Source organism: Streptomyces sp. NPDC046122, from assembly GCF_056429965.1.
The window spans coordinates 1-225,529 of sequence record NZ_JBWKLQ010000006.1; the positions used below are offsets into that span (position 1 = coordinate 1).

At 72.7% G+C, this 225,529-nt stretch carries 194 protein-coding genes, 2 tRNA genes, 5 pseudogenes and 1 riboswitch (1 of these 202 cut by a window edge); of the genes and pseudogenes, 77 read left to right on the plus strand and 124 right to left on the minus strand.

What is annotated here, in order from left to right; genetic code table 11:
- Positions 1–368 precede the first annotated feature (368 nt).
- A complete protein-coding gene (locus tag AC07FK_RS18070; protein ID WP_479105884.1) occupies positions 369–806 on the plus strand; it encodes a SpoIIE family protein phosphatase in 438 nt (145 codons plus the stop codon).
- Positions 807–859: 53 nt separating this feature from the next.
- Here AC07FK_RS18070 and AC07FK_RS18075 read toward each other — a convergent pair whose 3' ends face one another.
- Positions 860–1,399: a GNAT family N-acetyltransferase gene (locus tag AC07FK_RS18075; protein ID WP_479106182.1), complete on the minus strand. Its 540-nt coding sequence runs from the start codon at positions 1,397–1,399 to the stop codon at positions 860–862.
- A gap of 23 nt (positions 1,400–1,422) precedes the next feature.
- Positions 1,423–2,832, minus strand: a complete 1,410-nt coding sequence (locus AC07FK_RS18080) for an NADP-dependent succinic semialdehyde dehydrogenase (protein WP_479105885.1) — start codon at positions 2,830–2,832, stop codon at positions 1,423–1,425.
- Positions 2,833–3,168: 336 nt separating this feature from the next.
- Between AC07FK_RS18080 and AC07FK_RS18085 the strand changes: the two genes are divergently transcribed.
- Entirely contained in the window at positions 3,169–3,666 is a 498-nt protein-coding gene (locus AC07FK_RS18085; RefSeq protein ID WP_479105886.1) for a DUF6766 family protein, read from the plus strand.
- Between the two features lie 77 nt (positions 3,667–3,743).
- Positions 3,744–5,282: an FAD-dependent oxidoreductase gene (locus AC07FK_RS18090; protein WP_479105887.1), complete on the plus strand. Its 1,539-nt coding sequence runs from the start codon at positions 3,744–3,746 to the stop codon at positions 5,280–5,282.
- 79 nt (positions 5,283–5,361) lie between these two features.
- On the opposite strand, the gene AC07FK_RS18095 is transcribed toward AC07FK_RS18090, so the two are convergent.
- A complete protein-coding gene (locus AC07FK_RS18095; RefSeq protein ID WP_479105888.1) occupies positions 5,362–5,703 on the minus strand; it encodes a plasmid stabilization protein in 342 nt (113 codons plus the stop codon).
- A 283-nt stretch (positions 5,704–5,986) separates the two neighbouring features.
- Between AC07FK_RS18095 and AC07FK_RS18100 the strand changes: the two genes are divergently transcribed.
- From AC07FK_RS18100 to AC07FK_RS18120, 5 genes are all read left to right on the plus strand, one after another.
- Positions 5,987–6,790 carry a VOC family protein gene (locus AC07FK_RS18100; protein WP_479105889.1) on the plus strand — a complete coding sequence of 268 codons (804 nt, stop codon included), beginning with the start codon at positions 5,987–5,989 and terminating at the stop codon, positions 6,788–6,790.
- Positions 6,791–6,907: 117 nt separating this feature from the next.
- Positions 6,908–7,519, plus strand: a complete 612-nt coding sequence (locus tag AC07FK_RS18105) for a nucleotidyltransferase family protein (protein WP_479105890.1) — start codon at positions 6,908–6,910, stop codon at positions 7,517–7,519.
- Entirely contained in the window at positions 7,516–7,770 is a 255-nt protein-coding gene (locus tag AC07FK_RS18110) for a hypothetical protein (protein ID WP_479105891.1), read from the plus strand. Before AC07FK_RS18105 ends, AC07FK_RS18110 begins: the two co-directional genes overlap by 4 nt.
- The gene (locus tag AC07FK_RS18115) at positions 7,767–8,534 is read left to right on the plus strand and encodes a metallophosphoesterase family protein (protein WP_479105892.1); all 768 of its coding nucleotides are present in this window, start codon (positions 7,767–7,769) and stop codon (positions 8,532–8,534) included. Before AC07FK_RS18110 ends, AC07FK_RS18115 begins: the two co-directional genes overlap by 4 nt.
- A 424-nt stretch (positions 8,535–8,958) precedes the next feature.
- Positions 8,959–9,177: a DUF6158 family protein gene (locus AC07FK_RS18120; RefSeq protein ID WP_479106183.1), complete on the plus strand. Its 219-nt coding sequence runs from the start codon at positions 8,959–8,961 to the stop codon at positions 9,175–9,177.
- An 87-nt stretch (positions 9,178–9,264) separates the two neighbouring features.
- Here AC07FK_RS18120 and AC07FK_RS18125 read toward each other — a convergent pair whose 3' ends face one another.
- Positions 9,265–11,556, minus strand: coding sequence for a S9 family peptidase (locus AC07FK_RS18125; RefSeq protein WP_479105893.1), 2,292 nt, complete (start codon positions 11,554–11,556; stop codon positions 9,265–9,267).
- On the minus strand, positions 11,529–13,313 hold the full coding sequence (locus tag AC07FK_RS18130) for an N-acetylglutaminylglutamine amidotransferase (RefSeq protein ID WP_479105894.1): 1,785 nt from the start codon (positions 13,311–13,313) through the stop codon (positions 11,529–11,531). The genes AC07FK_RS18125 and AC07FK_RS18130 overlap by 28 nt, the downstream gene beginning before the upstream one ends.
- Before the next feature lie 396 nt (positions 13,314–13,709).
- Between AC07FK_RS18130 and AC07FK_RS18135 the strand changes: the two genes are divergently transcribed.
- Entirely contained in the window at positions 13,710–14,441 is a 732-nt protein-coding gene (locus tag AC07FK_RS18135) for a GAF and ANTAR domain-containing protein (protein WP_479105895.1), read from the plus strand.
- A 73-nt stretch (positions 14,442–14,514) separates the two neighbouring features.
- Here AC07FK_RS18135 and AC07FK_RS18140 read toward each other — a convergent pair.
- The 8 genes from AC07FK_RS18140 to AC07FK_RS18175 form a co-directional block, all read right to left on the minus strand.
- Positions 14,515–14,588 (minus strand) — tRNA-Pro (locus AC07FK_RS18140).
- A gap of 82 nt (positions 14,589–14,670) precedes the next feature.
- The gene (locus AC07FK_RS18145; protein WP_479105896.1) at positions 14,671–15,597 is read right to left on the minus strand and encodes an alpha/beta fold hydrolase; all 927 of its coding nucleotides are present in this window, start codon (positions 15,595–15,597) and stop codon (positions 14,671–14,673) included.
- 109 nt (positions 15,598–15,706) lie between these two features.
- Positions 15,707–16,279, minus strand: a complete 573-nt coding sequence (locus tag AC07FK_RS18150) for a GAF domain-containing protein (protein ID WP_479105897.1) — start codon at positions 16,277–16,279, stop codon at positions 15,707–15,709.
- Entirely contained in the window at positions 16,276–16,881 is a 606-nt protein-coding gene (locus AC07FK_RS18155) for a GTP-binding protein (RefSeq protein ID WP_479105898.1), read from the minus strand. Before AC07FK_RS18155 ends, AC07FK_RS18150 begins: the two co-directional genes overlap by 4 nt.
- Positions 16,859–17,233 carry a DUF742 domain-containing protein gene (locus AC07FK_RS18160; RefSeq protein ID WP_479105899.1) on the minus strand — a complete coding sequence of 125 codons (375 nt, stop codon included), beginning with the start codon at positions 17,231–17,233 and terminating at the stop codon, positions 16,859–16,861. The genes AC07FK_RS18155 and AC07FK_RS18160 overlap by 23 nt, the downstream gene beginning before the upstream one ends.
- Positions 17,233–17,667: a roadblock/LC7 domain-containing protein gene (locus AC07FK_RS18165; RefSeq protein ID WP_479105900.1), complete on the minus strand. Its 435-nt coding sequence runs from the start codon at positions 17,665–17,667 to the stop codon at positions 17,233–17,235. The genes AC07FK_RS18160 and AC07FK_RS18165 overlap by 1 nt, the downstream gene beginning before the upstream one ends.
- A gap of 65 nt (positions 17,668–17,732) precedes the next feature.
- Positions 17,733–19,667 carry a sensor histidine kinase gene (locus AC07FK_RS18170; protein ID WP_479105901.1) on the minus strand — a complete coding sequence of 645 codons (1,935 nt, stop codon included), beginning with the start codon at positions 19,665–19,667 and terminating at the stop codon, positions 17,733–17,735.
- A gap of 247 nt (positions 19,668–19,914) precedes the next feature.
- Positions 19,915–21,150, minus strand: a complete 1,236-nt coding sequence (locus AC07FK_RS18175) for an MBL fold metallo-hydrolase (RefSeq protein ID WP_479105902.1) — start codon at positions 21,148–21,150, stop codon at positions 19,915–19,917.
- A gap of 213 nt (positions 21,151–21,363) precedes the next feature.
- Between AC07FK_RS18175 and AC07FK_RS18180 the strand changes: the two genes are divergently transcribed.
- Positions 21,364–22,545: a Glu/Leu/Phe/Val dehydrogenase dimerization domain-containing protein gene (locus AC07FK_RS18180; RefSeq protein ID WP_479105903.1), complete on the plus strand. Its 1,182-nt coding sequence runs from the start codon at positions 21,364–21,366 to the stop codon at positions 22,543–22,545.
- Between the two features lie 505 nt (positions 22,546–23,050).
- Here the strand turns inward: AC07FK_RS18180 and AC07FK_RS18185 are convergent.
- Entirely contained in the window at positions 23,051–23,629 is a 579-nt protein-coding gene (locus AC07FK_RS18185) for a hypothetical protein (RefSeq protein WP_479105904.1), read from the minus strand.
- Positions 23,630–23,982: 353 nt separating this feature from the next.
- Here AC07FK_RS18185 and AC07FK_RS18190 point away from each other — a divergent pair.
- Positions 23,983–24,174: pseudogene (locus AC07FK_RS18190) on the plus strand (TetR family transcriptional regulator C-terminal domain-containing protein); the annotation flags it as partial.
- 49 nt (positions 24,175–24,223) lie between these two features.
- Here AC07FK_RS18190 and AC07FK_RS18195 read toward each other — a convergent pair.
- Positions 24,224–24,991: an SIMPL domain-containing protein gene (locus AC07FK_RS18195; RefSeq protein ID WP_479105905.1), complete on the minus strand. Its 768-nt coding sequence runs from the start codon at positions 24,989–24,991 to the stop codon at positions 24,224–24,226.
- A gap of 180 nt (positions 24,992–25,171) precedes the next feature.
- Here AC07FK_RS18195 and AC07FK_RS18200 point away from each other — a divergent pair, with 180 nt between their 5' ends.
- On the plus strand, positions 25,172–26,059 hold the full coding sequence (locus AC07FK_RS18200; protein ID WP_479105906.1) for a carbohydrate kinase family protein: 888 nt from the start codon (positions 25,172–25,174) through the stop codon (positions 26,057–26,059).
- Between the two features lie 15 nt (positions 26,060–26,074).
- Here the strand turns inward: AC07FK_RS18200 and AC07FK_RS18205 are convergent, their stop codons facing one another.
- Together AC07FK_RS18205 and AC07FK_RS18210 are read right to left on the minus strand one after the other, a co-directional pair.
- The gene (locus tag AC07FK_RS18205) at positions 26,075–27,076 is read right to left on the minus strand and encodes a DUF6745 domain-containing protein (protein ID WP_479105907.1); all 1,002 of its coding nucleotides are present in this window, start codon (positions 27,074–27,076) and stop codon (positions 26,075–26,077) included.
- Positions 27,077–27,191: 115 nt separating this feature from the next.
- On the minus strand, positions 27,192–27,518 hold the full coding sequence (locus AC07FK_RS18210; RefSeq protein ID WP_479105908.1) for a hypothetical protein: 327 nt from the start codon (positions 27,516–27,518) through the stop codon (positions 27,192–27,194).
- Between the two features lie 173 nt (positions 27,519–27,691).
- On the opposite strand from AC07FK_RS18210, the gene AC07FK_RS18215 reads away from it, so the two are divergent.
- Genes AC07FK_RS18215 through AC07FK_RS18240 form a run of 6 tightly spaced genes read left to right on the plus strand, consistent with a single transcriptional unit; the run spans position 27,692 to position 33,854 of the window.
- Positions 27,692–28,645, plus strand: a complete 954-nt coding sequence (locus AC07FK_RS18215) for an STM4015 family protein (RefSeq protein ID WP_479105909.1) — start codon at positions 27,692–27,694, stop codon at positions 28,643–28,645.
- 7 nt (positions 28,646–28,652) lie between these two features.
- Positions 28,653–29,621: an STM4015 family protein gene (locus AC07FK_RS18220; RefSeq protein WP_479105910.1), complete on the plus strand. Its 969-nt coding sequence runs from the start codon at positions 28,653–28,655 to the stop codon at positions 29,619–29,621.
- Positions 29,622–29,646: 25 nt separating this feature from the next.
- The gene (locus AC07FK_RS18225; protein WP_479105911.1) at positions 29,647–30,792 is read left to right on the plus strand and encodes an STM4014 family protein; all 1,146 of its coding nucleotides are present in this window, start codon (positions 29,647–29,649) and stop codon (positions 30,790–30,792) included.
- Between the two features lies 1 nt (position 30,793).
- Positions 30,794–31,606 carry an STM4013/SEN3800 family hydrolase gene (locus AC07FK_RS18230; protein WP_479106184.1) on the plus strand — a complete coding sequence of 271 codons (813 nt, stop codon included), beginning with the start codon at positions 30,794–30,796 and terminating at the stop codon, positions 31,604–31,606.
- Complete coding sequence (locus tag AC07FK_RS18235; protein WP_479105912.1) at positions 31,603–32,949, plus strand: STM4012 family radical SAM protein; 1,347 nt, start codon at positions 31,603–31,605, stop codon at positions 32,947–32,949. Before AC07FK_RS18230 ends, AC07FK_RS18235 begins: the two co-directional genes overlap by 4 nt.
- 8 nt (positions 32,950–32,957) lie before the next feature.
- Positions 32,958–33,854, plus strand: a complete 897-nt coding sequence (locus AC07FK_RS18240) for an STM4011 family radical SAM protein (protein ID WP_479105913.1) — start codon at positions 32,958–32,960, stop codon at positions 33,852–33,854.
- On the opposite strand, the gene AC07FK_RS18245 is transcribed toward AC07FK_RS18240, so the two are convergent.
- A complete protein-coding gene (locus tag AC07FK_RS18245) occupies positions 33,807–34,598 on the minus strand; it encodes an SGNH/GDSL hydrolase family protein (RefSeq protein ID WP_479105914.1) in 792 nt (263 codons plus the stop codon). The two genes, AC07FK_RS18240 and AC07FK_RS18245, sit on opposite strands and share 48 nt — an antisense overlap.
- A 185-nt stretch (positions 34,599–34,783) precedes the next feature.
- Positions 34,784–35,719: a M23 family metallopeptidase gene (locus AC07FK_RS18250; protein WP_479105915.1), complete on the minus strand. Its 936-nt coding sequence runs from the start codon at positions 35,717–35,719 to the stop codon at positions 34,784–34,786.
- A gap of 2 nt (positions 35,720–35,721) precedes the next feature.
- Positions 35,722–35,891, minus strand: a riboswitch (cyclic di-AMP (ydaO/yuaA leader).
- A gap of 460 nt (positions 35,892–36,351) precedes the next feature.
- Here AC07FK_RS18250 and AC07FK_RS18255 point away from each other — a divergent pair.
- On the plus strand, positions 36,352–37,176 hold the full coding sequence (locus AC07FK_RS18255; RefSeq protein WP_479105916.1) for a tyrosine-protein phosphatase: 825 nt from the start codon (positions 36,352–36,354) through the stop codon (positions 37,174–37,176).
- Here the strand turns inward: AC07FK_RS18255 and AC07FK_RS18260 are convergent, their stop codons facing one another.
- From AC07FK_RS18260 to AC07FK_RS18345, 18 genes are all read right to left on the minus strand, one after another.
- Complete coding sequence (locus AC07FK_RS18260) at positions 37,177–37,329, minus strand: DUF6126 family protein (protein WP_453402666.1); 153 nt, start codon at positions 37,327–37,329, stop codon at positions 37,177–37,179. It lies immediately after the preceding gene.
- Position 37,330: 1 nt separating this feature from the next.
- A complete protein-coding gene (locus tag AC07FK_RS18265) occupies positions 37,331–37,933 on the minus strand; it encodes a helix-turn-helix domain-containing protein (protein WP_479105917.1) in 603 nt (200 codons plus the stop codon).
- A gap of 59 nt (positions 37,934–37,992) precedes the next feature.
- The gene (locus tag AC07FK_RS18270) at positions 37,993–39,390 is read right to left on the minus strand and encodes an aspartate aminotransferase family protein (RefSeq protein ID WP_479105918.1); all 1,398 of its coding nucleotides are present in this window, start codon (positions 39,388–39,390) and stop codon (positions 37,993–37,995) included.
- Complete coding sequence (gene dxs / locus AC07FK_RS18275) at positions 39,387–41,300, minus strand: 1-deoxy-D-xylulose-5-phosphate synthase (protein ID WP_479105919.1); 1,914 nt, start codon at positions 41,298–41,300, stop codon at positions 39,387–39,389. Before dxs ends, AC07FK_RS18270 begins: the two co-directional genes overlap by 4 nt.
- A 252-nt stretch (positions 41,301–41,552) precedes the next feature.
- Entirely contained in the window at positions 41,553–42,575 is a 1,023-nt protein-coding gene (gene hpnH / locus AC07FK_RS18280) for an adenosyl-hopene transferase HpnH (RefSeq protein WP_479105920.1), read from the minus strand.
- 5 nt (positions 42,576–42,580) lie between these two features.
- A complete protein-coding gene (locus tag AC07FK_RS18285) occupies positions 42,581–43,273 on the minus strand; it encodes a phosphorylase family protein (protein ID WP_479105921.1) in 693 nt (230 codons plus the stop codon).
- Positions 43,273–45,396 carry a squalene--hopene cyclase gene (gene shc, locus AC07FK_RS18290; protein ID WP_479105922.1) on the minus strand — a complete coding sequence of 708 codons (2,124 nt, stop codon included), beginning with the start codon at positions 45,394–45,396 and terminating at the stop codon, positions 43,273–43,275. Before shc ends, AC07FK_RS18285 begins: the two co-directional genes overlap by 1 nt.
- Positions 45,397–45,517: 121 nt before the next feature.
- Positions 45,518–46,612, minus strand: a complete 1,095-nt coding sequence (locus tag AC07FK_RS18295; RefSeq protein WP_479105923.1) for a polyprenyl synthetase family protein — start codon at positions 46,610–46,612, stop codon at positions 45,518–45,520.
- Positions 46,609–48,012, minus strand: a complete 1,404-nt coding sequence (gene hpnE, locus AC07FK_RS18300; RefSeq protein ID WP_479105924.1) for a hydroxysqualene dehydroxylase HpnE — start codon at positions 48,010–48,012, stop codon at positions 46,609–46,611. The genes AC07FK_RS18295 and hpnE overlap by 4 nt, the downstream gene beginning before the upstream one ends.
- A gap of 121 nt (positions 48,013–48,133) precedes the next feature.
- A complete protein-coding gene (hpnD, locus tag AC07FK_RS18305) occupies positions 48,134–49,054 on the minus strand; it encodes a presqualene diphosphate synthase HpnD (protein ID WP_479105925.1) in 921 nt (306 codons plus the stop codon).
- A 44-nt stretch (positions 49,055–49,098) separates the two neighbouring features.
- Positions 49,099–50,001, minus strand: a complete 903-nt coding sequence (gene hpnC / locus AC07FK_RS18310; protein ID WP_479105926.1) for a squalene synthase HpnC — start codon at positions 49,999–50,001, stop codon at positions 49,099–49,101.
- A gap of 326 nt (positions 50,002–50,327) precedes the next feature.
- Positions 50,328–51,110 carry an ABC transporter ATP-binding protein gene (locus tag AC07FK_RS18315; protein WP_479105927.1) on the minus strand — a complete coding sequence of 261 codons (783 nt, stop codon included), beginning with the start codon at positions 51,108–51,110 and terminating at the stop codon, positions 50,328–50,330.
- Entirely contained in the window at positions 51,103–52,038 is a 936-nt protein-coding gene (locus tag AC07FK_RS18320) for an ABC transporter permease (protein WP_479105928.1), read from the minus strand. Before AC07FK_RS18320 ends, AC07FK_RS18315 begins: the two co-directional genes overlap by 8 nt.
- A gap of 95 nt (positions 52,039–52,133) precedes the next feature.
- Positions 52,134–52,979 (minus strand): glycosyltransferase family 2 protein, encoded by an 846-nt coding sequence (locus AC07FK_RS18325; RefSeq protein WP_479106185.1) that lies wholly within the window; start codon positions 52,977–52,979, stop codon positions 52,134–52,136.
- A 50-nt stretch (positions 52,980–53,029) separates the two neighbouring features.
- Positions 53,030–53,809: a CDP-alcohol phosphatidyltransferase family protein gene (locus AC07FK_RS18330; RefSeq protein WP_479105929.1), complete on the minus strand. Its 780-nt coding sequence runs from the start codon at positions 53,807–53,809 to the stop codon at positions 53,030–53,032.
- Positions 53,787–54,848, minus strand: coding sequence for an iron-containing alcohol dehydrogenase family protein (locus AC07FK_RS18335; protein ID WP_452809763.1), 1,062 nt, complete (start codon positions 54,846–54,848; stop codon positions 53,787–53,789). The genes AC07FK_RS18330 and AC07FK_RS18335 overlap by 23 nt, the downstream gene beginning before the upstream one ends.
- Positions 54,836–55,573 (minus strand): phosphocholine cytidylyltransferase family protein, encoded by a 738-nt coding sequence (locus AC07FK_RS18340; protein WP_479105930.1) that lies wholly within the window; start codon positions 55,571–55,573, stop codon positions 54,836–54,838. Before AC07FK_RS18340 ends, AC07FK_RS18335 begins: the two co-directional genes overlap by 13 nt.
- Positions 55,570–57,342 carry a DUF5941 domain-containing protein gene (locus tag AC07FK_RS18345; RefSeq protein WP_479106186.1) on the minus strand — a complete coding sequence of 591 codons (1,773 nt, stop codon included), beginning with the start codon at positions 57,340–57,342 and terminating at the stop codon, positions 55,570–55,572. Before AC07FK_RS18345 ends, AC07FK_RS18340 begins: the two co-directional genes overlap by 4 nt.
- A gap of 250 nt (positions 57,343–57,592) precedes the next feature.
- Here AC07FK_RS18345 and galE point away from each other — a divergent pair, with 250 nt between their 5' ends.
- The 4 genes and pseudogenes from galE to idi all read left to right on the plus strand — a co-directional run bounded on the left by galE (position 57,593) and on the right by idi (position 61,363).
- Positions 57,593–58,576 (plus strand): UDP-glucose 4-epimerase GalE, encoded by a 984-nt coding sequence (gene galE / locus AC07FK_RS18350; protein WP_479105931.1) that lies wholly within the window; start codon positions 57,593–57,595, stop codon positions 58,574–58,576.
- Positions 58,577–58,716: 140 nt separating this feature from the next.
- A complete protein-coding gene (locus AC07FK_RS18355; protein ID WP_479105932.1) occupies positions 58,717–59,658 on the plus strand; it encodes a cation diffusion facilitator family transporter in 942 nt (313 codons plus the stop codon).
- A 266-nt stretch (positions 59,659–59,924) separates the two neighbouring features.
- Positions 59,925–60,632: pseudogene (locus AC07FK_RS18360) on the plus strand (class I SAM-dependent methyltransferase); the annotation flags it as partial.
- Between the two features lie 137 nt (positions 60,633–60,769).
- A complete protein-coding gene (gene idi / locus AC07FK_RS18365; protein WP_479105933.1) occupies positions 60,770–61,363 on the plus strand; it encodes an isopentenyl-diphosphate Delta-isomerase in 594 nt (197 codons plus the stop codon).
- On the opposite strand, the gene AC07FK_RS18370 is transcribed toward idi, so the two are convergent.
- The gene (locus tag AC07FK_RS18370) at positions 61,329–61,808 is read right to left on the minus strand and encodes an ATP-binding protein (protein WP_479105934.1); all 480 of its coding nucleotides are present in this window, start codon (positions 61,806–61,808) and stop codon (positions 61,329–61,331) included. The two genes, idi and AC07FK_RS18370, sit on opposite strands and share 35 nt — an antisense overlap.
- A gap of 94 nt (positions 61,809–61,902) precedes the next feature.
- Positions 61,903–62,502, minus strand: coding sequence for an HdeD family acid-resistance protein (locus AC07FK_RS18375; protein ID WP_479105935.1), 600 nt, complete (start codon positions 62,500–62,502; stop codon positions 61,903–61,905).
- A gap of 82 nt (positions 62,503–62,584) precedes the next feature.
- On the opposite strand from AC07FK_RS18375, the gene AC07FK_RS18380 reads away from it, so the two are divergent.
- The gene (locus AC07FK_RS18380) at positions 62,585–63,373 is read left to right on the plus strand and encodes an enoyl-CoA hydratase/isomerase family protein (RefSeq protein ID WP_479105936.1); all 789 of its coding nucleotides are present in this window, start codon (positions 62,585–62,587) and stop codon (positions 63,371–63,373) included.
- On the opposite strand, the gene AC07FK_RS18385 is transcribed toward AC07FK_RS18380, so the two are convergent.
- Together AC07FK_RS18385 and AC07FK_RS18390 are read right to left on the minus strand one after the other, a co-directional pair.
- The gene (locus AC07FK_RS18385) at positions 63,360–63,998 is read right to left on the minus strand and encodes a DJ-1/PfpI family protein (RefSeq protein ID WP_479105937.1); all 639 of its coding nucleotides are present in this window, start codon (positions 63,996–63,998) and stop codon (positions 63,360–63,362) included. The genes AC07FK_RS18380 and AC07FK_RS18385 overlap by 14 nt on opposite strands.
- A gap of 183 nt (positions 63,999–64,181) precedes the next feature.
- Entirely contained in the window at positions 64,182–65,195 is a 1,014-nt protein-coding gene (locus AC07FK_RS18390; protein ID WP_479105938.1) for a GlxA family transcriptional regulator, read from the minus strand.
- A gap of 110 nt (positions 65,196–65,305) precedes the next feature.
- Between AC07FK_RS18390 and AC07FK_RS18395 the strand changes: the two genes are divergently transcribed.
- The 3 genes from AC07FK_RS18395 to AC07FK_RS18405 all read left to right on the plus strand — a co-directional run bounded on the left by AC07FK_RS18395 (position 65,306) and on the right by AC07FK_RS18405 (position 68,928).
- Complete coding sequence (locus AC07FK_RS18395) at positions 65,306–66,166, plus strand: SCO6745 family protein (protein ID WP_479105939.1); 861 nt, start codon at positions 65,306–65,308, stop codon at positions 66,164–66,166.
- Between the two features lie 103 nt (positions 66,167–66,269).
- Entirely contained in the window at positions 66,270–66,416 is a 147-nt protein-coding gene (locus AC07FK_RS18400; protein ID WP_167367988.1) for an LPFR motif small protein, read from the plus strand.
- A 94-nt stretch (positions 66,417–66,510) separates the two neighbouring features.
- The gene (locus AC07FK_RS18405; RefSeq protein WP_479105940.1) at positions 66,511–68,928 is read left to right on the plus strand and encodes a Tex family protein; all 2,418 of its coding nucleotides are present in this window, start codon (positions 66,511–66,513) and stop codon (positions 68,926–68,928) included.
- Positions 68,929–69,112: 184 nt separating this feature from the next.
- On the opposite strand, the gene AC07FK_RS18410 is transcribed toward AC07FK_RS18405, so the two are convergent.
- Positions 69,113–70,750, minus strand: coding sequence for an ABC-F family ATP-binding cassette domain-containing protein (locus tag AC07FK_RS18410; protein WP_479105941.1), 1,638 nt, complete (start codon positions 70,748–70,750; stop codon positions 69,113–69,115).
- A gap of 212 nt (positions 70,751–70,962) precedes the next feature.
- Positions 70,963–71,991 (minus strand): oxidoreductase, encoded by a 1,029-nt coding sequence (locus AC07FK_RS18415; protein WP_479105942.1) that lies wholly within the window; start codon positions 71,989–71,991, stop codon positions 70,963–70,965.
- A gap of 66 nt (positions 71,992–72,057) precedes the next feature.
- Between AC07FK_RS18415 and AC07FK_RS18420 the strand changes: the two genes are divergently transcribed.
- The gene (locus tag AC07FK_RS18420) at positions 72,058–72,990 is read left to right on the plus strand and encodes an FAD-dependent oxidoreductase (RefSeq protein ID WP_479105943.1); all 933 of its coding nucleotides are present in this window, start codon (positions 72,058–72,060) and stop codon (positions 72,988–72,990) included.
- 356 nt (positions 72,991–73,346) lie between these two features.
- Here AC07FK_RS18420 and AC07FK_RS18425 read toward each other — a convergent pair whose 3' ends face one another.
- The 3 genes from AC07FK_RS18425 to AC07FK_RS18435 form a co-directional block, all read right to left on the minus strand.
- Positions 73,347–75,080: a BCCT family transporter gene (locus AC07FK_RS18425; protein ID WP_479105944.1), complete on the minus strand. Its 1,734-nt coding sequence runs from the start codon at positions 75,078–75,080 to the stop codon at positions 73,347–73,349.
- Positions 75,081–75,157: 77 nt separating this feature from the next.
- The gene (locus AC07FK_RS18430) at positions 75,158–76,441 is read right to left on the minus strand and encodes a M14 family metallopeptidase (RefSeq protein ID WP_479105945.1); all 1,284 of its coding nucleotides are present in this window, start codon (positions 76,439–76,441) and stop codon (positions 75,158–75,160) included.
- Positions 76,441–78,411 carry a Xaa-Pro dipeptidyl-peptidase gene (locus AC07FK_RS18435; RefSeq protein ID WP_479105946.1) on the minus strand — a complete coding sequence of 657 codons (1,971 nt, stop codon included), beginning with the start codon at positions 78,409–78,411 and terminating at the stop codon, positions 76,441–76,443. Before AC07FK_RS18435 ends, AC07FK_RS18430 begins: the two co-directional genes overlap by 1 nt.
- Before the next feature lie 166 nt (positions 78,412–78,577).
- Here AC07FK_RS18435 and AC07FK_RS18440 point away from each other — a divergent pair, with 166 nt between their 5' ends.
- Positions 78,578–80,089 (plus strand): M1 family metallopeptidase, encoded by a 1,512-nt coding sequence (locus tag AC07FK_RS18440; protein ID WP_479105947.1) that lies wholly within the window; start codon positions 78,578–78,580, stop codon positions 80,087–80,089.
- Between the two features lie 165 nt (positions 80,090–80,254).
- Positions 80,255–81,286: a LacI family DNA-binding transcriptional regulator gene (locus tag AC07FK_RS18445; RefSeq protein ID WP_479105948.1), complete on the plus strand. Its 1,032-nt coding sequence runs from the start codon at positions 80,255–80,257 to the stop codon at positions 81,284–81,286.
- A gap of 48 nt (positions 81,287–81,334) precedes the next feature.
- Here the strand turns inward: AC07FK_RS18445 and AC07FK_RS18450 are convergent, their stop codons facing one another.
- Both AC07FK_RS18450 and AC07FK_RS18455 read right to left on the minus strand, forming a co-directional pair.
- On the minus strand, positions 81,335–84,112 hold the full coding sequence (locus tag AC07FK_RS18450; protein ID WP_479105949.1) for a glycosyl hydrolase: 2,778 nt from the start codon (positions 84,110–84,112) through the stop codon (positions 81,335–81,337).
- Positions 84,113–84,294: 182 nt separating this feature from the next.
- Positions 84,295–85,179 (minus strand): oxygenase MpaB family protein, encoded by an 885-nt coding sequence (locus tag AC07FK_RS18455; RefSeq protein ID WP_479105950.1) that lies wholly within the window; start codon positions 85,177–85,179, stop codon positions 84,295–84,297.
- A gap of 180 nt (positions 85,180–85,359) precedes the next feature.
- On the opposite strand from AC07FK_RS18455, the gene sph reads away from it, so the two are divergent.
- The 3 genes from sph (at position 85,360) to AC07FK_RS18470 (ending at position 89,241) form a co-directional block, all read left to right on the plus strand.
- A complete protein-coding gene (gene sph, locus AC07FK_RS18460; protein WP_479105951.1) occupies positions 85,360–86,358 on the plus strand; it encodes a sphingomyelin phosphodiesterase in 999 nt (332 codons plus the stop codon).
- Positions 86,359–86,444: 86 nt separating this feature from the next.
- Positions 86,445–87,485 carry a cation diffusion facilitator family transporter gene (locus AC07FK_RS18465; protein WP_479105952.1) on the plus strand — a complete coding sequence of 347 codons (1,041 nt, stop codon included), beginning with the start codon at positions 86,445–86,447 and terminating at the stop codon, positions 87,483–87,485.
- Between the two features lie 106 nt (positions 87,486–87,591).
- Complete coding sequence (locus AC07FK_RS18470; protein ID WP_479105953.1) at positions 87,592–89,241, plus strand: FAD-binding oxidoreductase; 1,650 nt, start codon at positions 87,592–87,594, stop codon at positions 89,239–89,241.
- A 124-nt stretch (positions 89,242–89,365) separates the two neighbouring features.
- Here the strand turns inward: AC07FK_RS18470 and AC07FK_RS18475 are convergent, their stop codons facing one another.
- Positions 89,366–89,842, minus strand: a complete 477-nt coding sequence (locus AC07FK_RS18475) for a macro domain-containing protein (protein WP_479105954.1) — start codon at positions 89,840–89,842, stop codon at positions 89,366–89,368.
- A 133-nt stretch (positions 89,843–89,975) separates the two neighbouring features.
- Between AC07FK_RS18475 and AC07FK_RS18480 the strand changes: the two genes are divergently transcribed.
- Positions 89,976–90,710, plus strand: coding sequence for a MerR family transcriptional regulator (locus AC07FK_RS18480; protein ID WP_479105955.1), 735 nt, complete (start codon positions 89,976–89,978; stop codon positions 90,708–90,710).
- Positions 90,711–90,814: 104 nt separating this feature from the next.
- On the opposite strand, the gene AC07FK_RS18485 is transcribed toward AC07FK_RS18480, so the two are convergent.
- From AC07FK_RS18485 to AC07FK_RS18500, 4 genes are all read right to left on the minus strand, one after another.
- Positions 90,815–92,989 carry a 3-hydroxyacyl-CoA dehydrogenase NAD-binding domain-containing protein gene (locus AC07FK_RS18485; protein ID WP_479105956.1) on the minus strand — a complete coding sequence of 725 codons (2,175 nt, stop codon included), beginning with the start codon at positions 92,987–92,989 and terminating at the stop codon, positions 90,815–90,817.
- Positions 92,990–93,023: 34 nt separating this feature from the next.
- Positions 93,024–94,238: an acetyl-CoA C-acetyltransferase gene (locus AC07FK_RS18490; protein ID WP_479105957.1), complete on the minus strand. Its 1,215-nt coding sequence runs from the start codon at positions 94,236–94,238 to the stop codon at positions 93,024–93,026.
- Positions 94,239–94,313: 75 nt separating this feature from the next.
- Positions 94,314–95,456 (minus strand): acyl-CoA dehydrogenase family protein, encoded by a 1,143-nt coding sequence (locus tag AC07FK_RS18495; RefSeq protein ID WP_479105958.1) that lies wholly within the window; start codon positions 95,454–95,456, stop codon positions 94,314–94,316.
- Positions 95,453–96,598: a CaiB/BaiF CoA transferase family protein gene (locus tag AC07FK_RS18500; RefSeq protein WP_479105959.1), complete on the minus strand. Its 1,146-nt coding sequence runs from the start codon at positions 96,596–96,598 to the stop codon at positions 95,453–95,455. Before AC07FK_RS18500 ends, AC07FK_RS18495 begins: the two co-directional genes overlap by 4 nt.
- 132 nt (positions 96,599–96,730) lie before the next feature.
- On the opposite strand from AC07FK_RS18500, the gene AC07FK_RS18505 reads away from it, so the two are divergent.
- Positions 96,731–97,936, plus strand: coding sequence for a saccharopine dehydrogenase family protein (locus tag AC07FK_RS18505; protein ID WP_479105960.1), 1,206 nt, complete (start codon positions 96,731–96,733; stop codon positions 97,934–97,936).
- 52 nt (positions 97,937–97,988) lie between these two features.
- Here AC07FK_RS18505 and mmpA read toward each other — a convergent pair whose 3' ends face one another.
- Both mmpA and AC07FK_RS18515 read right to left on the minus strand, forming a co-directional pair.
- Positions 97,989–98,171: a morphogenic membrane protein MmpA gene (gene mmpA / locus AC07FK_RS18510; protein ID WP_479105961.1), complete on the minus strand. Its 183-nt coding sequence runs from the start codon at positions 98,169–98,171 to the stop codon at positions 97,989–97,991.
- 51 nt (positions 98,172–98,222) lie between these two features.
- Complete coding sequence (locus AC07FK_RS18515; RefSeq protein WP_479105962.1) at positions 98,223–98,924, minus strand: endonuclease V; 702 nt, start codon at positions 98,922–98,924, stop codon at positions 98,223–98,225.
- A 33-nt stretch (positions 98,925–98,957) separates the two neighbouring features.
- Between AC07FK_RS18515 and AC07FK_RS18520 the strand changes: the two genes are divergently transcribed.
- On the plus strand, positions 98,958–99,260 hold the full coding sequence (locus AC07FK_RS18520) for a YciI family protein (protein ID WP_479105963.1): 303 nt from the start codon (positions 98,958–98,960) through the stop codon (positions 99,258–99,260).
- A 110-nt stretch (positions 99,261–99,370) separates the two neighbouring features.
- Here the strand turns inward: AC07FK_RS18520 and AC07FK_RS18525 are convergent, their stop codons facing one another.
- Positions 99,371–100,453 (minus strand): WD40/YVTN/BNR-like repeat-containing protein, encoded by a 1,083-nt coding sequence (locus AC07FK_RS18525; RefSeq protein WP_479105964.1) that lies wholly within the window; start codon positions 100,451–100,453, stop codon positions 99,371–99,373.
- A 161-nt stretch (positions 100,454–100,614) separates the two neighbouring features.
- Between AC07FK_RS18525 and ssgD the strand changes: the two genes are divergently transcribed.
- The 4 genes from ssgD to AC07FK_RS18545 all read left to right on the plus strand — a co-directional run bounded on the left by ssgD (position 100,615) and on the right by AC07FK_RS18545 (position 105,206).
- On the plus strand, positions 100,615–101,031 hold the full coding sequence (gene ssgD, locus AC07FK_RS18530) for a spore wall synthesis regulator SsgD (protein WP_479105965.1): 417 nt from the start codon (positions 100,615–100,617) through the stop codon (positions 101,029–101,031).
- A 289-nt stretch (positions 101,032–101,320) separates the two neighbouring features.
- Positions 101,321–102,943, plus strand: a complete 1,623-nt coding sequence (locus AC07FK_RS18535) for an ABC-F family ATP-binding cassette domain-containing protein (protein ID WP_479105966.1) — start codon at positions 101,321–101,323, stop codon at positions 102,941–102,943.
- A gap of 198 nt (positions 102,944–103,141) precedes the next feature.
- Complete coding sequence (locus AC07FK_RS18540) at positions 103,142–104,116, plus strand: acyl-ACP desaturase (protein WP_479105967.1); 975 nt, start codon at positions 103,142–103,144, stop codon at positions 104,114–104,116.
- A 181-nt stretch (positions 104,117–104,297) separates the two neighbouring features.
- Positions 104,298–105,206, plus strand: a complete 909-nt coding sequence (locus tag AC07FK_RS18545; protein WP_479106187.1) for a chitosanase — start codon at positions 104,298–104,300, stop codon at positions 105,204–105,206.
- Between the two features lies 1 nt (position 105,207).
- On the opposite strand, the gene AC07FK_RS18550 is transcribed toward AC07FK_RS18545, so the two are convergent.
- The 3 genes from AC07FK_RS18550 to AC07FK_RS18560 all read right to left on the minus strand — a co-directional run bounded on the left by AC07FK_RS18550 (position 105,208) and on the right by AC07FK_RS18560 (position 108,193).
- Positions 105,208–106,785 carry a GMC family oxidoreductase gene (locus AC07FK_RS18550; RefSeq protein ID WP_479105968.1) on the minus strand — a complete coding sequence of 526 codons (1,578 nt, stop codon included), beginning with the start codon at positions 106,783–106,785 and terminating at the stop codon, positions 105,208–105,210.
- An 81-nt stretch (positions 106,786–106,866) separates the two neighbouring features.
- Positions 106,867–107,100, minus strand: a complete 234-nt coding sequence (locus tag AC07FK_RS18555; protein WP_479105969.1) for a WhiB family transcriptional regulator — start codon at positions 107,098–107,100, stop codon at positions 106,867–106,869.
- A 115-nt stretch (positions 107,101–107,215) separates the two neighbouring features.
- Entirely contained in the window at positions 107,216–108,193 is a 978-nt protein-coding gene (locus AC07FK_RS18560) for a multicopper oxidase domain-containing protein (protein WP_479105970.1), read from the minus strand.
- Positions 108,194–108,369: 176 nt separating this feature from the next.
- Here AC07FK_RS18560 and AC07FK_RS18565 point away from each other — a divergent pair, with 176 nt between their 5' ends.
- Together AC07FK_RS18565 and AC07FK_RS18570 are read left to right on the plus strand one after the other, a co-directional pair.
- A complete protein-coding gene (locus tag AC07FK_RS18565; RefSeq protein ID WP_479105971.1) occupies positions 108,370–110,874 on the plus strand; it encodes a ThuA domain-containing protein in 2,505 nt (834 codons plus the stop codon).
- A gap of 60 nt (positions 110,875–110,934) precedes the next feature.
- Positions 110,935–113,097, plus strand: coding sequence for an OmpL47-type beta-barrel domain-containing protein (locus AC07FK_RS18570; protein WP_479106188.1), 2,163 nt, complete (start codon positions 110,935–110,937; stop codon positions 113,095–113,097).
- 12 nt (positions 113,098–113,109) lie between these two features.
- On the opposite strand, the gene AC07FK_RS18575 is transcribed toward AC07FK_RS18570, so the two are convergent.
- The gene (locus AC07FK_RS18575; RefSeq protein ID WP_479105972.1) at positions 113,110–114,198 is read right to left on the minus strand and encodes an ABC-2 transporter permease; all 1,089 of its coding nucleotides are present in this window, start codon (positions 114,196–114,198) and stop codon (positions 113,110–113,112) included.
- Between the two features lie 7 nt (positions 114,199–114,205).
- Positions 114,206–115,219, minus strand: a complete 1,014-nt coding sequence (ligD, locus tag AC07FK_RS18580; RefSeq protein ID WP_479105973.1) for a non-homologous end-joining DNA ligase — start codon at positions 115,217–115,219, stop codon at positions 114,206–114,208.
- Between the two features lie 106 nt (positions 115,220–115,325).
- Between ligD and AC07FK_RS18585 the strand changes: the two genes are divergently transcribed.
- The gene (locus AC07FK_RS18585) at positions 115,326–116,396 is read left to right on the plus strand and encodes an ATP-dependent DNA ligase (protein WP_479105974.1); all 1,071 of its coding nucleotides are present in this window, start codon (positions 115,326–115,328) and stop codon (positions 116,394–116,396) included.
- Between the two features lie 13 nt (positions 116,397–116,409).
- On the opposite strand, the gene AC07FK_RS18590 is transcribed toward AC07FK_RS18585, so the two are convergent.
- A complete protein-coding gene (locus tag AC07FK_RS18590; RefSeq protein WP_479105975.1) occupies positions 116,410–117,834 on the minus strand; it encodes an NAD(P)/FAD-dependent oxidoreductase in 1,425 nt (474 codons plus the stop codon).
- 169 nt (positions 117,835–118,003) lie between these two features.
- Between AC07FK_RS18590 and AC07FK_RS18595 the strand changes: the two genes are divergently transcribed.
- Positions 118,004–120,085, plus strand: a complete 2,082-nt coding sequence (locus tag AC07FK_RS18595) for an MDR family MFS transporter (protein ID WP_479105976.1) — start codon at positions 118,004–118,006, stop codon at positions 120,083–120,085.
- Between the two features lie 57 nt (positions 120,086–120,142).
- Here the strand turns inward: AC07FK_RS18595 and AC07FK_RS18600 are convergent, their stop codons facing one another.
- From AC07FK_RS18600 to AC07FK_RS18615, 4 genes are all read right to left on the minus strand, one after another.
- Positions 120,143–121,270: an HTTM domain-containing protein gene (locus tag AC07FK_RS18600; protein WP_479105977.1), complete on the minus strand. Its 1,128-nt coding sequence runs from the start codon at positions 121,268–121,270 to the stop codon at positions 120,143–120,145.
- Entirely contained in the window at positions 121,267–121,893 is a 627-nt protein-coding gene (locus AC07FK_RS18605) for a DUF5819 family protein (protein WP_479105978.1), read from the minus strand. The genes AC07FK_RS18600 and AC07FK_RS18605 overlap by 4 nt, the downstream gene beginning before the upstream one ends.
- 250 nt (positions 121,894–122,143) lie before the next feature.
- On the minus strand, positions 122,144–122,794 hold the full coding sequence (locus AC07FK_RS18610) for an endonuclease (protein WP_479105979.1): 651 nt from the start codon (positions 122,792–122,794) through the stop codon (positions 122,144–122,146).
- 171 nt (positions 122,795–122,965) lie between these two features.
- The gene (locus AC07FK_RS18615) at positions 122,966–123,421 is read right to left on the minus strand and encodes a YchJ family protein (protein WP_479105980.1); all 456 of its coding nucleotides are present in this window, start codon (positions 123,419–123,421) and stop codon (positions 122,966–122,968) included.
- A gap of 146 nt (positions 123,422–123,567) precedes the next feature.
- On the opposite strand from AC07FK_RS18615, the gene AC07FK_RS18620 reads away from it, so the two are divergent.
- Positions 123,568–125,352, plus strand: coding sequence for a hydroxysqualene dehydroxylase (locus AC07FK_RS18620; RefSeq protein WP_479105981.1), 1,785 nt, complete (start codon positions 123,568–123,570; stop codon positions 125,350–125,352).
- Here the strand turns inward: AC07FK_RS18620 and AC07FK_RS18625 are convergent.
- From AC07FK_RS18625 to AC07FK_RS18640, 4 genes are all read right to left on the minus strand, one after another.
- Entirely contained in the window at positions 125,313–128,651 is a 3,339-nt protein-coding gene (locus AC07FK_RS18625; protein ID WP_479105982.1) for an NACHT domain-containing protein, read from the minus strand. The genes AC07FK_RS18620 and AC07FK_RS18625 overlap by 40 nt on opposite strands.
- 61 nt (positions 128,652–128,712) lie before the next feature.
- Positions 128,713–129,474, minus strand: coding sequence for an amino acid ABC transporter ATP-binding protein (locus tag AC07FK_RS18630; protein WP_479105983.1), 762 nt, complete (start codon positions 129,472–129,474; stop codon positions 128,713–128,715).
- Positions 129,471–130,364: an amino acid ABC transporter permease gene (locus AC07FK_RS18635; protein ID WP_479105984.1), complete on the minus strand. Its 894-nt coding sequence runs from the start codon at positions 130,362–130,364 to the stop codon at positions 129,471–129,473. The genes AC07FK_RS18630 and AC07FK_RS18635 overlap by 4 nt, the downstream gene beginning before the upstream one ends.
- Positions 130,361–131,260 carry an ABC transporter substrate-binding protein gene (locus tag AC07FK_RS18640; RefSeq protein ID WP_479106189.1) on the minus strand — a complete coding sequence of 300 codons (900 nt, stop codon included), beginning with the start codon at positions 131,258–131,260 and terminating at the stop codon, positions 130,361–130,363. Before AC07FK_RS18640 ends, AC07FK_RS18635 begins: the two co-directional genes overlap by 4 nt.
- A 614-nt stretch (positions 131,261–131,874) precedes the next feature.
- Here AC07FK_RS18640 and AC07FK_RS18645 point away from each other — a divergent pair.
- From AC07FK_RS18645 to AC07FK_RS18665, 5 genes are all read left to right on the plus strand, one after another.
- The gene (locus tag AC07FK_RS18645; protein WP_479105985.1) at positions 131,875–133,161 is read left to right on the plus strand and encodes a VWA domain-containing protein; all 1,287 of its coding nucleotides are present in this window, start codon (positions 131,875–131,877) and stop codon (positions 133,159–133,161) included.
- Positions 133,161–133,955 (plus strand): hypothetical protein, encoded by a 795-nt coding sequence (locus AC07FK_RS18650; protein WP_479105986.1) that lies wholly within the window; start codon positions 133,161–133,163, stop codon positions 133,953–133,955. Before AC07FK_RS18645 ends, AC07FK_RS18650 begins: the two co-directional genes overlap by 1 nt.
- 201 nt (positions 133,956–134,156) lie before the next feature.
- Positions 134,157–135,476: an MFS transporter gene (locus AC07FK_RS18655; protein ID WP_479105987.1), complete on the plus strand. Its 1,320-nt coding sequence runs from the start codon at positions 134,157–134,159 to the stop codon at positions 135,474–135,476.
- A gap of 5 nt (positions 135,477–135,481) precedes the next feature.
- The gene (locus AC07FK_RS18660; protein ID WP_479106190.1) at positions 135,482–136,807 is read left to right on the plus strand and encodes an anhydro-N-acetylmuramic acid kinase; all 1,326 of its coding nucleotides are present in this window, start codon (positions 135,482–135,484) and stop codon (positions 136,805–136,807) included.
- A gap of 66 nt (positions 136,808–136,873) precedes the next feature.
- A complete protein-coding gene (locus AC07FK_RS18665; protein ID WP_479105988.1) occupies positions 136,874–138,799 on the plus strand; it encodes a M64 family metallopeptidase in 1,926 nt (641 codons plus the stop codon).
- A 101-nt stretch (positions 138,800–138,900) separates the two neighbouring features.
- On the opposite strand, the gene ligA is transcribed toward AC07FK_RS18665, so the two are convergent.
- Complete coding sequence (gene ligA, locus AC07FK_RS18670) at positions 138,901–141,000, minus strand: NAD-dependent DNA ligase LigA (RefSeq protein ID WP_479105989.1); 2,100 nt, start codon at positions 140,998–141,000, stop codon at positions 138,901–138,903.
- A gap of 203 nt (positions 141,001–141,203) precedes the next feature.
- Between ligA and AC07FK_RS18675 the strand changes: the two genes are divergently transcribed.
- Complete coding sequence (locus AC07FK_RS18675) at positions 141,204–141,926, plus strand: transcriptional regulator (RefSeq protein ID WP_479105990.1); 723 nt, start codon at positions 141,204–141,206, stop codon at positions 141,924–141,926.
- A 201-nt stretch (positions 141,927–142,127) separates the two neighbouring features.
- Here AC07FK_RS18675 and AC07FK_RS18680 read toward each other — a convergent pair whose 3' ends face one another.
- Positions 142,128–143,603, minus strand: a complete 1,476-nt coding sequence (locus AC07FK_RS18680) for a nucleobase:cation symporter-2 family protein (protein WP_479105991.1) — start codon at positions 143,601–143,603, stop codon at positions 142,128–142,130.
- A 322-nt stretch (positions 143,604–143,925) separates the two neighbouring features.
- Between AC07FK_RS18680 and AC07FK_RS18685 the strand changes: the two genes are divergently transcribed.
- Positions 143,926–145,149 carry an ROK family transcriptional regulator gene (locus AC07FK_RS18685; RefSeq protein WP_479105992.1) on the plus strand — a complete coding sequence of 408 codons (1,224 nt, stop codon included), beginning with the start codon at positions 143,926–143,928 and terminating at the stop codon, positions 145,147–145,149.
- On the opposite strand, the pseudogene AC07FK_RS18690 reads toward AC07FK_RS18685, so the two are convergent.
- Positions 145,146–145,376 (minus strand): annotated as a pseudogene (locus AC07FK_RS18690) (hypothetical protein); the annotation flags it as partial. The gene AC07FK_RS18685 and the pseudogene AC07FK_RS18690 overlap by 4 nt on opposite strands.
- A 75-nt stretch (positions 145,377–145,451) precedes the next feature.
- A complete protein-coding gene (gene xylA / locus AC07FK_RS18695) occupies positions 145,452–146,624 on the minus strand; it encodes a xylose isomerase (RefSeq protein WP_479105993.1) in 1,173 nt (390 codons plus the stop codon).
- An 88-nt stretch (positions 146,625–146,712) separates the two neighbouring features.
- Here xylA and xylB point away from each other — a divergent pair, with 88 nt between their 5' ends.
- A complete protein-coding gene (gene xylB / locus AC07FK_RS18700) occupies positions 146,713–148,191 on the plus strand; it encodes a xylulokinase (RefSeq protein ID WP_479105994.1) in 1,479 nt (492 codons plus the stop codon).
- Positions 148,192–148,401: 210 nt separating this feature from the next.
- Here the strand turns inward: xylB and AC07FK_RS18705 are convergent, their stop codons facing one another.
- From AC07FK_RS18705 to AC07FK_RS18715, 3 genes are read right to left on the minus strand one after another with little or no spacing between them, the layout of a single operon-like run.
- Positions 148,402–149,211, minus strand: coding sequence for an SAM-dependent methyltransferase (locus tag AC07FK_RS18705; RefSeq protein WP_479105995.1), 810 nt, complete (start codon positions 149,209–149,211; stop codon positions 148,402–148,404).
- Between the two features lie 42 nt (positions 149,212–149,253).
- Complete coding sequence (locus AC07FK_RS18710; RefSeq protein WP_138903165.1) at positions 149,254–149,490, minus strand: DUF397 domain-containing protein; 237 nt, start codon at positions 149,488–149,490, stop codon at positions 149,254–149,256.
- Position 149,491: 1 nt separating this feature from the next.
- Positions 149,492–150,352 carry a helix-turn-helix domain-containing protein gene (locus AC07FK_RS18715; protein WP_479105996.1) on the minus strand — a complete coding sequence of 287 codons (861 nt, stop codon included), beginning with the start codon at positions 150,350–150,352 and terminating at the stop codon, positions 149,492–149,494.
- 206 nt (positions 150,353–150,558) lie between these two features.
- Between AC07FK_RS18715 and AC07FK_RS18720 the strand changes: the two genes are divergently transcribed.
- From AC07FK_RS18720 to AC07FK_RS18730, 3 genes are all read left to right on the plus strand, one after another.
- Positions 150,559–150,999 (plus strand): ATP-binding protein, encoded by a 441-nt coding sequence (locus AC07FK_RS18720; RefSeq protein ID WP_479105997.1) that lies wholly within the window; start codon positions 150,559–150,561, stop codon positions 150,997–150,999.
- Positions 150,993–151,481 (plus strand): hypothetical protein, encoded by a 489-nt coding sequence (locus AC07FK_RS18725; protein WP_479105998.1) that lies wholly within the window; start codon positions 150,993–150,995, stop codon positions 151,479–151,481. The genes AC07FK_RS18720 and AC07FK_RS18725 overlap by 7 nt, the downstream gene beginning before the upstream one ends.
- A 120-nt stretch (positions 151,482–151,601) precedes the next feature.
- Positions 151,602–152,855, plus strand: coding sequence for an SGNH/GDSL hydrolase family protein (locus AC07FK_RS18730; protein ID WP_479105999.1), 1,254 nt, complete (start codon positions 151,602–151,604; stop codon positions 152,853–152,855).
- 56 nt (positions 152,856–152,911) lie between these two features.
- Here AC07FK_RS18730 and AC07FK_RS18735 read toward each other — a convergent pair whose 3' ends face one another.
- The 5 genes from AC07FK_RS18735 to AC07FK_RS18755 form a co-directional block, all read right to left on the minus strand.
- Positions 152,912–155,539 carry an ATP-binding protein gene (locus AC07FK_RS18735; RefSeq protein WP_479106000.1) on the minus strand — a complete coding sequence of 876 codons (2,628 nt, stop codon included), beginning with the start codon at positions 155,537–155,539 and terminating at the stop codon, positions 152,912–152,914.
- A 243-nt stretch (positions 155,540–155,782) separates the two neighbouring features.
- Positions 155,783–156,520, minus strand: coding sequence for a 4'-phosphopantetheinyl transferase family protein (locus AC07FK_RS18740; protein ID WP_479106001.1), 738 nt, complete (start codon positions 156,518–156,520; stop codon positions 155,783–155,785).
- A gap of 105 nt (positions 156,521–156,625) precedes the next feature.
- Entirely contained in the window at positions 156,626–157,192 is a 567-nt protein-coding gene (locus tag AC07FK_RS18745; protein ID WP_479106002.1) for a cysteine dioxygenase family protein, read from the minus strand.
- A 92-nt stretch (positions 157,193–157,284) separates the two neighbouring features.
- Positions 157,285–158,190 carry a LysR family transcriptional regulator gene (locus AC07FK_RS18750; RefSeq protein WP_479106003.1) on the minus strand — a complete coding sequence of 302 codons (906 nt, stop codon included), beginning with the start codon at positions 158,188–158,190 and terminating at the stop codon, positions 157,285–157,287.
- A 118-nt stretch (positions 158,191–158,308) separates the two neighbouring features.
- Entirely contained in the window at positions 158,309–159,082 is a 774-nt protein-coding gene (locus AC07FK_RS18755; RefSeq protein ID WP_479106004.1) for a peptidoglycan recognition protein family protein, read from the minus strand.
- Positions 159,083–159,301: 219 nt separating this feature from the next.
- Between AC07FK_RS18755 and AC07FK_RS18760 the strand changes: the two genes are divergently transcribed.
- Entirely contained in the window at positions 159,302–159,811 is a 510-nt protein-coding gene (locus AC07FK_RS18760; RefSeq protein ID WP_479106005.1) for a CHRD domain-containing protein, read from the plus strand.
- A gap of 118 nt (positions 159,812–159,929) precedes the next feature.
- Here AC07FK_RS18760 and rbsK read toward each other — a convergent pair whose 3' ends face one another.
- The 7 genes from rbsK to AC07FK_RS18795 all read right to left on the minus strand — a co-directional run bounded on the left by rbsK (position 159,930) and on the right by AC07FK_RS18795 (position 166,943).
- Positions 159,930–160,841, minus strand: a complete 912-nt coding sequence (gene rbsK, locus AC07FK_RS18765) for a ribokinase (RefSeq protein ID WP_479106191.1) — start codon at positions 160,839–160,841, stop codon at positions 159,930–159,932.
- 156 nt (positions 160,842–160,997) lie between these two features.
- Complete coding sequence (locus tag AC07FK_RS18770; RefSeq protein ID WP_453402579.1) at positions 160,998–161,672, minus strand: GntR family transcriptional regulator; 675 nt, start codon at positions 161,670–161,672, stop codon at positions 160,998–161,000.
- A gap of 66 nt (positions 161,673–161,738) precedes the next feature.
- On the minus strand, positions 161,739–162,737 hold the full coding sequence (locus AC07FK_RS18775) for a proline racemase family protein (RefSeq protein ID WP_479106006.1): 999 nt from the start codon (positions 162,735–162,737) through the stop codon (positions 161,739–161,741).
- Position 162,738: 1 nt separating this feature from the next.
- A complete protein-coding gene (locus AC07FK_RS18780) occupies positions 162,739–163,626 on the minus strand; it encodes a dihydrodipicolinate synthase family protein (protein WP_479106007.1) in 888 nt (295 codons plus the stop codon).
- Positions 163,627–163,937: 311 nt separating this feature from the next.
- Entirely contained in the window at positions 163,938–165,395 is a 1,458-nt protein-coding gene (locus AC07FK_RS18785; protein WP_479106192.1) for an FAD-dependent oxidoreductase, read from the minus strand.
- The gene (locus tag AC07FK_RS18790; RefSeq protein WP_479106008.1) at positions 165,364–165,750 is read right to left on the minus strand and encodes a (2Fe-2S)-binding protein; all 387 of its coding nucleotides are present in this window, start codon (positions 165,748–165,750) and stop codon (positions 165,364–165,366) included. Before AC07FK_RS18790 ends, AC07FK_RS18785 begins: the two co-directional genes overlap by 32 nt.
- A complete protein-coding gene (locus AC07FK_RS18795) occupies positions 165,747–166,943 on the minus strand; it encodes an NAD(P)/FAD-dependent oxidoreductase (RefSeq protein ID WP_479106009.1) in 1,197 nt (398 codons plus the stop codon). Before AC07FK_RS18795 ends, AC07FK_RS18790 begins: the two co-directional genes overlap by 4 nt.
- A gap of 90 nt (positions 166,944–167,033) precedes the next feature.
- Here AC07FK_RS18795 and AC07FK_RS18800 point away from each other — a divergent pair, with 90 nt between their 5' ends.
- On the plus strand, positions 167,034–168,467 hold the full coding sequence (locus AC07FK_RS18800) for an aminopeptidase P family protein (RefSeq protein ID WP_479106010.1): 1,434 nt from the start codon (positions 167,034–167,036) through the stop codon (positions 168,465–168,467).
- An 18-nt stretch (positions 168,468–168,485) separates the two neighbouring features.
- On the opposite strand, the gene AC07FK_RS18805 is transcribed toward AC07FK_RS18800, so the two are convergent.
- The 19 genes from AC07FK_RS18805 to AC07FK_RS18895 form a co-directional block, all read right to left on the minus strand.
- The gene (locus tag AC07FK_RS18805; RefSeq protein ID WP_479106011.1) at positions 168,486–168,965 is read right to left on the minus strand and encodes a VOC family protein; all 480 of its coding nucleotides are present in this window, start codon (positions 168,963–168,965) and stop codon (positions 168,486–168,488) included.
- A gap of 138 nt (positions 168,966–169,103) precedes the next feature.
- Positions 169,104–169,188, minus strand: a tRNA-Leu gene (locus AC07FK_RS18810).
- Between the two features lie 428 nt (positions 169,189–169,616).
- The gene (locus AC07FK_RS18815) at positions 169,617–170,645 is read right to left on the minus strand and encodes a sugar phosphate isomerase/epimerase family protein (RefSeq protein WP_479106193.1); all 1,029 of its coding nucleotides are present in this window, start codon (positions 170,643–170,645) and stop codon (positions 169,617–169,619) included.
- 39 nt (positions 170,646–170,684) lie between these two features.
- Positions 170,685–172,085: an alkaline phosphatase family protein gene (locus tag AC07FK_RS18820; protein WP_479106012.1), complete on the minus strand. Its 1,401-nt coding sequence runs from the start codon at positions 172,083–172,085 to the stop codon at positions 170,685–170,687.
- Positions 172,082–173,251: a metabolite traffic protein EboE gene (gene eboE / locus AC07FK_RS18825; RefSeq protein WP_479106013.1), complete on the minus strand. Its 1,170-nt coding sequence runs from the start codon at positions 173,249–173,251 to the stop codon at positions 172,082–172,084. Before eboE ends, AC07FK_RS18820 begins: the two co-directional genes overlap by 4 nt.
- A gap of 18 nt (positions 173,252–173,269) precedes the next feature.
- On the minus strand, positions 173,270–174,121 hold the full coding sequence (locus tag AC07FK_RS18830; RefSeq protein ID WP_479106015.1) for a TatD family hydrolase: 852 nt from the start codon (positions 174,119–174,121) through the stop codon (positions 173,270–173,272).
- Entirely contained in the window at positions 174,121–174,960 is an 840-nt protein-coding gene (locus tag AC07FK_RS18835) for an EboA domain-containing protein (RefSeq protein ID WP_479106016.1), read from the minus strand. Before AC07FK_RS18835 ends, AC07FK_RS18830 begins: the two co-directional genes overlap by 1 nt.
- Entirely contained in the window at positions 174,954–175,868 is a 915-nt protein-coding gene (locus AC07FK_RS18840; RefSeq protein WP_479106017.1) for a sugar phosphate isomerase/epimerase family protein, read from the minus strand. The genes AC07FK_RS18835 and AC07FK_RS18840 overlap by 7 nt, the downstream gene beginning before the upstream one ends.
- The gene (locus AC07FK_RS18845; protein ID WP_479106018.1) at positions 175,865–176,854 is read right to left on the minus strand and encodes an SCO3242 family prenyltransferase; all 990 of its coding nucleotides are present in this window, start codon (positions 176,852–176,854) and stop codon (positions 175,865–175,867) included. The genes AC07FK_RS18840 and AC07FK_RS18845 overlap by 4 nt, the downstream gene beginning before the upstream one ends.
- The gene (locus AC07FK_RS18850; RefSeq protein WP_479106019.1) at positions 176,851–177,996 is read right to left on the minus strand and encodes an inositol-3-phosphate synthase; all 1,146 of its coding nucleotides are present in this window, start codon (positions 177,994–177,996) and stop codon (positions 176,851–176,853) included. Before AC07FK_RS18850 ends, AC07FK_RS18845 begins: the two co-directional genes overlap by 4 nt.
- Before the next feature lie 160 nt (positions 177,997–178,156).
- Positions 178,157–181,891, minus strand: coding sequence for a ThuA domain-containing protein (locus tag AC07FK_RS18855; RefSeq protein WP_479106020.1), 3,735 nt, complete (start codon positions 181,889–181,891; stop codon positions 178,157–178,159).
- Between the two features lie 319 nt (positions 181,892–182,210).
- Positions 182,211–183,215, minus strand: coding sequence for a sugar phosphate isomerase/epimerase family protein (locus AC07FK_RS18860; RefSeq protein ID WP_479106021.1), 1,005 nt, complete (start codon positions 183,213–183,215; stop codon positions 182,211–182,213).
- Between the two features lie 14 nt (positions 183,216–183,229).
- On the minus strand, positions 183,230–184,480 hold the full coding sequence (locus AC07FK_RS18865) for a Gfo/Idh/MocA family protein (protein WP_479106022.1): 1,251 nt from the start codon (positions 184,478–184,480) through the stop codon (positions 183,230–183,232).
- A 63-nt stretch (positions 184,481–184,543) separates the two neighbouring features.
- Entirely contained in the window at positions 184,544–185,581 is a 1,038-nt protein-coding gene (locus tag AC07FK_RS18870; protein WP_479106023.1) for a substrate-binding domain-containing protein, read from the minus strand.
- Between the two features lie 61 nt (positions 185,582–185,642).
- Entirely contained in the window at positions 185,643–186,680 is a 1,038-nt protein-coding gene (locus AC07FK_RS18875) for an ABC transporter permease (RefSeq protein ID WP_479106025.1), read from the minus strand.
- Entirely contained in the window at positions 186,677–188,176 is a 1,500-nt protein-coding gene (locus AC07FK_RS18880) for a sugar ABC transporter ATP-binding protein (RefSeq protein WP_479106026.1), read from the minus strand. The genes AC07FK_RS18875 and AC07FK_RS18880 overlap by 4 nt, the downstream gene beginning before the upstream one ends.
- Before the next feature lie 400 nt (positions 188,177–188,576).
- Positions 188,577–189,758, minus strand: coding sequence for an ROK family transcriptional regulator (locus AC07FK_RS18885; protein ID WP_479106027.1), 1,182 nt, complete (start codon positions 189,756–189,758; stop codon positions 188,577–188,579).
- Positions 189,759–190,000: 242 nt separating this feature from the next.
- Positions 190,001–190,675, minus strand: coding sequence for a GntR family transcriptional regulator (locus AC07FK_RS18890; protein WP_479106028.1), 675 nt, complete (start codon positions 190,673–190,675; stop codon positions 190,001–190,003).
- Between the two features lie 119 nt (positions 190,676–190,794).
- Positions 190,795–191,742: a beta-ketoacyl-ACP synthase III gene (locus tag AC07FK_RS18895; RefSeq protein ID WP_479106029.1), complete on the minus strand. Its 948-nt coding sequence runs from the start codon at positions 191,740–191,742 to the stop codon at positions 190,795–190,797.
- Between the two features lie 317 nt (positions 191,743–192,059).
- Here AC07FK_RS18895 and AC07FK_RS18900 point away from each other — a divergent pair.
- Positions 192,060–192,480 (plus strand): annotated as a pseudogene (locus AC07FK_RS18900) (4Fe-4S binding protein); the annotation flags it as partial.
- Between the two features lie 42 nt (positions 192,481–192,522).
- Positions 192,523–193,362 (plus strand): formate dehydrogenase accessory sulfurtransferase FdhD, encoded by an 840-nt coding sequence (fdhD, locus tag AC07FK_RS18905; protein WP_479106030.1) that lies wholly within the window; start codon positions 192,523–192,525, stop codon positions 193,360–193,362.
- A gap of 86 nt (positions 193,363–193,448) precedes the next feature.
- On the opposite strand, the gene AC07FK_RS18910 is transcribed toward fdhD, so the two are convergent.
- Together AC07FK_RS18910 and AC07FK_RS18915 are read right to left on the minus strand one after the other, a co-directional pair.
- On the minus strand, positions 193,449–193,862 hold the full coding sequence (locus AC07FK_RS18910; protein WP_479106031.1) for a (2Fe-2S) ferredoxin domain-containing protein: 414 nt from the start codon (positions 193,860–193,862) through the stop codon (positions 193,449–193,451).
- 100 nt (positions 193,863–193,962) lie between these two features.
- Positions 193,963–195,006 carry a bile acid:sodium symporter family protein gene (locus AC07FK_RS18915; protein WP_479106032.1) on the minus strand — a complete coding sequence of 348 codons (1,044 nt, stop codon included), beginning with the start codon at positions 195,004–195,006 and terminating at the stop codon, positions 193,963–193,965.
- A 440-nt stretch (positions 195,007–195,446) separates the two neighbouring features.
- On the opposite strand from AC07FK_RS18915, the gene AC07FK_RS18920 reads away from it, so the two are divergent.
- From AC07FK_RS18920 to AC07FK_RS18930, 3 genes are all read left to right on the plus strand, one after another.
- Entirely contained in the window at positions 195,447–197,246 is a 1,800-nt protein-coding gene (locus AC07FK_RS18920; protein WP_479106033.1) for an AMP-dependent synthetase/ligase, read from the plus strand.
- A gap of 219 nt (positions 197,247–197,465) precedes the next feature.
- Positions 197,466–198,302, plus strand: coding sequence for an aldo/keto reductase (locus tag AC07FK_RS18925; RefSeq protein WP_479106035.1), 837 nt, complete (start codon positions 197,466–197,468; stop codon positions 198,300–198,302).
- Positions 198,303–198,417: 115 nt separating this feature from the next.
- Positions 198,418–198,909 carry an RICIN domain-containing protein gene (locus tag AC07FK_RS18930; protein ID WP_479106036.1) on the plus strand — a complete coding sequence of 164 codons (492 nt, stop codon included), beginning with the start codon at positions 198,418–198,420 and terminating at the stop codon, positions 198,907–198,909.
- Positions 198,910–198,928: 19 nt separating this feature from the next.
- Here AC07FK_RS18930 and AC07FK_RS18935 read toward each other — a convergent pair whose 3' ends face one another.
- Both AC07FK_RS18935 and AC07FK_RS18940 read right to left on the minus strand, forming a co-directional pair.
- Positions 198,929–199,843 carry a class I SAM-dependent methyltransferase gene (locus AC07FK_RS18935; protein WP_479106037.1) on the minus strand — a complete coding sequence of 305 codons (915 nt, stop codon included), beginning with the start codon at positions 199,841–199,843 and terminating at the stop codon, positions 198,929–198,931.
- A complete protein-coding gene (locus tag AC07FK_RS18940) occupies positions 199,840–200,835 on the minus strand; it encodes an AraC family transcriptional regulator (RefSeq protein WP_479106038.1) in 996 nt (331 codons plus the stop codon). Before AC07FK_RS18940 ends, AC07FK_RS18935 begins: the two co-directional genes overlap by 4 nt.
- 101 nt (positions 200,836–200,936) lie before the next feature.
- Here AC07FK_RS18940 and AC07FK_RS18945 point away from each other — a divergent pair, with 101 nt between their 5' ends.
- Positions 200,937–201,800 carry an NmrA family NAD(P)-binding protein gene (locus tag AC07FK_RS18945; RefSeq protein WP_479106039.1) on the plus strand — a complete coding sequence of 288 codons (864 nt, stop codon included), beginning with the start codon at positions 200,937–200,939 and terminating at the stop codon, positions 201,798–201,800.
- Between the two features lie 47 nt (positions 201,801–201,847).
- Here the strand turns inward: AC07FK_RS18945 and AC07FK_RS18950 are convergent, their stop codons facing one another.
- Both AC07FK_RS18950 and AC07FK_RS18955 read right to left on the minus strand, forming a co-directional pair.
- Positions 201,848–202,576: a class I SAM-dependent methyltransferase gene (locus AC07FK_RS18950; protein ID WP_479106040.1), complete on the minus strand. Its 729-nt coding sequence runs from the start codon at positions 202,574–202,576 to the stop codon at positions 201,848–201,850.
- 6 nt (positions 202,577–202,582) lie between these two features.
- Positions 202,583–202,888: a 4a-hydroxytetrahydrobiopterin dehydratase gene (locus tag AC07FK_RS18955; RefSeq protein WP_479106041.1), complete on the minus strand. Its 306-nt coding sequence runs from the start codon at positions 202,886–202,888 to the stop codon at positions 202,583–202,585.
- 201 nt (positions 202,889–203,089) lie between these two features.
- Here AC07FK_RS18955 and AC07FK_RS18960 point away from each other — a divergent pair, with 201 nt between their 5' ends.
- Complete coding sequence (locus tag AC07FK_RS18960) at positions 203,090–203,899, plus strand: helix-turn-helix domain-containing protein (protein WP_479106042.1); 810 nt, start codon at positions 203,090–203,092, stop codon at positions 203,897–203,899.
- A 9-nt stretch (positions 203,900–203,908) separates the two neighbouring features.
- Here AC07FK_RS18960 and AC07FK_RS18965 read toward each other — a convergent pair whose 3' ends face one another.
- Positions 203,909–204,322 (minus strand): hypothetical protein, encoded by a 414-nt coding sequence (locus AC07FK_RS18965; RefSeq protein WP_479106043.1) that lies wholly within the window; start codon positions 204,320–204,322, stop codon positions 203,909–203,911.
- Positions 204,323–204,589: 267 nt separating this feature from the next.
- Between AC07FK_RS18965 and AC07FK_RS18970 the strand changes: the two genes are divergently transcribed.
- The 7 genes and pseudogenes from AC07FK_RS18970 (at position 204,590) to AC07FK_RS19000 (ending at position 209,837) form a co-directional block, all read left to right on the plus strand.
- Complete coding sequence (locus tag AC07FK_RS18970; RefSeq protein ID WP_479106044.1) at positions 204,590–205,603, plus strand: hypothetical protein; 1,014 nt, start codon at positions 204,590–204,592, stop codon at positions 205,601–205,603.
- Positions 205,604–205,779: 176 nt separating this feature from the next.
- Positions 205,780–206,064 (plus strand): hypothetical protein, encoded by a 285-nt coding sequence (locus tag AC07FK_RS18975; RefSeq protein WP_479106045.1) that lies wholly within the window; start codon positions 205,780–205,782, stop codon positions 206,062–206,064.
- A 137-nt stretch (positions 206,065–206,201) separates the two neighbouring features.
- Positions 206,202–206,516 carry a YciI family protein gene (locus AC07FK_RS18980; RefSeq protein ID WP_479106046.1) on the plus strand — a complete coding sequence of 105 codons (315 nt, stop codon included), beginning with the start codon at positions 206,202–206,204 and terminating at the stop codon, positions 206,514–206,516.
- Positions 206,517–207,255: pseudogene (locus AC07FK_RS18985) on the plus strand (RNA polymerase sigma factor); the annotation flags it as partial.
- Between the two features lie 137 nt (positions 207,256–207,392).
- Positions 207,393–208,235 (plus strand): ABC transporter substrate-binding protein, encoded by an 843-nt coding sequence (locus AC07FK_RS18990; protein WP_479106047.1) that lies wholly within the window; start codon positions 207,393–207,395, stop codon positions 208,233–208,235.
- Complete coding sequence (locus AC07FK_RS18995; RefSeq protein WP_479106048.1) at positions 208,202–209,032, plus strand: amino acid ABC transporter permease; 831 nt, start codon at positions 208,202–208,204, stop codon at positions 209,030–209,032. Before AC07FK_RS18990 ends, AC07FK_RS18995 begins: the two co-directional genes overlap by 34 nt.
- A 10-nt stretch (positions 209,033–209,042) precedes the next feature.
- Positions 209,043–209,837 carry an amino acid ABC transporter ATP-binding protein gene (locus AC07FK_RS19000; RefSeq protein WP_479106049.1) on the plus strand — a complete coding sequence of 265 codons (795 nt, stop codon included), beginning with the start codon at positions 209,043–209,045 and terminating at the stop codon, positions 209,835–209,837.
- Between the two features lie 52 nt (positions 209,838–209,889).
- On the opposite strand, the gene AC07FK_RS19005 is transcribed toward AC07FK_RS19000, so the two are convergent.
- The 4 genes from AC07FK_RS19005 to AC07FK_RS19020 all read right to left on the minus strand — a co-directional run bounded on the left by AC07FK_RS19005 (position 209,890) and on the right by AC07FK_RS19020 (position 214,622).
- Positions 209,890–210,363, minus strand: a complete 474-nt coding sequence (locus AC07FK_RS19005; RefSeq protein ID WP_479106050.1) for a nucleotide triphosphate diphosphatase NUDT15 — start codon at positions 210,361–210,363, stop codon at positions 209,890–209,892.
- Between the two features lie 101 nt (positions 210,364–210,464).
- Entirely contained in the window at positions 210,465–211,868 is a 1,404-nt protein-coding gene (locus AC07FK_RS19010; RefSeq protein WP_479106051.1) for an amino acid permease, read from the minus strand.
- 75 nt (positions 211,869–211,943) lie between these two features.
- Positions 211,944–214,076 carry a phage holin family protein gene (locus AC07FK_RS19015; RefSeq protein WP_479106052.1) on the minus strand — a complete coding sequence of 711 codons (2,133 nt, stop codon included), beginning with the start codon at positions 214,074–214,076 and terminating at the stop codon, positions 211,944–211,946.
- Between the two features lie 141 nt (positions 214,077–214,217).
- Positions 214,218–214,622: a hypothetical protein gene (locus tag AC07FK_RS19020; protein WP_479106194.1), complete on the minus strand. Its 405-nt coding sequence runs from the start codon at positions 214,620–214,622 to the stop codon at positions 214,218–214,220.
- Positions 214,623–214,777: 155 nt separating this feature from the next.
- Between AC07FK_RS19020 and AC07FK_RS19025 the strand changes: the two genes are divergently transcribed.
- The gene (locus tag AC07FK_RS19025) at positions 214,778–215,557 is read left to right on the plus strand and encodes an MBL fold metallo-hydrolase (protein ID WP_479106053.1); all 780 of its coding nucleotides are present in this window, start codon (positions 214,778–214,780) and stop codon (positions 215,555–215,557) included.
- A gap of 11 nt (positions 215,558–215,568) precedes the next feature.
- Positions 215,569–216,204, plus strand: a complete 636-nt coding sequence (locus AC07FK_RS19030) for a DedA family protein (RefSeq protein WP_479106054.1) — start codon at positions 215,569–215,571, stop codon at positions 216,202–216,204.
- A gap of 7 nt (positions 216,205–216,211) precedes the next feature.
- Here AC07FK_RS19030 and AC07FK_RS19035 read toward each other — a convergent pair whose 3' ends face one another.
- The 4 genes from AC07FK_RS19035 to AC07FK_RS19050 all read right to left on the minus strand — a co-directional run bounded on the left by AC07FK_RS19035 (position 216,212) and on the right by AC07FK_RS19050 (position 220,788).
- Positions 216,212–217,258, minus strand: coding sequence for an MBL fold metallo-hydrolase (locus AC07FK_RS19035; protein ID WP_479106055.1), 1,047 nt, complete (start codon positions 217,256–217,258; stop codon positions 216,212–216,214).
- Between the two features lie 38 nt (positions 217,259–217,296).
- On the minus strand, positions 217,297–218,514 hold the full coding sequence (locus AC07FK_RS19040) for an aminotransferase class I/II-fold pyridoxal phosphate-dependent enzyme (RefSeq protein ID WP_479106056.1): 1,218 nt from the start codon (positions 218,512–218,514) through the stop codon (positions 217,297–217,299).
- 294 nt (positions 218,515–218,808) lie between these two features.
- The gene (locus tag AC07FK_RS19045; RefSeq protein WP_479106057.1) at positions 218,809–220,038 is read right to left on the minus strand and encodes a sulfite oxidase; all 1,230 of its coding nucleotides are present in this window, start codon (positions 220,036–220,038) and stop codon (positions 218,809–218,811) included.
- Between the two features lie 42 nt (positions 220,039–220,080).
- Complete coding sequence (locus AC07FK_RS19050; RefSeq protein ID WP_479106059.1) at positions 220,081–220,788, minus strand: ANTAR domain-containing response regulator; 708 nt, start codon at positions 220,786–220,788, stop codon at positions 220,081–220,083.
- A gap of 75 nt (positions 220,789–220,863) precedes the next feature.
- On the opposite strand from AC07FK_RS19050, the gene AC07FK_RS19055 reads away from it, so the two are divergent.
- Positions 220,864–222,081, plus strand: coding sequence for a PAS domain-containing protein (locus tag AC07FK_RS19055; protein ID WP_479106060.1), 1,218 nt, complete (start codon positions 220,864–220,866; stop codon positions 222,079–222,081).
- On the opposite strand, the gene AC07FK_RS19060 is transcribed toward AC07FK_RS19055, so the two are convergent.
- On the minus strand, positions 222,029–222,823 hold the full coding sequence (locus AC07FK_RS19060; RefSeq protein WP_479106061.1) for an RNA polymerase sigma factor SigF: 795 nt from the start codon (positions 222,821–222,823) through the stop codon (positions 222,029–222,031). The two genes, AC07FK_RS19055 and AC07FK_RS19060, sit on opposite strands and share 53 nt — an antisense overlap.
- 268 nt (positions 222,824–223,091) lie before the next feature.
- On the opposite strand from AC07FK_RS19060, the gene AC07FK_RS19065 reads away from it, so the two are divergent.
- Together AC07FK_RS19065 and AC07FK_RS19070 are read left to right on the plus strand one after the other, a co-directional pair.
- Complete coding sequence (locus AC07FK_RS19065; RefSeq protein WP_479106062.1) at positions 223,092–224,897, plus strand: thiamine pyrophosphate-requiring protein; 1,806 nt, start codon at positions 223,092–223,094, stop codon at positions 224,895–224,897.
- A 264-nt stretch (positions 224,898–225,161) separates the two neighbouring features.
- On the plus strand, positions 225,162–225,529 hold the 5' portion of the coding sequence (locus AC07FK_RS19070; RefSeq protein WP_479106063.1) for a CBS domain-containing protein. 70 nt of this gene lie beyond the right edge of the window; 368 of the gene's 438 nt are visible here — the first part of the coding sequence; its start codon is at positions 225,162–225,164; its stop codon lies off the right edge, out of view.

The following is a 225,529-nucleotide window of genomic DNA, read 5'->3' on the forward strand; positions in this document are numbered from 1 at the left end:
CGGACGCTTCCTTTGTACTCACCCTCTCGGGCTTTCCTCCGGGCTTTCGTTCGGTATTTCGTGTTTCCGACTCTATCAGACGCTTTCGTGTCCGATTCCCCGTCGGCGGGGTGTGTCTTTGTCTTTCCGGCTGTTCGGCCGTTCCGACGCCCCGAACTGTAGCGGATATCCCGGGCGGCTCATAATCGAGCCTGTCCATTGAATTCCGGCATGCCGAAATTCTCCCGGACCGGGAAATCGTGCTGAGGTTTGGGGTGTCGCTCTCGCGACGGGTGACGTCGCAGAACCGTTCCGGCTCCGCGACAGCCCGGAGAACATTACGCACGCCGGAGGATCGAGTCAAACCGGGGTCGGGCCTGGGGTTCGGGGTGCTGGCCGCCGCGGCCCGGCGGATGGACCGGTCACTGCGCCGCCGTCAGGACGCCAGCGGCGACGACCGGTACGCGACAGCCCTGCTGCTCCAAACACGCCCCGGGGGCGCCCTGGAACTCGTCAGCTGCGGGCACGCTCCGCCGATCGCCGTGTCTGCTGACCGTTCCCGGGAACCGAGCCTGTGGCCGGGGTGCCCGCTGGGTTACTTCGAGTTCGCCGGGGACGAGCCGCTGCGGATCAACACGCGCACCCTCGCCTTCGGCACTTCGCTGCTGATGGTGACCGACGGCATCACGGAAGCACGCAACGGCGACCGTGACTTCTTCGACCTGGGGACCGTGACGGGTCAGGACTTCGACCCCTGCCCCGCCGCCCTGACCAGGGCGCTGCCGGCCGAAGTGTCCCCGGCACGCCGCCGGTGGCCGGCTCCGTGACGACGTCGCCGTTCTGGCGCTCGTACGGCACCTCCCCGAGGCGCCCGGCGCCGTCACGCCGCCGGCGGCGGAGGCAGTAGGTCCGGGGCCAGCAGGTCCATGAGCAGGCCGTCGTGCCAGGTGCCGTCGGCGCCGCGCTCGTAGGCACGCATGATGCCGACGGGCCGGAAGCCCACCTTGGTATAGCAGCGGATGGCGGCGGCGTTGTCCGCCGCCGGGTCGATCACGATCCGGTGGTGGCCGAGGTCGGTGATCAGGTGGCGGGCGAGCGTGCGTACGGCGTCCGCGCCGAGGCCCCCGCCGTGCACGGCGGGGTCGAGGTAGATGTCGATGTTGGCGTGGCGGTAGTCGGGGTCCCGCTCCTCGCCCCACTGCACGGCGCCGGCCGTCCGGCCGGCGTACTCGACGACCAGGGTGGTGACGTCGGGGTCGGCGAGGCCCTCCGTGACCGTCCGCACGAGGTCGTCGCCGCCGCGCCATGTCGCGCGCACTTCCGGGGTGGCCCGGATGCCGGCCAGCACCGGAACGTCCTCGGGTGTCGCCGGGCGCAGCACGACCTGGGCGCCGTAGAGGGTCCTCGGTGTGTCCGGCAGGTCGGCGGGCGGGTTCGGAGCCGTCAGGGCTTCTCCTCGGGATCGGCGGCGTGCCAGACGGTGGTGACGTTGCAGAACTCGCGGATGCCGTGGCCGGACAGCTCCCTGCCGTATCCGGAGCGCTTGACGCCGCCGAAGGGCAGGGCGGGATGGGAGGCGGTCATCCCGTTGACGAAGACGCCGCCCGCTTCCACGTCGCGTACGAAGCGCTCGACTTCCCCGTCGTCGCGGGTCCACACGTTGGAGCTCAGACCGAAGGGCGAGTCGTTGGCGAGGGTGACCGCCTCGTCGAGGTCGGACACGCGGTAGACCGTGGCGACGGGGCCGAACGCCTCTTCCCGGTGGATGCGCATGTCCTCGGTGACGTCGGTGAGGACGGTGGGCTCGTAGAACCAGCCCTTGTCGTGCTGCTCGGGGCGGCGTGCTCCGCATCGCGCGGTGGCGCCCAGGCGCAGGGCGTCGTCGACGAGCTCTTCGAGGTCGGTGCGTCCCTGTTCGCTCGCCAGCGGTCCTACGTCGGTGTGCTCCTGCGACGGGTCGCCGACCGCCAGCTCGCGCATCCCGTCGGTGAACCGCGCGCAGAAGTCGTCGTAGACGTCGGTGTGGACGATGAAGCGCTTGGCGGCGATGCAGGACTGGCCGTTGTTCTGGACGCGGGCCGTCACGGCCGTACGGGCGGCCCGTTCGATGTCGGCGGACGGCATCACCACGAACGGGTCGCTGCCGCCGAGCTCCAGCACGGTCCGCTTCACCTCGTCGCCCGCGACCGATGCGACGGAACGCCCGGCCGGCTCGCTTCCCGTCAGGGTCGCGGCGGCCACCCGGGGGTCGCGCAGGATGTCCTCGACCGCGCCGGAGCCGATCAGCAGCGTCTGGAAGCACCCTTCGGGGAAGCCCGCGCGGCGGAAGAGGTCCTCGAGGTAGAGGGCGGTCTGCGGCACGTTGGACGCGTGCTTGAGCAGACCCACGTTGCCGGCCATGAGCGCGGGGGCGGCGAAGCGCACGACCTGCCACAGCGGGAAGTTCCACGGCATCACGGCGAGGACCACGCCGAGCGGCCGGTAGCGGACGATCGCCCGGGAGGCTCCGGAGTCGCTCACGTCGGCGGCGGAGGGGTGTTCGTCGGCCAGCAGCTCCGGGGCCTTCGCGGCGTACCAGCGCATCGCTTTCGCGCATTTGGCCGCCTCCGCGCGGGCGGCCGTGATCGGCTTGCCCATTTCGGTGGTCATGGTGCGGGCGATGTCCTGCTGGTCCTCGTCGAGCAGGTCGGCGGCGCGGTTCAGCAGCTCCGCCCGCCGGTCGAAGCCGGTGGTGCGGTACTCGGCGAAGGCGGTGGCGGCGCGTGCCAGGCGGCGCTCGATCTCTTCCGCTCCGAGCGCGTCGAAGGTCTTGAGCGTCTCTCCGGTGGCCGGGTTCACCGTGGCGATGGGCATGCTGGCGTCCTCCTCGGACTCGGTCGACTCGACACTTGCGCGGTACGGGCGCTCCCGCAACGCGGCAGGCACCCCTTCTGCTTCGCCTGTCAGGTGGAAGTCGGGGCGAAGGGAGCGCGTCTTCGGGCGTTCCCGGGAACGTTCACCGGACTCCCTCGGACCGTTCCCCGGAGCCGAGGGACGGGAGGCGGTGGCTGTGCTGCGTGCGGGCGTGTGCGCGGGTCTGGCATGGCTGGCTCTCTCGGGCTGTTCCTCCCTCGGCGCGGGGGAGGACGCCGCGGCGTCGGCTGCGTGGCGTTTCGCGGAGAACCTGCGAGGCGGGCGGGTCCTGCCGGGATGCGCGGGACTGGCTCCCGGTACCCGTCAGGAGCTGGAGGAAACAGCGAAGTCGCGTTGTCCACCGGCCCTGGAGGAGCTCGGCCTGCCGGCGGCCGGCGCGGTACGCCGCGTGGACGTGTACGGCCGGCAGGCCCGGGTCGCGACACCCTCTTCCTGTCGTCCTTCCCGGACAGCTGGAAGGTCGTGGCCGCGGGCTGCGAGTCCCGGCCAGAGCCGGAGGTTCCCTATCAGAAACAGCCTGACCCTCGCCTTCGGCACCGGCTTTCTGCTCAGCCTCACCGGGCAGGCGATCGCGGGGCACGCCATCTGCACCCCGTCACCTTCTGGAACTACCTGCTGACGTCCGACTTCGCGGTCGACGTGACCGAGAACCGGCAGTCGGAGTTCCTGCAGTTCTTCCTGTACGTCTTCGGCACCGTGTGGCTGCTCCAGCGCGGTTCGCCGGAGTCCAAGCCCGTCGGCGCGCCCCACACCTCCACGGGAGTCGAGGGCTGACCGCGCCGGACGCCGTTGCGCTCCCCTTGGCCGGACCGCGCCCGTTAGCCCGGCCGCGGAGGGGGAAGCCGTAGCCCATGGACGGGAAGCGTCCGATCATCGACGAGTCGTACTGGATGGCCACCGCCCCGGGCACCCGGTACCCGCCCCCGGACACGGACCTGACGGCGGACGTCGCCGTGGTCGGCGGCGGCATCGCCGGCCTGTGCACGGCCTGGGAGCTGGTCCGGGCGGGCCTGGACGTGGTGCTTCTGGAGGCGGACAGGATCGCCGCCGGGGTGACCGGGTACACCACGGCCAAGCTGACGGCGCTGCACGGGCTCGCGTACGCCCGCCTGGAGGCGCGGCACGGCCCCGACGGCGCCGCTCTGTACGCGCTCTCCCAGCAGGACGCGGTCGACCGTACGGTGGCGCTCTGCGAGGAGCTGGGCATCGACTGCGACCTGGAGCGCGCCGCGGCCTTCACGTACCTGGAGGATCCGGGGCGTGCGGACGAGCTGCGGGACGAGGCCGGGGCCGCACGGCGGGCGGGCCTGGACGCCTCGTTCGTGACCCGTACGGAGCTGTCGTTCCCGGTGGCCGGGGCGGTGCGGGTGGAGCGGCAGGCACAGTTCCACCCGCGCAGGTTCCTGCTCGCCCTGGCCGAGCGGTTCACCGCCGCCGGCGGACGTGTGCACGAGCGGACGCGGGTGACGGGGCTGCACGACGGCGTGCGCTGCCGGCTGTCCACGGAGAGCGGGGTCACGGTCACGGCCCGCGATGCCGTGATCGCGACGCACTATCCCGTCTTCGACCACACGCTGCTGTTCACCCGGCTGAAGCCGAGGCGGGAGCTGGTGGTCGCGGCCCCGGTCCAGTCCGGTGACGCGCCGGAAGGCATGTACATGAGCCCGGCCGACCGGGTCCGTTCCGTGCGGACCGCGCCGTACGACGACGGACGGCGGCTGCTCGTCGTCACGGGGGAGAATTTCGAGCCGGGAGCCGGCGGCGTGAGGGAACGCTTCGAGCGCCTGGACACCTGGGCGCGGGACCGGATGCCCGGTTTCGCGGCGGCGGACCGCGTGTACCGGTGGGCGGCGCAGGACAACGATTCAAGCGACCGGCTGCCGTACGTCGGTCACGCACACCCGGGCACGCAGCACGTTTTCGTGGCGACGGGGTTCGGCGGGTGGGGCATGAGCAACGGCGTGATGGCCGGCCGTCTGATCACCGCCCATGTGGTGGGCGGCCCCCGGCCCGGGTGGACGGATCTGTACGACCCGCGCCGCCTGCCCCGGGTGCGGGAGACGGCGGAGCTGGCGAGGTACCAGGGCGCCGTCAACCGGCACTTCGTGGGCGACCGTCTGCTCACCGGTCACGTCGACTCGGCCGACGAGATCCCGCCGGGCGGCGGCGCGGTCGTCCGCCTGGAGGGGCGGCGCTGCGCGGTGTACCGCGACGAGTCCGGCGCGGCGCACGTCGTGTCCGCCCGCTGTACGCACCTGGGCTGCCTGGTGCGGTTCAACGACGCCGAGAAGGTCTGGGAATGCCCCTGCCACGGCTCGCGCTTCGGGACGGACGGTGCGGTCCTGCACGGCCCGGCCACCCGGCCGCTGGAGCCTCGCGACCGTGACTGAGGGCCGCGCCGGCCCGGGCGGTGCGCGCGCCGCGCCAGGCCACGGGCTGCCGGGACGCTGCGCGTCAGGACTCCTCGCGTCAGGACTTTGCGAGCGAGCGCTGGAGCTCCGACTTGTTCATCGAGGAGCGTCCCTGGATGTTGCGGCGCCGGGCCTCCGCGTACAGCTGGTCGTACGTCTGCCCCTCCGAGCCACCGCCGGAACGTCCGCCGCCGGAGCGCTGCCCACCACGCTGCGAGGCCGACTTGCCCTGTGTCGAGCTCTTGCTCGCCGTCTTCGACTCGCCGGCGCGCGCCCGTTCCTTGTTGACGGTCCGCGCGGCCATCTCCTTGGCCCGTTTGGTGCCCGCGCCGCGCTCCTCGGCGCTCTCCTTGATGTGCTCGTACTGGCGTTCCCGCTTGGAACTCGACCCCTTGGGCATGGTTACTCCTTCGTACGTGTATCAGTGGTCCGCTGCGTGCGACGGGCAGCCTTCGCCCACCCTGCGTCCGGTGCGATCTCTCCGCAAACGCAGCACCGCGCCGCTCCTGTCGCCCGCTTTCAGCGGTGGTCGGCGAGTACCCTCCAAGCACGGGAACAGACACACCAGTCCATGATCGACGGCCTGCTCCAGGCGTTCACGCGGTTCGCCAGTACGCACCCACGGGGGCAGGATGGATTACGGAACCGGCCTCACACGCCCCCATGCGACCAGGACACGTGCGATGGAAATGGAAACGACGGCCACCGGCAGGACATCGAGCCACGAGATCTTCGGTGCTCCCTGCTGGATCACCCTGATGGCACGCGACCTGGAGCCCGCCCAGGCGTTCTACGGCGCGGTGCTGGGCTGGGAGTTCCGGCGCGCCGGGCTCGGCCGGGGATTCAGCATCGCCCTGCTCGACGGTGATCCCGTCGCCGGCATCGGCTCGCTGGACACCGCGCTGCGGGCGCCCGTCACCTGGACGCCGTACTTCGCGGTCGCCAGTGTGGACGAGACCGCGAGCCGCATCCGGGAGCGCAGCGCCACCGTCGCCGTGGGCCCGCTGCGCTTCGCCACCGGTCGCGGCGCGATCGCGGCGGACCGCGACGGGGCCGTGTTCGGCATCTGGGAGGGGCAGCTCTTCTCCGACTGGCACGTGTGGCGCAAGAACGCACCCGTATGGCTGCGGCTGCGGACCCGGGACGCGTTCGACGCGGCGATCTTCTACGGGCAGGTCCTCGAATGGGCCTCCGGCCGGCCCGGCTGCTGCGAGGTCGAGTATCAGGAGGACGAGGTCGTACTGCTCCAGGACGGGCAGATCCTGGCGAGGCTGAGTTCCGGCGCCGTCGACACCGCCCCCGATCCCCTGATCCAGCCCCGGTGGCACGCCCACTTCCCCGTCGCGGACGTCGAGGCCACGGTCCGGGCAGCGCTCCGCCACGGCGGCACCGCCCTCGGGCACGGTCCCACCGCCTACGGCATGGAGACGACGCTGCGCGACCCGGACGGCGCGATCTTCACCGTCACCAGCGCAGGGCCCGGATAGGGCGACGAGGAAGGTGCACCCGTGCGCGGTTACTCACCAGACGCCTCCCCGTCCGGCGACCGGCCCGATGCGGCCGGTCCACGGCTGACGGCGGCGCGGGCTGTGGACGGGGGACCCGTGGAGCCGTTCGCCGGAGCGTCGCGGGGCGCCCGACCGCTGCCGCCGGACCGCACCCAGGCCATCCTGGAGGCCACGAAGCACGTGGCGTCCCGGCTCAAGAGCTCAGGCCACCCCTTCGCGCTGGTCGGGAGTGTCGCGGCGTACGCCCACGGCGTGCCGGCGAGCTTCCAGCACGACGCCGACTTCTGCATCTTGCGCGAGGACGCGGAGGCCGTGACCGCCGATCTGGAGGCCGCCGGGATCCAGGTGCGCGTACCGCCGGAGGACTGGCTGATCAAGGCGCGCAGCCACGGCGAGGAGATCGACCTGATCTTCGAGCTGGCGCGGCAGCCCGTAACCAGGGAGCTGCTGAGCCGGGCGCAGACGCTGCCGGTGGACTCGGTGCACATGCCCGTGCTGTCGCCCACCGATCTCATGGGCAGTCAGCTCCACGCCTTCTCGGAGCACCACTGCGACTTCGGGGCCGTCCTGCCCATCGCGCGGACCCTGCGGGAGAAGATCGACTGGGACCGGCTGCGCCGCGAGCACCAGGACTCGCCCATGCCGGACGCGTTTCTCTACCTTCTGGAACGTCTGCACGTCATCGAGGAGCGGGAGGCAGGGCCGTGAACGACACATCCGCCGCCGAGTACCGCATCGCCCACCTGCGAGAGCATCTGGCGAGCGGTGACTACGCCGAGATGGGCGTACGCATAGAGCTGCGCGGAGGCAGCGTCCTGATCGCCGGCACGGTCTCCAGTGCCGCCTGCCGGGACGAGATCCTGCGCATGGCGGAGGACGAACTGGCCGGGCTCCCGCTGCGCGAGGACCTGGTCGTGGTCTCGGCCACCGCGCCCGACCACCCCGAGGAGCTCGCGTGATCCGCATCGCGGCCGTCGGGGACATCCATCTGGGAAACGACAGCGCGGGCGTGCTGCGGCCCGCGTTCGAGACCGTACGGGACGTGGCGGACGTGCTGCTGCTCGCGGGCGACCTGACGCGGCATGGCACCGCCGAGGAGGCACGGGTGGTCGCCCGGGAGGTCGCGGGGCTCGGCGTGCCCGTGGTGGCCGTCCTGGGCAACCACGACTACCACAGCGACCAGGAGGCCGAGGTGACGTCGGTGCTCGAGGAGGCCGCCGTGACCGTGCTGGAGGGCGGGGGCACCGTCCTGGACATCGGCGGCGTGCGGGTGGGCGTCGCCGGGACCAAGGGGTTCGGCGGCGGGTTCGCCGGGCGCAGCGGCGGCGAGTTCGGAGAGCCGCAGATGAAGGAGTTCATCCGGTACACCCGCCGGTGCGCGGAGAGCCTGCGGCGTTCCCTGGACGAGCTGAAGGGCAGCGGATGCGCCGTACGGATCGCCCTGACGCACTTCGCGCCCGTGCCGGACACCCTGGCGGGCGAGCCTCCGGAGATCTTCCCCTTCCTGGGGAGCTACCTGCTGGCGGAGGCGATGGACGAGTCGGGCGCCGACCTCGCGGTGCACGGCCACGCGCACCTGGGAACGGAACACGGGATGACCAGCGGCGGTGTACGGGTGCGCAACGTCGCCCAGCCGGTGATCGGCCGCGCCTTCGCCGTCTACCACCTCGCGGTGCGCGCCGCGGCCGGCACCGCCGCGGGTGTGCCCGTAGCGGCCGAATGAGCCGCTGGAACGCGGGCACACCGGCGTGAGCGGCCGACCGGCTTCCTCCGGCCGACGGGATCCGGCTTCTCCGGCCGACGGGATGAGGAAGAGCGGTGACGGACCGGGACCCGGGTGCTCGGCGGATGCTCGCCGGGACGGCGCCTGGCCGGCGTATCCCTGCCGAAGGGGCCCTGAAGGGCCGTCCGGCCGCGGCCCGGTCGCCGGGGGCGGGGAACGGTGCGAGGTTCGGTACGGGGCGATGCGCGCCCATGGCGGAGGGACGCGTGCCCGGGCGGCGGGGCGAGGTGAGTGGCCCCCGGGTGCCGGGGAACCCGTCGTCCGAGGCGCGCCTCGGACGCTTCCCCACGGGCACGTCCTCGGGCGCGTCCGAAGACCCGTAAAGGAGACGACTGTGCCGGAGAACGATGACAAGAACGCGGCGATGGGCAAGGATCCGGCGGAGCTGGACGACCAGCAGTTGCTGCGCGAGCTGGAGAGCGTGCACCGCACCCGCCACGACACGTTGCTGCACGGCTCGCGGGACGCCCTGGACGCCCACAGCCGGCGGACCGCCGAGCTGGAGACGGAGTACGTACGCCGCAACCCGGACCGTTCCGTGACGTCGGGCCGGACGAGGGAGGGGGCGCGGGCGCGGGAGTGACGGCGGGCTCGCGACGGCGGGCAGGGCCTCCGTGACACCGGGGCCGGCCCACCCCTGGCCGGTACCCGGGAGGTCAGTGCGCCGCCGTCACCCGATCAGGTGGCGTTCCATCCAGTTCGCGGCGGCGCGGCGGAAGAGCCGGCGGTTGTCGGCGCGCAGGAACTCGTGGCCCTCGTTGCGCAGGGTCAGCAGTTCGGCCGCGTGCCCGCGTGCCCGCGCCGCCCGCACCATCTGCTGCGACTCCCCCGGCGGCACATTCGTGTCGTGCTCCCCGTGCACGGCGAGCAGTGGCGCGCGCAGTTCGTCGATGCGGCTCATCGGCGACAGGGCGTGCAGCAGCTCGCGGTCGTGTTCCGGGTGGCCGTACTTGTGCGCCGCCGACTCGGCGATCCAGGGCTCCGTGCCGGCGAAGAACGTCGCGAAGTCCGACATGCCGCAGACCGCGACACCCGTACGGAAGACCTCCGGGTGCCACACCAAGGACGCCATCGTCAGGTATCCGCCGTACGAGCGTCCCATCACGGCCAGCCGGCCCGGGTCGGCGCGTCCCGTCATGACGGCGTGCGCGGCGCAGTCGGCGACATCGTTGATCGCGTCGAACCGGCCCTTCCCGAGGTCGGCGTCGACGAAGGACCGGCCGGAACCCGACGAGCCGCGTACGTCCGGCGCGAAGACGTCCAGCCCCCGGCCGAGCAGCTCGTGGTACAGCGGGTTGAACACCGGGCGCTCCTGCTCCTCCGGGCCGCCGTGGAGGTGGATGACGCACGGAGCGGGGTCGCTCGCGTCGCGGCCGGGCGCCCGGTAGTACCAACCGCCGAGCGGCATCCCGTCGCGGGCCTCGAGCCGCAGCGGCGCGGGACGGACGGGCGGGCGGCCGGGCGGCACCGCGTCCTCGTCGCGCGACGACCACGGGGTGCGGGCCGGGGACGCGGCGCCGGTGGACCACCACACCCCCGGGCGGCGCTGGGATCCGGAGACGGCGAGCACCAGACCGTCCGGTCCCGCCCGGGCGATACGCGTGACGACCTCGTGCGGCAGCGGCACCGCACGCGGCCCCGGCGCGTCGGCGGCGTGTTCGGGGACCGCCGGAGCGGCCGGCCGCTGCGGCTGCCCGTTCCCCGCGGCCCGCCGCTGTGCCTCCCCGTCCGCCGACCGCTCCCCGCCGGGCAGCCGCAGCGTCTCGAGTTCGCTCGCGCCCTGTACGTTCCAGGCCAGCGCGGCCGTGCGGCCGTCGTCGGTGAAGGTGAGGAGTTCGAGGTCGCTGCCGTCCCGCTCGGCCGCGACCGACAGGTCGCGCACGTGCCCGTCCGCGCCCAGTCCGGCGCCGAGCAGCGCCGCGAACTCACGCCGGTGGTCGCTGCGCAGCCACAGCGTGCGCCCGTCGGGGGCGAACCGGCCGATCCACGGATCACCGTCCGCCACGCGCAGGACACCCGTCGTCCGCAGATCCGCGGTGCGCAGTACGACCGCCTCGCGGCGTCCTCGCGGGCCGCGGCGCAGCAGGGCGAGGCGGCCGTCGTGGCTGATGTCGCAGACGCGCAGCGTCGCGGCTCCGGTCTCGGTGGCCAGCAGGACCGGCGAACCGACGCCGTCCGGGTCGATCAGATAGGCGGCCAGCGCGCCGCTGGCGGCCGGGGCGTCCCCGTCCTCGGACGGGGCGCGCGCGGCGGGCGCGACGTCGCCGTGGTGCGCCCCGCCGAGCAGCGTGGCGTGTCCGTCGCGCTCCGCCCAGCCGGGGGGCAGTTCGGGGGCGTACGTGCCCGGCTGGGCCAGGCCGGGCTCCCTGGCCGCGCCGCCGACGGGCACGGCGACGTCCCCGTTCTGCGCCGAGGGATCCCGCAGCCGCCCGGCGGCGTCCGCGAGCCCTGCGGTGAGGTCCGCGGTGTGCGCGCCGGTGGCCCGGCCCGCGACCGTCACCGCCAGGCTGGACCCGTCGCGTGCCCAGCACCCCAGGTGCGCGGAGCTGCCGGGGTCGGCGCCCGCCAGCACCCGGCGGCCGGTGCCGTCGGGACGTACGCACAGCACCCTGGTGTGCTCGCCGCCGCCGGGAGCGACCGTGTAGGCGATCCAGCGGCCGTCCGGCGACCAGGCCACTTCGGTGACCGGGTCCGGGTCGGCGTCGAGCAGATGGACCGCGCCGCCGTCCACCGGACCGGTCCACAGCTGCGGGACGCCGGTCCGGTCGCAGATGAACGCGACGTGGTCGCCGGTGGGGTCCGCCACCGGATACCAGCAGCCGTGGGAGATCAGCGGCTGGGGCATGTCGGGGGAGCCCTGAGCGTCGGCGAGCGCGACGGGGGCCGGGGCCGCGAACGCGGCGCCCGCGCCGTCGGGCTCGTCGTGGTGGCGGATCAGCCGATGCCGTGGGTCTGCAGCCATAGCTCCAGCAACGCTACTTGCCACAGGGCGTTCGCCCCGCGCTTCGTACGGTGGTCGTCGGGCGCGGCGAGGAGTTCGGCGACATACGCCTCCTCGTACAGCCCGCGCCCCTTGGCCTCGGGGGCGGACAGTGCCTCGCCGACCCGTTCGAGCACCGGCCCGGCCATGTGGCGGATGGCGGGCACCGGGAAGTATCCCTTGGGCCGGTCGACGATCTCGCGCGGCAGGACCTTGCGTCCGGCGTCCTTCAGTACGCCCTTGCCGCCCTGCGCCAGCTTCAGCTCGGGCGGACAGGCCGCCGCGAGCTCGACGAGTTCGTGGTCCAGGAACGGCACGCGGGCCTCCAGGCCCCAGTCCATGGTCATGTTGTCGACCCGCTTGACCGGGTCGTCGACGAGCATCACGTGGGTGTCGAGCCGCAGCGCCGCGTCCAGCGCCGTCTCGGCGCCGGGCACCGCCATGTGCTCCCGTACGAAGCGCCCGGAAACGTCGTGGGCGGGCAGCATGTGCGGCTGGAGCACGCGGGCGAGGTCGGCGTGCGACCGGTCGAAGTACACGTCGGCGTACGTCTGGGGCTCGCGTTCGCGCTCGACCGCCGCCATGGCCGGGTACCAGTGGTAGCCGGCGAACACCTCGTCGGCGCCCTGACCGCTCTGGACGACGCTGACCTCCTTCGAGACCAGTTCCGAGAGCAGGTGGAACGCCACGACGTCATGGCTGATCATGGGCTCGCTCATCGCGCCGATCGCCGCGTCCAGCGCGGTCGACACCCGGTCGGAGGGGACCATCAGCCGGTGGTGGTCGGTCTCGAAGCGGCGCGCGATCAGGTCCGAGTAGGCGAACTCGTCCCCTTCCTCGCCGCCCTCCGCCTCGAAGCCGACACTGAACGTCGCCAGGTCCCGCTGGCCCTCCTCGGCGAGCAGCGCCACGATCAGGCTGGAGTCGAGACCGCCGGAGAGCAGCACGCCGACGGGCACGTCGGCGACCATCCGGCGCCGGACGGCGGTGCGCAGCGCGTCCAGCACGGCGTCCCGCCAGTCCGCGGCGCTGAGGCCGGCGTACTCGGGCCGGCGCGTGTACGACGGCTGCCAGTAGCAGTGGTCGCGGTACGAGCCGTCGGGCTCGATCACCCGCACCGTGGCCGGCGGAAGCTTGCGCACCCCCGCGAGCACCGTGTGCGGCGCCGCGACCGTCGCGTGCCAGCTGAAGTACTGGTGCAGGGCGACCGGGTCCAGCGACGTGTCGACGCCGCCGCCCGCGAGCAGCGCGGGCAAGGAGGAGGCGAAGCGGAGCCGGTCGGCGGTACGGGCGACGTACAGCGGCTTGATGCCCAGCCGGTCCCGGCCGAGCACGAGGCGCCCGGTGTCGGTCTCGACGATGGCGAAGGCGAACATGCCGACGAAGTGGTCGACGCAGTGGGTGCCCCACTGGCGGTACGCCTTGAGGACCACCTCGGTGTCGGAGGTGGAGAAGAAGCGGTGTCCGAGGCCGAGCAGTTCGTCGCGGAGCTCCTGGTAGTTGTACACGCACCCGTTGAACACGCCGGTGAGCCGCGCTTCGGAGTCGGTCATCGGCTGGGCGCCGTGCTCCGACAGGTCAATGATCTTGAGTCTTCTGTGGCCGAGGGCCACAGCGCCCTGCGACCAGAGCCCCCGGCCGTCAGGACCTCGCGCCGCCATGCGGTCGGTCATGCGCTGGACGGCTGCCAGGTCGGGGCGGCCGCCGTGGAAACAGATCTCGCCACTCAGCCCGCACATGCCGCACCCCCGGACTTCGCGGCGTCCGCCCGGGGGGAACACGGGAGGCCGGGCTCCTCCTCGATCTTCTCTTTACCAAGCACGACTACTCCTCGAAGACGGGTAACACGGCTTCGGCCGGCCTTGTCGTACGCGGGCCGACGCCGGTCGCACTTTTCGGGTTCCCTGTTGACCGAGGGGTAAGCGGGGCCATTGGGGTCCTGGGGCGGTGCGGGCATTGCGCACGGGCGCTTCGGGAGCGGGCATGGCGCATAGTGGAGGGAGTGGTGGCCGCGTTGCTTCCCCACTCTGGGAGAGGGCGGCCGGTTCCGCTGGAGGTGTCCCTTCGGACTGGACTCCGTGCCCCCGGCGGCGCACTCGCTGCCGACCGACGGGCCCTGCCCGGAACGGAACATCATGTCTGATCAGCCTTCCGCCCCGCCGGATGTGGTGTCGCTGCTGCTGGACACCGACTCCCTCGACGCCTTCCTCCAGTCCCTGACCGACAGCGCCCTCGCCATGAGCCCGGCCGCAGACGGCTGCGGAATCACCCTCCAGCGCGAGAGCCGGCCGCTGACCGTGGTCAGTGCCGGCGTCAGCGCACTCGATCTCGACGAGGCACAGTACGGGCAGGACGACGGACCCTGCCTGCAGGCCCTGCGCCAGGGCGGCGAAGTGGAGGTGACGGACATGCTCGGGGAGACCCGCTGGGGCCCCTACCCGGCGTACGCCGCCGCCTGTGGCACGCGCTCCTCGATGTCCCTGCCGATCGCGCCGCACACGCACACCGCCGGGGCCCTCAACCTCTACTCCCCCAAGCCCGCGGCCTTCAGCGACACCGATCTGACCGACCTGCGGACCATCGCCGCCCAGGGCACCGGCGCCATCGCACTCGCCCAGCGCATCTCCGACGCCCAGGAGTTCGCCGCCGACCTGCGGACCGCCATGGAGTCCCGCAGCGTCATCGACCAGGCGCTCGGCGTCATCATCAGCCAGCAGCGCTGCACGGCGCGGGAGGCGTTCGACATCCTGCGCACGGCGTCCCAGCACCGCAACATGAAACTGCGCGACCTGTGCGCGGACCTGATGACCGGCATCACCGGCAGCCCGCCGGCCGCCGACGGGACAGGCCCCCGCCCCCGCCCCTGAGCCTGCCCGGAAATGATCGAAGGGCCGTGTCAGATTGCTCTGACACGGCCCTTCGACCTGCGACTCTTTCGAGTCGGGACGACAGGATTTGAACCTGCGACCCCTTGACCCCCAGTCAAGTGCGCTACCAAGCTGCGCCACGTCCCGGTGCCCGTCTGGCCTGGGGAATCCCCTGGCTGAACGCGCTTGAGAACAATACCGCACTCGGGCCGGTGGTCACGAACCCGATTCAGACGTGCCGGGCGAGCCAGGCGGTCAGGTCGTCGTGGACCTCGTCGCGGTTCGTCTCGTTGAGGATCTCGTGGCGCGCGCCCTCGTAGCCCTTCCAGGTCAGGTCCTCGGTGCCGTGGTAGCGGAAGTCCTCGAGAAGTTCGTAGACGAGGGTCATGCCCTGGTTGCAGGGGTCCTCGGTGCCGACGGCGATGTGGACCGGCAGGTCGGCGGGGACGCGGGCCAGGTTGCGCGGGTCGTTGATCTTGCGGATCGCGTGCACCCAGTCCAGCGCGAGGCCGGCGCTGAAGGCGAAGCCGCAGCGCTCGTCGGCGGCGTACGCGTCGACCTCGGCCTCGTCGCGCGAGAGCCACTCGAAGCCGGTGCGGTGCGGGTACGCGTCGTTGAACGAGGAGAAGAGGGTGGGGAGGTACCTGGAACGTGCCGTGCGGCCGCCCTCCGCGATCTCCGCCTCCAGGCCGTCGATCGACTCCTGCAACTCGGCTCCCGGCAGGGTGCGGAAGGTGCCGGAGAGGATGAGTCCGGCCAGGTCGTCGGGGTACTCCTGCGCGTAGTCGCGGGCCAGCATCGAGCCGAGGCTGTGGCCGAGCAGGACGACGGGCACGCCCGGGTGCAGGGCCCTGGCCTGGTCGCCGACGGCCCTCAGGTCGTCGACGACGGCGCGCCAGCTGTTCTCGCCCACCACGCCGTAACCCCCGGTGGCGGCGGCGGTCGCGCCATGGCCGCGGTGGTCGGAAGCAATCACTCCGTAGCCGTGGGAGACCAGGTGCCTGGCGAAGCGGTCGTACCGCAGGGCGTGTTCGGCGGCGCCGTGGGCGATCTGGACGAGGGCGTGGGGCCGGCCGCTCTCCGGCAGCCAGGTGTACGCGGCGATCTGCGCCCCGTCGCCTGCGGTCGCCGTTCCCGTGCGGTGTGCGGTGGTCATCGGGCACGCCTCCTGAGTGTCTGCTGGTGCCCGCGCTCGGGCACTGGGGCTGACTCTCCCCAGGCGGGCGCGGCTCACACCAGCCTCTCCGGATGCCGGAGCCCCGGTCTCAGATGCCGCCGTCCTCGCGGCGCCGGATCAGCTCGGCCAGTTCCGCCGCGCTCGCCTTGATCGTGTCCAGCCCCGCCCGGCCCCAGCGGCGCGGCTCGGTGTCGACGACGCAGACGGTGCCGAGGAGCAGATCCGTACGCCGGTCGATGACGGGCGCCCCCATGTAGGACCGGATGCCGATCTCGTCGACCACCGGATTGCCGGCGAAGCGGGGATAGTCGCAGACGTCCTCCAGGACGAGCGCCTTGCGCCGCGCCACGACGTGCGGGCAGTACCCGTGGTCGCGGGCGAGGAACCTGCCGATGCGGCCCGTCGCGGCGGCCGAGCCCAGGTCCGTGCCGCCGTGCGCGCCGGTCGGGGTGTGCAGCCCGGCGAAGAACTGCCGGTTCTCGTCGATGAAGTTGACCATGGAGTACGGCGCTCCGGTCACCTCCGCGAGCCGGTCGGCGAAGGTGTCGAACGCCGGTACGGGCCGTTCTCCGAGCCCGAGCTGCGCGAGCCGCCGCACCCGCGCCGGCGCCTCCGGGTCGACGGGGGTGAGCAGCACGTGGCCGATCCGGTGGTATGTCATGCGGGTGCTCCGTGGCTTCCGTAGCCCGTCGAGGCCGGGGTGATGGTGAGCAGGCGCCGGACGAGGGTGACCAGCGTCTTGATGCCGGAGCTGGCGATGCGGGCGTCGCACAGCACGACCGGGACCTCCGGCGGGAGGTCGAGGGCGGCCCGTACCTCCTCCGGCTCGTAGCGGTGCGCGCCGTCGAACTCGTTGACGGCGACGACGAATTCGATGCCGCGCCGCTCGAAGAAGTCGAGCGCCGCGAAACTCTCCTGGAGGCGGCGGGTGTCGGCGAGCACGACGGCGCCCAGGGCGCCCTTGGAGAGCTCGTCCCACATGAACCAGAAGCGTTCCTGGCCGGGCGTGCCGAAGAGGTACAGCACGTGGTGTTCGTCGAGGGTCAGCCGGCCGAAGTCCATCGCCACGGTCGTCGTGGCCTTGTCCTCGATGCCCTCCAGGTCGTCCGTTCCGACGCTCACCTGGGTGAGCAGTTCCTCCGTACTCAGTGGAGCGATGTCGCTCACCGCTCCCACGAAGGTCGTCTTTCCGACGCCGAACCCGCCCGCGACCAGGATCTTGAGCGCGGTGGGAAACAGATCAGAGCCGTCGTCGTAGGCCATCGAGCACTGCCTCCAGCAGGGTGAGGTCGGTGGGCTGGTCGTCGAAGCGCGGCGTGTGTGTGGTGAGCGCGCCGCAGTCGACGAGGTCGGAAAGCAGCACCTTGGTGACGACCGCGGGAAGCCGCAGATACGCCGCGATCTCCGCGACCGAGGTGGGGTTGGCGCACAGCCCGAGCGCCTGCGTGTGCTCGGGACCCAGGTGCATCGAGGGCTCCGCCCCGGTGGCCCGGACCATGGACAGCAGGTCGAGGTCGGCTGTGGGACGGGTGCGGCCGTCGCTCACCGTGTACGGGCGGACCAGCCTGCCCGCCGCGTCGTCGAGCCACGGCCCGTCCTGCGGGAGCGGCCCCATCAGCGTCCCGTGGCGCTCGGTACGCCCGCCCGCTGCCTGGCCGGGGTGACGAGGTACGGGCGAACGCTCTTGACCAGCATCGCCATCTCGTAGCCGAGCACCGCCGCGTCCGCCTCGCGGCCGGCGAGGACGGCGAGACAGGTGCCGGAGCCGGCGGTGGAGACGAAGAGCAGGGTGGAGTCGAGCTCGACGACGACCTGGCGGACCTCGCCGCCTTCGCCGAAGCGGGCGCCGGCGCTGCGGCCGAGCGAGTAGAGGCCGGAGGCGAGGGCGGCCATGTGGTCGGCGCTGTCGGTATCGAGGCCGTGGACCGATTTGACCAGACCGTCGGAGGAGAGCAGAACCGCGTTGCGTGTGAAGGGGACACGCTGGACCAGGCCGCTCAACAGCCAGTCGAGATCGGACGCTTGGCCGGTTGGCGCATCACTCACCATGGTGCATCTACTCCTTGGGGTACTGCCTGCGGTGGAGGGAGGGGAGGCGGGGGCGGGGGCCGTGGTCAGCCCGCGTCGCCCTCGCGCGGGTGGTACAGCTCCGGATACCGCTCCGGCGCGGGGGTGAGCGTCGGGCCGGACGCCGGTGGGGCGACGGGGTACGGCGCCGGGTCGGGGTGCGGTACGGGGTACGGGTACGGCGCCTGGTCCGGGTGCGGTACGAGGTGCGGGTGCGGGGGCTGCAGCTGGTCCGGCGGGAGCACGGAGTGCGGGTCGGGCTGCGCCTCCGCCAGGCCGATGCCCCGCTGGAAGGCGGCCATCAGCCCCGGGTCGTGCAGGGCGGGGTACTCGTCGTCCCGGCGCGGGGCGGGGGCGTCCCTGAGCTGCGGGACGAGGTTCTCCTGGCTGCGGCGCACGGGCAGGCTGGGCCGGCTCGTGGTGCCGCGCACGTATCCCTCGGCACGCGGCTGGGCCAGCGTGTGCACCGGCTCGGCGGACCGGTCGGGCCGGGCGGAACGGTCGCCGCCGGGGCGGGCGGCGGCCGGAGTGGGCCGGTCCTGCCGCGCTCCGCGCACAGGGAGCGGCGCGGGGCCTTCGGCGTTGACTGCCGGGGCGGGGGAAGGGGCCGGCGCGGCTGCCGGGGCGGGGGAAGGGGCCGGCGCGGCTGCCGGGGCGGGCGGCGCGGGAGCGGGCGGTGTCGGGGCGGACATGTGGGGAGACGGCGGGGCGGCGGGCGCCGGAACGGACTGCTGGGTTCCGGCGGTCGCGGCCGGGGCGTTCCGGTCGTCTTCGCCCAGCAGCGCCTGCGGCAGGACGAGTACGGCCTGGACGCCGCCGTAGATGTTGGGCTGGAGCCGGACGGTGATGCCGTGTCTGCGGGCCAGTGCCGACACCACGAAGAGACCGATGCGCCCGTCCTGGAGGAGCCGGCCGACGTTGACGTTGTCCGGGTTGTGGAGCAGGGCGTTCATCTTGTTCTGCTCGGCGAGGGGCATGCCCAGGCCGCGGTCCTCGACCTCGATGGCGAGTCCGGCGGTGACGTGCTGGGCGCGGAGCAGGACGGTGGTGTGCGGGGCGGAGAACACCGTGGCGTTCTCGACGAGTTCGGCGAGCAGGTGGATCACGTCGGCGACTGCGTGGCCGCGCAGGGTGCCGTCGATGGGCGGCACCAGCTTGACCCTCGAGTACTGCTCGACCTCGGCGATCGAGGAGCGCAGCACCTCGGTCATGGTCACCGGGTTGCTCCACTGGCGGCGGGAGACCGCGCCGCCGAGGACGGCGAGGTTCTCGGCGTGCCGGCGGATGCGGGTGGCGAGGTGGTCGACGTGGAAGAGGCCCTTGAGCAGCTCGGGGTCCTCGACGTCGTTCTCCAGCTCGTCGAGCAGCTGGATCTCCCGGTGCACGAGGGACTGGAGCCGGCGGGCCAGGTTGACGAAGACCTCGACCATCTGGTCCGCGCCCGCGCTGTCGTTGAGCTGCGCGGCCTGCACGAGGGCGGTGACGGCGGCGTCGTGCGCCCGTCCCATTTCTTGTTCCAGCCGGTCGAACTCGTCGCCGCCCGGCGTGGCCGGCGGCGGCGGACGCCGGGCGGGCGGTCCTTCGCCGCGCCGCAGCTGCTCCAGCACCGCGCGCAGGTCGGCCTGCCCCCGCGCGCCGGCCCTGCGCAGCGCGGTGCAGCGGTCGAGCACGGTCTTGGCGGCGCGGTCGGCGGCCACGACCGCCGCCGCGAGCGAGACGACGACGAGCGCTCCGGCCCCGGCGAGCGCGACCCATAAGCTGCGGTCGGGCCGGGCGGCGGCGGTCGCGTGGAGGGTGCACAGTACGGCCGCGACGCCGCTGAGGGCGACGACGACGGCCGGCAGGACGGCGGCACGCAACAGCTGAGGCCGTATGTGCACGTCGGGCATCGGCTGGGGTGGCTGGGGCCGGGCGCCCGGCCGTCCGTGCCGGCCGCCCTCGCGGCGCTCGGCGCGCGCGGCGGGTGCGCGAAGTTGAGACATCAGAGTCCTCGGTACGTGGGGCCCCAGGGATCGGCGTACTGCGTCTGCTCGACCACGGTCGGTCCGGGCTCAACGTGGGTGATGTGGCCCCGTGTTGATCACCGGGCACTCACAGTAGTCGGCAACCTTCCATGATCGACGCCCTGTTGCCAAACTTGCCCGCACAGCGTCCCGCTCTGGTATGACGCCTCGTACTACAGACCGAAAAACCTATGGCTCCCGCAGCTCCGAACACCCCTTCGGCCCGCTACACCGCGGGCGCGGTCTCCGGCTCCCCCGTGTCGGCCGCACGGCCCGGGCCCACCGGCCGCCCGGACGGGGCGGGCCGCCCGCCGCCGGGGCCGCCCGCCACGGGGCCGGCGGCGACCGCGCGCCACCACGGCGCGACGGGAAGGGCCTCGGCCCCGGGCTCGAAGGGCTCGCCGGGCCGCGGCAGCACGATGCGGGCGCCCGCCTCCTCGGCGGCCGCGACGCTGCCCTCGGCCGGGGCGGACCAGGAGTGCGGGGCGAGGTTGAACGTGCCCCAGTGGATCGGCAGCATCGGGCCGCCCGTGGGGCCGTGCGCCGCGACGCCCTGGAGGTCCAGGTGGGCGCGCATGCCCTCGGCCGGGGTCATGTGGATGTCGGGCCAGTATTCACTGTACGCGCCGATTTGGATCATGGTCGCGTCGAACGGGCCGTGCTCGGCGCCGATCTCCTTGAAGCCGTCGAAGTACCCGGTGTCGCCGCTGTGGTAAACCCGGTGCTCCGGTCCCGCGACGGCCCACGAGGCCCAGAGGGTGTGCTGCCGGTTGCGCAGGCCCCGGCCGCAGAAGTGGCGGGCCGGGGTCGCGGTCAGGCTCAGTCCGGCGATCTTCACCGTCTCGTTCCAGTCCAGCTCGTGCACGCGGTCGGCCGGTACGCCCCAGCGCTCCAGGTGGGCTCCGACGCCGAGCGGCACGGCGAAGACCGTGCGAGTGCCGGCGAGGGCGCGGATCGTGGGCATGTCGAGATGGTCGTAGTGGTCGTGCGACACGACGACGACGTCGAGCGCGCCCAGCGACGCCAGAGGCACGGGGACAGGGTGCAGCCGCTTGGGGCCGACGAAGGAGAAGGGGGAGCAGCGCTCGCCCCACACCGGGTCGAAGAGCACGCGCCGCCCGTCGATCTCGGCGAGCACGCTCGAATGACCCATCCAGGTGAGGCGCAGCCCCGTGGCGGGCGGCGCGGCCAGGTCGCCGAGGGTCGTGGTGTGCAGGGGAACGGCGCCGAGGGGCGTTCTGCGGCGGCGCTCCTCCTTGCGGAAGTACACCTTCATCAGCTCGAGCGTCGACCCGGAAGGACGCGTCCGGGCGCCCGACGGGTTCTGGAAGACCCCGTCGACGAAGCGCGGCGAGCGGCGGATGCGCTCCATCCGCTCCCCCGCCGGGTCCGCGCCGAAGGGGGCGGTCCGCAGCGAGCGCAGCCGGGAGCGCAGCGGGGGCAGGGGGTCGGCGCCGGTCACAGGACCTCCAGGGGCTCAGGTCCTCCCATTATGAGCGCCGGGTACGACAGCGCGGGAAAGGAGCCGTTACGGGTCCGGGTACGGCGGGGGTGCGGAGCGTCGTACCGTGGCCGCTACCCCGACCCGGCCGGGTGCGGCACGCTCGGGTACGCACTGCCCGCGCCGCCACCCGAGCGAAGGCGGCGCGCCCGCCGTCCCCGAGGAGAGCACCGCATGCACGCCGCCCCCCTGATCTCGCAGACCTGGACCGATCACGTCACCGGGCGCCGGGGTTTCCTGGTGGTCGACCGGCTCGTACGAGGCGTCTCCAGCGGCGGTCTGCGCATGCGCGCGGGCTGCACGCTCGACGAGGTCACGGGCCTGGCGCGCGGCATGACGATGAAGGAGGCCCTCCACTACAACCCCGAGGGCCGCTACGTCCCGCTGGGCGGTGCCAAGGGCGGCATCGACTGCGACCCGCGCGACCCCGAGGCGTACGGCGTCCTGGTGCGCTACCTGCGTGCCATGCGCCCGTACATCGAGAACGTCTGGACGACCGGCGAAGACCTCGGTCTGACCCAGGACATCGTCGACGAGGCGGCCGCCGAAGCAGGTCTCGTCTCCACCGTCCAGGCCGTGTATCCGCTGCTCGACGACGAGGTGGCGGCGCGCCGGCGGCTCGCCGACGCGTTCGCCGTCGAGGTCGACGGCATCGGGCTCGATGAGCTGGTCGGTGGCTGCGGGGTCGCCGAATCGGTGCTCGCGGCGCTCGACCGCGCCGGGGTCGCCCACGCGGGGACGCGTGTGTCCGTGCAGGGCCTGGGCACGATGGGCGGCGCGACCGCCCGCTTCCTTTCGCGCGCGGGGCTGCGGGTCGTCGCCGTGGCCGATGTGAAGGGAACCATCGCGAACCCGGACGGCCTGGACGTCGAGGCGCTGCTCGCCGCCCGTGACGCGTACGGGGCCGTGGACCGGGCGGCGCTGCGCCCCTCGGACGTCGAGCTGCCGGGTGACGCGTGGTTGTCGGCAGAGGCGGAGGTGCTGGTTCCGGCGGCTGTCTCGTACGCCGTCGACGCCGCTGACCAGGGGCGGATCACCGCCCGGTGGATCGTCGAGGCGGCGAACATGCCGGTGCTGCCGGAGGCCGAGGAGCTGCTGGCGGAGCGCGGGGTGAGCGTGCTGCCGGACGTGGTGGTCAACTCCGGCACGAACGCGTGGTGGTGGTGGACCCTCTTCGGCGACATAGGCGCCGACGCGGACGAGGCGTTCGCGTACACGCGGCGTTCGATGCGCGCGCTGGTCGACCAGATGCTGGCGCGGGCCGAGACGAACGGCACGACGCCGCGAGCGGCGGCCCACGCGATCGTCGCCGAGCGCCTGCCGGTGATCGCGGAGCGGTTCGGGTGGTACAGGTGACGCGCCCAGGGCCGTCCACCGGACCGGCCTCCGTCTTCAACCCGCCTCCGTCGCGGTCATGGGGTGCTGGCCGGCTTCGGGGCCCTGGAGGGACGGACCGCCGTACGGCCCATCCCTGGCCAACCCCTGTGGCGGCGCACTGGCGGCGTGTGATTCCTGCCCGGCGTGGACGCGCTGCCGCAACCGCCGGGCCGGTCAGCCGCGTGACCTTCCGCGCCGGAAGGGAGGGCCCCACCGTCGCCCCGTCGCGCTTCCGCTGCCGGCGGGGGGGCCGCAGGCCGCGGCCGCCCGTCGAATCCTCGGTCTTGAGGCGGGCGGCTGCCGTGCTGGAGCCCCGCGTACGGCGGTTGTGGACGTGCCCCGCCGCGACGAGCGGGACCGTGCCGTCCGTCTCGCGTGGCGCGACCGAGTTGCGCGTAACGCGATGTCGACCGGCGTACCGGCGGCGGCGCTGGTCGCACAGGGCCGAGGCGAGGCGTGCCGGGACGGTCGCCGCCGTGTGGTGTCAGACCGTGGTCGTCGCGGTCACCAGGCGATGGCCGCCCAGCACAGCGGAGAGTTCCGCGAGGAACCGCCCCGCCGGCGGCGGCCAGTTCCACATGACCAGGCCCAGGTGGGCCACGGCGACCGGCGGATCCATCGTCCACGCGAGGAACGGGGACCGCTCACCGCAGCGCACGCAGGCCCCGCTGCCCGGACCCGTACCGCCGAACCAGGCGTACAGGTCGTCGGCCAGCGGGGCCCACGTCCGGGTCCACAGGTCGGGGCCGCTGTCGGCCAGCTCGGTCGTCGCGCCGCAGGCCGGGCAGGTGGCCGTCCAGAGCTCCGCGCCCACGTACACGCGCCGCTCGATCTCCATGCCGACGCCGCACGCTCCGGCGCGCGCCGCCACCTCGTCCTCGGTGACGGCGCGCGCCGCGTGCGGTCCGGGCGCCCTGCCGAGCTCGTCGCCGAGCAGGCAGTTCGTGAGCTCGCCCTCGACGATGCCCCGGTGCTCCAGCCAGTCCATGACCCGGCCGGCGAGCCCGGCGGCTTCCTCCGGCCGGGCGTCGACATCGGCCACCCATACGTACGCATCGCCCATGCGCCGCACGTTATCCCGTACGCCACATCCCTTCGCGCGCCGTGTCTTCGCCGCCTGTGCGCGGGCGACGAAACCCGACCCACCAGGAACAGCGGCAGCGGTACGACCTGGCTGAGCGTGTACGCGAGCCGTTCCCCCCGCGAAGGACTCGGGCGCGCGTCAGCCCCCGCAGTACCGAGCCTCCGACGCCGAAGCGAACCGGATCCGTACGACGACGGTGCGCGGCACTTCGCACCCTGGGCACTCGCAGTCAGCAGAGGGGCTGTGCCGTCGCGCGTCTCACCGGGCTGTCACAGAGTCGGGCCGTCCGCATCGCCGGGCCGGCCGGATGTCCGTGTGCAGACACCTCACGTTTGGGCGAGTTCCGGTGCGAGGACCCCGCGTCCGCGGCCTGGCGGCTGACCGCCCTGCTGGACGGTCTCGCCGTCCAGATGACCTCGTACACGGGGGCCTTGTCCCGTGCCACTCTGCTGGAATGGACCGATGACGCGCTCGCCCGCGAACTGGGCCTGGACCGCGCGGCGCCGGCGGCCGGGGGACGCTGACGTCCTGGTCCCGGCCGGCTCTTCAGGAAGCCGCGCGGGTGCGGTGAGCTCAGTACAGCTCGTACACCGCGGTGACGGCGACCTCCTCGCGGATCTCGCCGGGCGCGACCGGCACCTTCCCGGCCTCGAACGCGGCGCCGGGCACCTCCACGGGGCGGTGCGTCCCGCTGCCCGTCTCGGTGACCGACACGAGCCGGCCCAGGCCCCGGCCGCTGAGCCGCGCGTACTGCTCGGCCTTCGACCGCGCGTCGGCGTGCGCGGCCTCGCGCGCCCTGGCGCGCAGCGCGGACGGGTCGGCCACGTCGAAGGTGACTCCGTGGATCCGGGCCGCGTCGCCCGCCGCCGCCGTCACGGCTTCGACAACCGTGCCCGTCCTGTCGAGGTCACGGATCCTGACGGAGAAGGACTGCCCCGCCTGGTAACCGGTCAGCTTGGAGGCGGCGCGGTCGGTGTGCTGGTAGACGGCGTTCAGCGACAGGCTCTCGGTCTGTACGTCCCGGTCGGCGATGCCCAGGTTCCGCAGGGCGGCCAGCACGGCCTTGGCCGCCGCGGACTGCGCGGCCAGGGCCCGCTTCGCGGTCGGTTCGGTGGCCTCGACGGCGACGGCGAGGATCGCCATGTCGGGGGCGGCAGACGCTCTGCCCTCGCCGCCGACCGAGACGGTGGTGGCCTCGCGGTCGCCGCCGGGGACGGTGGCCGCCGCCGGGCCGGAGAGGAACGCCGCTGCCGCGGGGGCCGCGCCGAAGGCCGGTGCGACGCCGCCGAGGAGGAGGCCGCCGGCGAGCGCGGCGGCGGTGAGGGCCGTGCGTACGTACATGAGGAGAGGTCCTTCCCAGGGGGTGTGCCCCCATCCCAGCACCCGCGGGCCCCTGGACCGGTCACGCCACTCCAGCCCTGTCACCTCTCCGTACCAGACATACTGCTCCCAGGGGATCCGGAAGGGGTTGCGGTGTCTGAACAGCGGTCTGAACTACCGTCTGAAGTACGGTCGGATGACGTGGTGTACGACGTCCTGGTCGTCGGCGGCAGCGGGGTGGACACCGTCGTCCGCGTGGACTCGCTGCCCGTACCGCCCGCCGACTCGTTCGGCGTTCCGCCCATCCGCGAGTGGCCGGGGCACACGGGCGGGAACGTCGCACTGGGCTGCCGTGCCCTCGGACTCGACGTGAAGTTCCTGGACTTCATCGGTGACGACTGGATCGGCGGCCAGGTGAGGGAACGGCTCGCCAAGGGCGGTGTCGACTTCGAGCCGCTCATCTCGCCGGCGGGTACGCGCCGCGCGGTGAACCTCGTCGACGCCACGGGGCGCCGGACGTCCTTCTACGACGCCCGCGATCCCGGCGGTCTGCGGATGCCACGCGACTTCTACCTGCCCCATCTGCGGCGGGCCGGGCACGTCCACCTGTCCGTCATGGACTTCGCCCGGCACCTGTTCGACGACATCGAGGAACTGGGCCTGCCGGTCTCCACCGATCTGCACGACTGGGACGGACTGGCCGACCACCACCGGGAGTTCGCCCTCCGCGCCGGCCTGGTGTTCCTCAGCGCGGCGGGCGCCGGTGAGCGGATCGCCGACGTGATGCGGGACATCCTGCGCGAGGGCCGCGCCGAGGCCGTCGTGGCCACGGCGGGTGCGGGCGGCTCGTACCTGCTGACGCGGGACGGCAGCCGCACTCCGCGCCACTTCCCGGCGACCGTGCCGCCCGGCCCGGTGGTGGACTCCAACGGGGCCGGGGACGCGTACGTCAGCGGGTTCCTGTACGGACGCCTCTCCGGCCGGGGGCTGGAGGAGTGCGCCCGCCTCGGCTCCCTCGCGGGAGCCCACGCGTGCACCGCGGAGGGCAACACGGACCTGATCGGCCCCGGCGACCTCCTCTCCTCCTAGCGCGGAGGGCGTCCGTCAGGTCTGCCGCACGGGTTCGTACGCCTCCTGGCCGAGCCCGAACGTCCAGGCCACTCCCTCCTTCGCGGTCCGCGTCGCCGGCGGCACGCGCAGCCAGTACGTCCGGTACGTGCCGTCCGGCTCGGGGGTGGAGTTGACCACCTCGACCATCACCACGTCCTCGTCGCCCTGCAGGGATATGCGCCACAGGACACCGGTCTCGTCGCGGTGCACCGGCTGCGCGCCGGACTCGTCGAGGTAGCGGTCGTAGCCGTAGTGCTCCAGCATCACGCGGCGCAGTTCGGCGTTCTCCTCGGCGCGGATGCGCTCGGGCGTCAGGGACGAGAGTTCGTCGAGGAAGGCGGCGGGCACGGGCATGCCGCGCCAGGCGTACAGGGCGAACCCGTCGGGGAAGGCCAGCGCGGGGCCGTCGCCCCGGTCGAGCCGACCGGCCTCGTCGCGGTGAAGCTCCACGGGCCGTTCGCAGATCACCGCGGCGTTCTCGTACGGCCACCACCAGCCGGCGTGCCTGGCGACCTGCGCCAGCCCCGCGAGCCGCTCTCCCCGGCCGTCGAACGCGGCGAGCCAGGCCGCGTCGTGCTGGCCGAGCACCGCGTCCAGCAGGACCAGCCGGACATCGGACTCGTCCTGCGGTTGCTCCATCAGTTCGGCGACGATCCCCACCCGTATCCGCTCGGCCAGTTCCCTCGTCGTGTCCCACAACTGGGCTCCGGTGGCCGACCACAGCTGCGCCCACCCCGCCGGGCCCAGTTCGTCGTGCAGCCGCCGCCGCTCCTCGGCCCACGGTCCGGTGCGCACCTCGTCGCGCACCGACCGGCCGGCGCCCGACAACCGCTCCACGGTTTCGACCGCCGCCTTGGGCGAGTCGGCCCAGACGATCCGCTCCGGCTCCGCGAGACCCGCCGTGCGGTAGGCGAGCCGCACTCCCTCCTCCGCGGCCGTGCGGTCCGCCGCACCGGTCGCCGCCGCGACAGCCCGCCACGTGTTCACCTGCTGCATCGCATTCCCTGCCCTCTGATCCCGTTCCTGATCCTGATGTCGGTCGCGCGCCTGCGAACCCCCGGTCCCCCACCCTTTGTCGGCGCGCCTCCCCCGCGTCCACCGCGCCGGCGGGTCAGTCGGCGACGATGCGGACCGCCCCCGGTACGTACTCGCGCTGGCGCACCACCCGGTACCAGCCCTTGGGCAGCGGTATCACCGCGTGCTCCTCGTGCACCACCCGTCCGCCCTCGGGCAGATGCAGCAGCATCGGATCGAACGGACCGGCTTCCCGCAGCAGTCGCCCCGGCCCCTGCACCGCGTGCGCATGCCCCGTGACCTCGCCCAGCGCCAGCACCAGCCGCCCCCGCGCGTCGCGTCGTTCCCCCGGGGCGTCGATCAGGTGCGGCGGCACCGCCGACTCGTCCAACGGCACGACGAGCACGTCCCCTTGCCGGTACATGGCTGCCTCCCCTCCCGGGCCGCACACCCTGTGCCGACCCACCGAAAACGCTACGGCCAGGGTCTGACAATCGCTGCTGGCCTGCGAAAAGGAACCCACTCGCAGCATTGTCAGTGCCGCTTGATAAACCTTTCGCACGTCAGTCGCACGCACCACGTCAGGAGACCAGGGCCATGTCCGGTGTGGACCATCTGCAGGAACTGCTCGGCCTCCCGGCCGTCGACTTCCGTCCCGGCGAACCCGCCTCGGCGCTGCCGGCCGCGGACGCCGCGGCGTGGCGCATCGCCGTGGACCCGTTCGAGGACGAGGACGGGCCGTGGGACGAGAGGTTCGAGGCCTTCCTGAAGGCCGTCGATCCCACGCGGGTCCGTGCGCTGATCATCGGCCAGTGGGGCGAGTCGTACGACGCGGACTCCTCCTACCCCATCGGTCTGGTTCTCGCGGCGGCCGACCGGCTGACCTCCCTGGAGGCCCTCTTCGTCGGTGACCTCACCCAGGAGCAGGCCGAGATCTCCTGGATCGAGCAGTCCGACGTCACGGGCCTGCTCGACGCCTTCCCCCGGCTGCTGGAGTTCGGCGTACGCGGCGGTCAGGGTCTCCTCTTCCCCCCGGTGCGGCACGAGCGGCTGCGTTCCCTCGTCTTCGAGTCCGGCGGTCTGCCGGCGCAGGTGGTGCGCGGCGTCACGGGGAGCGAACTGCCGTCCCTGGACCACCTGGAGCTGTGGCTGGGCGTCTCCGAGTACGGCGGCGACACCGAGATCGCCGATCTCGCGCCGCTGCTCTCCGGCACCCGCTTTCCCGAGCTGCGCCATCTCGGGCTGCGCAACAGCGAGATCCAGAACGAGATCGCCGCGGCGGTGGCGTCGGCTCCCGTCGTCGCCCGGCTCGACACGCTCGACCTGTCGAACGGCACGCTCGGCGACGAGGGTGCGGCAGCGCTCCTCGAAGGGCAGCCGCTCACCCACCTGGAACTGCTCGACCTGCACCACCACTTCCTCTCCGGGGAGATGGAGCGGCGGGTGGCCGATGCCCTGGAGCCGCACGGCGTGTGCGTCGACCTGTCGGACCGGCTGGAGCCGTGGGACAACCGCGGCGCCGAGGGCCGCTACACCGCTGTGGCGGAGTGACCCGGCCATGACCGACATCGAGCACCCCGCGACGTTCCACGGCCTGCCCGTCTTCACCCTGCCGGAACCCGGCGACCAGCACGCCGCCCCTCTCCCGGCCGCGGACTCCGTGGCCTGGCGCCTCGACTGTCTCTGGAACGAGGACAGTCCGTTCTCCGAGCTGTGGCCCCGCTTCCTCGAATCCGTCGACTCCACGCGGGTGCGGGCCCTGCTGATCGGACCCTGGTGGCACGACGAGTACGAGCCCCTGGGGCCCGCCCTGGACCGCGTCCTCGCGGACGCGGACCGCTTCCCCGCTCTGCGCGGACTGTTCCTCGCCGACGTCGTCAGCGAGGAGTGCGAGCTGTCGTGGCTGGAGTTGACCGACGTCACCCCGTGCGTGGAAGCCTTCCCGCGGCTCGAGGAGCTGACCGTGCGCGGCTGCGGTGAATCGCTCAGCGACACGGACCGGCTGGACCTGCGACCGCTGCGCCACGAGGCGCTGAAGGTACTGCGCTTCGAATCCGGCGGTCTGCCGGGCTCCGTGGTCCGTGCCGTCGGGGCCTCCCGTCTGCCCGCCCTGGAGCACCTGGAGCTGTGGCTGGGCGTCTCGCACTACGGGGGCGACGCCACGGTGGCGGACCTCGCGCCCGTGCTGTCCGGCGGCGCCCTGCCGCGCCTGCGCCACCTGGGCGTGCAGAACAGCGAGATCCAGGACGAGATCGCCGCGGCCGTCGCGTCGGCTCCCGTCGTCGCCGCTCTGGACACACTGTCCCTTTCCATGGGCACGCTCAGCGACAGCGGCGCGCACGCCCTGCTCGGCGGTCAGCCGCTCACCCACCTGAGCGCACTGGACCTGCACCACCACTACATCACCGAGCCCGTGCAGCAGCGCCTGCGCGAGACGCTGGAACCGCACGGCGTGCGGATCGACCTCGAAGGGCCCGACCACTGGGACCCGGACGACGAAATCCGCTATGTCGCCGTCGACGAATAGAGCGGGCGCAGCGGGCGGTGCGGAAATGGGCGGAACGGGCGGCGAAGGCGACGTGGCCCCGCGCTTCGCGGTCGTCGGCAACCCGGACAACCGCCGCGTCGCCCTCTTCCAGGAGGCCGTGTCCGCGGCCGGGCTCCCCGCCGCGCGGCTCGTGCCCTGGCGCGACGTACTCGCGGGCCGGGCCGCCCATGCGTTCCGTCCGGGAGAGACCGTACGGATCGACTCACCCGGCGAGGACCCCGAGGTCGACCGGCTCCTGCGGGGTGTCGCCGACGCCACGCGCGTGGAGGGCTCCGCCCTCTGGTACGAGCGGTTCACGGCGGCCGTACGGGAAGTGGGACGGGCTGCCGCGGGCTGCGTCCTGCTCGACGACCCGGACGAGCTGGCGGTGCTGTTCGACAAGCGGCTGTGCCACGCCGTGCTGCACGACGCGGGCGTCCCCGTGCCGCCCTCACCGACCTCCGGCGCCGCGTCGCCGCCCGTGCGCGGCTGGGAGGACGTACGGGAGCTGCTGCGTACGCACCGCATCCCGCGCGCCTTCGTGAAGCTCGCGCACGGATCATCGGCCTCCGGGGTGCTGGCCGTGGAGACGGCGGGCCCCGGACGGGTGCGGGCCACCACCTCGGTCGAGCGCGACGCGCGCGGCCGGCTCTTCAACTCCCTGCGGGTGCGCCGCTGTACGACCGAGTCCGAGGTGGCGGCCGTCGTGGACGCGCTCGCGCCGGACGGACTGCACGTCGAGCGGTGGCTGCCGAAGGCCGCGCAGCGGGGCCGGGCCGCCGACCTGCGGGTGGTCGTGGTCGGCGGACGGGCGACGCACGCCGTCGTACGGACGAGCCGCTCCCCCATGACCAACCTCCACCTCGGCGGCGCGCGCGGAGACCTCGACGAAGCCAGGGCCGCCATGGAGGCGGCGGGCGGCGGCTGGGACGAGGCCGTGGCGGTGTGCGAGCGGGCGGCCGCCTGCTTCCCGCGCACCCTCTGCGTGGGCGTCGACCTGCTGCCCGCCGTCGGCTGGCGGCGCTTCGCCGTCTGCGAGGTCAACGCCTTCGGCGACCTGCTGCCCCGCCTCACCGGCCTGCCCGGCAGCGGCGCCGAGGGCCTCGACACCTACGCGGCGCAGGTCGCCGCCGTACTGCGCACGACAAGGAACCACCATGCGATCCCCTGACATGAACGAGATCGTCGGCAGCCACGATCTGCTGCTCGTCACCCTCGACACCCTGCGGTACGACGTCGCCGCCGAACTCGCCGCCGCGGGCCGCCTGCCGAACCTGGCCCGGCACCTGCCCGGCGGCGTATGGGAGAAGCGCCACGCGCCCGGCAGCTTCACCTACGCCTCGCACCAGGCGATCTTCGCGGGATTCCTGCCCACGCCCGCCGCCCCCGGCCCGCACCCCCGGCTGTTCGCCGCGCGGTTCGCCGGCAGCGAGACGACCGCCGAACGCACCTTCGTCTTCGACGCGCCCGACCTCGTCTCGGGCCTCGCGGACGCCGGCTACCGCACGGTCTGCGTGGGCGGCGTCGGGTTCTTCAACCGGCAGGGCCCGCTCGGATCGGTACTGCCGGGGATGTTCCAGGAGAGCCACTGGGAGCCTGAGTTCGGCGTGGCGTCGCCCACGTCCTTCGAGGAGCAGGTGGCCCGCGCCGAGCGGGTCGTCGCCGGGCTCCCGGCGGACCGGCGGCTGTTCCTGTTCGTCAACGTCTCCGCCCTGCACCAGCCCAACTGGTTCCACCTGCCGGGCGCCACCCGCGAGGCCGGCGACTCGCGCGCCACCCACGCGGCCGCCCTGGAGTACGTCGACCGGCACATCGGCCGCCTGTTCGCCGCCGCGAGCAGCCGCCGCCCCTGCTTCGCGATCGTCTGCTCCGACCACGGAACGGCGTACGGCGACGACGGCTACACCGGCCACCGCCTCGGCCACGAGGCCGTCTGGACCGTCCCTTACGCCCACTTCACCCTCGACCAAGGGGCCACCCGATGAGCACCGCACCGCCCCGCCCCTATCAGAGCTACGTCTACGCCTACCCGCACAAGACGGCGTACCGCGAGCTGACCGACCGCCCCGCCCTGCGCGCACTGTGGGCGGACGAACCCAAGAGCGCCCTCTCCCTCTACCTCCACATACCGTTCTGCGAGGTCCGCTGCGGCTTCTGCAATCTCTTCACCCGTATCGGCGCACCCGACGAACTGACCGGCCGGTACCTCGACGCGCTCGACCGCCAGGCCACCGCCGTCCGCGACGCCCTCGACGACAGCGAGGGCGGCGACGGCAGCGGCGTGCGCTTCGCCGCCGCGGCCTTCGGCGGCGGCACCCCCACGTTCCTCGACCCCGGCGAGCTGGAGCGGCTCTGCGACATCGCGGAGAAGCGCATGGGCGCGGACCTCCGCGCCGTACCGCTGTCCGTCGAGGCGTCCCCGGCCACCGCGACCTCCGACCGCCTCGCCGTCCTCGCCGCCCGCGGCACGACCCGCCTCAGCCTCGGCGTGCAGAGCTTCGTCGACTCCGAGGCCCGCGCGGCCGTGCGCCCCCAGCGCCGCGCCGACGTCGAGACGGCCCTCGCCGCCGTCCGCGACGCCTGCATCCCCGTCCTCAACATCGACCTCATCTACGGCATCGAGGGCCAGAGCGCCGCCACCTGGCGCACCTCGCTCGACGCGGCGCTCGCCTGGCGGCCGGAGGAGCTCTACCTCTATCCGCTGTACGTACGCCCCCTCACCGCCCTCGGCCGGATCGGCGCCGAGGCCGACGCCGCCTGGGACACCGAGCGCCTGCGGCTCTACCGCCAGGGCAGGGACCACCTGCTCGCCCACGGCTACGAGCAGGTCTCCATGCGGATGTTCCGCCGCGCCGACGCGCCCCGGCAGGCGGCCGACGACTACGCCTGCCAGACGGACGGCATGATCGGCCTGGGCTGCGGAGCCCGTTCGTACACCTCGGCGCTGCACTACTCCTTCGACTACGCCGTCGACATGCGCGAGATCCGGAAGATCATCGACGACTACACCCGCGCCGAGGACTTCACGCGGGCCGTGACGGGCCGGTACGTCGACGCCGGCGAGGCCCGCCGCCGCCATCTGCTCCAGTCGCTCCTCCAGGCCGAGGGCATGCCCCTGGCCGGGTACGCCGACCGGTTCGGCACATCGCCCGCCGAGGACTTCCCCGCCGAACTCGAACGGTTCGCCGCCCTCGGCTGGCTCGACGAGAGCGCGCCGAAGGGCCTGCTGCGGCTGTCCCCGGAAGGTCTCGCGCACTCGGACGCGCTGGGCCCCGAGCTGTTCTCCCCCGCCGTACGGGCCGCCATGGCCGCGTACGAACCGAAGTGAGCCCTGCCGTGGACCTGACGATCCTGTACCGCGGCCCGCTCGCCTCCTGCGACTACGACTGCCCGTACTGCCCCTTCGCCAAGCGGCGCGACAGCGCCGAGCAGCTGCGCGCCGACCGCGCCGCGCTGGAGCGCTTCACCGCGTGGGCCGCGGCGCGGACCGACGACCGGCTCTCGGTGCTGTTCACGCCGTGGGGCGAGGGCCTGGTCCGCTCCTGGTACCGCCGCGCCCTCACCGAGCTGTCCCGGCTGCCGCACATCCGGCGCGTGGCCATCCAGACGAACCTCAGCTGCCGCACCGACTGGCTCACCGGCGGCGACGCCGACCCGGACACGCTGGCGCTGTGGTGCACGTACCACCCGGGTCAGACGCCGTACGACCGCTTCCTCGCCAAGTGCCGCGAACTGACGGCCGGCGGCGTGCGTTTCAGCGTCGGCGTGGTCGGTCTGCCCGAGCACCTGGCGGAGGCGCGCCGACTGCGCGCCGAGCTCCCCTCCGAGGTCTACCTGTGGGTCAACGCGGCGGAGGGCCGCACGTACACGGACGCCGAGGCCGACCGGTGGACGGCGCTGGACCCCCTCTTCCCGTACAGCCGCCACCCGCACCGCTCGGCCGGTCTCCCCTGCCGGACCGGCGAGTCGGTGATCTCGGTGGACGGCGACGGCACGGTACGCCGCTGCCACTTCGTCCGCGCGGAGCTCGGCAACCTCTACGACGGCTCGTACCGCCGGGCCCTGCGCCCCCGCGCCTGCCCGCTCGCCGTCTGCGACTGCCACATCGGCTACGTCCACCTGGAGACGCTGCCGCTGTACGACGTGTTCGCGGGCGGCGTCCTGGAGCGCGTGCCCCCGGACCTCTCACAGGGGCAGCAGGTCGGGCCTCTTCGCCTCGACGTGATCACCTGAGGACTCCCCGCGCAGCCGCCGCCCGATCCACGGCACCAGGTGCTCCCGCGCCCACTGGACGTTGTCCCGGCGCGCCTCCAGCGAGTTGCGCGGGGCCATCGGCGGCCACGCCTGGTCCGGGTCGGCCGGCACGTCGAGCCCGAGCACCTGTGCGGCGCGCAGCGCGACGCGGGTGTGCCCCTCGGGCGAGAGGTGGAGCCGGTCGCCGTCCCAGGCACGCCGGTCCTGGACGGACTTGAGCGACCACAGGTCGAGCACCGGGCAGTCGTACCGGTCGGCGACCGCCCGCACGTGCGCCGTGTACGTCGCGATCTTGCCGCGCAAGTGGCGCAGGACGGGGACACCGCGGGTGTCGAAGCCGGTGGTCACCAGCACGGTGCCCACGGCGTCGGTGAGCTCCGCGACGGCCCGCTCGAAGCGCTCGGCGACGTCGTCGGGGTCGCTGCCCGGCCGGAGGATGTCGTTGCCGCCGGCGCAGAAGCTCACCAGGTCGGGAGCCAGTGCCTTCGCGCGCGGGACCTGCTCGGCCACGATCTGGTCGAGGAGCCGGCCGCGTACGGCGAGGTTGGCATAGCGGAACGTGTTCTCGGGGACGCGGTCGTCGAGGAGTACGGCGAGCCGGTCGGCCCAGCCGATGAACGCACCGCCGGGACCCGGATCTCCGACCCCTTCGGTGAAGCTGTCGCCGATCGCCGCGTACGACCCGATGGTGCCTGCACTGAATGATCTCGAATCGTCTGCCACGTCGGTACATCCTTCACTGGAGCGAGTGACCTACGCCACCGTAGGGAGGGGTTGACGGGGGGTGATATAAGACACCGGTCAAGATTCACCCAACTCGGAATAGACCCGCAATGCGCGTACGCCCCCTTTGCCGTCGCGTGTGACGGCAAAGGGGGCGTACGGAAGTGCCCTGACGGAGTGAAGCGTCAGATGGTGACGCCGTGGCCGCGGAGGTAGGCCAGCGGGTCGACGTCCGAGCCGTAGCTCGGGCCGGTCCGGATCTCGAAGTGCAGGTGCGGGCCGGTGGAGTTGCCCGTGCTGCCGGAGAGGCCGATCTGCGTGCCGCCGCCGACGCTCTGACCGGCGGAGACGGACAGCGAGGAGAGGTGGGCGTACTGCGAGTACCGGCCGTCCTCGTGCTTGATGACGACCTCGTTGCCGTACGCGCCGCTCCAGCCCGCGGAGACGACGGTGCCGGCGCCGACCGCCTTGACCGGGGTACCGCTGGACGCGGCGAAGTCGACACCCGTGTGGTAGCCGCTGGACCAGCTGCCGCCGGCCATGCGGTACGGGGTGGTGACACCCGCGGCGACCGGGGAGGTGAACCCGGAGCCGGTGTTCCGCGTGGTCGAGGCGGGCTTCTGGGTCTCGGTCTGCGCCTCGGCCTTGGGGGCGGCCTTCGGGGCGGCGGGCGCGGGCTTGGCCGCCGGGCGCTCGGCCTTCGCGGGGGCGGGCTTCGCGGGGGCCGCCTTCGCCGGGGCGTCCGCCTTCGCGCCGATGGTGAGCTTCATGCCCGGCAGGATCAGCGAGGGATTGCCGCCGACGACCTCGCGGTTGTCCTCGTACAGCTTCTGCCAGCCGCCCCGCACGTCCTGCTCGTCGGCGATCTTCGACAGGTAGTCGCCGGAGACCACGGAGTACGTCCGGGTGGACGCCTTCTTCTTCGGCGTCGCCTTCTCGGCGGCGGCCGGGGCGGCGGCCTTGCCCGCGGCCGTGGTGGCCGGGGCAGCCTTCTCGGCGGCGTTGGCGCCGGTGGCGGCGATGAGGGGCAGGGCGAGTACGGCTCCGCCCGTACCGGCGGCGACGAAACCGCGGGTGAGCGGGTTGGACCTCGGGCGGCGGTGCTTACCCTTTGCGGGCATGGAACATTCCTCTCCGGCGCCTACGAGGTGAGCTGTCGGGTTCGGACTGGAGATGTCCGGCCGCTGGCGCGACTTCACCCCAAAGCCGGTTTCCGGAAGTGGTAGTTCCGGTTGCCGGCGTACTTACCTGGTTCCCCCGCTCCTGCCACGCGTGAGTGAGTGTGAGTGCGGATTCCGGGAGGTGGCAGGATTCGGCGGTCCACCCGGATTGACGGTGACCGTAAGCCGACGCGGCTCCCCCGTACAAGCCGGTCCATTCACCGCGCGATTGCAGTAGGGGAATGCACGACCCAATTCCCGTCACCCTGCGTGGATTACGGATCTTTGCGCCCCGCCTGTGAACTGGCATGCGCCCACGGCGCTTCGCCACGCACCGTCACGAATATGATCCTGCTCACCAGAGGTGTCACCATTCCCCCTGGCCACAGGGTGAGTTGACCCGTAATAGTCCGTTTCACCCCAAGAGTGAGTTACGGGTGGTCTTAGGTGCGTAAGACCGTCATGCGGCCGCGCCGCCCCTGCCCGCCCCGAGGCATTTGTCCGCGGAGATGATTGCCCCGGGAACCCGTGTCGTATCGTCGAAACGCGCCGAAGTCGGCGAGCAGCGCCGACGGCAGACTTCAGGAGCCCACGTGACACAGCAGCTGCCGCAAGTCCCCCCGGTCCAGGCCGCGTCGGAGCCGGAGCTCGCCTCGGTGCGCAACTTCCGCGACGTGGGCGGACTGCCGACGGTGGACGGGCGGCGGGTCCGGCACGGCGTGCTGTTCCGCAGCGGTCATCTGGCGCACGCCACCGCGGCGGACGCGGCGTTCCTCGGCTCGCTGGGCCTCCACACGGTCTTCGACTTCCGCAACGAGGCCGACCAGAAGCTGGAGGGCCCGGACGTCGAGCTGCCCGGCGTGCGCAACGTGAACCTGCCGCTGACCGACCCGGCCGACGGCGCCGTGTTCTGGAAGATGGTCCGCGACGGGAACCTCGACGAGCTGCGCGAGATCCTCGCGGACGGCAAGGCCGCGGACCGGATGTCGGCGACGTACCGGGTGATCATCAAGGAGCGTACGGCCGAGCACAGCCAGGTGCTGCACGCCCTCGCCGAGGACAGCGTGCCCGCGCTGATGCACTGTGCGGCGGGCAAGGACCGCGCGGGCCTGTCGATAGCCGTGACCCTGCTGGCGATCGGCGTCGAGCGCGAGGCGATCGAGGCGGACTACCTGAAGTCGAACGACCCGCGCCGCCGCTACAAGGTCCGCCGCAGCGACGACTCGCCGGCCGCGATGTCCCCCGAGGTCATGGAGCTGCTCAGTCCGCTCTTCGAGGCCCGCGCGGAGTACCTGGCCGCCGCCTTCGAGACGATCGAGGAGATCTGGGGCAGCACCGACCGCTACCTGGCGGAGGGGCTGAACGTCACCCCGGAGATCCGTGAGCGGCTGCGTGCGCGGCTGCTCGACGCGAGCTGATCAGCGCGAGCCGCCGAGCGTGAAGAGCAGGTAGACGAAGGCCGCGAACAGGTGGCCCGCGACGACGTACACGAAGACGCGGATCGCCAGGCCCCTGGGGATCCTGTCCTCCACGAAGCGGCGTGCGGCGGTCTTCTCTTCCGGCAGCGGCATGTCAGGTCTCCTGAGGAAGGCACAGCCCGGCGGTGGCGCTCTGCAACAGCGTGTGGACGAACAGCAGGTCGGCCCCCTCGGGGCCGGCCGCGGCGATGCGGTGCGGGGTCAGCGAGTCGTAATGGGCGCTGTCCCCGGCGTCGAGCCGGTGCACGCTCTCGCCGAGCACCAGCCGCAGCCGCCCCGACAGGACGTACAGCCACTCCTCGCCGGGGTGGACGCGCACCAGGTCGCCCTGAGCGCCGTACGGCACGTGCACCCGCAGCGCCTGCATGGCGCGCCCCGAACCGCCGGCCCGGTGGTACGTCCAGCCGTCGGCCTCCCGCGCCTCGGCGTCGCCGGCGCGCAGTACGGCGTCCCGGTCGCCCGGGGTCTCGCCCAGGAGCGCGGAGACCGTCGTACCGTAGACACGGGCCACCGCGAGCAGCATCGGTAGCGAGGGCTGGCGCTGTCCCGTCTCCAGACGGGACAGGTGCGCGGGTGAGAGCCCGGCGCGGCGGGCGGCCGCCTCCAGCGTGAGACCGCTGTGCCTGCGCAGGTCGCGCAGGCGCGGGGCGACGGAGGGCAGCGCCTCTTCGGGCGGCTCTTCGAGGCGGGGTGTCATGCGTCCATTGGGCCAGAGTTCTTACCTCACGGGCAAACTCTTTGCCTCACAGGCAAAAACTAGCGGTTGGCGACCGCCTGCTTCACCAGGGTCCTGCCGAAGTCCCACATCAGCCCCCCGCCGCTGTGCGCGTCGTCCATCACCTCGGTGAACGCGCCGACGAACCGCTCCACCTCCGCCTCACCGATGATCAACGGCGGAATCAGCTTGATCACCTCCAGGTGGTCGCCGGAGACCTGGGTCAGGATCCGGTGCCTCTGGAGCAGCGGTACCACGACCATCTGCGCGAAGAGTCCCTTGCGCGCGGCCTGGAGCACGGCCCAGCGGCTCCGCAGCTTCAACGAGCGGGGACGGCCGAACTCGATGCCGATCATGAGTCCGCGCCCGCGGACGTCGTGCAGCAGCTCGTACCGGTCGACGAGGGCGGTCAGCCGCTCGCGGAGCAGGTCGCCGGAGCGCCGGGCGTTCGCGACGATCTCCTGGTCCTCCATGACGGTCAGAACGGCAAGGCCCGCCGCCATGGCCTGCGCGTTCGAGCCGAAGCTCGCCGAGTGCACCAGCACGCGGTCCATCGACGAGTAGACCCGCTTGAAGATCCAGTCCTTGCCGAGGGTCGCGCCGACCGGCACGTACCCGCCGGAGAGGGCCTTGGCGACGCACAGCAGATCGGGCTCGACGCCCTCCTCGTGCTGGTACGCGTAGAAGTCACCGGTCCGGCCCAGGCCCGTCTGCACCTCGTCCGCGATCAGCAGCGCCTTGTGGCGGCGCAGCAGCTCCTGGGCGGCGCGCAGGAATCCGGGCGGGCACTCGTGCACCCCCTTGCCCTGGATCGGCTCGACGACGAAGCCGGCCACGTCGCCGCGCTTCAGCTCACGCTCCAGCGCGTCCAGGTCGCCGAGCTCGATCGCGGTGTCGGGCAGCAGCGGCGCGAAGCCGTCGCGGAAGCCCGCCTCGCCGTTCACCGACAGCGAGCCCGTCGTCAGACCGTGGAAGGCGTGGGAGCAGTACAGGATCCTGGGTCTGCCCGTCGCGTACCGGGCGAACTTCAGCGCGGTCTCGACGGCCTCCGTGCCGCTGTTGCCGAAGAACACCCGGTCCAGGTGGGGGCTGTGCGTGAGCAGCTTCTCGGCGAGGAGTCCGGGCAGCGGCTGGCAGTCGAAGCGCGTCAGGTCGGCCAGCGAGGCGTCGAGGACGTCGTGCAGCGCCTCGCGTACGACCGGGTGGTGCCGGCCGAGGCCCATGACGCCGAACCCGGCCAGCATGTCGAGGTAGTCGTTGCCCTCCGCGTCCCAGAAGTAGGCGCCCTCGGCCCGCTCGTAGACCTTGTCGAAGCCGATGGTGCGGAGCATGCGGGGCAGCTGGTGGTTCAGGTGTCTGGTGTGCAGTGCGTAGCGCTCGGCCCCCCGGTCCGCGAGGAGCCGGGCCAGGTCGAACCTCTTGGGGGCGACGTCCGTCATCGCGCTGCCTCCTCGGTGCTGCCCGCCGCGGCGGCCCGGCTCTCACCGGCCGCCAGAGCGAGGCTGATGCGCCCGGCCATCGACGCGGGTGTGAGCCCGATGTCGGCCAGCACCTCGCCGCGCCGGGCGTGCGCGAGGAACTGCTCGGGGATGCCGTACGTCCGCAGCGGTACGTCGACTTCGGCGTCCCGCAGCGCCTGCCCGACGGCCGAGCCGACGCCGCCGCTGCGGCTGTTGTCCTCGACGACCGCGACGAGGCGGTACCGCTCCGCGAGCGGCGCGAGCTGCTCGTCGACGGGCTTGACCCAGCGCGGGTCGACGACCGTGCACCCGATGCCGCGTTCCGCCAGCAGCCCGGCGGTCTCCAGGCACACGTGGGCGAGCGCGCCGACGGAGACCAGCAGGACGTCGGGCGCACCCTCCTCACTCAGCACGTCCGTCCCGCCCACCCGGCCGACGGCCGGGATCGCCGGCCCCACGGCCTCCTTGGGGAACCGCAGGACGGTCGGCGCGTCGTCGACGTCCACGGCTTCGCGGAGCTGGGCGCGCAGCTGGGCGGCGTCGCGCGGCGCGGCGATCCGCAGGCCGGGTACGACCTGCAGCAGCGACATGTCCCACATGCCGTTGTGCGAGGGCCCGTCGGTCCCCGTGACGCCCGCCCGGTCGAGGACGAAGGTCACCCCGCACCTGTGCAGCGCCACATCCATGAGCAGCTGGTCGAAGGCGCGGTTGAGGAAGGTGGCGTAGACGGCCACGACGGGGTGCAGACCGCCGGTGGCGAGCCCGGCGGCGGAGACCGCCGCGTGCTGTTCCGCGATGCCCACGTCCCAGACCCGGTCGGGGAAGGCTTCGGCGAACTTCGTCAGCCCCACGGGGTGCAGCATGGCCGCCGTGATCGCGACGACGTCGGGGCGCTCCGCGCCGATCTTCGCGATCTCGTCCCCGAAGACGGAGGTCCAGGAGGGCCCGCCTGCCGGGGAGAGGGGCTCGCAGGTGAGCGGGTCCATCGCGCCGACCGCGTGGAACCGGTCGGCCTCGTCCTGCTCGGCGGCGGCGTATCCGCGCCCCTTCTGGGTCAGGCAGTGCACCAGCACGGGTCCGTGGAAGCGCTTCGCGCGGTGCAGCGCCGACTCGACGGCCGCGATGTCGTGGCCGTCGATCGGCCCGACGTACTTGAGGCCCAGGTCCTCGAACATGCCCTGCGGGGCGAAGGCGTCCTTGAAGCCCTTCTTCGCCCCGTGCAGCGACCCGTAGAGCGGCTGCCCGATGACGGGGGTGTGCTGGAGCACGTCCTTGCCCCAGGCGAGGAAGCGCTCGTACCCGTCCGTCGTGCGCAGGGTGGCGAGGTGGTCGGCGAGTCCGCCGATGGTGGGGGCGTACGACCGCTCGTTGTCGTTGACGACGATGATCAGCGGCCGGTCGCGGGCGGCGGCGATGTTGTTGATCGCCTCCCAGGCCATGCCGCCGGTGAGCGCGCCGTCCCCGATCACCGCGACGACGTGGTCGCTCCTGCCGAGCACCTCGTTGGCCTTGGCGAGGCCGTCGGCCCAGCCGAGGACCGTGGAGGCGTGCGAGTTCTCGATGACGTCGTGCTCGGACTCCGCACGCGACGGATAGCCGGAGAGGCCGCCCTTGCCGCGCAGTTTGGAGAAGTCCTGCCGCCCGGTCAGCAGCTTGTGCACATAGCTCTGGTGGCCGGTGTCCCACAGGACGCGGTCGACGGGTGAGTCGAACACCCGGTGCAGGGCGATGGTCAGTTCCACCACCCCCAGGTTCGGCCCGAGGTGGCCGCCCGTCCGGGCCACCGCCCGGACCAGGAACTCCCGGATCTCGGACGCCAGCCGGCAGGCTTCGGCCTCTGTCAGACCCTTCAGGTCGCGCGGCCCCCGGATGTTCTCCAAGATCGTCACGCTCGGGCCCCCTCTCTGAATCCTTCAGCTCACGCTGACGGCGGGTGCTCCCAAGAAGCCGCCCGCCTCCTCCTCCATGACCTCGGGCACCGGGCCGACGACTTCGCTCGTCGACCGCGACACCGAGTCGGGGCGCGTCCCCGCGACGGCCGCCGGCCCGGCCGGGACACGCCGCGGAACGCGGCGCACCCCGGCGGCCGGACCGACGGCCCGGTGAGCCCCGGTGCGCCGGGCCCACCCACGGTCAGAACGTCATCCGTGGTTGCCCGAGACCGTCTCGCGGACCGCGCGCAGGGACTCCTTGAGCGAGCCCATGGTGGCGAGGACGGCCGTCGGCTCGTATCCGCAGTGCGCCATGCAGTTGGCGCACCGCGGGTCCTTGCCGCGGCCGTACTTCTCCCAGTCGGTCTCCTCGATGAGTTCCCGGTACGTCGGGACGTACCCGTCGCTCATCAGGTAGCAGGGCCGCTGCCATCCGAAGAGCGAGTAGTTCGGGATCGCCCACGCCGTGCACGGGAAGTCGGCCTTGCCCTCCAGGAAGTCCAGGAAGAGCGGCGAGTGGTTCAGCCGCCAGCGTCGCCGGTTGCCGCCCGAGAACGCCTTCTTGAACAGCTCGCGGGTCTGCTCCACGCCGAGGAAGTGCTCCTGGTCGGGAGCCTTCTCGTACGCGTAGGCGGGCGAGATCATCATCTCGTCCACCTCCAGGTCGTCATTGAGGTAGTTGAGCACCTCGATGATCGTCTGCGGGGTGTCGGTGTTGAAGAAGGTGGAGTTGGTGGTGACGCGGAAGCCCCGCTTCTTGGCCTCCTTGATCGCCTCCACCGCCTCGTCGAAGACGCCTTCCTTCGCCACCGACTCGTCGTGCCGCTCCCGCAGCCCGTCGATGTGAACGGCGAAGGCGAAGTACGGCGACGGCGTGAACTTGTCCATCTTCTTGCGCAACAGCACCGCGTTGGTGCAGAGGAACACGTACTTCCTCTTCGCCACCAACTGCCGGACGATCTCGTCGATCTGCGGGTGCATCAGCGGCTCGCCGCCCGCGATGGAGACCATCGGGGCGCCGGACTCCAGGACCGCGCCGACGGCCTGCGCGACGGGCATGCGCTGCTTCAGGACCCCCGCGGGATGCTGGATCTTGCCGCAGCCCTCGCACGCGAGGTTGCAGGCGTAGAGCGGCTCCAACTCGACGATGAGCGGGAACTTCTCCCGCTTGCGGACCTTCTGCTGGAAAAGATAAGACCCGACCCTGATGGTCTGGCGGAGCGGCATGGCCATCTGGCTCACCTCCTGGGGAGCGGCAAAGAACTGTGCCATTCGTAAAAAGCAGGTAGGACGGCACGGAGAACGCGAAAGGCCGATATTCCCCCGCGAAGCGTCCCAATACGCACCAGTTCGTGCCCCGGGGCGTCGACTACCACCCGTACGGCCGCAAGGGGACGCGGCCCCGCCCGCAGCGCGCTGCCCAGCGTCGCAGCGGACTCCATGTCCACGGCGATGGCCCCGGTGGCCCGCAGTTCGGCCCGCTCGGGGCCCCGTACGACATGGTCGGAGCCCAGCAGCGGGCCGGTGTGCACGGTACGGCCGGGAGCCGCCCTGCCCACCGCCTTCGCCAGCGGTTCCACGTCCGTGCACAGCGAGCTGCCGTGCGGCCCGCGCGTCTCGAGGGCCACGATCAGGTCCCCGGGGTGCATCCCGGGGACCAGCCCCGCGCAGAAGCCGGACGCTACGACGGCCGCGTCCGCGAGCGGTCCGCCCCCGCCGAGTACCCGTCCGACGGCCGCGGCCGCCGCCCTGGGCCCCATGCCCGTACGCAGCACGGTCACCGACTCCGGCGCCCGGCCCCGGTTCCCGCTGCGCAGCGCGAACTGCTCGATGCCGAGCGCGCAGGCGATCAGCAGCGGTGCGGGCAGGTCGGGCCCCGGCGGGCCGCTCCTGGGATCCGGCGGGTCGGCCGGGTCCGCCGTCCGCCGCATCAGGTCCCTTCCCGCATACCGAGACCGGGGTAGACGGGCTCGCCGTGGACGTACCGTCCGAGAGCGGTGAGTGGGAAGACCTGCCGGTAGAGGTGGTAGTTGATGGAGAAGTCCCACGGGAACCCCGTGCCGGTGAACTGCGGCTCGTCCCAGGAGCCGTCCTCCCGCTGGGTCCGGGCCAGCCAGGCGACTCCCCGCTCCACGGACGTGGCGTCCTGTTCACCGGCGGCCAGCAGGGCCATCAGCGCCCAGGCGGTCTGCGAGGCGGTCGAGACGCCTCGTCCGGCCCAGCCGGCCTCCCGGTACGACCGCAGGTCCTCGCCCCAGCCCCCGTCGTCGTTCTGCACGGTCTCCAGCCAGGTGACGGCACGGCGGATCGCGGGGTGGGACGTGGGCAGGCCCGCCGCCGTGAGCGCGGGGACGACCGACCCGGTCCCGTAGACGTAGTTGACGCCCCAGCGTCCGAACCAGGCCCCGTTGGGCTCCTGCTCGGCCAGCAGCCACTCGATGCCGCGCCGGGCCCGCGGATGGTGCGCCATGCCCTCGACGGCCATCATCTCCACCACATGGGCGGTGACGTCGGCGGACGGCGGGTCGATGACCTCACCGAAGTCGCAGAAGGGCAGGCGGTTGGGGAAGGCGCTGGTGTTGTCGGCGTCGAAGGCCGCCCAGGCTCCGTTCTTCGACTGCATGCCGAGGTTCCAGCGCACGGCCCGGTCGACGGTCGCGTTCATCCGGGCAGGGTCCGGGTGCGCGACGCGCCGCAGGGCGAGCACCACCTCGGCGGTGTCGTCGATGTCCGGGTAGTTGTCATTGTGGAACTCGAACGCCCAGCCACCGGGCTCCAGCCCGGGACGGCGTACGGCCCAGTCCCCGGGCCGCAGGATCTGCTCGCTGATCATCCAGTCGGCGGCCTTGACCAGCGCCGGGTCGTCGGGCCGTACGCCCGCGTCGGCGAGTGCGATGGTGGCCAGGCAGGTGTCCCAGACCGGCGACTGACACGCCTCGACCATGCGGGCGCCGTCTTCCCTCCACACCGCGAAGCGGTCGAGCGACTCCAGGCCGGCGCGCATCACCGGGTGGTCCAGGTCGTAGCCGAGCAGGTGCAGTGCGATCAGGGAGTACACGGCGGGCGGCTGGATGCCGCCCCAGCAGCCGTCGTTCTCCTGCCGCTCCACGATCCAGCGGGCCGCGCTCTTCATCGCGGCGCCCCGCAGCCTGGCCGGCGCGACCTTGCGGTAGACGTGCAGGACCTTGTCGAGCCGCTGGAACGCGCCCTCCCAGCTGACGGGCGCCGCAAGGCGTCTGCGCGGGTTCGGCACACGCGGATCGGCGTGCAGCTCGTCGAGCGCGAACGGCGCGGGACGCACGGGCCGCTTGGCCGAGACGACGGTCAGCGGCACGATCGTCTGCCGGGCCCAGCAGCCGAACGCGTAGATGTTCAGCGGGAACCACGACGGCAGGAAGATCAACTCGGGCGGCAGCTCCGGCAGGTCGTCCCACTTCCACCAGCCGAACAGCGCCAGCCAGATCCGGGTGAAGACCCGGCTCGCCGCGATGCCGCCGCGCGCCCTGATCCAGCCCGCGGCGCGCTCCATGTGCGGATCGTCCGGCCGGTCGCCGGCGAGCCGCAGGGCGACGTACGCCTCGATGGTGGTGGAGAGGTCGCCGGGTCCGCCGTGGAACGTGGCCCAGGTCCCGTCGCCCCGCTGCTCGCCGCGGATGTGCAGTGCGGCGGCCCCGAAGGTCTTCTCGTCCTGCAGGCCGAGGAACTGACGGAGCAGCAGGTCCTCGGCGTCCATGGTCACATTGGTCTCGAGGTCGCCCTTCCACCAGCCCTGGTCGTCCTGCTGGGAGAGCAGGTACGCGACCCCGCGGTCCGTGGCCCGCCGCGCCGCTTCCAGGACGTCGGCGGTGACCGGACTGCCACCGGCACTCCCGGTCCGGCCACCGGCGTGCTCGTCAGCGCGGGGGTGGACGTCGGTACGGGTGTGGACGTCGGTACGGGTGTGGACGTCGGTACGGGTGTGGGTGTCGGTACAGGTGTTGCTGTCGGCAAATTCGCTGGCCGCGGCTGCGCGGGGCTTCATGGCCCCGGTGCTTCCGTCGGTCGTCGCTGTCATGGTTTCCCCTTCGTGGCAGTTGGTCATCTGCTGTGCTGGGGTCCGACGTCGTCCGGTGCGGGGTTTACGGCGGGCCCCGGCACCGGACGGCGACATGCGAGTTATATGAGGCGGATGCTGATCATCTCTTTCGTACGACGACGAAGTCCGCGAGCGCGGTGAACTGCGCACGGACCTGCGGGGGCATGTCGACGCCGTCCAGCGCCTCGATGGCGACGGCATGCTGCCTGCGGGCTTCCTGCGCCGTCCAGTCACGGCCGCCCGCCTCCTCGATGAGAGCCGCCCTGGTGGCGAACTCCTTCTCGGAGAAGCTGTCGAAGTCGTTGCTCTTGGCGTCGGCGGCGAGCAGCTCGCCGAGCCGCGCCGACGCTGGACCGCCGGCCGCCAGCGCCGCCACGACGGGCAGCGACTTCTTGCGCTGGCGCAGGTCGCTCCAGGTCTGCTTGCCGGTGGCGTCCGGGTCGCCCCAGATGCCGAGCAGGTCGTCGACGGCCTGGAAGGCGAGACCGAGGTGGTAGCCGTACGCCTCCAGCCGGTCGGCCGTGCGGTCGTCCGCCCCGCCGAGCACCGCGCCGATGGACGCGGCGCAGGCCAGCAGCGCGCCCGTCTTGTTGCCCTCCATCTCCAGGCACTCCTCGACGGTGACCCGCTCGCGGTGCTCGAAGGAGATGTCCTGGGCCTGTCCGTCGATGAGCTTGCGCGTCGCGGTGGTCAGCCGGCGCGTGGCGCGCCCCGCCTCCACGGTGCCGATCTCCAGCAGCAGCTCGTTGGCGAGGGCGAAGAGCGCGTCGCCGACGAGGATCGCCTGCGCGGGCCCGTGCACCTTCCACACGGTGTCGCGGTGCCTGCGCTGCTCGTCGCCGTCCATCAGGTCGTCGTGGAGCAGGGAGAAGTTGTGCACGAGTTCCACCGCGACGGCGCCGGGTACGCCGACCTCGGCCGGCGCGCCCGCGGCCTCGGCCGACAGCAGCGCGAGCGCCGGCCGCACGGCCTTGCCGCCGTCGCCGTCGGCGGGCCGCCCCTGGGCGTCGATCCACCCGAAGTGGTACGCCGCGACGGTGTCCATGGGCGGCGCGAGCCGTTCCACGGCGGACTTCAGCACCGGAGTGGACAGCGTGCGGCCGCGCTCCAGAAGCGCGGCGATGTCCACCGTGGTGGTGTCGACCGGATTCGCCGGGGTCACAGACTCTCCTCTTGTTTCCATGCCAGTGCTCATACCGCCTCCTGCAACGGATGTTCGTGGGCGCGGCCGAGTTCGGCGAGTGCCGCGCCGGCGGCGGTGATGCCGCTGCGCACGGCGCCCTCCATGGTCGCGGGCCATCCGGTGGCGGTCCACGCGCCGGCCAGGTAGAGACCGGGCGCGTGCGTACGGGCGCCGGGGCGCAGCCGTCCGACGCCGGGGGTGGGGGCGAACGTCGCTGTCCGCTCCCGGGTGACGAAGAAGTCGCGTACGCCCGCGCCGCGCGCGGCGGGGAGCAGGCGCTCCAGTTCGGGCAGGTAGCGGGCGCGCAGCTCGGCCACGGGGGTGTCGATCTCGTCCTGGGCCGCCGACTGCGACAGGGCGAGGTACTGGCCGCCGCCGGTGAGGCCGGAGGACTCCGTACGGTCGAAGACCCACTGGACGGGGCTGCCGAGCGCGGCGAAGAAGGGCCGGCGCAGCACCTGGCGGTCGTACACCACATGGACGTTGAGGATCGGCGCGGTGCCGATGTCCAGGAACCGGTCGGGGTCTTCGACGACGCCCCCGGGCAGCAGCGCGTGCGTCTCGTTCTGCGGTACGGCGAGCACGACGGCGTCGGCCTCGATCCGCTCCCCCGCCGCCTCGACCTCCCAACCGCCGTTCGCCGCGCGGGAGACGGAGGCGACCCGGGCGCGCAGTTCGGTGCGCACGCCCGCCGCGTCCAGCGCCTTGCGCGCGAGTGTGTCGTGCAGGTCGCCGAGCGGTACGTGGGCCCAGCCGATGTCGGCCGCGCCGGGCTCGGAGAGCAGCCCCGTTTTGAAGACCATCGCGGCGAGGCCGAGGGAGGCGTGGGGGGCGGTCGCGTTGAGAGTCGCGACGCCGACGAGGTCCCACAGGGCCTCGACGGTGCGCGGCGACTGCCCGTGGCGGCCCAGCCAGGTCGCGAAGTCCACGCCGTCCAGGGCGGGATCGGCCGGGTCGAGCTTCTTGAGGGCGAGGGCGGCCCGTCCCACGCTCGCGCGTTCGGCGACGGACAGGTGCGGATACGTCGCCAGGCTCGCGGCCAGGTGCAGCGGCACGGGCAGCGCCGTGCGGCGCAGCCGTCCGAGCCGGGGCCCCGCGGCCCGGCCCACGTCGAGCACCGGTACGTCGAGCCGGTCCTGCAGCGGCGCGAGGCCCGCCCCCTTCACCCGGGCGAGGAACCACCGGTAGGCGGTGCAGCAGCGGAGGTAGACGTGCTGGCCGTTGTCGACCGTGAGGTCCCCGCGGCGGAACGAGAAGGCGAGGCCGCCCAGGCGCGGGCGCCCTTCCAGAAGCGTCACCCGCATTCCCGCGTCGGCCAGTTGGAGGGCGGCTGTGACGCCGGCCAGTCCGCCTCCGACGACGACCGCGTGACCTGCCGCGCCCGGCCGTCCGGGTGTGGCGCCGCGCGTCATACGGCCTCCCCAAGCGCCTCGGTGTGCGGACGACGGTCCGCCGGAGTGGGTGACGCGCCCGCCCGCCGATGGGGTGCGCCGCCCGGGCGCGGGTGCGTCCTGCCGGCCGTGACGGGCCCCATCAGACCCGCCTCCTGAGCTGCGTGCGGGAGATGTTCCGGGCGTCGAGGCCCGAGAGGCCGCGCACGGCGACGTACGCCTTCTCGTGGCCCGGCAGCGAGACCCGGCCGCGCAGCACGGCCAGGGGGTCGCGCTCGATGCGGTCGAGGAGCCGCCGGTAGATGCCGGCCATGGCAGCCACGCACGCGCCGGAGCGCCGGTCGAGCAGCGGCAGCAGCCGGTAGCCCTCGGCGAACAGGGCGCGGGCGCGGCGTACTTCGAAGTGGACGAGGCCCGTGAAGTCGGACCCTGCGGGCGGGGTGGCGTTCTGGAAACCCGCCGAGCAGCCGAACTTCGCGAGGTCGTCGGCGGGCAGGTAGGTACGGCCGTTCCCCGCGTCCTCGCGCACGTCGCGCAGGATGTTGGTCAGCTGGAGGGCGAGGCCGAGCGTGTCGGCGTACTCCGAGGCTCGTTCGGTGGGGCGCGGACCCGCCTGGGTGCCGAAGACGCCCAGCGAGAGCCGTCCGATGGCCCCTGCGACGCACCGGCAGTAGACCTTCAGGTCGTCCCAGGTCTCGTAGGTCTCGCCGCGCACGTCCATGAGCACGCCGTCGATGAGCTCGTCGAGCCCTTCCAGCGGGAGCGGGAAGCGGCGCGCGGTGTCCGTCAGCGCCACGGCGACCGGATCGGTGTCGTCGTCGTCGACGGTGCCCGCGCGGACGCGGTCGAGCAGCGAGCGGGTCTCTTCGAGCCGCGCCTGCTTCACGACGGGGTCCAGCACGCCGTCGCCGATGTCGTCCACGCGCCGCGAGAACGCGTAGAGGGCGGACATGGCGTTGCGCTTGTCCGTCGGCAGCAGTCTGATGCCGTACGCGAAGTTGCGCGCCTGCTGTCCGGTCACGGTCTCGCAGTAGCTGTACGCGGCGAGTACCGGTGCGGACATCTGTACGAGTCCTTCCACGGGCCGGCTCACCCCTCTCTTGGGTCTCATCGCAAGACAGCTCCCGCTGCGCGCAGCAGGCTGAGCTTGGTGGGCTTGGGCGGTCCGGGGAGCACGTCGTGGCCGGCGGCGGCGATCGCCGCGAGGGCGGCGCGCCCGCCGCCGACGAAACCGGCGAGCAGCAGTTTGAGCCTGCCGTCGACACTCGCCACCAGCGCGTCGCCTTCGTCCAGGAGCCGCCGGGCGCGCTGGACTTCGTACGCGATCAGGGAGCGCACCGAGGCGTTCGCGGTCGGCGCGGCCAGGTCGGCCTCGTCGACGTGGAAGCGCGCCATGGAGTCGGCGGGCAGGTAGATCCGGTCGCGGCCGAGGTCCTCGGCCACGTCCTGAAGGTGTTCGACGATCTGCAGGGCGGTGCAGACCGCGTCGGAGCGGCGGATCCGCTCGGGGCTCGACGTGCCGGTGATCGACAGGACCAGGCGGCCGACGGGGTTCGCCGAGAGCTCGCAGTACGCGAGGAGTTCGTCGTACGTCTTGTAGCGGCGTACGAGCTGGTCCTGGCGGTTGGCCTCGATGAGTCCGTGGAACGGCTCCGGGGTGAGCGAGCGGCGCCGCACGGTCGGCACGAGGGCGCGCAGGAGCGGGTGCCGGGGGCCTTCGCCCGAGGTGGCGAAGACGCGGCCCAGGTCGGCCTCGAAGGCGTCGAGCATGGCCAGGCGGTCGTCGGCCGGCGCGGGACCGAGGCCGAGCAGGCGGGCGTCGGCGCCCCCGGGGGCGAGGTCGCCGTCACCGATGTCGTCGACGAGGCGGGCGTACCCGTAGACGGCCATCAGGTCGTCCCGCCAGGCGCGCGGCAGGAAGAAGGGAGCCACCGGGAAGTTCTCGTCGGCGGCCTTGGCCAGGGTCGAGCGCGCGGGTGCGTCGGTGCGCACGGGCCGGGTTCCGGTCATCGCGGGCTGCCCGGTGCGGGGACGGCGGAAGCGTCTTCGAGCCGGAGAGGTTCCATAGCCATTGCCGTCACATCTCCCGTTCTACACTGTCGACCTAATACATCCCATTTCGGACACGCCGCCCACCGGTACAGCTTACGTTGTACAACAACCAACAACGTCCCGGGGTGTTGGACACATCGCAACAAGGCGGATAGACGCCTCAACCTTCCCGAAGGTTACGGGAGTTGACGATTCCGGCATCGTACGGCGCGCCGGGCCGCTCGCGCCGCGCGGACACGCGGAACCCCCGCCGGTTTCGACCGGCGGGGGCACCGAACCCGGACCTAGCGGCCGGTCTCCTTCTCGTAGGCCTTGAGGACCTCGTCCGTCGGGCCGTCCATCAGCAGCTCGCCCTTCTCCAGCCACAGGACGCGGTCGCAGGTGTCCCTGATCGACTTGTTGCTGTGGCTGACCAGGAAGACCGTGCCGGCCTCCTTGCGCAGCTCGCGGATGCGCTGCTCGGAGCGGATCTGGAACTTCCGGTCGCCCGTCGCCAGCGCCTCGTCGATCATCAGCACGTCGTGGTCCTTGGCGGCGGCGATGGAGAAGCGCAGGCGCGCCGCCATGCCGGAGGAGTACGTCCGCATCGGCAGCGTGATGAAGTCGCCCTTCTCGTTGATGCCGGAGAAGTCGACGATCGACTGGTAGCGCTCGCGGATCTGCTCGCGCGTCATGCCCATGGCGAGACCGCCGAGGATGACGTTGCGCTCGCCGGTCAGGTCGTTCATCAGCGCCGCGTTCACGCCGAGGAGCGAGGGCTGGCCGTCGGTGTAGACCTTGCCCTGCTCGGTCGGCAGCAGGCCGGCGATGGCACGCAGCAGGGTCGACTTGCCCGACCCGTTCGTGCCGATCAGGCCGATCGCCTCGCCCCGGTACGACGTGAAGGAGACACCGCGCACGGCGTGCACCTTGCGTACGCCCGGCGCGTCGCCCTTGCCGCGCTTGACGATGCGGCTCAGGGCGGCGGTGGCGCTGCCTCGCCCGCCCGCGCCGCGGTTGACGCGGTAGACGATGTGCACGTCGTCGGCGATGACGGTGGGGATGCGTTCCTGATTCGTCTCAGCCACGGCCGTACCGCTCCTCAGCCTTCCAGAAGTACACGAAGCCCGCGGCGCCGATCAGCAGCGCCCAACCGAGGGCGACCGCCCAGACGTGCGGGGGCAGGTTGTCGGAGCCGTACCCGTCGATCAGACCGAAGCGGATGAGGTCCATGTAGACGGCCGCCGGGTTCCACTGGAGCACGTCGGTGACCCAGCCGGGCACGTCCTTGTCCGCGAGCATCTTCGGGATGCTGAACATGACCCCGGACGCGTACATCCACGTACGCATCACGAACGGCATCAGCTGGGCGAGGTCGGGGGTCTTGCTGCCCAGCCGGGCCATGATCAGCGCCAGGCCGATGTTGAAGACGAACTGCAGCGCCAGGGCGGGCACGACCAGCAGCCACGACAGCGAGGGGTAGCTGCCGAAGGCCACCGCGATGACCACCAGCACGATCATCGAGAACATCAGCTGCTGGAGCTGCTGGAGCGCGAAGGAGATCGGCAGCGAGGCACGCGGGAAGTGCAGCGCCCGCACCAGGCCCAGGTTGCCGGAGATGGACCGGACACCGGCCATCACCGAGCTCTGGGTGAAGGTGAAGACGAACACACCCGTGACCAGGAAGGGAACGTAGACCTCCCGCGCCATGCCCCGGTCGGCCTCGAGGATCAGACCGAAGATCAGGAAGTACACGAGGGCGTTCAGCAGCGGGGTCGCCACCTGCCACAGCTGGCCGAGCTTGGCCTGGCTGTACTGGGCGGTCAGCTTCGCCTGGGAGAACGCGAGGATGAAGTGGCGCCGGCCCCACAGCTGCCGGACGTACTCGCTCAGCCCCGGCCGGGCACCGCTCACCGACAGGCCGTACTTCGCGGCGAGCTCCGCCGGGGTCAGGCCGTCGTCGGGAGATGGCGGGGCGCTCGTCGCGACCGCACCGTCACGGGTTGTGTCACTCACAAGTTGAAACTTTCGTGTTCAAGATGCGCAGGCAGTAGGGCGCAGGATCGGACAGCACGTCCCGCGTGCCCCCGATGGTTTCAGACCCGAGCTTCTCAGATGACAGGAGGTCGGCCGAGCCGGGTCAGGCGCCAGACGGTACGCCATCTCATCGGACGGCGCGGTCCGGCGGAGGTCGTCCACCCCTCCTTGAAGCCTCCGAACCACGCCTTCAGGGCGGGTACGGAGGGCCGCCGCGCCAGCGTGAGCAGCAGCCACACGCCCAGGTAGACGGGGACCAGCGGGGCCGGCAGATTGCGCCGGGCCAGCCAGACCCGGTTCCGGGCCACCATGCGGTGGTAGACGGCGTGCCGGGAGGGAGCGGTCGTCGGGTGGTACAGGACCATGTCCGAGCGGTAGTCGATCATCCAGCCGGCGTCGAGGGCCCGCCACGCGAGGTCGGTCTCCTCGTGGGCGTAGAAGAACTCGTCCGGCAGCCCGCCGACCTCGGCGAAGACCTTGGTCCGCACGGCGTTGGCGCCGCCGAGGAAGGTCGTCACGCGCGAGGAGCGCATCGGGTCGGCGGCGCGGAGCCGGGGGACGTGACGGCGCGCCGTCACGCCCGTCTCGGGATCCGCGATGCGGAAGCTGATGATGCCGAGCTTCGGATCGGCGGCGAAGGCCCGGCGGCACAGCTCGGCCGTGTCGTGGTGGGCCAGCAGGCCGTCGTCGTCGAGGAAGAGCAGGATGTCCATCTCGGCGCCGCTGGGGCCGAACGCCTCGATACCGGCGTTGCGGCCGCCCGGGATACCCAGGTTCTCCGACAGCTCGACGGTCCGTACGCCTTCGGGGACACCGGTGACCGGGGAGCCGTTGCCGACCACGACCACCTCGACGCGGTCGCCGTCCTGCTTGGCGACCGAGTCGAGGAGGGCGCGCAGTTCGTCCGGACGGTTGCCCATCGTGATGACGACGGCCCCGACCTTCAGGCCCGCGCCCGTGTCCGCGCCCGTCACTTCAGCCTGCTCGAAGCGAGGATGGACACCAGGTGCAGAAAGGTCTGCACGATCGCGATCCCGGCCAGTACGGCGATACCCAGACGGCTGAAGAACAGATCTCCCTGGACGAAGTCGAGGATCGCGACGACCAGGATGAACAGGCTCGCCTCGATCCCGCCGACCAGACGGTGGAACTTCAGCGCCGCGGCCAGTCTGCGCGCCAGCGCCAGACCGGAGGAGCGCGGCACGGAGGCCTCGTCCTTCACGGCGGGCAGACCGCTGCGCGTACGGGCCACGTCGACCAGATCCGTCTCGGCCTTGATCAGGATCGCGCCGAGCGCGGCCAGCGTTCCCAGGAACGCCCACAGCCACTCGGGCCGCCCGCTGCCGAACAGGTCCGCGCCGCGCAGGCCGAAGCCGACCAGCAGGGCCGCCTCGCACAGGTAGTGGCCGATGCGGTCCAGGTAGACCCCGGTGATCGAGGTCTGCTTGCGCCAGCGGGCCACCTCGCCGTCGACGCAGTCGAGCAGCAGATAGATCTGGAACAGGACCACCGCGAGGATCGCACCGGTCAGCCCGGGGATCAGCAGGGCCGCGCCGCCGAGCACGCCCACGACGACCATGAGGTACGTGAGCTGGTTCGGCGTGATCTTGGTGTTCACCAGGTACGGGTCGATGTGCAGCGAGATCTCCCGCATGTACATGCGCCCGGCCCAGTGCTCACCGCTGCGCCGGTCCTTCACACCCTCGGGGTGAACGACCGGACGGAGTTCAGCTACTGATGGCCTTGACATAGTCGGCGTAAGCGTCCTTGATCTGGTCTGCGGACAGGTCGAGGTGCTCCAGGATGGTGAAGCGTCCCGGGCGGGTCTGCGGTGCGTACTCGACGGCCTTGACGAACTCGTCGACGCTGAAGCCGATCTCCTCCGGCAGCACCGGCAGGCCGTGCCGGTGCAGCACCTCGGCGAAGAGCCCGGACTGCTCCGTCGCACCCCGCAGGTGCATGGCGAAGGCCGCGCCGATGCCGACCTGCTCGCCGTGGCTGGCGGCCCGCTTGGGGTACAGCAGGTCGAAGGCGTGACTGATCTCGTGGCACGCGCCGGACGACGGGCGGCTGTCACCGCTGATCGACATGGCGATGCCGGAGAGCACCAGGGACTCCGCGAGGACCGTGAGGAACTCGTCGGTGCCGACCCCGCCGGGGTGGCGGAGCACTGCCTCTCCCGCCGTACGGGCCATGGCGGCGGCCAGTCCGTCGACCGGCTCGCCGTTGACGCGGTGGGACAGCTCCCAGTCCGCGATCGCCGAGATGTTGGAGATCGCGTCGCCGATGCCGGACCGGATGAACCGGACCGGGGCGTCCCGGATCACATCGAGGTCGATGACCATGGCGATGGGGGTCGGGACGCCGTAGGAACCGCGGCCGTTGTCGTTGTCCAGGATGGACACCGGCGAGCACAGACCGTCGTGCGACAGGTTCGTCGCGACGGCGACCATCGGCAGGCCGACCCGCGCCGCCGCGTACTTCGTGACGTCGATGATCTTGCCGCCGCCGAGGCCGACCACGGCGTCGTACCGCTTGCCCTTGATGTCGTCGGCCAGCTTCACGGCGGAGTCGATCGTGCCGTCGGCGACCGCGTACCAGTCGGCACCGGGCAGCACCGGCGCGAGCTTGTCGCGCAGGGCCAGCCCGGAGCCGGGGCTGGTCGCGATCGCCAGCTTGCCCGAGGCGGAGATCCGCTGGTCGGCCAGCAGGCCGGCCAGGTCGTCCATGGCGCCGCAGCTGATGTCGACGACGACCGGGGACGGGATGAGCCGGGTCAGTACTGGCACGCGATCTCACGGCCCTTCGCGAGGTCGTCGTGGTTGTCGATCTCGACCCACGTCACTTCCCCGATGGGAGCCACGTCGACGGTGAAGCCGCGGTTGACCAGCTCCTGGTAGCCGTCCTCGTAGTAGAGGTCGGGGTCGCGCTCGAACGTCGTCTTCAGCGCGTCGGCCAGCTCCTCGGCGGCCTCCGGCTCGATCAGCGTGACGCCGATGTACTCACCGGTGGCCGTCGCCGGGTCCATCAGCTTGGTGATCCGCTGGACGCCCTTGCCCTCCTGCGTGATGACCTTCATCTCCTCGTCGGCGAGGCTCTTCACCGTGTCGAGGGCGAGGATTATCTTCTGGCCCTTGCCGCGGGCGGCGAGCAGCGTCTTCTCTACGGAGACCGGGTGGACGGTGTCGCCGTTGGCGAGGATCACACCCTGCTTGAGGACGTCACGCGCGCACCACAGGGAGTAGGCGTTGTTCCACTCCTCGGCCTTGTCGTTGTCGACCAGGGTGATCTTGAGGCCGTACTTCGCCTCGAGGGCCTCCTTGCGCGCGTAGACGGCCTCCTTGCGGTAGCCGACGACGATGGCGACCTCGGTCAGGCCGACCTCGGCGAAGTTGCCCAGGGTCAGGTCGAGGACGGTCGTCTCACCGTCCACAGGCACCAGGGCCTTCGGGAGGGTGTCCGTGTAGGGACGCAGACGCCGGCCGGCGCCGGCAGCCAGTACGAGGCCGATCATGCGGGTTCTCCTTCGTCATGTACTGCGGGTGCTCCGGAGGACACCCAGAAGCGGATGGACTCCGTGAGCACCACAAGCGCCACGGTCACAGCGAGTGCCGTGAGCGCCAAGGTGAGGTCTGTGTTTCGCGTGGCCAGGAGGGTGGTGAGGATCACCACCACAAGCGTCCGGCCCTCGTGCCCGCCGATCGTGCGCACCAGCCACTGGGGCGGCGCGCCCGTGCCGCCCCGGATGCGGTACACCGTGTCGTAGTGATGGTAGGCGACGGCCGACACCAGCCCGAAGGCGGCAGGCAATGCCCCGTTCACTTCGGAGCGGGCGGCGAGGATCAGGACGGTGCCGTACTCGGCCGCCCGGAAGACCGGCGGGACCAGCCAGTCGAGTGCGCCCTTGAGGGGGCGCGCGACCGCGATGCCGGAGAGTACGGCGTAGAAGACCGCCGCGACGACCACCTGGCGGCTGCCGACGGGCTGGGTGAGCGCCGCGGTCACCAGGGCGGCGGCGCCGACGGCGGCGACGGCCGGGGCGGTCCAGGCGCCGCCGAGCCTGGGGCCGCGGGCTGCCACGAGCTGGGCGACCGGTCCGCTGTCCGCGAGGTCGGCGAGCGCCTGCGCGGCCCGGTCGGTGCGCCGCGCCCTGCGGGTCAGCGAGCGCAGGACGCGGCCGGCCGTGGTGTAGAGCGCGGCGAGGGCGCAGCCGACGAGCAGGGCGTAGAAGACGATCCGCGGGGTGGTGACGGCGGTCAGGACCGCGATCATGGCCCACCGCTCGCCGATCGGCAGGACGATCATCCGGCGCACCCAGACCGTCCAGCCGACGCTGTCGAGCCGGTCGGAGAGCGCGGCGGTGGGGCCGGTGTTGGACTCCGCGTCGTGGTTCGCCTCGTTGAAGGAGAAGTCCACGACGTGGCGGCAGGTCTGGAGGACCATCGCGCCGAGCGCCAGCGCCCATACGTCGTCCCCGCCCCGGGCGGCTCCGAGCGCCAGGCCCGCGTAGTACGCGTACTCCTTGGCGCGGTCGAAGGTCGCGTCGAGCCAGGCGCCCATCGTCGAGTACTGGAGCGAGTAGCGGGCGAGCTGCCCGTCGGTGCAGTCCAGGACGAAGGAGAGGAGCAGCAGCGCGCCGGCCGCGACGTAGCCGCCCCGGGTGCCGGTCGCCGCGCAGCCGGCCGCAATCAGCGCGGTGATCAGCGAGGCGGTGGTGACCTGGTTCGGGGTGAAGCCCCGGCGGGCGCACCAGCGCGCGAGGTAGCGGGAGTACGGGCTGACGCAGAAGGTGGTGAAGAAGCCGTCGCGCGACTTCACGGCCGTACGCAGCCGTACGGCCTCCTCGTCGACGGCGGCGACGGCGGCCCGGGCCCGCTCGCGCTCCTCGTCGTCGGCGGCGACGACCGCGACCAGCGCGCCGAGCTCCGGCCGCCGCACCTCGGTGCCGTCCGCGTCGAGCGCCACCGCGACGGCGTCGGGCCCGCCGGGGGCGCCGCGCACGGCGCGGACCAGCGCGGCGCGGGCCTCGGGCTGCGCGGTGAGCGCGCCGGGGGCCGCGGCGGCCGGGAAGCGGGGGTCGGTCAGCGCGAGGCGCAGCGAGTGGACGTGGCCGACGAACCGCGGGTCGACGAGGGCGACCCGCTCACCTGCGGGCGTCGCATCGAGGAGCTGTGCGGTCTCCTGCGCGTCGGCGGCGGACCGTACGTCGAATCCCAGCGACCGCAGATCGCCCTCGAGCGGCGATCCGGGTACCGGCGGACCGGTGAGGATGGCGGTCGACAGACGAACTCACTCCTTGGCGCTGGGCAGGGGCTGGCCTTGCGTGGCATGCGGCAGTCCGGCCCGGCACGGGCGCGGCGGCATGTCGGCAGAGGTTATCGGATGTACGGAAGCAGGAGTTCACGGCCCGTTCACGCCCCGATCGGACCGGCCCGGGGAGGGGCCCGGCCCACCGAGATCATCTTGGGGGATCGGGGCCCCGCCCCACAAACCGCGACCGCCGGGAGCCCCGGGACGCCCTAGGGTGGCCGTTATGACATGGCTGATCACGGGTGGTGCGGGTTACATCGGTGCGCATGTGGCGCTGACCATGGCGGCGGCGGGTGAGCGGGTGGTCGTCCTGGACGACGTGTCGTCCGGGATCCCGCACCGGCTGCCCGCGGACATCGCGCTCGTACGCGGTTCGGTGCTGGACCGGGAGCTGCTCGACCGCACGCTCGCCGAGCACGGCGTCACGGGTGTGGTGCATCTCGCGGCGCGCAAGCAGGTCGGGGAGTCGGTCGAGAAGCCGCTGCTGTACTACCGGGAAAATGTGTACGGACTCACAGTGCTCCTGGAGGCCGTCGCGGCGGCCGGCGTGCGCCGGTTCCTCTTCTCCTCCTCCGCCGCCGTGTACGGGGTGCCCGACGCGGAGCTCATCTCCGAGGACACCCCCTGCGCGCCGATCAACCCGTACGGCGAGACCAAGCTGGCCGGCGAGTGGCTCGTGCGGGCGGCGGGCCGGGCGCACGGTTTCTCCACGGCGTCCCTGCGCTACTTCAACGTCGCGGGTGCGGCGCGGCCCGAGCTGGCCGACACCGGGGTGTTCAACATCATCCCGATGTTCTTCGACCGGATCACGCGCGGCGAGGCCCCGCTGATCTTCGGGACGGACTATCCGACGCCCGACGGCACCTGCGTCCGCGACTACATCCACGTCGCCGACCTCGCCGACGCGCACCTGTCCGTCGCCCGGGCGCTCACCACGCGCGAGGAGCAGACGGACCTGACGTTCAACATCGGCCGCGGCGAGGGCGTCTCGGTGCGCGAGCTGGCCGAGCTGGTGGGCGAGATCACCGGTTCGCCGCTCGCCCCGGTGGTCGGGCCGCGCCGTCCCGGCGACGCGGCGAAGGCGGTCGCCTCGTCCGACCTGATCGCCAAGGAGCTGGGCTGGACGGCCGGACGCGGCGTACGCGAGATGGTCGCGTCGGCGTGGGAAGGATGGCTCCTGCGGCACCCCGAGGCCGCCCGGGACTGATCTTGCCGACGCTCTGACCTGCGGTCATTTCCGCAGGTCAGAGCACATGACAACGGTGTTCAGCACCGTGTTGCGCATACCCCCTGCCCGTAGTTCACTGGCACCTCGGCACGACCGTTCGCACCGGGGAGGCGTACTTCATGGGGGCTGGGCACGATCACGGGCACACGCACGGGGGGCCGCCGCCCACCGGCACGGCGGCCGCCGCGTACAAGGGGCGGCTGCGTATCGCGCTCGGCATCACCCTGACCGTCATGACGGTCGAGATCGTCGGCGGTCTGCTCGCCAACTCGCTGGCGCTGATCGCCGACGCGGCCCACATGGCGACGGACGCGCTCGGGCTCGCGATGGCGCTCCTGGCGATCCACTTCGCGAACCGCCCTGCCACCACGAAGGCCACCTTCGGCTACGCCAGGGCCGAGATCCTCGCCGCGCTCGCCAACTGCCTGCTGCTGCTCGGCGTCGGCGGGTTCCTGCTCTTCGAGGCCGTCGACCGCTTCATCACCCCCGCCGAGACCAGGAGCGGCACGGCGGTCGTCTTCGCTCTCGTAGGCCTGGTGGCGAACATGTTCTCGCTGGCACTGCTGATGAAGGGCCAGAAGGACAGCCTCAACGTGCGGGGCGCGTTCCTGGAGGTTCTGGCGGACACCCTGGGCTCGGTGACCGTGCTGATCTCCGCCGGCGTCATCATGGCGACCGGCTGGCAGGCGGCCGACCCGATCGCCTCGCTCGTGATCGGCCTCATGATCGTGCCGCGCACCTGGAAGCTGCTGCGGGAGACCCTGAACGTTCTCCTGGAGATCGCGCCCAAGGGCGTGGACATGGCGGAGGTGCGGGAGCACATACTCGACCTGCCGGGTGTCGACGACGTACACGACCTGCACGCCTGGACGATCACCTCGGGCATGCCGGTGCTGTCCGCGCACGTCGTGGTGAGCCAGGATTTCCTGGACTCGGTGGGGCACGAGAAGATGCTGCACGCGCTCCAGGGCTGCCTCGGCGACCACTTCGACGTCGAGCACTGCACCTTCCAGCTGGAGCCGCGCGGGCACGCGGAGCACGAGGCGAGGCTCTGCCGCTGACACCGGCGGGCTGTTAGGGTCTTCGCGCGGACGTCCGGGTCTCGGACACGTGGAAGGGAGATGAGGTTTGATGGCCGTCATGGTCGATGCTGCTGCGAGCAGTGTCCGGTTCATCCTCGACTCCCGGGCTCTCGGCTGACCTCTTCGTCGCGACCTTTCGCACGTACGCGCACACCACGTCTTCGCACGTCACCGCGCGCGCCGGCCGGAGCCCTCACACCAAAGGGTTCTCCACGTTGACCGACAACGCCGTGTTCGAAGCTTTCATGACCCTGCACCGCGGGCTTCCGCGCCAGGGCCCCGGCTCCGACGCCACCACCCGCCGCCTCCTCTCCCTCGCCGGACCTCTGCCGCCCCGTCCCCGCGTGCTCGACCTGGGCTGCGGCCCCGGCCGGGCCTCGCTGCTGCTGGCGGCGGAGTGCGGCGCGGAGGTGACGGCCGTCGACCTGTACGCGCCGTTCCTGGCCGAGCTGCGGAGCGCCGCCGAAGCGCGCGGGCTCGGTGGTTCGATCCGTACCGTCGAGGGCGACATGGGCCGGCTCTCCTTCCCTGACGGGTCGTTCGACCTCGTCTGGGCGGAGAGCTCCGCCTACAGCATCGGTTTCGACACCGCGCTGGACGCCTGGCGGCGTCTGGTCGCGCCCGGCGGCGCGCTCGTCGTCACCGAGTGCGAGTGGACGACCGACGAGCCGTCACTCGGCGCACGCACGTTCTGGGACCGGCACTACGCGCTGCGCGGCCGGGCCGGGAACACCGCCGCGGCGGTCTCGGCCGGTTACGTGGTCCTCGGGGTATACGAGCAGCCCGAGAGCGACTGGGACGAGTACTACGTCCCGCTCGCCGCGCGCGCCGACGCGGCCGATCCCGCCACGCCCGGCATGGAGGCGGCGCTCGCCGCCACCCGCGAGGAGATCGCCGTGCGGGCGGAGTACGGCTCGGAGTACGGCTACTCCGGCTATGTACTGCGGCCGGCCGCAGTCCTGAGCTGACGGGCCGTCCGCCTCCGCCGCGCACACGCGGCGGGGGCGGACATGCGCAAGGGTCGCGAAGTACGGACAAGACTCTTTTGTACGGCAGACTTGGACGCCGGGAACCGATGCGAAGGATGGTCATGCCGAGCACACCAGTCACCGCGGCGAACAGCTCGTCGAACGGCACAGCGGAAGAGATCCTGCTCGAGCTGGTCGACGAGGACGGCAACACCATCGGCACCGCGGAGAAGCTCTCCGCGCATCAGGCTCCCGGCCGCCTGCACCGCGCCTTCTCCGTCTTCCTCTTCGACGAGACCGGGCGGCTGCTGCTCCAGCGCCGGGCGCTCGGCAAGTACCACTCCCCCGGCGTCTGGTCCAACACCTGCTGCGGGCACCCGTACCCCGGCGAGTCGCCGTTCGCCGCCGCCGCCCGCCGGACGCACGAGGAGCTGGGGATCTCCCCCTCGCTGCTCGCCGAGGCCGGCACGGTCCGCTACAACCATCCGGACCCCGATTCGGGCCTGGTCGAGCAGGAGTACAACCACCTCTTCGTCGGGCTGGCGCAGAGCGCGCTGCGGCCCGATCCGGAGGAGGTCGGCGAGACGTCGTTCGTGACGCCGGACGAACTGGCCGAGCGGCACGCGCGGGCGCCGTTCTCGGCGTGGTTCATGACCGTGCTGGACGCGGCGCGTCCGGCGATCAGAGAGCTGACGGGCCCGGCCGCGGGCTGGTGAGGGCCGCCCCCGCCAGCGGCAGCGCGACCCAGATGACCTTTCCGCCGCTCGCCGTGTGCTCGATGTCGCACATCCCGCCGGCCTCGGCGGTGATCTCCCGTACGAGCAGCAGGCCGCGGCCGCCGGTCTGGGCGTAGTCCCGCTCCAGGGCCTTGGGCCGGTAGGGGTGGTCGTCCTCGACGGAGACCTTGATCCACTCCGTCCCGATCGCCACCTCGACGGCGAGCTGCGGGGAGAGCAGCGCCGCGTGCCGTACGGCGTTGGTGACCAGCTCGGAGACGATGAGCAGGAGGCCCTGCACCAGGTCGTCGTGAGCGGGTACACGCTGGCGGTTCAGCAGATCACGGACGGCGTGCCTGGCTTCCGGTACGGAGGCGTCCGCCGCGGGGGCGGTGAAGCGCCACACTCCCTCGTACCCTGCCGGTGCGTCTTCTCTCGTCACCACGTGTCGAGTGTTGGGAACGCGCTGGTCGGGACCGGGCTACTGAACACAAGTCAGCCGGATTCGATCGCCTCTGACCGCTTCACCACCGACCGCGTCATCGGGGTGTCTCTTCCTGATCCTCCGGTTGCGCTCTCGCGACCATACTGACCGTCTGACGGCCGCCCGTCCCGATCGCGATCAGGCCGAGTCCGTCGAAGAGGAGGGCGAGGGAGAAGAAGGTGCCGAGTACGTACAGGCTGCTGTGCGGCCAGTCGAAGAGCACGAAGAGGCCGAGCAGCACGCCGAAGGCGCCCTGCACCAGGGTCCAGCCGAACTGCGGCCCGCGCACCACCACACTGCCGACCAGCCGGAAGACCCCGCCGGTCAGGAAGAGCAGCGCGGCGAACATCGTCAGCGCCTCGGCGGTGCCTTCCGGGTGACGGATGACGACGATCCCCGCCGCCAGATTCAGCGCCGCGACCACCACGCCGAGCCAGAAGAAGTTCGAACCGCGCGACTGCACCGCCTGGAGCAGCCCGACGAGGCCGCCGACGAGCAGCAGCCAGCCGAAGAGGAGCATCGAGGTGAGGGTGGCCAGGCCGGTGTAGAGGAGGCCGACGATTCCGCCGAGCACGAGAATCGCGCCCAGGACGGCCAGCCAGCCGAAGCCGCGGCTGAGTTTCTTGCTCTCGGGTGTGCTGGCGCGAGCGGCCATGGGTGACTCCTCGACACGTCGGCGTCCGCCTGTCGGCCCCTCCCCGATCATAGGTTCGTACGGTCCGGATAGCATCCGGCGCATGGAGCCGCAGCTCGACCTCACCGTGGCCGACGGGGTCGCCACCGTCGTCATCGCCCACCCCGCCAAGCGCAACGCCATGACCGCCGGAATGTGGGCGGCGCTCCCGGTGCTGCTGGAGCGGCTGGCCGGGGACCCGGACGTACGGGCGCTCGTACTGACGGGGGCGGGCGACACCTTCTGCGCGGGCGCGGACATCTCGTCGCTGCGCGAGCGCGGCGGGCGTGAGGGCGGTCCGGATGACACCGGTGACGCCCCGCAGGGCCTGGCCGTGCGGGCGGAGGACGCGCTGGCCGCGTTCCCGAAGCCGACGCTGGCCGCCGTCCGGGGCTACTGCGTGGGCGGCGGGAGCCAGCTGGCCGCCGCCTGCGACCTGCGCTTCGCGGAGGAGGGCGCGTCCTTCGGGATCACGCCCGCGAAGCTCGGCATCGTCTACCCCTCGTCGTCGACGCGGCGGCTGGTCGCCCTGGTCGGGCCGTCGACGGCCAAGTACCTCCTGTTCTCAGGTGAGTTGATCGACGCGGAACGGGCGCTGCGCGCCGGGTTCGTGGACGAGGTGCTGCCGCACGGCGAACTCGCGAAGCGGGTGGCCGAGTTCACCCGTGTGCTGGTGTCGCGCTCGCAGCTGACGCAGGCCGCGGCGAAGGAGTTCGCCGACGGCCGGGAGGACCGGGACGCGCACTGGGCCGCGCAGGCACGCGGCAGCGGTGACACCGCCGAGGGTGTCGCCGCCTCCCTGGAGCGCCGTACGCCCCGTTTCACGTGGACGCCCGGACCTACCGGAGGATGAACCGGCTTCCGCTGCGGAACTCCTCGACGAGCGCGGCGGGCGCCTTCCGCGGCGATCCGGCGTCGTACGGCGGCTCGGGGTCGTACTCCGTCAGCAGCTGCACGGCCCGCGCGTGCCCGTCGCCCGCGATCCGGCCGACCAGGGTGAGACCCATGTCGATGCCGGAGGAGACGCCGGCGGCGGTGACGTACTTGCCGTCGGTGACCACGCGCTCGCCCGTGGGGTCCGCGCCGAACGTCTTCAGCGTGTCCAGCGCCAGCCAGTGCGAGGTGGCGCGGCGGCCGTCGAGGAGCCCGGCCGCGGCGAGGAGCAGCGAGCCGGTGCAGACGGAGGTCGTCCAGGTCGTGGTGGCGTCGACCGCGCGCAGCCAGGTCAGGAGCGCCTCGTTCTCCATCTGGGCGGCCTGACCGGGGCCGCCCGGCACCAGCACGATGTCGGGGTTCAGCACGTCGGCGAAGGTCTTGCCGGCGACGAGCGTCAGCTCGGCGCGGTCGTTGACCACGGGACCGGGGCGCTCGGCGACGAAGACGGTCTCCGCGCCGGGCAGCCGGCAGAGCATCTCGTACGGGCCGACCACGTCGAGTGCGGTGAAGCGGTCGAAGAGCACGATGGCGATCTGCGTCATGGTGATGGTGTCCCTTTCGTGGGCTTTCGCGCGAGAGGGTTCACGCGAGGGGTTACGGCGCCCGAGGTGCTCAGGGGCCGGTATGCCGGGCGGTTCAGAGGCGCGGTGGGCGGGCTCGCCCGTGTGTGGGGCGTAGTGGGCGGGCTCGCCCGTGTGTGGGGCGTGGTGCCGTGGGGCGCCGGCTCACGGGCCGGTGTGGGGTGCCGTCCGGGGGCGGAAGCGGCGGCGGTACTCGGCGGGGGCCGCGCCGAGGCTCCTCACGAAGGCGCGGCGCATTGCCTCGGGGGTGCCGTAACCGCAGGTCCGGGAGATCTCCTCGACGCCGTCCGCCGAGTCCTCCAGGAGCCGCCGCGCGTGTTCCAGGCGTACGCGTTCGACGTACCTGCCGGGGGTCGTGCCCGTCTCGGAGTGGAACGCGCGGGCGAAGTGGCGCGGCGACAGGCGGGCGCGGCCGGCCAGCGCCTCGACCGACAGATCGGCCCCCGGGTGCTCGGTGATCCACTGCTGGACCTCCCGGAGGGGTTCGCGCTGCGCTGTCTGGGCGGCGAGCTGGGCGCTGAACTGCGCCTGGTTCCCCGGGCGGCGGAGGAAGACGACGAGGTGCCGGGCGACGGTGAGCGCGATGTCCCGGCCCAGGTCCTCCTCGACCAGCGCCAGAGCCAGGTCGATGGCCGCGGTGACGCCGGCCGACGTCGCCACGTTGCCGTCCCGTACGTAGATGGGGTCCGGGTCCACCTCGACGGCCGGGTGGGTGCGGGCCAGGTGATCGCAGACGAGCCAGTGCGTGGTGACCCGGCGGCCGTCGAGCAGTCCGGCGCCGGCGAGCAGCAGCGCTCCCGTACAGACGCTGACCAGGCGCTCGGCGTGCGGGGCGTTCTCGCGGAGCCAGTCGGTCAGACGCGGGTCGGGGGCCCGCGTTCCCTGACCGCCGGGGACGAGGAGGGTGTGCGGCGCGGGTTCGCCGGCGAGGGCGGCGTCGGGGACGAGGGTCAGCCCGCTGGAGGTGCGGACGGGAGCGCCGTCGAGCGAGGCGGTGCGGACGCGGTAGGCGGCCTCCGCGCCACCGCGTCCGCGGCCGTCGTCCCGTCCGGCCGCCCGGGCAGCGCCCGTGAAGACCTCCACGGGGCCGGTGACATCGAGGCTCTGGACGTCGTCGAAGAGCACGACGAGCACGCTTCGTACGGATTGCTGCGTCATGCGCCCATCCTTCGGCGGACCGCCGGTGTCCGCAATGACGAGCACCCCACCTTTCCTGCCATGCCGCCCCGGCGCTTCACGACGTACCGACCAGTCGGTAGCGTTGCGGTATGACCTCTCTGCCCGCGCGCGCCAGCCGGCGCTGCCACAACGCCCTCAATCCGCTGCACTCGACCGTGTACTTCTCCCCCGACTTCGCCAAGGAGCTGGCGGAAGTGGGCATCCAGGACAGCAACGCGGCCTACTTCGCGGGCCGCGGCGCCGCCATGGGCGCGGTGGGGGCCGGCGTGATCACCGCCGCGTTCTACAACTTCAACCACGACCTCGTCGCCCGTCACGTCCCCGAGGTGTGGCGTACGGCGTCGCCCGAGGTCGTCCTCGCTGCGCGGTTGCGGGCCGTCGACACGACCCTGCGCCGGCTGCTCGGCGAGGAGGCCCTGGCCTCAGCGGAGATGGCCGAGGCCGCCGGGCTCGCCCTGCGCGCCGCCGAGGCGTGCACCCGCCATGCGCGCCCGCTGTACGCCGCTCACGCGGACCTGCCCGTGCCGGAGCAGCCCCACCTCGCCTACTGGCACGCCGCGACGCTGCTGCGCGAGCACCGTGGCGACGGGCACCTGGCCGCGCTGCTCACCGCCGGGCTCGACCCGCTGGAGGCGCTGGTCAGCCACACCGCGACGGGCAAGGGCATGTCGCCGCGCTGGACCCTGGCGACGCGCGGCTGGAGCCGTACGGACTGGGAGGCGGCCTCGGCGCGGCTGCGGGAGCGCGGGCTCCTGGACGCCGACGGCGCGCTGACGGAGGCGGGCACGGCGCTGCGCGCCGACCTGGAGGAGGCGACGGACCGGCTCGACGCGGCGCCGTACGAGCACCTCGGCGCGGCGGGCACCGAGCGGCTCACGGAGCTCGGGCGGGGCTTCCTGACCGTCGCCCTGGGGGCGGGCGCGTTCCCCGCCGATCTCACCGGCAAGTGAACCCGCCCGCCGGGCCGGGCGTTTGCGCGGCGCGATGGCGGACACCCGTGCTGTGTCGGACAAAGAAATGTGTGTCGGGCACCGAGACAGCAGGAGGTACGACGTGTTGCGTGCGATTGCGGATGGACTCCGGATGATCGGCTCGGCCATCGCGACGGTGGTGACCCTGCCCTTCAGGCTGGTCGCCAAGCTCTTCGGAGGTGCGTCCAGCACCGCGTCCCGGGGCGGCGGACGAGCGCGCCGCGCCTGACGGCCCGGCCGGGGCGCGCGCGACACAGGACCCGACGACCCTGCACAATGCAGGCTCAAGCACAGCCCGCAGGAGAAGGCGAGTCGGGAACATCGTGACGACGTCCATCGAAGGCAGGATCGCCGAGGAACTCGGCGTAAAAGAGCGGCAGGTCCGAGCCGCCGTCGAATTGCTCGACGGCGGCTCGACCGTGCCGTTCATCGCTCGTTACCGCAAGGAAGCGACCGAGATGCTCGACGACGCGCAGCTGCGCACGCTCGAGGAGCGGCTTCGTTATCTGCGGGAGCTGGAGGAGCGGCGTACCGCGGTCCTGGAGTCCGTGCGCGAGCAGGGCAAGCTCGACGAGGCGCTCGAAGCGCGGATCCGGGCCGCCGACACCAAGGCGCGGCTGGAGGACATCTACCTGCCGTTCAAGCCCAAGCGCCGCACCAAGGCGCAGATCGCGCGCGAGGCGGGACTCGAACCGCTGGCGCGGGGCCTGCTGGCCGACCCCTCGGTGGAACCGTCCGCCGCCGCCGCCGCGTTCGTGGACCCGGACAAGGGCGTGGCCGACGCGCAGGCCGCGCTGGACGGGGCCCGCTCGATCCTCACCGAGACCTTCTCAGAGGACGCCGACCTGATCGGTGAGCTGCGCGAGCGCATGTGGTCGCGCGGGCGGCTGGTCGCGAAGGTTCGGGAGGGCAAGGAGGAGGCCGGCGCCAAGTTCGCCGACTACTTCGACTTCTCGGAGCCCTTCACCGCACTGCCGTCGCACCGGGTGCTCGCCATGCTGCGGGGCGAGAAGGAGGACGTGCTCGACCTGGTCCTGGAGCCCGAGGAGCCGTCCGCGTCCCCGGAGGCGGCCGGGCCCTCGACGTACGAGAACATGGTCGCGCGGCGCTTCGGCGTCTGTGACCGGGGCCGCCCCGGCGACAAGTGGCTCGCCGACACGGTGCGCTGGGCCTGGCGCACCCGCATCCTCGTGCACCTCGGGATCGACCTGCGGCTGCGGCTGCGCACCGCGGCGGAGGACGAGGCCGTACGCGTCTTCGCGGCGAACCTGCGGGATCTGCTGCTGGCCGCGCCGGCCGGGACCCGGGCCACGCTCGGCCTCGACCCCGGATTCCGTACGGGCGTGAAGGTGGCCGTCGTGGACGCGACGGGCAAGGTCGTGGCGACCGACGTGATCTACCCGCACGTGCCCCGGAACAAGTGGGACGAGTCGCTGGCGACGCTGGCACGGCTCGCGAAGGAGCACGACGTCGAGCTGGTCGCCATCGGCAACGGCACGGCGTCCCGCGAGACCGACAAGCTCGCCGGGGAACTGTGCGACAGGCACCCCGAGCTGAAGCTGACGAAGGTGATGGTCTCGGAGGCGGGCGCGTCGGTGTACTCGGCGTCCGCGTTCGCCTCGCAGGAACTCCCGGACATGGACGTGTCGCTGCGCGGCGCCGTGTCCATCGCGCGGCGGCTCCAGGACCCGCTCGCCGAGCTGGTGAAGATCGACCCGAAGTCGATCGGGGTCGGGCAGTACCAGCACGACCTGTCGGAGGTGAAGCTCTCGCGCTCGCTCGACGCGGTGGTCGAGGACTGCGTCAACGGCGTGGGCGTCGACGTCAACACGGCCTCCGCGCCGCTGCTTTCGCGCGTCTCCGGCATCAGTTCCGGGCTCGCCGAGAACATCGTGGCTCACCGTGACGCGAACGGCCCGTTCCGGTCGCGCAAGGGGCTCAAGGACGTGGCGAGGCTCGGCCCGAAGGCGTACGAGCAGTGCGCGGGCTTCCTGCGCATCCAGGGCGGCGACGATCCGCTCGACGCGTCGAGCGTGCACCCGGAGGCGTACCCGGTGGTGCGGGAGATGGTGAAGACGGCGGGCAGCGGGGTCGGGACGCTCATCGGGAACACGGCGGTGCTGCGGTCGCTGCGGGCCGGCGACTTCGTGAACGAGAAGTTCGGTCTGCCGACCGTCTCCGACATCCTGAAGGAGCTGGAGAAGCCGGGACGCGACCCGCGGCCCGCCTTCCGGACGGCGACCTTCAAGGAGGGCGTCGAGAAGATCGGCGACCTGGCGCCCGGAATGATCCTGGAGGGCGTGGTGACGAACGTCGCGGCGTTCGGGGCCTTCGTGGACGTCGGCGTCCACCAGGACGGGCTCGTGCACGTGTCGGCGCTGTCGAAGACCTTCGTCAAGGACCCGCGTGATGTGGTGAAGCCGGGCGACGTGGTCCGGGTCAAGGTCATGGACGTCGACATTCCGCGCAAGCGGATCTCGTTGACGCTGCGGCTTGAGGACGACGTGACGGCGGCCTCCTCCGACGAGGGGAAGCGCGAGCGCGGCGGCGGTGGGCGTCCTCCGGCGCAGCGGCAGGGCGGCCGGGAGCGGCGCGGCGGCGGCGGTTCCGGCGGCGGTGGGCGCGGGGGTGGTTCGGGCGCCGGTGGGCGCGGGGCCTCCCGGCAGGCGCCGCCGCCGGCCAACAGTGCGATGGCGGACGCGTTGCGCAGGGCCGGGCTGACGGACCCGAAGCGGGGCTGACGGTCTCTGCCGGCCGGGGGTGGCGGGTGGGTGCGGGTTCCGCTGTGCGGGACTCTCCCCCACCGGCCCCTTCCCGGGCGCCGCACGGGCGGGGCGGATCGTGCCGTACGGTCCCGGTTCTGCCCGTGCGGGAGTCGTCCCCGAGGCGCTGGCGGCCCGTCTTCCCGGACGGGCCGCGCCCGGGTCAGAGTTCGGTCACCTTGCCTGCCGCGACCTCGATGCGGCGGGTCGTGCGGACCGCGTCCAGCATGCGGCGGTCGTGGGTCACCAGCAGGAGCGTGCCCTCGTACGAGTCGAGTGCGGCCTCCAGCTGCTCGATCGCCGTCAGGTCGAGATGGTTCGTCGGCTCGTCGAGGACGAGCAGGTTCACGCCCCTGCCCTGGAGCAGTGCGAGCGCGGCACGGGTCCGCTCCCCCGGGGAGAGAGTCGTGGCGGGACGCAGGACGTGGTCGGCGCGCAGGCCGAACTTGGCCAGGAGCGTGCGTACTTCCGCCGGTTCCGTGTCGGGGACTGCCGCGCAGAACGCTTCGAGGAGCGACTCGGAGCCGTAGAACAGGCCGCGCGCCTGGTCGACCTCGCCGACGACGACGCCGGGACCGAGCACCGAATGGCCCCCGTCCAGCGGGAGGCGGCCCAGGAGGGCCGCGAGCAGCGTGGACTTGCCCGCGCCGTTCGCACCGGTGATGGCCACGCGGTCCGCCCAGTCGATCTGGAGCGACGCCGGGCCGAACGAGAAGTCGCCGCGCCGGACCGTCGCGTCGCGCAGCGTGGCCACCACCGCGCCGGAGCGCGGGGCCGCCGCGATCTCCATGCGCAGCTCCCACTCCTTGCGGGGCTCGTCGACGACGTCGAGGCGCTCGATCATGCGCTGTGTCTGGCGTGCCTTCGCGGCCTGCTTCTCGCTCGCCTCGCTGCGGAGGTTTCGGCCCATCTTGTCGCTGTCGGTGGCCTTGCGGCGGGCGTTCCTCACGCCCTTGTCCATCCAGCCGCGCTGCATCTGGGCCCGGCCTTCGAGCGCGGCCTTCTTGTCGGCGTACTCGTCGAAGTCCTCACGGGCGTGCCGGCGCGCCGTCTCGCGCTCCTCCAGGTACGCCTCGTAACCGCCGCCGTAGAGCTTGATCTGCTGCTGGGCGAGGTCCAGCTCCAGGACCTTGGTGACGGTGCGGGTCAGGAACTCGCGGTCGTGGCTGATGACGACCGTGCCGGCCCGCAGGCCGGAGACGAACCGCTCCAGGCGCTCCAGGCCGTCGAGGTCCAGGTCGTTCGTGGGCTCGTCCAGCAGGAAGACGTCGTAACGGGAGAGGAGGAGGGACGCCAGGCCCGCGCGGGCGGCCTGACCGCCGGAGAGGGCGGTCATCGGCTGGTCGAGGCCGACCGTCAGGCCGAGGCCGGCGGCCACCTCCTCGGCGCGCTCGTCGAGGTCCGCGCCGCCGAGGTCGAGCCAGCGGTCGAGGCTGTCCGAGTACGCGTCGTCGGCGCCGGGGGTCTCGTCGACGAGGGCCTGGGTGGCCTCGTCGAGGGCGCGCTGGGCCGCGGCCACCCCCGTACGCCGGGCCAGGAAGGCCCGGACCGTCTCGCCTTCGCGGCGCTCCGGCTCCTGAGGCAGGTGGCCGACGGTGGCGGTGGGCGGCGAGAGCCTCAGCTCGCCCGCCTCGGGGGTGTCGAGACCGGCGAGCAGGCGCAGCAGCGTGGACTTGCCCGCGCCGTTCACGCCGACCAGGCCGATCACGTCGCCGGGGGCGACCACCAGGTCGAGCCCGGAGAAGAGGGAGCGGTCGCCGTGGCCGGCGGCGAGGTCTTTGGCGACGAGGGTTGCAGTCATGAGGCCCCGATCCTACCGAGAGGGCGGGGCGGGGCGGGACCGTGGGCAGCCGCGGGGAGTGGGCGCCGTGTGGCTTCGCGGGGTCCGTCGCGGGGGCGGGGCGGGTGGTGCGGGCCGGTGGGGAGGGGGTTTGGTAGTGCGGGCCGGTGCGCAGGGGGTGCGGGCGGTGCGGAGAGGGTGCGGGCCGGTGGGGTGGGGGTGCCGGTGCCGGTTCAGTGGGTTGTGGGGGTCACCAGGACCGCTCCTGTCGTGCGTGCCACCACGTACGACCGGCCCTTCGTCGCCCGGCCGTCCAGCGGGATCCGGTGCTCCCCCGGTTCCAGCACGTCGTCGAAGACCTCGTGGGCGTGCGTCCGGTACAGCCGGTCCAGGCGGTACGCGACCAGCTGCACGCGGCACGTCGACGTCACCTCCACCGCCGCCTCGCCCTCCACCGCCGCCAGCCGCGTCAGGCGGCGCTGCCCGGCCGGGCTGCGGTCCAGGGCGGCCTCGATCTGGGCCACCAGCAGCGGGACGATCGGCGCCAGGCCGTCCACGAAGGCGACGTCGGCGCCCGCCCGCTCGAACGCCGCCCGGGTGCCGGCGCGCACCCGCTCGTCCACCGCCCTGCCGAAGGCCACCGCCCCGTACGCCCGCAGCTCCTCGGGCGGTACGTCGGCCGCGTCGGCGGTGATGTCCGCGCCGATGTTGATCGTCCGAAGGGCCGCGGCCAGCTTCGCCAGTACGTCGACGCGCGCGCCGATCAGCAGGACGCGGCGGCGGGGCGGCGGCTCCTCGTCGCCGGCCGCGAGGAGCCGCTCCAGCTCCGTGCGGTACTCCTCGCCGCGGAAGCGGAACGGGCCTATCCCGTGATAACCGTTCAGCTCCAGGTCCGCCGTCCCGCTGGTCTGCCAGGCGAAATCCCGCCAGACGAAGTCGTCCCCGGCCCGCTCGATGACCGCGGTCACCGCGCCGCACTCCAGGCTCTCGCACTCGGGGCAGCCGTAGACGACGTACCGCCCGGCGGGCAGCGGTGCCTCGGCCTCCAGGAGCAGGCTGCGCACCTGGGCGGTGAAGATGGCGGGTGGCACGTCGGCGGCGAGGGGGGACACCGCGTCGAGGTCCGAGAGCCGGTGGAGCAGCGGGCGGCCGTCCACGATGAAGTCCAGGAAATCGCGGTGCACTTGGTAGTCCCCGTTGACGAGAACACCGCCGGCCCGCATCGCCGGAGCCAGCCCGAAAGTCGCGTAGTCGGCAGACATGTCCTGAGTATCCCCAGTCATGACGTGATGTGAGCACGGCAGCACGGATTCCGTTAACGTCCGGACATGAGCGGTGACGTGGTCGTGGTGGGGAGCGGGGTCGCGGGGCTGACCACCGCCGTCGTTCTCGCGGAGAGCGGCTGGTCGGTACGGGTGTGGACCCGGGATCCGGCGGAGCGGACGTGTTCGGCCGTGGCGGGAGCGCTGTGGTGGCCGTACCGGATCGATCCCGCCGAACTGGTGGCCGACTGGGCTCTGCACTCGTTGCGGGAGTACGAGCGGATGGCGCTCGACCCGGACGGCACGGGTGTGCGGCTCGTGGCCGGGGTCATGGCGGGCGCCACGGTGGCCGGGCTCGGGGCGTGGGGAGCGGGGATCGCGGGGGTGACGGACGGTGCGGACGGGTTGCGTGCCGTCCTGCCGCTGATCGACATGCCGGTCCATCTGCGGTATCTGCGGCGGCGGTTGGAAGCGGCCGGGGGCGCGGTGGAAGCGCGGGCGGTGACGCGGCTGGCGGAGGCGGCGCCGGCGGCCGGGCACACCGTCGTCAACTGCACCGGTCTCGGGGCGCGCGAGCTGGTGCCGGACGTGGCGGTGCGGCCGGTGCGGGGGCAGTTGGTGGTGGTGGAGAACCCCGGGGTGGACGAGTGGTTCGTCGCGGCGAGCGGTGGGGCGGCGGAGTCGGTCTACCTGTTTCCCCAGCCGTACGGGCTGGTGCTCGGGGGCACCGCCGAGGAGGACGCGTGGGGGGTGGACGCGGTGCCGGAGGTGGGGCGGGGCATCGTGGAGCGGTGCGCGCGGGTGCGGCCGGAGGTGGCGGGGGCGAGGGTGCTCGAGCACCGGGTGGGGTTGCGGCCGGTGCGTGGGGGTGGGGTGCGGTTGGAGGCGGAGCGGATGCCTTCGGGGGCGTTGTGCGTGCACAACTATGGGCATGGTGGGGCGGGGGTGACGGTCGCTTGGGGGTGTGCGCGGGGGGTGGCCCGGTTGTTGGGGGGGTGAGGCGCGGGACTCTACGCGGGGGCGGGTGACCGGGGGCGGGACGGGGCCGGGTGGTTGGGGGGTGGGCGGGCTTCCGGGGCCGGAGCGCCGGGTGGTTGCGGGGCGGGCGGGCTGCCGGGGCCGGGGTCGGGGGTGTGAGGTGGGGTGGGCGGGTCGGTGCCGCGCCGGGGCGTCTCCTCGGGTACCGAACGTTCGGGGTGGTGTGGTCTTCGGGGTCGTTGCGTTCGGCACCCTGCGGGGAGCGCCCCGGCACGTCCCCTCCCGGCACCTCGGATTGTTCAGCGGTGCCGGGGCGGGGCATACCCCGTCGGCTCGGGTGGGTGGGGGGCTGGGGTGGCGGTCGGGGTGGGGGTGGGTCAGGGGGTCTTGTCGTCGGGGGGTGGTGTGGTGTCGGTTTCCGGGGTGCCGGGGCCGATGCGGATCTCGAACTCGCCGGCGTACTTCTCGTGGCCCGCGATCACCGCGCTCTCCACCGCCTCCTCGGCGATCTCGCCGCGCACGATCAGCGGGTCCTGGCGGAGGTCGCGCATGAGGGCCAGGCACATGCCCACCATGACGAGCACGAAGGGCGCCGCCACGAGGATGGTGAGGTTCTGCAGGCCGGCCAGCGCGTCGCCCTTGCCGTCGCCGACGAGCAGCATGACCGCTGCCACCGCCCCCGTCACCACGCCCCAGAAGATGACGACGAACCGGGCCGGTTCGAAGGTGCCGCGCTGGGAGAGCGTGCCCATCACGATCGAGGCGGCGTCCGCCCCGGAGATGAAGAAGATGCCGACCAGGACCATGACCAGGAGGCTCATCACGCCGGCGACGGGGAACTCCTGGAGCACGCCGAAGAGCTGGCCCTCCGGGGTCGACTCGTCGCCCAGCTGCTTGCGCTCCTGGAGCCTCATGGCCGTACCGCCGAAGACGGCGAACCAGACCAGGCTGACCGTGCTGGGCACGAGGATGACGCCGCCGACGAACTGGCGGATCGTACGGCCGCGGCTGATGCGGGCGATGAACATGCCGACGAACGGCGTCCAGGAGATCCACCACGCCCAGTAGAACACCGTCCAGCTGCTCAGCCATTCGGAGACCTCGCCGCCGCCGGTCGCCGCCTCGGTCCGGCCTGCCAGTTGTGGGATCTGGTCGATGTAGGCCGCGAGGGAGGTGGGGAGCAGGTCGAGGATCAGGATGGTCGGGCCGGCGATGAAGACGAAGACCGCCAGGATCACGGCCAGCACCATGTTGGTGTTGGACAGCCACTGGATGCCCTTCTCGACGCCGGAGACGGCGGAGAAGACGAACGCGGCGGTGAGGACTCCGATGATGGAGATCAGGAGTCCGGTGCCCGCCTTCTCCATCCAGCCCAGTTCGCGGAAGCCGCTGCCGATCTGGAGCGCGCCCAGGCCGAGGGAGGTGGCGGAGCCGAAGAGGGTGGCGAAGATCGCGAGGATGTCGATCACGCGGCCGGGGGTGCCGTCGGCGCGCTTCTGGCCGATCAGCGGAACGAAGACCGCGCTGATCGTCTGCCGCCTGCGGCGCCGGAAGGTGCTGTACGCGATGGCCAGGCCCACCACGGCGTAGATCGCCCAGGGGTGGAGGGTCCAGTGGAAGAGGGTGGTGGCCAGGGCCGTCTGCATGGCGTCCGCCGAGTCGGCGGGGTCGGTCCCCGGCGGCGGGGTGATGTAGTGCGCGAGCGGCTCGCTGACGCCGTAGAACATCAGGCCGATGCCCATGCCGGCGCTGAACATCATCGCGACCCAGGAGACGGTCCGGAATTCAGGGCCCTCGTGCTCCTGGCCGAGGGGGATCCTTCCGTAACGGCTGATGGCCAGCCAGAGGGCGAAGATCACGAAGCCGGAGGCGGCCAGGACGAAGGCCCAGCCGCCGTTGTGGATGAGGCCGCTCAGCATCGTGTCCGAGACGCGCTCCAGCGTCCCGGTGAAGACGGAGCCCCAGACCACGAAGGCCAGGGTGAGCACGGCCGTCACGCCGAACACCACCCGGTCGGTCCGGGGGGTCTCGTCCTCGTGCGGGTGACGGCCCGGGAGAGCCGCCCTCACCGGCAGCCGAAGCCGTTGAGCCGGTTTCTGTTCGTGCGACACAAGCGGCACCTTTCGGGAATCACTGAGCTGGTTTCGCTCCTGTACCCCCTACCACATGCGTTGCACGTGACCCGCGTCTAACAGGTGGTGTCGGGCCTCCCGGCTGTGAGGTGGTACGCCGCGCGGTCGTCGAGCAGGAGCGCCGCCAGGTTCCGCCCGGACTGGCGCAGGGGGACGTACGCGCCGTCGGAGCGGGGGTGGGAGGTGATCCCGTGCAGGGCCAGTTCGTCCTTCACCTCGGCGTACTGCGCCGCGGAGAGGGCGTAGCCGCAGGGCGGGTCCTGGATCGTCTCCGCGGGTTCGGGCGGGTCGTTGTCGGCTCCCCCGAGGTGGACGGGGCCCCGGTCCGCGAAGCCTTCGACGCGGGCACGGGCGGTCGCGGCCCCGATGGGGGCGCGCCGCTCGTCGATGAAGGCGAAGGCGCCCCGCAGGGCGGCGAGTTGGCTGTGCACACGCCGATTGTTGTTCAGGGCCGGGTCGTTCTTCTCGGCCTCCGTCAGCGGGTCCACCCGGGTCTCCACCAGGAGTCCCACCGCGTGTTTGAGACCTGCCGTGTTGCGCAGGATGCGCTCCTGGCCGTCGCCCGCCACCTGCTTGAGCGGCTCGCCGGTCACGGGGTCCGTCCAGATGCCGTACACGCCGCTGCTGAAGCCGGCCTCCTCCGCGTGCGGGCGTACGTAGGACTCGGAGAGGGTGCGTGCCTCCGCGTGCACCCGGTGGTGCGTGTTGGGATTGCGGGGCCAGAGCGCCAGCAGGTCCTTGTCGTAGTACGGCGGGGTGGCGCCGTACTCGTGCAGGTCGTGGACGACGTCGGGCCGGTGGTCGCGCAGGACGGCGGCCACGGCCCGGGCCTCGGCCGTCCTGAGGGCGATGTGGTCGCGGTTGACGTCGACGCCGCCGGAGTTGGTCCGCGTGCCGGCGGCGCGGCCGTCGGGGTTGGCGGTGGGGATCACGAGGACCGTGGTGCGGGCGAGGAAGTCGAGCGTCTTCCGGTCCTTGGCGTACGCGAGGTCCCTGACTGTGGTCAGGCAGGCCTCGCGACCTGACGGTTCGTCGCCGTGCTGGGAGCAGATCAGCAGCACGGTGGTGGACGTGCGCCGCTGGGGCGCGATGCGTACGAGCTGGACGGGGCGCCCCTGGTCGGTGGCGCCGATGGTGGACAGGGTGACGTGGCCGCCGGCCCGGTCGACGGTGCGCAGGAAGGTCTGCTCGTCGGCCTGGGTGGTCCAGCTCCTGCCGCCGGTCCGCTCGAAGCCGGTACGGGGCGGGGCCGGTGACGCCTGGGCCGTGGTCGTCGTCAGGGGCGCGGCCAGGGCCGCCGCCGTGACGGCGGCGGCCAGGGCGCGGACTGGGGGACGCATCAGCGGGTCGCTCCGGGGATCGGGCGCCGGGGGCGCGGTTCGGCGACGCCGTCGGGGCGGGCCGGCGGCGGGGCGGCGACGTGCGGGCCGGCGGTGGCGCGGGCGAACGCCCGGGCGCCGCCCACGACCGGCAGGTCCGCGGCCGTACGGGAGAGTGCCACGTCGAGGGTCGGGGTGGTCGACGGAGGGTCGATGAGGCCCGCGTCGGTGCCGCCGACGATCAGGGCCAGGCGGTGTCCGGCGGGCACCACGTGGTCGCTCGCGTGGAGGTCCAGGGTGATCGTGTACCGCTTGCCGGGCGTGAGCGGGCGGCCTTCGGCCGGGTCGGCGTAGGTGCCGAGGTCGGCCCAGCCCCGGCTGAAGACGGTGTGGTCGACGTCGGCGGTACGGGCCTTCGTCTCCTTGAAGCAGGAGCTGTCGCCGGTGGTGCTCGGTCCCCAGCAGGTGCGCTCGGGGAGGGTGGTGACGCCTTCTCCCGCGGCCGTGTAGTCGCGGATCGTGTCGGGGCCGAGGTCGACGAGGACCGCGGACAGGTGCGCGGTGGAGGTGCTGGGCGTCGCCGTGACGGTCACCTGCGAGGAGCCGGACAGACGCAGGTCCCGGGTGAGCGGCTTGGTGGTGAAGCCGGCCTTGGAGGGGGTGGAGGCGTCGATCGCGGCCGCCCAGTCGCTCTCGGAGAGCTCCGGGTCGTCAGTGAAGGTCTCCGTGGCGCCGGGGGCGGCGCGCTTCAGCGACAGGGTGCCGACGCCGGGCGCCTCGCCCTTGCCGGGGCGCACGGTGGTGACGTCCGTGGCGCGGGGCGGCCAGACCTTGTCCGTGGACCACTGGCCGGGGGCGCGCTCGACGTCGGCCATCGGCTCGCGGTCGATGCCGTTCTCGTAGCCGAGGAGTTCGTGGTCGAACCAGCGGTGCAAGGTCCGCACCCAGTCGCCGCGGCGGAAGTCGAACGGGTCGACGTGGCCGGTCTGCGACAGCCAGATCTTGCGGTCGACCCCGGCGTCGGCGAGGGCGTCCCACCACTGGCCGAAGTGCTTCGCGCGGACGTTGAGGTCCTGCATGCCGTGGACGACGAAGACGCTGGCGTCGACGTTCTCCGCGTCCGGTACGTAGTCCCGCTCGGCCCACAGCGGTGTGAAGTCGCCGTTGCGCGGCGCCTCGTCGACCAGACGCTGCTGCACCGCCTGGCAGCGCGCGCGGGCCGCGGGGCTCTCCACGTAGTCGGAGAGCCATTCGGGGCCGCTGTCGTAGAGGGGGGCGCCCTGGGCGAAGTAGTAGTCGTACCAGGAGGAGATCGCGCCGATCGGGACGATGGTCTTCAGGCCCTCGACGCCGGTCGCCGCGACGCCGTTGGCGACGGTGCCGTCGTAGCTCTTGCCGATCATCCCCGTGTCGCCGGTGGACCAGCCGGCCTCGGCGCGCTCGCCGCCGGTGCGGCTGGTGTACGCCTTGCCCCGGCCGTTCAGCCAGTCGACGACCGCTGTGGCGGACTGGACGTCGGAGTGGCCGCCCACGTCCACGCAGCCGTCGGAGCGGTTGGTTCCGGCGAGGTCGACGGCGACGAAGGCGTAGCCGCGGGGGACGAAGTAGTTGTCGTAGTAGAGCGGGAACTGCACCGGGTCGCCGTTCGCGTCGTACGTCTTCTTCTGGCTCTCGTTCCCGCGCCCGCAGCAGGAGTAGTACGGGCTGGCGTCCATGATGACCGGGATCTTCCTGCCCCGCTGGGCCGGTTCCCGGGGCCGGACGATGTCGACGGCGACCCGGTCGGTCTTCCCGTCGCCGTCGCCGTCCATGCGCGTGTCGACCCACACGGCTTCACGGATCGCGTTGTCGTAGGAGTAGACCGGTTGGCTCTCCCTGGGCGCGGCGCCGTGGGCGCCCGCCGGGGTCAGCAGGACCGCCGTCAGGGCGGCCGTGGCCGCCGGGACGAGCCTTCGCCACTTCGAGCGGGATCTCCGCGCAGATATCGGCATGGGGCTGGAAGTTACTCCGGTCAACTGCTGTGCAAAAGAGGGCAGGAGGAGGTCTCGTGACGTCCGGATGGCAGTCGTGTGACAGGAGCGACCATGGACATGACTGGTGGCGCACGGGCTGAATAGGGTGCGAACAGATCCTTCCAACTGACCACTTGGAGCATCCGTGCACCGCAGACTCATCGCCCCGGGCGCGCTGGCGGCCTCACTTCTGCTGGCGATCCCGGCATCGGCCGCAGATTTCACTCCCGGCGCTCCGGGCATCGGCGACACCTACTACCCGGCGAGCGGCAACGGCGGATACGACGTCTCCCATTACGACCTGCGTCTGAAGTACCAGCCCGGGACGGACCTTCTGGAGGGCACGGCGACGATCCTCGCCACCGCCACGCAGAACCTCTCGCGCTTCAACCTCGACTTCGGCCTGGGGGTGAGCGAGGTACGGGTCAACGGGAAGAAGGCGAAGTTCGCCAAGGAGGGCGACCAGGAACTCGTCGTCACGCCCACCGCCCCGCTGGAGAAGGGCCGGGCCGTCTCGGTCGTCGTCCGGTACGCCGGAAAGCCCTCCGAGCTGGAGATCGGCGGCTACACCGCCTGGCACCGCACCCCGGACGGCGGAGTCGCCGCCCAGGAGCCCGACTCGGCGGTGTGGTGGTTCCCCAGCAACGACCACCCGCTGGACAAGGCGACGTACGACGTGTCCGTCTCCGTGCCGGACGGTACCCAGGCCATCAGCAACGGCGTGCTGCAGAGCCAGAGTTCGCGGCTCGGCTGGACGCGCTACAACTGGCGCTCGAACAAGCCGCAGGCCAGCTACCTCGCCACGCTCGCGGTCGGAAAGTTCGACATCACTACGGACAGGACGGCGGGCGGCCTGCCCGTGCTGAACGCCTACAGCAAGGACCTCGGTGACAACGCGGGCGCCGCGCGCGCCAGCGTCGAGCGGACCGCCGAGGTCGCCGAGTACCTGACCGAGGTCTTCGGCCCGTACCCCTTCAACGCGCTCGGCGGCTACGTCCCGAACGTCACCAGCGGATACGCGCTGGAGACGCAGACCCGGCCGTTCTACAGCCCGCGGCAGTTCGCGAACGGCGCGAACGTGTCGGTCGTCGTCCACGAGCTGGCCCACCAGTGGTACGGCGACAGTGTGGCCGTGAAGGGCTGGAAGGACATCTGGATCAACGAGGGCTTCGCCCGCTACAGCCAGTGGCTGTGGTCCGAGAAGGAGGGCGAGGGGACGGCGCAGGAGCTCGCCGACCACGTCTACGCGACGCGGGCCGCCGACGACCCCTTCTGGACCGTCGAGCCGGGCGACCCGGGCCCGGACAACCAGTTCCACATCGCCGTGTACGACCGCGGAGCGCTCGCCGTGCAGGCACTGCGCAACGAGGTCGGCGACGAGGACTTCTTCGCGATCCTGAAGGGGTGGCCGGCGAAGTTCGCCCACGGCAACGCCAGTGTGGCCGACTTCGTGAAGTACGCGGAGCAGGTCTCGGGCAAGCCGCTCGCCGGGCTTATCGACACCTGGCTGTACCAGCCGTCGAAGCCCGGCGCCCCGGAGGCGGCCGAGTCGCGGATCGCGCGGTCGTACGCCGGTGAGGGCGCGAAGCCCGCGCAGCCCAGGTCGTGGAAGAAGATCGCCGCGACGAACTCGATCCACGAGCACGACCACCGCTGACCGGCCGTACGTCCGCCGCCGAGCGAGTCCCACCGGCGCCGCCGTCCCTGTCACGAGGGGCGGCGGCGTCCCGGCACGAGTGGGTGAAAGCGCTCTCACGCGGTGGTCGCCGCCGATATCCTCGCTGCCAGCAGCCTTGCCCCGAGCCGCCGAGGAGCGCCCGCCTTGCCCGAGCAGTCCGCTGGTTCCCGCCCCACTCTCGAAGCCGTCGCCGCCCGCGCCGGAGTCTCCCGTGCCACGGCCTCGCGGGTCGTCAACGGCGGCGCGGGCGTGCGGCGGCCACTGGCCGACAAGGTGCGGGAAGCCGTGGAGGCCCTGGGCTACGTACCGAACCAGGCGGCCAGGTCGCTGGTCACGCGACAGAGCGGCGCGGTCGCCGTCATCATCGCCGAGCCCGAGTTCAGAGTTTTCTCGGACCCCTTCTTCGAACAGCAGGTGCGCGGCATCAGCCGGGAACTGACGGCGCACGACTGCCAGTTGGTGCTGCTGTGGGTGGAGGGTCCCGGCGACTACGACCGGATAGCCCGCTACCTCGGGGGCGGCCATGTCGACGGGGCGCTCGCCTTCTCGCTGCACGACGCCGACGGACTGCCCGCTCTCGTGCGCCGCGCCAAGGTCCCCACCGTCTTCGGCGGCCGTCCGGACGCGGGGGCGGCGGCGCTTCCGTACGTCGACTGCGACAACCGGGGCGGCGCCCGCACCGCCGTACGCCATCTCGTCGGCCTGGGGCGCGAACGCGTCGCGCACATCGCGGGCCCCCGCGACCAGACGTCCGCCACCGACCGGGCCGACGGCTACCGCGACGTCCTGTTCGACGCGGATCCCGCTCTGACCGCGCAGGGCGACTTCACCGTGGACAGCGGGGCGCGCGCGATGGCGGAACTGCTGGAGCGCCGCCCGGACCTGGACGCCGTGTTCGCCGCGAACGACCTGATGGCCGCCGGCGCCCTGCGGGTGCTGCGCGCACACGGGCGGCGGGTGCCGGAGGACGTCGCGGTCGTCGGGTTCGACGACATGGTGACCGTGGCCGCGTCGGCGGATCCCCCGCTGACCACGGTCCGCCAGGACATCGAGGGCATGGGGCGGCTGATGGTCAGGCTGCTGATGCGGGTCCTGGACGAGGGCGGCGGGCGGGGAGCGGGCGCGCCCGCCTCGGTGATCATGCCGACCGAACTGGTGCGGCGGGCCTCGGCCTGAGCTGCCGGGGCCCGCCGCTCGGGGGGTGCGTGCCGGTGCGCGTCCTGGTTACTGGAAGGGGATCACCAGGACCGAATCGGCCGTTCCGGTACGGAGTTTCGCCGTGCCGTTGCCGATGGCGCTCCACACTTCGAGGCGTACAGTGCCGCCCTTGAGGTCGCCGAGGGTTCCGGTCGCGGACTTCAGGCCGCGCGCCTGCGTGTAGTCCTCCCAGCCGGCCACCGGATCGGTCGCGAAGTACTGGTAGGTCTCCGTCCGGTCGTAGGTGCCGTCGCCCGTGAGGTCGTAGCTCACCCGGGCCTGCTGGCCGAGGCCGACCGCCGTGCCGGCGTCGACCTGGAGGCGGAAGGCGGTCGGCGTGCCGGCCTTGAGCGTGCCGTTGACCCCCTTGGCGGTGTACGTCAGCGGCTGGTGCGGAGTGCCGTCGTGGTTGGCGCCGCCCGCCGAGGCGATGGTGTCGGTGGCGGCGGTGGCGCCGGTGGCCGTGGTGAGGGCGCCGCCGGTGCGCAGCTGGAAGGTGTTCCCGGTGGGCGGGTCGGGGTCCGGGTCGGGGTCGGTGCCGCCCGTGCCGGTGCCCGTGGCGGTCGAGCGGGCGGGGACGGTGAGCTTCCCGCCGTCCGAGAAGGTCACGGTGCGGGTGGTGGAGGTGTGGTTGTGGGCGGCGTACGTCCGGACCGAGCCCTTGGTGAACACGGCGGACGTCGGGATGTCCCCGCTGATCGTCGCGTCGGGGGCGCCGAGCGTGTCGAGGGTGCTGATCCAGTGGTACGTGTGCGCCTTGGACTCGCCCTGCTCGGGGGTGTAGCCGGCGTGGCCCGCGTCCCACTTGGCCTTGGCGGCGGCCGGGTCGGCCAGTGACTGGAACTCCCAGAGGATGTCGCGCCATTCGACGGCCGGTCCGCCGTTCTCGCGTTCCATCTCGGCGAGGTTGCGCCGGATCGCGGCCTTCTCACCGGCCAGGTGCAGTGAACCGCCGGTCACCGGCAGGACGTTGATGCCGTGGATCTCCTCCGGGTTGGCCGTCCACCACGTGGCGTACGCCCCGCCGCTCCCCCACACCATGCCGACCGTGTCGTGGCCGAAGGAGGAAGGGAAGACCTGCTGGTCGGCGTCGAACCAGTACTGCGCGATCGCCTCGGACTCGGTGGTCAGGAGGTACGTGCCGAGGTCGCGCAGGGCCGCGTCACCGGTCGCCGCGCCCCACAGGACGAGGCCGGCGCTGAGGTTGGTCGACTCCGACGACGACTCCTGGTTGTTGCCGGCCGCGAAGCCCTGGTGGCCGGAGGCCCAGCTGTGGCCCGCGTAGACGTCGAAGCCGCGCAGGAAGGGGAAGGCGGCGTCCGTGCGGCTGGGGTTGGCGGCGTCCCGTACGAGGGTCTTGACCATGCCGCCCCAGGCCGAGTCGGCGGCCCATGCCGGGTCGTACTGGGCGACGATCGCGGCGGCGTAGACGTAGTAGCTGTAGTGGAAGTGGTGGTCGTTGAGCTCGGTGTCGCTGCCGTACGAGGCCGGGTAGCCGGTCAGCGTCTTCCAGGTCCTGTCGTACGAGAACTCGTTGGCTCCCCCGGCCGTGAACCAGTCCTGGAGTCGGCCCTTCATCAGGCCGAGCAGCTTGTCGCGCACCGCCGTCTCGCCGATCTGGTCGGCCACGGGCACGAGCTGGGCGAGGCGGCCCAGCGCCTTGCCCGTCCAGTAGGTGTCGGTGGCGCCGGAGAAGGGATCGGCCGCGTTCGCGACCTCGTTGAGGTGGCCCCGCAGCCTCGCCTTGTCGACACCGCTCGACTGCGGCAGCGCGGGCAGCACGCCGGAGGCCCGCTGGCTCGTGGTGAAGGACGTGCCCTCGCGCACCTTCATCGTGCCGCGCGGCGAGACGTACGTGTACGGGGTGAGCGGGTCGGAGGTGTGCAGCCACTGGTGGCGGTAGAGCGCCTGGAGCGTGCCCTTCTCGCTGCCCTCCTTCGCCTCGGTGGTGAGGGCGTACGTGGCCTTCACCGTGCCGTCCGTGGAGCTCCAGCTCGCCCTGGAGCCGGTGACGAAGCTGTACGCGTACTTCTTGTACGTCGCGAGGGCGTCGGTGGAGGGCAGCACGGCGAGGGAGAAGTAGTCCTTGGCGCCGAGGCCGGCGGTCAGGGTGGATCCGGCGATGCTCCAGTCGCTGCCGGTGGGCGCGAAGAGGGCGTAGTGGTGCCCGGCGACGGTGATGCCGAGGACGTTGCCCTGGTCGGCGAAGACCGTGGGAGCGGCGGCGGTGGTGATCTGGGCGGCGGCGCCCGAGCCCTTGGCGTACACGAAGGGCAGCCCGTGGCCGATGGTGGTGCGCAGGGTGCGGGCGCCGTCGGACCAGTACGGGGTGACGGTCCAGTCGGACCAGTCGTCGGCCTTGGTGTCGGCCGAGTTGAGGCCGGTCAGGCCGAGGGTCAGGTCGCGCTTGTGGGCGTACTCGTACTGGCGGCCGTCCCCGACGACGGCGGGAGTCGTCGGGTAGCCGACTTCCAGGCCGGCGGCGGTGGCCTGGTAGGTGAGCGGGTGCCCGTACATCGGGGTGGAGTGCGGGTTGTCGCCGTACCGCTGGAAGGCGAGGGAGGACCACCAGTCGTTGGTGGGGAGCGGCTTGTCCTTCGCGGCCGGGGTCAGCTTGGGGGTGACGGGTGTGCCGGTGTTGGTGGTGGGTCCCGACGTGCCGGCGGGGCGCACGTCGGAGTAACTGCCCGAGCCGACGGGGATGGTGGCGGCGGCCGCGGGAGCGGCGGTGGCGCCGAGGCCGAGCGCGGTCAGGGCGGAGACGAGGATCAGCGCGGACGCGGTTCTGAAGGGCGGAGCTGGCATGGACGGCACCTCTGGGTGGTGGGGGAAGGGCGTCCGAGAGCGCTCTCAGATGCCAAGGAACGTAAAACTCCTGAAATAGAAGTGTCAATACATGTGACACGGACGGCAGTTGAGGGGGTGGCGGGCCGCCGCCCGTTCAAGTGTTGACGGATCGGGGCTGCGGGAGCATGCTCCGAGTGGATTTACTGAGAGCGCTCTCGCTCGGCGCGTGCGGCGTCCCTCCGCCACCGCGCCCTGGCCTCGCGCGCCAGGGGCAGGTAGCGCAGCCGCTCGGGCAGCAGCGGAACCAGCGTGCGTACGACCCGGCTGAACCGGCGCAGCCTGCGTTCCCGTACGTCGTCCCACTCCAGCCCCAGCGCCTCGCGCGCCTCCGGCGGCAGGTAGCCGACGGTGACGAACGCCCGGAAGCGGGCCAGCGGCGGCCACAGCACCGGCCACAGGGCGCGCAGGGCGAGACGCACCGGCAGCGGTCCCCGGTCGGGGGCGGGCACCGGGCTGTCGATGGCGACCAGCTCGCGCACGACGACGGTCGGCTCCACCTCGTCGGCCAGCATCTTCCGGAAGTACGGCCAGAACTCCTCGACGGTCTGCGGCATGTCCCGGTCGTTGATGCCGAGGACCCGGCCGACCTGGAGCCACTCGGCGTACAGCTGCCGCTCCTGGGCCTCGGTCAGCGGCCGGAAGAGGTGGCGCAGCGCGTGCTGGTAGCAGGGGAAGCCGGTGGCGTGGACCCAGGCGTAGTGGGCCGGGTCGAGCGCGTGGTACGGGCGGCCGTGCGCGTCGGCGCCCTGGATGCTCTTGTGCAGCTGCCGGAGTCTGCGGCCCTCCTCGGCGCCGGCCTCTCCCCCGTACACCCACAGCTGGAGGGAGCGCAGGGACCGCTCGCCGCGCCCCCAGGGGTCGGTGCGGAAGACCGAGTGCTGGTCGACGCCCGCGCCGACGGCCGGCCGCGCGACCTGGAGGGTGAGCGCGGCGGGCAGCATGAGCAGCGCGCGCACGTCGCCGGCGACGGACCACAGGACACCGCCGGGGGGCGGTGGCGCGGGGTCCCGGTCCCTGGTCCTCATGCCTCCAAGTATGCGATCCGGGCACGGGCGCGCAGCGCCCGTGCGGAGGCGGGGACAGCAGTTGGGGAGATCGTGTGCGTACCGCAAGGCATTCGCCGCGCAATGGCTACCGGAAGGTAACTCGGGCTGATTTGATGTGCCGCGCCGATCTTTACCCCCCACTCCACCACGGGAGTTCCAGTGCCGCACTCCGCGCTCCGCCGTACCCCCGGCGCCGCCCTCGCCGCCGTACTGGCGGCCGCCGCGCTCGCCTCGACGGCGCCGTCCGCGTCCGCGGCCCCGGCCGCCGCGTCCGCCGGCGTGCCGTCGCTGAAGGTGCTGTCGTACAACGCCTTCCTCTTCAGCAAGAACCTCTACCCGAACTGGGGCCAGGACCACCGCGCGAAGGCCATACCGGCGGCTTCCTTCTTCCAGGGCAACGACGTGGTCGTCGTCCAGGAGGCGTTCGACAACGGCGCCTCCGACGCGCTGAAGAGCAACGCCGCGGCGCAGTACCCGCACCAGACGCCGGTGATGGGCCGCAGCAGGACCGGCTGGGACGCGACCGGCGGCGCGTACTCCGCCACGACGCCGGAGGACGGCGGGGTCGCGATCCTCAGCAAGTGGCCGGTCGTGCGCAAGGAGCAGTACGTGTACAAGGACGCGTGCGGCGCCGACTGGTACTCGAACAAGGGCTTCGTGTACGCCGTACTGGACGTGAACGGCACCCGCGTCCACGTCGTCGGCACACATGCCCAGTCCACCGACCCGGGCTGCGGCGCCGGAGAGGCCGCGCAGATGCGCAGTCGGCAGTTCAAGGCGATCGACGCCTTCCTCGACGGCAAGAACATCCCCGCCTCCGAGCAGGTGATCGTCGCGGGCGACTTCAACGTCGACTCGCACAGCCCCGAGTACGCGACGATGCTCGCCGACGGCGGCCTGACGGGCGACGACGCGCGGACCGGCCACCCGTACTCCTTCGACACCGCGGACAACTCGATCGCCTCCGAGCGCTACCCGGACGACCCGCGCGAGGACCTCGACTACGTCCTGCACCGGGCGGGGCACGTCAAGCCGGCGGGCTGGACGAACGAGGTGATCAAGGAGCAGAGCGCGCCGTGGACCGTGTCCAGCTGGGGCAAGCGGTACACGTACACGAACCTGTCGGACCACTACCCGGTCGTGGCGAGCGCGCGCTGAGCGTGTAACCGCGAGCGATTCGCACCTGGTCAGGGGCCGTTTTCCGACGGTGGCCGCAGGGGAGCCGGTGTGCCACGGTGGTGCACATGGCGGGTCGCGGGCATGACCACGGACACGGACATCAGCACGGACGTTCACACGGGCGCGGGCATCTTCATGACCACGCGCACGACCGGCTCGACTCGGCGCTGGAAGGGTCGGCGGAGGGGCTGCGGACCCTGTGGGTCTCCTTCGCCGTCCTGGCGGCGACCACCGTCGTCCAGGCGGTCGTCGCCGCGCTGTCCGGTTCGGTGGCACTCCTCGGCGACACGGTGCACAACGCCGCCGACGCCCTGACCGCGCTGCCGCTCGCCGCCGCCTTCCTGCTGGGGCGGCGGGCGGCGACCCGCCGCTACACCTACGGCTTCGGGCGGGCCGAGGATCTCGCCGGCGTCTTCGTGGTGCTGGTGATCGCCGCCTCGGCGGTGTTCGCCGGGTACGAGGCGGTCCGGCGCCTCCTCGATCCGCAGGAGGTCGCCCACCTTCCGGCGGTCGCCGCGGCGGGCCTCGTCGGTTTCGCGGGGAACGAGTGGGTGGCGCGGGCCCGTATCCGCACCGGCAGGCGGATCGGCTCCGCCGCGCTGGTCGCCGACGGGCTCCACGCCCGCACCGACGGCTTCACCTCCCTCGCCGTGCTCCTGGGCGCGGGCGGGTCGGCGCTCGGCTGGCACTACGCCGACCCGCTGATCGGGCTGCTGATCACGGCGGCGTTCACGCTGGTGCTGCGCGGCGCGGCGCGTGAGGTCTGGCACCGGCTTATGGACGCGGTGGACCCGGCGCTGGTGGACGAGGCCGAGCAGGCGCTCGCGCGGGTGGACGGAGTGCGGGCGGTGGGGGCCGTCCGCATGCGGTGGCTCGGCCACAGCCTGCGCGCCGAGACCTCGGTGGTGGTCGATCCCGGTCTGACGGTGGTCCAGGCGCACGCGGTGGCGGTGGCGGCGGAGCACGCGCTGCTGCACGCGGTGCGCCGACTCGCGGGCGCGACCGTGCATGTGGACCACGCCCCCGAGTCCGCTGCCATGGACCCGCACGCGCCACTCGCGCACCACGTCGGCCGAGACCGCTCATTCACCCGAACGGGTTCATAACCCATAGCTCAACACTGGTAACTTGGAGTGACGGGCGGGGCGGGCGTCGGATCTTCCGGTGACGTGACGTCCGATCTGCGTGTCCATCTACGTGTGGGGGGATGTCATGGGTGCTCCGACCGAGGTGGGCCCGAGCGACGCGCGGTACGACGCGCTGCGCCGCGGGTTCAACCAGCGCTGGATCGCCAGTCCCGACTATGTGGTGGTGGCCGCGTCGGCGGACGACGTGGTGGCCGCGGTCGGCAAGTTCGTCGGCGACCCGGCCAACGCCAAGCGCCGGATCACGGTGCGCTCGGGCGGTCACTGCTACGAGAACTTCGTCTCGTCCGACGACGTCGGCGTCATCATCGACGTGAGCGGGATGAACCAGGTCTACTTCGACCCGGAGATGGACGCGTACTGCATCGAGGCGGGCGCGACGAACTGGCACAGCACCACCCAGCTCTACCGGTCGACCGGCCTGGCCCTCCCCGGCGGCTCCTGCTACTCGGTGGGGCTCGGCGGACACGTCTCGGGCGGCGGTTACGGTCTGCTCTCCCGGCAGTTCGGGCTGACCGTGGACTATCTGTACGCCGTCGAGGTGGTCACCGTCGCCGACGGCAAGCGGCCCGTGAAGACGGTGGCCCGCAAGGACTCGGCCGATGCGGCGCTGAAGGATCTGTGGTGGGCGCACACGGGCGGGGGCGGCGGGAACTTCGGCGTCATCACGCGGTACTGGTTCCGCGGCCTCCGGCAACCGCCGGCCCGGGTCCTGGCCAGGTCCGTCGCGTGGGAGTGGAAGGATTTCCGTGAGCACCCCGAGCTGTTCAAGGCCCTCGTGCGGCGCTACGGGCAGTTCTTCGAGTACGAGCACACCGGGAAGCTGCCGTCCTCCTTCGGCGGCGCCGCCTACCAGGACCTGTTCACCCTGCTGAAGCTCACCCACATGAGCAGTGGCAAGGTGGGACTGACCATCCAGCTCGACGGCACGAGGGACGACTCGGTGGCCCGCCTGGCGGCCTTCATGGGCTGGATCACCCAGGACTTCAAGACGGGCGGGACGTACCGCATCACGGAGACACCGCTGGACCAGGCGATCGGCGAACATCCCGCACAGGGGGCGCTGTTCGTCCCGACCCGCCTCCCGTGGCTCACAGCGACGCAGAGCATCAACGACTCGGGGCCGAACCGCTGCGGCAAGTACAAGTCGGCGTACATGACACGGGGGTTCACCGAGCACCAGATCGACGCGATCCACCGTCATCTCACCGACGGGACCTACACCAATCCCGACGCGCTGGTGCAGGTCGACTCGTACGGCGGGGCGATCAACAAGGTCGGTGAGAAGGACACGGCCGTACCGCAGCGGAGCTCGGTCATGAAGCTGCAGTACCAGGTGTACTGGACCTGGGACACGGACGCCGACAAGAACGGCGTCTACGACTACCGCGACGCCGAGGCGGACCATGGGATCGCCGCGCCCCATCTGCGCTGGATCAGAAACTTCTACCAGGACGTCTACGGGCCCACCGGAGGGGTGCCGGTGGTGGTCGACCCGGCCCTGCCCGCGACGAAGGACGCGAACACGGACGGCTGCTACGTCAACTACCCCGACGTCGACCTCCTCGACGAGCAGCACCTGAACACATCGCGTCAGCCCTGGTACCAGCTGTACTACAAGGGCAGCTATCCACGCCTCCAGCAGACGAAGAAGCGGTGGGACCCCCACAACATCTTCCGCCACGCCCAGTCCATCGCGGTGCCCTCCGCCCCCTAGGCCACGCCGTTGCGCCCCGGCTCGGCACCCCCGGCACAACAAGACCCGATCACGGCGGACCCGGCACGGCACACCGGGCACAGCACCGGTCGGTGACCGGCGGTGCGGGCGCCGCTCCCCCGGCTCAGCCGTGGTCGTAGACCGTGACGGTGATCCCCCGTGACACCAGCCGCTGGGCGAGCAGCGGTTCGATCCGCGGCCACTTCCCGCCCGCCAGGCCGCAGCCGATGCGGGGCATGTGGACCGACGCCCCCAGCTCGGCGGCCTCGGCCGCCACGGCTTCGAGCGCCGCGTCGATGGCGTCGTACCGCACCGGCACGCCCTTGCTGCCGGTCCGCTGGCCGCGCTGGCCGATCATGTTGGCCACCCACACGTACGGCTCGGCCTGTACGAACTGGACCGCTGCCAGGCCGAAGTCGTTGCCGGCCCTCTCACGGTGCCAGCGGCGGTACGCCGCCTCCGGCTCGGGCCAGCGGCGGGACACCGCCAGCACGAAGCCCTTGCCCCAGCCGCCCAGGTCGTTGCAGACATGCGCGATGATCTTGACGCCCTTGCCCTGCGGCGCGGTGGCGTCCCCCCGTACGTACGTGATCCCGGCCATGGCACAACCGTACGGTTCACCACTGACAGCCCGGCGGGAGCGGGCGCTTTCACAACAATGGTGAGACAGCAATACTGTTGCACTGGTCGCAGCACGGCGGTCGGGGCACAGCAGTGGGAAGCGAGGCGCAGAAATGACGACGGACACGGACACCGGGGAGCCGACGCTCACGGTGGACGAGCTGGCCGCACGGGCCGGAGTCACGGTGCGAACGGTCCGCTTCTACGGCACGCGCGGTCTGCTCCCGCCGCCCGTGATCGGCCCGCGCCGGGTCGGCCACTACGGTCCCGCCCACCTGTCGCGGCTGGCGCTCATCGAGGAGCTTCAGCACCACGGCATGACGCTCGCGGCGATCGAACGCTACCTGGAGCAGCTGCCGCCCGACCTGAGCGCCCACGACCTGGCGATACACCGCGCACTGGTGGCGAGTTGGGTGCCGGACTCGGCGGAGGACGCGACCCGTGCGGAGCTGGAGCGCCGGGCGGGCCGGCCGCTGTCCGAGGAGGACATCGACCGGCTCGCCGCGATGGACGTCCTGGAGCGGGCCGATTCCCCCGACACCTTCCGGGTCGACCCCGGTCTGCTGGCCCTCGGCGTACAACTGCTCGGCGTGCCGATCGCCCACGAGACGATCCTCGCGGCCCGCACCCTGCTGCTGGAGCACACGCGGTCCGCGGCGCGCTCGTTGACGCATCTCTTCAAGGACGAGGTGTGGGGGCCGTACCGCGAGCGCGAGGCGGATCCCGAGCATGTGAAGGCGATGAAGTCGTTGTCGGCCCATATGCAGCCGATCGTCATCCAGGCGCTGGTGACGGCGTTCCAGCGATCGCTGCGGGAGGAGCTGCGGGCCGCCTTCACAGCGGAGTGACTGCGGGCGGCGGTGCTCCGTGTGCGGGGCAGGCGCGGGCGGCGGGCCGCCCGGAGCCCGGGACCCCGGTGAGGGCCCCGGGGCCGGTACGGCGGCGGTCCCGGTCAGGCGTCGCTGAACTTCTCGCCGCGTTCCGCCTTCTCCACCAGCAGCGCGGGCGGGGTGAAGCGTTCGCCGTACGTCGCCGCCAGCTCCCGCGCGCGGGCCACGAAGCCGGGGAGGCCGCCCTCGTATCCGTTGACGTACTGGATGGCGCCACCCGTCCAGGCCGGGAAGCCGATGCCCATGACGGAGCCGATGTTCGCGTCGGCGACCGAGGTCAGGACGCCCTCCTCGAAGCAGCGGACCGTGTCCAGCGCCTCCGAGAAGAGCATCCGCTCCTGCATGTCCGCGAAGGGGATCTCGGCGCCCGGCTTCGCGAAGTGCTCGCGCAGCCCCGGCCACAGCCGCGTGCGCTTCCCGTCCTCGTCGTAGTCGTAGAAGCCCGCCCCGCCGCTTCGGCCCGTACGCCCGAACTCGTCGACCATGCGGTCGATGACCGCGTCCGACGGGTGCCCCGGCCAGGTGCCGCCCGCGGCCTCGACCGCCCGCTTCGTCTCGCCCCGGATCTTGCGCGGGAGGGTGAGCGTCAGCTCGTCCATCAGGGACAGGACCTTCGCCGGGTAGCCGGCCTGGGCCGCCGCCTGCTCGATGGACGCGGGCTCGATGCCCTCGCCGACCATGGCGACGCCCTCGTTGATGAACTGGCCGATGACGCGCGAGGTGAAGAAGCCGCGCGAGTCGTTGACGACGATCGGCGTCTTCTTGATCTGCCGTACGAGGTCGAAGGCGCGCGCCAGGGCCTCGTCACCGGTCCGCTCACCCTTGATGATCTCGACCAGCGGCATCTTGTCGACCGGCGAGAAGAAGTGCAGACCGATGAAGTCGACGGGACGCGCGACGCCCTCGGCGAGGCCGGTGATGGGCAGCGTCGAGGTGTTGGAGCAGAGCAGCGCGTCCGGCTCGACGACGTCCTGGACCTCCTGGAAGACCTTGTGCTTCAGCGAGGTGTCCTCGAACACCGCCTCGATCACGGCGTCGCAGCCGGCCAGGTCGGCCGGGTCGGCGGTGGGCGTGATGCGGGCCAGCAGCGCGTCCCGTTCCGCCTCGGTCGTCCGGCCGCGCGACAGCGCCTTGGCGAGGAGCTTCTCGGAGTACGCCTTGCCCCGGCCTGCGGCCTCGGCCGTCACGTCCTTGAGGACGACCTCGATGCCGGCGCGCGCGCAGGAGTACGCGATGCCGGCGCCCATCATTCCGGCGCCGAGGACCGCGACCTTGCGTACGGGACGGGGCTCGATGCCCTTGGGGCGGTTGGCGCCGGAGTTGACGGCCTGGAGGTCGAAGAAGAACGCCTGGATCATGTTCTTGGCGATCTGCCCGGTGACCAGCTCGGTGAAGTACCGGGCCTCGATGGTCTGCGCGGTCTCGAAGTCGACCTGCGCACCCTCGACGGCCGCCGCCAGGATGTTGCGCGGGGCGGGGTAGGGGGCGCCGGCCGTCTGCTTCTTGAGGTTGGCCGGGAAGGCGGGCAGATTCGCGGCGAAGCGCGGGCTGGCGGGCGTGCCGCCGGGGATCTTGTAGCCCTTGACGTCCCAGGGCTGGTGCGATTCCGGGTTGGCGTCGATGAAGGCGCGCGCCTTGGCCAGCATCTCCTCCGGCGTGGCGGCGACCTCGTGGATCAGGCCGTTCTCCAGGGCCCGGCGCGGGGTGTACTGGGTGCCCTGGAGCAGGACCTTGAGGAGCGCGTCCGCGATGCCCATCAGGCGCACCGTACGGGTGACGCCGCCGCCTGCCGGGAGCAGGCCGAGCGTGACCTCGGGCAAGCCGATCTTGGAGCCGGGCGCGTCGAGGGCGACCCGGTGGTGGCAGGCCAGGGCGATCTCGTACCCGCCGCCGAGGGCCGCGCCGTTGATGGCGGCGACGACCGGCTTGCCGAGGGTCTCGATGCGGCGCAGGGCACGCTTGATCGCGGTGCCGGTGTCGAAGGCCCGCTGGGCGTTCTCCGGACCGACCTTGATCATGTCCTTGAGGTCGCCGCCCGCGAAGAAGGTCTTCTTGGCGGAGGTGAACACGATCCCGCGGATCGAGTCCCTCTCGGCCTCCGCGCGGTCGGCGACGGCCGCGATGGAGTCCTTGAACGCCTGGTTCATGGTGTTGGCGGACTGGTTCGGGTCGTCGAGGACGAGGGTGACGACACCGGTCTCGTCCTGTTCCCAGCGGATGGTGGTGCTCTCGCTCATGAGTTTTCTTCTCCGTGAGGGTGGGACGGGACGGTCAGAGACGCTCGACGACGGTGGCGATGCCCATGCCGCCGCCGACGCACAACGTGGCCAGGCCGTACCGCTGGTCGCGGCGCTCCAGTTCGTCGACGAGCGTGCCGAGGATCATCGCGCCGGTGGCGCCCAGGGGGTGGCCCATGGCGATGGCGCCGCCGTTGACGTTGACCGTGTCGAGGGAGATGCCCATGTCCTTGACGAAGCGCAGGACGACGCCCGCGAACGCCTCGTTGATCTCGACCAGGTCGATGTCGTCGATGGTCAGGCCCGCCTTGGCCAGCGCCTTGCGGGTGGCGGGCGCCGGGCCCGTGAGCATGATCGTCGGCTCGGAGCCGGACACGGCCGCCGAGACGATGCGGGCACGGGGGGTGAGCCCGTAGCGCTCGCCGACCGCCTGCGAGCCGATGGCGACGAGCGCGGCGCCGTCGACGATGCCGGAGGAGTTGCCGGCGTGGTGGACGTGGTCGATCTTCTCGACCCAGTGGTACTTCTGGAGCGCCACGGCGTCGAAGCCGCCGTGCTCCCCGATCGTCTCGAACGACGGCTTCAGCGAGGCGAGGGAGTCCGCCGTGGTGCCCGGCCGCATGTGCTCGTCGTGGTCGAGCACGGTCAGTCCGTTGCGGTCCTTGACGGGGACGACGGAGCGCGCGAAGCGGCCGTCCTTCCACGCCTCGGCGGCCCGCTCCTGGGAGAGCGCCGCGTACTCGTCGACGTCGCGCCGCGAGTAGCCCTCGAGGGTCGCGATGAGGTCGGCGCCGATGCCCTGGGGGACGAAGCCGGTCTCGTAGTTGGTCATGGGATCCGCGAACCACGCGCCGCCGTCGGAGGCCATGGGCACGCGTGACATGGACTCGACACCGCCTGCGAGGACCAGGTCCTCCCAGCCGGAGCGGACCTTCATGGCCGCCATGTTGACCGCTTCGAGGCCGGAGGCACAGAAGCGGTTCTCCTGCACGCCGGCGACGGTGTCGGGCAGACCGGCCGCGATGGCCGCGATCCGGGCGATGTCGGATCCCTGGTCGCCGACGGGACCGACGACGCCGAGCACGATGTCGTCGATGGCGGCCGGGTCCAGGCCGGGAAAGCGGCTTCGGAGCTCGTGGATGAGGCCGACGACCAGGTCGATCGGCTTGGTGCCGTGCAGGGCGCCGTTGGCCTTGCCGCGACCGCGGGGGGTGCGGATCGCGTCGTACACAAACGCTTCGGTACTCAAGACAGCAGCCTTTCGGGGGTGACGAGACAGCGAGGAGGGTCAGCCGGGTCAGGCCGGTCCGGCGGGTCAGGCGGGTCAGGCGAGGAGCGAGCGGCCGATGATCTCCTTCATGATCTCGGTCGTGCCGCCGTAGATCGTCTGGATGCGGCCGTCGGTGAATGCCTTGGCGACGCGGTACTCACTCATGTAGCCGTAGCCGCCGTGCAGTTGCAGGCAGCGGTCGGCGACGCGCTTCTGGAGTTCGGTGGCCCACCACTTGGCCATCGACGCGTGGACCGCGTCGAGTTCCCCGTTCGAGTGATCGACGATGCAGCGGTCGAGGAACGTACGGGTGACGGCGCACTCGGTGGCCATCTCCGCTATCTCGAAGCGGATGTGCTGCAGCTTGGACAACGGCCGCCCGAACGCCTCGCGCTCCTTGACGTACGCCGTGGTGATCTCCAGTAGGTGCTCGGCGGCGGCGATCCCGGCCACCGCGATGCCCATGCGCTCCTGGGCCAGGTTGGTCATCAGGTGGACGAAGGCTCCGTTGAGCTCACCGAGCAGGTTCTCCTTGGGGACGCGTACGTCGTGGAAGAACAGTTCGGCGGTGTCCTGGGACTTCTGGCCGATCTTGTCGAGGTTGCGCCCGCGCTCGAAGCCCTCGGCACCGCGTTCCACGACGAGCAGGGACAGGCCCCTCGCACCGCCCTCGGGCGAGGTCTTGGCCACGACGATCACCAGGTCGGCGAGGATTCCGTTGGAGATGAAGGTCTTCGAGCCGTTGAGCAGCCAGTGGTCGCCCTTGTCCTCGGCGGTGGTGCGGATGCCCTGGAGGTCGGAGCCCGCGCCCGGCTCGGTCATCGCGATGGCGGTGATCGTCTCGCCGGTGCAGAAGCCGGGCAGCCAGCGCCGCTTCTGCGCGTCGGTGGCGAGCCCGGTGAGGTACGGGCCGATGATGTCGTTGTGCAGGCCGAGCGCGAGCCCGGCCGCGCCCGCCCGGGTGAACTCCTCGGCCAGTACGGCGCTGTAGCGGAAGTCGTCGTTCCCGCCGCCTCCGTACTCCTCCGCAACGGCCAGGCCCAGCAGTCCCTGCCTGCCCGCCGCAAGCCACGCGTCCCGGCTGACGATGCCGTCCCGCTCCCACTGCTCGTAGTACGGCGTCACCTCCTTGGCCAGGAAGGTGCGCACGGTCTCCCTGAACGCCTCGTGCTCCGGGGTGAAGATCTGACGTTTCAACGCTGCCTCCTGCGGCCGGCCTTCTCGATGCTGGGTACGTCCCATTCGCGCGCCACTTCGGCCGTGTCCGCTCCGGGGAGCGCCGGTGGGCTGTGCACGACGCCCGGGGTGGCCGAGAAGCGCGGGGCGGGCGCGGGCTGGGTGAGGCCGCCGTGGGTGACGAAGGTGGACCGCGCGGCGAGGTGCGGGTGGGAGGGGGCCTCGCGCAGGGACAGCACGGGGGCGACGCAGGCGTCCGAACCCTCGAAGACGGCGGTCCACTCCTCGCGGGTCCGGGCTTTGAAGCGGGCGGCGACGCTTTCGCGCAGTTCGTCCCAGCGGGTCAGGTCGTCGCGGGCTCCCGCCGCCGCCTCGTCGAGGCCGAGGAGCGCGGTGAACCGGTCGTAGAACTGCGGTTCCAGTGCGCCGACCGCCATGTACTGGCCGTCGGACGTCTCGTAGGCGCCGTAGAAGGGGCAGCCGCCGTCGAGCAGGTTCGCCCCCCGCCGGTCCTGCCAGCCACCGGCCGCCAGCATGCCGTGGATCATCGTGGCGAGGTGGGCCGCGCCGTCCACGATGGCCGCGTCGACGACCTGTCCGGTGCCGCCCTCGGTGCGGGCGTGCTGGAGCGCGGCGAGGACGCCGACGACGAGGTAGAGGGAGCCGCCCGCGTAGTCGCCGACGAGGTTGGCGGGGACCGTGGGCGGTCCATCCGCCGCGCCGATCATGCCGAGGGTGCCGGTCAGGGCGATGTACGCGATGTCGTGTCCGGCGCGCTGGGCGAGCGGACCCTCCTGGCCCCAGCCGGTCATCCGCCCGTACACGAGCCGCGGGTTCCGGGCCAGGCAGGCGTCGGGGCCGACGCCGAGGCGCTCGGCGACACCGGGGCGGTAGCCCTCGACGAGGACGTGCGCGCGCTCCACGAGGTCGAGGACCCGGTCCGGACCGTCCGCCGACTTGAGGTCGACGATCACCGAGCGCTTGTTGCGGTTGGTCAGGTCGTACGCCGGATCGATGCCAAGACCCGCGCCGCCGGGCCGGTCCACCCGGACGACGTCGGCGCCGAGGTCGGCGAGGAGCATGGCGGCGAACGGACCGGGGCCGATGCCCGCCAGTTCCACCACGCGCACTCCGGCGAGCGGGCCGTTCCCTGTCCCTGCCATCAAGCCCCCAGCACTGTGACACAACTGATGTAACATCAATGATGCTAAGAACGCGTTCCACTCTGCACAAGCCCTTTGGGCGAGCAAGCGCTTAGTTCTTTTTATCGGGGATCACCGCTACTCTCTGCCCCCATGACCGAGACGGTTCCACGCAGGGGCGGAACGGATCGCCCGTACGACATCGTGCTTTTCGGCGCCACGGGGTTCGTCGGGGAGCTGACCGCGGAGTATCTCGCCGCGCACGCACCCGCCGACTGCCGTTGGGCGATAGCCGGACGCAACCCCGCAAAGCTGGAGAAACTGCGCGAACGGCTCGTCGAGGTCAATCCGGCCTGCGCGACCCTCCCCGTCCTGCACGCCGACGCGTCCGACCCGGCCGCGCTGCGCGAACTCGCCGCCCGCACGCGCGTCGTGGCGACGACCGTCGGCCCCTATGTCCTGTACGGCGAGGAGCTTGTCGCCGCCTGCGCCGACGCGGGCACGGACTACGCGGACCTGTCGGGCGAGCCGGAGTTCGCCGACCGGATGTACCTGGCGCACGACGCGCGGGCCCGCGAGACCGGGGCGCGGATCCTGCACGCGTGCGGCTTCGACTCGATCCCCCACGACCTCGGCGTGTACTTCACCGTCCAGCAGCTGCCGGAGGGCGTTCCGCTGCGCATCGACGGTTTCGTCCGCTCCAACGCGATGTTCTCCGGCGGCACCTTCGCCTCCGCGCTGACCGCTCTGGGGCGCGGGCGGCAGACGCTGCGGGCCGCGCGGGAGCGCCGGATGTGGGAGCCGAGGCTCGTGGGGCGGCGCGCGCGGGCCCCGATCGGCGCGGCACGGCGCAGTCGGGAGACGGGGACCTGGGCGCTGCCGCTGCCGACCATCGACCCGCAGATGGTGGCCCGCTCCGCGGCCGCGCTGGAACGCTACGGTCCGGACTTCCGCTACCGGCACTACGCGTCGGTCAAGTGGCTGCCGGTCGCGGTGGGCGGGGTGGCGGCGGTGGGAGCCGCCGCGGCGCTCGCCCAGATTCCGGCGGCGCGGGCGTGGCTCATGGACCGGTACGCGGCGGGGTCGGGTCCCGACGCGGAGCGCAGGGGCCGGAGCTGGTTCACGGTGCGGTTCGTGGGCGAGGGCGGCGGGCGCCGCGTCTTCACCGAGGTGTCGGGCGGCGATCCCGGCTACGGCGAGACGGCGAAGATGCTGGCCGAGTCGGTGCTGTGCCTGGCCTTCGACAAGCTGCCCCCGACGTCGGGGCAGGTCACTCCGGCGGTGGCGATGGGCGACGCGCTGCTGCAGAGGCTGACGGCGGCCGGGCTGAGGTTCCGGGTCGCGGCCGTGCGGGGGTGACGCGGAGTGCGGTGGGGGCTGCGCGTGCGGGGGGTGACGCGTGCGGCCCGGGTCAGTGGCCGGTGAACCAGCCCGCGAGCGTGTAGATCATTCCGCCGGTCCAGCCCAGCGCGGCCAGGCCGCCGACCAGGATGACCGTGTTCATGCGCCGGCCGGCGCGGTGCACGGTCACGGACTCGACCGCTCGCGGAGGGCCGGGGTGCGTGGGGTACTCGGGGTGCGGATTGATCGTCATACGAACACTCTGTCCGATTACGGCAGTTCAAACATCAGTACAGGTACTCAGTTACGCGGTTGTTCCGAAACCGGCACCGATCGCGTCGGCGAGGGCCCGGCGGCACAGGGTGTCCGCCGCGCGCGTCGACTCCGGGAGCCGGAAGGCGGGCGCCAGGCGCAGGGCGTGCGCGCAGGCGTTGTCCAGGCCCACCCGGTGGCCGACGGAGACGAACACCGGTTTCACCCCGTCCTGGGTGCGCAGCGCGCGGCCCACTTCCTCGCCGCCCTCGGCGACGAGGGGGGACTCCGCGCCGCGGCGCGGGCCCGGTTGCGCGTAGGTGAAGGTGAAGGGGTTCTTGGCGACGCCGATGGTGGCGAGGCCGGTCACGACGCCGAGGTGGCTGGCCAGGCCGAAGCGGCGCGGGTGCGCCCGGCCGTAGCCGTCGCAGACCACGAGCCCGGGGTCGGCCGACAGCGATTCGAGCGCCGCCAGCACGGTCGGAAGCTCCCGGAACGCGAGCAGTCCGGGCACGTACGGGAAGGCGACGCGGCCTACCGCGGTGGCCTCCTCGACGACGGCGAGCGTGGCGGCGTCGAGCACGACCGCCGCCGCGGCGACGACGTCGCGCTCGTCGTCGTACGCCACGTCCACACCCGTGACCAGCCCCGTGCCGGGGGGCGGGCCCGGCTCGTCGAGGACGACGCGGGTGCGCAGTTCGTCCTGGATCGCACGGGCTTCGGCTTCGTCGGCGGGGGTACGCAGGCTCTTCATAGTGGTCAGAGCGTACGGGGTAGCCTGACGGCCATGTTCGTACTGGAGTTGACCTACACCGCACCCGTAGAGCGCGTCGACGAGCTGCTGGAAGCGCATGTGGCATGGCTGGACACGCAGTACGAGGCGGGGGTCTTCATCGCTTCGGGTCGCAAGCAGCCGCGTGACGGCGGGGTGATCCTGGCCGTCGCGGACGACCGGGCGCGGATCGAGGAGATCGCGGCTGCGGATCCGTTCGCGGTGGCGGGGGTGTGCGGGTACCGGATCACGGAGTTCGTGGCGACGAAGACGGCGCCGGAACTGGCCCCTTACCGGCAGCAGCTGCCGACGGCGTAGGCGGGGCGGCGGCTTCGGGCGCGGTGCGGATCGCCGTTCCGGGCGGCAGGGCCCACCGGCTTCGGGGGCGGTGACGCGCCGGCAACTGTGCGGTCGTGCAGTTGGGCGTCTCAGTGGTGCAGGCGGGCCGCTCGTCCCTTCTCCCCCGAGGCCCAGCAGGCGCCGTCGCGGGCGCAGTCGACCGTGTCGTACGAGCCGGTGTCGATCGTCCGCCAGGTGCGGCCGCCGTCCCGTGTGAGGTCCGTGCCCGTGGGGCCGACCGCGAGGGCGCCGGACTTGGTGTGCGGCAGCCAGCTCACGCCCGAGCGGTACGCCGGGGGCGGGGCCGCCGACTGCCGCCAGGTGGTGCCGCCGTCGCCGGTCAGCGCCGCCGCCTTCGGTGACTCCTGGCCCGCGCGGTAGTCGCCGCCGACCGCTATCCCGTGGCGGCGGTCGCGGAAGGCGAGGCCGAAGACGCCCCGCGCCGGGTCCCCCGCCGGGATGCCGGCCTCGGTGGCGGTCCAGGTCAGCCCCCGGTCGGCGGAGTGCAGCACCCGGCCCGTCGCGCCGCCGCCCGTCGCCAGCCACACGTCCCGCGGCCCGGCGCTGACCAGGCACTGGCCGCTCGCCGCGAAGCCCGCCTCCCCGGCGTGGGCGGCCGGCATGCCCGCGTCCGGCAGAACCCGCCAGGACCTGCCGCCGTCGCCGGTGGACAGGATGCGGTACTTACCGTCGACCGGGTCGCTCATAGCGAGGCCGTTGCGGCTGTCGAAGAAGGTGACGCAGTCGTAGAAGGCCCTCGGGTCGGTGTTGCGGAAGCTTTCGGTCCAGGTGGCGCCGCCGTCGTCCGTGCGGAAGATCCGCGACGCCTCGCCCTCGCCGATCGCCAGTACCACCGCGCGCCGGCCGTCGAAAGCCTCGATGTCGCGGAACTCCAGGCCCTCCGCGCCCGGGGGCGATACGTTCCGCCAGCTCCGGCCGCCGTTCCCGGTACGCAGCACCGTGCCCTTGGCACCCGCCACCCACGCCGTCTGCCGGCTGACCGCCGAGAGGCCGCGGAACCGTACGTCCCCCTTGCCGGTGTCCGTCAGCTGCCAGCCGGGCCCGGGCCGCGCGGGCGCGTCCGCCCGTGCGGGTGCGGCCAGGGCGGCGGCCAGCGCCGCGCCGCACAGTCCGAGCGACACCATCCGTCTCGTCTTCCCCATGCCCCTCATGGCGCTGGAAGCTAGTCCACGGCCGTCACCCCGTCCAGGGCGCGTCCCGGACACCGTCACCGTGACGCAGGTCACACGATCCGCGCATGCACGGATTTCGTTGTTCTTACGTCTGAACCTGTGACAGGACGCATCAACCGAACCGTGAGAGGGAGCAGGTCTTGCCTCCCGTGATTGAGCAAGCCGTGCAGGCCCGTCTGATCTCGTCCACACCCCGGGCGGAGACGGTCGCCGCGACCCTGCGGTACAACCGCTCGGACCCGTTCGCCGTACGCATGGCCTTCCCGCCGTCCGCCACCCTGGAGGGCGTCGAGGTGTCCTGGGCGTTCGCCCGCGAGCTGCTGGAGGCGGGCATCGAGTCCCGGGCCGGCCTGGGAGACGTGCAGGTGCGGCCGTACGGATACGGACGGACCGTATTCGAGTTCCATGCCGCGGAGGGCACCGCGATGGTCCACATCCGCACCGCCGACCTGCGCCGGTTCCTCAAGCGCACGCACGCGCTCGTCCCCGCCGGCGGCGAGCACCTGCATCTCGACGTCGACCACGACCTGGCGGAACTGCTGCGCGACGCGCTGTGAGGGCCGGCGAATAATCGGTTGGCGCCCCACGGGGCCGCGGCGTACTTTGGCTGTGGCCCTGTTGTCGTCGATCGGAGTGGGACGTTGCTCGTCTGAGGTCCTGAGACACCCGCGCTGTGCAGCTTCCGTCTGCGCGCGCCGTGTGCGACCTCGGCACGTGAGCCGTCCTTCACCCGACCGGGCCCTCTTTCGCCGTTCCGCGGCCCCGTCCCGGCGCAGCCGTACGTCGCCCCACGCCCCAGGTGTCTCCACCGTTGCCCCAGCTCGTTTCCCGCAACCGGAGGCCGCCTTGTCAACCTTCCCCACTCACCTCACCTGCTCCGCGCTCTCGTTCAACTGGCCCGACGGAACACCCGTGTTCGACGGTTTCCAGCTCGCCGTCGGCCCCGGCAGGACAGGGCTCATCGGCCTCAACGGATCCGGCAAGTCGACCCTGTTGCGGCTCGCCGCCGGTGAACTCGCCCCCACCGCAGGCAGGATCCAGGTCACCGGCGAGGTCGGATACCTCCCGCAGGACCTGGTTCTGGACACCGCGTTGCGTGTGGACGAGGCCCTCGGCATCGCCTCCACGCGCGCCGCCCTGCACGCGATCGAGGCGGGCGAGGCCACCGAGGAGAACTTCACCGCCGTCGGCGACAACTGGGACGTGGAGGAGCGCGCCCGCGCCACTCTCGACCAGCTGGGCCTCGACCGGATCGGCCTGGACCGGACCATCGGCGAGGTGTCCGGCGGCGAGTCGGTCCTGCTGCGGCTGGCCGCGCTGCTGCTGCGCCGTCCCGGCGTACTGCTCCTCGACGAGCCGACGAACAACCTGGACCGGCACGCGCGGGAGCACCTGTACGCCGCGGTCGAGGCGTGGTCGGGCGTGATGGTCGTGGTCAGCCACGACCGTGAGCTCCTGGAGCGCGTCGACCAGATCGCCGAGCTCCGGGACGGCGATGTGCGCTGGTACGGCGGCAACTTCTCGGCGTACGAGGAAGCCCTCGCCGTCGAGCAGGAGGCCGCGGAGCGCATGGTGCGCGTCGCGGAGGCCGACGTGCACCGGCAGAAGAAGGAGCTGGCCGACGCGCACGTGAAGCTGGCCCGCCGGAAGCGGTACGGACAGAAGATGTACGACACCAAGCGCGAGCCGAAGATCGTCATGAACGCCCGCAAGCGCGCCGCGCAGGAGTCGGCGGGCAAGCACCGCATCATGCACACCGAGAAGCTGGCGGAGGCGAAGGAGCGCCTGAGCGGGGCGGTGGACGCGGTGCGCGACGACGACGAGATCAACGTCGTGCTGCCGCACACGACCGTGCATCCCGGGCGCAGGGTGCTGACCCTGCGCGACCTCGAGCTGCGCCACGGGGCGGGGCTCGCCGGAGAGTTCGAGGTGCGCGGACCCGAGCGGATCGCGCTGACCGGGCGCAACGGCGCGGGCAAGACGACGCTGCTGCGCACGATCACCGGGGAGCTCGAACCGGTCGCGGGCGAGGCGCTGACGCACGTACCGCTGCGTTTCCTGCCACAGCGGCTCGACGTACTGGACGACGGCCTGACGGTGGCCGAGAACGTGGCACGGTTCGCTCCGTCGGCGACCAACAACACCGTGCGGGCCGGACTGGCGCGCTTCCTGTTCAAGGGGGCGCGGGCCGATCAGCCGGCCGGGACCCTGTCGGGCGGCGAGCGGTTCCGGGCCACGCTGGCGGCGCTGCTGCTGGCCGAGCCGGCGCCGCAGCTGCTGCTGCTGGACGAGCCGACGAACAACCTGGACATGGCGAGCGTGCGCCGGCTGACGCAGGCACTGGGGTCGTACGAGGGTGCGCTGATCGTGGCGTCCCACGACGAGCCGTTCCTGGAGTCGATCCGGATCACGCGGCGGCTGGAACTCGGGCACGAGGGGAAGGGGGAGGAATGTAGCTGTTCCGAGTGATTGTGGGCCATTGGGGATGTCGGCGTGGGCGTGACATGTCTCTCCCTGTGACCGCTTGACCTGCGTGCATAACTGAACGTAACGGGACATTGCGAGCGAGGGGTTGGCTCAGGTCTTACGACTCCCTTAACCTACGGTCTCGTAACCTACGAGGCCGTAGGTACTTCATGCCCCCCGCCCCCGTCCCCAGGAGCACCCGTGACGATCACCTCTCCCCAACTCGGCAGTTCGGACGCGTGGACCGACGCCCGACTGCTGTACGCGCTGGAAGAGGTGGTGGAGAAGGAACTCAACCGCCATCTCAAGGTCGCCAAGGACTGGATGCCGCACGAGTACGTGCCGTTCTCCGACGGCCGGAACTTCCCGGGCCAGTTCGACGACGGACAGGCATGGGAGCCGGAGCAGTCGAAGGTCACCGACATCGGCAAGATCGCGCTCGTCGTGAACCTGCTGACCGAGGACAACCTGCCCAGCTACCACCACGAGATCGCCACCCTCTTCGGCCGCGACGGCGCCTGGGGCACCTGGGTGCACCGCTGGACGGCGGAGGAGGGGCGGCACGGCATCGTGATGCGTGACTACCTGCTCACCTCGCGTGCCGTCGACCCGGACAAGCTCGAGCAGTTCCGCATGGCGCACATGGCCGAGGGCTTCGAGTCGGACAACCGGCACTCGATGCTGCACTCCGTGGCGTACGTCGCCTTCCAGGAGCTCGCGACGCGCGTCTCGCACCGCAACACCGGTCACCAGTCGGGCGACCCCGTCTGCGACCGCATGCTGGCGCGCATCGCGACCGACGAGAACCTGCACATGGTCTTCTACCGCAACCTGCTGGGCGCGGCCTTCGAGATCGCCCCCGATCTGACCATGCAGTCCGTGCGCGACGTGGTCGTGAACTTCCGCATGCCCGGACACGGCATGCCGGGCTTCGAGCGCGCCGCCGCCCAGATGGCGATCGGTGAGATCTACAACATGCGGATCCACCACGACGACGTGCTCCAGCCCGTCCTGCGCTACCTGAAGGTCCTGGACATCGACGGACTCGGCCCGGAGGGCCTCAAGGCGCAGGAGGAGCTCGGCCTCTACATGAACGGGCTGGACACCGAGGCCAGCAAGTTCGACGAGAAGCTGGCCGCGCGCAAGGCCCGCATGGCCGCCCGCGCCGCCTCCTGACCCCCGGCGGCCCCCGCCGCCACCCGCTGTACGCCGTCACCACGGCGCAGGCCGCGTCACGGACGTCCTGCACCGGGTGGCGGCGCAGCCGTTTCGGCAGGGGCCGATCGCGGTACGGCTGTGCCGGGGAGCGGGGCCGGCGCCCGGCCGGCCGCCCCGTACGCTGTGCGGCGTGAAACCACTGACCCGTCTCGCGCTCGTGGGCGCTCCGCTTGCCATAGCCGTCTCCCTCGTCCTGGGCGGCAAGAGCTCGGAACTGCCGGAACCCGACGCGCCCGCCAAGGCCGGCGCCCCGAAGACGGCCGGGCCGAAGAAGCGGACGGACAAGGAAATACGGGAGCAGAAGGAACTGGACCGGCGGATCGCCCGGATGCCGGCCGGCCTCGCGGCCCCGGCCAAGAAGGAGATCGCCTCGCAGATCGTGGCGAGCGCCGAGAACTCCACTCTGGACTGGCGCGGTCAGTACGGCTCCATCGAGGACATCGGCGACGGCTGCGGTTACACCGCCGGCGTCATCGGTTTCTGTTCCGGCACCAACGACATGCTCCAGCTCGTCGAGGACTACACCGAGGACCACCCGGACAACCCGCTCGCCCGCTACCTGCCCGCCCTGCGCGCGGTGGACGGCACCGCGTCCCACGAGGGCCTCGACCCCGGCTTCCGCGCGGCGTGGGCGAAGGCCGCCGAGAGCCCGGCCTTCCGCAGGGCGCAGGACGAGACCCGGGACCGGATCTACTTCCGGCCGGCCGTCCGCATGGCGAAGATGGACGGCCTCGGCACCCTGGGCCAGTTCGTCTACTACGACGCGATGGTGCTGCACGGCCCCGGCGTCGGCCCGAAGGGCTTCTACGGCATCCGCGAGGAGGCCATGCGGTCCGCGAGGACCGTCGCCGAGGGCGGTGGGGAGCAGGCGTATCTGAACGCCTTCCTGGACGCCGGACGCGCGGTGATGAAGGTCAAGAGGGCGCACAAGGACACATCGCGCATCGACACCGCGCAGCGGGTGTTCCTGCGCGCCGGCAACCTCGGCCTCGAACCGCCGCTGGTGTGGCGGATGTACGGCGAGACGTTCCGCATCCCCGCGGCCTGAGCTACGCCCGCGCGTCCTCGCGGATCAGCTCCGCCGCCTTCTCGGCGACGGCCACGGTGGGGGCCTGCGTGTGCCCCCGCGTGATGCCCGGCATCACCGAGGCGTCGACGACCCGCAGCCCCCGCACTCCGCGGACCCGCAGCCTCGGATCGGTCACCGACCCCTCGTCGGCGCCCATCCGGCAGGTGCCCACGGGGTGGTAGAGCGTCTCGGCGGACTGCCGGACGGCCCGGGCCAGCGTCTCGTCGTCGACTGTTCCCGGGTAGGGCGCCAGGGGGCCGTCCGTGTACGGCGCGAGCGCGGGCTGCGCCAGCAGGGCTTCGGCCCGGCGTACGCCCGCCACCAGTCGCCGCAGGTCGGACTCGTCCGTCAGGTAGCCGGGGTCGATGCGGGGCGCCGTGTCCACCTGGTCACCGGCGAGCGTGATGCGTCCCTCGCTCTCCGGCTGGAGCAGGACGACACCGATCGTGATTCCGTGCTCGGTCGGCGGCGTGAGGCCGTGGTCGACGAACGGCCCGGGAGCGAAGATCAGCTCCAGGTCGGGCGCCGCCAGCTCCGGCGTGCTCCGCAGGAACGCGACGGCCTCTCCCACGTTCGAGGTGAGCGGCCCGCGCCCGGTCAGCAGGAAGCGCGCGACATTGGCGAGCGTGTCCGCGCCCGTCAGGGTGACCGGGAGCGGGCAGCGCACGGTCACCGCCGTGGACAGGTGGTCCTTCAGGTGCCGGCCGACATCGGGAGAGGCGACGCGCACCTCCACACCGGCCTCGCGCAGATGCTCCGGGTCCCCGATGCCCGAGAGCATCAGCAGGTGCGGTGATCCGACGGCCCCCGCGCTGAGGATCACCTCCCGCCGGGCGCGCAGCACCGTGCCGCCGTCCGTCACCACTCCCGTGACGCGCGTGCCCTCGAAGGCCAGCCGTCGCACCCGGGCGCCCGTGACGACGTCGAGATTGCGCCGCCGCGCGGCCGGCTTCAGGTAGCCGTCGGCCGTACTCCATCTCCGCCCCGCCCGCTGGTTGACGGGGGTCGGCGCGAACCCGCTGGGGTCGGGGACGTTGAGTTCCGCCAGCTCCGCGAGACCGGCGCTCCGGCAGGCGTCGAGGAAGGCGGCGGTCGTCGGGTTCGGGTCACGCGGCGGCGAGACGACCATCGGCCCCCGCGTCCCGTACACCGAACGGCCGTCCGCGCCGCCCGTCCACCGCTCGGCGCGCCGGAAGTAGGGCACGATCCCGTCGTACGACCACGCGTCCCCCGCGGCCTCGCCCCACGCGTCGTAGTCGTCGCGGTGGCCCCGCACCCACATCATCGCGTTGACCGACGAACAGCCGCCCACCACGTGTCCGCGCGGCCAGTACAGCTCGCGGCCGTCCAGCCCGTCCTGCTTGGCGGTGCTGAAGTTCCAGTCGTACGCCGTCTTGAAGAGCTTGGGGAACGCGGCGGGGACCCGGATCTCGGTCCGGCGGTCGCTGCCTCCCGACTCGACCACCGCGACCCGCACCGTGGGGTCCTCGGAGAGGCGCGCGGCGAGCACGCATCCCGCCGAACCAGCTCCCACCACAACGTAGTCGTACTCACTCATGGCGTCTCCCCGAGCCGTTCGCGGACGTTGCGGCCCTCAGCATGTACGCCGGGCGGTCGCCGTGCCAGGGGGCCTCGCGGCTCAACGCGAGCCGCGCCTGAGGCGCAGCCTCTCCTTCTCGGAGAGTCCGCCCCAGACTCCGAACCGCTCGTCGTTGGTCAGGGCGTACTCCAGGCAGGCGACCCGCCCTTCGCACGCGCCGCACAGCTGCTTGGCCTCGCGGGTGGAGCTGCCGGGAGCCGGGAAGAAGAACTCGGGCCCCGCCTGGGCGCACAAAGCCGTCTCCTGCCAGGGGAGTTCGGAAGTGGTGATCATGCGCTCCACCCTTCCCCGCGGCGATCAACGTCCGCTCAACGTCCGATCAACGCGGTGGCCGGGCGGCGTTTCGCACGGGGTGCATGCACCCCGCCGCGGGCCCCGAGCGCGGCCGCTAGTGCGCGTGCCCCTGCGGGTGGTGCGGTTCGTACCCGGGGATCGTGCCGTCGGGCTTGGCCACCAGGAACAGTCCGGCCATCCCCATGTCGGAGTGGCTCTGCACGTGGCAGTGGTACATCCACGCCCCGGCCCCGACGTGTTCTCCGGCGATGATCTGGAACCCGAACGAGTCGGCCGGTCCAGTGATCTTGTTGTCGATGATGCGGCTGGTGTCGTCGGGGCCCGCCAGCAGGCCGGTCCGGTTGTCCGCCCACCGATGGCCGTGCAGATGGAACGTGTGGTAGAACTCGCCGTGCGTGATCATGACGATCTCCACCCGGTCGCCCACCGTCGCCCGGAAGTCCGGACTCTGGTGGCCGGGCCGGTTGTTGACGGTCATGTCGTTGAAGACGATGGTGAAGGTCCTGTCCGGCAGGATGTCGCCCTTGCGCCGCACGATCACCCCGCCGTACAGCCCCTTGCGGATGCCGCCCGTCCCGTGATCGGTCCCCACCACATGGTCGTGGTAGTGCCAGTACCCGGCGCTCCCGGACCGCCAGGTGCCGTCCTTGCGCCGCCCCGGCAGATGCGTGCGCCAGGTGTACGTCCTGGTGCCGCCGGGCTCCACGTGACTTCTGCTCAGTTTCGTGCCGTCGCTCGCCACGTCGTAGTCGACGCCGTGCACATGGAGACTGGCGGGCACGTCCAGGGTGTTCTCGAACTCGATGTGCACGGTGTCGCCCTCGATCAGTTCGATCAGCGGCCCCGGAACCGTCGCCTTACCCCTCTCGAACCCGTAACCCAGCTGCCCGTCGGGCAGTTTCTCGGCGTACATCTTCAGCCGGTGGACCTGCCCCCCGCCGGGCGCGGTCCTCGGCGGGGTCCCGGCTGCCGCCGCCGACGGGGCGGAACCCGCCGACGACAACGATGTCACCCCGGCGGCGGCGACCGCACCGCCCGCCAGCAACCGCCGGTTGAAGCTTCGCCTGTCCATGGCCCAACTCCCCACGCGCGCCTCGGAGATCGACGGCCACACCGTAGCGGGGGCGGCGGCGTTCATCCACACCAAGGACAAAGTTCGCGCTATTCCGGTCATACCTCTTGGCGTGTCGCGAGAAGAGGTCTAGCTTCATCGGCTGTTCCTGTGACCACTGAGGGATGGGTGAACACATGCAGCGCGCACCACATCACCGGTCAGAACGCCGACGCGGCCTGGCCGCCGTGCTGACGGCCGGAGTTGTCGTATCCGGCCTGCTCGGCGGCACCTCGGCCTCCGCCAAGCCGTATCCAGAGCCGCCCCCGCCGCCTGCGACCGACTCGACAACGTTGTCGCTCCCCGATCTCCCGTCTCCGCCCGGCGGAGCGAACGTCCGGGTGCTCGTCTTCCACGGTTCGGCCGCCGCCGACGAGTCCCCCACGGTCGACGCCGGCATCGCCGCCATCGAGAGCATCGGCCGGTCCGGCCCGGCGGCCCAGCGCTTCCGCGTCGAAGCGACGGACGACCCGTCCGTCTTCACCACCGCCCGGCTCGGCAGGTTCAACGCCGTCGTGTTCCTGACCGGCGGCGGCGACGTGCTGGACCCGGAGCAGGAGGCGGGCCTGGAGGCGTACATGGAGGCCGGCGGCGGCTTCCTCGGCATCCACGACGCGGCGCGCACCGAGCCGTACTCCGACTGGTTCGGCGGTCTGATCGGCGCACGGCCGGCCGCCGGCGGCCCGTCGGGCGTACAGCGCGCGACCGTGGAGACCGGCGACCGGCAGCACCCCGCGACGAAGGGCCTGCCGCTCCAGTGGAAGCGCCCCGACAAGTGGCTGAACTGGACCAAGAACCCGTCCGGCGACGTCCATACGGTGGCCCGCGTCCGGGAGGCGACGTACAAGCCCGGGACGAGCGCGAACGGCTGGGACCACCCGGTCTCCTGGTGCCGCGACTACGACGGGGGCCGGTCCTTCTACACCGGCATGGGCGGTACGCCGGAGTCCTTCGAGGAGACGGACTTCCGCGACCACCTGCGCGGCGCCCTCCAGTGGACGACGCGCATCGCACGCGCCGACTGCAAGGCGGGCATCAACGCCCACTACAGGGCCGAGCGCCTGACCGCGCCCAACCAGCCCGGCCAGTCGGACCAGATCGGCGAGCCGCACGGCCTGGTGACCGCGAAGGACGGCCGCGTCCTCTACATCGGCCGCGGCGGCGGCGACGGCGACGCGCCGGTCGTCACCGACTGGAACAACCCCGACATCGGCAAGGGCCGGGGGCAGATCCACGTCTACGACCCGAAGACCAAGAAGGTGACGCTCGCGGGCGCCCTCACCGTCTTCGGGAACAAGGGCGGCGGCGACGAACTGGTCAAGAACGAGGAGGGCCTGCTCGGCGTCGAGACGGACCCCGACTTCCTCACCAACGGCTGGGTGTACCTGCACTACACGCCCCACTCGCGGATCGACCGCGACACCCGCATGGCCGAGCGCCGCGTCTCGCGCTTCACGCTCGACCTCGCCACGAACAAGCTGGACCTGGCCTCGGAGAAGGTCCTGCTCACGTGGCCGGTCCAGATCCACAGCTGCTGCCACGCGGGCGGCGGCATGGCGTGGGACTCGAAGGAGAACCTCTACATCGCGACGGGTGACAACAACTCCTCACGCTTCAGCGACGGTTACTCGGGGAACAACCCGGAGCCGAACTACAAGGGCGTGTCCTTCGCGGACGCCCGCCGCACGGCCGGCAACACCAACAACCTCAACGGCAAGATCCTGCGGATCCACCCCGAGGACGACGGTACGTACACGCTCCCGGCGGGCAACCTCTTCACCGGAAGGGAGCCGGACGAGGGCGGCGGCAAGACGCGCGGCGAGATCTACGTCATGGGTGTGCGCAACCCGGCCCGTATCGCCGTCGATCCGAAGACCGACATCCTGTACGCCGGCTGGGTCGGCCCGGACGCCGGCGCGCCCAGCACCACCTGGGGCCCGGCGAAGTACGACACGTTCGCCGCGATCACCAAGCCGGGCAACCACGGGTGGCCGTACTGCATGGGCAACAACCAGCCGTACCGCGACCGCAACCTGCCCGATCCGGGCAAGCCGCTCGGCTGGTACGACTGCGAGAGGCCCAAGAACGAGTCCCCGAACAACGACGGCCTGGTCAACCTCCCGCCCGTCACCCCCAACACCATCTGGTACTCGCCCCAGGGCGGCGGCGTCGACTACCCGCGCGACGCCGACGGCGTGCCGAGCTACAAGCAGGAGGAGCAGAAGCTCCTGCTGCCGTGGCTCAAGGGAGGCGGTCAGGCGACCATGAACGGTCCGGTCTACCGCTACGACGCGACGAGCGACAGCAAGGACAAGTGGCCCTCCTACTGGGACGGCAAGTGGTTCGTCGGGGACTTCTACGACGGCGAGCAGCCGCGCCACGCCGTGCTCACCGACCCGAGGACCGTCGGCGACGGCGGGCTGCCGACGCACGCCGAGTCGCTCAAGAAGATCGTCCCGGTGGGCGCGGACGGCATCCGCAACCTCATGGACTGGAAGTTCGCACCGGACGGCTCCCTGTACGTACTCGACTACGGGCGCGGGTTCTTCACCTCGGACGCCAAGTCGGCGCTGTGGCGCGTGACGTACAAGGGCGGCGAGCCGACTCCGGCCGCCGCGGACCTGGCCAGGAAGGCGGAGTAGGCAGTGCAGCTGAAACGGAGAACTCCTCACCTGTGGACCGTGATCGCGGCCGCCCTCCTGATGGTCCTCGGCCTGACTCCGACGGCGGCGTACGGCCGTGAGGACGACGCGGCGGCCCCGGACGCCGCGGCCGCCCAAACCCTCACCTGGACCGCGGGCGACCCCATCGACCGCTATCTCACCTTCCCGAGGACGGCGGTGGCCGGCGAGACGACGATCGTCTTCGAGAACAGCGCGGCGACCGGCAACACGACGGGAATGCCGCACACGCTGACGTTCGGCGTGTCGGACCCCGAGTACAACGACGACGTACAGCTGAACATCCTCGCCAGCCCGAGTGACGCCCAGGGCGGCCGGCACACCGCCACCGTCACCCTCACGCCCGGCCGGTACTTCTACCACTGCACCATCCCCGGCCACGGCTCGATGCAGGGCGTCCTCACCGTGACCGAGGGAGGCGGCGGCGACACGACCGCGCCGGAGACCTCCGCGAAGGTGGAGGGAGAGAAGAACGCCGACGGCGCGTACGTCGGACACGCGTCGGTGACCGTCACGGCGACCGACGCGGGCTCCGGGGTGGACAGGACCGAGTTCGCGATCGGGGCGGACGGAGCATGGCAGCCGTACACCGCGCCGGTCATGGTCCACCAGGTCGGTACGCACACGGTCCGCTACCGGGCCACCGACAAGGCCGGCAACACCGCCGCCGAGAAGGCCGTCGACTTCACCGTCGTCGCCCCGCCGAGCGACGACACCACACCGCCGGAGACCTCGGCGACGGTCAGCGGTGAGAAGAACGCGCAGGGCCAGTACATCGGCATGGCGACGGTCACGGTGACCGCGTCGGACACCGGCTCGGGCGTCAACACCATCCAGTACGCGCTCGGGACGGACGGCGCCTGGACGACCTACAGCGGCCCGGTCATGGTCCACGAGACGGGCACGCACACGGTCCGCTACCGGGCCACCGACAAGGCCGGCAACACCGCCGCCGAGAAGGCCGTCGACTTCACCGTCGTCGCCCCGCCGAGCGACGACACCACACCGCCGGTGACCGCGGCGACGGTGACCGGCGACAAGAACGCCGACGGTGCGTACATCACCAGCGCCAAGGTGACGCTCGCCGCGACCGACGCGGGCGGCTCGGGCGTCGACAAGGTCGAGTACTCGCTCGACGGCGGCCCGTACCTGGCGTACACCACCCCGCTGATCGTCGACCGCGTCGGCCGGCACACGGTGGACCACCGCGCCACCGACAAGGCCGGCAACACGTCTCTCGGGCAGCGGGTGGCGTTCACGGTCGCGGAGGGCGGCGGTGTGCCCGCGCCGAACTGCCCCGAGCACGACGAGCGGCTGACGGTCGTCGTCGGCACGGTCGACACGGGCGTCCCGAACCGGATCACCCGCAGCCGCTGCACGATCAACGAGCTGATCGAGGACGAGCGGGAGTGGACCTCCCAGGCCCTGTTCCTCAAGCACGTCGACAAAGTCCTCGACAAGCTGCTGTACGACGGCGTCGTCGACGAGCGGGAGCACCGGAAGATCTACCGCGCCGCCCGGCAGTCCGGCATCGGCAAGCCCGGCCGGACGGCCGGCTACCGCGACCTGTTTGACGGTACGCAGTCCTCCTTCGCCAAGTGGCAGCAGGTCGGCGGCGGCTCGTTCGGCCTGAACGCGGACGGCTCGATGACCAGCAGCGCCACGACGCCCGGCATGGGCATGCTGTGGTTCCCCGAGCGTAGGTACGAGGACTTCTCCCTCAAGCTGCGCTGGCGCGACGACGCTCCGGGCACGGGCAACGCCAACGCCGGTGTGTTCGTCCGCTTCCCGCAGGTCCACGACCACCCGGAGGAACCGCGTCCGGAGTGGGTGGCTATCAAGTACGGGCACGAGGTGCAGATCCTGGACCGCCCGGACGGCGACATGTACAAGACCGGCTCGGTCTACGGCTTCGACCGGGTGGGCCTCGGCGGCGCGGGCGTCACGCCGAAGGGCACCTGGAACGACTACGAGATACGGGTGGAGGGCCAGCACTACTCGGTCTTCAGGAACGGTGTCCTGATCAACGAGTTCGACAACACCGGCGGGCAGGACTTCTACCCGCCGCGCGGCGGCGACCCGGGGACGGACGGCCGGCGGTACGCCTCCGGCTACATCGGCCTCCAGGTCCACGGGACCACCGACGTGATCTCGTACCGCGACATCCGCGTCAAGCCGCTGTAGCCAGGCCGGCCGTCACGCCCCGGCGGGCGCGGCCGCGTGCGCGGGCACGCGGTCGCGGCCGCCGGGGTGCCGGTGGCGGTACACGCCGAACACCGTGCAGGCGACCAGCGCCCAGGTCCCCAGTACCAGGAAGGGGAAGAGGTGCTGGTGGTCCTCGAAGTACACGGCCGTGTGCTGGGCGTTGACGGACGCGCCCGGTGGCAGCCAGCGGCCGATGTGGCCCAGTGCGGACGGCAGCAGCGGCCAGGACACCGCGCCGCCCGACGACGGGTTGCCGAGGAGGACCATCAGGCCCCAGGTGGGCAGCATCGCCCAGCGGCCGATCAGCGTGTTGAACATCGTGAAGACCATGCCCGAGGTGAACATCGTCAGGGCGAGGATCAGCCACGACTCGGCGAAGGGCAGGTCGAGCGCGCCGAGCAGCCAGTCCACGACGGCGGCGATCGCGAACGCGCCGAGGAGCGAGTAGGCGACGGTGAAGGCGGTCCGCTCGGCCGGGTTCAGGGCGCGGGCGTGCACGCTGAGCTGGATGGCGCCGACGAATCCGATGATGACGGCGGCGAGCGAGATGTAGAAGAGGGCGAGTCCGCGCGGATCCCCCTCCTGCAGCGGCTTGATGTCCCTGATGACGACCGGCACACCGGCCTGCCGGCCGACCTTCGCGCCCGTCTCGGCGAGCACCTGCGCGACGGAGGCGCCCGACGCGCCCGCCACGTCGAGTTCCACGCCGGCGCCCCTGGTCCGCAGGATCGCGAACTCCTCCTGCTCCTCGACGGCTTCGCGCGCCCCGGCGTCCGTTGCGTACGGGGTCAGGACCAGCGAGGCGTTGAGCGCCCGCTCCATGCCGGTGGCGAACGCCCGCCCGCCCCCGGCGCCCATGTCCCCGACCACGGCGGTCGGGATCCGGTGCGGGGTGGGATTGGCCATCGTGTACGTGTAGGAGCCGGCGAACAGCCCCGCGGCGAGGGCGAGGATGAAGACCAGCACCAGCGCGGGCAGGAACGGCGACTCCTTGAAGACCGCCCACTTCTCCGCGCGCGTCGGCGCTCTGCCGTGGGCGCCGCGCGAGGAGTCCGCCGCGCCGTCCGGTGGCCCGTTCACGCGGCGCTCACGCGTCCTCGCGCTTCGCCCTGCTCGGCGCCACCCGTTTCGGCTCGCCCGGCATCTTCGGGTAGTCCGGCGGGTACGGCATGTCGCCCAGGCCGTGGTCGTGCTCGTCGCGGGCGGCGAGCTCCAGCAGGCTCTCCAGGCCGAACGCGTGGTCGTCCATGTCCGCGTGCACGTCGCCCAGTTCGGCGAACCGCACCGGCATGGTGGCGATGTCGAACGCCCTGGGATCGGCGTCGTCGAGTTCGTCCCAGGTCAGCGGCGCGGACACGGGGGCGTGCGGGCGCGGCCGTACGGAGTAGGCGGAGGCGATGGTGCGGTCGCGCGCCGTCTGGTTGTAGTCGACGAAGATCTTCTCGCCGCGCTCCTCCTTCCACCACGCGGTGGTGACCCGGTCCGGCATGCGCCGCTGGAGTTCGCGGCCGACGGCGATGGCGCAGCGGCGTACCTCGGTGAAGGTCCAGCGGGGCTCGATGGGCACGTACACGTGCAGACCGCGCCCGCCCGAGGTCTTCGGCCAGCCGCGCAGCCCGTGTTCGTCGAGCAGGGCGTGCAGTTCGTGGGCGGCCCGGACCGCGTCCCCGAAGTCGGTGCCGGGCTGGGGGTCGAGGTCGATGCGCAGTTCGTCGGGGTGCTCGGGGCGGTCGCGGCGCACGGGCCAGGGGTGGAAGGTCAGGCAGCCCAGGTTCGCGGCCCACAGGACGGCGGCGGGCTCGGTGGGGCACATCTCGTCGGCCGTGCGGCCGCTGGGGAAGGAGATCCGGGCGGTGGGGATCCAGTCGGGGAGGTTCTTGGGCACGCGCTTCTGGAAGAAGGACTCGCCGCCGACGCCTTCGGGAAAGCGTTCCAGCGTGGTCGGGCGGTCGCGCAGCGCGCGGATGATGCCGTCGCCCACGGCCAGGTAGTACTGCGCCACGTCCCACTTGGTGTACCCGGGCTCGGGGAAGTAGATCTTGTCCGGACTCGACAGTCGTACGGTCCGCTCTCCGGCATGCAGCTCCACCGCTTCACCCATGCCCGCCACGCTAAGCCGGTCCGGCGCGCGCCGCACACCGGGACCGCTCCGCCACGCGCGGGAGGGATGTCGGGCGTTTCGTGGCGAAACGTCGCAGAATCGACGTATGGATCTGCCGGTGATGCCGCCCGTGAAACCGATGCTGGCCAAGGCCGTGGCCGCCATCCCGCCGGGGCCCGGGATGCAGTACGAGGCCAAGTGGGACGGGTTCCGCGCGATCGTCCACCGGGACGGCGACGAGATCGAGATCGGCAGCCGGACGGGCAAGTCCCTGACCCGCTACTTCCCGGAGCTGGTGGAGTCGCTGCGCGCCGCGCTGCCCGGCCGCTGCGTCGTGGACGGTGAGATCGTCGTCGTCCACGACGGCCGGCTCGACTTCGACCGGCTCAGCGAGCGCATCCATCCGGCGCAGTCCCGGGTGCGGACGCTCGCCGAGCGGACGCCCGCGAGCTTCGTCGCGTTCGACCTGCTGGCCCTGGACGACGAGGCCCTGCTGGACGCCCCGTTCGTGTACCGGCGCAGCGCGCTGGCCGGGGCGCTGGAGGGGGCCCCGCCTCCCGTGTACCTGGCGCCCGCGACGAACGACATCGAAGTGGCGAAGGAGTGGTTCGAGCACTTCGAGGGCGCGGGCCTCGACGGGGTGCTGGCCAAGCCGGAGTCCATGCCGTACCGCCCCGACACCCGCCTGATGTACAAGATCAAGCACGAGCGGACGGCGGACTGCGTCGTGGCCGGCTACCGGTTCCACAAGACGGGGGCCGTCGTCGGATCGCTGCTGCTCGGCCTGTACGACGACGCGGGCGCGCTCCAGCACGTCGGGGTGTGCGCGGCGTTCCCGATGCGCCGCCGCCAGGAGCTGATCGACGAGTTGGGGCCGCTGCGGATGGAGTCACCGCAGGGCCACCCGTGGGCGGCGTGGACTGACGAGGCCGCGCACGAGAGCGCCCGGATGCCGGGAGCGCCGAGCCGCTGGTCCGGCAAGAAGGACCTGTCGTGGGTGCCGCTGCGGCCGGAGGCGGTGTGCGAGGTCGCGTACGACCACATGGAGGGCGACCGCTTCCGGCACACGGCCAGGTTCCGCCGCTGGCGTGATGACCGTACGCCCGAGAGCTGCACGTACGCCCAGTTGGAGGAGCCGGTGAGCTACGACCTCGCGGACGTGCTGCGGGCGCGGTGAGACGGCGCCGGTCTCAGGGCGCGGTGATCTTGTCCCACTCCCGGCGGTCGGGCCCGATCTGCCGGGGTATGTAGCCGGGGCGCGCGGCGAGCCACGCCTCGACCCGGGCCCTGACCTCCGGGTCTCCGTACGCCTCGGCGGGCGGCGTCACGAGGTGCCGGACCCGGGCGCGCGCCCGCATCACCTCCGGGTCCTCCTGGGCGCACTCGAAGAACGCCGCCGTCTCCCGCGCGTGCCCGGGCCTGAACTCCCGTACGGCGAACCGCTCCCCCACCGCCCGGTCGGTGACGACCTGGAAGTCGAACCAGGGCCGGAGGGTGCGCAGCGCCCAGGCGTAGTGCTCGGCGACGAAGTCCGGGGAACCGGGGGCCGGGCCCGGGCCACGGCCGGGGCCCGCACCGGGGTCCGTCGCCCGGGCGACCCGGCGGGCCGTCCACAGCGCGAGCGAGATGCCCTGGCCGAGGGTCGGGTTGGTGTGGGTGACGGCGTCGCCGACGCCGACCATGCCGGCGGCGACGGGGCCCCGGTCGTCGACGAGCACGCTCCAGCGGTTGTCGAGGGCGGCGGTCGCCAACACCGGGGAGAGCGGGCGGGCCCCCAGTTCGAGCCACGCCTCACCCGGCGGGAAGGCGCGGGCCGCCGCCTCGAACACGGCGGGGTCGCGGAGCGCGCCGCGCGTCGGGTCCTCGGTGTGGACGAAGAGCGTGACGGCGAAGAGGCCGTTGTCGGCGGGGAAGACGGCGCACCCGGCGAACCGTCCGCCGGCCACGGTCCAGGGCCGGACGGGACCGTGCACGCGCCCGTCCGGCAGCCGGTACCAGCGGGAGAAGTACGCGATGCCGGTACGGTGGCGCTCCACGGCCGGGGGCCGGCAGCCCGCCCCGGTCAGCCACTCCCCCGCGGCGCACCGGCGGCCGCCCGCGTCGATCACCAGTTCGGCCTCGTACGCGCCGAGCGGGGTCCGTACGCCGCGCACGCGGGGCGGGGTCGAGGACGGGTCGACGAGCAGCCCGGTGACGGGCTCGCCGTAGCGCAGGGCGGCGCGCGGCTCGGCGCGCAACGCGTCGGTGAGCGCCGTCTCGACGACGATGCGCCGCGCCTGGACGGTGACGAGGTCCTCGTCGCCGGGGCGGGCGGGGGGCCGTTCCTCGAACCAGTCCAGTTCCTTGCGTTCGCGGGCCCCGAGCCGCAGGATCGCGTCGTAGACGTCGGGGGCCTCCTCGCGGAGCACGGAGCGGGCGGCGCCGAGCAGCAGATGCGGCTGGACGGCCTGGGGTACGCCCGGCCGCCGCCGGCCGAAGAAGTCCTCGTCCAGGGAGAGGGCGCCGGGGGCGCGGGCGTCGCGCTCGAAGACCGTCACGCGGTTTCCGCGTCTGGCGGCGAAGAGCGCCGCCGCCAGTCCGGCGATGCCGCCGCCGATCACCGCGAAGTCCGCCATGCCGTCCCCCTCAGCCCGGATTTCCCCTCGGTGCAGTCTGCCCACCCCGGGGCCGCCCGACCCCGTACCGCGGGCGGGGCTGTTTCCCGCCGGCCCTCACGGGGCCGGCCCCTACGGCGTACGGCCGTCAGCGCGTGCGCGCCGCCCGCGCCGGTGTGAGGGTGCAAGGGTGACCACCACCCGCGAGACCAGCCCGGACACGGCCCCGGTACCCCGGGCGGCGGCCTCCGCGCCGCCCGTGCTCGACCGCCGGCAGCGCAACATCGTCTTCGGGACGATCATGCTCGGCATGCTGCTGGCGGCCCTCGACCAGACCATCGTCGGCACCGCGCTGCCCACCATCGTCGCGGAACTCGGCGGCGCCGAGCACATGTCGTGGGTGGTCACCGCCTACCTGCTGGCCGAGACCGTCGCCACCGTCCTCGTCGGCAAGTTCGGCGACCTGTTCGGCCGCAAGGTCGTCTTCCAGGTCTCGGCGGTCGTCTTCATCACCGGTTCCTTCCTCTGCGGCCTCTCGGGCAACATGACCCTGCTCATCGCCTGGCGCGCGCTCCAGGGCGTCGGAGCCGGCGGCCTGATGGTCACCTCGATGGCGCTGATCGCCGACGTCATCCCGCTGCGCGAGCGCGGCAAGTACCAGGGCGCGATCGGCGCGGTCTTCGGCGTCGCCACCGTCGTCGGCCCGCTCCTGGGCGGGCTCTTCACCGATCACCTCACCTGGCGCTGGGCGTTCTACGTCAACGTGCCGATCGCGATCGTCGTCGTCATCGCCGCCGCCCGCACCATCCCGTCCGTGCGCTCCGCGGCCCGCCCCGTCATCGACTACCTCGGCATCGCGCTCGTCGCGCTCGGTGCGAGCGCCCTGATCCTGGCGACCAGTTGGGGCGGCATCGAGTACGCCTGGAGCTCGGGCGTCATCATCGGCCTGTTCGCGGGCGGCCTGATCGCGCTGGCGCTGTTCTGCTACGCCGAGACGCGGGCCGCGGAGCCCATGCTGCCCATGCGGCTGTTCTCGAACCCGGTGTTCACCGTCTGCTCGATCCTCAGCTTCGTCGTCGGCTTCGCGATGCTCGGCGCGATGATCTTCCTGCCGACGTATCTCCAGTACGTCGACGGGGACTCCGCGACGGTCTCGGGCGTCCGCACCCTCCCCATGATCGTCGGTCTGCTCATCGCCTCGGTCTTCAGCGGCAACGTCGTCAGCAAGACGGGCAGGTACCGCGTCTTCCCGATCGTCGGCTCGCTGGTCATGGGCATCGGCCTGTTCCTGCTGTCCCTGATGGGGACGGGCTCCAGCACCTGGCTGGAGTCGCTCTACATGTTCGTGCTCGGCATCGGCATCGGCCTGTGCATGCAGGTGCTGACGATCGCCGTGCAGAACACCGTGGAGTACGCGGACCTCGGCACGGCCACCTCCGGCGTCACCTTCTTCCGTACGCTCGGCATGTCGTTCGGCACCGCCGTCTTCGGCACCATCTATGCCAACGCGCTGCGTCCCAACCTCACCGCGGGCGTCGCCGAGGCCGCCCGCGCGAGCGGGGCCGACCCCGGGACGCTGACGGGCGCGGCCCAGAGCCCGGAGGGCGTGCACGCGCTGCCGCCCGAGCAGGCGGAGCCGATCGTCCAGGCGTACGCCGACTCGCTGCACACGGTGTTCCTGTGGACGGTCCCGGTCGCGCTCGTCGGCTTCGTGGTGTCGCTGTTCCTCAAACAGGTCAAGCTGCGCGACGCCGCCCGCGCCGGGTCGACCGACATGGGCGAGGGGTTCGCCTCACCGATGTCGGGCGACTCGGCCAAGCTGCTGGAGCTGTCCGTGGCGCAGATCCTCCGCGCCAAGGGCCCGGACACGGCGCGGTGGATCGTCAGCGGCTCCGACACCCGGCTGGACATCGCGGGCGCGTGGGCGGTCATGCAGGTCGCCCTGCTGACCCGCATCGTCGGACACGCCAGCCTCGGACTGATCGCCGCCCGCCGCAACGTCCCGCCGGAAATCCTGCTGCCGGTCTTCGACCGGATGGTGGACGAGGGCTACCTCACCCGCGACGGCACCCTGCTGTCGCACACCCCGGCCGGCGCGCGCGAGGCGGAGGTCATCAGCGCGGCCTGGGCACGGTGGCTGGGCGACCGGCTGGAGATGGACGGCGGGCGGCCGGGCAACGAGGAGCTGACGGCGGCCTTCGACGCGATCGCCAAGCGGCTGCTCGCCGAGGACCTGGCGCAGGGCTCCGGCCTGCCGGCCGGCCGCCGCTGAGCCGGGTCCGCGGGCGATGTCACGGACCTCAGCGCCCTACGCCGGTTCGACGCCGGGTCACGCCGTCGAACGGACCTCCGCGCCCGTCACCGGTTCGCCGTCCTCTGCCCGGGGCGGCGGAACCGGTGCCCGCGCCTTCTCCTGCGGAGCCGCCCGCACCGTCCGCACCAGCCGTGACGCGGCGAGCCAGAAGGTGGTCGGCAGGAACACCAGGTCCCCGACGATCGTGATGGCCGAGAACATCGGCAGCGCCATCAGCACACCGATGCCGATGTGCGTGGTGAGCATGACGACGAGGATGCAGTACTTCAGGCGCCGGTTGAACACCAGCGCCGGGAACAGCATCTGCGAGAACACGGTCACGTACGCCATGAACGCCGCGAACGTGCCGTGGCCCGCGATCCAGGCGGACAGTTCGGGGAACGTCGAGAAGTCGTCGTACATCATCGAGTAGTAGAGCGCCGTGCCGTTGCGCCACGACTCGCCCTGGATCTTGTACATCGCCGCGGAGCCGTAGATCACCATGACCTGGAGCGCGATCATCGCCATGCCGCCGTTGTGCAGGACGGTGACCACGCGGCGGCGCAGTTCCTCCGTCTCCTCGCCCCAGAAGACGAACCGCGCCCCGGCCGCCTTCTCCCCCCGCTCCGCCCTGCGGGCGCGGCGGCGGGCGTCGAGCGACCAGTGACGGCCGGACGCGACGAAGACGAGGTAGTTGGCGAAGAGCAGACTCAGCAGCGCCCAGCCGCTGTTGGCCATGGACCCCCGGATGTAGAAGGCCACCACGAGGAACCAGAAGAGCACGGCCACGACGCGGGTCCGCCAGCCGAGCATCAGCAGGGCGCTGAGCACGACGGCGAGCCCGTACCAGGCCCAGAAGACGAGCGCGCTGTCGGTGACGAGGAGCGAGTACCACCAGGAGAACGCGCCGTCCCAGCCCCTGGCCCGCAGGGTCTGCTCGAAGAGGTCGGCCGTGAAGGGGGAACCCGGCCCCCACAGGCGGTCGGCGCGTGCCGATTCGCGGAGCAGGTGGATCAGGTACAGGCCGCCGAGGCCGATGCGGATCGCGGCCGCGCTGTAGGGCGCGAGCGGCTGGAGAGTCAGCTTCCGGGCGGTGCCCACGACGTTCCGGCCGAGCCCGGCGGCGGAGTCGCGCCCCAGGACGAGTGCTGCGCGTACGGTCATGAGCGGACCTTCCAGTACCCGAGGGTCTGATACTGCGGGCGCGTGACGGAGGCGTCCGGCCTGGAGCCGGGCGCCGGTATGCGGGTGCTCTTCAGGCGCAGTTGCACGGCCTGCCCCGGCTCCTTGCCCATGTCGTCGAGCCGTACGAGGACGACGTTGAGCAGGTAGCGCGCGGAGCGGCCGGTGGCCTGGCGGGCGTTGCCGCGCGCGGCGTTGGTCCGGTACTGGGACACGGCCCGGCGCAGTACGAGCTGGTCCTCGATGCTGGGGAGCAGTTCACCCCGGTACGCCGCGTTGTCGTGCGCGGTGAGGTCGATCCAGGGGCCGAACCTGCCGTCGACGTTCGCGCGCACCTCGAGGTGCTGGTTGTACTTGGAGGGCTCGGGCGCGAAGATGCTCCAGTCCTGCGGGAAGAGCGGCCGCATCCATCCGTTGACCTGCTTCGCGTAGGTCCTGGACAGCGGGAAGTCCGTGGCGACGTAGAGCAGCAGCATGCTGGAGTGGACCAGGGCGACGAACGCGATAAACGCCGCGAACCACCGGAGGACCCCGCGTCGCGACGCCCCAAGAGGCGTGCCTCTCGGGGCGAGTGGGTCGGGCGGCGGTATGACGGACTCGGCCACGCTGGTTCTCCTCATGGTGCCCAGGCATATCAACGGCGCCCAGGGTATCCGTGCCGGTGGCCGCGCCCGTCGCCCGTCCCCGCGTCGCGCGGCCCGCAGCCGGTGACGCCACACCTGTTGCGCCGCGCCCCTCGCCACCCGCACGCGGAGACCGCCACTGACCCCCCGCCCGCCGGCGCCGCCCGTCAGCACCCGCCCGTCACGGCCCACTTGCGGCGACCCGCTCGCGGCGATGCGGACACCCGGGTGGTCAGTCCCGGACCGTCCGGAGCTCGTCCGCGATGCGCCGGTCGAGTGCGGCCCGTACGAGCGCCGCCGCGAGTGCGGCCACTTCCCCTTCACCGACGAGGCCCGCCAGCTCGTCCGGCGCCGTGGGGAGCCCGAGCCGCTCCGCGCCCTGGAGCGCCTTCCGGTCCAGGTACGGCGCGACTTCGGGCCAGACGGCCTGCGCCTCGCGCAGGAAGATGTCCGTACCGGCGGGCCCGAGTCCTGGCACCTCGCGCAGCAGGCGCCGCAGTTCGTCCGTATCGCCGTCGGCGGCCGCGCGCATGCGGCGCAGGTCGCCGCCGTACGTGCCGAGCACCAGCCGGGCCGCGTCCCCCAACTGCGTGGCTGTCCGCTCGTCGTAGCGGCGGTAACCGCCCTGCCCCAGGGCGTCGACGCGCTTCTGCCAGGTGGCGCGCTCCATCCGGCGCGCGTCGCGCATCCCCGCGTCGTGCAGCGCGCGGGCGGTGGCAACGGCGATCGGGGCCCGGATGCGGGCACTGAGCAGACAGGCCAGGACGAGGAGGCGGTAGAGGGGTTGCGGTGTGTCGCGCAGCCGGATGCCTGCCTCGGCGGCGTACGTACGCCCGTGCGCCTCGAGGAGGGCCCGGACCGTGCGCTCGGGTGCGGCGCTCACGCCGGCTTGAGGGGATCGTGCCCCAGCGCGGATGTGCCGTCCATCTGGTGCCTCCCGGTGGTGCGAGGGGTGTGCGGCGGGTGGGGCGGCGGGGTGATCCGCCGTCGCGTCCGCAGTACCCCTGCGATGTCGCCCGAAACGCGACCAGAGCGGGAGGAAAGGGTCCGACGGCTAGCGTGTGAAGACCGCGTCGAGGTAGACCCAGGCGCCCTCGTGGCGCTCGAAGCGGCTCTGCTCGTGCAGGGATCCGGCCTCTCCTTGATGTGTGTAGTGGGCGCGGAAGGTGACCGTGCCCGTGGTGTGGAAGGCGCTGCCGTCCGTGGTGGCCAGGACGTCCAGGCCCTGCCAGTGCATGTCGGGGTCGAGGTCGAGCGTGCGCGGCCTGGTTCCGGGGTGCCAGGTACGCATCAGGTACGCCGCGTCCCGGGCGGCGAACGCACTGTAGCGGGAGCGCATGAGCGACTCGGCCGTCGGCGCGGCGGCCGCTCCGGAGTGGAAGCGTCCGCAGCACGCGCCGTACGTGGCGGGCAGCCCGCAGGGGCAGGGCGATGCGGCGGAGAGGGCGGCGGGCGGCGCCGGCCGGCCCTGGGGGCGGCGGCTCGTACCGCGTGAACTGCGTCGGGACATGTCCTCATTGTGCCCCGCGACCGGTGGGGCCCTTTCGCGCCAATGTGCGGGCGGGGACCGCACGCGCCTTCCGGGTCCTGGGGGCCGCCCGTATTCTCCTGGGCCTGACGCGGCGGTTACCGCCGGTAATCGACTGGGGGCGAGGCATGGGAAGTTCCAGACGCACCTTCGTGGCAGGGGCCGCGGCCGTGGCGGCGGGCGGGCCGACAGCGCTGGGAGCGGCCCCCGCGGTGGCCGCGTCCGCCGGGCCGGCGGACGCTTCGGGGCGTACGGCTCAGGAGGCCGTGGCCGTGCTGGGCGGCGGGGTCGCGGGCCTCACAGCCGCCCACGAACTCGCCGAGCGCGGCTTCGCCGTCACCGTGTACGAGAAGCGGGCGCTCGGCGGCAAGGCCCGCAGCATGGACGTACCGGACAGCGCGAAGGGCGGCCGCAGGCCGCTGCCCGCCGAGCACGGCTTCCGCTTCATCCCCGGCATCTACCACAACCTGCCGGACACGATGCGCCGCATCCCGTTCCCCGGCAATACCAACGGCGTGCACGACAACCTCGTCGCCCCGCGCGAGATGATGTTCGCGCGCACCGGCCGCGAGGACCTGCGGATGCCGATTCCGTGGCCCGGCCACCAGCCGGCCGAGCTCACCCTCGACGACCTGCGCCGGGCGCTGACCGGGCTCCTCGAAACGGCCGCGAACCTCCCCGCGCACGAGAGCGCGTACTTCGTCAACCGCGCGCTGGTCTTCCTGACCAGCTGCGACGAGCGGCGCGACGACACCTGGGAGCGCACGCCCTGGTGGGAGTTCACCCGGGCCGCCCGCATGTCCGAGGACTACCAGCGCATCCTCGCCATCGGCGTCACCCGCAACATCGTCGCGACGAAGGCGGAGGAGGCCAGCACCCGCACGGTCGGCACGCTGGGCGAGGCCTTCGTGCTGAACGCGCTGGGCCGCGGCGCCGACGGCCCGCCGGACCGCATCCTCAATGCTCCGACCAACGAGGCGTGGATCGACCCCTGGACGGACCACCTGCGCGGGCTCGGCGTCGACTTCCGGATCGGCTGGACCGTACGGGAGATGAAGTACGCCGACGGCCGGATCTCGGCTGCGGTGATCGAGGACCCGCAGGGCGTACGCCGGACCGTGACCGCCGGGCACTACGTCTGCGCCCTGCCGGTGGAACACGCGCGTCCCACCTGGACCGCGGCGATGCGCGCCGCCGACCCGCAACTGGCGCGCTGCGACCGGCTCCGGACGGACTGGATGACGGGCATCCAGTTCTATCTGACGGAGCGTACGCCGATCCTGCACGGCCACCTCAACTGCATCGACTCGCCCTGGTCCCTGACGGCCATCGCCCAGGCCCAGCACTGGCCGGACCGCGACTTCGCCGCCGACTACGGCGACGGGTCGGTCGCGGACTGCCTGTCGGTCGACATCTCCGAGTGGGACAGGACCGGGATCCTGTACGGCAAAACGGCGAAGCAGTGCACCCGCGAGGAGGTCGCGCGCGAGGTCTGGGCGCAGCTCAAGGCCGCGCTCAACGACACCGGCAGGACGGTACTGCGCGACGGCGCCCTGCACTCGTGGTTCCTCGACCCCGGCGTGGACGGCATCGGCACCCCGAACCCGACGAACGAGGACGAGCTGCTGATCCACCCCGTGGGCACGCTGCACAACCGCCCGTCCGCGGGGACGAGGATCCCCAACTTCTTCCTGGCGGGCGACTACGTGTCCGTCGACATCGACCTGGCGACGATGGAGGGCGCGAACGCGTCGGCCCGCGCGGCGGTCAACGCGCTGCTGGACCGTACCGGTTCGACGGCGCCCCGCTGCACGGTCACCCCGCTGTTCCGCCCGCCCGGGATCGAGTTCCTGAAGCGCCACGACCGCACGCGCTACCGGCTCGGGCTGCGGAACGCGCTCGATGTGGGGTGAGGGCCGTTGCTGTCCGGACGGGCCCGGGCATAGGCGGCGACCAGGCCGCGTACCCGGGCCAGGGTCTCCGGGGGCGCGCCGCGCAGCTGGCTCTCGGGCGTCCGGTCCAGCACCTCACGGACCGTGTCACCGAACCACCCGCTCTCCCACTGTGACGCGGGCGTTTCCGCCCACAGGCCCAGCACACAGGTGAAGGCGCCGCCGGCCAGGAGGGCTTCGACGACCAGTTCCCAGTAGTTCTGGAGCTCCTCGCGCTCCTCCCCGGTGGCGCCGGACTCCAGGGCCGCCATCGCGGCACGCGCCTTCAGTTCCAGCGACGCCTCCGGGTCCCGTTCCTGCGGGTACAGCGCGTCCAGCACATCCCATACCACGGACGCCGGCAACCGAGTGGCATCGTTGACCAGTTGCCCCAGCACAAGCCGGATCGCGCGTTCCCGGGTGCCGGGGTCGAGACCGGAGGGCCGCCGGAGGAACGCGCCGCAGCGCTCGTACAGAACAGCCAGGTGGCCGGCCGGGGCACCGAGGCCGCCGGCCAGCCACAGGTCGGTCAGGCTGTGGGCGACCGAAGTGGCGGTCCCCTCCGGCGTGCCGACAAACGTGGTGACGGCGGGCCCCATCCAGCGGAAGAGAGGGTCTGCGGCATGCAGGACGAGCGCGTCATTGGTCCCGCCGGACACCGCCATCTTGTGCCGGATCTGGTCCGGATACGGGCGGGACCAGCAGACGCCGCCGGTGCGGTCGGCGTGGCCCGGCGGGCGGCCGTAGAGCCAGTAGGCGTCGACCGGTTCGGGGGCGGGGACATCGTCCGCCGGCCGGATGGCCAGGTCACGCCGGTCGCCGTTCCAGGTGTGGACGAGGTCGAGCGCTATGGCGAAGTCCGTCCACTCGGGTTCGGTGAAGGCCGACCGCCACAGCAGCACGTGCCGGTGCCAGGTGCCGGCCGGATTGGCGTCCCCGGGGAACACCTGGCTCGCCGTGACTCCGTCCCTGACCAGCACCGTCAGCATCATCAGGTTCGCGCCGTACAGACCGTGCCGCGAAGAGGTCGCCCGGACGGTCGGCCGGTACTCGGCGAACCGGTGCTCGGTGCGGTTGCGGTGGTCGGCCATCACGGTGACGAGCAACTCGCCCAGCCGCTCACGGTCCTCGGGGGCGACACGCCGGATCCGGGCGCCGACGAAGCGGAGCATCTGGCGGGAGGACAGCGGCGCGTAGGACAGCAGGGCGTACAGCAGGTCGTCGTCGACACCCGCCCTGCCGAGCGACAGCGCCGGGCGCTGGTCGAGCAGACCGGTCAGCAGCTGTACGGCGAGACGCGCGGCCAGGTACTCGCCGAAGGTGGCGTGCAGGAACTCGTACGTCGCCAGCCGCTGTTCGTCGCGGAGCGCCTGTGCCCGCTGCACGAAGAAGAACCGGCCCAGCGCGATCTCCGCCTGGTCGAGCGGCGCGCGGAACCCGGCCCTGGGCGGCTCGGCGCGGCCGAGCAGCGCGGCCAGGTCCTGCTCCAGCTCGGCCGTGCTGATCCACTGCCGGTGCCGGTTGAGCATGCCGAAGGAGATCAGGGAGAGGCGCTGGAGCTCCTGCTCGACCCGGTTGGCCAGTTGCCGGCCGGTCAGCGCCGTGGCGGACTTGCCGACCTCGCGGACGGCGAACGACGCCAGCAGCTCCTCGTACAGCTCCGCCTCGCCCAGGGGTTCGTCGTCCGCCGCTCCGCGTTGCAACGCGTTGCCCGTGGCGTCGTACAGGGCGAGCATCAGCAGGAGCAGCGGCTGGGAGGCCAGGGCCCGGTGGCGGGCCGCGACGGCGGCGGGCAGCGGGCGCAGGCCGTTCGCGGTGAGGTACGGCTCGTTGAGGCGGTTCCACAGGTCGAGCCAGCGCTCCACCTGCTGCTCCCGGAAGGGTTCGAGGCGCAGCGCCACCGCGCCCTGCGGGTAGCGGGCGCGGTCGGCGACGGCGGTGCGGCTGGTCACGAGCGCGAGGACGGGCCGTCCCTGGTCCGCCTCGCGCTGCTGGAAGCGGGCCACGCGTGCCAGGTAGTCGGACTGGCTGACGCCCGTGGCCTGGAGCAGTTCGTCGAAGCCGTCGAAGAGGAGCACGGGCACGGCTCCCTCCGCCGCCCGGACCAGATCGGGCCAGGAAGCCCGCTCGCCGGTCGTGGCACGTACGGCGTGTTCGATCTGGTCCTGCACCTCGGCGTCGGCCGGCACTTCGCGCAGGATGACCCGCACGGGCAGGAAGCCCGCCTCCGGCAGCCGGGCCGCGAGGATCTTGGTCAGTACGGACTTCCCCGCGCCCGGCTGGCCGAGGACGACCAGGGGCGCGGCGGCGGTGGCGACCGAGGTGAGGGCGCCCGCCAGGTACTCGGTGAGGTCGGAGCGGACGGGCGCGGACTCCCACCACTCCTCTTCGGCGGGCCCGTGGGGACCTTCGGTGACGGCCCGGACGCGGAAGTCCGGGTCGACGTACCCCTCGCCGAGGGTGGGCAGGCACACTCCCGTCGGCGCGTCCCCCTCGGCCAGGATCGGGCGGGGCAGCGCCGCCCGGTAGCCGGTGGCGAGGGCGGCGGCGGCGTGCGTGAGGGGGCGTACGGCGGTCAGACCCGCCAGGGCGGTCTCGATTCCGGCGAGCGCCTGGCGCAGGCCGGCGCGGGTGGCCCGGTGTTCGACCTGTCCGGACCAGAAGCCGAACTCCGGTACGTCGAGGGCGAGCTGGGCGTACAGCTCCTCGTAACGGCTGATCGCCGCTTCGCACAGGGTGGAGCCCAGGGCCTCCTCGGTCGCGCGGCGTTCCGGCTCCTGCAGCCGGTCCCACACGGCCAGCCCCTGGAGGAAGGACTTCAGCCGGGCCGACAGGTCCCCGTACCAGACGAGGAGAGCGCCGAGGGTCTGCTCGTGGGCGAGGTGGGGGGCGGGCTGAGGAGCGCCGGTGGTGACCAGCCGCTCGACGAAGTCGTGCGCGTCGTGCGAACCGCCGGCCAGCCCGATCTGCTCGCGCCGCGTGAGCCGCACCTGCGCCAGGTCGAAGGGGAGTCGCACCTCCCCGAGCGCCTCGAAGTACGCCGTCACCACGAGCACCGTGTGCGCCGCCGCGATCCGGTCCGTGCGCTCGGCCCGCTCCGAGGCGCCCAGCCGCTCCCGCAGCCCGGAGGTGAGGTCGCGCCCGAGCCGGAGCACCCCGCCCCGCGCTTCGAACAGGTTGAGCACGGCGCCGCTCGCCCCGCCCGTCGCCATCGACAGCGCCCCGCCGAGCGCCTGGTCGGCCGCCGTCAGCGCCGCGCTGTCGCCGCCGAGAATCGCCACCGCGTCGCTGTAACTGAGAAGTCGTCGCCCCCGCACCGCTCCGGTCTATCACCCGCGGCCGTCACAGGCGTCCCGCTTCGACGATCCGGTGGAGGAAGCGCCGGGTGCGTTCCTCCTGCGGGGCGCCGAAGATCTGCTGCGGCGTGCCGCGTTCCAGCACCACTCCGCCGTCCAGGAAGCACACCTGGTCGGCGACTTCGCGCGCGAAGCCCATCTCGTGCGTCGCCAGGACCATGGTCATGCCGTCGCCCTTGAGGTCCCGTACGACGTTGAGCACCTCGCCCACCAGCTCCGGGTCCAGCGCGGCCGTGATCTCGTCGAGCAGCAGGAGCCGCGGGCGTACGGCGAGGGCGCGGGCGATGGCGACGCGCTGCTGCTGGCCGCCGCTGAGTCGGTCGGGGTAGGCGCCGGCCTTGTCGGCGAGGCTGAGTCTGCCGAGGAGTTCGCGCGCCTGCTGGGCCGCCTGCCCGCGCGGTACGCCGTGGACGCGGTGCGGGGCGAGGGTGATGTTCTCCAGCACGGTCATGTGCGGGAATAGGTTGTACGCCTGGAACACGACGCCGATGCGGCGGCGCACGGCGTCCGCGTCGGCCCTCGGGTCGGTGATGTCCTCGCCGTCGAGGAAGATCGCGCCGTCGTCGATCTCCTCCAGGAGGTTCGAGCAGCGCAGGAGTGTCGACTTGCCCGATCCGGACGCACCGATGAGGGCGGTGACGGTGTGCGGGGCCACGTCGAGGTTCACGTCGCGCAGGACCACCGTGTCGCGGCCGAAGGACTTGCGTACGTTCTCCAGTCGCAGGACCGGGGCGGTGTCGGTGGTCATGTGGTGCCTCCCTGGGCGCGGCGGCGGTCCATGCGGGCCGTCACCCAGTCGGTGAAGCGCGTCATCGGGATGGTCAGCGCGACGAAGACGAGGCCGGCGACGACGTACGGCGTGTAGTTGAACTCCTTGCTGGCGATGATCTGCGCCGCGTACACGGCGTCGACGGCGCCCGCGATGGAGACCAGACCGGTGTCCTTCTGCAGCGAGACCAGGTCGTTGAGCAGCGGCGGCACCACGCGGCGCACCGCTTGCGGGAGCACCACGAACCGCAGGGCCTGCCCGCCGGAGAGGCCGAGCGAGCGCGCCGCCGCCCGCTGCGAGGGGTGGACGGACTCGATACCGGCCCGGAACACCTCGGCGACGTACGCCGAATAGGTCAGGGTGAGCGCCGCGCCGCCGAGCAGGACGGGGTCGGTGGTGACACCGGCCAGCCGCAGGGCGGGGACGCCGAACACCACCAGCAGGAGGCAGATGATCAGCGGCAGGCCGCGGAAGAAGTCGGTGTACGCCGCCGCCAGGGCGCGCAGCGGGAAGAACACCGGCCCGCGCAGGGTGCGGGCGACGGCGAGGAGCATGCCGATGACGAGGACGGCGGCCCCGCAGACGACCAGCAGCCGCAGGTTGAGCCACAGGCCGTCGATGACCAGGGGGAACGCCTGCCGGGCGTATTCGGCGCTGAAGAAGGTCTCGCGCGTACGCGGCCAGCCCGGCGAGCCGGTGACGACGAGGAAGAGGACCGCCGCCGTGACCAGGGTGCTGAGCGCCGCGACGGCGGTGGCGCGGCGGGCCCGGGCCCGCTTGTGGCGCTCGCGTTCGAGGCGCCGGGCGGAGGGGACGTACGCGTCCTCCTCCCCCGCCGGCGCCGCTGTCGCCGTCTTCTCCACGGTCACTTGAGCACCGGGGCGCCGGCGGCGTCGGACAGCCACCGCTTCTCCAGCGCCGCGAGCGTCCCGTCCGCGCGCAGGGCGTCGACGGCCCCGGTCACGCACGGGGTGAGCCCGCTGTCCTTGTCGAGTACGAGACCGAACTGCTCCGCCGTGCCTTCGGTGTTCTCCAGCTGGCCGACGATCTCCGCTTCGGGGACCTCGGCGGAGGTGATGTAGAAGGCGGTGGGAAGGTCGAGGACGATCGCGTCGACCTGCCCGTTCTTCAGGGCGGTCTTGGCGAAGTCGTTCTTCTGGAAGACGGCGGGAGGCTGCTTCGGCCTGATGACGTCCTTGACGACGTCCAGGCTCGTGGAGCCCACCTGCGCGCCGAGCCTGACGTCCTTGAGACCGGCCAGGGTGCCGGCCTTCGCGGCCCTGGAGGTCTTCAGCGCGACGACGGCCTGGCGCACGTCGTAGTAACCGGAGGAGAAGGAGACGGCTTTCTTGCGGCTGTCGCTGATGGAGATCTGGTTGATGTCGAAGTCGAACTTCTTCGCGCCGGGCGCGAAGGCGGTGTTGAAGGGCACGGTCTGCCAGACCACCTGGTCCTCGCCGTAGCCGAGCTTCTTCGCCACAGCGTGGGCGACGGCCGACTCGAAACCCTTCCCGTTGGCCGGGGCGTCGTCCTCGAACCAGGGGGCGTAGGCGGGCTTGTCGGTGCCGATGGTGAGCTTGCCGGGCACCTCGGTGGTCAGCTTGCCGGGTGCGCAGCTCGCCGTGGCGCCGGGGGCGGCGGCCGGGGACTCGGGCTGCGGCGCGCAGCCGGTGACGGCCGTGACGGCGACGGCGGTGAGCGCGACGAGCGTCGCGAACGGGGCGAGGGCGGTCGTACGGCGGCGGGGCTCGCTGGCAGGGCGCATGGCGGGAGCGTCGCAGCGGACGACGGCGTCTGTCCAGGTCACAGCGGGAAACGTCCGCATCCTGGAACGCGGCAGGGCCGGTGTTGCGGGCCGGTGAATTCCCGCCGGTTCAGACCCGGGAGCGAAGCGCTCGCGGTAGGGGCTGGGCGTACGTCCGGTACGGCGGCGTAGCCACGGACGCGGGGGTCGGCGGCCGTACGGGAGTCCGCGGCGGAGGTCGGCGGCCGTACCGAGTCCGCCGGCGCGTGCGGCGGACTCGATAGACGGCGCGGTCGCCGCGTTCCCTCAGGCGGCGGGCCAGGGCGCCGCGTTGGGCGGTGGGCCGGGCGAGGGGTGTGGTGCCGAGCCGGCGCGGACCCTGCGGTGCAGGGTTGCCGGGCCGGCCGCCGTGTATGCGGCGAGGGCGGTGACGTACCGGGGCGTCGCGAGCCGCTCACTGGCCCGTCGGCGGCGGGTGGAGGCTCCCTGCTGCCGTTCGCACCGACGGGCACGCATACGGTGAGCGACCGTCACGGCCCCGCGCCGGCGCACGTGGACGCGCCCGCCGGGCACGCGCGCCGAGGGAACGGACCCTCTTTTTGGGCGCCGGAGGCGATCTTCAATAGGATCCGGCGATGATCACAAGAAAACGGCCGGCGGCAAGGGCGTTCGGCCTGCTCGTCGCCCTGGCCGCCGGGCTCCTCGCGGCCGGCCCCGCCGCTGCCGCCGCCGACGAACCGGACACGCGCCGGTCCCCCAAGGTCGAACTGGTCCTCGACGTCAGCGGCTCCATGCGCGCCAAGGACATCGACGGCACGTCCCGGATGGCCGCCGCCAAGCAGGCGTTCAACGACGTACTGGACGCCGTGCCGGAGGAGGTGCTGCTCGGCATACGCACCCTGGGCGCCGACTATCCCGGCGACGACCGCAAAACCGGCTGCAAGGACACCCGGCAGCTCTACCCGGTGGGCCCGCTGGACCGGACCGAGGCCAAGACGGCCGTCGCCACGCTGGCGCCGACCGGCTGGACGCCCATCGGCCCGGCCCTGCTCGGCGCGGCCGACGACCTCGAGGGCGGCGAGGGCTCCCGCAGGATCGTGCTCATCACCGACGGCGAGGACACCTGCGGCCCGCTCGACCCGTGCGAGGTCGCGCGCGAGATCGCCGCGAAGGGCACCCACCTGGTCGTCGACACGCTCGGCCTGGTCCCGAACGCCAAGATCCGCCAGCAGCTCACCTGCATCGCGGAGGCCACCGGCGGCACCTACACCGCCGTACAGCACACCGACGAACTGTCGGGCCGAGTAAAGCAGTTGGTGGACCGCGCGGCCGACCCCGTCGTCCAACCGGTCGCGACCGAGGGCGCGGACCGGTGCGTGGACGCGCCGCGGCTGAAGGCGGGTCTCTACACCGACCGCGAGAAGTTCTCCCAGCACCGCTGGTACCGGGTCGACGTACTGCCCGGACAGGAACTGCGGGCCTCCGTCAGCGTCGGCGCCGACCGCGCGGTGAACCGCGACTACGGCGTACTGCTGCGGGCGGTGACCACGCGCGGCAGGGAGATCGTGCGCGGCTCGGAGGCCGGTGACAGCCGTACGGACGTGATCTCGACCGGTCTGCGCTATCCGAAGGCCCCGCTGGACGACGACGTCGCCGACGAGGTGAAGCCGGCGGCCGAGACCGTGTGCCTCCAGGTCAGCAACTCCTTCTCCGCTCCCCCGTCCGTCAAGACCGCTCCGGGTCTGCCCGTCGAGCTGGCCGTCGACCTGGTGGACGGCCCCGACGAGGCGTCGGACGTCGCGTCGTTCGGCCTGGGGCACGGCTGGTGGCTGCTCGGCGTACTCACGCTGACCGGACTGCTCGCCGGACTGCTGTGGGGCTGGATCTCACGCTGGCGCTTCGCCGTATGGAGGACGAACTGATGCGTAGGACGACACGTCTGCTGAGCGGCGCCGTGCTGGCGGGCGCCGCGCTCTTCGGCGCCGCCGCTCCCGCCCTCGGCGACTCGACGCCCTCGCCGGGCGCGGGCCGCGACGGGGAGGAACAGGCCGCGCCGACCGAGGCGGGCACCACCTTCCGTACGGCGACGAAGATCCGCCAGGACCAGCCGGCCACGGCCGAGGCGTCCACCGGTGACTACCTGTACTGGGTCTTCGACGCCGACGCGGGGCGCACCGCCACCGTGCGGGCCACGGTGAAACTGCCGGAGACGGCGGCCCGGCACGGCGCTGCCACCTGGCGGCTGGACGTGTACGACGGCCTGCGCCGGCGCCAGCCCTGCGTCCACGGCGGCCAGGCTCAGGCGGCGCCCGCCGATGCCGCGTCCGTCACCGTGTCGTGCACGCTGCGGACAGTGCGGGCCTGGGCCGAGCCGTGGTCCGACGACCCGCTGCCGGGGCATTACTACGTACGGCTCACGGTCTCCGACCTGCCGCAGGAGGACCTCGGGCTGCCGGTGCGCGCCGAGGTCGTCGCGACGGCTCAGGAGGCGGGCGGCGCCACGGCGGTGGACGGCGCGCTGTCGGCGCCGCTGGTACCGGGGGCTTCGGACGCGGCGGTGGCCGAGGCGGCCGACGACACGTTCTCGTCGGGCTGGTGGTCCTCGCGCTGGCTCTGGACGGTGGGCGGGGGCGTCCTCGGGGCGGCCGCGGCCATCGCCGGGTACAGCATGACGCGCGGCTCGGGACGGCCCGCGCGGGTCCCCCCGGGCGCCTGACCCACACTCACCCCTCACGGCACGCCGTCCGGCCGGCCCGGTCTCTCCGTCAGAGGGACCGGGCCGGCCGGCGTTGGGCCCGACCGGCGCGGGGTGTGCTGATGCCGGGCGGGGTGCGCGGTCGCGGGGGCGTGGGGCGGGTGTGCGGCAGGTGGGCGCACGGGACTTGTGGTGCGGCATTCCGGTCCGCACCCTGGCCTCATGACCACACGCGCGCCCGGTCCGGTGTCGCCCCCCGTACCGGCCCGGCCGGTCCGCTCCCGCCGGGCGCTGGTGGCGGGGTCCGTCGGCAATTTCATCGAGTGGTACGAGTTCGGCGTGTACGGCTATTTCGCCACCGTCATCGCGGCGCACTTCTTCACCCCCGAGGGCGGCAGCGCCGCGGAAGGGCTCGTCAAGACGTACGCGTCCTTCGCCCTGGCGTTCTTCTTCCGGCCCGTCGGCGCGGCGGTCTTCGGGCGGCTCGGTGACCGGATCGGCCGCCGGCCGACACTGATCCTGGTCATCTGCCTGATGACGGGCGCCACGACGCTGATCGGCGCGCTGCCGACATACGCCTCCATCGGCGCGGCCGCGCCCTGGCTGCTGACACTGCTGCGGATCCTGCAAGGGCTTTCCGCCGGAGGGGAGTTCGGGGGCGCGGTGTCGGTCATGACCGAGTTCGCGCCACCGGGCCGGCGGGGCCGGTACGGGGCGTGGCAGTCGTTCACGGTGGCGCTCGGCCTGCTCGCGGGCGCGGGCGCGGCGGCGCTCCTCGCGACCGTGCTCACCGAGTCGCAGCTGAACGGGTGGGGCTGGCGGGTGCCCTTCCTGCTGACGCTGCCGCTCGGGCTCGTCGCGATGTGGCTGCGGCTGCGCCTGGACGAGACGCCCGCCTTCGCGTCGGCCGTCGCCGAGACGGGCGCACCCGTGCGGCGGCCGCCCGCCGCCGAGACGGTCAGGGCGGTCGCACTGGGCGCCGGACGGCTGATGGGATGGTCGGCGGCCGGTTACACCTTCCTGGTGGTCCTCCCCTCGTACCTCCAGAGCACGCTGAACGCGACGTTCCAGCAAGCGCTCGTCGCGACCGTCCTGGCCAACCTCGGGTTCGCGGCCTCGATCCTGCCCGCGGGTGCGGTGAGCGACCGTATCGGGCGGCGGACGGTGATGCTGACCGGAGCGCTGCTGGTGGCCGTGCTCGCGCTGCCGCTGCTGAACCTGGTGCAGGACCCGGGCGTCTCGGCGTACGCGAAAGGGGCCGCGCTCTTCGGCGCGGGGGCCGCCGTCGGGCTGATGGCGGGGCCGGGGCCCGCGATGCTGGCCGAGATGTTCCCGACCACGGTGCGCTACACGGGACTCGGTCTGGCGTACGCGCTGTCCAACGCCGTGTTCTCCGGCTGTGCGGGCCTGGTCATCACCGAGGTGGTCGGGCGGACGGGCGACACCGACATCCCCGCCTACTACGCCGCCGCCACCTGCGCGGTCAGCGTCGCCGCACTGCTGACACTGCGCGGCGACGACCACCGGCGGGCGCTGCGGTGAGGCACCTGCGGGTGGTCGGGCTGATGTCGGGCACGTCGTACGACGCCATCGACGCGGCGGCCGCCGACCTCGTCCTCGACGGGGACACGCTGGTGCTCACGCCGCTCGGCCTGATCAGCACGGCGTACGACGACGATCTGCGGGCGGCGCTGGCCGGCGCGCTGCCGCCCGCCGGGACGGATCTGGCCACCGTGTGCCGGCTCGACACGCGCATCGGGCAGGCTTTCGCCGCGGCCGCCGTCCGGGCGGACCGGGAACTGTGCGACGGGCAAGCCGGTCTGATCGCCTCGCACGGGCAGACCGTCTACCACTGGGCCGAGGACGGCCGGGTGCACGGCACGCTCCAGATCGGTGAGCCCGCGTGGATCGCCGAGGCGACCGGCCGCCCCGTCGTCTCGGGCTTCCGTACGCGGGACGTGGCCGCAGGGGGCCAGGGCGCGCCGCTGGTGAGCGTCGTCGACGTCATGTGGCTGCGGGGACGGCCGGGCCTGCCCGTGGCACTGAACCTGGGCGGGATCGCCAACGTCACGATCGCTTCGGGCGGCGAGGGCGGTACGGACGGTGGTGGCGGCGCGGGTGGTGGGGACGGTGCAGGCGGTGCGCGCAGTACCGGCCATACAGGTGGCGCAGGCCGTGCGGGTGGTGAACCGCTGGCCTTCGACACCGGGCCTGCCAACGCGCTGATCGACGCGGCGGTGCGGGAGCTGGTGGGGCGCGCGGGCGACGGCCCGGCGGCGTACTCCATGGACGTGGACGGCGCGCTCGCCGCGCGGGGCAGCGTCCATCCGCCCCTGCTGCGACGGCTGCTGACGGAGCCGTACTACGGCCGGCCCGCGCCGAAGACGACGGGCAAGGAGCTGTTCCACCTGCCCTACCTGCGGGCGGCGCTGCACGGCTTCGGGCCGCTGCCCGCCGAGGACGTCGTCGCCACCCTCACCCGGCTCACCGCGCGGACCGTCGCCGACGCCGTACGGCCCTTCGGGGCGACGGAGGTGATCGCGTCGGGCGGCGGTACCCGCAACCCGGTGCTGATGCGGTGGCTGCGGGAGGAACTGCGGGCCGGCCGGGACGGTGTGACGCTGCGGACTTCGGACGAGCTGGGGCTGCCGTCCGCCGCGAAGGAGGCGTACGCCTTCGCCGTTCTCGGCTGGCTGACCGCGCACGGCCTGCCCGGCACACTCCCTTCCTGCACCGGCGCCCGCCGCGCGAGCGTCCTCGGCTCGATCACGCCCGGGGCCCCCGGCCCGCGCCTGCCGGAGCCCGTGACGACCGCGCCCACCCGCCTGACCATTCGCGCCACGCGCAACTCCGAGCCCTTTACCGCGCGTTGACCGCGCCCGTACGCTCCCCGCCACCGCGTGATCACCGGACGTACGGCAGACGGAGGGTGCACCACCATGAGATTTCGGAACAGGCCCGCACTTCTCGCGGTGACGGGGGTGCTCCTCGTCGCCTGCGCCGTCGGCGCCACACCGCCGGCCACGGCGGCGACGGGGGCGGGGCCCGCACGGCCGCACCCCGTGACCGCGAACGCCGAGGTCGTGCCGGTTCAGCAGACCGGTCCGGCCGACCGGCGGTTCAACCTCGTCATCCTGGGCGACGGCTACACGGCGGACGACATGGCGGGCTTCCGCGCCGATGTCGACAAGCACCTCAACGTGCTGTGGAGCACGGAGCCGTTCGCCTCCTACCGCTCGTACATCAACGTCTGGGCGGTGGAGGCGCCGTCCCCCGAGTCGGGCGTCGACTGTGACCCCGGCCTGGACTCGCCCCGCCGGGACACCCCGCTGGACATGGGCTTCTGGGGCGGCTGCAACCCGGGCAGCGTGCAGCGGCTGCTGTCGATCGACTCGGCGGCGGCGACGGCGCTGGCCGATCTGATCCCCGGGTCGAAGAGTTCCAACCGGCAGATCGTCGGTCTCGCCAACAGTGCGACGTACGGCGGCGCGGGAGGGACCTTCGCCACCGCCTCGGGCGGGAACGCGCTGTCGTCGCTCATCACGCCGCACGAGATAGGCCACTCACTGGGCAAACTCCAGGACGAGTACGACTACTACGCGCGGGGCGTCCCCGGCGGCACGTACGAAGGCGGCGAACCCGACTCCGCTCATCACACGCTCCTCACCGAGGCACAGATGCGCGCCGAGCGGCGCAAGTGGTGGCGCTGGCTGGGCGAGCGCAGCGACTCCGGTGGTGTCATCGGGCGCCACGAGGGCGGCATGTACCGGACGAAAGGGGTCTGGCGGCCGAGCAGGCACTCCCTGATGAAGACGCTCGGTTACTCCTTCGACCAGGTGGAGAGGGAGGTCATGACGCAGGCGATATCCGCCAAGGTCGATCTGGTGCAGGGCCACGCGCCGAACGACGCGCCGGTCGGCGACGACCGGACGGTGTGGGTCGACACGCTGCACCCGGTCGGCGGGGAACTCGACACCGTGTGGCGGCTGGACGGCCGTCGGGTGAGCGGCACGGCGGGTGAGCGCAGCCTGGATCTGCGGCGCCTCGGTCTTCACGAGGGCCGTCGGCACACCCTGACGGCGACGGTCTCGGACCCGACCCCGTTCGTGCGGGACCCGCGGATCCGTGCCTCCGCCGCGCTGACCCGCACCGTCACGTGGACGGTGGACCCGGCGGTCACGACGCGGCCGGTGTCCGCCGCGGCGGAGTTCACCGGCCACACCGGGACCGCCGCCCCCGTGGGGGCCGAGTCGGTCGTGTACGCCGACACCACTCACCCCACGAGCAGCATCCCGCGGGTGCGATGGGTGCTGGACGGGCGGCCGGTGCGCAACCCCGGCAACGACCGTGACCTGGACCTCGGCGCACTGGAGCTGGGGCGCGGCAGTCACACGCTGACGGCGCGCATCGCCGGTACGCAGCGGACGCTGACCTGGACGGTCGACGGCACTCCGGCGAAGGCGGCGTACGCCCTGTCCGAACCGCTGCGTACGGTGCGGCGGCCGGGGAAGCCGGCGGAGTACGTCTACGACGGCCCGTTCACGATGAAGCTGACGGCTCGGGACGACCAGGAGGGGTACGTCGTCTCGCAGTTCAGAGTCGACGGCGACGGGTGGTACACGTACTTCGGCTGGCCGACGGACGCGGACGCCCCGTTCCGCTTCACTCCGGGTGGCACGGTCATCGACGACCTGGTCTACGGCAAGCTCGGCACACCGCGCGTCGTGCCGTGGGACGACGCCACACCGGAGTACGGATCGCACACGATCGAGTACCGCACGATCGACTCGGCGGGCAACGTCGGCCCGGCGAAGGCGTTCCGCGTCACGCTGGTCCCGCCGGGGGCGGGAGGCAGCGGGCGCTGAGGCTTCTGAGGCAGGGGCCGGGGCGAGGGCGCGCGACACCCGCGACGGCCTCCCCCTCCCCGCCCCGGCCCGGAGCACCGCCCCGACCACGCCGCCGCCCGCTAGTCCTCCGGCAGCACGGCCGCGACCATCGCCGCGAACTCGTCGGGGGTGGCGACGCGGACGCCCAGGTCCTCCGCCTTCGCTCGCTTCGAGCCCGCGTTGTCGCCCGCCACCACCAGCGCCGTCCGCTTGGAGACGCTGGAGGACGCCTTGCCGCCGGCGCGCTCGATGACCTCGTTCATCTGGTTCCGGCTCAGCTTCTCCAGGGGGCCGGTCATCGCGCCGGTGACGACGACCGACATGCCGGCGAGCGGACCGGCGGGCTCGGCCGCTTCCTCCGGCGCCGCCCCTTCCGCCGCCTCGTTCTCCGCCGGCGGCGTCGCTCCCGGCTCCGTCATGTTCACCCCCGCGGCGACCAGCTTGGCGATCAGCGGGCCGAGTTCGGCCAGTTCGGCGACGATCACCGGCGCCTTCTCCACCCCGATGCCCTCCACCCGCTGCACCGCTTCCGCGTCGGCGGACCGCAGGTGGTCCATCGTCGCGAAGTGCCGGGCGATGCGGCGGGACATCGAGCGGCCGGTTCCGCGCACGCCGAGCGCCGCGAGGACGCGCGACAGGGGCCGGGTCCTGGCCCGCTCGATGGCGGCCAGCAGGTTGTCCGCGCTGGTCTCGCCCATCCGGTCCAGCGTCAGGAGCTGCTCGCGGCTGAGGGAGAACAGGTCGGAGAAGTCGCCGACCAGGCCCGCGTCGACGAGCTGTACGACCCGCGTCGTGCCCAGGCCCTCGATGTCGAGCTGGTCGCGCCCGACCGCGTACGCGATGGACGCCACGACCCGGCAGTCGCGGCCGCGCACGCACCGCCAGCGCTGCTCGCTCGCGTCGATCTCCGAACCGCACTGCGGACAGGTCTCCGGGAAGACGATGGGCTGTTCGTCCCCGGTGCGCAGATGCGCGACCGGCGCCTCGATGCGCGGGATGATGTCGCCCGCCTTGTAGACCATCACCTGGTCACCTAGGCGCAGGTCGCGCCGCGTGATGTCGGCCGGGTTGTGCAAAGTGGCGTACGTGACCGTCGACCCGTCGATCTCCACCGGTTCGAGCACGGCGCGCGGCGCGATGATCCCCGTACGCCCGACGTTCCACTCCACCGCGATCAGCCGGGTGACCTTCTCCACGGCGGGGAGTTTGTACGCGATGGCCCACCGCGGCGCCCGCGAACCGGCTCCCGCCTCCCGCTGGTCCGCCGCCGAGTCCGCCTTGACGACGATCCCGTCGATGCCGAACGGCAGCTCGGGACGCAGGGCGGCGATCTCCTCGATCCGGGCCCGCGCCTCCTCTGCCGTGGCCGCCGTGCGCGGCGGCACGGCGGTGTCGGCCGCGGTGTGCACACCGAGCGCCGCGACACGCCGCAGGATCTCGCTGTGCGGCCGCTCCTCCAGCCCCTCACCGAGCTCCCCGGACCCGGGCAGCGGCAGGGCGCCGTACGCGAAGAAGGTCATCTCCACCGTGTACGGGCGGTCCTTGGCCCGCAGCGTGCCCGCCGCGCCGTTGCGCGGATTGGCGAACGGCTCCCCGCCGTGCTCCGTGCGCACCGCGTTCGCCTTCTCGAACTGCTCGGTCGTCATCAGGACTTCGCCGCGCACCTCGAAGGTGGCCGGCTCGGTCAGCTCGCCGGGCAGCCCCACGATGGTCCCCAGCGCGTGCGACACGTCCTCGCCCGCCGTGCCGTCCCCGCGCGTGATGAGCTGCACGAGTCTGCCGGACCGGTAGCGTGCGGCGACGGCGAGGCCGTCGAGCTTCGGCTCGACGCTCCACTGCTCGACCGGCCGGCCGAGTCTGCGTTCCAGAGAGGCCGTCCAGGTGACGAACTGCTCGGGCGAGAACACGTTGTCCAGCGACAGCATCGGCACGGTGTGCGGCACGTCGCCGACCGCGGCGCCGCCCGCCACCTTCCCCGTCGGGGAGTCCGGCAGCGCCTCGTCCGGATGCGCCTGCTCGTACGCCTCGATCAACCCCACCAGCCGGTCGTACGCCTCGTCGTCCAGCGCGCTGTCGCCCTGGGCGTAGTAGGCGGCGGCGGCGCGGGTCGCGGTCTGGACCGCCTCCGCGTACGCGGCGGAATGTGCGAGAACGGCAGGTGTGTTCGTCATGCCCTTCATCCTGCCTCCCACCACTGACAACGCCCCTGACCCACGCGGATCCGCCCTCCGGCGCCCGCGTAGCCGCACCTTCGGATCGAAGGCCAGTCAGCGGTTCGTACCACTGGACCTTCTGTTAATCTGCCCGCTCCTGGATGTTCGTCCACCCGTCCGTCCCCCCCAAGCGCCCACAGTCCGCCGGGTGCAGCGAGGTGTTCCCGTCCGTGTACAGCACTCCGTTTTCCCCCGCAGAGGCCAGAGCCGCGCGCGCCCGGATGGGCCTGACCACGACTCAGGTCGCCCATTCCATGGCGTCGTGCGGCGCGCCCGCCCATCCCGACCTGATAGCCGCCTGGGAGCAGGGCACCCATGTGCCCTCGGAGCCGCAGCTCTTCGCCCTGGCCGACGTCCTGTGGTGCACGTCGGCCACACTGATGGGCATCGAGCCGCGGACGCTCGCCGAGCACCGGCTGGCCAAGCTGCTGAGCGTGGAGCGGCTCGCGTACCGGATCGGCATGGACCCGGCCGCCTACCGGGCCGCCGAGGAGCAGCGGCGCTGGGACGGGGATCCGCGCCAGACCAGGGCCCTGGTCGACGCGCTGGGGCTCTCCCTGCGGAAGCTGATCGGCATCACGGGCCGGGTCGACGAGCTGGCCGAGCACCTGCGGACGGCCATCGACGGCCGGTGGAAGGCGCATGTGGCTCCCGTGGCGGAGATCGTCTGCGTCGACGAGACCCTGGTGGGCGACGCGCTGCGGGCGCTGCACGCGGAGTTCGCGGCGTTCTCCGAGCGGTACATGGGACACCTGGTGGCACGCAACGACGACGCCCGGCTCAAGGAGATCGCGGCCGAGCGCGCCGCGTTCCTGCGCCGGCTGGTCGACCACTTCTGGGAGCTGATCGGCGAGGCGGGCGAGGCGCCGCCGTTCCACCCCGCGGGCCGCTGACCCGGCCGCCGTACCTCCCGCCGGCACTTCTCGCGCCGCCGCGCCCGCACGTCCTCGCCCACCTGCCGCACCGCCACGCCCGCAGGTCCGCACGTCCGCACGTCCGCACGCCGACGACGCCACGTACGCCGCCCCGCAGGCCGCGGGCCGGTGACCCGGCCCGCGACCGGCCCTGCGCGACGCGGCCCTGCGCGACGCGGCTCAGCGCGCGGTGGCGCCGAAGTAGGGGTCCGCCGGGCCCTCGGCGACCGCGGTGTCCGCCGCATCCTCCATGTCGTCCCAGTCGATCTCCATCGCCCTGCGGCGCGTGAACACGTTGAAGAACAGGTTCAGCGTGATGGCGGTGAGGCCGCCGAGCGTGATCCCGCTGTCCAGAACCGCCTGTACGTCCTCCGGCATCCGGTCGAAGAACGGCGGGACGGTCGTCGGCAGCAGGGCGGCGCCCAGACTGACGGCGAGAATGAGGGCGTTGCGCTCCTCCCGCAGGTCCACCTTGCCCAGGATCTGGATGCCGACCGCCGCGACCATGCCGAACATCGAGATCGCCGCGCCGCCGAGCACCGGCTGGGGGATCACGGCGACCAGGCTGCCCGCCTTCGGCAGCAGCCCGAGCACGATCATGAAGACGCCGGCCGCCACGACGACGTAACGGCTCATCACCTTCGACATCCGCACCAGGCCGATGTTCTCGGCGAACGCCACGTACGGGAACGAGTTGAGGACGCCTCCGAGAACGGTCGCGGCGCCGTCGGCGCGCAGGGCTCTGGCAACGGTGTCGCCGTCGACCTTCTTGCGGGTGATCTCCCCGATGGCGTACACGTCGCCGGTGGTCTCCACCATCGTGATCAGCATGACGACGGTCATGGCGACGATCGGCAGCAGCTCGAACTTCGGCATGCCGTAGTGGAACGGCGTGCTGACCCCGAACCAGTCGGCCTGCGCGACCGCGCCGAAGTGCACGTCGCCGAGAAGCCAGGCGACGGTCGTCCCGCCGATGAGTCCGAGCAGCACGGCGAGGCTGCTGAGGAACGGCTTGCCGACCCGGACGAGAGCCAGGATGAACAGGAGCGTGCCGATCGCGTACGCGAAGTTCTCCGGTGCGCCGAACGCCGGGTCTCCCCTGAGCTGCGAGCCGCCGGCCGCGTCCTGGAGGCCCACCGGTATGAGGGTGAGGCCGATGATGGTGAGGATCGTGCCGATCACGATCGGCGGGAAGTACTTCACGAGCTTGCTGAAGAACGGCGCGAGGAGGAACGTCGCCATGCCCGCCGTGATCACCGCTCCGTAGACGACGAGCAGCCCGGCGGTGCCGCCGCCGGCGCCCAGGCCGATGGCGATCATGGGAGAGACGGCGGTGAAGGTGACGCCCTGCACCAGAGGGAGTCTGGCGCCGATCCTCCAGACGCCGAGGGCCTGGATGATCGAGGCGACGCCGCAGGTCAGCAGGTCGGCGTTGATCAGGTAGACGAGCTCCTCGTGGGACAGGCCCATGGCGTTGCCGAGGAGGATCGGGACGACCACCGCCGCCGCGTAGAACGCGAGGACGTGCTGGAAGCCGTAGAGGGTGAGTTTGGGGAGCGGGAGCAGGTGGTCGACCGGATGGACCTGCTGCCGGGAGAGGTCCCGGGCGGACCGCCGGGAGGACTGCCGGGTCGACTGTCGGGGGACTCGTGCCATCTCTGCCTTGCCTTCGCGAGGTAGGTGATTGAGAGAGGACCGCCGCCGTCGGGTCCCGGATGGCGGGAGGGAGGGCGGATCGGCTCGTAGGAAGCCGACGTCTGGCGGAGTTGCCGACACGACGTCGCCCTGCACTGCACATTGCGTCCTGGATTGACAGGACTTCCTTCGATTGACACAGCAAAGCCCGCTTCAATCATGGGATCCGCAGGCGGTGTCGATCGGAGCGCTCACCTTAGAGCACCCTCGTCGTTCCTCGCGAGTAACCGGCGCCCGGCCGGACGGACGGCTTCCGGACGGTGTCGCCTAGGCTCTCGGTGCCATGAGGAGCAACCCCCCGCGCCTGGAGCCCAAGGCCGACAAGGACACCGTGCGCAGGCACAATCTGAGCCTGGTGCTGCGCGCCGTCCACGACGGCGGCGAGGCGACGCGCGCCGGGGTCGCGGCCCGGGTCGGGCTGACGCGGGCCGCCGTCTCCTCGCTGGTCGAGCAACTGCTGGACAGCGGGTTCGTCACCGAGTGGGGGAAGACGTTCAGCGGGCAGGCGGGGCGGCCCGGCACCGTCCTGAAGGTGGCGCGCACGGGCGTCGCGGGCCTGGGCGTCGAGGTCGGCATCGACTACGTGTCGGTGTGCGTGACCGACCTGTCCGGTGACGACCGGGTACGGCTCACCGAGCACACCGACAACCGCGCCGCCCGCCCGGCCGAGGTCCTGGCGCACGCCGCCGCCGTCGCGGCGCGGGCGCTGGAGTCGGCGGCCGGTGCGGACCTGCGGCCCGTCGGCGCACAACTGGCGCTGCCCGGTCTGGTGTCCGGCGGTACGGTCCGCCAGGCGCCCAATCTGGGCTGGAACGGCGTCGCGGCCGAGGACCTCTTCGCGCGGGCCCTCGGTGAGCTGCTTCCCGGACGCCGCGCGCTGCCGGTGGGCTCGGACAACGAGGCGAACCTGGCCGCGCTGGCCGAGCTGTGGTTCGGCGGACTCGGACGGGAGCGCACGTTCCTCTACCTGAGCGGGGAGATCGGTGTCGGCGGCGCCCTCGTGCTGGGCGGTGAACTGCTGCGCGGCGCACACGGATTCGCCGGGGAGATCGGGCATGTGGTGGTCGACCCCGCAGGGCCCGCGTGCCGCTGCGGTTCGCGGGGCTGCCTGGAGCAGTACGCCGGCCAGCGGGCGGTGCTGCGGGCAGCCGGCATCGACGAGAACGCCGGGCTGCCGGGCGTCGCGGAGCTGGAGTCCCGGGCCCGCGCGGACGACGCCCGGGCGGTCGAGGCCATCGGGCGGGCCGGAGCCATGCTGGGCCTCGTCCTGTCCGGCGCGGTGAACCTCTTCGATCCGGACGCAGTGGTGCTCGGCGGCATCTACCGGCCGCTGATGCCGTGGCTGGCGCCCCCGGCCGGCCGCGAGCTGGACGGCAGGGTGGTGTCGGGCCTCTGGTCGGGCGACAGCGGCCGGCTGCGCGCCTCGGCACTGACCGGCGACGCGTCGCGCGGCGCGGCGGCCCTGGTCGTACGCGACGTCCTGGCGGACCCGGCCGCGTACGCCTAGGGCAGCCGTCCGCGCCCGCCGGAGGGCATCCGCCCGCCGCCCTCGCCCCCGGCGAACTCCGCGAGCGCCGCGAAGTCGTCCCTCCGCAGTCCGGCCCGGGGGCTGACGTGGTGGAGCAGGGCGGGCGCGGCGTGGCCGGCGGCCACGCGCGCGTGGTCGGCCTCGCTCTGCTCGTCGTCGACCCAGGCGAAGGGCCGGCCGTCGGCGTACGCCATATTGAGGGGCCCGTCCACATCGAGGAACAGCAGCGGTCGCGTCACGGCGCTCACCGTACGCGGGCCCCGGCCCCGGTGGCTTCCGCTTTAATCGCGTACGCCCAGCAGGTGGTCGAGCGCCAGTTGGTCCAGCACCTCGAAGGACATGCTCCGTTCGGCCGCCGCCGTGACGTCGAAGTCCTCGTACGCCGCCCGGTCGGCGAGCAGTGACGCGAGGCCGTCGGCGGCGGTCGGGCGGGCGAGGTCGTCGAGGCGGGAGGCGCGCAGAGCCTCCCGCACCGCCGGGTCGGCGCGGAAGGCGGCGGCGCGCTCCCTGAGGATCAAGTAGTTGCGCATGCAGCCGGCGGCGGACGCCCACACCCCGTCGGCGCCGTCGGTGCGCACCGGCTTGAAGTCGAAGTGCCGGGGGCCGTCGTAACCCGCCGTCTCCAGCAGGTCCACGAGCCAGAACGCCTGGCGCAGGTCGCCGGCGCCGAAGCGGAAGTCCTGGTCGTACTTGATGCCGGTCTGGCCGTTGAGGTCGATGTGGAAGAGCTTGCCCGCCCACAGGGCCTGGGCGATGCCGTGCGGGAAGTTGAGGCCGGCCATCTGCTCGTGGCCCGTCTCGGGGTTCACGCCGACCAGATCGGGGCGTTCCAGGCGCTCGATGAACGCCAGCGCGTGGCCGATGGTGGGGAGCAGGATGTCGCCGCGCGGTTCGTTGGGCTTCGGCTCGATGGCGAAGCGCAGGTCGTAGCCCTGCTCGGTGACGTACGCGCCGAGCAGGTCGAACGCCTCCTTCATGCGGTCGAGGGCGACGCGCACGTCCTTCGCCGCCCCGGACTCGGCCCCCTCGCGGCCGCCCCAGGCCACGTAGGTGGTGGCTCCGAGTTCGACGGCGAGGTCGATGTTGCGGATCGTCTTGCGCAGGGCGAAGCGGCGCACGTCACGGTCGTTCGCGGTGAACGCGCCGTCCTTGAAGACCGGATGGGTGAACAGGTTGGTGGTGGCCATCGGCACCTTCATGCCGGTGGCGTCCAGCGCCTGACGGAACCGCTTGACGCACGCCTCGCGTTCGGCGTCCGAGGAGCCGAAGGGGATCAGGTCGTCGTCGTGGAAGGTGACGCCGTGGGCGCCGAGCCCGGCCAGGCGCCGGACGGTCTCGACGGGGTCGAGGGCCGGGCGGGTCGCCGTGCCGAAGGGGTCGACGCCCTGCCAGCCGACGGTCCACAGGCCGAAGGTGAACTTGTCGTCGGGGGTGGGAGTGAAGCGCTCCGACATGTGACCGGCCTCCATTTGTTTGTTGACATGACTAATACTGCACGACCAATCTGTTCCACAGAAGAGAACCGAGGAAACGAGGGGTCCCATGACGCCGAGCACGGTCGTCGTCGGGGTGGACAGTTCCACGCAGTCCACCAAGGCCGCGTTCACCGACGCCGCGACCGGCCGGCTGCTCGCGGTCGGCCGCGCGCCGCACCGGGTCACCGGCGAGGCCGGGGCACGCGAGAGCGATCCGGAGGAGTGGTGGCGGGCGCTCGGCGCGGCCGTGGCCGCCGGGCTGCGGGATTCGGGGGTGGCGGCGTCCGCCGTCACCGGCATCGCGGTCGCCGGGCAGCAGCACGGGCTGGTCGTCCTCGACCGGGCCGGGCGACCGCTGCGCCCCGCGCTCCTGTGGAACGACACGCGCGCGGCCCCGCAGGCCGCCGCCCTCACCGAGGCGCTCGGCAGCCCGGCCGCCTGGACGGCACGTACCGGATCGGTCCCCGTCGCTTCCATGACCGCCGCGAAGTGGCAGTGGCTCCGCGAGCACGAGCCGTACGCCGCCGAGTCGGCCGCCGCCGTGCGCCTCCCCCACGACTTCCTCACCGAGCGCCTCGCCGGGGTGGCCGCGACCGACCCGGGCGACGCCTCGGGCACCTGCTGGTACTCCACCGCCACCGGCGCGTACGACCCCGGGCTTCTCGATCTGGTCGGCCTGGACGAGAAGCTGCTGCCGCCCGTGGCCCCCACCGGCGCCACCCGCGTCGGCTCCCTCACCCGCGCGGCGGCCGGACTGCTCGGCCTGCCCGCCGGGATCGCCGTCGCGGCGGGTACGGGCGACAACATGGCCGCCGCCGTCGGGCTCGGCCTCGGCGGCGCCGGGCTGCTGGACCACCCGGTGCTCAGCCTGGGCACCTCCGGCACCGTCTTCGCGGCCACCCGCGCCCGGCCGGCGTCACCCGCCCTGGCGGGGTTCGCCGCCGCCGACGGCGGCTACCTGCCGCTCGCCTGCACGCTCAACTGCACCCTCGCCGTCGACAAGGTGGCCGCCCTGCTGGGCCTGGACCGTGACGACGCCGCGCCCGGCGGCGAGGCGGTGCTCTTGCCGTACCTCGACGGCGAACGCACTCCCGACCTCCCCGCCGCCTCCGGCCTCCTGACCGGCCTGCGCCACGACACCACCCCGCGCCAACTCCTCGGCGCCGCCTACGAGGGCGCGGCCGTCACGGTGCTGCGGGCCCTCGACGAGGTGCTGCGCGCCTGCGGCCTCGACCCCGCCGACCCGGAGGTGGCCTCGCGTCCGCTGCGGTTGGTCGGCGGCGGCGCGCGGGGGCGTACGTGGGTCGAGACGGTACGCCGCCTCTCCGGTCGCCCGCTGCTGGTCCCCCCGGCGGTCGAGCTGGTCGCCGTCGGGGCGGCCGCGCTCGCGGCGGGGGCGGCGAGCGGGCGGGACGCTGTGGCGGTCGCGGCCGAGTGGGGCACCGGGGGCGGCAGGCAGGTGCCGGCGGCGGAGCGCGACTGGGACACGTGGCACCGGATCACGTCGGTCCTCGACGGCCTCGTCGCCGGCGCGCCCCCCGGCTAGCACGGGGCGCGGCCCCTCGGCCGGCGCCAACCGGCCGGTACGCGCTCACCCCGGCCGCCACCGCGTGCCCGGCGCCGGGCGTGACGCCTCGGGCGGAGTGGCCCGGGTGGTAGGGACCGCTGCGGCCGCGAGCCGGGCCCGCCCCTCGGCCGCAGCTCGGCGTACAGGCCCGGAAGGGCGGCCCCGGAGGCGGCCGACCGTACCGGCGTGTCAGACCTTGCGGGCCACTCCCCCGTACCCCGGGATCGGGTCGTCGCCGGCGACCGGGACCACGTCGCCCAGCTCCGGCCGCCAGTCGGCGGCCAGCGAGACGCCCGGTGCGACGAGTTCGAAGCCGTCGAAGAACCCGGAGAACTCCGCGCGTGAGCGCGGCCGCAGGGTCAGGCCCTTCGCCGCGTACAGCGCCGACGCCTTGGCCGCGCCCTCCGGGTCGAAGTCGCCGGTGACGTGGGACAGCACCAGGTAACTGCCGGGCGCGAGGCGGTCCATGAGCCGGTTCACCAGCGCGTGCGCGCCGTCCTCGTCGCCCACGAAGTGCAGCAGCGCCAGCAGGGACAGCGCGATCGGCTGCGCGAAGTCGAGGACCTTGCCGGCCCGCTCCAGGATCAGGTCGGGCTCGCGGGCGTCCGCCTGGATGTACTCCGTCGCGCCCTCCGGCGTGGACCGCAGCAGCGCCTCCGCGTGGGCCAGCACGATCGGGTCGTTGTCGCAGTAGACGATCCGCGCGTCGGGGGCGGTGCGCTGGGCGATCTGGTGGAGGTTCGGCTCGGTGGGTATGCCCGTGCCGATGTCGAGGAACTGCCGCACGCCGTTCTCCGCGAGCCAGCGCGTGGCCCGGTGCATGAACGCCCGGTTGACCCGCGCCATGTCGCGCCCCCGCGCGTCGAGGGCGAGCAGCTGGCGCGCCATCTCCTCGTCGACCGGGTAGTTGTCCTTGCCGCCCAGGAACCAGTCGTACATGCGCGCCGGGTGCGGCTTACTGGTGTCAATCTCGACGGCGGTGCGGTCTTGCCCGGTCATACGGCGCTCCATGGGTCGGGGGGGTGAACGGTGCGGTGACGGTCAGGTGAGCAGGAAGTCGGCCTGTCCGGCCTTCGCTCCCTGGATGAAGGCGGCGATCTCGCCCGGCGTGTAGATCAGCGCGGGTCCCTCGGGGTCGGCGGACTGCCGGACCGCGACTCTGCCGTCGGCCAGCTTCATGGCCTCGATGCAGTTGCCGCCGTTGCCGCCGCTCCACGGCTTGTACCAGCCCTCCGCGGGCAGGTCGTTCGCCGGCATGCCGTTGTATATGGGGTCCATCTCACAGCTCCTTGCGGAGATCCTTGAGGATTTCCTTCGTGCGTTGTGCAGTCGCGGCCTGAGCCGCCATGCGGTCCATGACCTCGAGGTGGGCCGCCACCTCGGGGCGCGCGTCGAGGTAGACCGCGCCGGTCAGGTACTCGCTGTAGACCATGTCCGGGAGTTCCGGCACGGCGAAGCGGAAGAGGACGAACGGGCCGTACGTGCCGGGGTGGTGCCCGGTCGCGAACTCGGCGATCTGGAGGGTGATGTTCGGCCTTTCCATGGCCTCCAGGAGGCGGTCGATCTGCTCCCCCCGCACGTCCGGATTCCCCACCGGCCGCCGCAGCACCGTCTCGTCCATGACGACCCACAGCTTGGGGGCGTCGGGGCGGGTGAGCAGGCTCTGGCGCTCCATGCGCAGAGCCACGTGCCGTTCGACGGCCTCGGGGCCGGTCCGGCCGACGGCTCCGCCGCGCATGATGGCGCGGGCGTAGCTCTCGGTCTGGAGGAGACCCGGCACGAACTGGGGCTCGTACGCCCTGATCAGCGACGCGGCGCCCTCCAGGCTCACGTACATGCTGAACCAGTCGGGCAGCACGCCGTGGAAGCGCTGCCACCAGCCCGGCTTGTTCGCCTCTTCGGCGAGTTCGACGAAGGCGTCGATGTCCTCGGGGCCGTGACCGTACGCCTGGAGCAGGAGCTGCACGTAAGGGATCTTGAGCGCGACCTCGGCCGTCTCCATCCTGCGGATGGTGGCCGGAGTGACGCGCAGAACCCTGGCGGCCTCCTCGCGGCTCAGGCCGGCTCTCTCGCGCAGGTCCAGCAGACGCTTGCCGAGGACGACCTGACCCACCGTCGGGGCGGACCGCGGTTCACTCACTTCAGACCTCCCCGTGGGCTGTTGCGAGCAGTGTGCCACGCGGTCGCGACCGAAGAGACGACACTCTGCAATTTTCATAGTGACCCTTGCCAAGTGTCGCGATCGGAGGGAGAGTTGCGCGGTGAACCAGTTCACGCGGATGCCGCGCGCTGCCACCGGGGGGAAGCAGCGGTCCGGCGCTGCCCCCACACCGTGAGGAAACGCTCGTGGCACCAGGCACTGTGCTCGTCCCCCCGCTCATGGACCACTGCCGGGGGACGGCCATACGCCGTTACGGGTTCGAACTGCCGGGGCGCGCCGAATTCGTGTCCTCCGCGCGCCGGTTGACCAGGCAGCAGCTGACGCAGTGGGGCGTCGGCGAGGACACCTGCGACACGGCGGCGCTGATCGTCTCCGAACTGTTCACCAACGCCGTGCTGCACACCGCGAGCGAGCGGGTCGTCTGCGAACTGCGCGACAGCGACGGCCGGCTGCGGGTCGCCGTGAAGGACCAGGGGCGGCGCCCCACGGGACCGCGGCTGCGCCAGGCCGGCGAGGACGAGCACGGGCGCGGGCTGCAACTGGTCGACACCCTGAGCAGCTTCTGGGGGACACGCGACGCCGCCGACGGACCCGGACGCGTCGTCTGGGCGGAGCTTCCTTGCTGAGGTCGGTGATGACCGCCCTGCCGGCCGGCCGCCTGTCGCGCGGGCGTCGCCCCGAGGCCGGCGCGCAGGGCAGGCGCGGGCGCCCCGGCCCGCAGGGCGTCGCGCACGACGGCGGGCAGGGCGGCGGCCGGGTCCGCCTGCCGCTGCCGGACGGCTTCGCCACCCCGCTCGGCTGCGACGCGGTGGGGCTCCCCGCGCGGCACGGCTTCCGGACGATGGCGCACCTGTCCCGCCCGGGGTGCGTCTTCGCCGACGCCGACTGGTGGTGGTGGCTCGTGCCCGCCGGTTCGGACCTCGGACTCGTCTGGCCGCGGCCCGCCCGCTACGTCGCCGGGGCGTACGTGGCGGCGACGCGTCCGCGCCTGGTCCACCTGCCGGAGGGAAGCGCGCCCTACACCCCGCCGATTCCGCTCTACCTGATGGTCTGCCGGGTCGCGGGCACCGCTCCGGCGTGGTCCACTGTGCCGCATCAGGGGTCCTGACCGGGCCGCACGCGATGGCCTGTTCCGGCGTCGCACCCTGGACAGCGCCTGCCGTCCGCGCGTCAATTCCCTGAGTGCCGGTTCTGGCATGCCCATGTCCAGGGGAGGAATCTCCGCGCCATGAACAGATCCACGTTACGCCGTCACGCCCCCCGCGCCCTGGCCGCCGCCGCCGTCGCGTTCGCGACGGTCCTCGCCTCCGGGCCGCCCTCCACCGCCGGGCCCTCGTCAGCCCCCGGGTCCGCCGAGCCCGGCAGAACGCCGATCGTGACCTGGGCGGCCAGTACGGACCGGCTGTCGACCGCGGGCGCCGCCCCCGACCGTACGTACCGGCTCGTCGTGCGCACCAGCGCGGGCGGCAGCGGGCTGCGGATCCGGCTCTCCAACGCCTTCGGCACCCAGCCGGTGACCTTCGGCCGCGCGTACGCCGGGCTGCGGGGCGCCGGAGCCGCGCTCGTGCCGGGCACCAACCGGCCGCTGACCTTCGCCAGGTCGCACTCGGTGACCGTCGCGCCCGGCGCGTCGGTCTACAGCGACCCGCTGCCCGGCACGGTACGGCCGCAGGCCGATCTGGCCGTCAGCCTGTACGTCCGCAGCGCGGGCGGCGCCGCGACCGGCCACAAGATGGCCCTGCAGACGTCGTACGTCGCCCCCGCCGGCGACCACGCCGCCGACGCCACGGGCGCGCCGTACACCCAGCGCGTCACCTCGTGGTTCTACCTCGACGCGGTGACCGTGGGCGCCCGGCGCGGCGCCGGCGCCGTGGCCACCCTGGGCGACTCGATCACGGACGGCGCCATCTCCACCCGCGACGCCAACCGCCGCTGGCCCGACTTCCTGGCCCGCAGGCTGGACGCCGACCCGGCAGCGCGCGTCAGGGGCGTCGCGAACGAGGGGATATCGGGCAACAAGGTGCTGAAGAACGGCTCCGGCGAGAGCGCGCTCAAGCGGCTCGACCGGGACGTGCTCACCCAGCACGGCGTCCGCACGGTGGTGCTCCTCGAAGGGGTCAACGACATCAAGGCCGTGCCCGCGCCGACGGCCGCCGAACTGATCGCCGGCTACCGGCAGATCGTCGACAGGTCGCACGCTGCGGGCGTGTGCGTCGTCGGGGCGACCGTCATGCCGTACGAGGGCTGGCGGGAGTGGACGCCGGCGGGCGAGGCCGTACGGCAGCGGGTCAACGCGTTCATCCGCGACGGCGGCGTGTTCGACGCGGTCGTCGACTTCGACAAGGCCGTCCTGGACCCGGCCGCGCCGTCGCGGCTGCTGCCGGCGTACAACAGCGGCGACCACCTCCACCCCAACGACCTCGGGATGCGGACCATGGCCGACACCGTCGACCTGAAGAGCCTGGCCTGCCGCAGGCGTTAGCGAAGACGCCCCCGTGGGTCTTCGTGCGCCGCGGTCAGCACGCCCGACCGCGCTCCTCAGAGCGAGCGCAGCGCCTGCCTGGCGCGCCGCGCCAGTCCGTCGGCGCTGCACTTCTCGGCCAGGGACAGGCCGCGGGTCAGCTCGGCCTCGGACCGCGCCGCGATCCCGTAGTCGACCCGCGCCATGGCGTGCTCGTACGCGCACGGGGACCCTTCGAGGAACGCGACCGCCTTGCCCAGCAGCTCCACCGCCCGGTCGCCCTCCTCCAGGGCCGCGGCGCAGCGCAGTGACTCACCGATGGCGGTGTCCGTGCCGAAGCGCTCGGCGCGGTCCCGCACGTAGGCGGCGAGGGAGGCGGCGCGTTCGGGGTCGTCGGCGGCCACCGCACGGGCCAGATCGCTCGCCCACGGAGCCATGACGCCGTTGTGCCGGCCGCGTGCCCGCAACGACTCCCCCGCCGCTTCGAGTTCGGCGACGGCCTCCTTGGTACGGCCCTGCGCGAGCAGCAGCCGCCCCCGTACGCACTGGGCGTCCGGAATGACGATCGACGACGGGTACGGCGGAGCGAACGCGTGGCGCTCCGCCGCCTCCCGCGCCGCGTCGATCCTGCCGCGCGCGAGCAGCGTGTCGATGAGCATGCAGGCGGCGTCCCAGTGCATCGGCAGGCCGTTGCCGACGCGCTCGGCGAGGCGCAGGCTTTCGCGCAGGTACATCTCCGCCTGGGCCAGCTTTCCGCGCCTGCGGTGGAGGTAGCCGACGAGCGCGTGGGCGAAGGCGAGATGACCGCCGCTCCAGCCGGAGATCTCGAAGGCGCGCAGGGCCTCGTCGAAGAGGCTCTCGGCCCGGTCGAGCCGGTCCGCGAAGGCGTAGGTGAGACCGAGCAGCGCAGGGGGCTCGAATCCCCACGCGGTGTTGGTCCAGCCGAGACCGGGGGCCAGCATGCCGTCGACCAGGGCGCGGTCGCAGATCTGGACGATCTCCTCGGCGTTCTCGCCGCGCGCGGTGCCGTCGAAGGCCCTCAGTATGAGCAGGACCCGTTCGGAGTTGTCGCTGCCCCGCAGGCCCTCGGCCATCTCCGCGAGGCGCCGGGAGCGTCCGGGGCCGTCGTCCTCGGCCGCCTGGACGCCCTCCCACAGGAAGTGGACCGCCTGGAGCCGCATTCTGGTGGGGCCGGGAGCGGTCCGGGCGACCTCGTCGGCCACGACCTGTGCCGCTTCCCGCGTCTGGTTGTTGTGCGTCAGCGCCTGGGACAGCCGGAAGACCGCGTCGACCCGCTGGCCGGCGTCGAGGCCCGGCATGCCGAGCGCGTCCCGCAGGTGGCGGACGGTGGTCGCGGGCGAGGTCAGGAGCGTGGCGCAGCCCAGTTCGTACAGCACCGGGGCGTGCACCTCGGGCAGCGGAGGCTCCTGGAGAGCGCGCTCCAGGCAGCGCCTCGCGGCGTCCGGCGCGCCGACGGCGAGATGCTCGGACGCGGCCTCGCGCAACTGGGTGACGAGCTCCGGGTCGTCGTCCGGGTGGACCTCCAGGAGGTGGCGGGCCGCTGCCGCCGCGCCCCGGCCCGCCCGGGTGACCGCCCAGGCGGCCCGGCCGTGCATGGCGGTGCGGGTGGCCGACGGGATGGCGCGGTAGACCGCGCCGGCGATGAGCGGGTGGACGAACTCCATCGGGTCCGTACCGGCGGGGATGCGGGCCGCGCGCAGGCGTTCGGCGCAGTCGGCGGCCTGGCCGCCGCTCAGACCGGCGAGCGACGCCGCGAGGTCGAGCGAGATCTCCGTGCCGAGGATGGCGGCCGCCCAGGCGAACCGCGTGGTGATGGTGCCCAGTTCTTCGAGCCGGGCGATCAGGCCGGTGCCGCGGGCGGCGGCGCCGAGGGCGCGCAGGGCGCCCGCCGAGCCCTCGACGGGGTCCAGGCGTTCGTCGCGCACCTTGGCGATGAGCTCGACCGTCTCGTAGAGGTTGCCGCCGGTGACAGCCCACACCTCGCGGCAGAACGGGGCGTCCGCGTGTCCGCCGAGGGCGGCGCGCGCGAGCCTCGCCACCGCGTCGGGGGTGAGGGCCCGCAGGGAGACGCACTGCCCGGCGGCCTCCTCCATCGACCGGATGAACTCGGCGGTGTCGCCGGTCGGTTCCTCGGTGCGGTACGCGATGACGACGAGCACGGGGAGGTCGTCGCGCCCGACGAAGGACGCGAGCCAGCCGAGGGTCTCCAGGTCGCACCAGTGCGCGTCGTCGACGAGCAGCACCAGCGGCCGGTGCGTGTCCGCCAGGCGCAGCAGCAGCGTGTCCAGACCGTCGCGGACGCCCTGCGGGTCGGCCCGTCCGTCCGGCGGGGCCACGCCGAGCGCGGGGCCGATGATCTCGTAACCGTCCCCGAGCAGTTCCCTGGCGTCGACCGTGCCGGGCAGGGCGATCACGGGTTGCAGGAGCTGGCGCACGACGTGGAAGGGCACGGAGGTGACGGTCTCTCCGCCGCGCGCCGACCACACGGTGCACCGCCCGGCGGCGAGCCGCCGGATCGCGGACAACAGCGCCGTCTTGCCGATGCCGGCCTCGCCGCTGCAGACGAGGACCCCACCGGCCGGCTCGTCGGCGCAGAGCGCTTCGACAGCGTGTGCGGCGGCGGTGAGTTCCGTCTCGCGTTCCAGCAGCGGGACGGTGGCCGGGTGCTCCGGGCCGGACACCATCATCCCTCCCCAAACCAAGTCGGACCTCGAGCGTAGCCCGGCGGCGCTGCGGGTGGAATCGTTCCGCACACTTTGGTCCGGTACGAGTGAACGAGCGTTACCCACCGGCTCCGTCACCGGTCGGCACGACGTGCGGATTCGGGGAGTCCGGTCAACCCGCGTACGTCCGGGCGCCGTATACGGCCTTCCCCGTCCGCCGGCCCGCCGGTGCGGACCGGCGCCGTCCGCAGGCTCCGGCGTTCCTCACGCCTCCGGTACGGACGACCGCACGGCGACGGCGGCCGCGAACCCGTCCGGGGCGGCCACGTCGCCGATCCGCCACCCCGGCGGATGGTGCTCCGCCGTGGGGCCGGTGCCGAGGTAGTCGAGCGAGAGCCCGCGGGCCAGACCGATGCCGAGGCCCTTGAGGTATGCCTCCTTGCGCGCCCACGCGCGGGCGAAGGCGACGCTCCTCTCCGCCTCGGGCAGGGCCAGCAGCTCGGCCGTCTCGCGCGGATGCAGCTCCTTCGCGACCTCGCTCACCACACCCGGTCGCGGCACGGCCTCGACGTCCACCCCCACGGGGACCGCCGCGCAGGCGATCAGGGCCACGCTGCCACTGTGCGACAGCGAGAAGTGCACCGGGCCGTCCACCGTCGCGGGCCGGCCGTGCGGACCGCCGCAGGACACGCACGGCTCACGGTGCAGCCGTACCGCGCCGGGTGCGACGCCCAGACAGGCGCCCAGCATCGACCTGAGCGCCACATGGGCCGTGACGTAGCACCGCCGGTCCGCCTCGCGCACGAAGGCCGCCGCGCGCTCCTTCTCCCCGTCGTCGAGCACGTCGCCGGCGAGCCGCGCCGCGGCGTCTCCCTGCCGCTCGGCGTCCACGCTCCAGAGCACGGGCACCGTGCCGCCCCGCCCGGCCGGTTCGGCCCACACGAGGGGGGCCGGATCCTCCAGGACGGCGGTCAGGGGCTGGTACTTCACCGTTCCGTTCACCGGCCGAGCATAGGCAGCAGGTGTTCGAATCTCGAAGCCGATCGGCCGGAAGGCGGCCGCACGACGGCCGGATCCCCGCGGACGGCTCCCGCCCGCGGGCAGAGGTCAGGGGTCAGGGGTCAGCTCGTACACCCGTCGGACGCTCGTACCGAGTCGCGACAGGTCCGCACCGTACACGTGCAGCGAGATCGCCACGTCCGCGCCCGCGTTCCACACCTGGTGGATGTCTCCGGGCGGTGCGAAGCCGCTCACCGTCCCCCGGGGGTTGACGACGTCCCCAGTGACCACCAGCCGGGCGGCGGCGCCGTCGCGGGACGGCACGAGGCGGTAGCGCCGCTCCTGTTCGGCGCCCGCGTGGACGCCGGTCGTGCACCACGCCACGTGGTCGTGCACGGGGGTGCGCTGCCCGGGCAGCCAGACGAGCGCGACGAGCGAGAAGCTGCCGTCCGGCTCCGCGTGCAGCAGGTGCTGGCGGTAGCGCTCGGGGTCGCCCACGCGCTGCCCGGCGGTCAGCAGGTCGTCGGCGCCGAGGTGCGGCGCGAGCCGCTCGCCGACGAGGTACGCCGTCGGGTCGGGCGGCAGTCCGAGCGCGACGGCCCGGCGGACTTCGGAGATCAGTACGGCGAGACGCGTCGTCGTGCGCCCCTCGGCGGGTGCGGTCGAAGAGGTCATACCGGCACGGTGGCCCCGCGCCGGCCTGGACGTCCAAGGAGGGTTCGTACGGCGTCGGCCAAGCAGCGCTTATGGGACGGGCATCGCGCCCGTCAGCAGCCGATCTTGTTGGCCGCCACCGTCGTGAGCTTCCCCAGCACCAGCGCCGTGGCCGGGATCCGCAGATGCTCGCGCAGGACGTACGCCGAGACCCGCCGCCGGGACGCCGGCTGCGACGCGCGGCCCGCGACCTTGGGGTGGCGCAGGAAGTTGAGCACCAGGCCCGGCATCATGGCCACGCCGAGCCCTTCCGCGACGAGGCTCTGCACCACGAGGCTGTCGTCGGTGGTGAAGGCGATGTCCGGCGCGAATCCCGCGTCCGCGCACGCGTGCAGGAAGTGGACGCGGCAGCGCGGGCAGCCCACGATCCAGCGCTCGCCTGCGAGGTCGCCGAGCCGCACGGCGCGGCGTCGCGCGAGCGGATGCCCCGACGGCAGCAGCACCAGCGACTGGTCCTCCATCAGCGGTACTTCCATCACCTCGTCGGGCACGTCCTCTCCGAGTCCCGGGAAGGTGAAGGCGAGCGTGATGTCGCACTCGCCGCGCAGGAGGCGCCGCAGCGACCCGGGCGGCTCGTCCTCCAGGAGCTCCACCGACACCCCCGGGTGGACGGCGGCCAGCAGGGCCACGGCCTCGGGAACGAGGGTCGCGTTGGCGCTGGGGAAGGCGCAGAGGCGCACCCGTCCCGCGCGGAGCCGGGTGAGGGAGTCCATCTGCCGCCGCGCGGCGGACATGTCGTCGAGGATGACGGCCGCGTGCCGCGACAGCGTCTCACCCGCCTCGGTGAGCCGCAGGCCGCGTCCGGCCCGGGTGAACAGGGGGGTGCCGACGTCGCGTTCGAGCGCCTTCATCTGCTGGGTGATGGCGGGCTGGGTGTATCCGAGGGCGCGGGCGGCGGCGGAGTACGAGCCGGCCTTGACCACTTCGTGGAACGTCCTGATGTGCCGCGAGTCGAACACCCGTGAACCATAAGCAGAATTTGGGAGGTGCGGACACCGTCTCCTTCGGCCGGTGGCCGAAGACCGCCCGCCCCCCGCGCCGCCCGGGGAACCCGGGGCGGTACGCGCCGAGCACTCGCTAACGGCGGCCCTGGAGGCGGGCGGCCGCCTTCCTGATCGCGGGCAGCTCGGCCAGGAGAGCCGCCCCCGGGCACTGCGTCGAGTAGCCGTCACTGTGTCCCGATACGGCGCTCAGCCGTACGCTCGTCCCCTTCGGGAACCTGCTGCGGCTGTTCGAGGACACCAGCCGCACCGTCGCGCGGGGGTCGACGTCCGCCATGCCGAGCTTCCACGCCACGAGCGCCGCGATGGCGTCGGTCATGGGCCTGGGGACGTCCGCCCCCTCGGTGAAGACGCCGATGGCGGCGATGCCCACGGTGTGGTGGTTGAAGCCCTGGGCGTGCGCCCCGACGACAGGCCGTGCGGCGCCTCCCGCGCGGCCCTCGTAGATGGTGCCGCAGCGGTCGACGAGGAAGTTGTACCCGATGTCGTCCCAGTGCCGGCCGCCCGCCTGGGCGGCGTACACCCTGCGGATGATGCGCGGGACGTCGGCGCAGTCGTACCCGTTCGGCGAGTTGGTGTGGTGGACGAAGGCCGCCTCGACGGGGTGGGCGTAACGCACCCGTACCTGACGGTGCTCGACGCCCCGCAGCCACTTCTGCCGGGGCACGACGCGCGGCGGCGGAGCCCGGTGCGCCGAGGGCGCCGAGCGTACGGGCGGCTGCGCGGCGGGCGGGGGCGGATGGGCCCGCCCGGGCGGCGGCACCGGGTCGGCGGCCGCGGCGCTCAGCAGCAGGAGCCCGGTGACGGTCACCCCGGACACGCGCCGCAGCGCCATGTGGAGGGCACGCATGCTCCCCACCCTGCGTCCGCGCGGTGCCGCCCGCCACGGGTGTCGGCCGTACGGGTGAACGGTCCCTCCCGGCGCCCGGCACCCCGTACCCCCGTCCGGCCGCTGAAGAGTTGAGGGACGGTCAGGGGTGACCTTGTGTGGGTGCCAGCGATCCGACCTCGGCGCGGGCCAACGGGCTCCGCGCTGCTCGGTCGCCCCGACACAGAGATGAGACATCCCATGCGTGTTCCGACCACCCTGCTGGTCTCGGCCGTCTCCTGCGCGGCCGCCCTCGCCGCCCTGGCCACTCCGGCCGCCGCCGCCGGTCCCGGCCCCGCCGACCAGGGCGGTGACCGGACCACCCACGGCCGGGCCGACCTGACCGGCCGCGAGGAAGTGCCCGGTCCCGGCGACCCCGACGGCAGCGGCGAGTTCTGGTACAAGATCGAGCACGGCACCCTGTGCTACGCCCTGCACGTGCGCAAGATCGCCAAGCCCACCGCCGCACACATCCACCGGGGCAAGCGGGGCACGGCGGGGCCTGTGGCCGTCACCCTCAAGACCCCCAAGCACGGGTCGTCGAAGGGCTGCATCACCGCGCAGCGGCACGAGACGGAAGCCAACGCCGCGACCGTGCTGACGTACCACGAGCTCAAGCAGATCGCCTGCAAGCCCGGGAAGTTCTACGCGAACGTCCACAACCGCCCGTACCCCGACGGGGCCGTGCGCGGGCAGCTCCACCGCCACTAGGCACAGCGGCGTGGGGCTGGGCGGGCTCCCGCGAGCCCGCCCGGTTCCATGCGCCGCCCGCAGTCCTCAGCCGGTCGGAAGAAGGCGCCGCAGCGCGGCACGCGCCTTCCGGCCCTCTTCACAGCGCCGCGACCTCCGCGGCGGTCGGGAAGGACGCCTGCGCCCCCTCCTTGGTGACGGCGGCGGCTCCCACCCGTACCGCGAAGGCGGCGGCGTCCGCCAGGTCCTCGCCGAGGCTGAGCCGCCAGGCCAGGGCCGCCGTGAAGGCGTCGCCCGCGCCCGTGGTGTCGACGGCGTCGACCCGGGGGCTCGGGACCCGTACGGCCGTCCCGTCCTCGGCGACCAGTGCGCCGTGCGCGCCCAGCGTGACGACCACCGACCGCGCGCCGAGCGCGAGCAGCGCCCTCGCGCGCTTCTCGGGGTCCTCCTCGTCGTCGGCGTCCGGGTCGTCGCCCAGCACGAACCGCGCCTCGTGCTCGTTGAGCACCAGCGGGTCGCACGCGGCGAGCACCTCGGCGGGCAGCGGCCGGGGCGGCGAGGGGTTGAGTACGAACCGGCTTCCGGCGGCCCGGGCGCGTACCGCCTCGGCCACCGTCTCCAGGGGGACCTCCAGTTGCGCCGACACCACGCGGGCGGCGGCGAACAGGGACGCGGCATCGCGGACGTCGCCCGGGGTCAGCCGGGCGTTGGCGCCGGGCGAGACGACGATGCTGTTGTCGCCCGAGGGGTCCACGGTGATCAGCGCGACGCCGGTGGGCGCCCCGCCCGTCCGTACCCCTGTGGTGTCCACACCCGCCGCGCGCTGCGAGTCGAGCAGCAGCCGCCCGTGGGCGTCGTCGCCGACGCGGGCCAGCAGCGCCGTCCGCGCGCCGAGCCGGGCGGCGGCGACGGCCTGGTTGGCCCCCTTGCCGCCGGGGTGCACCGCCAGGTCGGAGCCGAGCACGGTCTCGCCGGCGGCGGGACGGCGCTCGACGCCGATCACCAGGTCGGCGTTGGCGGACCCCACGACCAGCAGGTCGTAGTCGTACATGCGTGTCCTGTCCTCACTGTCGACGGTCACGAGAAGTCGGCGACGTTCTTCTTCGTCACGACCTTGACCGGCACCTCTACCACGCTGCCCGTCTCTGCGGCGCGTGCCGCCCCGACGAGGGCGGAACGTGACGTACGCGCGCCCACACGAGGGTGATCAGCCCGCCCACTTGTCCCGGACGTGTCCCAGATGGCGGGTCATGATCGCCTGCGCCCGGTCGGCGTCGCGGGCCAGCAGGGCGTCGAGCAGTTCGAGGTGCTCCTGCGCGGAGGCTTCCAGCAGCCCCCGCTCGACCAGGGCGGTGAGCCCGTACAGCCGCGAACGCTTGCGCAGGTCGCCGACCACCTCGACCAGGTGCGCGTTGCCGGCCAGGCCCAGCAGTCCGAGGTGGAACTGCCGGTCCGCCTCGACGTAGGCGATGAGGTCCCCCTCGGCGGCGGAGGAGACGATCGACCGGGCGACCGGCCGCAGGGCCTCCAGGGCGGCGGGGTCCGCGGTCGTGGCGAGGCCGGTGACGGTCGGGATCTCGATGAGCGAGCGGATGTGGTTGTACTCGTCCAGCTGCCGCTCGGACACGGCGGTCACCCGGAACCCCTTGTTCGGGACCGTGTCCACCAGACCTTCCCGCACGAGGTCCAGCATCGCCTCCCGCACGGGCGTGGCCGAGACTCCGAAGCGCGCCGCGAGGCTCGGCGCGGAGTGCACGTCGCCCGGGCGCAGCTCCCCGGCTATCAGGGCGGCGCGCAGTGCGTCGGCGACCCGCTCGCGGTAGCTGTCGCGCCGACCGCCGAGCGACGGCAGATCCGGCGCCTGGTTCCGCTCAGCGGCCATGGGTCCTCCTCGGTCGGGTACGCGTCGACCGATCTTAGTGCTGTGTCACGTACCGCCCGGCGGGGACTACAACAGGAAACCGGCGGGGAACGGGTCGGCCGGATCGAGGAGGTACTGGGCGGTCGCGGTGATCCAGGCGCGGCCGGTGACCGTCGGAACGACGGCGGGGGCGCCGCCCACCTCGGTGGCGCCGACGAGACGCCCGGTGAAGGACGTACCGATGAAGGACTCGTTGACGAAGTCCTGGAACAGCGGCAGTTCACCGCGTGCGTGCAGCTGCGCCATGCGCGCGCTGGTGCCCGTACCGCAGGGCGAACGGTCGAACCAGCCGGGGCGGATGGCCATCGCGTGCCGGGAGCGCTCGGCGGTGGAGCCCGGAGCGAGCAGTTGGACGTGGTGGCACCCCCTGATGGCGGGGTCCTCCGGGTGCACCGGGGGGTCCGCGTTGATCGCGTCCATGAGCGCGAGACCGGCGGCGAGGATGTCGTCCTTGCGCCCCCGGTCGAAGGGCAGGCCGAACCGCTCCAGCGGGAGGATCGCGTAGAAGTTCCCCCCGTAGGCGAGGTCGTAGGCGACCGTGCGTCCGTCGGCCAGCGTCGCCTCGCGGTCGAGACCGGCACAGAACGAGGGCACATTGCGCAGGGTGACGCCGACGGCGGCGCCTTCCTCGACCGCCACTTCCGCGGTGACCAGCCCTGCCGGGGTGTCGAGCCGGATCACGGTGACCGGCTCGGTGACGGGGACCATGCCGGTCTCGACGAGCACGGTCGCCACCCCGATGGAGCCGTGTCCGCACATCGGCAGGCAGCCGGAGACCTCGATGAACAGCACCCCGAAGTCCGCGTCCGGCCGGGTGGGCGGCTGGAGGATCGCCCCGCTCATCGCCGCGTGACCGCGCGGCTCGTACATCAGCAGCGTGCGCAGGTCGTCACGGTGCTCGACGAAGTACGCGCGCCGCTCGGACATGGTCGCGCCCGGAAGGACGCCGACGCCGCCGGTGACCACGCGCGTGGGCATGCCCTCCGTGTGCGAATCGACCGCGTGCAGGACGACTTTGCTCCGCACGTCAGCACAGCCCCGCGGCGACGGCCTTCTCGGTGGCGGCGCGGACGGCCGCCTCCTGGTCGGGCAGGAGCGGAACTCGCGGCGGCCGGCAGGGCCCGCCGTGACGGCCGACGACGTCCATCGACAACTTGATCGCCTGCACGAACTCGACCTTGGAATCCCATCGCAGCAGCGGATGCAGCTGCCGGTAGAGCGGCACGGCGGTGTCCAGCTCACCCGCGACGGCCGACCGGTAGAGCTCCACCGTGGCCCTGGGCAGGGCGTTCGGATATCCGGACACCCACCCCTTGGCCCCACCGATCACCAGCTCCAGGACCACGTCGTCGGCTCCGGCCAGCACGTCGAGTTCGGGCGCGAGTTCACCGATCTCGTAGATCCGGCGGACATCACCGGAGAACTCCTTGACCGCCCGGATGGAACCGTCGGCGTGCAAGGACGCCAGCAGGTCGGGCCGCAGGTCGACCTTCGTGTCGTGCGGATTGTTGTACGCGACGACCGGAATCCCGGCCTCGGCGACCTCCGCGTAGTGCGCCCGTACGGAGCGGTCGTCGGCGCGGTAGGAGTTCGGCGGCAGCAGCATGACGGACCCGCAGCCGGCGTCCCGGGCCTGCTCGGCCCAGCGGCGCGCCTCGACGGCTCCGTACGCCGCGACACCCGGCATCACGCGCTCCCCGCCCACAGCGGCGACGGCGGTCTCGACGACCCTGGCGCGCTCCTCCGCCGTGAGCACGTGGTACTCGCCCAGCGAACCGTTCGGGACGACGCCGTCACAGCCGTTCTCGACGAGCCAGGCACAGTGGGCGGCGAAGGCGTCGTAATCAATGCTGAGGTCCTGCCGCAGCGGCAACGCGGTGGCCACCAGGACACCGTGCCAGGGATGCGTGTTCATGAAGCCTCATTTCATAGCGCGGACTGCGCGAAAACCGGTCGCGCTCCGGTCATGCCGACCACTACGGAAGCCGCGGTGGGGCCGGCCCCGGCCCACGCGGAAGCTCCGCCCAGTCGGGCGCGGCCCAAGACCCCACCGTGCCAGGAGGGGACGTACCCGGGCGCTCTCCGCAGGGCGTCGAACACAACCACCCCACACAACCCGCCGGACCCGAACGTTCGACACCTGAGGAGACGCCACGGAACGGCACCGATTCCGAAGCCCTCAGCAACCCCCGCCAAACCGCCGAACCGCCAACCCGCCGACCCGGCTCACGACGCACACCCCCCACCCCCCTCCCCCGCCAGCACCCCCAACGGCACCGGCCGCGCGAACACCCGCGCCGACGCCCCCGACGCACACCCGGCCACACCCGCGACCCCCGGCGCGCACACCCTCCCCTGGCACCACCCCATCCCCGCCCGGGTCAGCAGCTTGACGCTGCGCGCATCTGTGGCGCCCAGCTCCACCGCCGCCCGCACCGCCGAGGCCGGAACCTCCTCGCACCGGCACACGACCGTGTCGTCCGTGACCCGCTCCGCCCACCCCGCCGGCGGCGCGTACACCGCGCCGATCACCGCCGCGAACTCCCGCAGCCTCGCCCGCTCCCGGACCTCCGCCGCCCACCGCCGCCGGTCCGGCTCCCGCCCCCGGAGCCGCGCGGCCACCGAGCGCCCGGCGATCCCGCCCTCCGCGAGGGCGAGCGCCGCACCCCCCACCCCGCTCGCCTCCCCCGCCGCCCAGACACCCGGCACGTCCGTACGCTGCTCGTCGTCCACGGCGACCCCCCACTCCCCGTCGTCCGTCTCCACGAGGCGGCAGCCGAGCCCGCCGGCGAGGTCGGTGTGCGGCAGCAGGCCGTGCCCGACCGCGAGGGCGTCGCACGCGATCCGCCGCCCGCTGCCCGCCCGTATCCGCCCCCCGTCGTCCAGCGCCGCCACGGTCACACTCTCCAGCCGGTCCACGCCGTGCGCGGCGACCACGACATGACGGGTCCTGACCGGGACGCCGCGCCACAACAGCGCGGCGCCGTACCGCGCCCCCTCGGCCACCTTCGCCGGATGCCCGGCCAGCCGCGCCGCGCCCCGCACGACGCACCGGGGGTCGGCGGACTCGATCAGCGCGCGCACCCGCGCCCCCGCCGCCGCCAGCCCGGCGGCCACCGGCATCAGCAGCGGACCGGTCCCGGCGACGACGACTCTGCGGCCGGGCAGCACGAGCCCCCCCTTGAGCATGGCCTGTGCACCACCCGCCGTGACCACCCCCGGCAGCGTCCAGCCGGGGAACGGCAGCACCTTCTCGTAGGCACCGGTCGCGAGGAGCACGGCCTCGCCCCGGACCGCCTCGGAACGCTCCTGTGCCGGACCGACCAGGGCGTGCACCTCGAACCCGCCCGCGTCCACCCGCTCGACGCACCACACATGCCGGTCCGCCAGATGGACGATCCGCCCGTCGGCGACATGCGCGTCCAGCCGGGCCGTCAGCCGCTCCCACGTACGCCACGCGTGATGCAGCGCGGAGGGCCGCCGCGCACCCAGCCGCGCGGCGGGCTGCCGGTAGAACTGCCCGCCGGCCCGCACGCCGGCGTCCACCAGGGCGACCCGCACCCCGAGACCGGCGGCACGGACCGCGGCGGCCACCCCGGCGGGCCCGGCGCCGACGACGACGAGCGAAGCGCGCCCGGCGTCCGCGCCACCCTCATCCACCCGTACCCGCGCCATCCGCGCCATCCGCGCCATCCGCGCCATCCGCGTCGACACTCCCGCCCACCCCTTCCTGCGTCCGGATCACATCGCCCGGCGACACCGTCACCAGACAGGCCCGCTGATTGGCGCGGCCGTTGACGGTCACGAGGCAGTCGAAGCACACCCCGATGCCGCAGAACACCCCGCGCGGCCGCCTCCCGCCGCGCGTGCTGCGCCACGCGGTGATCCCCGCCTCCCAGAGCACGGCGGCGACGGTCCGACCGGGCAGGGCCCGCAGCGGCCGCCCGTCCAGGGTGACCTCGAAGCCGGGCTCGGGCCGCGCGCGTACGAGCCGCAACGGCGTGGGGCGACGGGAGCCCCCGTCACGACGTGCCCTCATCGGCACTCCTCCCTGGAGGCGTCATCGCCGAACCGATCCCCCCGGAACGCCGCGAGATCCAGCTCCGGCGTCTCACCCGTGAGCCCCTGGGCGACCAGGTACCCCGTACCCGTGGCGAGTCCGATGCCTGCCCCCTCGTGCCCGCAGGCGTGGTGCAGACCCGGCACCCGCGCGTCGGGCCCGATCGCCGGCAGGTGGTCGGGCAGGTACGGCCGGAACCCGAGGTAGGCGCGCACGGCGCTGACCCGCTCCAGCACCGGGAAGAGCGCCACCGCCTGCGCCGCGAGCCGCCGCGCCACCGGCAGGGAGAACGTGCGGTCGAACCCGGCCCGCTCCCGGCTCGCGCCGATCAGCACCGGTCCGGCGGCCGTCCCCTCGACCACCGCCGACGTCTTGAGCCCGGCCGAGTCGCTGGCCACGTCGGCGACGTAGTCCGCGGAGTACACCTTGTGCCGGACGGTCCGGGGCGGCAGCGGTTCGGTGACGAGGACGAAACCGCGCCGCGGGAGCACGGGGAGGTGCGCCCCGGCGAGTGCGGCGACCTCACCGCCCCACGTCCCGGCCGCGTTGACGACGGCCGGCGCGTGGATGTCGCCCAGGCCGGTGCGTACGCCGAAGACGCGCCCACCGTCGCGCGGGGCCGCCCGCAGCACGGCGGTCACGGCCGCGCCCGTACGCAACAGCGCACCCGCGCGGCGGGCCTCCCGTACGAGGTGCGCGGCGGCCAGGGCCGGCATCACCTGGCAGTCCTGCGGGTAGTGCACCGCCCCGGCGAGACCGCCCGCCAAGTGCGGCTCCATGGAACGCAGTTCGTCGGGTGCCACCGCCGAAGCGGTCACCCCCGCCGCACGCTGGCGTACGGCGAAGTCCTCGAGGGCGGTGAGCCCGTCGCCCCCGGAGGCGACCACGAGCCCGCCTTTGGCCTCGTACTCCACGGCTCGGCCCACGTGCGGCGCCTCGTCGACGAGCCGGCGCCACAACATCAGCGAGAACAGGGCGAGTTCGAGCTCGGGCCCCGGCTCCTTGTCGGACACCAGCAGATTGCCCTCGCCCGCCCCCGTGGTGCCGCCGGCCACCGGCCCCCGGTCGACGAGCACGGTGCGCAAGCCCGCCCGGGCGGCATAGAAGGCGCAGGCAGCACCCACCATTCCGGCCCCAACTACCACGACATCGCAGGTCAGTCGGTTGCTCACGTCAGTACAATGTCACATGTTCCCTTTCGCGCCAAGGGTCTCTACGCTGAACCCCTCACCAGGAGCGAGCGACAGGGAAAGAGGCCCCGCATGTTCAAGGACCGCAAGAACAGCCTCAGTCCGACCGTGTCCGACGAACTGGCCGCGCTCATGAGGCGCGGCTGGGCGGACACCGAGCGGCGCGACCTCGAACCGGCGGAGCAGAGCCCGTACGCGGCCAAGCGCCGCGCCGCGCTGTCCGCCCGCTTCCCCGGCGAGCGGTTGGTGATCCCCGCCGGAAACCTCAAGGTGCGGGCCAACGACAGCCACTACCCTTTCCGGCCCTCCAGCGAGTACGTCCACCTCACCGGCGACCAGAGCGAGGACGGGGTGCTGGTCCTCGAACCGCTCGCGGAGGGCGGCCACGCGGCGACCGCGTACCTCCTCCCCCGTTCCGACCGGAAGAGCGGCGAGTTCTGGCGGGACGCGGCCAAGGGCGAACTGTGGGTCGGCCGCAGGAACAGCCTGGCCGAGGCAGAGGTCCTCCTGGGACTGCCCTGCCGGGACGTGCGCGAGGCCGCCGGCGAACTGCGCGCCGCGGCCGCCGCCGACCGGGCCGTCACCACCCGCGTGGTGCGCGGCCACGACGCGCGCCTGGAGGCGGCGCTGGACACGGACGAGGAGCTCGACACCGAGCTGATGACCGCTCTGTCCGAGCTGCGCCTCGTCAAGGACGAGTGGGAGATCGGGGAGCTGCGCAAGGCGTGCGACGCAACGGTGCGCGGCTTCACCGACGTGGTGCGGGAGCTGGCCACCGCCGTGGCCACGTCCGAACGGTGGATCGAGGGAACCTTCTACCGCCGCGCCCGCCTGGAGGGCAACGACGTCGGTTACGGCTCCATCTGCGCGGCCGGCGAGCACGCCACGATCATGCACTGGGTTCGCAACGACGGCGAGGTGCGCCCCGGCGAGCTGCTTCTCCTCGACGCGGGCGTGGAGACCCGCACCCTCTACACCGCAGACGTCACCCGCACCCTGCCGATCAACGGCGCCTTCACCCCGCTCCAGCGCCGGATCTACGACGCGGTGCACGAGGCCCAGCAGGCCGGCATCGACGCCGTGCGCCCCGGCGCGCGCTACCGGGACTTCCACGACGCGGCGCAGCGGCGCCTGGCGGAGAAGCTGGTCGAGTGGGGCCTGCTGGAGGGCCCCGCCGAGCGCGTCCAGCAGCTCGGGCTCCAGCGCCGCTTCACCATGGCCGGCACGGGCCACATGCTGGGACTCGACGTCCACGACTGCGCGACCGCGCGCAGGGAGTCGTACGTCGAAGGAACCCTTCTGCCGGGCATGGTGCTGACCGTCGAGCCAGGCCTGTACTTCCAGCCGGACGACCTGACGGTGCCGGCGGAGTACCGGGGCATCGGTGTACGCATCGAGGACGACATCCTCGTGACCGCCGACGGCAACGAGAACCTGTCGGCGGGCCTGCCCCGCACCTCGGCCGAGGTGGAAACGTGGATGCGGGGCCTCACCGCACCGCGATGACACCACCGGCGGCCGGGACTACTCCCCCGCGTGGGCCCTCCGCAGTGAGGCGATGTCGAACTTGACCATCGACAGCATCGCCTCGGTGGTCCGCTTGGCCTTCTCCGGGTCGACGTCACTGATCATCTCGACGAGCCCGGCGGGGACGACCTGCCAGGACACCCCGAACTTGTCCCTGAGCCAGCCGCAGGCCGTCCCGGAGCCGCCGTCGACGAGCCTGTCCCAGTAGTAGTCCAGCTCCTCCTGGCCGTCACAGAAGATCTGGAACGAGACGGCTTCGCTGAACGAGAACCGCGGACCGCCGTTCAGCGCCACGAACCGCTGCCCGTTGGCCTCGAAGTCGACGGTCATGACCGTTCCGGCCTCCCCCGGGCCGGCCTCGTTGTAGCGGGTGATCCTGCCGAGGCGGGAATCCTTGAAGATCGAGACGTAGTGGTTCGCGGCCTCCTCGGCCCGGTCGTCGAACCACAGACAGGTGGTGAATCCCTTGGCGGCCATCGGTACCTCCGGCGCGTGCATGGGTGTGTACCCCTGAAGACCGCCCGGCGACGGGAAACTCATCGGTGAGGTGGCGAGGAGGGTGGAACGCAAGAAGACCCCAGGTCGACTGGGGTCTCCGCGTGCTGGTGTTGCTTGTGTCCGAGGGGGGACTTGAACCCCCACGCCCGATAAAGGGCACTAGCACCTCAAGCTAGCGCGTCTGCCATTCCGCCACCCGGACCAGGTGGTCGGCCCCGGTTTCCCGCGGCGACATGGAAAACAATACCAGGGGTTCGGTGTGGGTTTCACCTGCGTATTACGTGGTCAGGGGGTGTGGCGGGCCCGGGACGGACCGAGCGGGCCGACTCGGGTGCACGGTCGTCACAGCACGTCGCCACCTGTTCACAGGTCGCGTTCGCGGAGCGCGCGGGCGGTCTTCGCGGCCGGGCCCCCGGAGGTGGCTGTGGGCCGCCCCGCAGGGGGTGGCCCGGGACGGCCCTCAGTGACGCGTACCGCGTGGCGGCACTCGGCGGCACGACGGTGTGCCACGTCACGTGGGCCGGGGCCGGCGCCCCCGCCCGTCAGGGCGCGCGGGGGCGGCCGCGGGCCCGGCGCGTCGGGCCGAACCCGCGGCCGGTCAGCCGCCACGCGGTCCGACTGCGACTGCCCTCAGCAGTCCTTCTCCCGCAGTGAGTGCAGGTGGGCGCTGGACTTGCGGGCGAAGGCGAACGACTCGACGGGGTTGTCGTGTTCCGCCTGCCAGTGGTGGTCACGGCGCCCGCCGCGGGTCTTCGACACGGCCGAGATGAACCGCTTGTAGTCGATGTCTCCGTCCCCGACGTCCACCATCCGGTAGCCGTCGCGGGCGGATGCGTCGTGTTCGCCGTCCTTCACATGGAAGAGCGGGTAGCGGTCGGGCTGCTTCAGCACGTAGTCGAGAGGGTCGAAGGGGGCCGGCGTGCCGTCGGCGCGCCTGCCGAAGCGGAACTGGGCCGCGTACGCCCAGTAGATGTCCATCTCCAGGTAGACCAGGTCCGGGTCGGTCTCGGCGAGGAGTACGTCGTAGAGGCGGACGTCGGGCCGGTCGGTCGCGAAGGAGAACTCCTCGGCGTGGTTGTGCTGGTAGAACTTCATGCCGCGCGCCCTGGCCGCCGCCCCGTACGTGTTGAAGTCCTCGGCGGCCCGCTTCCAGCCGTCGACGGTCGCGCCGTAGCGCCAGGGGCCTGAGGCCGTGCCGATGTGCCTCAGGCCGAGGGCCTGGGCGTCGTCGAGGACCTTGGTGAGGTTCTGGGCGAAGCTGTACGCCCCCGGGTTGCCGTCGTCGTAGTAATTGACGTGGCTGCCGATGCCGCGCAGACCGTGGTCGCGGGTGAGCTTGCGGAGCTGGGCCAGGGTGATGGCGCCGGCGGAGCCCTGGGTGTAACCGGCGTACTCGACCTCGTCGTAGCCGAAGCGCTCCAGCTCGGCGAAGACCTTCGCGAAGCCGAGGGTGGAGACCTTGTCGCGCAGGGAGTAGAGCTGGATGCCGAGGCGGCCGGGGGGCAGGACGGGGCGGCCTCGGCCGGTGGTCCGGGCCGCCGCCGTGGGCGCCGTGGCGCCCAGGAGGGCCGCGGCGGTGGCGCCGGCGGCTACGCCGAGCATGCCTCGTCTGGACAGCTTGTGGGTGAGCTCGGGGTCGGTGGTGGTTTTGCGGCTCATGGGTCGCACGGGTGGAACTCCTTCGTCAGGGGGCTCTTGTCAGTGCAGTCCGGCAAGCTGGAGGAGCAGGGCTTTCACCTCGGTGGCCGCGACGCGGTCACCGACGGCGCGGGGGGTGGAGCACAGGATGAGCGGACCGTCTTCGTCGCGGTCGGGGAGGCGGCCGTGGCTGCCGCGGACCGGGGAGGGGTCGAGGGGCACGACCGCCATGCGGTAGCGCATGCCGAGTTTCTTACGGGCGAGGGCCTTGGCCGCCTTGACCCGTACGTACGGATCGAGGGGGTCCATGAAGAGCTCGACGGGGTCGTAGCCGGGCTTGCGGTGGATCTCGACGAGCTGCGCGAAATCCGGGGCCTTCGCGTCGTCGAGCCAGTAGTAGTACGTGAACCAGGCGTCGGGTTCGGCCACCGCGACCAGCTCGCCGGAGCGGGGGTGGTCGAGGCCGTGGCTCTTCTTGCCCTCGTCGTCCAGGAGTTCGGCGACGCCTTCGAGGTCCGCGAGTGCGGCGCGGGCAGCTCCGAGATCCTCGGGGCGGCGTACGTACACGTGCGCCAGCTGGTGGTCCGCGACGGCGAACGCCCGTGAGGTCGTGGGGTCGAGGTACTCCATGCCGTCCTGGGTGTGGACCTCGACGAGCCCCGCGCGCCGCAGGGCCCGGTTGATGTCGACGGGCCGCGACACGCGGGTGATGCCGTACTCGGAGAGCGCGACGACCGTACGGCCCTGGGCCCTCGCGTCGTCGAGCAGCGGCGCGACGGCCGCGTCGAGGTCGGCGGCGGCGCGGTGGGAGCGGGGGTCGTCGGGACCGTAGCGCTGGAGGTCGTAGTCGAGGTGGGGGAGGTAGCACAGCGCCAGGTCGGGGCCGCGGGTGCGCAGGACGTGGCGGGTGGCGTCGATGATCCACTGCGAGGACACGAGGTCGGCGCCGGGACCCCAGAAGTGGAAGAGGGGGAACGTGCCCAACTTCTCGGTGAGTTCGTCGTGGAGGGACGGGGGCCGGGTGTAGCAGTCGGGTTCCTTGCGCCCGTCGGCGTAGTAGACGGGGCGCGGTGTGACGGTGTAGTCGGTGTCCGCGCCCATCGCGTACCACCAGCAGATGTTGGCGACGGTGTAGCCGGGATGGGCGCGGCGGGCTGCGTCCCAGATCTTGTCGCCGGCGACGAGCCCGTTGTGCTGGCGCCACAGGAGCACTTCGCCGAGCTCGCGGAAGTACCAGCCGTTGCCTACGATGCCGTGCTCGGCGGGGGTGGTGCCGGTGAGGAACGTCGACTGCGCCGCGCAGGTGACGGCGGGCAGGACGGTGCCGAGGGGAGCCTGCGAGCCGGACCGGGCGAGCCGTGCGAGGTGCGGCATGTGGGCGAGGAGCCGGGGGGTGAGTCCTACGACGTCCAGGACGAGGAGGGGGGCGGGGCCGGCGCCGGTGGTGCCTGTCGTCGTCACGGCAGCTCCTTGAGGCCGAGGTCGACCAAGAGGTCGCGGGCGAGGGTGAGTTCGGCGGCGATGCCGTCGGCGAGCTGGTTGCGGTTGCGGGGGCGCAGCTCGGCCGGCAGGGCCTGCCAGGTGTACGTCTCGACCTCCAGGTGCCGGGTGAGCGGGGCGGGGCCGCCGACCAGATGGGCGAGGGCGTCCTGGAGCACCGGCAGGGTGGAGGTGAGCGGGGGGGCGGGCGGTGCGTGCAGGGGGACGTGGAAGTGGGCGCGCCAGGGGGCGCCGTCGGGGAGCGCCTGTCCGGCGAGGGCCTCGCCCAGGTCGTCGGTGCCGCGCAGTCCGGCCGCGGTGCGGGTGCGGGTCTGGTGGAGGAAGCGGGGCTCGGCGAAGGCGGCGAGGGCTTCGCGTACGTCGGGGAGGTGGGGGTGTTCGGCGTGCAGGGCGGCGGAGAGCTGCGCCTTGGGGATGGTGATCCCGGCGGCGGTGAGCGCGGCCAGAGCGGTCGCCGGGTCCTCGAAGGAGGTGGCGAGGTGGCAGGTGTCGACGCAGACGCCGATGCGCGGGGCGGCGAGGGCGGTGAGGGGGGCGATGGCGTCGGCGGTGGTCTCGACGGTGCAGCCGGGCTCGGGTTCGAGGCCGATGCGGACGGACTTGCCGGTGAGCTCCTCCAGTACGTCCAGGCGCTCGGCGAGCGTGGTGAGCGCCGCACGGGCGGCCTCGGCGCCGGCCGCGTCGAAGGGCGTGCGCCAGGCGAGGGGGAGGGTGGAGACGGTGCCTTCGGTGACGTCGTCGGGGAGGAGGGCGGCGAGGAGGTGGGCGAGGTCGGTGGTGTGGTCGAGCCGGGGCGCCTCGGTCCAGTCGGGGCGGTACACGCGGTACTTGACCTCTTCGGCGCCGAACCCCTCGTACGGGAAGCCGTTGAGGGTGACGACCTCCAGTCCGCGCCGGTCCAGTTCGGCGCGCAGGCCCCGCAGGGCCGCCGGGTCGGTGATCAGCGCGCGGGCGGCGTCCCTGGCGAGCCACAGTCCGATGCCTAGGCGGTCCCGCCCGAGGCGTCTGCGGACGGGCTCGCAGTGGTCGCGCAGCTGGGCGCGTACGCCGTCGAGTGTCTCGGCGGGGTGGACGTTGGTGCAGTACGCGAGGTGGACGGTCGAACCGTCGGGGTGGCGGAAGCGCATGGTGGGCGTCCCACCCCCTCATTCCCCGCCGCGCAGGACGGAGTTGCCCTCGTGGAGCGGCTCGGGGGCGTCGGACACGTCGAGCCGCAGCCGGCCGCTGAGGCCGTAGAAGGCGACGGGGTTGCGCCACAGTACCTGGTCGACGTCGTCCTCGGTGAAGCCGGCGGCGAGCAGCGCGTCACCGACCTTGCGGGTCTTGAGCGGGTCGCTCTTCCCCCAGTCGGCTGCGGAGTTGACCAGGACCTTCTCGGTGCCGTGGTCCTTGATGACGGCGACCATGCGGTCCTCGTCCATCTTGGTGTCGGGGTAGATGGAGAAGCCGAGCCAGCAGCCGCTGTCGGTGGCGGCCTTTACGGTGGTCTCGTTGAGGTGGTCGAGGAGGACGCGCTCCGGGGGGAGGTTCGATTCACGGATGACGTCGACGGTGCGGTTCAGACCGGCGAGCTTGTCGCGGTGCGGGGTGTGGACGAGGGCGGGCAGCCCGTGGTCGGCGGCGAGCTGGAGCTGGGCGGCGAGGGCGGTGTCCTCGGCGGGGGTCATGGAGTCGTAGCCGATCTCGCCGACGGCGACGACCGGGTCCTTGACGAGGTAGCGGGGAAGCGCGTCGAGAACGGGGGTGCAGCGGGGGTCGTTCGCCTCTTTGGGGTTGAGGGCGAGGGTGCAGTGGTGGGCGATGCCGTACTGGGAGGCGCGGAACGGCTCCCAGCCGAGGAGGGCGTCGAAGTAGTCGAAGAAGCTGGCGGGCGAGGTGCGGGGCTGGCCCAGCCAGAAGGACGGCTCGACGACGGCGCGGACTCCGGCGGCGTACATCGCCTCGTAGTCGTCCGTGGTGCGGGAGGTCATGTGGATGTGGGGGTCGAAGATGCGCATCAGGACTCCTCTGCGGGGGCGGCCGTGACGTGCGGGCGGGCCGTCGGGCCGTCGGGCGCCGTGGCGTCCGGGCCGGCCGTGAGGGCGAGGACGCGGTGGAGATCGTCCGGTACGGGGCGGCCCGCGGCGGTGCGTTCCGCGGCGTGGTCGCGGAGCATCCGGGCCAGTTCGGCGTCGGCCCGGGCGCGCGGGGACAGGCCGTCGACGGCGTCCACCGGCACGCCGGTGAACAGGCACTTGAGGACGGCGTGCCGCCAGGCGTGCTGATCGAGGTGTTCGGCGGCGTACGGGCCCACCGCTGCGGCCACGAGGCGGGTGTCGTTGGTGCGCAGGGCGTCTTCGACGAGCGGGAGCGCGGAACCGGGGGGCGTCAGCGCGCTCAAGTGCGGGAGGGCCAGCAGGACGGCGCGGCGTTCGGCGGCGGTGCCGTGCGTGTAGAGACGGGTGGTGGTGCGGTGGTCGGCCCGTACGGCGTGCAGGAGGAGCACGCGGGCGGCGGCGGCGAGGTCCTCGGCGGCGGCCGGACCGGACGGGTGGCCGGGGCCGGACCGGTGGTCCGAGCCTTGCCGGCCGTCGGGGCCAGGCCGGCCGACGGTGGTCGGCCGGTTGACGGGGGCCGGCCGGCAGTGGCGGCCGGCTTCGGCGAACCGGAGCTCCCAGGTGGGCAGGGGCCCTCTGGGCGGGCCCTCCGGCCCGGCCGGCGCGGCCTGCGCCGCCGCGTGGGCCTCGGCCTCCGCCAGGGCCTCGTGGAGCCAGGCGCGGGCCGCTCCCGCCAGCTGTCCTTCGAGTACGGCCTGGAGGGCGCAGGGCGTTGCGCCGTTCGTCAGCTCGGTCAGCATCGTGCGTCGCCTCCTGCCGGGAGAAGCGGTGCGAGGGGCCGCGCCGTGCGCAGGAAGTCGAGGGACCGCGCGGCCAGGTCGGGGCCGGCGTGCGAGTGGCGGGGGAGTTCGACGACCGTCAGGCCCTGGTAGCCGGTGGCCGCCAGTGCCTCCAGTACCGGCGGGAAGTCGATCTCGCCGTCGCCGAACGGCAGGTGCTCGTGCACCCCCCGGCGCATGTCCTCGATCTGGACGTGCCGCAGCCAGGGAGCGGCTTCCCGTACGCAGTCGGCGGGCGGGGACGGTTCCAGGCACTGGCAGTGGCCGATGTCGAGGGTGAGGCCGAGGAGGGACGGGTCGCCGAGGGCGTGACGCAGGTGGTGGAAGTCGGCGAGGGTGGCGAGGAGGTGACCGGGTTCGGGTTCGACGGCGAGCGGCACGCCGGTGCCGGCCGCCGCGTCGAGGACGGGGCCGAGCGACTCCGTCAGCCGCTGCCAGGCGGTGTCGCGTGCGGTGCCGGCCGGGGTGACGCCGCTGAAGCAGTGCACGGCGTGGGCGCCCAGGTCCGCGGCGACGCGTACGGCGGTGACGAGCAGTTCGACGCGGGCGGTACGGGCGTCCGGGTCCGGGTCGAGCAGCGACGGCCCGTGTTTGCGGCGGGGGTCGAGGACGTACCGCGCGCCGGTCTCGACGGTCACGCCCAGTCCGAGCCGCGCCAGCCTGCCCGCCACCTGGGCCGTACGGGCCGCGAGACCGGGGGCGAGGGGGTCCAGATGCATGTGGTCGAGGGTGAGGCCGACGCCGTCGTACCCCAGGTCGGCCAGCAGGGCCAGGGCGTCGTCGAGCCGGAGGTCGGTGAGTCCGTTGGTCCCGTAGCCGAAGCGGAGGGGGCCGGGGACGGAGCCGGGACGTACGGGGGTGCCGGTCATGTGGGACTCACCTTTCGCGACAGCTTCCGGGCGACGGGTACGAGCCCCATGAGCGCCGCCACGGCCCCGACCGCACCGCTGCGGGCGGCGAGGGCGGCCTGCAGCGGGATCATGGCGCGGATCCCGCCGCCGACGGCCCGCTGGGTGAGCGGCGGTGAGGGGTTGAGCGCGGCGTGGAGCAGCGGTTTGCCGGCGGTGCGGAGATAGGCGGTCGCCGCGAGGCCGGCCGGGGTGGCGAGGTGCGCGGCGACCCGGAGCACCACCCGGCGGGCGGGCGGGGGCGCGGGCACGCCGCCGGCTGCCCGGGGCGGCAGGGTGGCGCCGGCACCCCCGGGGCGTGTGCGGGCGGCGAGCACGGCCAGTACGGCGGCCGACGCGAGGGCGGCCAGTGGTGCGGCTGTCGAGCCGCCCTGCGTCTCGCGGCGCGAGACCGCCGTGACGGCGCAGGTGTGCGCGCCCAGCACCGCCGCGGCGGCCAGTGCGTCGCGCATCCCCGGGCCACCGCCGGTCACCCCGGGCCGGGGCGTCCCGCGGGTCGCCGCCGCGCCCAGCAGCAGGTCCAGGGAACGGGCCGCCGCCATGGCGGCGGGAGCCGCCGCCGTGTGCTTCAGGCGCAGGTCGTACGCCCAGATCGTGGCGGCGAGGCCCGAGGCCACCGCCAGGGCCGGCCGGCCCGCGCGGGCGGCCAGCACGAGGCCCGCCATCGTCAGCGCGCCCGACGCGGCCAGGGCCGCCCGAGGGGTGACGCGGCCGGAGGGGATCGGGCGGTGCGGGCGGTCCACCGCGTCCTCGGCGCGATCCGCCCAGTCGTTCAACGCCATGCCCGCCTCGTACAGGCACAGTGAGGCGCCGACGGCCAGCGCCGTGCCCCGGTTGGACCGTACGCCGACGGACGCCGCGCCCGCCACCGCGTCGCCCGGGACGGTGAACAGGGCCGACACACGCAGAAGTTCCGCCCATGCGGCGAGCCGGGCGGACAGCCTCATCGGGCCGCCCGCAGACGCGCCCCGAAGGCGAGCAGAGCCCCGTACTGCTCTCCCAGCCCTGCCGGACCACCACCGTCCGGGTCCTTGAAGTAGAAGCCGAGTTCGGGCAGCGGGCCGCGGATGCCGACCTCGTGGGCGCGGGCGAGCAGCCGGGCCAGGTCGAGGACCAGCGGGGCGGCGAGCGCCGAGTCGCAGCCCTGCCAGGTCGTCTGCAGCGTCATCCGGGAGCCGAGGAAGCCTTCGAAGGCGATGTGGTCCCAGGCCGTCTTCCACTCGCCCAGCGCCGGTACGTCGTCGATGTGGACGTCGCCCTGGGGCAGTGCGCCGAGCGTGTCGGTCAGTACGCGGTTCTTGCCCGCGTTCTTGGCCGCAGCGGCAGCCGGGTCGGCCAGCGCCGCCCCGTCCCCGCCGCCGAGCAGGTTCGTACCGGACCACGCCCGTACGGACAGGGCGCGCTGCACGAACATCGGGGCGAGTACGGAGCGGAGGAGCGTCTGGCCGGTCTTGCCGTCCCGTCCCGCGTGGGGAACGCCGGCGGCCGCGACGGCGTCCTGGAGCGCGGGGGCGCGCAGGCCGGTGGAGGGCGTGAAGTTGACGTAGGGGCAGCCGGCGCGCAGAGCGGCGGCAGCGTAGAGGGAGCTGGGCGGCAGTGTGCCCGGGTCCTCGGGGGCGGGCTCCGTCGAGGCGGTGTTGACGACCACGACCCGGTCGAGGCGCTGCCGGCGCGCGAAGTCGAGCAGGTGCGCGGCGAACGTGCCGATGAGTTCCCCGGCGCCGCGCGTGTCGCCCGGCAGGGGGCCGCCGGTCCGGATCTCCGCGTCCGCCGCCGCCAGTTCGCTGCGTACGGCCGAGGCCAGGCCGTACGGCAGGACGCCGCCCGCCTCCAGTTCCTCGGCCCGTTTGGGCAACGGGCAGCTCACCGTGTCGTGCCCGCCGAAGACCAGCGAGGAGAGCGCCGGCAGGCCGCTGCCGGCGAACGGCGGGGTCTCGGTGACCATGCCGTCCGGGGCGTGGAGGCCCGCGGTGAGCGCCGCGCAGCCCGCGACGGCCGTGGTGGCGACGGAGCCGCGAGCGCCGACGAACCACACTCCGGTACGTGCCGATTCGGTGTGCGCCGTCGTGCCTTCGGATGGAGTGGTCACGGGCTGCCTCCCTGCCGGAGCTATGGAGAGATGGAGAGGTGGAGAGATGAGCTGTGCGGCGGTGCGCTGGTCGATCGAGACACGATGGGCCGTGCGTACGGTGGAAGACGGCGGGCGGGGCTCGGCGTGCACCCGCCCGCCGCCGGTCTTGTCGCGGCCGTTACGAGCCGCTGGGCGCCGTCTTCTCCTTGAGCTTGATGTTGCGGAAGGCGACCCGGTCACCCGCGCCGTGGTTCTGGATGCCGATGTGGCCCTGTGCCAGGCTGCGCGCGGGGTCGGTGTTGGTGAAGTCGTTGATCTTCACGCCGTTGAGGAAGACGCGGAGCCGTTCCCCCTCGACCCTGATCTCGTACGTGTTCCACTCCCCCGGCGGGTTCAGCGCGGCGTCTCTGGCGGCGGTGTTCGCCGCCTTGAAGCCGTACACGGACCCGGTGGTGCGGTCGGGGGCGTCCGTCGCGTCGATCTGGATCTCGTACCCCTTGTCGACCGCGGACCAGGGGTCGTCCGAGGCCGGGAAGCCCACGAAGATCCCGGAGTTGTCGTCGCCCGCCATCTTCCAGTCGAGCTTCAGCGCGTACGACTTCAGCTCCTTGGCCTGGTGCCAGAGCAGGCCCATGCCGCCGACGGAGTTCAGCGTGCGGTCGTCCCTGATCTCGAAGGAGCCGGGTCCGGCCTGCTTCCAGCCCTCGTGGGTCTCGCCGTTGAAGATCGGCCGGTAGCCCTTGGAGGGCTTGCAGTCGGCCTTCGCGATGCCGGTCGCGTAGAGCAGTCCGCCGAGCAGGTGCTTGCGGAAGGCCGGTTCGGCGTACGACTCCTTGGTGTGGCCGCCGCCCGTGTAGAAGGAGCGCCCGCCTTCGTACGGCTGGCACCAGGCGATCGGGTGGTCGCCCTTCATGGTGCCGCCGGTGTAGGTCGTCTCGTCGAGGGTCGCGAGGACGCGGGCCTGGTCCCGGGGGTTGGTGCGGTAGTTGTACCACTCGTCGGTGCGCTGCCAGGTGCTGTCCAGGTGCGCGGTGGCGGGGTGGTCGTGGTCCTCGACGCGCACGGTCGCCGACTGGATCTGCGGGTGCGAGTCGAAGTGGGCGCCGACGAGGCCGCCGTAGAACTTCCAGTCGTACTCGGTGTCGGCCGCCGCGTGGACGCCCAGGTAGCCGCCGCCGTCGGCGACGTACTGTTCGAAGACGGTCTGCTGGTGGGCGTTGAGGACGTCACCCGTGGTGGAGAGGAACGCCACCGCCGCGTAGCGGGCGAGGTTCTCCGGTGTGAACTGCTTGGCCTCCTCGGTGGCGTCGACGGCGAGGCCGCGCTGCGCGCCGAGTTCCTTGAGCGCCGTGACGCCCGCCCCGATGGAGTCGTGGCGGAAGCCGGCGGTCTTGGTGAAGACCAGGACGCGCTTCTTCGGGGTGGCGTCGCTCTTCGCCGTCGAGAAGGTGAAGTCGTCGATGTCGTAGAGGGCTCCGCTGCCGCCCTTGAAGACCAGGTAGAGCGTGGTGGTCCCGGCCGGCGGCCGCTTGATCGCGGTCGTCACGTCCTGGAAGGTCTCCCAGCCGCCCGTCACGGGCACGACGGTCGACCCGATGAGCCTGCCGTCGGGTGAGCCGGTGCGGACTTCGAGGGTGCCGCCCGCGCCGCCGGAGGAGATCCGCGCGGTCAGGGAGGTGGCGTCGCCGACCCGGTAGGGCGTGAAGGCGATCCAGTCGCCGTTCTCGATGTCGCCGACGGTCTTGCCTCCGTGCGCGGGCGTCTTGTTGTGGACCTTGACGCCCGACGACGTCGAGAAGTGCTCGGCCTGCCGGTGCTTGGGCTGGGCGACGGCCTGGTCGTGGGTGGTCAGGGGCTCCTGTCCGCCGGCCCCCTTGTCGGTGTACTCGGCGTCGAACGCGCCGAAGATGTTGGCGTTCGGGTCGTGCTCACCGTCGGCGATGGTCTTGATGGTGCCGGAGCAGCCGAAGGCCTCGGTGATCTTGTGGCCGTGGCTGTCGTGGCCGAGGAAGTGGGACACCTTGACCTTCGAGCAGTCGACGGCGCCGTCCTCCGCGTCGGTCACCTTCACCTTGAAGGGCACCTCGTCGCCGAAGGTGAAGAGCTGTCCGTCACCGGGGAGTTCGAGGGTCACCTTGGGCGCGGTGTTGCCGACGACGATCCGCACGCTGGCCGATCCGGTCCGGCCGGTGGCGTCCTTGGCGGTGACCGTCGCGGTGTACGTGCCGTTCTTCCGGTACGTGTGCGCCGGGTTCGCCGCCGTCGACGTGCCGCCGTCGCCGAAGGCCCAGGAGTACTTCAGGGCGTCGCCGTCGGAGTCGGTCGTCCCGGCGGAGCTGAACTTCACCCGCAGCGGGGCCTGGCCGGACGTCCTGTCGGCGGCCGCCTCGGCCACCGGCGAGTGGCCGCCGGTGGCGTTCTCGATGCGGTAGAGGCCGGAGTGCTCGTCGCCGCCGAACCAGGCGGTGCCGTAGTCGAGGACGTACAGCGCGCCGTCGGGGCCGAAGGCCGAGTCCATGACCTGGGTGCCGGTCCAGGGGACGGGGCTGATGGACCGCACGGTGCCGTCGGCGTCGTGCTCGACGCGCTTGATCCAGCGGCGGCCGAACTCGGTGGCGAAGAAGTCGCCGTCGTACGCCTCCGGGAACTTCACCGGGGAGTCGAGGTCCTTGTCGTACCGGTACACGGGTCCGCCCATCGGGGACTCCGAGCCGCTGCCGAACTCCGGGAGCGATCCGCCGTCGTACGGGATCCACGCCTCCTGGGCGGGCGGCAGGTCGGTCAGGCCGGTGTTGTACGGCGAGGTGTTCTTGGGCGCGGCGCAGTCGAACGGGGCGCCGGACTCCTTCGTCGCGAAGTCGTAGTCGACGTACGCGTCGTTCCTGCCGGTGCAGAAGGGCCAGCCGAAGTTGCCGGGCTCGGTGACGCGGGCGAACTCGACCTGTCCGGCCGGGCCGCGCTTCGGGTCGGCCGCGCCGGCGTCGGGGCCGTAGTCACCGACGTACAGGACGCCGGTCCGCTGGTCGACGCTGAAGCGGAACGGGTTGCGGAAGCCCATGGCGTAGATCTCGGGGCGCGTCCTGTCGGTGCCCGGAGCGAAGAGGTTGCCCTCGGGGACCGCGTAGGAGCCGTCGTCGTTCACCTTGATGCGCAGGATCTTGCCGCGCAGGTCGTTCGTGTTGCCGGAGGTGCGGCGGGCGTCGTACGCGGGGTTGCGGCCCGGGCGTTCGTCGATGGGGGTGAAGCCGTCGGAGGCGAAGGGGTTGGAGTCGTCACCGGTCGACAGGTAGAGGTTGCCCTGCGCGTCGAAGTCGATGTCGCCGCCGACGTGGCAGCAGATGCCGCGGGTGGCCGGTACGTCGAGGATCTTCTTCTCGCTGGCGTTGTCGAGGGTCCCGTCGGCCTTGAGCACGAAGCGGGAGAGCCGGTTGACGCCGTCGTACTTGGCGAAGTCGGCGGCCGTGCCCTCGTTGGGGGCGTCGCCCGCCGGGGTGTCCAGCGGGGGCGCGTAGTAGAGGTAGATGCGCCGGTTCTCGCTGAAGGCCGGGTCGACGCCGATGCCCTGGAGGCCCTCCTCGTCGTGCGAGTAGACCGGGACGGTGCCGATGACCCGCGTGGTGCCGGCGCTGTCGGTCATGCGCAGTTCGCCGTCGCGCGAGGTGTGCAGGACGCTGCGGTCGGGGAGGACGGCGAGCGACATGGGCTCGCCGGTCTCGGGCTCGCCCTTGGCGAGGGTGACCTGCTGGAAGTCCTCGGCGGCGGCCGCCGGGCCCGCGCCGCCGGCCGGTTCGGGGTGCTCGGCGGCGGTGGAGACGGTGGGGGTGAGGGCGAGTGACGTGGCGGCCAGGAGGCTGCCGGTGAGCAGTGCGAGGGTTTTTCGGACCGATCCGGCTCTGAGCCGTTTCCTGTGCACGAGTGTCCTCCGGGGATGGGCCGGGCGGTGCTCGTCCTGCACCGATGCCGGGCGGGGAAGCTCTCTCCTTGCGGGAACCGGAATGCGCCGTCACGCCGGTACCGGTGTCATGTCCTGTACACCTCAGGGACGGTAGCCGCGTTCGTCCGGAACTGAAAGCCCTTGCGCAGCAGCCAAGTTGAACTTTCTCCCGCCGCAGGACAAAGCACTGCCGGGACAGCCGGGACCGGCCCGGCGGCGGCAGTTCCGCCGCCCGGCTGGGGGCGGTCCCCGGCTCGTCGCCGGGCCGGGGACCTGCGGGATTCGGTGCGGGCGAGTCCTACTCCGCCCCTCCGAACGCCGCGTCGAACGACGCCGTCGGCGGCTCGAAGTCGTAGCGCCTCAGCGTGGCCAGCGCCTCCGGAGCGCCCGTGAGGCGGTCCATGCCCGCGTCCTCCCACTCCACCGAGACCGGCCCCTCGTACCCGATCGAGCGCAGCATGCGGAACACGTCCTCCCAGGGGACGTCACCGTGCCCGGCCGACACGAAGTCCCACCCCCGGCGCGGGTCGCCCCACGGCAGGTGGGAGCCGAGCCGGCCGTTGCGTCCGTCGAGCCGCTTGCGCGCCTCCTTGCAGTCCACGTGGTAGATCCGGTCCCGGAAGTCGTACAGGAAACCCACCGGGTCCAGGTCCTGCCACACGAAGTGGCTCGGGTCGAAGTTGAGCCCGAAGGCCGGCCGGTGCCCGACCGCCTCCAGCGCCCGCTGCGTCGTCCAGTAGTCGTACGCGATCTCGCTCGGATGCACCTCGTGGGCGAAACGCACCCCCTCCGCGTCGAACACGTCGAGGACCGGGTTCCAGCGCTCGGCGAAGTCCTCGTACCCGCGCTCGATCATGTGCGGCGGCACCGGCGGAAACATCGCCACCAGGTGCCAGATCGAGGACCCCGTGAAGCCGATGACCGTACGGACCCCGAAGGCGGCGGCGGCCCGGGCCGTGTCCGCCATCTCGGCCGCGGCCCGCCGGCGTACGCCCTCGGGTTCGCCGTCGCCCCAGATCCGCGCCGGCAGGATGGCCCGGTGCCGCTCGTCGATGGGCGCGTCGCAGACCGCCTGGCCGACCAGGTGGTTGGAGATCGCCCAGCATCTGAGGCCGTACTTGTCGAGGAGCTGCCGGCGTCCCGCCAGGTAGCCGGGTTCGTTCAGCGCCTTGTCGACCTCGAAGTGGTCGCCCCAGCAGGCGAGTTCGAGCCCGTCGTAGCCGAAGTCCCGGGCCAGCCGGCAGACCTCCTCCAGCGGCAGGTCGGCCCACTGGCCGGTGAAGAGCGTGAACGGTCGTGGCATGGGTGACGGCCCTCCTAGGGGAGTGCGGGGAGTACGGGCGTGTAGATCGCGTTCTTCACGGCGCTCTCCTCCACCGCCGCCAGCACCCGCTGCACCCGCAGCCCGTCCGCGAAGGACGGCTCCGGGTCGGCGCCGGTGGCGATGGCGTGCAGCAGGTCGCGCGCCTGGTGGACGAAGGTGTGCTCGTACCCCAGGGCGTGGCCCGGCGGCCACCACGCCTCCAGGTACGGATGCTGCGGTTCGGTCACCAGGATCCGCCGGAATCCCGAGGAGACGGCGGGCTCGGTGTGGTCGTGGAAGGACAGCTCGTTCAGCCGTTCCAGGTCGAAGGCCAGCGAACCCCGCTCGCCGTTGAGTTCGACGCTGAGCGCGTTCTTGCGGCCCGCCGCCGTACGGGTCGCCTCGAACGAGGCCAGCGCTCCCGAGGCCAGTCGCGCGGTGAAGAGCGCGGCGTCGTCGACCGTCACCTCACCGCGCCCGCCGCCCGCGGGCCCGGCCCCTGAGAGCCCGGCCGTCGCGCCCGCCGGCAGCGGCCGCGACCGGACGAACGTCTCGGTCATGGCCGAGACCCCCACCACCGGCTCCCCCGCCAGGTACTGGGCGAGGTCGACGATGTGCGCGCCGAGGTCGCCGAGCGCGCCCGATCCCGCGTGCTCGCGCTGGAGCCGCCAGGTCAGCGGAAAGTCCGGGTCGACGAGCCAGTCCTGGAGATAGGTGACCCGCACGTGCCGCAGCGCCCCGAGCCTGCCCTCCGCGACCAGCCGCCGGGCGTACGTCAGGGCGGGCACCCGGCGGTAGTTGAAGCCGACCATCGCCACCTGGCCCCGGGCGCGGGCCCGCTCGGCGGCGGCCGTCATCGCCTCCGCCTCGGCGACCGAATTGGCCAGGGGCTTCTCGCAGAGCACGTGCTTGCCCGCTTCGAGGGCGGCGACGGCGATCTCGGCGTGGCTGTCGCCCGGTGTGCAGATGTCGACGATCTGCACGTCGTCGCGGGCGACGAGATCGCGCCAGTCGGTCTCCGCCGCCGCCCACCCGTGCTGGTCCGCCGCGGCGCGCACGGCCACCGCGTCGCGTCCGCAGACGGCCGCCAGGACCGGCCGTACCGGCAGGTCGAAGACACGGGCCGCGGTCCGCCAGCCCTGCGAGTGGGCGGCTCCCATGAACGCGTATCCGACCATGCCGACGCCGAGCTCCGGCGGTGGCGCACCGGCCGGCGCGCCGGTCCCGGCGCCTGTGTCCGTCTGTGACTCTTCCCTGCGGGCCATACGGATTCCTCCTCGTCGAACTCGTCACTCGCACGGTGGGGGCAGGCGGGCGCGGCGACCCGGTCAGCTGAAGCCCGTCGGCAGGTACTCGTCGACGTTGTCCTTGGTCACGACGGCCGAGTAGAGGGTGATCGAGGCCGGTATCTCCAGTTCCGACATCCCGGCCACGCCCTTGCCCTGGCCGAGCGCGCGCGCCAGGTCGATGGCGGAGGCGGCCATCGTCGGCGGGTAGAGGACGGTGGCCTTCAGCACGCTGTCGTCGGCCTTGATCGCGTCCATCGCGGCCTTGGCGCCGGCCCCGCCGACCATCAGGAAGTCGTCCCGCCCGGCCTGCTGGATGGCGCGCAGGGCGCCCACGCCCTGGTCGTCGTCGTGGTTCCACAGGGCGTCGAACTGCTTCTGCGCCTGCAGCAGCTGGGCCATCTTGGCCTGGCCGGACTCGACGGTGAAGTCCGCCGCCTGGCGGGCCACCCGCTTGACGTTGGGGTAGTTCTTGAGGGCGTCCGCGAAGCCCTGGCTGCGCTGCTTGGTGAGCTCCAGGTTGTCGAGGCCCGCGAGCTCCACCACCTTGGCGTTCTTCTTGTCCTTGAGCTGCTCGCCGATGTAGTTGCCCGCGTTGAGGCCCATGCCGTAGTTGTCGCCGCCGATCCAGCAGCGGTAGGCCTGCGGCGAGGCGAAGATGCGGTCCAGGTTGACGACGGGGATGCCCGCCTTCATGGCCTGGAGGCCGACCTGGGTGAGGGCCTTGCCGTCGGCCGGCAGGATCACCAGTACGTCGACCTTCTTGTTGATCAGCGTCTGGACCTGGCCGATCTGCGCGGCGGTGTCGTTGGACCCCTCGGTGATCTCCAGCGTCACCTCCGAGTACTTCGCGGCGCGTGACTTCGCGTTCTCGTTGATGGCGTTGAGCCAGCCGTGATCGGCCTGCGGTCCGGCGAAGCCGATGGTGACCTTCTTGCCGGGCTTGTCGCCGGGGGCGGCCGGTTCGTTGTTCGCGGCCGGTTCCTTCTTGGGCTCGTTGCTGGTGCAGGCGGTGAGCAGCGCGCCGGCGGACACGGCGGCGGTGCCGAAGAGCAGTCCTCTGCGACTGGTTTCTGGCATGGCGGTTCCAACCCTTCAGGTCGGGGCTTGCGGGGGTACGGGGGGACGAGCGATGCGGGCGTCAGGTCTCGCCGTCGCGCGCGGTGCGGCGCTGGACCAGGACGGCGGCGACGATGATGGCGCCCTTGGCGATCTGCTGGACGTCGCTCTGGAGGTTGTTGAGCGCGAAGATGTTGGTGATCGTGATGAAGACGAGGACACCGAGCACGGAGCCGACGATCGTGCCCCGGCCGCCGCTGAGCAGGGTCCCGCCGATGATCGCCGCCGCGATGGCGTCGAGCTCGTACAGGTTGCCGTTGGTGTTCTGTCCCGAGCCGGACAGGACGATCAGAAGGAAGGCGGCGATTCCGCAGCACAGTCCGGACAGCAGGTAGAGGTAGAGGCGCTGGCGGCGTACGTCAATGCCGGCGAGCCTGGCCGCTTCCGCGTTGCCGCCGACCGCGACCGTACGCCGGCCGAAGGTGGTGCGGTTGAGCAGCAGCCAGCCCACAACGGTGACGACGCCGAAGACGAGGACGAGGGGCGGCACGCCGAGGACGTAGGAGTCGGGGACGCCGAGGTCCAGTACGGACTCCACCGTGACGATCTGCGTCTTGCCGTCGGTGATCTGCAGCGCGAGTCCGCGGGCGGAGGCCAGCATGGCGAGCGTCGCGATGAACGGCACCAGCCCGCCGTACGCGATGAGCAGCCCGTTGACGAGTCCGCAGGCCAGGCCCACGACCACCGCCGTGAAGAGGATGCCGGCGAAGCCGTACTCCTGCGTCGCGAGCGTCGTCGCCCACACCGAGGCGAGCGCCACGATCGCGCCGACCGACAAGTCGATGCCGCCGCTGGTGATGACGAAGGTCATGCCGACGGTGACGACGCCGATCACGGACGCCTGGGTGAGGACGAGCTGGAGATTGCTGCTGTCCAGGAACTGCTCGGGCTTGGTGAACCCGCCGACCGCGACGAGGACCGCGAGTACGCCGAGCAGCGAGAGGTTGCGCACGTCCAGGCGCAGCCCGAGCCGGTCCCGCTGCCGCCCGGGCGTCTTGGCGGTGGGTGCGGCCGGTTCGTCGTGCCGTTGCCGCTGTGCCGGTGAGACTGGCTGCGTCATGGCGTGGGGCTCCCTTCCATCACGAGGTCGAGTACGCGGTGCTCGTCGAGCTCCCGGGCGGGCGCGGTGTGGACGACACGGCCCTCCCTGAGCACCAGCACCCGGTCGGCGAGGCCCAGGACTTCCGGGACCTCGCTGGATACGAGGAGTACGGCGAGCCCCTCGTCCGCCAGCCGGCGGATGACGGCGTACAGCTCGGCCCGCGCGCCGACGTCGACGCCGCGTGTCGGCTCGTCGAGCAGCAGGACGCGGCAGCCGCGCAGCAGCCAGCGGGCGAGTACGGCCTTCTGCTGGTTGCCGCCGGAGAGCGTGCGGACGTTGGCGTCGGGGTTGTCGGGGCGCAGGGACAGTTCGCGGGTGGCGGCCCGGGCGGCCGCGCGTTCGGCCGTACGGTCGAGCCAGCCGCCGCGCGAGAAGCGGGACAGGGTCGACACGGACACGTTGCGCGTGACGGATTCCAGCATCAGCAAACCCTGCGCCTTGCGCTCCTCGGGGGCGAGTCCGATGCCCGCGCGGACTGCGGCGCGGACGCTGCCGGGGCGCAGCGGCCGCCCGTCGACGAGCACGCGGCCGGCGGTGGGCCTGCGCGCGCCGTAGATCGTCTCCAGGACCTCGGAGCGCCCGGAGCCGACGAGCCCGGCCAGACCGACGATCTCGCCGGGCCTGATGTCGAGGTCGAGTGCCGCGAACTCGCCCTGTCTGACGAGTCCTTCGACGCGCAGGACCGGATCTGCGGCGGCGGCCGGAGCACCGTCCGCGGACCGCCGGGGGAAGACGTACCCGACGTCGCGGCCGGTCATGAGCGCGACGACGTCACGGGTCGGGGTGGTCTTGGCGGGCAGTCCGACCGCGACCGCCCGGCCGTCCTTGAGTACGGTCACGCGGTCGCCGATGCGGCGGATCTCCTCCAGCCGGTGGGAGATGTAGACGACGGCGACGCCGTCCGCGGTGAGTCCGGCGACGATCCGGAAGAGGTTCTCGACCTCGTCGGGGTCCAGTGCGGCGGAGGGTTCGTCCATCACGATGAGGCGTACGTCGTGGGAGAGTGCCCGCGCCATGGACACGATCTGCTGCTGGGCGGCGGAGAGCGAGCCGACGAGGCGGCCGGCGTCGATCTCGCGGTGGCCGAGGCGTTCGAGGAGCGCGGTCGCGGACGCGCGGGCCTGCCTGCCGCGTACGACGAAGCCGGCGGTGGTCGGCTCGTGGCCGAGGAAGATGTTCTCGGCCACCGACAGGCCCTCCACCAGGTCGAGTTCCTGGTAGATGGTGGCGATGCCGAGGCGCATGGCGGCGATGGGCGACCTGAGGGCGACGGTGGCCCCCTGCCAGGTGATCTCGCCGCCGTCGGGCTGGTGCACGCCGGCGAGGACCTTGATGAGGGTGGACTTGCCGGCGCCGTTCTGGCCGAGCAGGCAGTGGACCTCCCCCGCCTCGACCTCCAGATCGACGCCGTCGAGGGCGCGGACGCCGGGGAACGACTTGGTGATGCCGGACATGGTGAGAAGAAGGGGTGGGGCTGTTGGGGCTTCTGGGGCTGTTGGTGGTGGTGCCATGACGGTTCCCCTCGGCTGGTGCGGCGGCCGGTGAGCGAGCAGGGCAGGACGGGGCGGAAGTAGCGGGGCTGGTGGGACTGGTGAGGCCAGTGGGACTGGGGGTGCGGGCGAAGCGAGTGGTGCGAGCCGTCGGAGCAGGCGGGCAGGGCGGAGCTGGGCACGGCGAAGCCGGACCGTGTGCGGTGGTGCGGTGCCGGGCCGTTTGACGTGGTGCCGGGCCGTGTTGCGGTGGTGCCGGGCCGTGTGTTCGGTGGTACGGGCAGTGTGTTCGGTGGTACGGGCAGTCTGTTCGGTGGTGCCGGCGCGACGGGTCGCGTACGGGGCGTACGGGCGTCGGCCGGGGTCAGGCGGGCGAGAACAGGTGGTCGCTGATGAGCCGGGCCGCGCCGATCACACCGGCGGCGGGTCCCAACTCGCCCAGGACGATGGGGAGGTTGCCGGTGGCCAGCGGCAGCGACTGGCGGTAGACCTGGGTGCGGACGCTGGCGAGCAGGGTGTGGCCGAGGCCGGTCACCCCGCCGCCGATCACCACGAGCCCGGGGTTGAAGAAGCTGACGAGTCCGGCGATGACCTGGCCGACGCGGTTGCCGCCCTCGCGGATGAGGTCGAGCGAGGTGGCGTCGCCGGCCGCGGCGGCCGCGGCGACGTCGGCGGCGGTGAGCCGCCCCGCCGCTTCGAGGCGCGCCGCCAGTTCCGGCGAGCGGCCGGAGCGGGCCGCGTCCTCGGCGTCGCGGGCGAGCGCGGCGCCGCTGAAGTGGGCTTCCAGGCAGCCCTTGTTGCCGCAGGCGCAGGCGCGGCCCTCCGGCTCGACCTGGATGTGGCCGATGTCGCCGGCGCTGCCGGTGGTGCCCCGGTAGACCTCGCCGCCGACGACGATGCCGCAGCCGATGCCGGTGCCGATCTTGACGCAGAGGAAGTCGCCCACCGAGCGGGCGACGCCCGCGTGCTGCTCCCCCATCGCCATCAGGTTCACGTCGTTGTCGACCATGACGGGGCAGCCGAGCTCCTGGCTGAGCGCCTCGCGTACGGGAAAGCCGTCCCAGCCCGGCATGATCGGCGGTGCGACCGGCACGCCCTCCGGGAAGCGGACCGGGCCCGGCACGCCGATGCCCGCCCCGTCGAAGCCCTCGGCCAGGCCGGAAGCCCTGAGCTTGGCCGCCAGCGCGAGGGCCTGCTCGAAGACCGCGACCGGGCCCTCGCGTACGTCCATGGGGTGGTTGAGGTGGCCGAGTACCTCCAGCTCCGCGTTGGTGACGGCGACGTCGATCGAGGTGGCGCCGATGTCGATGCCCAGGAAGCGCAGGGCGGGCGCGAGCCTGATGTTGTGCGAGCGGCGACCGCCCCGGGAGGCGGCGAGGCCGTCGGCGACCACCAGACCGGTGTCGAGGAGCCGGTCGACCTCGACGGCGAGTTTGGAGCGGGAGAGGTCGATCTGGTCGCCGAGCTGGGCACGGGAGCTGGGTCCGCCGTCCCGCAGCAGACGGAGCAGCCGCGCCTGGTGCGCGTTCGCCGGTCGAGCCGTCATCCGCCTCACGTGCCCCTCCCTGCCTCATCGGCCGTTCACTGCCGGGCTTTGGAGGGGAACGTAGCAGCGACTGCCGGGAGTGGGAAGAAGTTACGCAGGAATCCGCCACACCTTTCTCCACACCGAGGACAAAGGTGGTTCCTGGCTCAACTGCGGCGCTCGCGACCCGGGTTGCGCCTGCCGCGCACCGGTCGGCGGGCCCCCGGGGGCCGCCGGCCGAGGCGCGCCGACGCATCGTCCCGCTAGGCCACGCGCTCGTGGTAGGTCGTGCGGGTGTGCTCCGTGTGGGCGCGCATGATCTCGGTGGCGCGCCGCTCGTCGCGGTCCGCGATCGCGGCGATCAGTTCGCGGTGCTCGATCCAGGACTGCCTGCCCCGCTGCCGGGCGACCGGCGTGTAGTACCAGCGGACACGCCGGCCGACCTGCGCCGCGAGTTCCGTGAGCACGGCATTGCCCGCCACTTCCATCACCTTGGCGTGGAACTGGGCGTTGAGGGACACGGCGAGGTCCACGTCGTCGTCCGCGACAGCCCGCTCGCCCGCCGCGCACACCTCTTCGAGCGCGGCGATCTGGGCCGACCCCGCGTTGGCGGCGGCGAGCCGGGCCGCCTCCGCCTCCAGGAGGGTGCGCACGGAGAGCAGCTGGTCCGCCTCCTCCCCGGTGGGCTCGTGCACGAACGCGCCCTGCGCGGGCCGCAGATCGACCCACCCCTCGGTGTTCAGCCGCTGCAACGCCTCGCGCACCGGTTGCCGGGACACCCCGAGGTGCCCGGCGAGCTCGCTCTCGACCAGGTGCTGGCCGGGCCGCAGGGCCCGGGTCGTGATGAGTTCGAGCAGCGCCTCGTACACGCGCTCGCGGAGCGGTCCCGGCCTTTCCAGCTTGGGTACGGTCCCTTGCGGCAGTCCTGCGGACAACATCGCGGTGCCCCCTTCGGGCCGACATCGGCGCGCGCTGACGTCAATTGGCTATCGTCTACAGTCTACCGATCGTCTTCCCGGGTATGCCGAGACCTCGTCACCCCCGCGACCGGCGAGGGTCACGGGCAGCGGATGACCTGGCCGGCGTACGAGAGGTTCCCGCCGAAACCGAAGAGCAGGACCGGCGCGCCGGACTCGATCTCGCCGCGCTCGACCAGCTTGGACAGGGCCATCGGGATGCTGCCCGCCGAGGTGTTGCCGGAGTCGACCACATCGCGGGCCACGACCGCGTTCACGGCGCCGATCTTCTGCGCGAGGGGCTCGATGATCCGCAGGTTCGCCTGGTGCAGGACGACTCCAGCCAGCTCCTCCGGCGTCACGCCGGCCCGCTCGCACACCTTGCGCGCGATGGGCGGCAGCTGCGTGGTCGCCCAGCGGTAGACGGACTGGCCCTCCTGGGCGAAGCGCGGGGGCGTGCCCTCGATCCGTACGGCGTGCCCCATCTCGGGCACCGAGCCCCAGAGCACCGGGCCGATGCCCGGCTCCTCGCCGTCGGAGCACGCCTCGACGACCGCGGCGCCCGCGCCGTCGCCGACGAGCACACAGGTCGTGCGGTCGGACCAGTCGGCGATCTCGGCCATCTTGTCGGCGCCGATGACCAGCGCGCGGGTGGCGGATCCGGCCCGTACGGCGTGGTCGGCGGTGGCGAGGGCGTGCGTGAAGCCCGAGCAGACGACGTTGAGGTCCATCACGGCGGGCGAGGCCATGCCGAGGCGGGCCGCGACGCGGGCGGCCATGTTCGGCGAGCGGTCGATCGCGGTGGAGGTGGCGACCAGGACCAGATCGATGTCGGCCGGGGCGAGCCCGGCGGACGCCAGCGCCTTGGCCGCGGCGTGCGCGGCCAGTTCGTCCACGGGCTCGTCCGGGCCCGCGATGTGGCGGGTCCTGATGCCGACCCGGCTGGTGATCCACTCGTCGCTGGTGTCGACCATGGCCGCCAGATCGTCGTTCGTGAGCACCTTGGCAGGCTGATAGTGCCCGAGCGCGACGACTCGTGAGCCGGTCATTGGCGGTTCCACCCCTCTTTGCGGACAGTCGGAACGGTCCAGTCTTCTTTGTGACTCACCGGTACGAGGGCAGGTGAACCGACAGGATTCGCTCCCGAGTCTTTGGAGCTTCCTGCTGAGGGCGTCCCCTCACCCGCCCCCGCCCCGTCCGTGCGCCGACCCTTGACCGCCCCGGGGGATACTGCAGACAATATTCTGTCGACCTTCGCGCTCCCCCTCACTCGGTCCCTCACCGATCGGAGAGCCCCGTGAAAGTCGCAGTTGTCGGCGCCGGAGCCATCGGCGCGTACGTCGGGGCCGCGCTCCACCGCGCGGGCGAGCTCTACGTCCGCGACTACGACAAGTGCATCCTCTGCTACAAGTGCGGCGAGCAGTGGCAGAGCACCTTCGCCATCGCCGTCGCCGGGCGCGGCTTCGACGCCCGCATCTCGGTGGAGCAGGACGCCCCGCTGACGGACTCGGCGTGCGTGTACTGCGGCAACTGCATCGAGGTCTGCCCGACGGGCGCGCTGAGTTTCAAGTCGGAGTTCGACATGCGGGCGGCCGGGACCCCGGGAAGAGGAGGCACAGACGCGGACGACGACGGTGTGCGCGTACTGCGGCGTCGGCTGCAACGTCACGCTGCACGTGCAGGACAATGAGATCGTCAAGGGCACCTCGCCGCACGACAACCCGGTGACCCACGGCAATCTGTGCATCAAGGGCCGGTTCGGCTACCAGCACGTACAGCAGCGCTGACGGCGCGGATCACGAAGAACCCGAAGAAACGGACTGATCACCATGGGACGGGTCACCGAGCGCCGCCGCGTCATCCGCGTCAGGGACGGGGCGGTGAGCACCCGGCCGGACACGCTGGTCGCCGAGGAGCCGCTGGAGATCCGCCTCAACGGCAAGCCGCTGGCGATCACGATGCGCACGCCCGGCGACGACTTCGCACTGGCTGCCGGCTTCCTGGTGAGCGAGGGGGTGCTGGGCGCCGCCGGCGACGTGCGGTCGATCGTGTACTGCGCGGGGGCGACGGCGGACGGCGCCAACACGTACAACGTGGTCGACGTGCAGCTCGCGCCCGGCGTCCCGGTTCCCGACATCACTCTGGAGCGCAACGTCTACACGACGTCGTCGTGCGGCCTCTGCGGCAAGGCCAGCCTGGACGCGGTCCGCACCACGGCCCGTTTCCCGATGGCCGACACTCCCCCGGTCCGTCTGACGCCCGAGCTGCTCGCCGGCCTCCCCGACCGGCTCCGCGCGGCGCAGCAGGTGTTCGACAGGACCGGGGGCCTGCACGCGGCGGCCCTGTTCTCGGAGGCGGGCGAGCTGCTCGACGTACGGGAGGACGTGGGCCGGCACAACGCGGTCGACAAGCTCGTGGGCCGGGCGCTCACGGACGGGCGGCTGCCGCTGTCCCGTGCGGTGCTGCTGGTCTCCGGGCGGGCGTCGTTCGAGCTGGCGCAGAAGGCGGTGATGGCCGGGATCCCGGTGCTCGCGGCGGTCTCCGCACCGTCGTCGCTGGCCGTGGACCTAGCGGCCGAGACGGGTCTGACGCTGGTGGGCTTCCTGCGCGGTCCGAACATGAACGTGTACGCGGGCGACGAGCGCATCGCCCTGCACTCCGGGGTCTGACGCGCCCGCGGCACGGTATACGGGCCCGGCCGGCGGGGAGCGCCCCCTGCGCCGGCCGGGCCTCTCCGCAGGCCGCAGTCCCCGTCCTAGCGCCTGCCGCGCCGGGCGCGCTGCCTGGCCTCGGCCGGGGGCGGGATGAACTGGAGCGCGAGGGTGGCGGGGGGTTCGGCGACGCCGGGACCGCCGGCCGCGACCCAGGTCAGGATGTCGTCCGTGCAGTCGTCGTCCAGCGCCCAGCCGACCCAGGCCGCGCGCCCGCCTCTGCGGCGGCCCTCCGTGGACGGCTGGACGACCACGACGTTGGCCTGGCCGCAGGGGCCGAGGCAGTCGCTGGTGCGCACGAGGAGCCGCCCGCCGGAAGCGGCGGCCGCGTCGCGCAGCCGCCGCAGCTGACCCTCGTGGTCCGTGCCGGGGTTCTTCCGGGCGTCGCCGCAGCAGCAGCCGCGGCACACGGTGAGGGCGCAGGGGCGGGCCCCGAAGGGACGTATCGCGGAAGTCACTTGACGATCTTGCCAGTCGGCCCGGCGGCGTGCCGCCGCCGGGCACGAGGGGTTGGTCACGTCGGGCGCGGGCCCGGCGCGGCCGCCCCGGGGCCCGCCGTCACACGCCGGAGGGGCTGGAGCGGCGCGGCGCCGCTTCGGGCCGCCGCGGCCCGTCCGCCGGCGCGCCGTCGCGCGAGCGCCGCTTCGCCAGTACCGCGCACACCATCAGCTGGGTCTGGTGGAAGAGCATCAGCGGCAGTACGGCCAGGCTCGCCTCCGCCCCGAACAGCACGCTCGCCATCGGCAGCCCCGCCGCGAGCGACTTCTTCGACCCGGCGAACTGGATCGCGATCCGGTCGGCGCGGCCGAAACCGAGCCGCTTCGCCCCGTACCAGCTCACCGTGAGCATCGTCGCGAGCAGCACCGCCTCGACCCCCATCAGCGCCCCGAACCTGCCGGGGCTCACCTGGTGCCAGACGCCCGCCGTCACGCCGTGGCTGAACGCGGTGTAGACGACGAGCAGGATCGACCCCCGGTCCACGTAGCCCAGGGCCTTCTTGTGCCGCAGCAGGAAGCCGCCGACCCAGCGGCGCAGCAGCTGGCCCGCCAGGAACGGCACCAGGAGCTGGAGGACGATCCTGAGCACCGAGTCGGCGGAGAGACCGCCCGCGCGGCCGCCGATCAGCAGCGCCGCGAGCAACGGGGTGAGGACGATCCCGACGAGGCTGGAGAAGGAGCCCGCGCAGATCGCCGCCGGAACGTTTCCGCGCGCGATCGAGGTGAAGGCGATCGAGGACTGGACGGTCGAGGGAACGAGGCACAGGAAGAGGAAGCCGGCGTAGAGCTCGGGTGTCAGGACGTACGGCACCAGGCCCCTCGCCGCCAGGCCGAGCAGCGGGAAGAGCGCGAAGGTGCAGACGAGGACCACCAGGTGCAGCCGCCAGTGGCGCAGCCCGTCGAGCGCCTCGCGGGTGGAGAGCCGCGCGCCGTACAGGAAGAACAGCAGCGCGACGGCCCCGGTCGAGGCCCCGCCGACGGCCTCGGCCGCCGCGCCGGACGCCGGCAGCAGGGTCGCGAGGACGACGGTGCCGATCAGCAGGAGCACGTACGGATCGAGGGGCAACCAGGACGGCAACGAAAACTGCGGCGTGCGGCGGCTCATGCGCTCCTGGTGCTCCACTTGCTGTCGTGCGGTACGCGGGGGCGGTGGCCGGGACGTACGCGCGGTCGATACGTGCGCTCCCCATGTTTCCACCGCTCCCATGGTCCACCGGAACCGGGCGATCGGGATTCCCGCATTCCGTGCTCGGGCGGAAGCGGGGCCGCCGCACGGCGGCGTGGGCGGGCGGCGTGGGTGGTGGGCGGAGCGGAAAGCAGGTGTACAGATTCCGTGGAGATTCCGGCGCGTCGTACTTACTCCACAGTCAGGAGACCGCCCGCGACTTCCCCGATGTGACCGCATATCGCCCGTTGAGCTGTGCATATGCACAGTCGTTCGGATTACGCGACCCCCTGCCGCGCACCCGTGCCGTGGGGTAGCGTCGCGGCGCTGTGCGGAGCGTCACAAGGAGCAGGTCATTGCGCGAGTTCACTGTCCCACCCATGGCGACGGCGCCTCAGGTCGGCGGGCTGGCGGACGTCGTGTTCGACCGTGCCGAACAGGACCCGCACCGCGTCGTGCTCGGGCGCAAGGGGGACGACGGGCGGTGGCACGACGTGTCGGCCGGCCGGTTCCGGGACGAGGTGCTGGCGGTCGCCAAGGGGCTGCTGGCGCAGGGCGTGCGGTTCGGCGACCGGGTCGCGATCATGTCGCGTACGCGCTACGAGTGGACCCTGTTCGACTTCGCCCTGTGGACGGTCGGGGCCCAGCCGGTCCCGATCTATCCCACCGCGTCCGCCGATCAGGTCTTCTGGACCCTGTACGACGCCGGGGTCACGGCCTGCGTGGTCGAGCACGAGGACCACGCGATGACCATCGGCTCGGTGGTCGACCGGCTGCCGATGCTGGGGCGCCTGTGGCAGCTCGACGCGGGCGCGGAGGCGGAGGTGATCCGGGCGGGCGCGCGCCTCGACGACGACGTGGTGCACCGCCACCGGCGGGCCGTCACGCCGGACTCCGTGGCGACCGTGATCTACACCTCGGGGACCACGGGGCGGCCCAGGGGCTGCGTGCTCACGCACGCGAACTTCATGTACGAGACGGACACCGTGCTGGCCCGCTGGGAGTCGCTGTTCCACTCCAGACCCGGCGACGAGGCGGCGACGCTGCTCTTCCTCCCGCTCGCCCACGTCTTCGGGCGGATGGTCGAGGTGGCGGCCGTGCGGGGCGGGGTCAAGATGGGGCACCAGCCGGTGCTCGCGGCGCACGCGCTGATGCCCGACCTGGTGAGCTTCCGGCCGACGTTCATCCTGGCCGTGCCGTACATCTTCGAGAAGGTGTTCCACGGCGCCCGGCGCAAGGCCGAGGCGGACGGGAGGGCCGGGGCCTTCGACAAGGCCGTCGAGGTGGCGGTGCGGTACGCCGAGGCCCAGGAGCAGCGCGCGTTCGGCACCGGCCCCGGGCCTTCCGCCGCGCTGCGGCTCCAGCACCAGTTCTTCGAGAAGGCCGTGTACGCGAAGGTGCGCGATGCCATGGGCGGCCGCGTACGGCACGCGATGTCCGGCGGTTCCGGGATGGCGCGGCGGCTCGGCCTGTTCTTCGCGGGTGCGGGCGTCACGGTCTTCGAGGGGTACGGGCTGACCGAGACGACGGGGGCCGCGACCGCCAACCCGCCCGAGCGCACCCGCTACGGCACGGTGGGGCAGCCGCTCCCGGGCACCACCGTGCACATCGCCGACGACGGCGAGATCTGGCTGCGCGGCGGCCAGGTCTTCTCCGGATACCTCAACGACCCCCGGTCCACCGACGCGGTACTGCGGGACGGCTGGCTGGCCACCGGTGACATCGGGGCGCTGGACGAGGACGGCTATCTGACGATCACCGGGCGCAAGAAGGAGATCCTGGTGACCTCGGGCGGCAAGAGCGTGTCGCCTGCCGGGCTGGAGGAACGGGTCAGGTCGCACCCCCTGGTGGCCCAGTGCATCGTCGTGGGCAACGACAGGCCGTACATCGCCGCGCTCGTCACCCTCGACCAGGAGGCCGTCGACCACTGGCTCCGGATGCGCGACAAGCCGCCGCTGAGCTCGGCCGATCTGGTGCGGGACCCGGATCTGGAGACGGAGGTCCGGCGTGCGGTGGTGGCGGCGAACACCCTGGTCTCGCAGGCCGAGTCGATCCGTTCGTTCCGGATACTGGCCCACCAGTTCAGCGAGGAGCAGGGGCTGCTGACGCCCTCGCTCAAGCTGAAGCGCAAGGCGATCGAGGCGGCGTACACGGTGGAGGTGGACGCACTGTACCGATGACGGAGGGCGGGCGCGGCCGGGGGCGGCTTCGGCCGCCGCGGTCCTGCGGCTTCCGACGCATCGTCAGCTCGGCTTCGGCGTGCGCGTCCCCCGCCCGCACCCGCCGCGCCGGATCGGCGCCGCCCGTGACGCACATCTCGGCGGCCTCGCGGGAATGCGCGGCGCCCCGTGATCGTTGACCCTGGGAGTACCAACCGACGACGTAAGGATCGATCGCTCGTGAGCAAGGCCCCTTCCCTCACCCTGAACAACGGCGTCGAGATGCCCCAGCTGGGGTTCGGCGTATGGCAGGTGCCTGACGACGAGGCCGAGCAGGCCGTCGACACCGCCATCCAGGCCGGGTACCGCTCCATCGACACGGCCGCGATCTACGAGAACGAGACCGGCACGGGCAAGGCCATCGCCGCCTCCGGTGTCGCCCGCGAGGAGCTGTTCGTCACCACGAAGCTGTGGAACTCCGAGCAGGGGTTCGACTCCACGCTGCGCGCCTTCGACGAGTCGCTGGCGAAGCTGGGGCTGGACTACGTCGACCTTTACCTGATCCACTGGCCGCTGCCGTCCAAGGACGCGTACGTGGATACGTACAGGGCCTTCGAGAAGATCTACGCGGACGGCCGCGCCAAGGCGATCGGCGTGTCCAACTTCCTTCCCGAGCACCTGGAGCGGCTGATCGGCGAGACCTCCGTGGTCCCGGCCGTCAACCAGATCGAACTCCACCCGCAGCTCCAGCAGTCGGCGTCCCGCGCCTTCCACGCCCAGCACGGCATCGCGACCGAGGCATGGTCGCCGCTGGGCCAGGGCAGGGGCCTGCTGGAGGTGCCGACGGTCGTCGCCGTGGCGCGCAAGCACGGCAAGACCCCGGCCCAGGCGGTGCTGCGCTGGCACCTGCAGACCGGCAACGTCGTGATTCCGAAGTCCGTGACACCGTCGCGGATCGAGGAGAACATCGACGTGTTCGACTTCGAGCTGGACGCCGACGACCTGGCGGCGTTCGCCGCGCTCGACGAGGGCAAGCGCCTCGGCCCCGACCCGGCGACGTTCGACGCCGGAGCCTGACCCGCACGCCACGGACGAGGGCGGCGCCGACCGGTACGATCCGGTCGGCGCCGTTCGCCGTGTGCGGTGCGGCGGTCGCCGCCCGGTGCCACAACTGCCTCAAGGAGCACGGAAGATGAGCGGGGACGACGGCCGGCCGCAGGGGGCGCCCACGCCCGTCGAGGAGGGCCTCTACCGGCTGCGCAACGTCGGCAGCGGCCTGTTGCTGGAGGTGGACGGGGGCAGGACGGGCAGCGGCGCCAACGTGCAGCAGGGCAAGGACACCGGCGCCCCGGCGCAGCAGTGGGAGCTGACCGCCGTGCACAGCGGCGCCGGCCTCTGCCACCTGGTGAACGCCGCCAGCGGCAAGCGGCTCGACGTCGCCGGGGCCTCCACCGAGAACGGCGCCAACGTCCAGCAGTGGAAGGCCAACAACTACGGCGCCCAGGAGTGGATCGTCGAACAGCACCTGGACGCGCCGGGAACGGTCACCCTGATCAGTTACGTCAGCGGCCTGCTGCTGGAGGTCGCGGAGGGCAGCGCGGGCGACGGGGCGAACGTGCGCCAGTGGGAGGACACCGACTCCCCGGGCCAGTGGTGGCAGTTGGAGCCGGTGGTCTCTCCGTAGGCGGGCAGGCGGCCGGCCGTCAGGCGCGGTGCCCGAGGTGCAGGGTGCGGGCCCGCAGCAGGAACACGTCGGGGCGCTGCGCGAGCCCGGCCGGGTCCCGGTCGTCCAGCAGCCGCTCCAGCGTCGCCACGTCGTCGGCCGCCAGCCGGTCGGCGTACACGTCCCGGTACCGGGTGAAGACCTCGACCGCCATCCGCCGTGCGACGGGCGGCAGCGGCGCGGGCAGGTCGAGCAGGAACGAGCGGCTGCCCTCCGGGGTCAGTCCGGCGGCGGCCAGCAGCGCGCTCCAGTCCTCCACCTCCGACTTCGCGCCGGGCAGCTCGTCCCGCATCCGCGCGAACCATTCGGTCGACACGGCCTCCAGCCGCGCCTCGAGCGCCGGCCGGCCGAACCCGATGTCACGGGGCAGGTGGCGCTGCGGCAGCCCGCCCTCGAACAGGGCCACCGCGCCGCCCGGGCGCAGCAGCCCGGCGAAGCCGGTGAGGGCCGCGCGCTGGTCGCCGACGTGGTGCAGCGAGTTGGCGGCCCAGACGAGATCGGCCTCGTCCAGCTTGCCCAGGTCGCCGGGGACCTCGGCGACGACGGTACGCACCCGCTCCGCCAGACCGGAGCGCTCCGCCCGCGCCCGGGTCAGCTCGAGAAGGGCCGGCGTGCTGTCGACGGCCACGACCTCCGCGTCCGGGAAGGCGGCGGCCAGCATGCAGGTGATGACTCCGGGGCCGCTGCCGATGTCGAGTACGCGGCGCACGCCCCGCGACCCCCGGAAGCGCTCGGAGATCCAGGCGGCGGCCTGCTCGTAGACGGGACGGTTCACCTCCGCCTCGTGCTCCAGGTGCGTGGCGAGCGCGTCCCAGTCGAAGTCGGTGGAGTCGTGGCCGTGGTGGTGGCCCTGGCGCCGGGGGGCGCCGTGGCTGTGGCTGTGGCTGTTCGTCATGCGTCCACTGTGTCGCCGGACCGCTCTTCCGGCGAACCTTCTTGCCGTTCCGGCAAAGGAGTGCCGCCCTTCCGGTACTCCTGCGGACTCACCCCGCGTACACGCTTGAAGGCCGCGCTCAGTGCGAACGACCCGCTGTAGCCGACCTGGCGCGCCACCGCGCCCACGGTCGCCGGCGTGTCCCGCAGCAGGTCCGCGGCGAGCGCGAGCCGCCACGCGGTGAGGTACGCCATGGGCGGCTCGCCCACCAGCTCGGTGAAGCGCCGGGCCAGGCCCGCCCGTGACACCCCGGACTCGGCGGCGAGCCCGGCGACGGTCCAGGGGTGCGCGGGGTCGTCCTGCATCAGCCGCAGGGCCTTGCCGACCACCGGGTCGCCCATCGCCCGGTACCAGGCGGGAGCCGCCGCCCCGGGGCGTGCGAACCACGACCGCAGCGTCGCGATCAGCAGCAGGTCGAGCAGCCGGTCCAGCATCACGCTCTGTCCGGGTTCGTCCCGGTTGATCTCGTTCTCCAGGGCCGGCATGAGCGGGCAGTCCCACAGCTCGGCCGGCAGATGCAGGAGCGGCGGCAGCGCGTCGAGGAGACGGCCGCTGACCTCCCCCGCCATCCGGTACGTGCCGATGAGCATCGCCGACTCGCCGTCCGGGCTGTCCCCCCATGTCCGTACACCGAGATGCATCGTCTCGGCCAGCGGCTCCCCCCGGAGCGTGCGGCACTCGCCGCCGGGGCCGATGAGGGCGCGCGGCGGGCTGGCCGGGTCGTCGGCGCAGGTGTACGGGTCGGGCCCGCGCGCGATGGCGACATCGCCGGGGCGCAGCAGCACGGGCTCGCCGCGCTCGGGCATCACCCAGGCCCTGCCACGGGTGACGCACATCAGTGACAGGGGCGCGCGGTCCTCGATGCGCACCGCCCAGGGCGGGTCGAGCACGGCCCGGAGGAGGAAGGCGCCCCGGGCGCGCGGCCCGTCGAGGAGACCCGCGAGTACGTCCATGCGCCCAGCGTAGGGCGGCCGCGGAACGCCGTGGACGCAGGCGTATGGAGTTGAGTCTCTGGAGCATGGCCCGTCGACGCGTGCGGCCCGAACCTTGGGGCATGACGGAGAACACGCAGCGGGAAACGGTGTTGGTGACGAGCGGCACGGGGAAGACCGGCCGCCGGGTGGTCGAGCGGCTCACCGCCCTCGGCCTGACGGTCAGGTCGGGGTCGCGCACGGGTGACGTGCGGTTCGACTGGGAGGACGCGTCGACGTGGGGTCCGGCCCTGCGCGGCGCGGACCGCGCGTATGCGGCGTACTACCCGGACCTCGCGGCTCCGGGCGCGGCGGAGGCGCTGGGGACGTTCGGGCGGATCGCCCGTGAGCAGGGGGTGCGGCGGCTGGTGCTGCTGTCGGGACGCGGCGAACCGGAGGCGGTGGCCGCCGAGGAGGCGCTGCGCGCGTCGGGGGTCGCGCTGACCGTCGTACGCGCGGCCTTCTTCGCGCAGAACTTCAGCGAGGGGCCCATGGCCGAGGGCGTCGTCGCCGGCGAGGTGGCGTTTCCGGCGGGCGGGACGGCGGAGCCGTGGGTGCACGCCGACGACCTGGCCGACGTGGTCGTCGCTGCGCTGACGCGGGACGGGCACGCCGGTGTCGTGCACGAACTGACGGGGCCCCGGCTGCTGACCTTCGACGAGGTGGCGGCCGAGCTGTCCAAGGCGTCGGGCCGCGAGGTGCGGTACGTACCGATGTCCGGGCCGCAGTACGCCGCGTTCCTCGAGCGGTACGGCATGCCCGCGCCGGAGGCCGAATGGCTCTCCGGGCTGTTCACGACGCTGATGGACGGCCACAACGCGTCGGTGACGGACGGGGTGCGGCGCGTCCTGGGCCGCGCGCCCCGGGACTTCACCGAATTCGCGCGGGAGGCGGCGGCGTCCGGCGCGTGGGACGGCGAGGCCGCGCCGGCCGGCCCGGGGGCGTAGGGCAGGCCGACGGGCGGGCCCGGCCCGGGCGCCGCCGCCGGCCCGGGTCAGGCGGTCCGGCGCAGAGCCAGCAGCCGGTAACGCGGGTCGGAGCGTGGCGCGTCGGGCTCCGGAAGCGCGGCGAGCGCTGCCGCGATCTCCCCGGCCACCGCGCCGTCCTCGGTGATGCGTGAGGCGTACCGGCCCGCCAGCAGCGCGGACGCCGTGCGCAGGGGCGAGCGGCCCTGGCCGTGCCCGGTGAAGTACGCGTCGGCCACGGGCACCAGGCCGTGCCCGGCGGCGTACGCCTCGATCCGGTCCGGGCGGTCGAAGGCGTCGGCCGTGCGGTACGGGGCGAGGACGGCGTCGATGTCGCAGCCCACGTCGTGCGCGTCGTCCTTGTCGACGGTGGTGACGAACACACCGCCGGGGCGCAGCACCCGCGCCGCCTCGGCGACGACGGCCGCCGCGTCCCGCACCAGGTGCAGCAGCCAGACCGCGCTCACCACGTCGACGGACGCGGCGGCCAGCGGCAGCCGGCGGGCATCGGTGAGCACCACGTCGACGGCCCGGCCCGCCGCCGTCCTCGCCATGCCGTACGACGCGTCCGCGCCCAGCACCCGCAGGCCCGGGCGGGCGAGGCGGGCGGTGACGACGCCCGTGCCGCAGCCGATGTCGACGAGGGTGCGGGCCTGGCCGGGCACCAGACCGAGCACCGCCCGCGCGGCGGCCTCCGCCCGGGGCACGCCGCCGCGCGTGGCGTCGTACACGGCCGCTTCGCGGTCGTAGTCCAGCACCTGCGCTCAGCTCGCGCCGTGTCCCGGGGCGATGTCCTCCACCCGGCGCGCGAGCTCGAAGTCCAGTTCGGTGACGGCGCCGCCCGCGCTGTGCGTGTTCACGGTCAGGGCCACCGTGTTGTAGCCGAGCGTCAGGTCGGAGTGGTGGTCCAGCTCGTCCTGGATGCCGGCCACGTGGACGACCAGCGCGGCGGCCGCGAAGTGCGTGCCGAGCCGGTACGTACGCGCGATCCGGTCGTCGTCCAGCGACCAGCCGGGGAGTTCGCGCAGACGGTCCTCGATCTCCTTCTGCGACAACGGCTCTGTGGCCATGGCGAAGCTCCCTCCGGTTGCGGTGTCGCTGCTCAGCCTCGCACCTTCCGGCGCGAAACGGCGCGCGGACGCCGCCGTGAATCGTCCTCGGCGGACCGGAGCGGGCCCGCGCGCTCCCGCCCGCGCCGTAACGCTGTCCGTACCGCCCGGCCTCCGGACGGCCAACTCGGTTCGCCGGGCGGTCGGTTACCGTCTTGGGCCATGACAACTGTCGCAGTCGACAAGGGTGTGGGGGCGCTGCTGCGCGGCTGGCGGGAGCAGCGCCGGCTGAGCCAGCTGGAGCTGGCTCTGCGCGCCGGCTCCTCCGCCCGGCACATCAGTTTCATCGAGACCGGCAGGTCGCGTCCGAGCGAGGAGATGGTGCTGCGCCTGGCCGAGCACCTCGACGTGCCCGTGCGGGAGCGCAACGCCCTGCTGCTGGCGGCCGGGTACGCCCCGCGGTACGCCGAGACCCCGCTGGACGACCCGGGGCTCGGGGCCCTGCGCGAGGGCATCGAACGGCTGCTGGCGGGATACGAGCCGTACCCCGCCCTCGTCGTCGACGGTTCGTACACCGTGGTCGCCGCGAACCGCGGGATCGCGATGCTGCTCGACGGCCTGCCCGAGCACCTCCTCGCGCCGCCGCTGAACGCCATGCGGATCACCCTCCATCCGGAGGGCCTCGCTCCGCGCATCCGCAACCTGCGGGAGTGGCGCGGGCACCTGCGGGCGCAGATGGAGCGCCAGATCGCGCTGGACCGGTCACCGGCCCTGCGCGCGGTGTACGAGGAGGTGTCGGCGTATCCCGTACCGGAGCCGGAGGCGGGAGACGCGGCGCGCCCGGACGACCCGCCGTACCCCTACTTCGCACTGCCGATGCGGATCGACCACGACGGCCGGGTGCTGTCGTTCGTGTCGTCGATCTCGACCTTCAACACCCCGATGGACGTGACGGTCGCCGAACTGGCCATCGAGACGTTCCTCCCGGCCGACCCGGCGACGGCCACGTACCTCCAGTCGCTCACCCCCTGAGCGGGGCGCTCAGCCCCGGGCGCGCAGCGCGAGGTGCTGGAGCCCGGCGAAGCAGGCGACGAGCGCGGCCTGCGCCGGGATCCAGAACGTCCCGGCCGTCGTCGGCGAGAACCACAGCACGAGCGCGACCGGGCCGGCCACGGCCCAGGCCAGGTTCACCTCGATGACGGCCCTGACGGGAAGGGCGGCGGGCTCGCGCCGCGACGCCAGCAGTCCGACCCCGGCTCCGAACACCACCAGCAGCACGCCGAGTCCGAGCAGCAGCCCGGGCCCGACGCCGAGCAGCCGTCCGACGGGGCCGGATGCGGCGACGTACACGAGCCCGTTGCCCGTGGTGACCACGGCGTCGAGCGCGAGGAAGCGGCGCAGCATCGTCTGCGCGTCGGTCGTCCGGGACAGATTGGCGAGCAGGGGTGCGGACATGGCGGATCAGCCTCCGTCGAGGTCGTACGGGCTGTCAGGGGCCCGGGACCCGGACGGAGTGCGCCGCCCGGCTCCCGGTGACCGCAACGATGCCGCCTCGGCGCAGGAGCGTCGATTACCTCACGGGTCATGCGAGGAGGGACGCGGCCGGACGGCCGGGCCCCCTGCCGGACGGGTCCCCGGCCGCCCGGGGAGAATCAGCCGGTGACGTCTCATGAGCAGGGCTCATGAGCGTGCACCACCGGAACCGAGGACCCGAGGACCCGCATGACGCGCACGACGCCTGGACGACCGGTCGACCTGGAGGCGCTCTTCCCCGAACTCGCCGGACACCGGCGCACGACCACGCGCCTGCACCCGCGGCCGGGATCCCCCGGTGCGTCGGACAGTTCCGTCGGAGGGCCGCTGCTGTGGCCGGCGGACGAGCCCTGGCCGGTGTGCACGGAACCCCACAAGCGGCGAAGCGGCGAGCGGGTGCCTGACATCCGGCTGCGGCGACGCGTCCTCGCCGAGGCGTGGGGGCGGAGGCCCGCCCCGGGTGAACGCCCGGGGCCGACCGACGAGGAGCTCGAGGTTCTCAAGCCGCTGAAGCGGGGCCGGCACGCGCCGTGGCTGGCGAACACGGATCCGATCCCCCTGATGGCGGTGGCCCAGCTCTACCGGCGCGATGTCCCCGACCTCGCCGGGCCCCCGGACCGCGATCTGCTGCAGGTCCTCTGGTGCCCCTTCGACGCGCACGGCACCGGTTACCAGATGTCGCTCCACCTGCGCTGGCGCCGCTCCGCCGACGTCCTCGACAGGTTGGTCGAGCAACCGGAGCCGGTCGTGGTCGGCTTCGAGGGATACGTGGCGGAGCCGTGCGTCCTGCACCCGGAGCAGGTGGTGGAACACCAGTACATCGGCCTGCTCCCCCGGAAGCTGCGCAGGCGCATCGAGAAATGGGAGGGGCCCGAGGACGAACAGGAGGAGGACGCGATCCTGTACCAGTCCGACCTGTCGATCGCCCCGGGCTGGAAGGCGGGCGGCTTCGCCTCCTGGCACCTGACGGATCCCGTGACGGTCACCTGCGCGTGCGGGCACGCCATGGAGCCGCTGCTCACCATCGCGAGCTCCGAGTGGGACGGCAACAACCGCAGTTGGGTCCCCGTCGAGGACCGGGCCGACGTGGACGCCCACGCCGCCTGCACGCCGACACACGTCACCGTGGGCAGTTGGGGAACGCTGTACGTCTTCACCTGCCCCGCCGACCCGTCCCACCCCCACCGGCTCAGCATCCAGTAGAGGGCCGGCGGACCGCCTCGCACTGCCGGCATCCGACGCCGGCGCGCGGGTGCCCCCGGATGGCGCGGGGCGGAATGCGGCCGGGGGGCCGGCGTGGTGTGCTGGGCGCGGATGCGGGTCGTCGCTGTGGCGGCGGGAGGGGCCGGACCGGACCGTTCGTACGGAGGAGACCCCCGATGGCGATTTTCGTGCAGGCTGAGATGGACGGCGTGACGACCGAGCAGTACGACAGGCTGAACGCCCAGCTCCAGTCGCTCCCCGGCAACCCCTTCGAGGGGTGCCTGGCGCATGTCGCCGTCCCGACCGGCGCCGGCCTCCAGATCTTCGATCTGTGGGAGTCCGACGAAGCCCTGCGGCGGTTCAACGAGATCATCATGCCGGTCGCCTCGGACGTCGGGATCCCGCAGAGCGGAATGCCGAAGACCTCGCAGGTGCACAACTACTGGGTGCCGGGGGCGTAGGACGGCCGGAACCGCGCGCGGCGGCCGCTGCGAAAAAACTTCGGAGAAATACGCGGCCGGATGTCGATCCGGGTGTCTCCCGTTCGACGCAGGGGTGAGAGGCGGGGAAAGCCCGCTGTCCGCACCGAGGAGTCACCATGCCGCGTTTCCTGACGATGATCCGTATCGACGAGCAGAACGCCCCGGCCGAGGTCCCGAGTCCCGAGCTCCAGGAGCGCATGGGCGCTCTCCTCGAAGAGATCACCAATGCCGGGGTCATGCTGGACACGGCCGGGCTCAGGCCGTCCTCCAAGGGCTCCCGGGTGACCTGGTCCGGCGGCAGGCTGAGCGTCACCGACGGGCCCTTCACCGAGAGAAAGGAAGTCATCGGCGGCTACTCCATCGTCCAGGCCAGGGACAAGGCCGAGGCGCTGGAGTGGACGAAGCGCTTCCTCCAGACGCACGAGGAGTAGGAGACGTACGCGCGCAAGCTGGCGGAGGTCGGACGGAGTCAGCAGGACGTACCCGCGCCCGAGCCCGCCGACGCGCGGGACATCGACGACGACCTGCTGCGGCTGATCTTCACCGCGTGTCATCCCGTGCTGTCGACCGAGGCGCGGGTCGCGCTCACGCTGCGGCTGCTGGGCGGCCTGACGACGCAGGAGATCGCCCGGGCGTTCCTGGCGAGTGAGCCGGCGGTCGCCCAGCGCATCGTGCGGGCCAAGCGGACGCTGGCGAAGGCCGCCGTCCCCTTCGAGGTTCCGTACGGCGCCGACCGGGCGGCCCGCGTCGCGTCCGTCCTCGAAGTCGTCTACCTGGTCTTCAACGAGGGCTGCTGTGCGACGGCCGGAGACGACCTGGTGCGCCCCGCCCTGTGCGAGGACGCGCTGCGCCTGGCGCGCGTCCTGTCGGCCCTGATGCCCGGGGAGCCCGAAGTCCACGGCCTGGCCGCCCTGACCCCGCCCCCGGTGGTGGAGCTGAACCGGGCGGTGGCGGTCTCGATGGCGGACGGGCCGGCGCTGGTGGACGCCCTCGCGGACGAACCGGCCCTGAAGGAGTACCACTTGCTGCCCAGCGTCCGGGGAGATCTGCTGGAGCGGCTGGGCCGGAGTGCGCAGGCGCGCGGAGTTCGAGAGGGCGGCGTCCCTCACCCGCAACGCGCGGGAGCGGGACCTGCTGCTGAGGAGAGCCGCCGCGGCAGGGGCGGCGTGAGCGCGCAGGGGGCGCGGGACGCCGCCCGGTCCGGCCACCGGGAAAGGTTCCGCGAAGGGCGGGTCGCTGGCTTACGATCACCGCTGACGGCTCGCTCACCCCCGCCGCCGTCGCCCCCCGCCCCATGGAGGTCAACCGTGTCCAGGACGGCCAAGGGCCACCGCGCCCGCCGCATCCGTACCCTCGCCACCGCCGGCGCCGCCGTGGCCGGGCTGTTCCTCGCCGTCGGGTGTTCCTCCGGTGACGACGGGCCCGCCGAGGCCGCCGGCGGCGTACCGGTGGTCGAGAAGGGCAAGCTCACCACCTGCACGCACCTGCCCTACCCGCCGTTCCAGTCGGAGCAGGGCGGTGAGGTCGTCGGCTTCGACGTGGCGCTCGTCGATCTGGTGGCCAAGAACCTCAAGGTCGAACAGAAGATCCTCGACACGCCGTTCGAGAACTTCAAGACCGGCGCGTTCCTCAACTCCGGCGAGTGCGACCTCGCCGCCGCCGGCATGACCATCACCGACGAGCGCAAGAAGAACGTCGACTTCTCCGTCCCGTACTTCGACGCCACCCAGGCGCTGCTCGCGACGAAGAAAAGCGGCGTGAAGACGCTGGACGAGGTCAAGTCCGGGAAGAAGAAGCTCGGCGCGCAGGCGGAGACGACCGGCGAGAGCTACGCCACGAGCAAGGGCTTCGACCCGGTGGCGTTCGAGAGTTCCGACGCCGTGCTGAACGGGCTGCGCACCGGTCAGGTCGACGCCGTCGTCATCGACTACCCCGTCGTGCAGGGGTGGCTGAAGGACAAGGCGAACGCCGACGCCTTCGCGCTCGGCGAGAACATCGAGACCGGTGAGCAGTACGGGTTCTCGGTGAAGAAGGGCAACACCAAACTGAAGGCCGCCATCGACAAGGCCATCACCGACGCCAAGGCCGACGGCACGTACAAGAAGCTCTACGAGAAGTGGATCGGGCCGATGCCCAAGGGGCAGTCGTGACCTCTCGCCTCTCCAGGCGGCAGCGGCGCCGCATCTCGCAGGGCATCCAGTACGCCCTCTTCGTGGCGGTCCTGGTCCTGGTCGGCCTGATGGCCGACTGGGACCGGCTGCAGAACCAGTTCGCGCAGAAGGACCTCGTCAGCGAGCTCTTCCCGGAGATCATCACCACCGCCCTGCGCAACACGGTGGTGTACACGCTCTCCGGCTTCGCGTTCGGTCTCGTCCTGGGCCTGGTCGTCGCGCTGATGCGGCTGTCGTCCGTCGCCCCCTACCGGTGGGTGGCGAGCGTCTACATCGAGTTCTTCCGCGGCCTGCCCGCCCTGCTGATCTTCATCTTCGTGGGCGTGGCGGTGCCGCTGGCGTTCCCGGGCACCGAGATTCCGGGTGGTACGTACGGGAAGGTCGCCCTCGGTCTGGGGCTGGTCGCCGCCGCCTACATGGCCGAGACGATCCGGGCCGGCATCCAGGCGGTCCCCAAGGGGCAGATGGAGGCGGCGCGTTCGCTCGGGTTCTCGCACGCCCGGGCGATGGTGTCGGTGATCATCCCGCAGGCGTTCCGCATCGTCATCCCGCCGCTCACCAACGAACTCGTCCTGCTGTTCAAGGACTCGTCCCTGGTGCTGTTCCTCGGTGTGACGCTCGACGAGCGGGAGCTGACCAAGTTCGGCCGGGACCTGGCCAGCCAGACCGCCAACTCCACCCCGATCCTGGTCGCGGGCCTCTGCTACCTGATCGTGACGGTGCCGCTGAGCTTCGTGGTCCGCCGCCTCGAGGCCCGCGCCGACAAGGCCAAGTGAGGACGAGCAGATGCCACAGCCCGAGATCGAGATCCGAGGCCTGCACAAGTCGTTCGGGGACAACCACGTCCTGCGCGGCATCGACCTGGAGGTCGCCCGGGGCGACGTCGTGTGCGTCATCGGGCCCTCCGGGTCCGGCAAGTCGACGCTGCTGCGCTGCGTGAACCTGCTGGAGGAGCCGAGCGGGGGCCAGGTCTTCGTCGGCGGCACGGAAGTCACCGACATCGAGGTCGACATCGACGCGGTACGCCGCCGCATCGGCATGGTCTTCCAGCAGTTCAACCTCTTCCCGCACGTCACCGTGACCGAGAACCTCGTACTTCCGCAGCGGCGCGTGCTGCGCCGGGGCAAGGCAGAGGCGGCGAGGACCGCCCGGGAGAACCTGGAACGGGTCGGACTCGCCGACAAGGCCGACGCCTACCCGGCGCAGCTGTCCGGCGGGCAGCAGCAGCGGGTGGCCATCGCGCGGGCGCTGTCCATGGGGCCCGAGGTGATGCTCTTCGACGAGCCGACGTCCGCGCTGGACCCGGAGCTCGTGGGGGACGTGCTCGCGGTCATGCGCGTGCTCGCCTCGGAGGGCATGACGATGATGGTCGTCACCCACGAGATGAGCTTCGCCCGGGAGGTCGCCGACCGGGTGGTGTTCATGGACGGCGGCGTGATCGTCGAGGAGGGACCGGCGGCGCAGGTCGTGGGCGATCCGCGGCACCCGCGCACCCGGAACTTCCTGGACCGCATCCTGGACCCGTCCGCCGCCGAGGCGCCGGGCTCCGAGCCCGGGGCGGGCGGTCCCGCCGCGGGCTGACCGCCGCGTGCGGACGGACGGCGGCGGAGCGCGCGACAGGGCCGACGGGCGCTCAGCGGGCGAGCGGGTAGCGGTGCGCCGGGGCGTCCGGGAGGTCCAGGTCCGGGCGCCAGACGCGCAGTACGGCCGCCGACGGCACGAAGAGGTCCCTCGGGACGTCCTCGGGCGCGAACCACTCCCACCGGACGATCTTGTGCGGCTCGGTGACCCGCGGCGTGCCGGTCGCGCCCTGCACCACGGCCGCGGCGGTGACGCGGGTGACACCGCGCGCCGCGTCCACGAGTACGGCGACGATCCGGACCCCCGTGGCCGCGGCGCTCAAGGAGGTCTCCTCCGCCAGTTCGCGCACCGCGGTCTCCTCGAAGCTCTCGCCGGGGTCCACCTTGCCGCCGGGCAGCTCCCAGCGGCCGTCGTGGCCGAGCCCGAGCAGGACGCGGTCGCCGGGGCCGGTGACCACCACGCCCACGCCGGTCAGGCCGTTCGGCGTGGGAAAGGCCCGCTCGGGGCGCTCGGCGGTGGCTGACATGTCTGCTGCCTCCTGGTCTGGGTCCGGTGGATACGGGGGCGGGTGCGCGCGCACCCGCTCAAGCGTCGGCCACGCGCGGGGGCTCCGGCCGCGCGGCCCCGTCAGGCCGCCGCGCCGGCCCTCGCCTTGCGGGCCGCGATCCACGCGTACACCAGCACGCCGGCGAACAGGAAGAGCACGCCCTGGTACACCGCGGCGTAACCCGAGCCCGCCACCAGCCACATCGAGAAGCCGGAGGCCAGGACCGCGAGGACCGCGTCGCGGATCAGCCGGGGGCGGCTGACGCGGTCGGACCGGCCCGACGCCAGGAAGTAGATCTGGGCGGCGGTGGCCAGGAGGTAGGGGACGGTCGCCGTGAACGTCGTGATCAGGACCAGGGTCTCGAAGACGCCCTCGGAGCCCGCCGTGTAGTTGTAGACCGTCAGGAGGGAGGCGAGCACGGCCGTGACGAGGACGCCCACCGTGGGGACGCCGCGCCGCCTGCGGGCGAACACGGCCGGGAAGAGGCCGTCCTTCGCCGCCGCGTACGGCGTCTGGGCGCTCAGCAGGGTCCAGCCGTTCAGCGCGCCGGTCATGGAGACAAGGGCCGCGCAGGCGACGGCGACGCCGCCCCACGAGCCGCCGAACATCGCGTCGACGGCGTCGGAGAAGGGCGCGGTCGAGCCGACCAGGTCGTCGTGGGCGACGGTGCCGAAGACGGCGAGCGTGCCCAGCAGGTAGACGAAGGCGGCGCCGAGGGTGCCGAGGATCGTGGCGCGGCCGACGTTGCGGCGGGGGTCGCGGACCTCTCCGGCGCTGACGGCGGCCGACTCCACGCCCAGGTAGCTGAAGAGCAGGATGGCCGCGGAGGCGGAGACCGCGCCGAGCGCGCTGTGGCCGTCCGCCCGGAACGGGCCGAGGTTCGACGCGTCGAAGAAGAAGAGGCCGCCGACGGCGACCAGCAGCAGCGGCGCGAACTTCAGCACCGTCGAGACGATCTGGACCGCGCCCACGTAGCGCGTGCCGGCCAGGTTGGCGAGGGCGGGCAGCCACTGGATCACCAGCGCGGCCGTGAGGGTGGCCGCGACGGAGCCGTGGACGGGTATGAGCACGTCGAGGTAGCCGACGGCGGCCACGGCCAGGGCCGCGTTGGACACCCAGGCGGTGATCCAGTAGCTCCAGGCGGCGAGGAAGCCGGCGAAGTCGCCGAACGCCTCCCGCGCGTAGACGTACGGTCCGCCGGTGCGCGGCAGCCTCTCGGCGAGGCGTCCGAAGACCAGCGCCAGCGCGATCGCGCCGAGGGTCAGGATGCCGAAGGCGACGAGGCTGACAGTGCCGAAGGGAGCGACCGAGGCGGGCAGCAGGAAGATCCCGCCGCCGATGATGTTGCCCATGACCAGCGCGGTCGCGACGGGAAGGCCGAAGCGCCGGGCGTGCCTGCTCGCCGCGCCGGCCCCGCCGGGTGTGCCGTCGTCACTCGGCGCGGGTTCGGCGTGCGGGGCGTGCAGCGTGGGCAGCGTGGTCATGGGGTCGTGCGCCTCTCTTCGTACCAAAACCCGACCATGTTCGGATACGGGGAACGGCGCACCAAATCAGGGGGATTATTCCTGCGCGGCGCGGCCAATGACCGGAATTTGTTCTTCCGTTTGGCCGTCCGGCTGAGAATCTTGCGCCGCCGGCACCGGCACCTGCGGCCCCTGGCACTCCCGCAGCCAGCGCCGCAGTACCCGGTGCACCTGCTCCGCGCCCACCAGCTCGCCCCCGTCGGCGACGGGCGCGGACAGGGTGTAGGGCGACATCAGGAAGGGCCGTGCCTGGTCTCCGCCGAGGCCCCCGTGCGAGCCGATCTGCTCCTCGAAGGCGTGCACGCGGCCGGTCGCGGGGTCGTGCCAGGAGTTGACCATGATGTCGGCGACGTGCGGGAATCCGGACGTCCTGCGCACGGCGTCCGCGGCCCCCGCCCCGAACGCCGCCAGCGGCCCCGCGTCCGCGCCGTCGTGCGCACCGCCCTCGTCCAGCCGCAGTTCCGACCCGCCGGCCCCGAGCACCAGCGCGCCGTGCTCCTCGCTGTGTACGAGCAGGAAGCCGATGCCGGGGTGGTTCGCGAGCGTCGTCAGCAGGGCCGGATGGCGGCGGTCGATCCGCTCACGCGTCGCCCGGCCCGCCGCGTCGGGGAAGGAGACCAGCCCCAGGTTGCCCGAGGCGAGCACCACCGGATCGGTGCCGGGTTCCGGGTGCTCCGGCTCCTCCTCGTCGTCGGGCACCGGCCGGTGCAGCGCGGTCCGTACGGCGTCGCGCGCCTCCGAGGCGCTGGTGGTGCGCGCCGCGCGGCGGGGCACGGGCAGGCCGCAGCCCGCCCTGACGAGGTTCGCGAGGGTCAGGCCGTACGCCGACTGGAAGGTCTCCCCGGGGCTCTGCCCGTGATCGGAGAGCAGCACGATCCGGTACGCGCGCGGGGCGTGCTCGGCCACCTTCGCGATCAGCCCCAGCGACCGGTCGAGCCGCTCCAGGACCTTCAGCGCGTCGGTGCTGCGCGGTCCCGAGTGGTGCGCCACCTCGTCGTACGCGACCAGGTCGGCGTAGACGGCGGTGCGGCCGGCGAGCATGTCGCCGAGGACGGCGGCGACCACGATGTCCCGCTGGACGACGGTCGCGAACGCGCGGATGAAGGGGTACAGGCCGCCGCGCTTCACCCGCGGGCTGTCGCCGCGCAGCCGCGACCGGGTGGACTGGCCGACCTCCCGGACGACTTCGGCCACGAAGGACATGGCGGTGCGCACGGCGTTGGCCGGGTCGGAGAAGTACGCGAAGTAGCCGGCCCGGGACCGGTTGGACCTGCCGCGCCGGGCGGCGATCGACAGGACGAGGGCGAGCTGGTCGGCCCCGCCGCTGAAGAGGTTGCCGCGGCTCGCGCCGTCGAAGGTGAGCAGTCCCCCGTCGGCGGTGCGGGTGACGGCCCGGCGCTGCATCAGGGCCGCACTGGCCGGGCGGCTGGAGACGACGACCTCGCCGCTCTCCTTCTCGTACCAGCGGAAGGCGGGAACGTCGTGGTTGGAGCCGTGCAGTATGCCGAGCTGGCTGGCTCCGGTCTGGCTCGACCAGTCGGTGCGCCAGGGCGTCAGCCGGTGCGTGGGCTCCCCGCCGCCGAGCCAGCCCGCGACGGTCGGCATCAGACCGTCGCCGACCGCCCGGAGCAGCACGTCGTGGCCCACGCCGTCGAGTTGGAGGAAGAGCGTGCCGGGCAGGCCGTTGCGCCCGTCGTCGCCGCCCCGCCGGCCGCGGCGGTGGGCGAGCCGCGAGAGCCTGCGCCGGTACGCCTCGTCGTCGCGCACCGCGAGCGCCCCGGAGGTCGCGGACGCGACGGCGGACATGACCGCCGCGACGACCACAGCGGTCTCGGGGTCCGCCTCACCCCGCCCGTCGGGGATGAGGCTGAGCGCCACGAGGAGCAGCGAGCCGTTGAGGAAGAAGGCGAGCAGACCGAGCACGAGTGCGGGCACGAGCAGGAGCGCCCGTACCGCCAGGGGCCACACCAGGGCGCCGAGCAGGCCGAACGCGCCGGCGCCCCACACGGCGCTGAGCGCGATGCGGGTGATGCTGTCGCCGTCGTCGGCCTTGAGCTGGAAGTCCGGCAGCGCGCCGGCGAGCACCAGCATCGTGAGCGTCGACACGGCCCACACCGTCACCACGCGCAGCAGGGCGCTGCCCGTGCTGCGCCATCGCCGTCCGACCACGCCGCCCCACCTCACCGTCCCGGGCCGCACCTGGGAGCCCGCTGTGCTTCCAGCCTGGCACAACGCGCAGCGGTGCCCGCGCCCCGTCCCCCGGTGATCGGCGGCCCGGCGGCCGGAGGGGCCCGGAAGACTCAGTAACGGTCAGCAGCCGTCATAACCGGCCGTCGGCATCGACAGTCTCCGGTGCACACCGGCCTTCGCCGCGGCGCTGTAGACGGGCTCGTCGAGGTCGGCCGTCTCCAGGCGTACGCCCCGGCGCTCGCACTCCGCCCGGAACGCGCGCACCGAGGTCAGGGCCCGCGCCAGGACGCGCTCGTTGGGCGCGACGAACAGGTCGGCCGCGCCCGCCTCGACGTCCGCCCACAGCGCGCGGTGGTCCGGGCGCATGCCGTAGCAGAGCACCTGCCGTGTGACGACGTACCCCTTGTCGGCGGCCCAGCGTCCGCACATGGCCTGCTGGCTGCGCGTGTCGACCAGGAACGGGTCGCTGTCCAGCTCCTCCAGGGGCGTCAGACTCGCGATGGCCGCCACCCGTACTCCGTCCATGACGCCCATGACCCGACTCCCCCCGCGACGCTGGCTGTAGCCGCAGACCCTACTCCGCTCCCGCGACGGGGAGGAGGAGTGCGCGGCGCACTCAGGGGGGAGACGAGTGGCCATACTGGGAGACGTCCTGGCGACAACCGGCGAGGAGGCCGTACGTGACGGTGGAGATCACCTGGTGGGGGCATGCCACCTGCACCGTCGCGGACTCCGGGGCCCGGGTGCTGACCGACCCGCTGTTCGCGCGGCGCCTCGCCCATCTGCGCCGCAGGCGCGGGGCGGTGCCGCCGCCCGAGGCTGCCGAGGCCGACGCCGTGCTCGTCTCGCACCTGCACAGCGACCATCTGCATCTGCCGTCGCTGGAACGCCTCGCGCCCGGCACACGGCTGATCGTGCCGCGCGGCGCGACGCGGGCCGTGCCCGGCCTGCGCCGGCTGTCCGTGCGCGGCCGGCCGGTGACGGAGGTGGAACCGGGCGACGAGGTACGGGTGAAGGACCTGGTCGTACGGGCGGTTCCGGCGCTGCACGACGGTCGGCGGCTGCCGTTCGGGCCGCACCGCTCCCCCGCGCTCGGATACGTCGTCACCGGTGAGGCGCGCACGTACTTCGCCGGGGACACCGGCCTGTTCGACGACATGGCCGGCGCCGTGGGGCCCGTGGACGTGGCGCTGCTGCCGGTCGGCGGCTGGGGGCCCTTCCTCGGGCACGGCCACCTGGACGCGCGGCGGGCGGCCCAGGCGCTCGCCCGGATCGCGCCGCGCGCCGCCGTGCCGGTGCACTACGGGACGTACTGGCCGATCGGGCTGGACGGGGTCCGGCCGCACGAGTTCCACTCCCCGGGCGACGAGTTCGTACGGCAGGCGGCGCGGCTCGCGCCGGACGTCGCGGTGCACCGGCTCGGGCACGGCGAGACGGTCCGGCCGGAGGCCCGCCGGTGAACCTGGCCGGCGTGGCCCAGGCGGTGCAGGACACGCTGGGCCGGGTGGCGCAGCTGCCCCAGGAGTCGACGCAGCAGGCGGTCGGCTATCCGGCGCTCTTCCTGCTGGTGACGCTGGGGTCGCTGATACCGGTGGTGCCCACGGGGGCGCTGGTGAGCACGGCCGCCGTGGTGGCGTTCCATCACAGCGACCCGTTCGCGCTGCTGATCGTCTTCGCGCTGGCGGCGTCGGCCGCGTTCCTGGGGGACATCGCGCTGTACTGGCTCGGCCTGCGCGGGGTCCGTTCGAAGAACGGCTCGCGCCGGCTGGAGGCGCTGCGCGGCCGCGCCTCGCCCGAGCGCCTCGAGCAGGCGCGGAGCAAGCTGCACGAGCACAGGTCGCAGGTTTTGGTGCTCTCCCGGCTGGTTCCGGCCGGGCGGATCCCGGTGATGCTGGCATGCCTGCTGTCGCGGATGCCGATGCGCCGCTTCGCCCGTGGCGACGTACCGGCCTGTCTCGCCTGGGCGGCCGCGTACCAGCTGATCGGGATCCTCGGCGGCTCGCTCTTCCCCGAGCCGTGGCAGGGCGTGGTCGCGGCGGTGGCACTGACGCTGGCGATCGGCGCGGCGCCCGCGGTGTGGCGCAGGCTGCGCGGCACCGGGAACTGACGGCTCGTCAGAAGTCCAGCACGCGCGAGCCGCCGATCGGCAGGTCCCACAGTCCTTCGCGGGCGCGGCCCGCCCGCTCCCAGGCCGCGCGCACCCGGGTCAGCGGTTCCAGGACCGGCTCGGCGGAGAGGACGAACGTCCCCCAGTGCATGGGCGCCATGCGCGCGGCGCCGAGGTCCTCGCACGCCTGAACGGCCTCTTCCGGATCCGCGTGCACGTCACTGAGCCACCAGCGCGGGTCGTACGCGCCGATGGGCAGCAGCGCGAGGTCGATGCCGGGGTGTCGGACGCCGATCTCCTTGAACCAGTGGCCGTAGCCCGTGTCGCCCGCGAAGTACACCCGCCGGCCCTCGCCCCGCTCCTCGCTGAGCACCCAGCCGCCCCACAGGGTGCGGCAGGTGTCGGTGAGGGAGCGCTTGCTCCAGTGGTGGGCGGGGACGAAGTCGAAGCGCACTCCGCCCAGTTCGGCGCCCTCCCACCAGTCGAGCTCGGTGACCCGGGTGAAACCGCGGCGGCGGCACCAGCGGGCCAGACCGGCCGGGACGAAGAGCGGCGTGTCGTGCGGGAGCCGCTTGAGGGTGGGGGCGTCCAGGTGGTCGTAGTGGTTGTGGCTGATCACCACGGCGTCGATCTGCGGCAGGTCCTCCCAGCGGACGCCGACGGGCGTGACGCGGGTGGGCGTGCCGAGGATCTTCTGCGACCAGACGGGGTCGGTGAGGACCGTGAGCCCGCCTATGCGCACGACCCAACTGGCGTGCCCCGCCCAGGTGACGGCGAGGGTGGAGACGTCCGCGGCCGGCAGCGGGGCGGGCTCGTACGGCACCAGGGCGATGTCGCGCAGGCCCTCGGGGCCCGGGCGCAGCGCTCCCTCGCGGGCGAGTCTGGCGAACGCCTTGACGCCGGGGAGCGGGGTGGTGAGCCGGTCGGCGAACGACCGGGGCCAGGTGCGGATCTCGCCCAGGGGGCGGGGCGGGGCGAGTGTGGCGGGGCCGGCGAGGGAGCGGGCGGCGGTCCGCCCGGTCGGCTGCTCGGTCTGCTCTCGCGTCTCCGTCATCGAGGGGGCTCCGTTCGGTGGCGTGGGCCGGCTTGGGGTCAGCGAAGTTCGTCGAAGGCCGTTGCGAAGGTGGTCAACGCGCGGGCCACGTGCGGCAGTTCCAGTGGCTGTGCCGAAGTGAGGGACTCCAGACACTGCTCCGGGGTTGCTCCGAGCAGCGGAGCGGTCGCGATCCGTACGCGCAGACTGCCCATTTCGTCGCCGAACCGGTGGCCGCCCGGGACGGAGGCGCCGAGGCGTTCACTCAGGTAGTCCTCCAGTTCCATGGAGTCGGTGACCCGGCGGGCGGCGAGGCCGGCGCGCAGCGGGCCGAGGTCGGCGTACAGGTGGCGGCCCGCCTGGGGCGGACGGGCGAGCGCGCCGGAGGCGAGGATCACGCGGTGCGCGGCGGCCGCCACGCGCGCGTGCAGCGCGGCGGCGGTCCTGAGCCTGACGGCGACCGGCTCCGGCTCGCCCAGCGCGTACGTCGCCGCCTCGGCGACCGGCCCGGCGACGACCGCGCCGATCGCGGTCAGCAGGTCCAGGGTCCGGGCGTGGAGCGCGGCGCCGTACGCCGTGAGCGGGCAGCGGGCGACGGCGGCGGGCCAGCTCGCCGGGGTGTACGCGCCCGCCAGGTCGGCGAGCACGGTCACCTGGCCGGGGAACATCTCGGCGGGGCTGACGAACACCGTCTCGCGCGGCCGGTGCAGCGTGTCGAGCCAGGTCTCGTCGCTGATGACGTGCAGGCCCTCGGAGACGGCCGCCTCGCAGACCTCGTGCACGAGCTCGGGCGGGGCGACGGTGGCCGTCGGGTCGTCGGGGACGCTGAGCAGCAGCAGGCGCGGGTCGCCGCCCTCGTCGCGGACCCGTCGTACGGTCTCCAGCAGCGCGAACGGGTCGGTCACCCCGCCGCACTCGGCCGGCGCGGGCACGTGGTACGCCCCCCGGCCGAGCATCGTGGCCTGCGGCACCCACCAGGCCGGGCAGGGCCGGGGCAGCAGGACGTCCCCGCCGACGGCGGCCATCAGCGCGAACAGCAGCGGCTGCGCGCCGGACGCGACGACCACGGACCGCGCCTCGGTCTGCAGCCCGCGGCGCCACCAGTACGCGGCGGCGGCGGCGCGCAGGGCCGGTCCGCCGCCGGGGGGCTCGGTGTGGGTGCGCCCCGCGGCCGCGGAGAGGACGGCGGACAGCTCGGGCAGTACGGGCAGGCCGGGACCGGGGGCGAGCGGCCCGTACCGGACGGGGCCGCGCCCCTCCTCGACCGTCCGCTGCATGCGGTCACCTCCACGCCGATCGGCTGGCCCTGTATACGGTTATACGGGTGGTTCCCGTACGGCGCTTGCGGGGCGGAGCCCCGCCGGTGATCCCGCCCCCGGGCCGGTGGACGGCGGTCACCGGGCGGACTTGATCTCCGCCGGGCACAGCTCACGTTCCCCGGGGAAGCCCGAGCATGCGCACGTCAGCATGGCCGCGGAAGCCGGTTGCGTGCCCCCCGGGGGCGCGGCGCGGCCTCCGCGCATGGGGGGCGCACGCGGGCGCGCGTCCGGGCCGCTGTCCGTCGGCGCCTTTCACTCCACGGTGACCCGGTGGCATACGACCGCGTCGAAGAGATACCCCTGGGTGTTGTGCACCGAGGTCGCGGGCTGGGTGGTGCCCCGCACGTCCGTGGCGCGGGCCAGCAGTTCGGCCGGGCCCTCCCGGCGAGGGCGCCAGGGGACCGACCAGCGGACCCAGCCGTCCCGGTGCGGGGTGTCCCGCAGTTCCGCGCGGCGCCAGTGGGCGCCGCCGTCCGTGCTGACCTCCACCGTGCGCACGGCCGCCGCCGCCGACCAGGAACGGCCGGTCAGGCGGTGGGTCCTGCCCGGCGCGAATACCGCGCCGGGCGCGAACTCGAACATGCTTTTGATCGTCTGGCGGGTGAGCGGGGCGCTCCCCTCCGGCGGATACGCCGCGCCGAACAGCCGGTAGTACTGCGTGGTCCACGGCGACGCCAGCGGCGTGTCGCTCACCTCGATGTCCCCGAGCCACTTGACGGACGCGATGCCGACCCAGGACGGCGCGACGACGCGCACGGGAAAGCCGTGGTCGTACGGCAGGGGCTCGCCGTTCATCTCGTACGCCAGGATCACGTCGTCCATCGCCTTGGCGACCGGCATCGGGCGGCGCGGCCGGCCGAGGCCGACCCCGTCGGCGACGAACTCGTCGTCCAGACCGCGCGGCATCACGTCGACCGCGCGGTCGCTGATCCCGGCGCGCCGCAGTACGTCGGCGAGCCGCACCCCGCGCCAGCGGGCCGCCCCGACCGCGCCGAGGGTCCAGGGGGTGCCGGTGACGGGCTGCCCCTGCTGGGTGGCGTAGTAGGCGCGGCCGTTGCCGGCGCATTCCAGGACGGCGGTGCGGGTGACGGAGGGCAGGGAGCGCAGCTGCCCGTACGTGAACTCGACCGGACCGCCGCGCAGCCCGCTGCCCCACACCGTCAGCCGCCACCCGGACTCCCCCAGCCGCGGGGTGGAGGTGTGGTTGCGTACGAAGAACCGGTCGGCGGGGGTGAGCACGCCCGTCCCGGCGAAGGCGGCGACGTCGGTCTCGGCGTTGGTGCCGCGGATCGTGAACACGCCGGCCGGCAGCGGCTTGACGATGCCCGGCGCCCCGGCGGCCCCGGAGGGGGACGCGACCGCCGGCGCGGCGGCCGCCCACTGCGCCGCGACGGGCGTCGCGGCGAGGAGCTTCAGCAGGTCGCGGCGGTCCACCCCGCCCGCTCCGGTGGGGTGGTGGCCCGGACTCGTCGCAGCGCTCATCGCGTCACTCCTCGCACGTCACAGCGGACAGGAGGGGCGATCCTAGGGGCGCCGCGCGAGCCGGACCAGAGCGCTTTCCAGGCCATGTCCCCTGCCCTCGACGACCGACTCCGCGACCTCCGACAGCTTGCGGTTCGACCGCTGGGACAGCTGCCGGAGGACCCCGAACGCCTCCGCGCTGTCGCAGCGCAGTACGTGCATCACGATGCCGCTGGCCTGGTCGATGACGGTGCGCGAGTGCAGCGCCGTCTCCAGCTGGCCCACTTCGGCCAGGGCCGCGCGGTAGCGCCGGTCGCGGACCAGCCCGGCGGTCACCTGTTCGCCCAGGACGCCCACGGGGCCGTACGCCGCGCGCTCCAGGGAGCCGGGGCGGAAACCGTAGAGGCTGACGGTGACCTCGATGCCGCTGCGGCAGAACGGGATGGTCACGCTGGCCCGTACGCCGGAGTCGAGCGCCAGGGCCCGGTACTCCGGCCACCGGTCGTCCTTCAGCAGGTCCTGCGCGTCCACCGGCGCCCCCCGGTCGAGCGCGGCCGGAATCGGCCCGTCCCCCACGGCGAGCTGGACCGAGGCGAGCGCGGCCAGGTCGGGGTGGGTCGCCGTGGTGCGCCGCTCGGCGCCCGTGTCCGCTATCGTCGCCACGGCCCCGCAGCTGGCCGGGGCGCAGCGCGCCGACTGCCGCGCCAGCTCGGAGAGCGTGCGCACCGGGGAGTCGGGTCCGGGGCCGTGGACTTCCTGTTCGGACACCATGGCGGGGTTCTCCCTTCCCAGTGCGGCTTCCCGCGACCCGGTCCGCAAAACCGCCGGACCCGTTAGCTTTCTCGTATGACGCAGACGGACGACTTCGGCGCGGAGCTGGCAGATTTCGTCAGACGGGTCGGCGAGTTGAGGGCCGCGCGCGCCCTGCCACCCGACGAGCACCCCGCCGTCCTGGATGCGGCTCTCTTCGAACTCCGGCACGTGGCCGACACCTTGTGGCCCCGCTACGAGCAGCTCAAGGCGGCGGCGCCGGACGCCGCGTCCCCGGACCGGCTGGAGCGACAGGAGCGACAGCTCCTCAAGGCCCTGTTCCAGCGGCTGCCGGTGCCGGTCGCCCTGGTGGACAGGGACACCGTCGTACGGCGCATGAACTTCGCCGCCACCGGGCTCACCGGCGTACGCGCCGGGTATGCGACCGGGCGCCCGCTGGCGGCGCTGCTGAACCCGGCGGACCGGGCGGCGCTGCGGTCGCAGACCGCCGCGGTGGCGCGCGGCGAGGGCGACCGGAGTCTGTCGGTCCATCTTCAGCAGCGGCCGGACGAAAGGCTGCTGGCCACCTTGACCGCGCTGCGCCCGCCGGACGAGGCACATCCTGCGGTGCTCGTCGCCTTCCAGAGCGGGGTGTACGGCGGCGCGCGTCCGCCGGCGGGCGCCGCCGTAGCGGGGCGGCGCCCCGCGCTGCCTGACCTCCGGGAGACGACCCGCTCCGCGGAGCGCCTGGACCTCGTCGACGCGATGATGACCGCGCTGCTGTCCGTCGCTCCCGGGGACGCGGCGGCCGCCCTGGAGAGCGCCGCACGGGTGCTGCACGGCCGTTTCGCCGACTGGGTGGTCGCCGACGTCGTCGCAGGTCAGCCGCTCAAGCGCACGCTGGTGCTGGGGCCCGGCGGGCCGGGCGACGAGGCCCTCGCGCAGATACTGGCCGGGCAGGACCCGGCCGGGTGTCCACTGGTGACGGAGGCGGCGCGGGGCGGTTCCGCGGCCCTCCAGGTGCGGCCGGAGGACACGGACGGCTTCGGGCACGATTCAGCGGGTGATCCGGTGCTGGTGCGGGCGGACGTCACGTCACTGCTGTGCGTGCCGCTGACGGCTCCGGGCGCCGACGGCGCCGGGACCTGGTCCGCCGGGCCGGTCCAGGGGGTGCTCACCCTGTTCCGCACGGGCGCGCGGCGGGCGTTCTCCATGGCGGAGGGCCAGGTCGTGGACCTGATGTCCCGCCACGTGGCGCTCGCTATGCGGCGTCCCGCAGGGCCTCGTCGCGAAGGCGGGTACAGCAGCGGCTGATCAGCCGGGAGACGTGCATCTGGGAGAGGCCGAGGTCCTCGGCGATGCTGCTCTGCGTCATGTCGCGGAAGAAGCGCATGTAGAGGATCTTCTTCTCCCGCTCGGGGAGCCTGTTGAGGGCCGGCTTGACGGCCTCGCGGTCGACGACGGTGTCGAGCGCGCTGTCGGGGCCGCCGAGGGCGTCGCTGAGCGAGTACCCGTCGCCCGTGCCGGGCAGCTGGGCGTCGAGGGACAGCGCGGTGAAGGAGTCCAGCGCCTCCAGCCCCGTGAGCGCCTCCTCCTCGGTCATGCCGGCCTTCTCGGCGATCTCCGCGACGGTGGGGGCGGGGCCCGACACGGTCGCGGACAGCTCCTGGCTGGCGGCGCGGACGCGGTTGCGGAGGTCCTGGACGCGACGCGGTACGTGCAGGGTCCACATGTGGTCGCGGAAGTGGCGCTTGATCTCGCCGGTGATCGTCGGCACGGCGTAGCTCTCGAAGGCGGAGCCGTGCTCCGGGTCGTACCGGTCGACGGCCTTGACCAGGCCGAGCGCGGCCACCTGGCGCAGGTCCTCGATGGCCTCACCGCGATTGCGGAACCGCCCGGCGAGCCGGTCGGCCATCGGCAGCCAGGCGTTCACGATCTCCTGGCGCAGCGCGTCCCGCTCCTCGCCCTCCGGCATGGCACACAGACGGCGGAAGGCCTCGGTGGTGTCGGGGGCGTCGTGGTGCGGGTGCGTCCTGCGGACGGTGGTGGTACGCATCTTCGTTGCAACTCCCTGAACGGTGCAGACGGCGGACGGGTGTCACCGCGGGGAGGTCTCGCAGGGAACTCCGGACGCGACACGCCCGGAGCGTCTGACTGCCGCTCCCACGGACGTGCCTCCGGTCCGAAGCACATGGAGCACGTGCCCCCGCTTCGGAAGGGCAAACGGGTCGGGTTTCGCGACGGGCCGGTTTCCCTGTCCGTATGCCTGGTACCCGGCATGGTGCTGCCCTTTTTCACGCGCACGCCCCCTAGGAGGCCCTCGTATGAGCACCGACGTTGCCGACCGGATCCTGTCGCGCCTGCGCGAATGGGGAGTGGAGTGCGTCTTCGGCTATCCGGGTGACGGCATCAACGGCCTGCTGGCGGCCTGGGGGCGCGCCGGCGACCAGCCCCGCTTCATCCAGTCCCGGCACGAGGAGATGTCCGCGTTCGAAGCGGTCGGGTACGCGAAGTTCGGCAACCGGCTCGGCGTGTGCGTGGCGACCTCGGGTCCCGGCGCGATCCACCTCCTGAACGGCCTGTACGACGCCAAGCTCGACCATGTGCCGGTCGTCGCCATCGTCGGGCAGACCGCGCGCAGCGCGATGGGCGGCTCGTACCAGCAGGAGGTCGATCTGCACACGCTGTTCAAGGACGTCGCCTCCGACTTCGTCGAGACGGTGACGGTGCCGGAGCAGTTGCCGAACGTCCTGGACCGGGCGATCCGCACGGCGTACGCCCGGCGCTGTCCCACGGCGGTCATCGTGCCGGCGGACGTCCAGGAGCTGGAGTACACGCCCCCGCCGCACGCCTTCAAGATGGTCCCTTCCAGCCTGGACCGCAGCAGCTGGACCGCGATGCCGTCGCCGGACGCGCTGCGGCGGGCGGCGGACGTGCTCAACGCCGGCGACAAGGTGGCGATCCTGGCCGGTCAGGGCGCTGCGGGCGCGCGGGCCGAAGTCGCGGAGGTCGCGGAACTGCTGGGCGCGGGCGTCGCGAAGGCGCTGCTGGGCAAGGACGTGCTGTCGGACGAGCTGCCGTACGTCACGGGGTCCGTCGGGCTGCTCGGCACCCGCCCGTCGTACGAGATGATGCGCGACTGCGACACGCTGCTGACGATCGGCTCCAGCTTCCCGTACTCCCAGTTCCTCCCCGAGTTCGGCAAGGCGCGGGCCGTGCAGATCGACATTGATCCGCACATGATCGGTATGCGCTACCCGTACGAGGTGAACCTGGTCGGCGACGCCCGGGCGACGCTGCGCGAGCTGATCCCGCTGCTGCGGCGCAACGAGGCGCGGGACTGGTTCGACGAGATCTGCGCGGGCGTCGAGCGGTGGACGGAGATCATGGAACGCCGGGCCGCCCTGTCCGCCGATCCGGTCAACCCGGAGTACGTGGCGGCGGCGCTGTCACCGCTGCTGCCGGACCACGCGATGGTGACGGCCGACTCGGGCTCGGCCACCAACTGGTTCGCGCGCCACGTGCGCCTGCGGGGCGACATGCGGGCGTCGCTGTCGGGGACGCTGGCCACGATGGGGTGCGGTGTGCCGTACGCGATCGGGGCGAAGTTCGCGCACCCGAACCGCCCGGCGATCGCGCTCGTCGGTGACGGGGCGATGCAGATGAACGGCATGGCGGAGCTGATCTCGGTCGCCAGGTACCGGCATCTGTGGGAGGACCCGCGCCTGGTGGTCGCCGTCTACAACAACCGGGACCTGAACCAGGTGACCTGGGAGCTGCGGGCGATGGGCGGCGCGCCGTCCTTCCTGCCGTCGCAGTCGCTTCCGGACGTGTCGTACGCGGCGTTCGCCGAGTCCATCGGCCTCACCGGGATCCGGGTGGAGAAGCCGGAGGACGTGGAGGGCGCGTGGCGGACCGCGCTGGAGGCGGAGGGTCCCGTCGTACTGGACTTCGTCACCGACCCGTCGGTGCCGCCGATTCCGCCGCACGCCACCTGGGAGCAGATCGAGGCCACGGCCTCGGCGCTGCTGAAGGGCGACGCCGACGGGGCGGCGGTGATGAAGCAGGGCCTGAAGGCGAAGTTCCAGGAGTTCCTGCCGGGCAGCCCGAGGCCCGGCGCGGACGACTGACGCACGGCGCCGGGGGCGGGGCGCCCCCGGCGCGGGCAGAACTCCGGGCGCGTCCCGCGCCGCCGCCGTTCGAAGCGGTGCGGGAACGCGCCCGGAGGTCGTCCCTCTTCCCAAGTGGCCGCTCGGGCCACGCACCGGGTCCCCCGTGCGGCGGCGCTCAAACACCGGGAGCCGGCGGACGGTCCGCGGATGTTTGCCGTCCGCGCGACGGGTACCCGCGCCGGTAGCCGACAGCGCGAGTGAACAGAGATGAGGCGGACAGCCATGGCCCAGTACGTGAGGGAAGTGATGACGGCGGGTGTCGCGGCGGTGCGGCCCGACGCCTCGCTCGTGGAGGCGGCGCAGCTGATGCGCGCGCAGGACATCGGTGATGTGCTGGTGGCGCAGGACAACCAGCTGATCGGTGTGCTCACCGACCGGGACATCGCCCTGCGCGCTGTCGCGGACGGCTTCGACCCCCTCACCGTCAACGTCCAGTCCGTGTGCACGCCGGCGCCGGTGTGCGTCGGGCCGGACGACGAGGTGTCGACGGCCGTCACCCTGATGCGCCAGCACGCCGTCAGGCGGCTGCCGGTCGTCGAGGACGGCTTCCCGCTCGGCGTGGTGAGCCTCGGTGACCTCGCGGAGTTCCA

What these genes read in the sequence shown, in the direction of transcription:
- AC07FK_RS18080 (WP_479105885.1), bottom strand. Translation starts at nt 2,832, where the DNA reads ATGCCCATCGCCACGGTGAACCCGGCCACCGGAGAGACGCTCAAGACC.
- AC07FK_RS18085 (WP_479105886.1), top strand. Translation starts at nt 3,169, where the DNA reads ATGCGCGGGACTGGCTCCCGGTACCCGTCAGGAGCTGGAGGAAACAGC.
- AC07FK_RS18090 (WP_479105887.1), top strand. Translation starts at nt 3,744, where the DNA reads ATGGACGGGAAGCGTCCGATCATCGACGAGTCGTACTGGATGGCCACC.
- AC07FK_RS18095 (WP_479105888.1), bottom strand. Translation starts at nt 5,703, where the DNA reads ATGCCCAAGGGGTCGAGTTCCAAGCGGGAACGCCAGTACGAGCACATC.
- AC07FK_RS18100 (WP_479105889.1), top strand. Translation starts at nt 5,987, where the DNA reads ATGGAAATGGAAACGACGGCCACCGGCAGGACATCGAGCCACGAGATC.
- AC07FK_RS18120 (WP_479106183.1), top strand. Translation starts at nt 8,959, where the DNA reads ATGGGCAAGGATCCGGCGGAGCTGGACGACCAGCAGTTGCTGCGCGAG.
- AC07FK_RS18125 (WP_479105893.1), bottom strand. Translation starts at nt 11,556, where the DNA reads ATGGCTGCAGACCCACGGCATCGGCTGATCCGCCACCACGACGAGCCC.
- AC07FK_RS18130 (WP_479105894.1), bottom strand. Translation starts at nt 13,313, where the DNA reads ATGTGCGGGCTGAGTGGCGAGATCTGTTTCCACGGCGGCCGCCCCGAC.
- AC07FK_RS18135 (WP_479105895.1), top strand. Translation starts at nt 13,710, where the DNA reads ATGTCTGATCAGCCTTCCGCCCCGCCGGATGTGGTGTCGCTGCTGCTG.
- AC07FK_RS18145 (WP_479105896.1), bottom strand. Translation starts at nt 15,597, where the DNA reads ATGACCACCGCACACCGCACGGGAACGGCGACCGCAGGCGACGGGGCG.
- AC07FK_RS18150 (WP_479105897.1), bottom strand. Translation starts at nt 16,279, where the DNA reads ATGACATACCACCGGATCGGCCACGTGCTGCTCACCCCCGTCGACCCG.
- AC07FK_RS18155 (WP_479105898.1), bottom strand. Translation starts at nt 16,881, where the DNA reads ATGGCCTACGACGACGGCTCTGATCTGTTTCCCACCGCGCTCAAGATC.
- AC07FK_RS18160 (WP_479105899.1), bottom strand. Translation starts at nt 17,233, where the DNA reads ATGGGGCCGCTCCCGCAGGACGGGCCGTGGCTCGACGACGCGGCGGGC.
- AC07FK_RS18165 (WP_479105900.1), bottom strand. Translation starts at nt 17,667, where the DNA reads ATGGTGAGTGATGCGCCAACCGGCCAAGCGTCCGATCTCGACTGGCTG.
- AC07FK_RS18170 (WP_479105901.1), bottom strand. Translation starts at nt 19,667, where the DNA reads ATGTCTCAACTTCGCGCACCCGCCGCGCGCGCCGAGCGCCGCGAGGGC.
- AC07FK_RS18180 (WP_479105903.1), top strand. Translation starts at nt 21,364, where the DNA reads ATGCACGCCGCCCCCCTGATCTCGCAGACCTGGACCGATCACGTCACC.
- AC07FK_RS18185 (WP_479105904.1), bottom strand. Translation starts at nt 23,629, where the DNA reads ATGGGCGATGCGTACGTATGGGTGGCCGATGTCGACGCCCGGCCGGAG.
- AC07FK_RS18195 (WP_479105905.1), bottom strand. Translation starts at nt 24,991, where the DNA reads ATGTACGTACGCACGGCCCTCACCGCCGCCGCGCTCGCCGGCGGCCTC.
- AC07FK_RS18205 (WP_479105907.1), bottom strand. Translation starts at nt 27,076, where the DNA reads ATGCAGCAGGTGAACACGTGGCGGGCTGTCGCGGCGGCGACCGGTGCG.
- AC07FK_RS18210 (WP_479105908.1), bottom strand. Translation starts at nt 27,518, where the DNA reads ATGTACCGGCAAGGGGACGTGCTCGTCGTGCCGTTGGACGAGTCGGCG.
- AC07FK_RS18215 (WP_479105909.1), top strand. Translation starts at nt 27,692, where the DNA reads ATGTCCGGTGTGGACCATCTGCAGGAACTGCTCGGCCTCCCGGCCGTC.
- AC07FK_RS18220 (WP_479105910.1), top strand. Translation starts at nt 28,653, where the DNA reads ATGACCGACATCGAGCACCCCGCGACGTTCCACGGCCTGCCCGTCTTC.
- AC07FK_RS18225 (WP_479105911.1), top strand. Translation starts at nt 29,647, where the DNA reads ATGGGCGGAACGGGCGGCGAAGGCGACGTGGCCCCGCGCTTCGCGGTC.
- AC07FK_RS18230 (WP_479106184.1), top strand. Translation starts at nt 30,794, where the DNA reads ATGAACGAGATCGTCGGCAGCCACGATCTGCTGCTCGTCACCCTCGAC.
- AC07FK_RS18235 (WP_479105912.1), top strand. Translation starts at nt 31,603, where the DNA reads ATGAGCACCGCACCGCCCCGCCCCTATCAGAGCTACGTCTACGCCTAC.
- AC07FK_RS18250 (WP_479105915.1), bottom strand. Translation starts at nt 35,719, where the DNA reads ATGCCCGCAAAGGGTAAGCACCGCCGCCCGAGGTCCAACCCGCTCACC.
- AC07FK_RS18260 (WP_453402666.1), bottom strand. Translation starts at nt 37,329, where the DNA reads ATGCCGCTGCCGGAAGAGAAGACCGCCGCACGCCGCTTCGTGGAGGAC.
- AC07FK_RS18265 (WP_479105917.1), bottom strand. Translation starts at nt 37,933, where the DNA reads ATGACACCCCGCCTCGAAGAGCCGCCCGAAGAGGCGCTGCCCTCCGTC.
- AC07FK_RS18270 (WP_479105918.1), bottom strand. Translation starts at nt 39,390, where the DNA reads ATGACGGACGTCGCCCCCAAGAGGTTCGACCTGGCCCGGCTCCTCGCG.
- hpnH (WP_479105920.1), bottom strand. Translation starts at nt 42,575, where the DNA reads ATGGCCATGCCGCTCCGCCAGACCATCAGGGTCGGGTCTTATCTTTTC.
- AC07FK_RS18285 (WP_479105921.1), bottom strand. Translation starts at nt 43,273, where the DNA reads ATGCGGCGGACGGCGGACCCGGCCGACCCGCCGGATCCCAGGAGCGGC.
- shc (WP_479105922.1), bottom strand. Translation starts at nt 45,396, where the DNA reads ATGACAGCGACGACCGACGGAAGCACCGGGGCCATGAAGCCCCGCGCA.
- AC07FK_RS18295 (WP_479105923.1), bottom strand. Translation starts at nt 46,612, where the DNA reads ATGAGCACTGGCATGGAAACAAGAGGAGAGTCTGTGACCCCGGCGAAT.
- hpnE (WP_479105924.1), bottom strand. Translation starts at nt 48,012, where the DNA reads ATGACGCGCGGCGCCACACCCGGACGGCCGGGCGCGGCAGGTCACGCG.
- hpnD (WP_479105925.1), bottom strand. Translation starts at nt 49,054, where the DNA reads ATGTCCGCACCGGTACTCGCCGCGTACAGCTACTGCGAGACCGTGACC.
- hpnC (WP_479105926.1), bottom strand. Translation starts at nt 50,001, where the DNA reads ATGACCGGAACCCGGCCCGTGCGCACCGACGCACCCGCGCGCTCGACC.
- AC07FK_RS18325 (WP_479106185.1), bottom strand. Translation starts at nt 52,979, where the DNA reads ATGGGCAACCGTCCGGACGAACTGCGCGCCCTCCTCGACTCGGTCGCC.
- AC07FK_RS18330 (WP_479105929.1), bottom strand. Translation starts at nt 53,809, where the DNA reads ATGTCAAGGCCATCAGTAGCTGAACTCCGTCCGGTCGTTCACCCCGAG.
- AC07FK_RS18340 (WP_479105930.1), bottom strand. Translation starts at nt 55,573, where the DNA reads ATGATCGGCCTCGTACTGGCTGCCGGCGCCGGCCGGCGTCTGCGTCCC.
- galE (WP_479105931.1), top strand. Translation starts at nt 57,593, where the DNA reads ATGACATGGCTGATCACGGGTGGTGCGGGTTACATCGGTGCGCATGTG.
- AC07FK_RS18355 (WP_479105932.1), top strand. Translation starts at nt 58,717, where the DNA reads ATGGGGGCTGGGCACGATCACGGGCACACGCACGGGGGGCCGCCGCCC.
- idi (WP_479105933.1), top strand. Translation starts at nt 60,770, where the DNA reads ATGCCGAGCACACCAGTCACCGCGGCGAACAGCTCGTCGAACGGCACA.
- AC07FK_RS18375 (WP_479105935.1), bottom strand. Translation starts at nt 62,502, where the DNA reads ATGGCCGCTCGCGCCAGCACACCCGAGAGCAAGAAACTCAGCCGCGGC.
- AC07FK_RS18380 (WP_479105936.1), top strand. Translation starts at nt 62,585, where the DNA reads ATGGAGCCGCAGCTCGACCTCACCGTGGCCGACGGGGTCGCCACCGTC.
- AC07FK_RS18385 (WP_479105937.1), bottom strand. Translation starts at nt 63,998, where the DNA reads ATGACGCAGATCGCCATCGTGCTCTTCGACCGCTTCACCGCACTCGAC.
- AC07FK_RS18390 (WP_479105938.1), bottom strand. Translation starts at nt 65,195, where the DNA reads ATGACGCAGCAATCCGTACGAAGCGTGCTCGTCGTGCTCTTCGACGAC.
- AC07FK_RS18395 (WP_479105939.1), top strand. Translation starts at nt 65,306, where the DNA reads ATGACCTCTCTGCCCGCGCGCGCCAGCCGGCGCTGCCACAACGCCCTC.
- AC07FK_RS18410 (WP_479105941.1), bottom strand. Translation starts at nt 70,750, where the DNA reads ATGACTGCAACCCTCGTCGCCAAAGACCTCGCCGCCGGCCACGGCGAC.
- AC07FK_RS18415 (WP_479105942.1), bottom strand. Translation starts at nt 71,991, where the DNA reads ATGTCTGCCGACTACGCGACTTTCGGGCTGGCTCCGGCGATGCGGGCC.
- AC07FK_RS18420 (WP_479105943.1), top strand. Translation starts at nt 72,058, where the DNA reads ATGAGCGGTGACGTGGTCGTGGTGGGGAGCGGGGTCGCGGGGCTGACC.
- AC07FK_RS18430 (WP_479105945.1), bottom strand. Translation starts at nt 76,441, where the DNA reads ATGCGTCCCCCAGTCCGCGCCCTGGCCGCCGCCGTCACGGCGGCGGCC.
- AC07FK_RS18435 (WP_479105946.1), bottom strand. Translation starts at nt 78,411, where the DNA reads ATGCCGATATCTGCGCGGAGATCCCGCTCGAAGTGGCGAAGGCTCGTC.
- AC07FK_RS18450 (WP_479105949.1), bottom strand. Translation starts at nt 84,112, where the DNA reads ATGCCAGCTCCGCCCTTCAGAACCGCGTCCGCGCTGATCCTCGTCTCC.
- AC07FK_RS18455 (WP_479105950.1), bottom strand. Translation starts at nt 85,179, where the DNA reads ATGAGGACCAGGGACCGGGACCCCGCGCCACCGCCCCCCGGCGGTGTC.
- AC07FK_RS18465 (WP_479105952.1), top strand. Translation starts at nt 86,445, where the DNA reads ATGGCGGGTCGCGGGCATGACCACGGACACGGACATCAGCACGGACGT.
- AC07FK_RS18470 (WP_479105953.1), top strand. Translation starts at nt 87,592, where the DNA reads ATGGGTGCTCCGACCGAGGTGGGCCCGAGCGACGCGCGGTACGACGCG.
- AC07FK_RS18475 (WP_479105954.1), bottom strand. Translation starts at nt 89,842, where the DNA reads ATGGCCGGGATCACGTACGTACGGGGGGACGCCACCGCGCCGCAGGGC.
- AC07FK_RS18480 (WP_479105955.1), top strand. Translation starts at nt 89,976, where the DNA reads ATGACGACGGACACGGACACCGGGGAGCCGACGCTCACGGTGGACGAG.
- AC07FK_RS18485 (WP_479105956.1), bottom strand. Translation starts at nt 92,989, where the DNA reads ATGAGCGAGAGCACCACCATCCGCTGGGAACAGGACGAGACCGGTGTC.
- AC07FK_RS18500 (WP_479105959.1), bottom strand. Translation starts at nt 96,598, where the DNA reads ATGGCAGGGACAGGGAACGGCCCGCTCGCCGGAGTGCGCGTGGTGGAA.
- AC07FK_RS18505 (WP_479105960.1), top strand. Translation starts at nt 96,731, where the DNA reads ATGACCGAGACGGTTCCACGCAGGGGCGGAACGGATCGCCCGTACGAC.
- mmpA (WP_479105961.1), bottom strand. Translation starts at nt 98,171, where the DNA reads ATGACGATCAATCCGCACCCCGAGTACCCCACGCACCCCGGCCCTCCG.
- AC07FK_RS18515 (WP_479105962.1), bottom strand. Translation starts at nt 98,924, where the DNA reads ATGAAGAGCCTGCGTACCCCCGCCGACGAAGCCGAAGCCCGTGCGATC.
- AC07FK_RS18520 (WP_479105963.1), top strand. Translation starts at nt 98,958, where the DNA reads ATGTTCGTACTGGAGTTGACCTACACCGCACCCGTAGAGCGCGTCGAC.
- AC07FK_RS18525 (WP_479105964.1), bottom strand. Translation starts at nt 100,453, where the DNA reads ATGAGGGGCATGGGGAAGACGAGACGGATGGTGTCGCTCGGACTGTGC.
- AC07FK_RS18550 (WP_479105968.1), bottom strand. Translation starts at nt 106,785, where the DNA reads ATGAGTGAGTACGACTACGTTGTGGTGGGAGCTGGTTCGGCGGGATGC.
- AC07FK_RS18555 (WP_479105969.1), bottom strand. Translation starts at nt 107,100, where the DNA reads ATGATCACCACTTCCGAACTCCCCTGGCAGGAGACGGCTTTGTGCGCC.
- AC07FK_RS18560 (WP_479105970.1), bottom strand. Translation starts at nt 108,193, where the DNA reads ATGGACAGGCGAAGCTTCAACCGGCGGTTGCTGGCGGGCGGTGCGGTC.
- AC07FK_RS18565 (WP_479105971.1), top strand. Translation starts at nt 108,370, where the DNA reads ATGCAGCGCGCACCACATCACCGGTCAGAACGCCGACGCGGCCTGGCC.
- AC07FK_RS18570 (WP_479106188.1), top strand. Translation starts at nt 110,935, where the DNA reads ATGGTCCTCGGCCTGACTCCGACGGCGGCGTACGGCCGTGAGGACGAC.
- ligD (WP_479105973.1), bottom strand. Translation starts at nt 115,219, where the DNA reads ATGGGTGAAGCGGTGGAGCTGCATGCCGGAGAGCGGACCGTACGACTG.
- AC07FK_RS18585 (WP_479105974.1), top strand. Translation starts at nt 115,326, where the DNA reads ATGGATCTGCCGGTGATGCCGCCCGTGAAACCGATGCTGGCCAAGGCC.
- AC07FK_RS18590 (WP_479105975.1), bottom strand. Translation starts at nt 117,834, where the DNA reads ATGGCGGACTTCGCGGTGATCGGCGGCGGCATCGCCGGACTGGCGGCG.
- AC07FK_RS18600 (WP_479105977.1), bottom strand. Translation starts at nt 121,270, where the DNA reads ATGACCGTACGCGCAGCACTCGTCCTGGGGCGCGACTCCGCCGCCGGG.
- AC07FK_RS18615 (WP_479105980.1), bottom strand. Translation starts at nt 123,421, where the DNA reads ATGTCCCGACGCAGTTCACGCGGTACGAGCCGCCGCCCCCAGGGCCGG.
- AC07FK_RS18620 (WP_479105981.1), top strand. Translation starts at nt 123,568, where the DNA reads ATGGGAAGTTCCAGACGCACCTTCGTGGCAGGGGCCGCGGCCGTGGCG.
- AC07FK_RS18630 (WP_479105983.1), bottom strand. Translation starts at nt 129,474, where the DNA reads ATGACCACCGACACCGCCCCGGTCCTGCGACTGGAGAACGTACGCAAG.
- AC07FK_RS18640 (WP_479106189.1), bottom strand. Translation starts at nt 131,260, where the DNA reads ATGCGCCCTGCCAGCGAGCCCCGCCGCCGTACGACCGCCCTCGCCCCG.
- AC07FK_RS18645 (WP_479105985.1), top strand. Translation starts at nt 131,875, where the DNA reads ATGATCACAAGAAAACGGCCGGCGGCAAGGGCGTTCGGCCTGCTCGTC.
- AC07FK_RS18650 (WP_479105986.1), top strand. Translation starts at nt 133,161, where the DNA reads ATGCGTAGGACGACACGTCTGCTGAGCGGCGCCGTGCTGGCGGGCGCC.
- AC07FK_RS18655 (WP_479105987.1), top strand. Translation starts at nt 134,157, where the DNA reads ATGACCACACGCGCGCCCGGTCCGGTGTCGCCCCCCGTACCGGCCCGG.
- AC07FK_RS18665 (WP_479105988.1), top strand. Translation starts at nt 136,874, where the DNA reads ATGAGATTTCGGAACAGGCCCGCACTTCTCGCGGTGACGGGGGTGCTC.
- ligA (WP_479105989.1), bottom strand. Translation starts at nt 141,000, where the DNA reads ATGAAGGGCATGACGAACACACCTGCCGTTCTCGCACATTCCGCCGCG.
- AC07FK_RS18680 (WP_479105991.1), bottom strand. Translation starts at nt 143,603, where the DNA reads ATGGCACGAGTCCCCCGACAGTCGACCCGGCAGTCCTCCCGGCGGTCC.
- AC07FK_RS18685 (WP_479105992.1), top strand. Translation starts at nt 143,926, where the DNA reads ATGAGGAGCAACCCCCCGCGCCTGGAGCCCAAGGCCGACAAGGACACC.
- xylA (WP_479105993.1), bottom strand. Translation starts at nt 146,624, where the DNA reads ATGTCGGAGCGCTTCACTCCCACCCCCGACGACAAGTTCACCTTCGGC.
- xylB (WP_479105994.1), top strand. Translation starts at nt 146,713, where the DNA reads ATGACGCCGAGCACGGTCGTCGTCGGGGTGGACAGTTCCACGCAGTCC.
- AC07FK_RS18705 (WP_479105995.1), bottom strand. Translation starts at nt 149,211, where the DNA reads ATGACCGGGCAAGACCGCACCGCCGTCGAGATTGACACCAGTAAGCCG.
- AC07FK_RS18710 (WP_138903165.1), bottom strand. Translation starts at nt 149,490, where the DNA reads ATGGACCCCATATACAACGGCATGCCGGCGAACGACCTGCCCGCGGAG.
- AC07FK_RS18730 (WP_479105999.1), top strand. Translation starts at nt 151,602, where the DNA reads ATGAACAGATCCACGTTACGCCGTCACGCCCCCCGCGCCCTGGCCGCC.
- AC07FK_RS18735 (WP_479106000.1), bottom strand. Translation starts at nt 155,539, where the DNA reads ATGGTGTCCGGCCCGGAGCACCCGGCCACCGTCCCGCTGCTGGAACGC.
- AC07FK_RS18745 (WP_479106002.1), bottom strand. Translation starts at nt 157,192, where the DNA reads ATGACCTCTTCGACCGCACCCGCCGAGGGGCGCACGACGACGCGTCTC.
- AC07FK_RS18755 (WP_479106004.1), bottom strand. Translation starts at nt 159,082, where the DNA reads ATGCGTGCCCTCCACATGGCGCTGCGGCGCGTGTCCGGGGTGACCGTC.
- AC07FK_RS18760 (WP_479106005.1), top strand. Translation starts at nt 159,302, where the DNA reads ATGCGTGTTCCGACCACCCTGCTGGTCTCGGCCGTCTCCTGCGCGGCC.
- rbsK (WP_479106191.1), bottom strand. Translation starts at nt 160,841, where the DNA reads ATGTACGACTACGACCTGCTGGTCGTGGGGTCCGCCAACGCCGACCTG.
- AC07FK_RS18770 (WP_453402579.1), bottom strand. Translation starts at nt 161,672, where the DNA reads ATGGCCGCTGAGCGGAACCAGGCGCCGGATCTGCCGTCGCTCGGCGGT.
- AC07FK_RS18780 (WP_479106007.1), bottom strand. Translation starts at nt 163,626, where the DNA reads ATGAACACGCATCCCTGGCACGGTGTCCTGGTGGCCACCGCGTTGCCG.
- AC07FK_RS18785 (WP_479106192.1), bottom strand. Translation starts at nt 165,395, where the DNA reads ATGGCGCGGATGGCGCGGGTACGGGTGGATGAGGGTGGCGCGGACGCC.
- AC07FK_RS18790 (WP_479106008.1), bottom strand. Translation starts at nt 165,750, where the DNA reads ATGAGGGCACGTCGTGACGGGGGCTCCCGTCGCCCCACGCCGTTGCGG.
- AC07FK_RS18800 (WP_479106010.1), top strand. Translation starts at nt 167,034, where the DNA reads ATGTTCAAGGACCGCAAGAACAGCCTCAGTCCGACCGTGTCCGACGAA.
- AC07FK_RS18805 (WP_479106011.1), bottom strand. Translation starts at nt 168,965, where the DNA reads ATGGCCGCCAAGGGATTCACCACCTGTCTGTGGTTCGACGACCGGGCC.
- AC07FK_RS18815 (WP_479106193.1), bottom strand. Translation starts at nt 170,645, where the DNA reads ATGAGCCGCAAAACCACCACCGACCCCGAGCTCACCCACAAGCTGTCC.
- eboE (WP_479106013.1), bottom strand. Translation starts at nt 173,251, where the DNA reads ATGCGCTTCCGCCACCCCGACGGTTCGACCGTCCACCTCGCGTACTGC.
- AC07FK_RS18830 (WP_479106015.1), bottom strand. Translation starts at nt 174,121, where the DNA reads ATGCGCATCTTCGACCCCCACATCCACATGACCTCCCGCACCACGGAC.
- AC07FK_RS18835 (WP_479106016.1), bottom strand. Translation starts at nt 174,960, where the DNA reads ATGCTGACCGAGCTGACGAACGGCGCAACGCCCTGCGCCCTCCAGGCC.
- AC07FK_RS18840 (WP_479106017.1), bottom strand. Translation starts at nt 175,868, where the DNA reads ATGACCGGCACCCCCGTACGTCCCGGCTCCGTCCCCGGCCCCCTCCGC.
- AC07FK_RS18845 (WP_479106018.1), bottom strand. Translation starts at nt 176,854, where the DNA reads ATGAGGCTGTCCGCCCGGCTCGCCGCATGGGCGGAACTTCTGCGTGTG.
- AC07FK_RS18860 (WP_479106021.1), bottom strand. Translation starts at nt 183,215, where the DNA reads ATGCCACGACCGTTCACGCTCTTCACCGGCCAGTGGGCCGACCTGCCG.
- AC07FK_RS18865 (WP_479106022.1), bottom strand. Translation starts at nt 184,480, where the DNA reads ATGGCCCGCAGGGAAGAGTCACAGACGGACACAGGCGCCGGGACCGGC.
- AC07FK_RS18870 (WP_479106023.1), bottom strand. Translation starts at nt 185,581, where the DNA reads ATGCCAGAAACCAGTCGCAGAGGACTGCTCTTCGGCACCGCCGCCGTG.
- AC07FK_RS18875 (WP_479106025.1), bottom strand. Translation starts at nt 186,680, where the DNA reads ATGACGCAGCCAGTCTCACCGGCACAGCGGCAACGGCACGACGAACCG.
- AC07FK_RS18880 (WP_479106026.1), bottom strand. Translation starts at nt 188,176, where the DNA reads ATGTCCGGCATCACCAAGTCGTTCCCCGGCGTCCGCGCCCTCGACGGC.
- AC07FK_RS18885 (WP_479106027.1), bottom strand. Translation starts at nt 189,758, where the DNA reads ATGACGGCTCGACCGGCGAACGCGCACCAGGCGCGGCTGCTCCGTCTG.
- AC07FK_RS18890 (WP_479106028.1), bottom strand. Translation starts at nt 190,675, where the DNA reads ATGTTGTCCGCAGGACTGCCGCAAGGGACCGTACCCAAGCTGGAAAGG.
- AC07FK_RS18895 (WP_479106029.1), bottom strand. Translation starts at nt 191,742, where the DNA reads ATGACCGGCTCACGAGTCGTCGCGCTCGGGCACTATCAGCCTGCCAAG.
- fdhD (WP_479106030.1), top strand. Translation starts at nt 192,523, where the DNA reads ATGGGACGGGTCACCGAGCGCCGCCGCGTCATCCGCGTCAGGGACGGG.
- AC07FK_RS18915 (WP_479106032.1), bottom strand. Translation starts at nt 195,006, where the DNA reads ATGAGCCGCCGCACGCCGCAGTTTTCGTTGCCGTCCTGGTTGCCCCTC.
- AC07FK_RS18920 (WP_479106033.1), top strand. Translation starts at nt 195,447, where the DNA reads ATGGCGACGGCGCCTCAGGTCGGCGGGCTGGCGGACGTCGTGTTCGAC.
- AC07FK_RS18930 (WP_479106036.1), top strand. Translation starts at nt 198,418, where the DNA reads ATGAGCGGGGACGACGGCCGGCCGCAGGGGGCGCCCACGCCCGTCGAG.
- AC07FK_RS18935 (WP_479106037.1), bottom strand. Translation starts at nt 199,843, where the DNA reads ATGACGAACAGCCACAGCCACAGCCACGGCGCCCCCCGGCGCCAGGGC.
- AC07FK_RS18940 (WP_479106038.1), bottom strand. Translation starts at nt 200,835, where the DNA reads ATGGACGTACTCGCGGGTCTCCTCGACGGGCCGCGCGCCCGGGGCGCC.
- AC07FK_RS18945 (WP_479106039.1), top strand. Translation starts at nt 200,937, where the DNA reads ATGACGGAGAACACGCAGCGGGAAACGGTGTTGGTGACGAGCGGCACG.
- AC07FK_RS18955 (WP_479106041.1), bottom strand. Translation starts at nt 202,888, where the DNA reads ATGGCCACAGAGCCGTTGTCGCAGAAGGAGATCGAGGACCGTCTGCGC.
- AC07FK_RS18960 (WP_479106042.1), top strand. Translation starts at nt 203,090, where the DNA reads ATGACAACTGTCGCAGTCGACAAGGGTGTGGGGGCGCTGCTGCGCGGC.
- AC07FK_RS18965 (WP_479106043.1), bottom strand. Translation starts at nt 204,322, where the DNA reads ATGTCCGCACCCCTGCTCGCCAATCTGTCCCGGACGACCGACGCGCAG.
- AC07FK_RS18970 (WP_479106044.1), top strand. Translation starts at nt 204,590, where the DNA reads ATGACGCGCACGACGCCTGGACGACCGGTCGACCTGGAGGCGCTCTTC.
- AC07FK_RS18975 (WP_479106045.1), top strand. Translation starts at nt 205,780, where the DNA reads ATGGCGATTTTCGTGCAGGCTGAGATGGACGGCGTGACGACCGAGCAG.
- AC07FK_RS18980 (WP_479106046.1), top strand. Translation starts at nt 206,202, where the DNA reads ATGCCGCGTTTCCTGACGATGATCCGTATCGACGAGCAGAACGCCCCG.
- AC07FK_RS19000 (WP_479106049.1), top strand. Translation starts at nt 209,043, where the DNA reads ATGCCACAGCCCGAGATCGAGATCCGAGGCCTGCACAAGTCGTTCGGG.
- AC07FK_RS19005 (WP_479106050.1), bottom strand. Translation starts at nt 210,363, where the DNA reads ATGTCAGCCACCGCCGAGCGCCCCGAGCGGGCCTTTCCCACGCCGAAC.
- AC07FK_RS19010 (WP_479106051.1), bottom strand. Translation starts at nt 211,868, where the DNA reads ATGACCACGCTGCCCACGCTGCACGCCCCGCACGCCGAACCCGCGCCG.
- AC07FK_RS19020 (WP_479106194.1), bottom strand. Translation starts at nt 214,622, where the DNA reads ATGGACGGAGTACGGGTGGCGGCCATCGCGAGTCTGACGCCCCTGGAG.
- AC07FK_RS19035 (WP_479106055.1), bottom strand. Translation starts at nt 217,258, where the DNA reads ATGACGGAGACGCGAGAGCAGACCGAGCAGCCGACCGGGCGGACCGCC.
- AC07FK_RS19040 (WP_479106056.1), bottom strand. Translation starts at nt 218,514, where the DNA reads ATGCAGCGGACGGTCGAGGAGGGGCGCGGCCCCGTCCGGTACGGGCCG.
- AC07FK_RS19045 (WP_479106057.1), bottom strand. Translation starts at nt 220,038, where the DNA reads ATGAGCGCTGCGACGAGTCCGGGCCACCACCCCACCGGAGCGGGCGGG.
- AC07FK_RS19050 (WP_479106059.1), bottom strand. Translation starts at nt 220,788, where the DNA reads ATGGTGTCCGAACAGGAAGTCCACGGCCCCGGACCCGACTCCCCGGTG.
- AC07FK_RS19055 (WP_479106060.1), top strand. Translation starts at nt 220,864, where the DNA reads ATGACGCAGACGGACGACTTCGGCGCGGAGCTGGCAGATTTCGTCAGA.
- AC07FK_RS19060 (WP_479106061.1), bottom strand. Translation starts at nt 222,823, where the DNA reads ATGCGTACCACCACCGTCCGCAGGACGCACCCGCACCACGACGCCCCC.
- AC07FK_RS19065 (WP_479106062.1), top strand. Translation starts at nt 223,092, where the DNA reads ATGAGCACCGACGTTGCCGACCGGATCCTGTCGCGCCTGCGCGAATGG.